Origin of the sequence: Klebsiella ornithinolytica NBRC 105727 = ATCC 31898, from assembly GCF_001598295.1 — a bacterium.
Lineage (GTDB): Bacteria > Pseudomonadota > Gammaproteobacteria > Enterobacterales > Enterobacteriaceae > Klebsiella > Klebsiella ornithinolytica.
In genome coordinates this window covers 568,291-751,580 of the sequence record NZ_BCYR01000002.1, presented here as the reverse complement: position 1 = coordinate 751,580, position 183,290 = coordinate 568,291, and the positions used below count along the sequence as shown (strand labels likewise).

The window sequence follows — 183,290 nt, the reverse complement described above, 5'->3', positions numbered from 1 at the left end:
TTTAGCGTGCTGATATGGCTCAGTTGGTAGAGCGCACCCTTGGTAAGGGTGAGGTCCCCAGTTCGACTCTGGGTATCAGCACCAGTTATTAGGTTAAAGTTTGGCACTTAGAAAGAATTTGCCTGGCGACGAGAGCGCGGTGGTCCCACCTGACCCCATGCCGAACTCAGAAGTGAAACGCCGTAGCGCCGATGGTAGTGTGGGGTCTCCCCATGTGAGAGTAGGGAATTGCCAGGCATCAAATAAAGCAAAAGGCTCAGTCGAAAGACTGGGCCTTTTTGCTTTTCTGATTTTCAGCACCGTGCGTACACCCTGTAAAGCAGCCGGATATCTCCCGGCCAGGCCCGTATGGTTGCCACAAATATTCTGATAAACGAACGATTATTAAACTAGAAAGGGCCCAGTCTTCGACTGGGCCCTTTGTTTTAGCTGCCGTTTATTGTGCAGCATACTGCTAAGATGAAAATTTAGCGGGTCAGGGCCACAATACCCAGCGTCAGGCCTGCAACGGCTGCAGCACCGCCTGCAATGGCGCCTGCTGTCTCCCAGTTATCCTGAGTGGTCCCTTTCATACAGGTATTAGTATGGACTAATCGCCCCTGAGAATCATAGACCGGTACGCAGGGAGAGTCATGGGCACAGCCGGCGAGCAGTGTCGTCAGCAGCGTCACTAAAATAAATTTTTTCATGGTAGGCCTCTGAATAATCCGTCGGGTTGTACCGGTGTCGATATATGACGGAATAGCCTATTTTACCATCGGTAATATCAAGGCCAGCGGCCGAAATAATATCAATTTATGTTCAGCGTAAATATCGTGGAGATCGCGATGGAATGATGAGGAAAATATGCAGAATAAAATAACGACAGAGAAGTGAGAGCCATATTATTCGTCGGCCGAGAATATAACAAATTGATTTTTAACATATCCATCTATTTGCCGCCTGGCGAAAAAAGTGTGAAGCGACCGCTGCGCGTGAACGGAGTGCTTACTTATGCTGGCGATATTTTCTACCCCGCTTGCTGGCCGTGACTTAACATCAGGGCCAAATGCCGCCCCCCTGGAATACAGCCACAGAAGCCACCACAACAGGATGCCAGAACCAACCTGAATCTCCTTTAACGGCAGGCCATCAGCGCGCTCCTGGTGCATCAGAGAGGGTTTTGTCGCAACCTGAGGAGCCAGTCTGTTCCAGGTGCATATCGCACCGGAGATGCGACGTGCCCTCAAGCCCGTTTGGTGGTATGCGTACTGGCGGGTCCGGATATTGATACCGGGACGTGGATTGTCGGCACGGTGTCAGTGCGCGATGAGTCGGGTTACCCGATCGATAAGCGCAAAGTTAAAACTGGTAGCCCTGGCGGGTTCAATAATGATCAGCAGGCAGGAACAGGACTCTCATTCTCCCGGCTGATATATTGAGTTGTGATAGCGCTTAATGCTCAACAGGCGAGAGATGTGCAGCGGCTTCTGCTTTCGCTTCATCGACTATTATGTTCGGGTATACGGTCTGGCAGATGTGATTTGATAAAACGGCTGCCCGGATTTGATATCACGCTCTTCGACAAAGTGGCATTGCAGAGTCAGGCTGCTGATCAGTGGTCTGCACTTCAGCGATGCGAAATACCGATGTCCGCCTGGCGGCCGGAGAAATTCAATACGTCAGATAATAAAAAGGCGCTTCCCCATGCCGAAGAGCGCCTTTTATAACAAGCAATTAACTGATTAGTATCAGTTCATGCCGTATTTTCAGAACCTATGTTTTTTATGGTTCACCCTCGTTTAAAGATGTTCATCTATCATACTGAAACAAAAGGATAATTAACCTTTCTTCGTTTGACTTTGTTCATTGCCGTTCATAGAGTAACATTGTGATGTGTAGTCAGTGGTGTAGTCAGTGCCAAAAATGAACTGAGGTTTTTATGGCTGGTGGTACGAACAAATTAAGCGATACATCCCTGCGTAAGATGATCGGGAGGGAAAGCCCCGGCGAAAGCTTCTATGCCGATGGTGACGGCCTGAGCATTAAAGTTTCCAAGGTTGGAATAATGACCTGGTATTTTATGTACCGTGTCGGTGGTCGCAGTACGGTACCGCAGCGCATCAAGCTGGGGAATTATCCAGACCTATCCATTAAAGCTGCCAGAGAGAAGCGCGAGCAATGCCGCGCATGGCTTGCCGAGGGAAAGAACCCCAAGTACCAGCTCATGATCACCACTCAGGAATCTTTAAAACCGGTAACTGTGAAAGAAGCGCTCGATTACTGGATCAGAGAGTATGCGACCCACAAGCGGGCCAACGTCCAAAAGCACATTGATCAGCTAAATAAACATATTTACCCGTACATTGGAGATTATCCGCTCTCAATGTGTGAAACCCGCCACTGGCTGGAGTGTTTCAGCCGTGTGAGAGCTGATGCTCCTGTGGCTGCTGGCTATCTCCTGCAGATGTGTAAACAGGCGCTGAAATTCTGCCGGGTGCATAGATACGCGACGAGCAATGCGCTCAATGACCTGACTACTGATGATGTTGGAAAAAAGCAGGAGAAGCGCGACAGGGAGCACTCCAGACAGGAGTTATCCGACATATGGCGGGAGAGTACCGGGTTGAAGTTTAAGCCTTACTACGCTGCGCTGCTGCATCTGCTGGTGGCATTTGGATGCCGAACTCAGGAACTACGTTTGTCCAGGCCCTCAGAATGGGATTTGAAGGACTGGATATGGACTGTGCCAAAGGAGCACAGCAAAGGTGGCAATAAAATATTACGGCCAATTCCCGATGCTATGCGCTTGTTTGTCAAAGACCTGATAGAGCAAAACAGGGACACGGGTTTGTTGCTGGGCTGTATCAAGAAACCTGAAGCCGTGAGCCAGTGGGGCCGGGGGATCTATAAGCGTCTGGACCATTCAGAGCCGTGGACGCTTCACGACCTACGTAGGACGTTCTCCACCACACTGAACAACATGGGGATCGCGCCTCATGTCGTAGAGCAACTTCTGGGGCATACGCTGGGAGGTGTTATGGCCGTTTATAACCGTAGTCAGTATTTACCTGAGAAACTGGATGCACTGAATAAATGGATGGAGCGACTGGAGGTTATCTCCGCCGAACATCCCAATGTAACTATTCTGAAGGTGGCAAAATGAGTATATTTAAACATGGGAGTAAAACTTTATCTTTTCAGGAGGTCGTGAAAAATATTGGTTTTGATATTAATAAATATAATTCATTTGAGATGATGAGTGATTTTGATTTGTTGACTCAGATTACTGGAAGAAATGAGTTTTCATATATGGTAAAAATCCTCACAGATGAAGACCGGATGGAGTTTTATCAGTACGCTCTTACAGAGCATTATATAGAAAACGATACGTGCGCACCTCATAGTGATTTTGATAACGAAAGTTTAATACCTTTTATCGTTGGGAAATACAAAAATTCACTTGATGATATTTTAGAACGTTATATCGACTGTTTTTCTAGTCCTGTTGTTGATGTTAATGGTTTTAAGTCCTTAGCATCAATAAAAAGGAAGGATGTTTACAGTGGCTTTGTACCAAATATGATGTCATTCAGTGATATAGCCAAGCCTCTAAGCAGGTTTTCATTGGAAAGGTTGGTTTTTAATAACCCCGAAATTGGTGAAGGGATTGGGCGTCCTTTAATGCTAACCAACGACGAGATAGAGCAGTTAGATGAAAATGACAATGAGAAGTTATTTAATATCTCTAATGAAAGTATCAGCCTGATCGTTCCGGATGAAATGCGGATGCCAAACAATGCTGAGGAATTTTCACATACTCTGCACTTATCGATAGATATAGCAAAAAATGATAATGATATTCTGGATGGTTTAGCTAAGTTGTTACCTATCTGGAGGAAAGAGTTAAAAATAAGTGAACCTGAGAAAAAGAGAACTTGGGGGTATATTAGAGATAGGATTATTAGCTACAGGATTATCCCTCTAATCGATTTGTTAGAGTTCTCAAAGCTATACACAAAAATAACAAAAAAAAGAGTATCAAGAAAAACCATTGCATTCTTAACTTACCCTCATGGTGAGCAAGATCAGTTCGGATTGGCTCAGACTGTTTTGCCCTTTTTAGATAAAATAAGAAAGGAAAGTTCTAAATTTTTTGTTGAGTATAAAATAAATAAAGAATGATTTTTCCTGCCTATCTTTTGATAGGAAAAAAAATGCACTTTGCTAGCTGAATTGCCTGTGCCCCTATTACAGAATGCTCCCGAACAATAACGAACGGGAGTATTCTTTTATGAACCAACTTGCACAACCAAGCCAGAGTGAACGCATAATCAGAGAAAAGGAATGCCGAAGCCTGACAGGGATTTGCCGCACCACGCGTTACATGATGGAAAAAGATGGTAAGTTTCCATCCCGCCGTAAGCTTGGTGGTCGTGCCGTGGGCTGGCTTTTGTCAGAGGTATCCGCTTGGCAGCAAAGCCGCAGTAAAGCGGCATAAAGGGCGGGATATGGCACAAAAATACGCAACTCTTATCCGAATCCCCATTCAGAAAGCCAAAACTCTCGCATCAGCATGGGCACCAGAGAGGAGTGTAATTCCTGTTGCTGTACCTAACGTCAATAACCCATATAGCCGTAAATCGGCCTAACAGAAAACCAATGCAACCACACGCAACTTCGTCTGATCAGCGAAAAGAGAATTTGTTGCGTGGCGTTGCGTTAGAAATATTGCAGCATACCTAACGCTGTCGCGGCGGCTCTGAATAAGAATTTTTTGGAGCGATAGAAATGACTCAGAAAAAATTAACTGCCTTAACTGGCAGCGGCCAAACTCACACTGAAGCCAGCATTCAGGTTAAACAGTTCCCTGCTGTCGAATTTCACGGCCAGCGTGTTGTGACGTTCGCCATGATCGACGAGGCCCACCGGCGACCGAGAGACACAGCAAAAAAGGCTTTTCAGCGTAATCGTGCCCGCTTCGTCGATGGCGACGATTTTTTTATTGTCGGCGCGTCTGAGGTCGAATGGGACGTCACTGATCATTTAGCCAGGGGCATTAAACGCCCCGGCAAAAAAATGAACAGTCCGATACGTGGCCGCGTAACGCTGATTACCGAATCAGGTTATCTGCTGCTGACAAAGCCGTTTAACGATGATTTGGCCTGGCAGGTTCAGCGCCAGCTCGTAAAAGCCTATTTCCGTTGTCCGGAGGTCGTCGCTTTCCAGCACGTCGAACTGCCGTCGCTCAAAGAACTGGCAGCTATGCCGGTTATTGATGCGCAAAACACCGTAACCCGTGCAGACAAGCATTCTAAGCGACTTCATGGCTCACAGGGCAGTAACGGGATGAACCTGCGCAAGAAGGAACTCAAAGCCCTGCGTCCGGCGGAACGGCTGGTGGATGCTATGGGACAGATTGGCTTCGATGGATACGAGTGGGAGGTACAGCATGATCGCGGATAAAACAAAGGCAGCTTTGCAGAGCTGCCTTTGTCACTACCAAATATTCAAGCAAAAGCAGCATATCAAGGTTAATGCTGGTGGTCAAAGAATGAGCCAGCGCAATTCTGCGCCCGCTGATTTTACTCAGCTTTTATGGCAAAGCCCAAAAGTGAGCTTTGCGTATAACTCATTGATTCCCGCGTTCTTCCTCACTTTGGGGAAAAAGGGTGGAATTTCGAATCCTACCGTCTGGTTGGATACCAAAGCCCGAATTCGGGCCCTGGTTTACTCCGGCTCTGATTTAGCCTTTTTGCGCTGCCGGCGCTTGATCTCGCCTTTTGCAGCCGTAATCAGAAATCCGGCCGTACTTTCACCTTCCTCTTTCAGTTTCTCTATCTCTTCCAAATCATCGAGAGGAAGTCTTACTGAGAGCTGTAAGGAGCGATTGTTCTTCCTACCTGTTGCCATTACTGAAACCTCTTACATTGGGTGGTGTTCAGTATACACACGAAAATTGATAATAAAACACTTGAAGTGGTGTTCACTAGGTTATACATTGGTGGTGTTCACCTTATCCACAGCTAAAGCACAGGTAAGGCACAAAACAGCGAAGCCCAGAGGTGCGCTAACACCTTCCGGGCTTCTGACCAAACCGTTAGTTGAGGTAACAGTTATGGCTGGATCACAGCATACCCAAACTCACCCTAAATTTCAGTACTTCTTCGATGCCCTGAAGCGCAATGACATGGCTGCTGGTGTCGCCCGTATTTCAGTTGAGGCAGATTCACTGGTGGAAGCCCGCCAGAAAATCAAAAAAGACTACGTGGCCGCGTTCACTCGGGGCCGCAAATCAGCACAACCATCCCGGTTGAAATTTACATGGCGTTTTCTCTCTATTTCTGAGCGTTTTCCTGACGCAAAACCGTTGGTGATTTACGTCAACGCATCCAGCGAACAGGAAGCCCGTGACACTATGCCGGGGGTAAACCTCATTTTCGCTGCCCGTCTTCCATTTCATGCTTTTCAGGTGATGGGGGTCAATCATGCGTAAATCAACAAAAATGCTTGTCGTTCATTTATCTCTACCTGCCCCTCAAAACTTCACAGGCAAAGTGCTTGTGAATGTCGAAAAAGGCACAGCTATTGGCGGATTTCCGTTGAGACCAGATGAGTTTGTTGGTTCCGTCGATAGCTTTATTGAATGTTGCCGCCTGGTAGGTTTCCAGATTGTGGAGGTGCGTCATGAGTGATTTACCCGTCCGACAGTTTGCTGACAAAGCATATCAGGCAGAAATCATTCTTGCCCTGATGCAGGCAAGGCAGGTTGAAAAAATGGAATCCAGTGAAGTGGCCGCGATGATAAATCTACTCAAAGATCTGGTTGGCAGTGTAGGCGGTTTTCTTGGTGAAGAAGCATTTCGCGAGGAGGAGGAAAATGCATAACCCTCAACCTAAAAGCTTTACCTGGTTATTTCTGGCTACTTACGCTGATGCGAAAGCACTCCCTGTCGTTCTGCGCACTCAGGCGGATACCGAAGATGAAGCCCGTTCACAGCTGACTGGTGATTATTCTCTGACATTCGCGGCAAAAATCCGTTCCGATTGTCCTCTCACCTGTCATTGGGTGGATCGGGATAGTTCTGTTTTGTGGTCTGTCATGGGCTGCAATGCTGACGCTTCCTTTCAGCAAATGAAGGGGGTCGGCAATGTCTAAGCTCGAAATATTGACTCTGAAAAAGGCGAAATCGCGAACTTTACAGCTTTCAACGCTGCTTATGGTGATTTCAGAGAACGCGGTGCAGGAGCACGAAAGACAGCATCTGGTCGAGCTTGCATACGATATTTCGTGTGAACTTGCTTCCTTCATGCTTGAACAAGAATTGCCGGAGGTAGGACATGCATAACCCGGCTGAGTTAAACGAATCGCTAGAACGGCGTGTGGACCTGCTGACTGAAAAGGTGCTGGTTCTTGAGCAGCAGCTCAAGTCACTAACTGACAGCCAGGGGGGAGAAATCCCCCCGGGTATGGTGCCGGTGTCTACACTGGCCGCTGAGTTCGGTATTTCCACCAAAAAGGCGGAAGAGCTGGTGAAAAACACAGGCGTGATGATGGTGAAGTTAAAAGCTGGTGGATTTGTCGTGCCAGAAGAGAAATTCAGGGAGGTGGCCAGACAGGTGTTACGTAGCGCTAAACGTAAATACGGATCGGCGTACTGGTATCACCCGTTGTTAGGCAAATTCCAGATGAGCGGAGGGATCCCAAAGTGACAGATACCGTAATTAAACCAGAAGAAATTTCCGACGCGCTCTTTTCCTGCGTGTATTCATGGGTCAATGGTCATGCCATCGACAAAAAAGGGGCGGATGCTGCTGTAGCCCGTCACCGTGACAGTACTTCTCCTTATGGTGTACTGGCGCGTCGTCTGTGTGAGTTTGTTGCCGGTAGTGGCCCAACGTATGAAGAATTGTGTGATTTGGGCCTGATATTGATCGATGCTGGCAGGCAGAAAGAAAACCGCATCGCTCTGGTGGCGGGGATTATCGGCGATGAGGTTAAACAGCTTCTTTGTGATGTAGAGCGGATTAACCGGATATTCCCGCAACCGAAGCCGGAGAAAAAGAAGCGCATCACTGATGCGGCCACGTCCTCACTTAACCAGATGGGCCCAAGTCAGCGCGGTGAGGTGCTTCTTGATCACTATGGTGGATTGCTGGCGCTTCACCAGGAATCGGACACGGTACACCACTATAACGGGGTGATATGGACGCCGGTCAGCGATAAGGCGCTTGCCCGCCAGATGGCGGCAATATTTATTGAGGCTGATGCGCCATATTCTATGACGGCCATGAAGAATGCGGTCGATACGATGAAGTTAAGCCTGCCTCCGATGAGAGCCACAGAGCGTAACCTTATTGGCTTCTCTAATGGCGTTTTTGATACCCGGAAGGGGGAATTTCGTGCCCACCAGAGAGAGGATTGGTTGCTGGTTGCCAGTGAGGTGGAATTCGGGCAGGTGACAGAGGGGGAGAGACTTGAAGCCCATGCGCCTAACTTCTGGCGCTGGCTGCAGCATGCCACCGCAAGAAACGACAGAAAAGCCTCACGACTGCTTGCCGCGCTCTATATGGTGATGGCTAACCGCTACGACTGGCAGTTGTTTCTTGAGGTAACGGGGCCCGCCGGCAGTGGTAAAAGCGTTATGGCTGAAATCTGTACCATGCTGGCAGGTAAGGGCAATACGCAGTCGGCCAGCATGTCAGCGCTGGAGAATCCCAAGGAGCGTGAATTGCTTGTGGGGTATTCGCTTATCGTCATGCCGGATATGACGCGCTATGTAGGCGATGGCGCAGGGCTGAAAGCGATAACCGGCGGGGATAAGGTATCAATCAACCCGAAGTACAGACAGCCTTACTCGATGCGTATACCGGCTGTCATTCTGGCGGTTAACAATGATGCCATGCGGTTCAGTGATATTGGTGGCGGGATATCAAGACGGCGGGTGATTTTTAATTTTTCAGACGTGGTCAGTGAGGATCAGCGTGATCCGATGCTGGTGGAAAAAATCGAGTCGGAACTACCTGTGATTATCCGCCATCTGTTAACCCGTTTCGTGAAACAGGACGAAGTGAAACAGCTTTTGCGTGAACAGCAACGTTCTGATGAGGCGATGGAGGTTAAACGGGGTACAGACCCGATCATAGACCTGTGCGCAGCGTTGTTTTTTATGGACGAGGCCAAGGGGCTGATGATGGGCGGCGGTCATTATTCTGCGCTGGAGCCGAGGAAATACCTTTATCACCTCTATCTGGCCTTTGCTGAATATCACGGCATTAGGCCGCTGGCGGTCACGAATTTTGGCAAGGCGATAACAGCGGCAGCGCGGGAATATGGTCAGGAATATCTCACCAGAACGATCAAGGGGAGGCGTCAGACCAATGTCGGTATAAGTGAGCTGGCGGATGAATTTATGCCCAGGGCATACGGCTCTGAACCGCCAAAAGACGAAGAATAGAATTTTTAAAATGCATTACTATCTACCCAATGGTTGAAAAAGGGTTATTAAGTAATATAAAACAGTAAGTTAAGTTGGGTAGATAGCATGGGAATTACTATCTACCTACTATCTACCTGCTATCTACCTTATCTACCCGATGGGTAGAGAGAAAACCCCTCTGGGTAGACAGAGGGTAGGCAGTAAATTAATGCTATCTACCCGCCTGAAACCCGCGCCAGTACTGGCCTGAAGACAATCAGGTAGACAGGGTAGATAGGAAAACGCAAAACTTTTATTTTTTATATCTCACAAAGAGCAAACTGAGGTGAAAAAATGCTGGAAGCCGGAATGGTTGAGAAGAAATCAGTAGGTAGCACGGCCCTTTGGATGCGTGAGGCTGTGGAGGCAATAGATAAACAGTTTGGCAGTGGCTATGCCAGGGAACACCCTGAGCTGGTGGCTGGGTTCATGCAGGCACCAGCCATCGATCAGGAGGTAAGCTGATGTGTATTTCGCTAGCTAATTGAGATGCGCAGTTTTAAACGGAATGCTTCTGGCGACAGAGACGTGCCGTATTGTATAATCATTCAATTACCCATTTGGAAAACAATGATGAATAAATTACAGCGTTTCGAAAGTCTTGGCGATAATTGTGAGTTTGCTTTTTTTCTAAGAGAGTCAGGTTATGATGAAGGAAGCTTATTTCGCTGGACATTAATAAAAAATTATCATGCTCTTTTGAATTTAATAGAATCTGATTTTGCAGATTTTTATATTTATGAAAACTTGTTGCCTTCCTGGCAGGATATGGTGCTTGACCAAAAACATGATATTTGTTTTCATACTGAAATGTATAGCGACAATATAAATGATTTCTGGTACTGGCGTTACTCTGAGCAAGAAAATAATCTTATTTATAAAAAAGAAATGGACAAGATTAAGTATTTAACTGACAAGTTCAGGAAAAGCCTTGCTGATGAAAATAAAATTTTTGTCGTAAAAAGTAATGGCAATAATATTGATGATGTTGTATTGGCGCTTTCAAAAGAGTTTAAGAAACATGGTAACAGTAAAATACTGTACGTGAAAAGTTATGCGGATAGTCCAAAGGTCGGTGAAATAACTAAAGTCACTGATAACTTTTTTACTGCGGTAATCGATAGATTTGCAGACTATAGTCGTGCTAATGAGTACTCGCGTGAAGGTTGGCAGGCAATAATTAATAATGCTGTAGCTGTTATGTGATTTTCAGGCAGCGTATTATTATACGCTGCATTTTTCAACTTGTCGTAATAAAGCATGTTTTTGGATAATGATTTAAAAGTGAAAAATTATAAACGGATTCATTTTTGTAGTATGAGTTAGGATAAAAGTTTACTTCTTTGCCAAGCAGAGATGCTAAAATTGCCACATGCAGTCTGTCGGTGTTGACAATTTTATACTCTTCAAGAAAGTTTATCATGCAACGGGTAGAGTTGCGCGCCAGAAATTCATTATCCCAATAGTCGCCGTTCCAAGTGAGCGAAATGTCATGATTGTTTTCTTTATAGTCTCCAGTTAGCGATTCGGAGTCCGTTCTGAAGCAATTGACTTGTTTTTTATAGACAGGTTTAAGTGACAGGTACTTACTAAGATCGAGATAAAATGCCATGTCATCAGTAATGAATACGTTCTTGTTTTTTTCGTAGTTGAGAGATTTAATATAATCGAAAGTGGTATTTTCTCGGCAAAAAACAATTAACTTATCAATGTTGTTGGTGAATAAATCGCTATACCCTCTGATTGTCGACGGCATGATTATTACTTTATGAAATTTGTTAATATTATTCTGGATAAAATCACGACCTTCAGAATACAATCCTTCTATCAGGTTTCCTCCGCCGCCAAAAATTAAAATATCAGTATCAGAGTTGTAGCGCTCGTCATCTCTGTAAGGGATGTGGGTAAGAGCATTTCGTTCGAAAAAGTCATACGTCGCAGATGCAATCACGCCATCACCAGCATTACCAGGGTTTGCCTTATAGACAAATCGATGTGATGGGTGATAGGATTTTAGAAATAAATCAAATTTTAACTCTGCATTGGCCATTTTTTATCCTGTTTAACAGACGCTACCGATTGCTATCTTATACTATTTCAACTCACTCATTATTATAGAAAAGTCTAGGTTACTAAGGAAAGATTACAATGAAGAAAGTTCTTATAATGACGCCGGACATTGAGGGGCCTGTCCGTAACGGCGGCATTGGTACTGCTTTCACTGCCCTTGCCACTACTTTGGCAAAAAAAGGGTATGATGTCGATGTATTGTATACATGTGGTGACTATTCGGAATCATCTGTATCAAAATTTAGCGACTGGTCACGTATTTATAGTACCTTTGGTATCAATCTGCTAAGCACCGGGCTGGTAAAAGAGATTAATATTGATGCGCCTTATTTTAGAAGGAAAAGCTATTCAATTTTGCTGTGGTTGAAAGAAAATAATATCTATGACACTGTTATTTCTTGTGAATGGCAGGCAGATCTCTATTACACTTTATTAAGTAAAAAGAATGGTACTGATTTTGAAAGCACGAAGTTCATTGTAAATACTCACAGCTCAACGTTATGGGCTGATGAAGGTAATTACCAGCTCCCATATGATCAGAATCATCTTGAACTCTATTATATGGAGAAAATGGTGGTTGAGATGGCAGATGAAGTTGTTAGTCCGTCTCAGTATTTAATTGACTGGATGTTAAGTAAGCACTGGAATGTTCCTGAAGAACGCCATGTAATTTTAAATTGTGAGCCATTTCAAGGGTTTGAAACGAGAAGCGATGTTATAGTTAAAACAAATGAAAAACCAATTTCTGGCGTTGAGCTTGTATTTTTCGGCCGGCTTGAAACCCGTAAAGGGCTTGATATATTCCTCCGCGCATTAAGAAAACTATCTGACGAAGATAAAGAGACCATCTCTGGTGTAACCTTCCTCGGAAAAAATGTCACTATGGGGAAAACTGATTCATTTACCTATATTATGAATCAGACTAAAAATTTGGGGCTCGCAGTTAATATCATCAGCGATTATGATCGTACCAATGCTAACGAATACATAAAAAGAAAAAATGTATTAGTCATCATCCCATCGCTTGTAGAAAACTCACCCTTTACCGTTTATGAATGCTTGATTAATAACGTTAATTTTCTCGCCTCAAACGTTGGCGGAATTCCAGAACTTATTCCGCAGGAACATCATTCGGAGGTTTTGTTTACTCCTACACCTGTCGATTTATATGGTAAAATTCACTATCGCTTAAAAAATATAAATATCAAACCAGGGCTTGTTGAATCACAAGGAAATATCAAAGAAGCCTGGTTTTCCGCAGTTGAACGAAAAAACAACTGCGTATTCAAGAAAATCGATGAAGCTAACAGCCCGTTAGTTAGCGTGTGTATCACTCACTTCGAACGTCACCATTTGCTCCAGCAAGCACTCGCCTCAATAAAATCTCAGACGTACCAAAATATTGAGGTCATCCTGGTCGATGATGGAAGCACGACAGAAGAGTCTCATCGTTATTTGAATCTCATCGAGAATGACTTTAACTCACGAGGCTGGAAAATCGTCCGTAGTTCTAATAACTATCTGGGCGCTGCAAGGAATTTGGCTGCGCGACACGCCTCCGGCGAATATCTGATGTTTATGGATGATGATAATGTTGCTAAGCCTTTTGAGGTGGAAACGTTTGTTACGGTAGCATTAAACTCCGGGGCCGACGTGTTAACCACTCCAAGCGATCTTATTTTTGGTGAGGAGTTTCCTTCTCCGTTCCGTAAAATGACGCACTGCTGGCTTCCGTTAGGACCTGATTTAAATATCGCTAGCTTTAGCAACTGCTTTGGTGATGCTAATGCGCTGATCAGAAAAGAAGTTTTCGAAAAAGTGGGCGGATTTACTGAGGATTACGGTTTAGGTCATGAAGACTGGGAGTTTTTTGCCAAAGTATCGTTACAGGGATATAAATTGCAAGTCGTCCCGGAACCTCTATTTTGGTATAGAGTTGCAAACTCCGGTATGTTGTTAAGTGGAAATAAGAGCAAAAACAACTACCGTAGTTTTCGTCCATTTATGGACGAGAATGTTAAATATAACTATGCAATGGGCTTGGTGCCTTCCTACCTCGAAAAAATTCATGAGCTTGAGAGCGAAGTGAGTCGGTTGCGCAGCATTAATGGCGGTCATTCTGTCAGTAATGAGTTACAACTTTTAAATAATAAGGTTGATGGTCTTATTTCTCAGCAGAGAGATGGTTGGGCCCATGACCGCTTTAATGCTCTGTATGAAGCAATTCATGTCCAGGGCGCAAAACGAGGCACCAGTCTGGTTCGCCGGGTAGCCCGAAAAGTGAAGTTAATGTTAAAATAAAATAATCCGCGGAGTCCGAAAGGGCTCCGCGAAAATAATGTTAACTTTCAGCGAATTTTAATTATTCATGAGTAATAAGTACCCCCTGATATCAGAATATTTTTATCCCGCCATTCATTTTGGATCGCCAACAAACAGAATGTTTACTCTGGCGGCAACGCCTCTAATTATTTGAATTGATATATAATGCTTTCTTTTGAGCTTTTCTCATGGCCAGCGTTATTGTTCGTTCTCCCCGTTGTCAGTCTGCTCAGGTTTATGGTCACGGGCAGAATCCTAAAGGCCGTGACCGGTTCCGCTGTCGTGAACTGCTGGCTCTGTTCACTGCATTTATTATCGGCATCATAACAAGCGATGGCTGGGGAAGTTATGCCAGGGAAGTGCTGAAGGATAAGGGTAATACCCCGACTCCCGCCATCAATACTAGACCTCTTTCATAACTGTGCAAATTCGCACAGATTCCTTTTCCCGTTCAGCAATCAGTGGTTTGGCAGTATCAGTGCGTAGCCGCTGAGCTGGCGCTTTACCGGCACCGAAACCTCCTTCCTCACCTCCATTAACAAGCGCATTCATTATGCCGTTATGAACTTTGCACTCCCTTTTAATTAAAATATTTTATCTTGACGATTTACTATACTGATCGTAAGTTAAACCCATATAAATGAAGTCTGTATGTTTAACCAGCGTTAGGAGGTCAAAAAAATGGCAGTAACCAGCAAAAAGCCGATTCTTGTCGATCTGCCTATTCTCGAAGGGTTGCAGCGCCTCCGGGAAGATGAATGCCGACGTTCTACCGTAGGTGCAGCCCCAAGCATTCAGGAACTAGCGCGTCACCTTTTGCGTCAGGGCATCAACCGGCATGAGTCGGGCAAGAAGTAACGCTACCGCCTGTAAAGGAGAAACCAATGCCGTTAATGAAATTACCCACATGGGCGCGAACAGCGTTCGGTACGAAAGGTAAGAAAAAACAGCCCCAACTATCTGAGGAAAAACCATCCATGTTCGATTTCTCGCATCTGTCAGGCAAAACCAAAACGAAAGGCGAGTCCGATAACGGTAATGAGCCAGCGAAACAGGATAGTGACGATATTCAGGTATACCGCCCCAACCAACACAGCCGCGGTCACAATGTCGCTGTGTCTAATGAGGCTAAGAACAACCCGGTTCTGGCCGTTCGTTTGCTGAAAGAAACAAAGCTATCTTCGAAGAAAATAAAGCTGCAACTGGCCTCATCGCCGAGGGCGCTTTCCGTTTTCACCCAGAAATTTATGGAAGAGAACGATCCAACCTGGGAATTTCAGGACGATGAAGAGAAAGCCCGAACAGCGCTGACGTTTTCGACACAGAACCGTGACGCAAATGGTTACGGTGCTGCTCAGATTAGCGCTATCAAGGCATTGAAAAAAATGGAAGAGCCTCTGACAAAGGATGAGGCTGAGGCGATAGCTGCCAGGGTAACTAAAGTATTAAACGGTCAAGACCCTATGTCCTCTGAAAATGTGAATGCCCGCCGTAAAGCTGATAAAGAGTACCAGGAGGAAGTCGCGCAGGCTGCTGCACGTCGCAACGACCGTATCCGTGCAACGGGCGTGAGCTTGCCGGGAGATACCCGTCGCGTTAATGGCAAGATTGAAGGGCCGGCACGTGAAGCTGAGCACCTTAAATCACAGATTCCTCTCTGAGAGGTGCGGTGGTGAGCGTTATGAACTTTCAGCACCTCAATCAGCCGCAGCACGATGCGCAGGTATATGGCTTTTCCGGGCGCCGTATGCAGCGTATGCACCGGCTTCAGCAGTCTGTTGAAGAGGAGCAACCCTCTGAATGTCGCCACTCCGATGCGCACCTGATCGCGGTGAGCAGGGAGGCCAAACAAAACCCGATACAGGCACTTCATCTTATCGCTGAAGGGATACCACACCAGCGGGCCATCGGCAGACTACAGGGCAGTGTTCGACAGCTTAGCCTTTTTACCCGGCGAGTCATGGAGAATGCTTATCCTGGCTGGGAACTCCTTGATGCCGAAGACCAGAACATGGCGGCATTCCAGCACAGCATGATTAACGGTGACACTAATGGCTATCGTGCTGGTTTTAATGCTGCTCTGTCGGCGCTGGAGAAGTTTGTAGAGCCCATTACGTTTGATGACATCGCCAATAGCGTTAATTCGCTGGTGGAGGAAGCATGAGTAATTCATTCGATTTTGAGCTGGTGGCCGGCGATCATGTCAGCGAGGTGATTGCGCGCATCGATGAGGCCGTTCGTGATCTCGAACCGCAACTGGAGAAGACCCGCAAGGGCCTGCAATTGGGTGGTCAGGAAACGCTCGACGGGCTGAACGGATACAATTCCAGACTGGATATTATGGCCAGCACGGCCCGTGATAACGTTCAGTTTATCGGTGACATGATCCCTCCATTAAAAATAGTGGGGGAGATGTCGTCTAAAATTGCCGGAATGGGGCTGGCGGGTGGAGTCGTTGGGGCCGTCGGTGGCGTGGCTTACGCAACAGGCAAGCTTGCAGAGAGTTACAAGGAGGCAGCTCGGGGCGCTTATGACCTTGACACCCATGCGAAAAACACCGCGATGAGCGTTCAGGATTTTTCCCGCCTTTCCGGTGCCCTTCAGCTTGTGGGGGCCGATAGCGAAAGCGCTGCTTCTTCAATTGAGGGAATCTTTAGATCACTCAACGAGGCGAATAGTGCGGGGAATGCTGGTGTTATGTCTGCTATGGCACAGATAGGCGCGCAAATTGAGAAAAATAAAGATGGTTCGGTTAATGCGCTAAAGACGCTTGAATCCATCGCGAAGATTTTTCCCAAGCTTCGCCCTGATCAGCAGAAGTCGTTTGCTAATGCCATGGGGCTAACTCCTGAAATGTTGACACTGTTGCGTGAAGGCTCGAAGTATGCCGGTCTGCTGGCCAAAGCGGACAAAGTGGGCCTGACAGTAGACCCTGCACTTAACCAGCAACTGACCAACTTTGATGTTGCGGTTAAGGAAGCGAGTGCCTCATGGGATGGGTTCAAATCGAAGGTTGAGCGTAAAATTTATGCCTCTCTCGATAATAACGGCCTGACTGATATGGTTAACGGCTTCACGGATATGCTGGCGAATAATTTCGACAACATTTCCATGAGCCGCTTCGCCGGACAAAACAAAGGCGATGATTCGGAACTGATGCGCAGGGCTCTTGCAGACCCCGAATTTCAGAAACGCCTCAACGGGAATGAAAAAAACCAACTGACTGCTGGCGTGATGACCGATGAGACAAGGAAGAAGTATCACCAGTATTTTTATAATCAGGACCGATACCGGCAACTGAATGATGATGTTAACGCTATCACACGACCTGCACCTGCACGAGGCCTGATTCCCTATAACCCGTCCGGTAAAAACACACCGGGATTTCGAAATCATAATCCTGGAAACCTGAAAGCCGCATCTAACTCAACCGGTAAGAGCGGTGAATTTTCAACATTCGCCAGTGATGCTGATGGCCTGTCAGCGATGGCGCGCCAACTGATGCTTTATGGCGATCGAGGAAACAACACGCCAAGAGGCTTTATTCATACATATGCCCCACGCTCTGAAAACAATACGCGTGCATATATCGACGATGTGACCTCCAGAACTGGATATGGCGCAGAGCAGCGGCTCGACCTTCATAACCCAGAAGTCCTTAAGGCATTGATGGCCTCAATGATTCAGCATGAACAGGGTTCGCAGCCCTATACGGAAGAACAGCTAAAAAGCGCGATACAGTCAGCCATTATGGATGATCGGTGGTCTGGACTAAGAAGCCCGGAAAGGTTGACGCAGCAGCGTCGGGATGTCATCTCTGGTGCCGGAGGTGGAGGAAGATCACCCTCCATACTGGCACCGGCGGACGGAGACAGTGACATTAACGCCATGACCGACAATATAACCCGCTCTCTGAAAGACGCTTTCACAGAACAACCGATCAAGCTGGAGATCGTTATGACTAACGATAAAGGCGAGCGAAAAACTTACAACGTTGAGAATAACGGGAGAATTATTACGCCCATGAACTATTGAGGCGACCTTCACCGTTGCCTTACAAAAATGGGTCCTTCCTGAGACTTTTGTAAGGCACGGGCATTGCGCGCCGCAGTGTTTTTGTAGCTGCAGGTTTTGAATTTGATTCACACTTGCGCACTTTCACACTTGTCACTTTTTGTTATGGGTTTGTTAATCGTGAGCGGTGGCAATGGATCGCGGGAAGTTTCGGTAATTTTTGATTCACAGTTTGATTTACACATTCAGTCTAAAAAGTGTGAACCTTTCACACTTGTGTGCACAGTCGGTGTGCAAGGGTTCACACTTCGTCAGCGAGGTAGGTTGTTATGTTAATGTCAGTAAGCCAGTACGCCGAGCACAGCGGCATGAGTCGCCGGTCATTTTACAACTGGGAAAGCAAGCAGGGATTCCCGGCGCGGGTTGACGGGAAGATTGACCAGGAGGCCTGTGACGCCTATCTGGCACGTTACCGTGACATCCATGACCCACGCGCTCAGAACGCGAAAAGCAAAGCGGTGGTATCCGGTGTCCGCACTGTTGCGGGTAGCGCTCTGGTAGAGATGAGTGTTGCAGAGATCAAGCGCATCCTGGCATCTGGTGCCGACAAGGTGGCAGGGATGGATCCGGACGAACGCGCTCAAGTGGCTGCAAAGGCCGTGGAGCTGTTTGTAAGCGAAGGCCCCTATAACCCGCCAGTGACATTTGGCAGCTACCGGCTGTCGATTGTTGAAACGCCAGATGATGAAATCGGGCAGATCATCGCTGGCGGCGCGTTCGGCCTGTCTGCTTATGATGTGGTTTACGAGTGCCGGGATTACACCCTGACCCTCATGAGCGATGAAACCGAAGAGACAGCCATGCGGAGGGTTATTCCTTCGCTACTGTATGCCCTGGCCGACGATACCGACTAAAGCAAAGTGTGCCAGCGGGCTCCTGTTATTCCAGCCCTTCGGGGCTGGCTTTTTATATCGTTGCTCAGGGCATAGCCGGTGGGGCCTGTAGGGCAGGAGGATATCACTATGTTAAAACAGAAGAAGATCGAGGCGGTAATTGAAGCGCTGGCCCACCTGCAGGGACATGAGTTGAACTCTGCCGATATGCTGGAGTTACGGTGCAGTGTGGCAGCAACACTCGCAGCAAAAGAACGGCACCGCCAGCGGATGAATACAGGCTCATTTGAGTGGCAAAAACCTAGCGAACCACGTCGATAACGCTCGTTATCGTATATTGTAGTTCATCCTTCCGTGTAGTCAGTGGTGTAGTTAGTTCAATAAAAAAGGCGCTTCCCCATGCCGAAGAGCGCCTTTTATATCAAGCAATTAACTGACTAGTATCAGTTCATGCCGTATTTTTTCAGTTTCTTACGCAGAGTACCGCGGTTGATGCCCATCATCAGGGCCGCACGGGTCTGGTTACCACGGGTGTATTGCATCACCATGTCCAACAGGGGCTGTTCAACTTCAGCCAGTACTAGCTCATACAGGTCATTCACGTCCTGACCATTCAGTTGAGCAAAATAGTTCTTCAGTGCCTGTTTAACCGAGTCACGCAGGGGTTTTTGAGTTACCTGATCCTGAGAGTTAACGGTAGAAACGGTCAGTACGTCAGAATTTACGCGTTGTTCGAACATAGTTCTGTCAGCTCTTTATTTCTGTTTACGCAAAATTTTCGAAGTATGCCTCCAACGCCTCCAGCTGATCGCTGGCATCCTCTATGGCGTTGAATGTGCGCCGAAACTGGTCATTTGGGGCGTGCTCCTGTAGATACCAGGAGACGTGTTTACGTGCAATTCGGTACCCTTTTGCCTGGCCATAAAAGTCATGCAATTCCCGAACATGCGCGCAAAGCAAACGCTTAACCTCTGCCAATGGCAGCGGGGGCAGCAGCTCCCCAGTGTCCAGATAATGCTGGATTTCCCGAAAGATCCAGGGTCTTCCCTGAGCTGCGCGGCCTATCATAAGGGCATCAGCCCCCGTATAGTCGAGCACAGCTCTGGCTTTAAGCGGGTCAGTAATGTCACCATTCGCGATAATCGGAATGGAAACTTTCTGCTTAACTGCCCGAATACTGTCGTATTCAGCGTCTCCGTTAAACAAACAGGCGCGGGTGCGTCCGTGAATAGTCAGAGCCTGAATGCCACACTCTTCAGCCAGTTGGGCAATTTCTACACAGTTACGGTGTTCCGGCTCCCAACCGGTGCGAATCTTGAGTGTCACGGGAACGTCCACTGCCTTGACGACCGCCGTCAGGATTAACTTCACCTGATCGGGATACTGCAAGAGGGCTGAACCTGCGAGCTTGCGATTCACCTTTTTCGCCGGGCACCCCATATTAATATCAATAATCTGGGCACCGCTTTCCACGTTAATACGGGCGGCTGCGGCCATCTCTTCCGGTACGCTACCGGCGATTTGCACGGTACGAATACCGGGCTCATCCACGTGCACCATCCGTAAACGGGATTTGTCGCTCTCCCAAACCTGCGGGTTGGAGGACATCATCTCGGAAACGGTTAAACCTGCTCCCATCTCGTAGCACAGCGTCCTGAATGGTCTGTCAGTAATGCCAGCCATAGGCGCTGCGATCAGGCGATTTCTGAGCTGATAGTGTCCGATGCGCATGAGTTAAGAAATGACCATACTGTGACTGCAAGGCGGCGTATATTACGCATTTTTTGCACGAGATGAAAGGCCAAACTTTGAGCAATCCTCTGTCACAGATCAATGAATCCCACATCGGGAGAAAAGAGATGGATAAATTATCCTATTAATCATCATCTTAATCGATGGTGGATAATTTGTGTCCATTTATAAAATCGCAAAACTTCTCGATTTTTCTTAGAAAAATGGGACTGTTAACGGCATAAAACGCTGTTTTTGTAGTCAAAAAAGCGCATCGTAATGCGATCTGGCTCCCATTTCTTGACGTCATTCAGCGGTTACTGGAAACAAAAAAGCGGCCCGCAGGCCGCTTTCCAGAGTTACTTTCTGCGGCCGGTGATCCGGCACCACTCTTCTTTCTCCACCACCGGGTCGAGGGCAAAGCGTTCGGTATAGGCTTCGCAGACGCTTTCCGCCTGGCTGGCGAGAATACCAGAAAGGCCCAGCAAACCGCCTGAAACGGGCAGCACGCTGATTAACGGGGCCAGCTCACGTAATGGCCCTGCCAGGATGTTGGCGACCACCACATCGGCGCTGAGCGCTTCTGGCTGGTCCTGCGGTAAATAGAGCTCCAGACGATCGGAGACACCGTTACGCTCGGCGTTATCACGGCTGGCCTGAATTGCCTGTGGGTCGATATCAATACCGATCGCTTTTGCGGCACCCAGCTTCAGCGCCGCAATCGCCAGAATGCCCGAACCACAGCCAAAATCGATAATCGTTTTGCCCGTCAGATCCAGTCCGTCCAGCCATTGCAGGCAGAGCGAGGTGGTCGGGTGCGTGCCGGTACCAAACGCCAGGCCCGGGTCGAGCATCACGTTGACCGCGTTTGCATCCGGTACTTCACGCCAGCTTGGGCAAATCCACAGCCGCTCGCCGAAACGCATTGGGTGGAAATTATCCATCCATTCACGTTCCCAGTCTTTATCTTCCAGCTGCTCGATTTTATGTGTGAAACCGGCGCCCAGCAGCGGATGCTGCTCGAGGATAGCCACCACGTCATGCATATCGCTTTCAGCGTCGAACAGGCCGATAACGTCGGTGTCTCCCCACAGGCGAGTTTCACCCGGCAGCGGCTCGAATACCGGCGTATCGTGTGTATCCTGGAAGGTGATGGAGACCGCACCGGCCTCCATTAGCGCGTCGCTGAGGTCTTCAGCATGTGCGCCGGTGGTATTCAGTTTCAGTTGGATCCATGGCATAGCAAAACTCTTTATTTGTCAGTAGTCATAACAGGGGCGGGTGGAACGGGCTGACCAAAACGGTTGCCCACCACAAAAGCCAGCAAACTTAGCAGTAGCGAGGGCACGATAGGATGAAAGCCCAGGTACTGAATTTTCAGGGTGGCGAGCACGGCATACAGCACGCCGCCGACGATCATCGCGCTCAGGGCTCCTGCCGCGTTGGCACGCTCCCAGTACAGGCCCAGAACCAGTGGCCACAGGAAGACCGCTTCCAGCCCGCCAAACGCGAGCAGGTTCAGCCAGATGATCATCTCAGGCGGACGCCATGCGGCCAGCAACAGCAGCGCGCCGAGGATCAGCGTGATCATCGCCGACATCCGCTTCAGGCGTTTCTCGTTATTCAGCTGTTCCGGGTGCAGGTTCAGGTATAAATCCTTAATGATCGTAGCGGAACTCTGCAATAACTGCGCGTTGATCGTCGACATGATCGCCGCCATTGGCGCGGCAAGGAAGATCCCGGCGGCAAACGGCGGCAGTACTTTCACCATCAACGTAGGGATGACCAGATCCGGGATGGTCAGATCCGGGATCACCGCGCGACCCAGCGCACCGGCGAGATGCATGCCAAACATCAGGATAGCGACCACGATGGTGCCGAGAATAATCCCGCGGTGCACCGCCTTGCTGTCTTTATAGGAGATACAGCGCACTGCCGTGTGCGGCAGGCCGATAACACCAAAGCAGACCAGAACCCAGAAAGAGGTCATAAACGTCGGTGACAGAATATCGTCCGCTCCCTGGGGAGACACCAGCTTTGGATCGATATGTTCCAGGGTCTGCACTGCCATGCTCAGACCACCCGCAGCATGAACGATACCGACGAGCAGTACGATGGTGCCTATCAGCATCACCAGACCCTGCATCGCATCATTCAATACGCTGGCACGGAAGCCGCCGAAAGCGGTGTAGAGCGCGATACTGATACCGAAAATCAGCAAACCGGTTTCGTAAGGAATGCCTGCGGCGGTTTCCAGCAGCCGTGCGCCGCCGATAAACTGCACGGTCATCGCACCGATAAACGCAACCAGCAGACTGAGGCTCGCCAGCCATACCAGCAGACGGCTCTGATAGCGGGCGAACAGCATATCGTTGAGCGTTACCGCGTTATACCGGCGGGCCAGAATAGCGAATTTTTTCCCCAGTACCCCGAGCGACAGCCACACGGCAGGCAGCTGGATCATCGCCAGCAGCACCCATCCGAGCCCGTATTTATATGCCGCGCCCGGGCCGCCAATGAACGAACTGGCGCTGATATAGGTGGCCGTCAGGGTCATGGCCAACACGAAGCCGCCCATCGAACGGCTGCCGAGAAAATACTCGTTGAGGAATGCCCCGGTCGAACGCTTGCGCATCGCATAAATCGACAGGCCAAACACCACCAGCAGGTAGGCAATAAGCGGCAGGATCACTTCAGGCTGCATCATCATCCTCCAGCGGAATATCGCGGTAGATAAACTTCACCATCGCCCAGCACAGCAGAATGAAAATCAGGGGGATCAGCAGACAAGCCATTTCAAACCAGCGCGGCAGGCCGGTAAAGCCCTGCTGAGAACCTGGAATGTAAGCACTTGCTAACCATGCTGCAAGATAGAGGAGGGTAAGCCACAACGCCCAGCGGGCTTCTTTGTGGGCCTGAACAAAACGCGCGTCCATAAGGCTCCCGGGGTCAATTTAAAGCGGGGATTGTACCTTAAGGGGCTGGCAAGAGGAGAGAAAAAGAAAAAAGGCCGGATAATCCGGCCTTTTGCTGCGAATACAGGATTATTTTTCCTGTAAGCCGAGTTTTTTCTCCAGATAGTGGATGTTGGTTCCACCATGCTGGAAATGCTCGTCATTCATAATGCGAATCTGCAGATCGACGTTGGTTTTGATGCCGTCGATGATCAGCTCCTGCAGCGCATTTTTCATGCGTGAAATCGCGACATCACGGTTTTCACCGTAACAAATCAGCTTACCAATCATTGAGTCATAGTACGGAGGTACGGTGTAGCCTGCGTAGATATGAGACTCCCAACGTACGCCGAAACCGCCTGGCGCGTGGAAGCGGGTAATTTTACCCGGGCTCGGCAGGAAGGTGTTCGGGTCTTCGGCGTTGATACGGCATTCCACCGCATGGCCACGAACCTGGACTTCTTCTTGCTTGATGGACAGCGGCTGGCCAGCCGCGATACGCAGCTGTTCTTTGATCAGGTCAACGCCGGTAATCATTTCGGTGACCGGATGTTCAACCTGAATACGGGTGTTCATTTCAATGAAGTAGAACTCACCGTTTTCAAACAGGAACTCAAAGGTGCCTGCGCCGCGATAGCCGATGTCGACACACGCTTTAGAGCAGCGTTCGCCGATGTAGCGACGCAGTTCCGGGGTAATGCCCGGCGCCGGCGCTTCTTCGACCACTTTCTGGTGACGACGCTGCATGGAGCAGTCGCGTTCCGCCAGATAGATAGCGTTGCCCTGGCCGTCAGCCAGTACCTGGATCTCGATGTGACGCGGATTTTCCAGGTATTTTTCCATATATACCATGTCGTTGCTGAATGCAGCTTTTGCTTCAGCTTTGGTCATGGAGATGGACTGGGCCAGTTCAGCATCGCTGCGTACAACGCGCATACCGCGTCCGCCGCCGCCGCCGGAGGCTTTGATGATAACCGGATAGCCGATGCGTTTTGCATGAGCGCGGTTCGCATCCATATCGTCGCCCAGCGGGCCGTCAGACCCCGGAACGGTCGGTACGCCCGCTTTCTTCATCGCGGTGATCGCAGACACTTTATCGCCCATCAGACGAATGGTGTCGGCTTTCGGGCCGATGAAGATGAAGCCTGAACGTTCAACCTGCTCAGCAAAGTTGGCGTTTTCGGACAGGAAGCCATAACCCGGATGGATGGCCACCGCGCCGGTAATTTCCGCTGCGCTGATGATTGCCGGGATATTCAGATAGCTTTTTACGGACGGAGCCGGGCCAATACAGACCGTCTCATCCGCTAACAGTACGTGTTTTAGATCGCGATCCGCAGTGGAGTGCACAGCGACGGTCTTGATGCCCAGTTCTTTACAGGCACGCAGGATACGCAGTGCAATCTCGCCTCGGTTAGCGATAACAATTTTATCCAGCATGTTCGCCTCGTTACTCGATGACTACCAGCGGCTCATCAAATTCTACCGGTTGGCCGCTTTCGATCAGAATGGCTTTCACCACGCCGGATTTATCGGCTTCGATCTGGTTCATCATTTTCATCGCTTCTACGATGCACAGGGTGTCGCCCACGTTAACTTTCTGACCGACTTCCACGAACGCTTTTGCGTCCGGGCTCGGGGTGCGGTAGAAAGTACCGACCATCGGGGAACGTACGATGTGACCGCTGATTTCTGCTTTCGCCGGCGCGTCTGCCTGAGCGGCGGCGGCCGGTGCTGCTGCAACCGGTGCCTGAGCCTGCATCATCGGCGCGGCATACGCCTGCTGCATGACCGGGTAGCCCGCATTTGGCGCGGCACGGCTGATGCGTACAGACTCTTCGCCTTCAGAAATTTCCAGTTCGGAGATGCCTGATTCTTCAACCAGCTCGATCAGCTTTTTAATCTTACGAATATCCATGAGTGGGTTCCGTACTCTTTGTTTAGTGTGATTGTGACAGGCGTTTTACCGCCGTCTGTAAAGCGTATGAATAGCCGTCCGCACCGAGTCCGCAGATGACGCCCGAGGCGATATCCGACAGATAGGAGTGGTGACGGAACGGTTCGCGTGCATGTACGTTGCTCAGGTGAATCTCGATAAACGGGATACTGACCGCAAGCAATGCATCGCGGATAGCCACGCTGGTGTGCGTAAACGCGGCCGGATTAATCAGGATATAGTCCACAGTGTCTTTAGCCTGATGAATTCGGTCGATTAGCGCGAACTCCGCATTGGACTGCAGGTGATCCAGCGCCACGTTCAGAGCCGAAGCTTCTGATTCCAGACGGTTAACAATCTCAGAAAGCTTAAGGGTGCCATACTTCTCAGGCTCACGGGTGCCGAGCATGTTAAGGTTGGGTCCGTTTAAAAGCAAAATGCGAAACTTGTCAGCCATTGTGTGGCTATCTCCTGCCATTCTCGGGTAAAAAACAAAATATACCTTCGAAGCGCGCTTGTCACCTTTTCAGGGCTCGAAAACCCCGTCAGGAAAACCAAAGTCGCACATTATAACGATTTCGTAGCATTTGGCAGCTAAATACTGGTCTTATCAGGGAAGATTATCAACCGCTATCGTTCAAAGCATCGCGGTTGATAAAAGATCTGCGGGAAACTGCACATATCCGATGATTATCGCCACCACTGACGGAACTTCTTGTAACGCCATGCTAAAAGCAACGCGGCCAGCACGGCATAAATCACCGGCTGCGGGGATAAAATCTTCACCGACCACAGGTAGTGAATGGGAGCAAGGATTGCCACCAGATAGACGAAGTTGTGCAAAGTTTGCCATCGGCGACCCAGTTTTCTCTGCAGCGCTTGTGTTGAAGTGGCGGCCAGCGCCAGCAAAATCAACCAGCTGATAAAACCCAAAGTCAGGTAAGGTCTGCTGACTAACTCCGAACCCAGCAGCGCCAGATTGTTGATACCTAACTCCAGCAGCGTGTAGCTGGTGAGATGCAGCGTTGCCCAGGCAAAGCACCACAACCCGAGTAAACGCCGGGTACGAATCAACAAAGGTTGTTTAGCGTAGCGCGCGAGCGGTGAGACGAGCAAGGTCGCAAGCAAAAATTTAAGAGCCATCCTACCGGTAAAATGCTGGATATCTTTTGCCGGATCGGCGCTAAAGTAGCCCTGTTGTCCGGCCCAGAAGAGCCAGATAAAGGGCAAGAGGCCGGCCAGATGGAGGACCACCTTCAGCCAGGTAATCTGTTTTACGCTCAGACGCACTAGTAATACTCCCGCAGATTCAGTCCCCGATAGAGCGATGCCACTTCGTCAGCATAGCCGTTAAATAACAGCGTCGGCTGGCGCTTAACATCAAGTACGCCGCCAGAGCCGATAACACGCTCTGTAGCCTGCGACCAGCGCGGATGATCGACGTGCGGATTGACGTTAGCGTAGAAGCCATATTCTTGCGGCCCGGCGAGATGCCAGGTGGTGGGGGGCTGCTCGCGCGTCAGCTCGATACTGACGATGGATTTAATACCTTTAAAACCGTATTTCCATGGGACGGTCAGCCGGACAGGGGCGCCATTTTGCGGCGGCAGCGCTTTACCGTAAACGCCGACGCTCAGCAGCGTCAGAGGGTGCATGGCTTCATCCAGCCGCAGACCTTCTACATAAGGATAAGCCAGTCCCCCGCCGATAAAGCGATCTTTTTGCCCCGGCATTTGATCCGGTGCATAGAGGGTTTTAAATGCGACAAAACGGGCGTTGCTGGTGGGTTCAACCAACGCCAGCAGTTTATGTAGCGGGAAGCCGACCCAGGGCACCACCATTGACCAGGCCTCCACGCAGCGCATCCGGTAAATACGCTCTTCCAGCGGAAAGCGTCGGGTCAGATCGTCATGATCGAGCGTCAGCGGTTTGGCCACCTCTCCGCCAATCGTGAGGGTCCAGGGATCGGTACGCAGGCTGCCGGCATTGGCCGCGGGGTCTGCTTTATCAAGACCAAATTCATAGAAGTTGTTATAGCCGGTGACTTTATCTTCCGGCGTCAGCGTGAGCGAGCTTTGCCACTCCGCGGGTTTATTGAACGTCAGGGCTTTACCTGCCGGGGCCGGCGGGCGGTCGTGACCTTTAAACCAGTCCAGGAGATCGGCCCGCGCCGTGGGGGAAAGAGAAAGGGCCGTTGCGGTGATCCCGAGTGACTTCAGCACCTGGCGGCGCTGCAGCATAAATACGGATTCTGCCGTGACATCGGCTTCCGTGAGTTTTTTAGGTTTCATGACATCCTCCGACATGCTTTTTTCTAAGCATGACGGAGGCGGCGATTTATCGCGAATATGTCACGAAAAATTGCAGATTAGGCGATCTTCACCAGCGTCCGCCCCTGGATCTGATTGTTCATGATCTTAGCGGCGAATGCCGGGGCCTCTGCGAGGGTAATTTCCGTGGCGCTCGCTGAATAGAAGGATTCCGGCAGGTCACGCACCAGACGTTGCCAGGCTTCAGCGCGACGCGCGGGCGGCGTCATGACGGAATCGACGCCCTGCAGGCGAACATTGCGCAGAATAAACGGCATTACCGTCGTCGGCAGCGCAAAGCCTCCGGCCAGACCACAGGCGGCGACGCAGCCGCCATAGTTCATCTGCGCCAGCACTTTCGCCAGCACCTTGTCCCCGACGGTATCGATCGCGCCAGCCCACAGCTGTTTTTCCAGCGGACGGGTTTCGGCAAACTCTTCGCGACCGAGAATGCGCTGCGCGCCGAGGCTTTTCAGATATTCATGGGTGCTTTCGCGGCCAGAGACTGCGACGACCGAATAGCCGAGCTGATGCAGCAGCGCAATGGCGGTACTGCCGACGCCGCCGCTGGCGCCGGTGACAATGATTTCACCATCCTGCGGACGGATACCGGCATCTTCCAACGCCATGACGCACAGCATTGCGGTGAAGCCGGCGGTACCGATCGCCATCGCTTTACGGCCATCAAGACCTTCCGGCATTGCGACCAGCCAGTCGCCTTTCACGCGCGCACGCTCGGCCAGACCACCCCAGTGGTTTTCACCGACGCCCCAGCCGGTCAGCAGCACTTTCTGGCCGCTGTGGAAGCGCGGATCTTCGCTTGAGTGAACGCTACCGGCGAAATCGATGCCAGGAATCATCGGAAAGTTGCGGATGATTTTTCCCTTGCCGGTGATCGCCAGCGCATCTTTATAGTTAAGGCTCGACCAGTGAATATCGACGGTGACATCGCCCGGCGGCAGCTGGTCGGCGTCGATGGTTTGCACCGAAGAGATTGTTTTACCATCCTGCTGTTCTAATATTAAAGCCTGCATATGCGGGTCCTTATTTGTACAAAGATTGGAAAAATTTTTCTGCAGACTATACTCGCTATCGACATTATTACGCCGATATAACGCAATAAATTGCCAGAAACGCCAGCTTTGATAGTATGCCTCGCGCTTTAGAAAGTTAGTGCTTACTTTAGGTAAAGCGCCAGTACACGAGCCTGAAAATCTATCGGGCGGTCATTCACTCGCGGAGTTAACACAGGGATGCGATTAACGACGAAGTTCTCAGCATTTGTCACGCTGCTTACCAGCCTGACCATCTTTGTCACGCTCATCGGTGCTTCGCTGAGTTTTTATAACGGTATCCAGCTGAAGATGGAGAATCGCGTCCAGGCCGTGGCGACGATGCTGGATAACCGCCTGATCTCATCCTCGTTCGATAAGCTCGAACCGCAAATGGATGAGCTGATGACGCCGGTGGAGATTGTGCAGGTCGATTTTCTGCTTAACGGCAAGCCGGTGTACGGTCACTCGCGTAGCGACAGCTATCGTCCGCCGGGGAGTAAGAATCAGTATCGTGAAATAACGGTACCGTCGTTAAAACATCCCGGTATGACGATTCACGTGGTCTACCTCGACCCGATGGTGAATTATTTCCGCTCGCTGCACATCACCGGGCCCTTATCGATAGCTATCGGTCTGATGGTTCTGGTTATCTTTTTCTCCGTACGCTGGATTCGCCGTCAGCTTGCAGGCCAGGAGCTGCTGGAGGTGCGCGCTGCGCGAATCCTCAGTGGCGAACGCGGGCCGCAGGTTCGAGGGTCGGTACATGAGTGGCCGGCCAGCACCAGCAGCGCGCTGGATATGCTGCTTTCCGAACTGCAGTTTGCCAGCGATCAGCGTAGTCGTATGGATACGCTGATTCGTTCTTATGCTGCACAAGACTCGAAAACCGGGCTGAATAATCGTCTGTTCTTTGATAATCAGCTGGCAACTCTGCTGGAAGATCAGGAAAAAGTGGGTTCGCACGGTATCGTGATGATGATTCGCCTGCCGGAGTTCGATCTGCTACGTGATAACTGGGGACGAGCCGCTGCCGAAGAACACTACTTCACGCTCATCAACCTGCTGTCGACTTTTATTATGCGCTATCCCGGGGCGCTGCTGGCGCGCTACCACCGCAGTGATTTTGCCGTACTCCTTCCTCACCGTACCTTAAAAGAGGCCGATAGCATCGCCGGGTTGCTGTTAAAAGCGGTGGATGCGCTGCCGCCGACGCGGATTCTTGACCGCGATGACATGATGCACATCGGTCTTTGCGCTTTCCGCAGCGGGCAGACAACGGCCCAGGTGATGGAACGCGCCGAGGCCGCGACGCGCAATGCGGTGCTACAGGGCAGCAATAGCTGGGCCGTCTACGATGACTCGTTACCGGAGAAAGGGCGCGGTAACGTCCGCTGGCGTACGCTGATTGAACAAATGCTCAGCCGCGGCGGGCCGCGACTGTACCAGAAGCCGGCCGTTACCCGCGATGGACGCGTCCATCATCGTGAACTGATGTCGCGGTTGTATGACGGAAAGGAAGAGGTGATCGCGGCAGAATATATGCCAATGGTGCAACAATTTGGTCTGGCGGAAGAGTACGACCGCCTGCAGATCACGCGGTTACTGCCATTTTTAAGTTTTTGGCCGGAGGAAAACCTCGCGCTGCAGGTGACGGTGGAGTCATTGATCCGGCCGAGATTTCAGCGCTGGCTGCGTGATACCTTGATGCAGAGTGAAAAATCGCAACGTCGACGGATTATTTTTGAACTTGCAGAGGCAGATGTTTGTCAATATATCGGCCGCTTACAACCGGTAATGCGCCTGGTCAATGCTCTGGGTATTCGTGTCGCCGTCGTGCAGGCCGGATTAACGCTGGTTGGAACCAGTTGGATCAAGCAGTTGGATGTCGAAGTGATTAAGCTGCACCAGGGGCTGTCGCGCAATATCGAAAAGCGCAGTGAGAACCAGCTGCTGGTTCAGAGCCTGGTGGAGGCCTGTAAGGGCATGCCGGTCCAGGTTTTTGCAACCGGCGTTCGCAGTCGCAGTGAGTGGCAGGTGCTGTCTCAGTGCGGTGTCACGGGTGGTCAGGGGGAATTTTTTGCCGCCTCACAGCCACTTGACACAAATGTGAAAAAATATTCGCAAAGATACTCGGTTTGATCTGCCGTTTAGCGTGATTTCACGTAGAATAACGCGCGCCATAGTGAAGGGGGTGTGCTTGTCTACCTGCCGGATTATCGCAATGTAAATGCCAGTAAATGACCTTTGACGGGTTACAGATTCAGGCGCGGAGCGCTGTTGATGATTTCGCCACTGAATGGACCCGGTAAATTTGTAACGAAGGAAATGCGCTGCACTAATTTTCACCGTAGCAGATGATTTTTGCGCCTTGTCGCTGCTGCGTGTGGTTGGTAAAGTAAGCGGATTTTGTTTTCCGCCCCAGCTTTCAGGATTATCCCTTAGTATGTTAAAAAAATTTCGTGGCATGTTTTCCAATGACCTGTCCATTGACCTGGGTACTGCGAATACCCTGATTTATGTAAAAGGACAAGGCATCGTATTGAATGAGCCTTCCGTTGTGGCCATTCGTCAGGATCGTGCCGGCTCGCCGAAAAGCGTCGCTGCAGTTGGTCATGAAGCGAAGCAGATGCTCGGGCGTACACCGGGCAACATCGCGGCGATTCGCCCGATGAAAGACGGCGTTATCGCCGACTTCTTCGTCACCGAAAAAATGCTCCAACACTTTATCAAACAGGTGCATAGCAATAGCTTCATGCGTCCAAGCCCGCGTGTTCTGGTGTGCGTACCGGTCGGTGCAACCCAGGTTGAGCGTCGTGCGATTCGTGAATCTGCTCAGGGCGCTGGCGCTCGTGAAGTCTTCCTGATTGAAGAGCCGATGGCGGCTGCGATTGGCGCGGGCTTACCGGTTTCTGAAGCGACCGGTTCTATGGTGGTGGATATTGGTGGCGGTACCACAGAAGTGGCGGTTATCTCCCTGAACGGCGTGGTTTACTCCTCTTCCGTTCGTATCGGTGGTGACCGTTTCGATGAAGCCGTGATTAATTATGTGCGTCGTAACTACGGATCTCTGATCGGTGAAGCGACGGCTGAACGTATCAAGCATGAAATCGGTTCGGCGTATCCGGGCGATGAAGTGCGTGAAATCGAAGTTCGCGGCCGTAACCTGGCAGAAGGCGTGCCGCGCGGCTTTACCCTGAACTCGAACGAAATTCTCGAAGCGCTGCAGGAACCGCTGACCGGTATCGTCAGCGCGGTCATGGTCGCGCTGGAACAGTGTCCGCCGGAGCTGGCTTCCGATATCTCCGAGCGTGGTATGGTTCTGACTGGCGGTGGCGCCCTGCTGCGCAACCTCGACCGTCTGTTGATGGAAGAGACAGGTATTCCTGTCGTAGTTGCAGAAGATCCACTGACTTGCGTCGCACGTGGCGGCGGTAAAGCGCTGGAAATGATCGACATGCACGGCGGCGACTTGTTCAGCGAAGAGTAGTCAGCCGAAGGTCCAGGGTAGCCTCAAAAGCTACCCTTGGTCTTAACTGACACGAGAATACGCATAGCCTATGAAGCCAATTTTTAGCCGTGGCCCGTCGCTACAGATTCGCCTTATCCTGGCGGTTTTGGTGGCGCTTGGCGTGATTATCGCCGACAGCCGCCTGGGGACGTTCAGTCAGATTAGAACGTACATGGACACTGCCGTCAGCCCTTTCTACTTTATCTCAAATGGTCCCCGGGAATTGTTGGATAGCGTATCGCAAACGCTGGCAACCCGCGATCAGCTCGAACTGGAAAACCGCGCGCTGCGTCAGGAACTGCTGCTGAAGAACAGCGATTTGCTGATGCTGGGTCAGTACAAACAGGAGAACGCGCGTCTGCGCGAGCTGCTGGGCTCGCCGCTGCGCCAGGATGAGCAAAAAATGGTGACTCAGGTCATCTCTACGGTTAACGATCCTTATAGCGATCAGGTTGTCATCGATAAGGGCAGCGTTAACGGCGTTTACGAAGGCCAGCCGGTGATCAGCGACAAAGGCGTTGTGGGTCAGGTCGTCGCGGTGGCGAAGTTAACCAGCCGCGTGCTGCTCATCTGCGACGCGACGCATGCGTTGCCGATTCAGGTTCTGCGCAATGATATTCGCGTGATTGCGGCAGGTAACGGATGCACTGACGATTTGCAGCTGGAGCACCTGCCGGCGAACACCGATATTCGCGTCGGCGATGTGCTGGTGACCTCCGGTCTCGGTGGCCGCTTCCCTGAGGGCTATCCGGTTGGCGTGGTCTCCTCGGTGAAGCTCGACACGCAGCGTGCGTATACGGTCATTCAGGCGCGCCCAACGGCGGGTCTGCAGCGTCTGCGCTATCTCCTGCTGCTGTGGGGAGCCGATCGTAATGGGGCCAACCCGATGACGCCGGAAGAGGTGCACCGCGTCGCCAATGAGCGTCTGATGCAGATGATGCCGCAGGTTCTGCCGGCACCGGATGCCATGGGGCCGCAAATGCCTGCGCCGGCAACCGGCATAACGCCGCCTTCGCAACCTCTGCCTGCAGGGGGGCAATAGTGGCAAGTTATCGAAGCCAGGGACGCTGGGTTATCTGGCTCTCGTTTCTTATCGCACTATTGCTGCAGGTCATGCCCTGGCCGGCGGATTTGACCGTCTTCCGGCCAAACTGGGTGTTCCTGATCCTGCTTTACTGGATCCTCGCCTTACCGCATCGGGTTAACGTAGGCACCGGTTTCGTCATGGGGGCTATCCTCGATCTTATCAGTGGGTCGACACTGGGCGTTCGCGCGCTATCGTTAAGTATCATCGCTTATCTGGTGGCGCTGAAATATCAGCTGTTTCGCAACCTGGCGCTCTGGCAGCAGGCGCTGGTGGTGATGATGCTATCCCTTGCTGTGGATATCGTTGTTTTCTGGGCAGAGTTTTTAGTGATCAACGTCTCTTTCCGTCCGGAAGTGTTCTGGAGTAGTGTAGTAAACGGCGTGCTCTGGCCATGGTTATTCCTGCTGATGCGGAAAGTCCGTCAGCAATTTGCGGTGCAATAAGGTTGATATGACGACTCTGTATCTCGCTTCAGGCTCTCCGCGTCGGCAGGAACTGCTGACGCAGCTGGGGCTATCTTTTGAACGTCTGGTTCCCGGTGTTGAAGAACGACGCTTGCCGCAGGAGAGCGCCGGGCACTATGTTGCGCGTCTGGCGCGTGAAAAAGCGCAGGCGGGGGTCGCACTGGCGTCGCGCGATCTGCCGGTGCTGGGGGCGGATACCATTGTTATCCTGAACGGCGAAGTGCTGGAAAAACCGCGCGATGCCGCTCACGCCGCCGAGATGCTGCGCATGCTCTCCGGTAAGACGCATCAGGTCATGACGGCCGTGGCGCTGGCGGATAAGCAGCTGACGCTGGATTGCCTGGTGGTGACGGAAGTCACCTTCCGCCTGCTTTCAGAACAGGATATTGCCAGCTATGTGGCCAGCGGAGAACCTCTGGACAAAGCAGGTGCATACGGTATTCAAGGGTTGGGTGGCTGTTTCGTCAGGAAGATTAATGGCAGCTATCACGCCGTGGTCGGCTTACCGCTGGTAGAAACGTATGAGTTGCTGAGTAACTTTAACTCACTGCGTGAAGAAAAGGGATAAAGATGACGGCAGAATTATTAGTTAACGTAACGCCATCGGAGACGCGCGTTGCGTACATTGATGGCGGTATTCTTCAGGAAATTCATATTGAGCGTGAAGCGCGGCGCGGAATCGTAGGCAATATCTACAAAGGTCGTGTCAGTCGTGTACTGCCGGGGATGCAGGCGGCTTTTGTAGATATTGGTCTGGACAAGGCCGCATTTCTGCATGCGTCAGATATTATGCCGCATACCGAATGCGTCGCCGGGGAAGAACAAAAGCAGTTTACGGTGCGCGATATTTCCGAACTGGTTCGTCAGGGCCAGGACCTGATGGTTCAGGTGGTGAAAGATCCGCTCGGCACGAAAGGCGCCCGCCTGACGACGGACATTACGCTGCCTTCCCGCTATCTGGTCTTTATGCCGGGAGCTTCTCACGTCGGCGTGTCACAGCGTATCGAGAGTGAAGCTGAACGCGAGCGGTTAAAGAAGGTGGTGGCCGAGTACTGCGATGAGCAGGGCGGTTTTATCATCCGTACCGCCGCGGAAGGGGTGCATGAACAGGAGTTAGCCGCCGATGCGGCTTACCTCAAGCGCGTATGGACTAAGGTCATGGAGCGCAAAAAACGGCAGCAGACCCGTTATCAGCTGTACGGTGAACTGGCGCTGGCTCAGCGCGTGCTGCGCGATTTTGCCGATGAGCATCTGGACCGTATTCGCGTCGACTCCCGCCTGACGTATGAATCGCTGGTGGAGTTTACCGCCGAATATATGCCGGAAATGACCAGCAAGCTGGAGCATTACAGCGGCCGTCAGCCGATTTTCGATCTCTTTGACGTGGAGAACGAAATTCAGCGCGCGCTGGAGCGTAAGGTGGAGCTGAAATCCGGCGGCTATCTGGTTATCGATCAAACCGAAGCGATGACCACCGTGGATATCAATACCGGGGCATTTGTCGGTCATCGCAATCTCGACGATACCATTTTTAATACCAATATTGAGGCGACTCAGGCGATTGCCCGCCAGCTGCGTCTGCGCAATCTGGGGGGGATTATCATTATTGATTTCATTGATATGAATAATGAAGATCACCGCCGCCGGGTGTTGCATTCACTGGAACAGGCGTTGAGTAAAGACCGGGTCAAAACCAGTATTAACGGCTTCTCCCAGCTTGGTCTGGTAGAAATGACCCGTAAGCGGACTCGTGAAAGCGTTGAGCACGTGCTGTGTAAGGATTGCCCTACCTGCCACGGACGCGGTACGGTGAAATCGGTGGAAACGGTGTGCTATGAAATCATGCGTGAGATTGTGCGTGTGCATCATGCCTACGATTCCGATCGTTTCCTGGTCTATGCTTCTCCTGCGGTTGCGGAAACCCTGAAAGGGGAAGAGTCGCACGCGCTGGCGGAAGTCGAAATCTTTGTCGGCAAACAGGTCAAAGTACAAATTGAACCGCTCTATAATCAAGAGCAGTTCGATGTCGTTATGATGTAATCATCTGGTTTGCCTCTGTTCTGGCGCCCGGGAGCATGGCTAAACGACGCCTTATCCCGGAAGTCAACGCCGCCGACGCGGAGGCAAAGAGACAGATGACGTGTAAAAGTCTGACAAGGAGAGAGGCGTGAGGCGACTGCCCGGGATATTATTGCTCACCGCGGCAACATTGACAGTTGTCGTCGCACTGCTGGTGAGCGGCCTGCGTCTCGTTCTGCCGCAGCTGGACGCATGGCGCCCGCAGCTGCTGGAGAAAATCTCTGCGATTTCAGGCTCGCCGGTCAATGCTTCACAGCTCACGGCCCGCTGGGAAAATTTTGGTCCGACGCTTGACGTGCGCGATGTCTCCGCGGGTCTGAAAGACGGCGGTCAGCTCTCTGTTAAACGGGTCACTCTGGCGCTGGATGTCTGGCAAAGTCTGCTGCACATGCGCTGGCAGTTCCGCGACCTCACCTTCTGGCAGTTGAAAATCCATACCAATTCGCCCATCCAGACCAATGATGGCGGCGATAGTCTGAAAACCGACCATATCGGCGATCTTTTCCTGCGCCAGTTCGACCACTTTATTCTCCGCGATAGCCATTTGAGTTTCGTGACCATTTCCGGGCAACGCGCGGAATTAGCTGTTCCGCAGCTCACCTGGCTGAACACCAATAACCGCCATCGTGCAGAAGGGCAACTGAGTCTCTCCAGTCTGAACGGCCAGCATGGGGTGATGCAGGTACGCATGGATCTGCGTGATGAAAATGGCCTGCTGAATAAAGGGCGCGTATGGCTGCAGGCGGACGATATTGACGTGAAGCCGTGGCTGGGGCGCTGGATGCAGGACAATATTGCATTGCAAAATGCGCGCTTTAGCCTTGAAGGCTGGATGACCATCGACAAAGGCGATATCGCCAGCGGCGACGTCTGGTTGAAGAAGGGCGGCGCCAGCTGGCAGGGGGACGGTCAGCCTCATCGATTGACGGTGGATAATCTGACGGCCCATATCTTCCGCGAGAAGCAGGGCTGGGGCTTCGACATCCCGGATACCCGTATCTCGATCGATGGCAAAGCCTGGCCGCGCGGCGCGCTGGCGATGGCGTGGATCCCGGCCCAGGATGTTGGCGGCGATAACCACGCGCGCAGCGATGAGCTGCGTGTCCGCGCCAGTAATCTCGATCTCACTGGCCTGACCGGGCTGCAACCGATCGCCGATAAGCTGGCTCCTGAGCTGGGCGAGGTCTGGCGCACCACGCAACCTGCCGGCAAAATCGATCTGCTGGCGCTGGATATCCCGCTGCAGGCGGCGGAGAAGTCCCGTTTTCAGGCAAGCTGGAGCGACCTCTCCTGGAAGCAGTGGAAGCTGCTGCCAGGGGCCGAGCATTTCTCCGGTAGCGTTGCCGGAAGCGTGGAAAACGGCTCGCTGCACGCCAGTATGAGCGAGGCTAAAATGCCTTATGCCACGGTCTTCCGCGCCCCGCTGGAAATCGCCAAAGGCGATGCCACCCTTAGCTGGGTGAAGAATGACAAAGGATTTATGCTCGACGGACGCAACATTGACGTGCAGGCGACCGGTGTACGTGCGCGGGGAGGATTCCGCTATTTACAGCCGCAGGATGATGAGCCGTGGCTGGGAATTCTGGCGGGGATCAGCACCAATGACGGCGGTCAGGCATGGCGCTATTTCCCGGAAAACCTGATGGGCAAAGAGCTGGTGGATTATCTCAGCGGCGCGATAAAAGGCGGGCAGTCAACCAACGCGACCCTGGTTTACGGCGGTAATCCGCACCTGTTCCCCTATCTGCATAACGAAGGCCAGTTCCAGGTTTCTGTGCCATTAACCAACGCCACTTTTGCCTTTCAACCGGACTGGCCGGCATTAACCGGGCTGGATATCAACCTCGACTTTATCAATAACGGTTTGTGGATGAAGGCTGATAAGGTCATGCTGGGTAACGTCACCGCCAGCAACCTTGATGCGGTTATCCCTGATTATTCGCGGGAAAAACTGCTTATTGATGCCGATATCAACGGTCCGGGGAAAGATGTCGGCCCCTATTTTAAAGAGACGCCGCTGAAAGAGACGCTGGGTTCGGCACTGGATGAGCTCCAGCTGGATGGGAATGTGAGCGCTCGCTTACATCTTGATATTCCGCTGGATGGCGAGCTGACCACCGCCAAAGGCGATGTCAATCTGGTGAATAACAGCCTGTTTATCAAACCGATTGATACGACGCTGAAGGATCTGACCGGTAAGTTCAGCTTTACAAATGGCGATTTGAAAAGCGAGACCCTGAAAGCCAGCTGGTTTAATCAGCCGCTGAATCTCGATTTTTCCACCACCGAGGGAGCTAAGGCCTTCCTGGTCAACGTTGGAATGAACGCCAGCTGGCAGCCGTCGCGTACCGGTCTGCTGCCAAAAGCAGTCAATGATGCCGTGAGCGGTAGCGTGCCGTGGGACGGTAAGGTGGCCATTGAGCTGCCGTACCATGGGAATGCGAGCTATAAGGTTGATATCAACGGCGATCTGAAAAACGTAAGCAGCGACTTACCTTCTCCGGTCGATAAAAAAGCGGGTGAGCCGCTGCCGGTGAAAATTAATGTTGCTGGCGGGTTAAACAGCTTTGAGCTGACCGGCGCGATTGGTGCGAAAAATCATTTCAACAGCCGCTGGTTGCTGAGCCGTAAGCTGACGCTGGATCGGGCGATTTTAACCTCTGATAGCAAAGCCATTTCTCCACTGCCGGATCAGGCCGGCGTTGAGCTGAATATGCCGCCGATGGATGGCGCGGAGTGGCTGGCGCTTTTCCAGGGCGGCGCAGTCAATGAAGTCAGCAGCAATGTTCTCTTCCCGGAACGTATAACGTTGCGTACGCCGTCGCTGACATTTGCTGGCCAAAGCTGGAACAACGTGAGCCTGGTGAGCCAACCGGAAGCCGGTGGCTCGAAGGTTGAAGCCCAGGGGCGCGAAATTAACGCCTCTTTGACAATGCGGCAAAATGCTCCCTGGCAGGCCGCTATTCGCTACCTGTATTACAACCCGGCCGCCGCTCAGAAGAGCGGTGAGACGTCCGACGGGGCGAGCCCGCTTGCCAGTAAGCGCCTTGATTTTCGCGGCTGGCCGGATCTTCAGCTGCGCTGCGCAGAGTGCTGGCTATGGGGGCAAAAATACGGGCGCATCGACGGTGATTTCTCAATTAAAGGCGATACCCTGACGCTGGCTAACGGGCTGGTGGATACCGGTTTTGGCCGTCTGACTTCCGACGGCGTATGGGTCAACGCCCCGGGCGGCGTGCGGACGTCGCTGAAAGGCAAACTCCATGGGAATAAAACGGATGCCTTTGCCAGCTTCTTCGGTATTTCAACGCCGGTGAAAGGGTCGTCGTTCGATGTCGATTACGATTTGCACTGGCGCGCACCGCCGTGGCAGCCGGATGTGGCATCGCTCAATGGGGTGCTGAAAAGCCATCTCGGGAAAGGCGAATTTACCGACATCAGTACCGGTCATGCCGGGCAGCTGTTGCGTCTGCTGAGCGTCGATGCGCTGTTGCGGAAGCTGCGTTTCGACTTTAGCGATACCTTCAGCGAAGGCTTCTATTTTGATTCGATCAACAGCACGGCATGGATTAAAGATGGTGTGCTGAATACGGATGATACGCTGGTGGATGGCCTCGAGGCGGATATCGCTATGAAAGGCTCGGTCGATCTGGTACGCCGCCGACTGGATATGCAGGCCGTCGTGGCCCCGGAAATTTCGGCCACCGTCGGTGTTGCGACAGCGTTTGTGATTAACCCGATAGTCGGCGCCGCGGTATTTGCCGCCAGTAAAGTGCTGGGGCCGCTGTGGAACAAAGTATCTATCCTGCGCTATCGCATCACTGGCCCTATCGATCAGCCGCAGATCAATGAAGTTCTGCGCCAGGCGCGCAGCGACAAAAAGCAATGATTTGACGATTGCGGGGAATTACCGCACTCTCAATGGATAGCGTTTTTTATTTCCGCCTGACCGGCGGCAACAAACGAGTAGCATAACGATGAGTCTGAACCTGGTAAGTGAACAATTACTGTCAGCAAATGGCCTGAATCATCAGGATCTTTTTGCCATTCTTGGCCAGTTGGCCGAGCGCCGTCTGGATTACGGCGATCTCTATTTTCAGTCGAGCTATCACGAATCCTGGGTTCTGGAAGACAGCATCATTAAAGATGGTTCGTATAACATTGACCAGGGCGTCGGCGTTCGTGCGGTCAGCGGCGAGAAAACGGGTTTTGCTTATGCCGATCAAATCAGCCGGCTGGCGCTGGAACAGAGCGCGCAGGCGGCGCGTACCATCGTGCGCGACAGCGGCGACGGCAAAGTGCGTACCCTGGGGGCGGTAGAATACAGCGCGCTGTATACCAGTATCGATCCGCTGCAAAGTATGAGCCGCGAAGAGAAACTGGATATCCTGCGCCGCGTCGATAAAGCGGCTCGCGCCGCTGATAAACGCGTGCAGGAAGTGTCCGCCAGCCTGAGCGGCGTATATGAATTGATTCTGGTCGCGGCGACAGATGGGACCTTAGCGGCGGACGTTCGTCCGCTGGTGCGTCTGTCGGTCAGCGTACTGGTGGAAGACGACGGTAAACGTGAACGCGGCTCCAGCGGCGGCGGCGGTCGTTTTGGCTATGACTATTTCCTGGCTGCCGAAGACGGTGAAGTTCGTGCCGATGCCTGGGCGAAAGAAGCGGTGCGGATGGCGCTGGTGAATTTATCTGCCGTTGCCGCCCCGGCGGGCATGCTGCCGGTGGTGCTGGGTGCCGGCTGGCCTGGCGTGTTGCTGCATGAAGCGGTAGGACACGGTCTGGAAGGCGATTTCAATCGTCGCGGTACTTCGGTGTTCAGCGGCCATATGGGTGAACTGGTGGCTTCCGAACTGTGCACCGTGGTGGATGATGGTACCATTGCCAATCGCCGCGGCTCGTTGGCCGTTGATGACGAAGGGACGCCGGGCCAATACAACGTGCTGATTGAGAACGGTATCCTGAAAGGCTATATGCAGGACAAACTCAACGCGCGTTTGATGGGCGTTGCGCCGACCGGTAACGGCCGCCGCGAGTCATACGCCCATCTGCCCATGCCGCGGATGACCAACACCTACATGCTGGCAGGTAAATCGACGCCGCAGGAAATTATTGAATCGGTTGATTACGGTATCTATGCCCCGAACTTTGGCGGCGGTCAGGTCGATATCACCTCAGGTAAGTTTGTGTTCTCCACTTCAGAAGCCTACCTGATCGAAAAAGGGAAGGTCACGAAAGCAGTGAAGGGGGCGACCCTGATTGGTTCCGGGATTGAAGCGATGCAGCAGATTTCCATGGTCGGTAACGATCTGAAGCTGGATAGCGGTGTCGGCGTGTGCGGTAAAGAGGGCCAGAGCGTGCCGGTAGGCGTGGGTCAACCGACGCTGAAAGTCGATAATCTTACCGTTGGCGGAACCGCCTGAGTATTCTGAATGCGCTTCCGCATCTTGCGGAGGCGCACCTTGCACCGGCCATCGTTGCTGTGTGTGTCGTGTCGCTAGCGAGCAATTCCCCGGCCGTGCATCCCCTGGTAAATTTTTGCCACCTCGACGAAATACTCCGTCAGTGAATTAATACAGACCTGAACCTTCAGCGGTAGCTTGTCTTTCTCGGTATACACCGCATACACCGGACGAGGATCGGACTGGTAGCTTGGCAGCAGGATCTCCAGCTCTCCGCGGTTGATCTCTTCGATCGCCCACATCAGCGGAACGTAAGCCACGCCGACGCCTGCGGTCAACCAGCGTACCAGCGTCATGGGGTCGTTGGTGACAAAGCGGCCCTGCGGAATCAGTTTGGTTGAGATCCCTTCCGGGGCGATAATTTCAAATTCATTATCAGGGCGCACGCTGTACTCAAGCCACGAATGGCTGGCGAGATCGGCCGGTTTTTCCGGGATCCCCGCCTGCTGCAGGTAGCTTTTCGCTGCGCAGAGCACCATCGGCATCGAGCCAAGCCGGCGGGAGAAGAGACTGGAATCCTGCAATGCCCCGACACGGATCACCACATCGAGCCCGTCAGCAATCAGGTCCGGCGCCGGAATTCCGGTAACCAGGTTGACGGATAAACCCGGGTACTCTTTCAGCATTCCAGCGGTAATGTGGGCCAGGACATTCTGTGCCATAGTTGAAGAGCAGCCGACGCGCAGCGTACCGATGGGCGTATTGTTAAACGCGTACAGTTGCTCATGGACGTCCTGCGCTTCGAACAGCATTCGTCGGCAGCCCTGGTAATAGATCTTGCCGGCTTCTGTTAAGCCAAGGCTGCGGGTGCTGCGGTTGAGCGGCTTCACCTGGAGTTCATCTTCCAGTCTGGAGACAGTCTGGCTGATGGATGAAACGCTCATCTGGAGCTGGTGTGCCGTGGCGGTAAATGAACCAAGTTCAACCACTTTGGCAAAAACGGACATGCGTTTTAATCGTTCCATTGTTCACTCTGACTTAAAAGTGATTTAGATCACATAATATAGATCATGCTGCAATTGTTACGTTACTATATTGTTAGCTACATAATAAACGCTTCACGCATATCACCTGTACGCTTCTTATCAAGGTCATCATGAGTCTGTTTCCTGTCATCGTGATTTTCGGCTTATCGTTTCCGCCGATCTTCTTTGAGCTGCTAATATCGCTGGCCATTTTCTGGCTGGTACACCGGCTGCTGGTTCCCACCGGCATCTATGATTTTGTCTGGCACCCTGCACTGTTTAATACCGCGTTATATTGCTGCCTTTTTTATCTGATATCGCGTTTGTTCGTTTGAGGTCGATGTGAAAACACTAACAAGAAATATCTTCCGTACCGCAATCACTGTGATACTGGTTATCCTGGCATTTGTCGCGATTTTTCGCGCCTGGGTCTATTACACCGCGTCTCCCTGGACGCGCGACGCGCGATTCAGCGCCGACATCGTGGCTATCGCACCCGATGTATCCGGGCTGATTTCCCAGGTAAATATCAAGGATAACCAGCTGGTTAAGAAAGGCCAGGTTTTGTTTGTGATTGACCAGCCGCGTTATCAGAAAGCCCTCGAAGAAGCTCAGGCCGACGTTTCCTATTACCAGACTCTGGCGCAGGAAAAACGTGTTGAAGCCGGCCGCCGTAACAGGCTGGGCGTACAGGCGATGTCTCGTGAAGAGATAGACCAGGCCAATAACGTCTTACAAACGGTAGAGCATCAGCTGGCGAAAGCCGTGGCCAGCCGGGATCTGGCAAAGCTCGATCTTGAACGCACGGTTGTCCGCGCGCCGGCCGATGGTTGGGTGACCAACCTCAACGTTTACAACGGTGAATTTATTACCCGTGGCTCGACAGCCGTGGCGCTGGTTAAGCAAAACACCTTTTACGTGGTGGCCTACCTTGAAGAGACCAAACTGGAAGGGGTACGTCAGGGATACCGTGCGGAAATTACCCCGCTGGGAAGCAGCCGCTCGATTAAAGGTACGGTGGATAGTATCGCCGCCGGGGTGACCAACGCCAGCAGCAGCAGCGACGCCAAAGGGATGGCTTCCGTGGATTCTAACCTTGAATGGGTTCGTCTGGCGCAGCGCGTGCCGGTCCGCATTCGACTCGACAAGCAGCAGGGCAATCTGTGGCCAGCGGGGACAACCGCGACGGTGGTGATTACCGGTAAAGAAGACCGCGATACAACCCAGGTGAACTTCTTCCAGAAACTGGCGATGCGCCTGCGTGAGTTTGGTTAATCGCCATGGGGATCTTCACCATTTCTCCCCGGCACCTGCGCTTCGCGATTAAATTAGCGTGTGCGGTGGTGCTGGCACTCTTTGTCGGCTTCCATTTTCAACTGGAAACGCCGCGCTGGGCGGTACTCACGGCGGCCATTGTCACCGCGGGTCCCGCGTTTGCCGCCGGCGGAGAACCTTATTCTGGCGCGATCCGCTATCGCGGGATGCTGCGTATTGTCGGGACGTTTATCGGCTGTATTGCCGCGCTGGCGATAATCATTCTGATGATTCGCGCGCCGCTGCTGATGATGCTGGTGTGCTGTCTGTGGGCAGGTTTCTGCACCTGGATCTCCTCGCTGGTTCGCGTCGAAAACTCCTATGCCTGGGGGCTGGCAGGCTATACCGCGCTGATCATTATTATCACCATTCATACCGATCCGATGCTGGCGCCGCAGTTTGCCGTTGAGCGTTGCAGCGAGATTGTGGTGGGGATTGTCAGCGCCATTATGGCGGACCTGTTATTTTCCCCGCGCTCGATTAAGAAAGAGATCGATCTTGAGCTGGATAACCTGCTGATCGAACAGTACCGCCTGATGCAACTTTGTGTGGCGCATGGCGACAGCGAAGTGGTTGATAAAGCATGGGGTTCGCTGGTGCGTCGGACCAGTGCGCTGGAAGGAATGCGCAGTAACCTGATTATGGAGTCCTCGCGCTGGGCCAGGGTCAATCAGCGCCTGAAGGCCATTAATACTCTTTCTTTAACGCTGATTACTCAGGCCTGCGAAACGTACCTGATCCAGAATTCGCGCCCGGAAATCGTGACCAATGATTACCGCGAGCTGTTTGCCGAGCCGGTTGAAACCGTACAGGACGTCCATCGACAGCTGAAAAGAATGCGCCGTTTTCTGACCTGGAAGGGGGAGCACAATACGCCGGTCACTATTTACAGCTGGGTTGGCGCCGCGACACGCTATCTGCTGTTGAAGCGCGGCGTGGTCGGCAATACCAGGATCAGCCGCGTTGAAGATGAAGTGCTGCAGGGTGAGGTGGTGATAAAGGCAGGGTCCGCCGAGCGTCATCATGCGATGGTCAACTTCTGGCGCACCTCCATTTCCTGCATTCTTGGGACGCTGTTCTGGCTGTGGACCGGCTGGACGTCCGGTAGCGGGGCGATGGTGATGATTGCGGTGGTGACGTCGCTCGCCATGCGCCTGCCCAACCCACGAATGGTGGCAATAGATTTTCTCTACGGTACGCTGGCGGCCTTACCGCTGGGGGCGCTGTTCTTCCTGGTGATTATGCCCGCCACGCAGCAGAGTATGCTGCTGCTGTGTATCAGCCTGGCGGCGATGGCGTTCTTTATTGGTATTGAGGTACAAAAACGGCGGCTGGGATCGCTGGGGGCGCTGGCGAGTACCATCAACATTCTGGTACTGGATAACCCTATGCAGTTTCAGTTCAGCCAGTTTCTTGATAGCGCGCTGGGCCAGATCGTCGGCTGTTTTCTGGCGCTGATGGTGATTCTGCTGGTACGGGATAATTCACAAGCGCGTACCGGACGTGTGCTGCTGAATCAGTTTGTTTCGGCCGCGGTGTCATCCCTGACGACCAATACCTCTCGCCGTAAAGAGAACCATTTGCCGGCGCTTTATCAGCAGCTGTTCCTCTTGCTGAATAAGTTCCCCGGCGATATCGCCCGTTTCCGCCTGGCGCTGACCCTGATTATTGCCCATCAGCGTCTGCGGGATGCGCCTGTGCCGGTGAACGACGATCTGTCGGCATTTCACCGCCAGCTGCGCCGCACTGCGGACCATGTGATTTCCGCAGGCAGCGATGATAAACGACGTCGCTATTTTGCTCGTTTGTTAGAAGAGCTGGACGTTTATCAGGAAAAACTGCAGGTCTGGGAGGCGCCACCGCAGGTGACGGAACCGGTCCGACGGCTGGTGGATATGTTGCGTAAGTACCAGCATGTATTGACCAATAGCTAACTACCTGAACCGACGCTGAAGCGTCGGTTTTTTTATCACTATACTTAATCGTCGGGGATATTCGCGTTTCGTTCAGGGAAGCAGGGAGAGAAAACCCGGCGCGTGGAGGCATAGGCAGTATTGGCAGGTGGCAATAGCGCGATGTTGACAGGGTGTGGGCGATGACTATCTATACATTTGATTTTGATGATATAGCCGATCAGCAGGATTTCTATCGTGAATTTTCGCGGAGCTTCTCGCTCAACCGCGAGCAGGTGAACAATCTGGACTCATTGTGGGAAGCCGTTACCAGCGGTCTGCTGCCGCTGCCGCTGGAGATTGAGTTTATTCACTTAAGCGATAAGCAGCGTCGGCGCTTTGGCGCCTTGATATTGCTGTTTGATGAAGCGGAAGAAGAGCTGGAAGGGGAGCTTCGGTTTAACGCCAGGCAGGCATAAAAAAGCCCCCGACAAGCGGGGGCAAGTCGTCGGATAAGACGACGAGGGTTTATTTGTACAACTCAGCTGTAGCGTGCCAGCTATCGCCGGTACGGGCTTCAATAATACGGTAGCTGCTTGCACCTTCTTTTTCGGCTTTAGCCGCCAGTTCATGGCGCATATCCATCGGGGCGCTGCCTACCTGAGAAACAGAGATGGTGCCCATCGACTGCAGGTTTTGAGCTTGTTCCGCGTTGACCTGATGTACGGCGGCGCTAGCGCCGAAGGAGAGAACGGAAGCCAGGCCCAGGGATGCGATGATCATTGAACGTTTCATAATCTTTACTCCAACCATTTGTTGCAGCGGCGGGAGGCTTTATATGGGCCTGGGCCGCTGTGAATTATTCGTATTTAGTTCGTAACCGACAATCATTACGTCTTATTTATAAAGCTCTGCCGTAGCGTGCCAGTGGTCACCGGTACGGGCTTCGATGATGCGATAAGAAGACGCACCTTCTTCCTGAGCTTTTTTGTTCAGCATCTCATGCATATCCATCGGGGAAGAACTCACCGCGCCGACGGAAATGGTACCGATTGACTGACGGCCTTGCGCCTGATCGCTGTTGATAGAGTCAGCGGCGAAAGCGCCAAAGGACAGAACAGACAGGATGCTTAGTGCAGCTACAGTTGTTTTGATTTTCATGATGTTCACCTCGTCGAATCTTATTATTGAGGGCTCTTCGTTTCGTGACCCTCATCACAAAATCAAGTATACACTAATCACCAAAAATATTAATACCACGCTAATGGTTGTATGAGTAAATAATTACAAAGAATTGTCGTTTTTATAACGTATAAGAATTAGAAATGTCATTTACTCGCCATAGAAGTCTGATATAGCGATTAAAATCATATAGATAGGGTATTTTGATATTTTGTGCGCTTCTGGCCCGTTCATTCGGTAAAAGTATGTATAGAGGCCGAAAACCACACTAAATGTTAAAGAAATGCAATATTTTTGAAAAGACCCTCTGGTGGGAACCAGAGGGGAGGCTCTCAGAGTTCCTGTTCAAACAGGACGAGAATGGCGTCGTACAGATCTTTGACGGTGAAGCCTCTGGCCGGGGTCGTAAAGATAGTGTCATCGCCGGCAATGCTGCCGAGAATCCCTTCCGCCTTCCCGAGAGAGTCCAGCAGGCGAGCAATCAGCTGCGCAGCGCCCGGGCTGGTATGGATAACCACGACCGCATCGTTATAGTCGATATCCAACACGAGGTTTTTCAGCGGGCTGGAGGTCGTAGGAACGCCAAGTTCGGCAGGCAGGCAATAGACCATCTCCATTTTGGCGTTACGGGTACGAACCGCGCCAAATTTTGTCAACATGCGGGAGACTTTCGATTGGTTGATATTATCGAAACCTTCTTCCTGCAGCGCCTGGACGATTTCACCTTGAGAGCTGAACTTTTCTTCTTTAAGCAGCAGTTTAAACGCTTTAACCAGTTCTTCTTGTTTTGCCGAACTTCGCATAAGTCACCCAAATTATGGTGGTAAAAACAACATCATTATGCATAGTAATGAATTTTTATGCAAATAATCCGCAGGGGGATAAAGTAAATAATGTTATGAAGGGGGCATATTTTAGCAAATAACCCTGCTAAGGAACATGCCTTCATCACAGCGCGTAAATCGCTGTAAAAGTAAACTAAATGTTATGAGAATGATGTTGTTTTGCCGAGTGAGCTGGGTGTATTGTAACCAATAGTCGATCCGGTACTACGTTTTGCTGGATGGTCAGTCTCAGGGATGAAAATGCGAAGCGGATGCATCGCTGCGCACCAGAACGCATTCTTCAACCATACTTATTGTAATTGTTCATCTTGTGAATTAAGGTCCAGGCGACGGAGTAACGAAAGACTATATTAACCATAATAAGGAGTTTAGGATGAAAGTTGCAGTCCTCGGCGCCGCTGGTGGAATCGGCCAGGCGCTTGCCCTACTACTTAAGACCCAACTGCCTTCAGGTTCAGAACTCTCGTTGTACGACATTGCTCCGGTCACGCCGGGCGTGGCGGTTGATCTTAGCCATATTCCTACCGATGTAAAAATCAAAGGTTTCTCCGGTGAAGACGCAACTCCGGCGCTTGTTGGGGCTGATGTGGTGCTGATTTCCGCCGGCGTAGCCCGTAAACCAGGCATGGATCGCTCCGATTTATTTAACGTTAACGCTGGTATCGTGAAGAACCTGGTACAGCAGATAGCGAAAACCTGCCCGCAGGCCTGCATCGGTATCATTACTAACCCGGTGAACACCACGGTGGCCATCGCGGCAGAGGTGCTGAAAAAAGCCGGCGTTTACGATAAGAACAAACTGTTTGGCGTGACCACGCTGGACATCATCCGTTCAAATACCTTTGTGGCTGAGCTGAAAGGTAAATCCGCATCCGACGTTGAAGTGCCGGTTATTGGCGGCCACTCCGGCGTGACCATCCTGCCGCTATTGTCACAGATTGCTGGCGTGAGCTTCAGCGAGCAAGAAGTTGCCGATCTGACAAAACGCATCCAGAACGCCGGCACCGAAGTTGTTGAAGCGAAAGCCGGTGGCGGTTCTGCCACGCTTTCTATGGGGCAGGCGGCCGCCCGCTTTGGTCTTTCCTTAGTGCGTGCGATGCAGGGCGAGAAAGGCGTGGTCGAATGCGCTTATGTTGAAGGTGATGGCCAGTACGCGCGTTTCTTCTCGCAACCGTTACTGCTGGGCAAAAACGGCATCGAAGAGCGTCAGTCGTTCGGTAAGCTGAGCGCATTTGAGCAACAGGCGCTGGAAGGCATGCTCGATACGCTGAAGAAAGATATCGCCCTGGGCGAAGATTTTGTTAACAAGTAATTGTTCTGATTTGCCAATGATATAAACGAGCGGGCAGCCTTGCCCGCTCGCTGTTTTTAACGCCCCTGCCGCTTCCCGCGCTGTTGATTGTTATCAAAATGTGATCGCCTCTGCAACTTCGGCAATCCCTTCCTGATTCTTGATTTTTTGGTCACGCTACGACCGAATTTCCACCCGGCTCTTAAGGCGGGGCTGGTTTTGACTGGCTTATATTGATTTCACCTTGCCGCCATCACCGGGAAAAAAATGACCTCCTTAATGCTTAAGCGCAGTGATTACTTCACGAGTGCCGCCCATCCGGTGGCGGTGGAGCACCGCTGCCCGCAGGATATCTTCCCCCTGCATCGCCATGATTTTGACGAAATCGTTATTGTCTGGCGCGGCAACGGATTACACATCTGGAACGGGCTGCCGTACCGCATTACCTACGGTGACGTGCTGTATGTGACCCAGCAGGATAGCCATTACTACCAGTCGGTCGATAACCTCGAGCTGGGCAACATCCTGTTTTGCCGCGACCGCCTGCGCCTGGGCACCGACTGGCACAATCTGCTGCCCGGCACGGAAACCCACCAGCAAAGCCGTAGCTGGCGATTAACCCGGGAGTCGCTGGCAGTGATCCGCCAGCACGTCGAGCGCCTGGCCAGCGAGTGCGGCAGGCGGGACCCCGTTTCTTTACGCCTGAGCGAGTCGATATTTCTCGAACTGGTACTTTTGCTGATGCGCCACCGCTACGCACCGGACAAGCTGACTTCTCATGCCCGTCAGGATATCGATCTGGTCATCGCCAGCCTCGGCTCGCGGCTGAATGAGAGATTTGAGCTGGAATCCCTCTGCGCGCAGCACCAGCTTTCTCCGCGTTCGGTACGCGACGCTTTCAAACAGATAACCGGTATGACCATCAGCCGCTACCAGATGCAGCGCCGCCTGTGCCGCGCCATCACGCTGCTCGGCACCAGCGACCTCTCCATTGCAGAAGTGGCGGAGGTAAGCGGTTTTAGCGACAGCAACTATTTCTCGGTCATCTTTCAGAAAAGCTTTAACCAGTCTCCCAGCCATTGTCGACGAGCGCTTCAGGCGCGGGGGCTGGGACGTGGACATTTTCCTTTCTCAGACGATTTATCCTCATCAGGAGACAACCTATGAATATACCCGCCACGCTTAATACCGCGCTATTTGGTATCGGGCTCAATACCTACTGGCCGCAGTTCAGCGGCCTCGAACAGCGCCTGCTGGGCTACCTGCAGGAGATTGAAGAGCAGCTCTCTACGCCGTCGCTGACTGTGCTGAACGGCGGGCTGGTGGATTCGCTGGAGAAAAGCGATGCGCTGGCCCTGCGCCTCAGGCAGTTTTCGCCGGACGTCATCGTGATCGCCATCAGCACCTATGCCCTGAGCTCCACCGTGCTGCCGCTGGTGCAGCAGTTCAGCGTGCCGGTGCTGATCCTGGCCCTCCAGCCGGAGCGGACGTTGCCGTACAGCGTGATTCGCGATCTGCCCGATCGCGGGGCGCGCACCGGCGAGTGGCTGGCGCATTGCCAGGCGTGCAGCGCGCCGGAACTGGCGAACGTCTTTAATCGCGCCGGGATCCACTGGGAAATGATCGTCGGAGCATTGCACAACGATCCCCACGTCTGGCGGGAAACCTGCGCCTGGCTGACGGCGCTGACGCTGAAAAAGCAGCTGGCGCAGACGCAGATTGGCGTGCTCGGCCACTACTACAACGGCATGTACGACGTCTATTCCAACATGACGAACCTCTCAGCGAAGCTGGGCGTTCGCTTCCAGCCGCTGGAGATGTGCGAGCTGCTGAGCTGGCGCGAGCAGGTTTCCGACAGGCAAATAGAAGAGAAACGGCGGGAAATAAGGGAAAAGCTGGTCATCGATGACAGCTGCGATGAGCGGGAGTTGCTGCGGGCAACGCATACCGCCGTCGCTCTCGACGACCTGGTCCGGGAAAACAAACTGCACGCGCTGGCGTACTACTACGAAGGCACGCCGGGCAGCGCCCATGAAAATATCGTCACCTCGCTGATTCTGGGCAACACGCTGCTTACCGGGCGGGATATTCCGGTTGCCGGGGAGTACGAAGTTAAAAACGTTATCGCGATGAAAATTCTCTCCTTACTCGGGGCCGGAGGCTCGTTTGCCGAACCTTACGGCATTGATTTCGATGATGATGTCGTGCTGTGGGGGCATGACGGCCCGGCTCATCCGGCGATGGCTGAAGGTGAAGTGCGCCTGGTGCCTTTGCCGGTTTATCACGGTAAGCCCGGCAAAGGGATCTCGATCCAGATGAGTGTACGCAACGGGCCGGTCACCTTCCTGTCGGTGGTGGAGGACGTCAACAACCGGGTGATTTTGCAGTACGCCGAAGGAGAATCGCTGGCGGGAGAAATACTGGATATCGGCAACACCAACAGCCGCTACCGCTTCGCCTGCGGCGCCCGGGCCTTCACCGAAAGCTGGTCGCGCGGCGGGGCGGCTCATCACTGCGCCATCGGTATCGGGCACCACGGTACGACGCTTGAAAAGCTCGCCAGTCTGCTCGGCGTGACGGCTACCCGCATTGTATAACCGCAAAGGAGAACCTTTATGAGTGCAAAAATTGGTATTTTCGCCATCGGTCTTGAAGCGTACTGGCCGCAGTTTTCGGGCATGAAAGAGCGGCTGATGGAGCATCATCAGCGGCTGCTGGAGAAATTCTCGCCGCGCGACGTCGTTGCCGCAGGCATGGTGGACAATCCGGCAAGAGCGCGGGAGGCGGGGCTGCGCTTTCAGGCGGAAGATGTGGATATTATTTTCTGCCACCTGACAACCTACGCCTCGTCCGAGGCCCTGCTGCCGGTAGTGCGCGCGCTGGGCAACGTGACGCTGGTGCTGCTGAACGTCCAGTCGGTTCCCGCGTTGGATCTGGATAGAACCTTGACTATCGACGACTGGCTGGGCAAAGGTTGTACCTGCGCCGGGCTGCCCGAAATGACCGCCGTGCTGCGCCGTTTCGAGCATCCTTTTGCGGTGGTTTCCGGCTACCTTGAAGGAGATACGATCCTTGATGAGAAGATTAGCCAGTGGTGCGACGCGGCCAACGCCTGCCGTCGCCTGAAGTCAGGGAACATCGGCATTCTTGGCCGTCCGTATCCGGGGATGATGGATCTCAACGTCGATGAGACGCAGATTTTCCGCACCTTCGGCAGCTACGTGAAGCATCTGAACTGGGAGGATATCGCGGCCAATATTGCCCACGGCTTTAACCAGGACGACATCGAGCGGGCGGATCGGGAGGTGAAAGAGGTTTTCCGCCTGCCGGAGGATCTGGATGAGCAGCATCTGACCTCAATGATTGAGGTCTATCTGGCCACCCGCAGGCTGGTGGATGAGCACCGGCTGATTGCGCTGTCGAACCACTTCGAGGTGCAGCCCAGCGGCTATATGCACCAGATTATCTCCGCATCGAATCCGGTCTTCTCCATGCTGACCCGGCAAGGGATCGCCTGCCCGGTTGAGGCCGACGTCAAAACGGCGATCGCGCTGACGCTGATGAAATCCCTGGCCGGCAGCGCAACGCTGACCGAGCTGTATTCGATGGATTTCAATCAGGATCTTTGCATCGTCGGGCACAGCGGGGCGGGCGATCCGGACATCGCCGATGAAAAATCCCTGCTCAAAATGAGCGCCGTCTTCCACGGTAAACCAGGCAGCGGTTTTCTGACCCAGTTCACTCCGGCAACCGGGCCGGTAACCCTGGCTTCCGTTACTCAGGGGGCCGACGGTCAGTACATGCTGGTGCTGGCCGAGGGCGAGCTGGTGGAAGGCAGAACGCTGCAGCTTGGGGATACGAACGCCCTGTTCCGTTTCCGCAAAGGGCTGCGCGCTTTTGTGGATGACTGGTCCGCCTGCGGCCCGACCCATCACTGCGCGATGGGACGGGGACACCACGCTCAGGCTTTCCATAAACTCGGGCAGCTTCTGAGGATCCCTGTCCACGAGGTGTGATCTTTTCCGCATACGATCGTCTGGATCCGCTAAGCCGATCGCCGTTGCGCGTTGTACGACCCGTGGGAAGCCCGCTTTCTCCCATTTAATCCTTACTTTTTTGTGATACCCGCTATCGCCTGGCCTCCCTTTGCCGAAATTTGGCCCGGGGAGCCTGACTATTCTCTTGTGAGGTTAATATGAACACGTTATCGACCCCTCCCACGGCCGTCGCCCACGGCAGACGCTACAGCTTTCTGGTCGCCATCGGGGCAAGCATCGGCGGCCTGCTGTATGGCTACGACACGGGCATTATTGCCAGCGCCTTGCTCTTTCTGCGCGAGGATTTCGCCATCGCGGACAACGCCTTTATGCAGTCGGTGGTCACCTCCGCCACGCTTCTCGGCGCGATATTTGGCGCGCTGCTGACCGGCCCGCTCTCGGATCGTCTGGGGCGGCGCAGAACCGTCATCGTCATCTCAATACTGTTTGCTTTATTCGCTCTCGGCTGCGCTTTAGCGACCTCCCTCAATATGCTGATTGTCATGCGTTTCCTGCTTGGCCTGGGCGTCGGAGGCTCCTCGCAAATTGTTCCGATGTATATCGCCGAGCTGGCGCCTGCCCATCGGCGCGGCGCTCAGGGCGTGCTGTTCCAGATGATGATCTGCGTCGGCACGCTGCTGGCCTACGCCGTAGGCTATCTGCTTGGGCCGTCCGGCGCCTGGGAGTGGATGCTCGGGCTGGCGGTTATCCCGGCGGTGATTTTTATCGTGATGATGCTGTATCTGCCGGAAAGCCCGCGCTGGCTGGTGGGCAAGCAGCAGGCTAAACGGGCGGAGGAAATCCTCGTCCGCGTAGGGCGCACCGGGCACGAAGCCGCTCAGGAAGTCAAGGAGATAGGGCGGCTGCATCAGGACCAGCAGTCGAGCTGGAGAGAGCTGTTCCAGCCCTGGGTGCGGCCCGCGCTGGTCGCCGGTCTGGGCATCGCTATTTTCTCTCAGGCTACCGGCATCAGCGCCATCATCTATTACGCCCCTTCCTTGCTGGTGATGGCGCAGTTTGGCAAGTCGGTGGCGATCCTCGGCTCCGTCGGGATCGGTGTGGTGCTCACGGTATTCACCCTGTTAGGCATTTGGCTGCTGGACGTGCTCGGGCGGCGGCGCCTGATGCTGAGTGGCCTGCCCGGCGCGGTGGTGGTGCTGGCGGTGATGTCGATGCTGTTGCCATGGTCCGCCCACGCGCAGGAGCTGCTGAGTGACGGCCATAAAATTATCGTGCTGGCCTGCCTGCTGGGATATTTCGCCTTCAACGGCGGCAGCCTGTCGGTTGTGACCTGGCTGTACTGCGCCGAAATCTTCCCCCTTGGCGTGCGGGGCAAAGGCACGGCTTTGTGCTCGTTTGCGCTGTGGGTGGTCAACTTCCTCGTCACCCTGCTGCTCTATTTCACGGCCGATGCGCTTGGCATCGGCCTGGTGTTCGGCGCGCTGGCCGCGGTCAACGCGCTCGCCTGGGTCTTCGTGTGGCGCTACGCCCCGGAGACGCGGGGGAGAACGCTGGAGGATATCGAACAGAGCCTGCTTAACGGGCAGTTCAACGCGCGCAATGCCGTTTCTTCGGGCGTTTTGCTCAATAAAATCAACTCAGACTGAGAGGTCGTTATGGCATTTGAAACAGATATTCCGGACAGCCAGCGTGCGCTGTTCCTGATGGCGAAAGAAACCCTTGAGCTACAGACTACCGCCGTGCCGCAGCCGCAGGCCGGGGAAGTGCTGCTGAAAATCGGCTCGGTCGGCGTGTGCGGTTCGGATAAGCATTTTTACTTCGACGGCCGCTGCGGCAGCGAAATGATTACCGCGCCGATGATTATGGGACACGAGTTTGGCGGGGCGATTGTGGCGGTGGGGCAGGGAATTTCGCCGCACCGCGTCGGGCAGCGCGTATCGGTGGATCCGCTGGTACCCTGCGGCCGCTGCCGGCACTGTGTGCAGGGCAATTATAATATCTGTCCGACGCAGAAGTTTTTCGGCGTGCCGGGTACCTATGGCGCCATGCAGCAGTATCTGTGCGTCCCGTCAGGCAACGCGCACGCTATCAGCGACGCCATTAGCGACGGCGCGGCGGCGATGGTTGAAACGATTTCAGTCGCGCTGGCAGGGGCGCAAAAAGGGCAGATTGGTCTGGGGTCCCGCGTGTTAATCACCGGCGGCGGCCCGGTGGGGTTATTCGCCGTTCAGGTCGCTAAAACGCTGGGCGCCACGGAAGTGGTGCTGGTTGAGCCTCAGGAGGGGCGGCGCAAAATTGCCCATGAGCTGGGGGCTGAAACGCTGAGTACTCTGGCCGATAACGACCGGCAGTATGACGTGCTGCTTGAATGCACGGGCGTACAGTCCGTGCGCCACGACGCCTGTCTGAGCGTACTTTCCGGCGGGCGGGCAATCATGATCGGCGTGGGTGAACAGGTGGGCGGCTTTCCCATGTCAGCGGTGATAGAACGTGAAGTCACCATTCACGGGGTGATGCGCTATAAATTCACCTGGCCTGCGGTTATCGCGGCGCTGGAGGAGCAGAGGCTGAACGCCGATATTTTGATCAGCCGACGTTTGCCGCTGGCGCGCGCCCAGGAAGCATGGACGCTCCCGATGACGAATGAAATTAAGACGATGATCGACGTTAACGCCTGATTGACGTTAACGTCACTGTCAAAAGCTAAAGCCCGGTCTCGGGCTTTAGTTGGTTGCCGGATATTCCTGAACGGCGATATGCAGCGTGATTTTTTTGTCATCGCGCATGATAACCACCGGAATTTCTGAGCCTGGGCGGATTTCCGCGACCTGGTCCATGGTTTCGAGAGCAGAAACCGCCGGTTTGTCATTCACCGAAATGATCACGTCGTTGGCGCGGATACCGGCCTGGGCCGCCGGACCATCCGGAGCAACGTCATTAACCACAATCCCCTGCAGCTGATCGATGCCGCCGCCCTGAGCATGCAGCGGCGCGATCTCGCGGCCGCTGATACCGATATAACCGCGGATCACGCGGCCATCGCGGATCAGCTTATCCATAATCTTGGTTGCCAGCTGGAAGGGAATCGCAAAGCCGATCCCTTCCGGCGTTTCGCCATCGTTGCTTTTATCAAATGACAGCGTGTTGATGCCCATCAGTTCGCCCAGCGAGTTCACCAGCGCACCGCCGGAGTTGCCGTGGTTGATTGAGGCGTCGGTTTGCAGGAAATTTTGCCGTCCGGTCGGGTTCAGGCCGATACGACCGGTAGCGCTGATAATCCCTTGCGTAATCGTCTGACCGAGGTTGTAAGGGTTACCAATCGCGAGGACAACATCGCCGATATGCGGCACCCGTTTCGGGTTGATAGGAATGACCGGCAGGCCGGCATTGGCGTTAATTTTTAATACCGCCAGGTCAGTCAGGGTATCAGAACCAACCAACAACGCTTCAAAAACGCGACCATCCTGCAGGGCGACAATAATCTGATCCGCGTCATTGATGACGTGTTTGTTGGTCAGGATGTAGCCACGCTGGTCCATGATAACGCCGGAGCCCAGAGTCAGCTGATTATGGCTGGTACCGTTCAGCGCGCGGTTATAGACGTTGACCACCGCAGGGGCAGCGCGGCGAACGGCAGAATTATAGCTGGCGGGCGACTCGTCCGCGCTATCGTACTGGGTCGTCGTCGACAGTTGCCATTGACGCAGCGAAGGCATTACGGCCAGAAGCAGGCCTCCGACGATCAAACCAATGAGTACAGAACGTAAAAACTTTCCAGGCATGATACCGGTATCGTTGATGGATGGACATGCGCAGCATAGCACGAGTTATCCGGACATCGTACTGCGGGCGATGTCCGGAAAGGCGTGTTATCGCAGCAGCAGATAGATGCTTTCGTTACCGCGAATGACGTTCAGGGCGATGACAGCCGGCTTGCTCTCCAGCACTTTACGTAGTTCGGCAATAGAGCGCACGCGCTCGCGGTTAAGGCCGATAATAATATCGTCCTTATGCAGGCCAACCTGCGCCGCCGGGCTTCCTTTATCGACGTTGTCGACGGCGACGCCTTTGGTGCCGTCTTTCAACTGACCGTCGCTCAGCGATGCCCCCTGAAGCGCAGGGATGATGAGATCGGCGCTGGCGGTAGACGAGGTGCTCTTATCCAGAGTGACTTCGACATCCAGCGGTTTCCCGTCGCGCAGCAGGCCCAGCTTCACTTTGGTGCCCGGCTCGGTCGTGGCAATTCGCGAACGCAGCTCGGCAAAGCTGCTCAGCGGTTTACCGTTCATGCTGACAATCACGTCGCCGGACTTAATCCCGGCTTTCGCTGAACCTGAATTTGGTAAGACTTCGCTGACGAAGGCCCCGCGCTGAGCGTCGATATTCATCGCTTTAGCAATATCCGCGCTCATTTCCATGCCTTTAATTCCCAGCAGGCCGCGTTTGATTTCACCAAACTGGATCAGCTGTTGAGCGAGGGTTTTCGCCATATTACTCGGAATGGCAAAGCCTATGCCGACGCTGCCACCGCCTGGCGCCAGAATCGCGGTGTTGATACCAATCAGCTCGCCGTTCAGGTTCAGCAGCGCGCCGCCGGAGTTACCCCGGTTGATAGAGGCATCGGTCTGGATAAAGTTCTCCAGTCCTTCAAGGTTGAGACCGCTGCGACCGAGTGCGGAAATAATGCCGGATGTGGCGGTCTGCCCGAGGCCAAACGGATTACCGACGGCCACGGCGAAATCGCCAACGCGAAGTTTATCGGAATCGGCGATCGCGATTTGCGTCAGATGGCTGGGGTTTTGTAATTGCAGCAGGGCGATATCGCTCTGATCGTCGCTGCCGACCAGCTTCGCATCAAATTCGCGGCCATCGTTAAGCTGAACGCTGATTTTCTGTGCCTGGCTGATCACGTGATTATTGGTTAAGACATAGCCTTTGGCGGCATCGATGATGACCCCGGAGCCCAGACCTTCAAAAGGCTGAGCCTGCTCCTGCGGCGCATTGTCGCCAAAGAACTTTTTCAACTCTTCCGGCATGTTTTGCGCCGGGGCGGCGGTCCCTTCAACCTGTACGCTCACGACCGCGGGCAGCACTTTTTCCAGCATCGGCGCAAGGCTTGGCAAAGCTCCCTGGCCGGGTACCTGCGTGGGTAACGATGCCGTCGCCGTAGGTAAAACCGACAACGATAACCCGATGCTTAACGCTAACGCACTCAACAGCAAAGTCTGTTTCTTCATTAGATGCTGGCTCTCGTAACCTGAGGTGTATGGAAAAACGTCCCGAATGGCCTGATGTTATTGAATTTTCAACCGGCTAACAATGCGGTCAATGATTAAATAATAGCTGGGATGTGGGGTTGAGGCGGGCGCAGAGAGTGCGCCCGGATAATATTTTTGCTGGCAGGGATAAATCAGTCGCGTTTTGCGCCACCGCGCAGCAGGCCGGATGCGCCTTCAGAATAATCGCGCGGCATCTGGACCGGAGCCTGATCGTTACCAGCTTCTGATTCTGCCAGGCGATTGCGGAACGGGTTTGCATCCGCCATGGTATCCGGCAGCAGACTGCTGGAGCTTTTAGCCATGTGCTGATACAGCTGGCGGTAATCATCGGCCATGTTATCCAGCAGTTCAGCGCTGCGGGCAAAATGACTGACCAGCTCTTCACGATACTCTTCAAGCTCTGTTTTATTCTTTTCCAGTTCGAACTGCAGCGCCTGCTGTTGACGTAATTTGCGGTTGCCAAAACGCATGGCGACGGCACCGATGATGATACCGACAACTAGCCCAATTAGCGCATATTCCCAGGTCATGTACATCTCCCGTTGTTTTGTGGTTCCGTAGGGTGGCTGTAAGGCTCTCCGCCTGCGCCCGATAGTGCCACTATAACCGCTAATTCCACAGAAGTGGAATCCTGGCGTATCATCGCGTAGTGTAGAACGGCCTTTTTTTCGTCAATCGTGAGCTTCAGCATTACGGTTTTCAAGGAATAACAATTAGATCATGCAAAGCCTGTCCCCAACATCGCGTTACCTTTTAGCTCTCAAAGAGGGCAGCCATCAACCTGACGACGTCCAGCAGGAAGCGGTAAGCCGCCTCGATACTATCTATCATGAACTGCAGAATAAACCCGTTCCGGCGCCGCAAAGCAGCGGCCTGCGGGCAAAATTCGGCAAACTGCTGGGTAAGCGTGAACCTACCGTCGAGACGGCTGCCGTACGTGGCCTCTATATGTGGGGGGGCGTTGGGCGAGGGAAAACCTGGCTGATGGACCTGTTTTATCATAGCCTGCCCGGCGCTCGTAAGCAGCGCCTGCACTTCCATCGCTTTATGCTGCGCGTCCATGAAGAGCTGGTGGCCCTGCAGGGACACAGCGACCCGCTGGAAATCCTCGCCGATCGCTTCAAGGCGGAAACCGACGTTCTCTGTTTTGATGAGTTTTTTGTCTCCGATATTACTGATGCCATGCTGCTGGGCGGTCTGATGAAAGCCCTGTTTGCGCGTGGCATCACGCTGGTGGCTACCTCGAACATCCCGCCAGATGAGCTCTATCGCAACGGCCTGCAGCGCGCCCGTTTCCTGCCCGCGATCGAGGCGATTAAACAGCATTGCGACATTATGAATGTGGACGCGGGCATTGATTACCGCCTGCGCACGCTGACGCAGGCCCATCTTTGGCTGTCGCCGCTCGATGCGCAGACGCAGCAGCAGATGGATAAACTGTGGCTGGCCTTAGCGGGGGCGAAACGCGAGCAGACGCCGACGCTGGAAATTAACCATCGACCGCTCCCGACATTAGGCGTCGAAAACCAGACGCTGGCGGCCTCGTTTGCTACCCTATGCGTGGACGCGCGCAGTCAGCACGATTACATCGCGCTTTCGCGCCTGTTCCATACCGTCATGTTGTTTGATGTACCGGTGATGACGACGCAGCTGGAGAGTGAAGCCCGGCGGTTTATCGCCCTGGTGGATGAGTTCTACGAGCGGCACGTTAAGCTGGTTGTCAGCGCCGCGGTGCCGCTGTATGACATTTATCAGGGAGAGCGGCTGAAGTTTGAGTTTCAGCGCTGCTTATCGCGCCTGCAGGAAATGCAAAGCGAAGAGTATTTGAAACGCCCGCATATGCCTTAACTGGCGGGCGTTCCCCCGCGCATCGTGTTGCCATGACATAAGGATATCGCGCGGCAACGCGCCGCCGAAAAAAGCAGGTTCAAATCACATAAAGGGGTCGATCTTTGGCCCCGACTTCTCTATAATCTTGCGACCCCACGTTACAAGAAGGTTTTTTTCCCAAAACTTTCTATAGTGCCGGCATAGGCTATTCGAAGGGGTAGGTTTGCTGGACAATGTCGTGTGAACCTCAACTGACTAAACGTTTGGGTGTTCACCAACGTGTAACTTATTATTTGGGTAAGCTTTTAATGAAAACTTTTACAGCTAAACCAGAAACCGTAAAGCGCGACTGGTATGTTGTTGACGCGACCGGTAAAACTCTGGGCCGTCTGGCTTCTGAACTGGCTCGTCGCCTGCGCGGTAAGCATAAAGCGGAATACACTCCGCACGTCGATACTGGTGATTACATCATCGTTCTGAACGCAGAAAAAGTTGCTGTAACCGGCAACAAGCGCGAAGACAAAATGTACTACCATCACACCGGCCACATCGGTGGTATCAAAGAAGCGACCTTTGAAGAGATGATTGCTCGCCGTCCTGAGCGTGTGATTGAAATCGCGGTTAAAGGCATGTTGCCAAAAGGCCCGCTGGGTCGTGCTATGTACCGTAAACTGAAAGTTTACGCGGGTAACGAGCACAACCACGCGGCACAGCAACCGCAAGTTCTTGACATCTAATCGGGATTATAGGCAATGGCTGAAAATCAATATTACGGCACTGGTCGCCGCAAAAGTTCCGCAGCTCGCGTTTTCATCAAACCAGGCAGCGGCAAAATCGTTATCAACCAGCGTTCTCTGGAACAGTACTTCGGTCGTGAAACTGCCCGCATGGTAGTTCGTCAGCCGCTGGAACTGGTCGACATGGTTGAGAAACTGGATCTGTACATCACCGTTAAAGGTGGTGGTATCTCTGGTCAGGCTGGTGCGATCCGTCACGGTATCACCCGCGCTCTGATGGAGTATGATGAGTCCCTGCGTGGCGAACTGCGTAAAGCTGGCTTCGTTACCCGTGATGCTCGTCAGGTTGAACGTAAGAAAGTCGGTCTGCGTAAAGCACGTCGTCGTCCTCAGTTCTCCAAACGTTAATTGTTTTCTGCTTACGCAGAACAATTTGCGAAAAAACCCGCTTCGGCGGGTTTTTTTATGCATAAACCTGCGGTTATCCACAAGCAAATCGCCTGTTCTTACCACTTTTTCAGCATTTCCAGAATCCCCTCACCACAATGCCTTCAAGATCTGGTAAACTATCATCCAATTTTCTGCCCAAATGCTGGTGATTGTTCGTTTTTTGTTTTTTTCGCATAAACAATAATGACTTCACGCGAATGGGGTTTTTACATCTGGCTGGCCACGCGTGGCTGGTAGCAGTACAAAAATTCTGAATATACCTGGAGGTTTTCATGGCTGTCGCTGCCAACAAACGTTCGGTAATGACGCTGTTTTCTGGTCCTACTGACATCTATAGCCACCAAGTCCGCATCGTGCTGGCAGAAAAAGGTGTTAGTTTTGAGATAGAGCACGTGGAGAAGGACAACCCACCTCAGGATCTGATTGACCTCAACCCGAATCAAAGCGTACCTACGCTGGTGGATCGTGAGCTCACTCTGTGGGAATCCCGCATCATTATGGAATATCTGGATGAGCGTTTCCCGCATCCACCGTTAATGCCGGTCTATCCGGTCGCGCGTGGAGAAAGTCGTCTGTACATGCAGCGTATCGAGAAAGACTGGTATTCGTTGATGAACACCATTCAGACCGGTACCGCAGCGCAAGCGGATACCGCACGTAAACAGCTGCGTGAAGAGCTGCAGGCGATTGCGCCTGTCTTCACTCAGAAACCTTACTTCCTGAGCGATGAGTTCAGCCTCGTTGATTGCTATCTGGCGCCGCTGCTGTGGCGTTTGCCGGTTCTCGGTGTTGAAGTTATTGGTGCCGGCGCGAAAGAGCTCAAGGGCTATATGACTCGCGTCTTTGAACGTGATTCCTTCCTCGCTTCTTTAACTGAAGCCGAGCGTGAAATGCGTCTCGGTCGGGGCTAACCGATGGATGTATCGCAGCTAACGCCGCGTCGCCCGTACCTGCTGCGGGCGTTCTATGAGTGGCTGCTGGATAACCAGCTGACTCCACACCTGGTTGTGGATGTGACACTGCCAAACGTACAGGTGCCGATGGAGTATGCGCGCGACGGACAAATCGTTCTGAATATTGCTCCTCGCGCCGTGGGTAATCTGGAACTGGCTAATGACGAAGTCCGCTTCAACGCGCGCTTCGGCGGTGTCCCGCGTAATGTTTCCGTGCCTATGGCTGCCGTTCTGGCTATCTATGCTCGTGAAAACGGTGCGGGTACCATGTTCGAACCTGAAGCGGCTTATGATGAAGACGTCACCACCCTGAATGATGACGATGCATCGGTAAGCAATGAAAGCGAGACGGTCATGTCGGTGATCGACGGCGATAAGCCGGATCACCATGATGATGACCCGGATGATACGCCTCCGCCGCCGCGCGGTGGGCGTCCGGCGCTGCGCGTCGTGAAGTAATCCAGCAGGTCGTGGATTTCAGATTGCAGGCCCTTCGGGGCCTGTTCTGTTATCTACGCCGCCAGCATGGCATTCTTGTGTTAAGATGGTCCGGTCGTCACTTGCTGTCACACATCACACATGGTCCCTATGAGCGCATTTGATCCCCAGACAGAAGAAGCATCCACCCCAATCGGTAACAGCCTGCACCGCCGTCCTCTGGCGCGCAAAAAACTGTCGGAAATGGTGGAAGAAGAGCTTGAGAATATGATTCGCCGCCGTGAGTTTGCCGAAGGCGAGCAGCTACCTTCTGAACGTGAGCTGATGACGTTTTTCAACGTCGGGCGACCTTCTGTGCGCGAAGCTCTGGCCGCCTTAAAGCGTAAAGGGCTGGTGCAGATTAACAACGGTGAACGCGCCCGCGTCTCACGGCCTTCTGCCGACACCATCATTGGCGAACTTTCGGGGATGGCGAAGGATTTTCTCTCTCACCCAGGCGGGATTGCGCATTTTGAACAGCTGCGTCTGTTTTTCGAGTCCAGCCTGGTTCGCTATGCTGCGGAACACGCCAGCGACGAGCAGGTTGCAAAGCTGGAGCAGGCGCTGAAGATCAACAGCCAGTCGCTTGATGATAACGCGCTGTTTATCCGTTCAGACGTTGAATTCCACCGCGTACTGGCGGAAATTCCCGGGAATCCTATCTTCCTGGCTATCCATGTCGCCCTGCTGGACTGGCTCATCGCCGCACGCCCTACCGTCCCGGAGCACGAGCTTCACGAACATAATAACGTGAGCTATCAACAACATATCGACATCGTCGATGCGATCCGCCGCCATGACCCTGACGAGGCCGATCGCGCCTTGCAGACCCACCTCAATAGCGTTTCCGCCACCTGGCACGCCTTCGGCCAGAAAAAACAATCACGTAAGTAACAAGAGCGATCGTCTGGATCCTCGTTTAGTGAAGCCGATCGCATAATAAGCGTTCCCTATGAGGCCGTCGCTTAATTCATCTGGTATAACAGGTATAAAGGTACATAGTTAATCATAACAAATAGCATACGAGGTGAGATATGGCGGTTAATTTACGTGGAGTCATGGCAGCGCTGCTTACGCCGTTTGACGGGCAACAAAAGCTGGATAAAGAGAGCCTGCGTCGGCTGGTGCGTTTCAATTTGAGCCAGGGAATCGACGGGTTGTACGTTGGCGGTTCGACCGGGGAAGCTTTTGTGCAAAGCAGCGCAGAACGCCAGCAAGTGCTGGAGATCGTCGCTGAAGAAGCGAAGGGAAAAATGACGCTGATTGCCCATGTTGGCTGCGTCAGTACGCTGGAAAGCCAGCAACTTGCCGAAGCTGCGCACAGCTATGGCTACGATGCGGTGTCCGCCGTCACGCCGTTCTACTATCCCTTCAGCTTTGAAGAGCACTGCGCTCACTACCAGGCCATTATTGATTCAGCTAATGGCTTACCGATGGTGGTCTACAACATCCCGGCGCTGAGCGGCGTGAAACTCTCCCTGGATCAGATCAATACGCTGGTGACGCTGCCGGGCGTGGGGGCATTGAAGCAGACATCAGGCGATCTTTTCCAGATGGAGCAGATCCGCCGGACGCATCCGAATCTGGTGCTTTACAACGGCTATGACGAGATTTTTGCTTCTGGCTTGCTGGCCGGTGCCGATGGCGGGATCGGTAGTACCTATAACATTATGGGCTGGCGCTATCAGGGGATCGTGAAAGCGCTGCGGTCGGGCGATATAGCGGAAGCGCAGAGGCTGCAGTGTGAATGCAACAAGGCAATCGATCTGCTGATCAAAACCGGCGTATTCCGGGGGCTGAAAACCGTGCTGCACTACATGGACGTGGTTGCTGAGCCGCTATGTCGCAAACCGTTCGCTCCGGTTGCTGAGCAGTTCCTGCCGGAGCTGAAAGCGCTGGCGCAGCAGCTGCAGCAGGAGAAAGCGCAGCTGGGTTGAGGCTAACGGCTTCCCCGCCGCGTGTGCGAGCGGGGCATTCCCGGATGGAGGCGCTATGCGCCCGGTCCGGGTCATAACACGAGCTATATCGGATGCAGTGATAGCGACATCTGGTATGGCAAACCAAGCGTGGGTCTGACCCATCGCGGGAGAGTAAAATGATCGCAACGACCCAGAACATCCCGTGGTATCGCCATCTCAACCGGGCGCAGTGGCGGGCTTTCTCCGCTGCCTGGCTGGGATATTTGCTTGATGGTTTTGATTTTGTCCTGATTGCCCTGGTGTTGACAGAAATCCAGGCAGACTTTGGTTTGACGACCGTAGAGGCAGCGAGTCTGATCTCAGCCGCCTTCATTTCTCGCTGGTTTGGCGGCCTGATGTTGGGCGCAATGGGCGATCGTTACGGACGGCGGCTGGCGATGGTCACCAGTATTATTCTGTTTTCCCTCGGAACGCTGGCCTGCGGCTTTGCTCCCGGTTTTACCACCATGTTTATCGCGCGTCTGGTGATTGGCATGGGGATGGCGGGGGAGTATGGATCCAGTGCGACCTATGTTATTGAAAGCTGGCCAAAGCAGCTGCGCAATAAGGCCAGTGGTTTTCTGATTTCCGGCTTTTCCGTCGGGGCGGTGATTGCCGCGCAAATCTATAGTCTGGTGGTACCGGTCTGGGGATGGCGTGCGCTCTTTTTCATTGGCATCGTGCCGATTATTTTTGCGCTGTGGCTGCGGAAAAACATCCCGGAAGCCGAAGACTGGAAAGAGAAACATCAGGGTAAAGCGCCGGTGCGGACCATGGTGGATATCCTCTATTGTGGCAAACACCGGGCGATCAATATTTTCCTGACCATTGTGGCGGCGACGGCGCTGTGGTTCTGTTTCGCCGGCGAGCTCAACAATGCCGGAATCGTGGTCGCACTGGGGCTGCTTTGTGCCACGATCTTTATCAGCTTTATGGTGCAAAGCAGCGGTAAGCGCTGGCCAACCGGCGTGACGCTGATGGTTGTCGTCCTGTTCGCCTTTCTCTATTCATGGCCTATCCAGGCGCTTTTGCCCACCTATCTTAAAACGGAGCTCGCTTACGATCATACGACCGTGGCCAGGGTGCTGTTCTTCAGCGGTTTTGGTGCTGCGGTCGGCTGTTGCGTCGGCGGTTTTCTCGGCGACTGGCTGGGAACGCGCAAAGCCTATGTTTGTAGCCTGCTGGCCTCCCAGCTGTTGATTATTCCCGTCTTTGCTATCGGCGGCACCAACGTGTGGGTGCTGGGGCTGTTACTGTTCTTCCAGCAGATGCTGGGGCAGGGGATCTCCGGGATCTTACCTAAATTGATCGGCGGCTATTTCGATACCGATCAGCGTGCTGCGGGTCTGGGTTTTACCTATAACGTCGGTGCCTTAGGTGGGGCGATCGCGCCGGTGCTCGGTGCGCTGATCGCGCAGCGGATGGATCTGGGCACGACGCTGGGATCGCTCTCTTTCGGCCTGACCTTTGTGGTGATCCTGCTTATCGGACTGGATATGCCCTCGCGTGTTCAGCGCTGGATCCGCCCGGAAGCGGTGCGAACGCACGATGCGATTGATGGCAGGCCCCTGAGCGGGGCGGTGATGCCCGGCGCCAGCAAACGTGGATTAGTGAAAACCAGGTAACCCGTGCCCGGCGCTGGCGCCGGGCAACGAGATAAATCAGGGAGTTATTATGTCTTTGCTTGAACAACTGGGTCGTCGCATCAGCGCCCACGGCGGATTAATTGTCTCATGTCAGCCGGTCCCCGGTAGCCCGCTGGATACGCCGGCGATTGTCGCAGCGATGGCGCTGGCAGCCGAACAGGCTGGCGCGGTGGCATTGCGTATTGAAGGTGTTGAGAATCTGCGGGCGACCCGCGCCCGGGTGACAGTACCCATTATCGGTATTCTCAAACGTGACCTCGATGATTCACCGGTACGCATTACCCCATTTTTAGAGGATGTTGATGCTCTGGCGCAGGCGGGGGCGGATATTATTGCTTTCGATGGTACCCGTCGGACGCGCCCGGTGGCGGTGGAAGCACTGCTGGCCCGTATCCATCAGCAGTACAAGCTGGCAATGGCCGACTGTTCATCCGTTGAAGATGGCATCTTCTGTCAGCAGCTCGGTACGGAAATTATCGGCACCACGCTGTCGGGTTATACCACGGCGCACACGCCGGAAGAGCCTGATTTGGCGCTGGTACAGGCGCTACACGCAGCGGGATGTCGGGTGATTGCCGAAGGGCGCTACAACACGCCAGCGCAGGCGGCAGAGGCCATGCGTCATGGCGCCTGGGCGGTGACCGTAGGCTCCGCCATTACGCGGCTGGAACACATTTGCGAGTGGTACAACACGGCGCTGAAAAAGGCGGTGCAATGACGACGCTGGCGATTGATATTGGCGGCACCAAGCTAGCCGCCGCACTGATAGACAGCCGATTGACCCTCCTGGAGCGGCGTGAAGTCCCCACGCCAGCCAGTCAGACGCCGGCGGCATTAGCTGCCGCGCTGGCGGCGCTGGTGGCCCCCCTCTCGGCGCGCGCGGATCGTTTTGCTATCGCCTCCACCGGCATCATTCAGGACGGCATTCTGACCGCCATCAATCCAGCGAACCTGGGCGGACTGGCACATTTTCCTCTGCAGGCGTGTTTATCCGACCTCACGGCGTTGCCCGGTATTGCCCTCAATGATGCTCAGGCAGCGGCGTGGGCGGAATATCATGCGCTGCCGGAGAAAGTCAGCGAGATGCTCTTTTTGACCGTTTCAACCGGCGTTGGCGGGGGGATCGTCAGCCAGGGCAGGCTGCAGACCGGTCGCGGAGGCCTGGCCGGCCATTGCGGTCATACGCTGGCGGATCCTGCCGGGCCGCTCTGCGGCTGCGGTCGGAAAGGCTGTGTCGAAGCTATCGCTTCCGGGCGCGGTATCGCGGCGGCGGCCGGCGGTGAGCTTTGCGGGCTGGATGCAAAAGCGATATTTGCTCTGGCGAGGGAGGGACACCCGCAGGCGCAGATATTAATTCAGCGATCGGCACGCACGCTGGCGCGACTGATTGCCGACCTGAAGGCCGTGACGGACTGCGCCTGCGTTGTGATCGGCGGCAGTATCGGTCTTGCAGACGGCTACCTGAAGCTGGTTGAGACGTACTTGTCACAAGAACCCGCGCTTTATCATGTTCCGCTGCGGGAAGCTTACTATCGGCATGATGCGGGCCTGTCAGGAGCGGCATTATGGGCACAGGGAGGAAAGATATGATTCTGGGTCATCTACAGCAGCCTTCGCATGCCTGTCTTCCGGCGGTTCTGGTCCGGGCTATCGCCCTGGCGCAGGCCCACGATTTACACACTATCGCTCCCGGGAGCTATGAGCTTCAGGGCGACAATGTATTGATGAACGTCATGGCGTTTCATACCGGTGTGCCGGAAGAGAAAAAAGCCGAACTGCATAGCCAGTTTATTGATATCCAGATTTTACTGGCGGGGGAAGAGCGGATCTTTTATGGCGTCGCCGGGTCGGCCTGTGAGTGCGAAGAAGCGCATCCTGACGAGGATTATCAGCTTTGCCGTCGGATACGCGGGGAACAGGTACTGACATTGCATCCGGATATGTTTGCGGTTTTCATGCCCGATGAACCGCACAAACCCGGTTGCCAGGTCGGGGACAGCGCCGGGATTAAAAAAGTGGTCATTAAGGTCCGCGCCGCCCTGCTGGCATGATAAAAAAAGCCCGCGGGCTTGCGCCAGCGGGCTCTGTCAGAGACCCGGACAGACAGTTTGTCCGGGTTTGTTGATTACACTTCCAGGTAGTTCAGGATCCCGTCAGCCGCTTTACGACCTTCGGCAATCGCCGTCACCACCAGATCGGAACCGCGCACGATATCGCCGCCGGCAAAGATTTTCGGGTTACTGGTCTGGAACGCGTTTTCATGGCCTTCCGGCGCAATAATACGGCCCTGAGAATCCAGCTCAACATCGTGCTTCGCCAGCCATTCCATGCTGTGCGGGCGGAAACCAAACGCCATCACCACCGCATCTGCCGGGACCACGTGCTCGGAGCCTGCGACGATCTCCGCACGACGACGCCCTTTGGCATCAGGCTGGCCCATCTCGGTACGCGCCATTTTCACGCCGCACACTTTGCCGTTAGCATTCACTTCTACGCCCAGAGGCTGAACGTTGAACTGGAACTCGACGCCCTCTTCACGCGCGTTTTTCACTTCGCGTTTGGAGCCCGGCATGTTTTCTTCGTCACGGCGGTAGGCGCAAATAACGTGAGTCGCGCCCTGACGTACGGAAGTACGCACGCAGTCCATCGCGGTGTCGCCACCGCCGAGAACCACCACCCGTTTGCCTTCCATATTGACGTAAGGCTCGCTGGCGGTTTCGCCAAAGCCCATGGTCTGTTTGGTGTTGGCAATCAAGAACGGCAGCGCATCAAAGACACCATTTGCGTCTTCGTTTTCCAGTCCGCCGCGCATGGACTGATAGGTCCCCACGCCGAGGAACACGGCATCATACTCTTTCAGTAACGCGTCGAGCTGAACATCACGGCCCACTTCGGTATTGAGTTTGAACTCAATACCCATGCCGGTGAAAATTTCACGGCGACGGGTCATTACCTCTTTTTCCAGCTTAAAAGCGGGGATGCCGAAGGTCAGCAGGCCACCGATTTCCGGATGGCGATCGAATACCACCGCTTTGACGCCGTTGCGGGTCAGGACATCTGCACAGGCCAGTCCTGCCGGACCGGCACCGACGATCGCCACCGTTTTACCGGTGGGCTTCACGCCGGAGAGATCCGGGCGCCAGCCCATCTCGAACGCTTTATCGTTGATGTAGCGTTCGATGTTACCGATAGTCACCGCGCCAAACTCGTCGTTCAGCGTACAGGAGCCTTCGCACAGACGGTCCTGCGGGCAGACGCGCCCGCAGACTTCCGGCAGGGTGTTGGTCTGATGCGACAGCTCTGCCGCTTCAAAAATACGCCCCTCATTGGCGAGCTTCAGCCAGTTCGGGATGTAGTTATGGACCGGACATTTCCATTCGCAGTACGGGTTGCCGCAGGACAGGCAGCGATCTGCCTGGGCTTTGGCCTGGCCTTCTGAAAACGGCTCATAAATTTCAACAAATTCAATTTTACGGATCTTCAGCGGTTTCTTTGGCGGATCAACGCGCTGTAAGTCGATAAACTGGTATACGTTCTGGCTCATCTGAATTCCTTACTGCGCCTGCACACGCAGCTCTGCTGCGCTACGACTACGGTGACCCAACAGTGCCTTAACATCGCTGGACTTTGGTTTAACCAGCGCGAATTTCGCGGCAAAAGCCGGCCAGTTGGCCAGGATCTCTTCGCCTCGAGACGAACCGGTAAGCTGCACGTGTTCGGTAATCAGACCACGCAGGTGCTCTTCATGGATAGCGAGAGAGTCAACGCCCAACACTTCCACCAGTTCCGGGTTCACACGTTTACGGAAATCACCGTCTTCATCCAGGACGTAAGCAAAGCCGCCGGTCATCCCTGCGCCAAAGTTGACGCCGGTTTTACCCAGTACGCAGACGATGCCGCCGGTCATGTATTCGCAGCCGTTATCGCCGATGCCTTCTACCACGGTGATGGCACCGGAGTTACGCACCGCAAAGCGCTCGCCTGCACGGCCCGCAGCGTACAGACGACCGCCGGTCGCGCCATACAGACAGGTATTACCGATGATGCTCGCTTCGTGACTGCGGAAGGCGGAGCCCACCGGAGGACGGATTGACAGCAGACCGCCTGCCATCCCTTTACCCACGTAGTCGTTCGCGTCACCGGTCAGATGCAGTTCCACGCCGCCGGCGTTCCACACGCCGAAGCTCTGGCCTGCGGTACCGCTGAAGTGCGCGGTAATCGGATCTGCTGCCAGCCCCTGATCGCCATGGGTCTGGGCGATATAGCCAGACAACGACGCGCCAACGGAGCGATCGGTATTACGGATATCGAACCAGAAGGTTTTGCTCTGCTTGCTGTCCACGAACGGTTTAGCCTGCTGTAGCAGCTGCGCGTTCAGCACGCCGTTATCAAACGGCGGGTTGCTTTCGGTGCAGTACAGCGCTTTACCCGGATGCGGCTCGGCGGTTTCCAGCAGTTTGCTGAGATCCAGCTTCTGCTGCTTCGCGGTAAAGCCATCCAGCACTTTCAGCAGGTCGGTACGGCCAATCAGGTCCACCAGACGCTTCACGCCAAGCTCAGCCATCAGCTCGCGGGTTTCGCGGGCGATGAATTCAAAGTAGTTGGTCACTTTGAACGGCAGGCCGTGATAGTGATTCTTACGCAGTTTGTCATCCTGAGTTGCTACGCCGGTTGCGCAGTTGTTCAGGTGGCAGATACGCAGATATTTACAGCCGAGCGCGACCATCGGGCCAGTGCCGAAGCCGAAGCTTTCTGCGCCAAGAATTGCCGCCTTGATGATATCGAGGCCGGTTTTCAGGCCGCCATCCACCTGCAGACGGATCTTGTGACGCAGACCGTTCGCCACCAGCGCCTGTTGGGTTTCCACCAGACCCAGCTCCCACGGACAACCCGCGTATTTCACGGAGGAGAGCGGGCTGGCACCCGTACCACCGTCGTAACCGGCGATGGTGATAAGATCGGCATAGGCTTTGGCCACGCCGGTGGCGATGGTGCCGACGCCCGGTTCGGAAACCAGCTTCACGGAAATCATCGCTTTCGGGTTGACCTGTTTCAGGTCGAAAATCAGCTGCGCCAGATCCTCGATAGAGTAAATATCGTGGTGCGGCGGCGGTGAAATCAGGGTTACACCCGGGACCGAATAGCGCAGTTTGGCAATGTACGGGGTGACTTTGTCACCCGGCAGCTGCCCGCCTTCGCCCGGCTTCGCGCCCTGAGCGACTTTAATCTGAATAACGTCGGCGTTGACCAGGTAAGCCGGTGTGACGCCGAAGCGGCCAGAAGCGACCTGTTTAATACGCGACACTTTGTTGGTGCCATAGCGCGCCGGATCTTCGCCGCCTTCGCCGGAGTTAGAGAAGCCGCCGATGCTGTTCATGGCTTCCGCCAGCGACTCATGAGCTTCCGGGCTTAACGCACCGATAGACATGGCGGCGGTATCGAAGCGTTTGAACAGCTCTTTGGCCGATTCGACGTGGTCGATGCTGATGGCGTCATCGCCAGGGTTCAGCGCCAGCAGATCGCGCAGCGTGGCGGCCGGGCGTTCATTCACCAGGTTCGCATACTGCTGATAGTCGTGGTATTCACCGCTCTGAACCGCTTGCTGCAGCGTGCGGACGACGTCCGGGTTGTAGGCGTGATATTCACCGCCGTGAACGTATTTCAGCAGACCGCCCTGATCCAGCGGCTTACGGACCAGCCAGGCGCGTTTGGACAGATTCAGCAGATCCTGCTGGAAGTCATCGAAGCCCGCGCCGCCGATGCGGCTGACAACGCCGAGGAAGCACAGATCGGAAACCTCACGATGCAGGCCAACCGCTTCGAACAGCTTCGAGCAGCGGTAGGAGGCGATGGTCGAAATGCCCATCTTAGACATGATCTTGTACAGGCCTTTGTTGATGCCGTTACGGTAGTTCAGCATCACGGTACGATAATCTTTCTCAATGGCCTTGTTATCGACCAGTTTCGCCAGCGTCTCATAGGCCAGGTACGGATAGATAGCCGTGGCGCCGAAGCCCAGCAGCACCGCGAAATGGTGCGGGTCACGGGCGCTGGCGGTCTCAACGATAATGTTGGCATCGCAGCGCAGGCTCTTATCCACCAGGCGGGTTTGAATCGCGCCTACCGCCATCGGTGCCGGAACCGGCAGACGATCTTTGGCGATATTACGATCGGAGAGCACCAGCAGAACGGTACCGTTACGGACCATCTGTTCCGCTTTATCGCACAGCGCCTTCACCGTTTCGGCCAGCGAGGTTTCCGCGGCGTTAAAGGTGATATCCAGGGTATCGGCGCGATAGTGCTCCTCTTCCATGGTGGTGAGCTGTTTGAAATCGGAGTACAGCAGGATCGGTGATTTGAAGCTCAGGCGGTGAGCCTGGCCTTCCGCTTCGCAGAAGACGTTCATTTCACGGCCGATGCTGGTGGCCAGCGACATCACGTGAGCTTCACGCAGCGGGTCGATCGGCGGGTTAGTCACCTGCGCGAACTGCTGACGGAAGTAGTCGTAAATGATACGCGGCTGGCTGGAGAGCACGGCAAACGGGGTATCGTCGCCCATTGAACCGACCGCTTCCTGGCCGTTTTCACCCAGTACACGCAGGACGGAGTCCAGCTCTTCTGCGCTGTAGTTAAACTGTTTCTGGAAGCTGGCGAGCGTGTCGTCATCCAGCTGGCGGCTGCCGACGTCTTCGTCCGGTAGATCTTCAAACGGCACCAGGCGGCGGACGTTTTTCTCCATCCACTCTTTGTAAGGGTGGCGACTTTTCAGGTCATCATCGGTTTCCGCGGAGTGCAGAATACGTCCGCCGCGGGTATCGATAACCATCAGTTCGCCCGGGCCTACGCGGCCTTTTTCGACCACTTCGTCAGGCTGGTAATCCCAAATCCCGACTTCTGAAGCGCAGGTAATCAGTTTGTCTTTGGTGATGACGTAGCGCGCCGGGCGCAGACCGTTACGATCGAGGTTACAGGCGGCGTAGCGACCGTCGGACATCACGATGCCCGCCGGGCCATCCCATGGCTCCATATGCATGGAGTTAAAATCAAAGAAGGCGCGCAGCTCCGGATCCATATCCGGGTTGTTCTGCCAGGCTGGCGGTACGAGCAGACGCATGGCGCGCACGATATCCATCCCGCCGGCCAGCAGCAGCTCAAGCATGTTATCCATCGAGCTGGAGTCGGAGCCGGTTTCGTTCACGAACGGCGCCGCATCGTGCAGGTCCGGAATTAACGGCGTCTGGAACTTGTAGGTACGCGCGCGCGCCCACTGGCGGTTGCCGGTGATGGTGTTGATTTCGCCGTTGTGCGCCAGGTAGCGGAACGGCTGTGCCAGCGGCCAGCGCGGCACGGTGTTGGTGGAGAAGCGCTGGTGGAACAGGCAGATTGCCGACTCCAGACGCAGGTCCGCGAGGTCCAGATAGAAGCGCGGCAGGTCAGCCGGCATACACAGACCTTTGTAAATGTTCACCAGATTCGACAGGCTGCAAACGTAGAAATCTTTATCTTCCTGCAGACGCTTTTCAATGCGGCGACGGGCGATGAACAAACGACGTTCCATATCGCGCGGGCGCCAGCCTGCCGGGGCGTTAACAAAAATTTGTTCAATACGAGGCAGCGAGGAGAGGGCGATTTCACCGAGAACCCCTTCGTTGGTCGGCACTTCGCGCCAGCCGACGATAGACAGGGTTTCACGTTGTAGTTCTTCTTCAACGATGCGGCGTGCCGTAGCCGCCAGTTCAGGATCTTTATTAAGGAATAACATCCCGACGGCGTAATTTTTGGCTAAACGCCAGCCGCGCTCTTCCGCAACGATACGGAAGAAACGGTCAGGTTTTTGCAGCAGCAAGCCACAACCGTCGCCGGTTTTACCATCGGCAAGGATCGCGCCGCGGTGCTGCATTCGGGCCAGTGCGTGTATAGCGGTACGCACTACCTTGTGGCTAGGTTCGCCTTCTATGTGGGCGATCAGGCCGAAACCACAGTTATCCCTCTCAAGGGATTTATCGTACAACATATCAGTGAACCTCCCCAGGCTCTACGGGACACCCTCCGATACCGATTGCGCACGGGCACAGAAAGAGCATGGCGACGGGGTTTGCACCTCGCATTCGCCCTCTTTAAATCCTTTTCGCATCGGTACGCAAGTTTGAGGACTTGCTGTAAGAGGGAATCTCAATTACTGCATAAATATGATGAGCAGAGTGCTCATCCAGAAAGCTTCCAGCGGATTCCCAACTTATCGGGAATCGGCACTTACGTCAAATGGCAATCTTATTTATACAAAAATGTGCTATACATGGTTTAACATTATGATAAATAAGATAATAACTGTGTTTTAAGCGGCGCTGAAACGTAGCGGAAAGCATAATCTAGTGTGATCTGTCTCACTATATCGATAGCGTAACATTATCGATCTGTGCTGAACTGCCTATTTATCGCAGAGTATTTATCTGCCTGTTACCTCTAGCGCGGTAAATAACACTGTTTTTTGCCCTGATGAAGATAATGGCAAACCTGAGGTTAAGTATAAGGAAAAGTCATCACAGAGTGAGTGAATGAAATTGCAGTTATCTTGAGTGTTTATGCAATGAGATGAGCGGCCGCGCTGACGATTGATCCAGGTCATCGCCGTCGGTGGCTAAAAATGGCAGGCTTGGCCCCTTTCTTCAGGCCGGTCTATCAGATTATGCAGTTACAAAAATTAGTCAATATGTTTGGTGGGGATCTTTCGCGGCGCTATGGCGAAAAGGTTCATAAACTGACGCTGCATGGCGGGTTTAGCTGCCCGAATCGCGATGGCACTATTGGCCGCGGAGGCTGCACGTTCTGCAACGTCGCCTCTTTTGCTGACGAAGAGCAGCAGCACCACTCTATTGCTGAACAGCTGGCACATCAGGCGCAGCGGGTTAATCGCGCCAGGCGCTATCTCGCTTATTTTCAGGCTTACACCAGCACCTTTGCCGAAGTTCAGGTACTGCGCTCGATGTATCAGCAGGCGGTGAGTCAGGCCAATATCGTCGGGCTGTGCGTGGGTACTCGTCCTGACTGCGTCCCGGAGGCGGTGCTGGAACTGCTCGGCGGCTATCGGGAACAGGGCTACGAAGTATGGCTGGAACTCGGCTTACAGACGGCGCATGACAAAACGCTGCAGCGGATTAATCGTGGGCATGATTTTGCCTGTTATCAGCGTACGACCCGGCTGGCGCGCGAGCGCGGGCTGAAGGTCTGCGCGCATTTGATCGTCGGGCTACCGGGCGAGGCGCAGAGCCATTGCCTGCAAACGCTGGAGCAGGTTGTGAATACCGGTGTGGATGGCATCAAACTGCATCCGCTGCATATCGTCACCGGCAGTACGATGGCCAAAGCCTGGCAGGCGGGACGGTTGCAGGCGATTGCGCTGGATGAGTATACGGTCACTGCCGGGGAGATGATTCGCCACACGCCACCCGAGGTGATCTATCACCGCATTTCCGCCAGCGCCCGGCGGCCGACGCTGCTGGCGCCCCTGTGGTGTGAGAACCGCTGGACCGGGATGGTTGAACTTGACCGCTATCTCAACCAACACGGCGTGCAGGGCTCGGCGCTGGGACGAGCCTGGGTGCCGCGCGCAGCTTTAGAGTAAGGGCGCCCGCATTTTTTGCACAACTTACAGCGTATTGCTCAGAATTGGGTATTATTGTGCGGAGTTGTCGCGAAGGAATCCCTTATGAAGCAAATCCGTATGCTGGCGCAGTACTATGTCGACCTGATGATGAAGCTGGGTCTGGTGCGTTTTTCCATGCTGTTGGCCCTCGCCCTGGTGGTGCTGGCGATTGTGGTACAGATGGCCGTCACGATGGTTCTGCATGGCCAGGTTGAGAGCATCGACGTTATCCGCTCTATCTTCTTTGGTCTGCTGATCACCCCCTGGGCAGTTTATTTTTTGTCGGTGGTGGTGGAGCAACTGGAAGAGTCGCGGCAGCGTCTCTCCCGGCTGGTGGAAAAACTGGAGGAGATGCGCGAGCGCGACCTGCAGCTTAACGTGCAGCTCAAAGATAATATCGCGCAGCTCAATCAGGAGATTGGCGAGCGTGAAAAGGCGGAAGCCGAGCGCGAGACGACGCTGGAACAGCTGAAGATTGAGATGAAAGAGCGCGAAGAGACGCAAATTCAGCTGGAACAGCAATCCTCCTTCCTCCGTTCTTTCCTTGATGCCTCGCCGGACCTGGTATTCTATCGCAATGAAGACAAAGAGTTTTCTGGCTGTAACCGGGCGATGGAGCTTCTGACCGGGAAAAGCGAAAAGCAGCTTATCCACCTGAAACCTCAGGATGTCTATAACGAAGAAGCGGCGGTTAAAGTGCTGGAGACTGACGAAAAGGTCTTCCGCCATAATGTGTCGCTGACCTACGAGCAGTGGCTGGATTATCCGGACGGGCGTAAAGCCTGCTTTGAAATCCGCAAGGTCCCTTACTATGACCGCGTCGGCAAGCGCCGTGGACTGATGGGCTTTGGCCGCGATATTACCGAACGTAAGCGCTACCAGGATGCGCTGGAGCGCGCCAGCCGCGATAAGACCACCTTTATCTCAACCATCAGCCACGAGCTGCGTACGCCGCTCAACGGTATCGTCGGGCTGAGCCGTATCCTGCTGGATACCGAGCTGACCGGTGAGCAGGAAAAATACCTCAAAACCATCCATGTCTCTGCCGTTACGCTGGGGAATATTTTCAACGATATTATCGACATGGATAAAATGGAGCGGCGCAAAGTCCAGCTGGATAATCAGCAGGTCGACTTCACCGGTTTCCTGGCCGATCTGGAAAACCTCTCCGGCCTGCAGGCGCAACAGAAAGGGCTGCGCTTCGTCCTGGAACCGACGCTGCCGCTGCCGCATAAAGTGGTGACCGACGGGACGCGTCTGCGGCAGATTCTGTGGAACCTCATCAGTAACGCCGTGAAATTCACCCCGCAAGGTGGAAACGTCACCGTTCGCGTTCGCTACGATGAAGGCGATATCCTGCATTTTGAAGTGGAAGACTCCGGCATCGGCATTCCCGAAGCCGAGCAGGATAAGATCTTCGCGATGTATTATCAGGTGAAAGACAGCCACGGCGGCAAGCCTGCGACGGGCACCGGGATCGGTCTTGCCGTATCGCGTCGTCTGGCTCGCAATATGGGCGGCGACATTAACGTCTCCAGCCAGCCGGGCCAGGGGGCCACGTTTACGCTGACCGTGCATGCGCCGGCGGTGGCGGAAGAAGTGGAAGATATGCTGACGGAAGATGAGATGCCCCTGCCGGCGCTGAACGTGCTGCTGGTCGAGGATATCGAGCTCAACGTGATTGTGGCGCGCTCGGTGCTGGAGAAGCTGGGTAACAGCGTCGATGTGGCGATGACCGGTAAGGCCGCGCTGGAGATGTTTGAACCGGGCGAGTACGACCTGGTGCTGCTGGATATCCAGCTGCCGGATATGACGGGCCTGGATATTTCTCGTCATCTTAAGCAGCACTTTGCCGCCGACGAGCTACCGCCGCTGGTTGCCCTGACCGCCAACGTCCTGAAGAATAAAAAAGAGTATCTTGATGCCGGAATGGACGACGTCCTGAGTAAACCGCTATCGGTGCCGGCGCTGACGGCAATGATTAAAAAATTCTGGGATTCGCCGGAAGAGGATGAGTGCGAAATGCCGACCGTGGATGTGAGTAAATCGGCATCCGTACTGGATATTCCGATGCTTGAGCAGTATATCGAGCTGGTGGGGCCAAAGCTTATCAACGATGGTCTTGCGGTTTTTGAGAAGATGATGCCGGGCTATATGGCGGTACTGGAGTCTAATCTGACCGCTCGCGACCAGAAAGGGATCGTCGATGAAGGGCATAAAATTAAAGGCGCGGCGGGCTCGATTGGCCTGCGGCATATCCAACAGCTGGGACAGCAGATTCAGACTCCGGACCTGCCGGCGTGGTCGGATAACGTTGGTGAATGGGTTGAAGAGATGAAATCCGAGTGGCAGAACGATGTAGCGGTGCTGAAAGCATGGGTTGCGGCGGCACATAAAAAATGACCCCGGATAAACCGGGGTGCGCGAATACTGCGCCAACACCAGGGAACTGGTCGTTGCGCCAGAATTTTTAGAGATATTTTTACGTAGCGCAACCTGAGGATTTGGTTTGCTCGCTCATTAAGATAGCAAACCTTAAATTATTTGTTACGTGAATCAGTAAAATATGTGAAGCAATGCGTGTAAATCAAAATTTTTGACTGGTTTCAGCAAGTTGCACTAAGGAGCTGGCAGTATGAAAAAGATTGGCGTGGTATTGAGCGGCTGTGGCGTCTATGACGGAACGGAGATCCATGAAGCGGTCATTACCCTGTTGGCGATCGCCCGTAGCGGCGCACAGGCCATCTGTTTCGCCGCGGATAAAGCGCAAACGGACGTGATCAACCACCTGACCGGTGAGCCGATGGCCGAAAGCCGCAACGTTCTGGTGGAGGCCGCGCGTATTGCCCGTGGCGATATCCAGCCTCTGGCTGCGGCCCGGGCTGAAGATCTGGATGCGCTGATTGTCCCTGGCGGGTTTGGCGCGGCGAAGAACCTCAGCAATTTTGCCTCGCAAGGGGCTGAATGCCAGGTCGATAGCGACCTGAAAGCGTTGACGCTGGCGATGCACGAGGCGGGTAAACCGCTGGGCTTTATGTGTATCGCCCCGGCGCTGCTGCCAAAAATTTTCCCGATCCCGCTGCGGATAACCATCGGCACCGATCTTGATACCGCTGAGGTGGTGGAAGAGATGGGCGCAGAACACGTTCCTTGCCCGGTCGATGATATCGTCGTCGATGAAGAACATAAGGTGGTGACGACCCCGGCCTGGATGCTGGCGCAGAACATTGCGGAAGCGGCAAGCGGGATTGAGAAGCTGGTGGCTCGCGTGCTGGTTCTGACTGCATGAGCGTGCGTTCGGCCCCGTTGCGAATGATTAAACGCCTTTTATTGCGCATTCTGCTGATTGCGGCAGCCTTTTGGGGAGGCGGCATCGCGCTCTTTAGCATACTGCCGGTGCCGTTTTCAGCTGTTATGCTCGAGCGACAAATCGGCGCATGGCTGAGCGGTGATTTTCATTATGTCGCCCACTCCGACTGGGTCGGGATGGACGAGATCTCGCCGTGGATGGGGCTGGCGGCAATCGCTGCGGAGGATCAAAAATTCCCTGAACACTGGGGTTTTGATGTCTCAGCGATAGAGAAAGCGCTGGCACACAATGAACGTCAGGAAAACCGCGTGCGCGGCGCCTCCACGCTTTCGCAGCAAACGGCGAAGAACCTGTTCTTGTGGGATGGCCGTAGCTGGTTGCGCAAAGGGCTGGAGGCAGGGTTAACGGTAGGGATTGAGACGGTGTGGAGTAAAAAACGGATTCTGACCGTCTACCTGAATATCGCTGAATTTGGGGAAGGAACGTTCGGCGTCGAAGCGGCGTCCCGGCGCTACTTTCACAAGCCTGCGAGCAAGTTAACGGCTTCTGAAGCGGCGCTCCTGGCTGCGGTATTGCCCAACCCGATTCGCTTTCGCGCCGATGCGCCGTCCGGCTATGTTCGCAGTCGGCAGGCGTGGATCCTGCGCCAGATGCGTCAGCTAGGCGGAGAAGGATTTATGCAGGCGAACAAGCTGAAGTGAGGTCGCGGCAGAAACAATAGCCCCGGTCAGCGTCGTGCAGCCGGGGAAGAGGCGGGAATGTTTAGTCTTCGTCAAAACCGGCGTTGAACAGCGCGATAACCGCTGCCAGCGCCTCGACTTCCTGCGGACCGTTGGCTTCAATCTCGATTTGCCGACCTTTGGCCGAGTCGAGCATCAGCAGGGCAATTACGCTATTGGCCTCCGCTTCCGTCCCCTCGTCGTTGCGCAGCAGGACTTCCGCATCATAATTCTGCATCAGCTCAAACAGCTTCATCGCCGGGCGGGCATGCATCCCCAGTTTATTGGTGATTTCAACGATCTGCTTTACGGTCATGATTTGCGTTTTTCCAGCGTCCGATGACGAGACTGCACGTTCTTACCGCGTGAGCGGAAGTAATCAGCCAGCTGTTCGGCAATGTAGACCGAACGGTGTTTACCGCCGGTACAACCAATCGCCACCGTCAGATAGCTGCGATTATTGGTCTCCAGCATCGGTAACCATAGCTCAAGATAGCTGCGGGTCTGGTAAATAAAATTGTGAACTTCCGTGTGCCGGTCAAGGAAGGCGGCCACCGGCTTATCCAGACCGGTCATTGGACGCAGTTTCGGATCCCAGTGTGGGTTTGGCAGGAAGCGTACGTCAAAGACGTAATCGGCATCAATCGGGATACCGTGCTTAAAGCCAAAGGATTCAAAGACCATGGTCAGCTCACGTTCACGCTTGCCGAGCAGACGGGTACGTAGCATTTCCGCCAGCTCGTGTACCGACATCTCTGAAGTGTCGACGATCAGGTCGGCGCGGGAACGCAGCGGCTCCAGCAGCGCGCTCTCTTCGTCAATCGCGCTTTCCAGCGACAGATTTTTGCTCGATAGCGGATGCAGACGACGGGTGTCGCTGTAGCGGCGGATCAGCGTATTGCGGTCAGCATCAAGGAACAGCAGCTGAGGGGAAAATGCCTCAGGCAGGTTTTTCATCGCCTGTTCAAAGATCTCTGGCGATTCCGGCATGTTACGCACGTCAATGCTGACGGCGGCAGAGATGTTTCTGTCGGCCAGCGATCTCGCCAGCTCAGGCAACAGCACTACCGGCAGGTTATCTACGCAGTAGAAGCCCATATCTTCCAGCGCCCGCAGAGCGACGGATTTCCCCGAGCCTGAGCGGCCGCTGACGATCATCAGTACCATGTACCGTTTCTCCTCAGTACGATAAAGGGTAGGGGGCGACGGCCGTTATACGTCATCGTTGCTTCCTGCTTCGGTGATGATCTCATACAGCTCTTCATCGCTTTGCGCTGCGCGCAGGCGACGGCAAATCGTTTTATCCGCCAGTCGTTTTGCAACCAGAGACAGCGTATGCAGATGGGTTTTGGTCTGGTCAGCCGGGACCAGAAGCGCAAACAGCAGATCGACCGGCTGATTGTCGATGGCATCAAATGCGATCGGAGTCTCCAGCTGGACAAACACGCCAACGGCGCGCAGCGTATCCTCTTCAAGTTTACCGTGCGGAATGGCAATCCCGTTGCCAATCCCGGTACTGCCCATTTTCTCGCGGGTAAGGATCGCCTCAAACACCACCTGCGGCGGCAAACCTAACTGTTTTGCTGCCAGTTCACTGATGATTTCCAGCGCGCGCTTTTTGCTCTGGCAGTGAACCTGGCTACGGGTACATTCCTGGTTAAGGACGTTGCTCAGTTGTAGAGCCGAATCGTTGTTCATCATAATTTCACCTGAGCGCGCCCCTTGCCTGCTACCGATGAAGGCTGGCAGCAGGCAAGGGCGGCGCCCGGACAATTAGTGTTGTTTTAGTTTATCTTTATGTTTTGTTAACTGTCTTGCCAGCTTATCGATGAGTCCATCAATAGCGGCATACATATCCTGCCCTTCCGCACTGGCATGGATTTCGCCACCGTTGACATGCAGATTGGCATCCGCAATTTGCGTCACCTTCTCTACTTTTAACACAATATAGACCTGATTGATCCTGTCGAAAAACTGCTCCAGCTTGCTGAACTTCGCATTAACGAATTCGCGCAGTGCAGGGGTGATCTCGACGTTGTGTCCTGTAATGTTGAGCTGCATAGTGTCTTCCTTATCGGTTGTATCAAACCAGTTGTTTACGCTGGTTAGATGGCGGAATGGATAAAGACTCTCGGTACTTAGCGACGGTACGACGTGCCACCATGATACCCTGTTCGGACAGGATGGTGGTCAGCTTACTGTCACTCAACGGCTTCGCGGGATTCTCCGCGGCGATTAACTTCTTCACCAGCGCACGAATGGCTGTCGACGATGCCTCGCCGCCGCCTTCCGTATTCACGTGGCTGGAAAAGAAATATTTCAGCTCAAAAATACCGCGCGGACTGTGCAGATATTTTTGGGTGGTAACGCGTGAAATGGTGGATTCATGCATTTCGACGGCCTGAGCGATATCCGCCAGCACCATCGGTTTCATGAACTCTTCACCCTGATCGAAGAAGGCCTGCTGCTGTTCGACGATGCAGCGGCTGACGCGCAACAGCGTATCATTGCGGCTTTCCAGACTCTTGATCAGCCAGCGAGCTTCCTGCAGGTTGCTGCGGATAAACTGGCTGTCTGCATCATTGCGCGCGCTATTGCCCATGGCCGCGTAATGCTGATTAATCTTCAGACGTGGGATGCTGTCGGAGTTAAGCTCCACGACCCAGCGGCCGCTGACTTTACGTACCAGCACGTCGGGAATGACGTATTCCGGCTCGCTGGTCTGAATCGACTGACCGGGGCGCGGATCGAGGGACTGGATGAGATTAACGGCTTCTTTCAGCACCTCTTCTTTCAGTCGGGTGACGCGCATCAGGGAGCGGAAATCATGGTTGGCGAGCAGATCGAGATGATCGCTGATGATCAGCCGGGCTTCTTCCAGCCACGGCGTCTCTTTAGCATATTGGGAAAGCTGAACCAGCAGACAGTCGCGCAGATCTTTTGCCGCGACGCCGACCGGGTCAAAGCGCTGGATACGCTTTAGCACCGCTTCCACTTCTTCGAGACCAATGTCGTCATCGTCGATACTCTCGACAATATCTTCCAGCCGAATAGTGAGATAGCCGGTGTCATCAACGGCATCGACAATCGAGGTGGCAATGGCGCGGTCGGTGTCGGTAAACGGCGTCAGTTCAACCTGCCACATCAGGTAATCCTGCAGGCTTTGGGTCGTTTCGCCTTGATAGACAGGCAGCTCGTCGTCCTGGTAATCAACGCCGTTTCCGGACGGGGTGCCGGCGGTGTAGATTTCATCCCAGCTGGCGTCGAGCGGCAGCTCTTCCGGCATATCTTTTTGTTCAAGAGCGTCGACGGTGTCCAGCGATTCGCGGTCCTCGACCTCTTTGGTTTCTACCTCATCGTGAAGATCGGTTTGCTCAAGCAGCGGATTACTCTCCAGCGCCTGCTGGAGTTCTTGCTGGAGTTCTAACGTGGACAGCTGCAGCAGGCGAATAGCCTGTTGCAGTTGTGGCGTCATGGCAAGCTGTTGGCTTAGCCTTAATTGCAAACCTTGCTTCATATTCAGGGCTAATATCTCCGGCTAAAACGTCTGTAACCTCTACCCTATCAGAGTCTGAAGTCTTCCCCAAGATACACGCGCTTAACCTGCTCGTCTTCAAGGATTTGCTGCGGGGTGCCGTGGGCGATCAGGTGACCCTGGCTGACGATATAGGCGCGTTCGCAGACGGCCAGCGTCTCCCTGACGTTATGGTCGGTGATCAGCACGCCAAGACCGCTGTCGCGCAGATGTTCGATGATGCGTTTGATATCAATAACGGAAATGGGGTCAACGCCGGCAAAAGGCTCATCCAGCAGAATGAATTTCGGATTAGCGGCCAGCGCGCGGGCGATTTCAACGCGGCGGCGTTCACCGCCGGAAAGCGCCTGTCCCAGGCTGTCGCGCAGATGCTCGATGTGAAATTCTTCCATCAGCTCTTTCGCGCGGTCTTCACGCTGCTCGCTGCTGAGATCGTCGCGAATCTGCAAAACCGCCATTAAATTATCGTACACGCTCAGGCGGCGGAAAATGGAAGCTTCCTGCGGCAGATAGCCGATCCCCCGACGCGCGCGGGCATGCAGCGGCAGCAGGCTGATATCTTCATCGTCGATAATAATGTTGCCAGCGTCGCGCGGCACAATGCCGACCACCATGTAGAAGGTCGTGGTTTTACCGGCGCCGTTTGGCCCGAGGAGGCCAACGATCTCGCCAGAGTTCACGGTCAGACTGACATCTTCCACCACGCGGCGGCCTTTATACGCCTTGGCGAGATTCTTTGCGGTTAATGTTGCCATAACGAATTAGTTACCCTTCTTTTGCTGGTTGGTGCTTTTGTCTTGCAGCTGCGAAGGAACCAGAACCGTCGTCACGCGTCCGCCTTTATTGCTGAACGCCTGCATTTTCTGCTCTTTCACCAGATAGGTAATTTTGTCGCCCTGGATGTTGCTATCGATCTGTTCCAGATGCGCATTACCGGTCAGGACGACGAAATCATTCTGCAATTCATAGTGCATTTTTTGCGCGCGGCCTTTCACCGGCTTGCCGTTGTCCTGCATCTGGAAGAAGGTTGCCGGATTACCGTAACCGTCGATCACTTCTTTACCTTTTTCACCGCCAGGACGGGTCACCACCACCTTATCGGCGTTGATTTTAATGGTCCCCTGGGTGACGACGACATTACCGGTGAAGGTGACGACATTGCCCTGCATATCCAGTGACTGCTGATCGGATTCGATGTGAATCGGTTGATCGGTATCGCCGGTTTTTGCCAGTGCCGGCAGGCTGGCGGCCAGTAAGGCGCTGGCGAGCGCAATCTTAAGGCTGAGTTTGTTTGTTCTGAATTTCATAAGAGGTTCTAACCTTTTCAATCAGCTCGGCAGTTTTGCTGCGTAAATTTCCGCGCATTTTCAGGCCGCTGGAATTAAATGTCGTCCCGTACAACGTCACCATGTCATCAGAGGTAACATCTTGCGTCACCAGGTTTATCTGGGCGTTATCCGTCGTAATTTTGCGCAATTGAGAGTCCGCGCTCAGCGCGTCCACCTCTACGTTTCCGTAAAGATACAGCATGCGGTCTTTAGTCAGTTTGGCTTTATCCGCTTTGATAGACCAGGTGGGTACCTTGTTGGTATCAAATGTGGTCATCACCGGTTTGGTGAACCACGAGACTTCCTGGGCGGAAAAATACTCCACGTGCTCAGCGATTAAGCGGTAGTTAAGCGCCCCTTCCGGGCTGTAAACAACGGTGTCGGTATGTTCACTGGTATAGGTCGGGTCATCAGGATTGATCTCTTGCTGAGTGGTATCGTCCGTACCCGCCAGATTCAGGCCGATCAGAATAAGCGCGACCAGCGATAGTAAAATGATAACCCAACGTCTGGTTTTACTCATATTGATTGCCCTTTGGCCTCATCCAGCTTGCCCTGCGCCAATAGTAACAAATCGCAGACTTCGCGTACCGCTCCGCGTCCACCGTTGATGCGGGTAACATAATCTGCGCGCGGTAGCAGCAGCGGGTGCGCATCCGCCACTGCCACGCTTAAACCGACCTCGGCCATCACCGGCCAGTCGATCAGATCATCGCCGATGTAGGCAACTTCGTCCGGGCGAACGGCCAGCTTGCGCAATAATTCGCGAAATGCCAGCAGTTTATCGGACTGCCCCTGATACAGGTGCGTAATGCCCAGCGTCTGACAACGATCTTCTACCAGTTTAGCTTTTCGTCCGGTAATAATCGCGACTTCAATACCTGAGGTCAGCGCGCAGCGAATTCCGTAACCGTCGCGAACGTTAAACGCCTTCAGCTCTTCACCGCTGTTGCCCATGTAGATCAGGCCATCGGACAGCACGCCGTCTACGTCGAGGATCAATAAACGGATCTTCGCCGCCCGATCGATAAATTCAGGGCTTACTGGCCCGTAGCAGGTTTCCTGCAGAGCATCAGCATTATTCATTATTTTATCCTTACTTACACTACGCCTGCGCGCAGGAGATCGTGCATATGTACCACACCCAACAGGCGGTCGCCATCGGCAACTAACACACAGGTGATATGGCGAGATTGCATCAGGTTCAGCGCATCGACGGCAAGAATACCGGGGCGAATGCGAATGCCGCCCGGTGTCATGACATCGGCAATACTGGCATTACGCATATCGACCCCGGTATCAAACACCCGGCGCAGGTCGCCATCGGTGAAAATACCGATGATGTTCATGTCATCATCACAGACAGCCGTCATGCCTAAATTTTTACGTGTGATTTCCAGCAGCGCATCGCGCAAGGTGGCCTGCACATTGACGTGCGGGATTTCATCACCCGTATGCATAATATCATTGACCCGCAACAGCAGCTTACGACCCAGTGCGCCGCCAGGGTGCGACAGCGCAAAATCTTCAGCGGTAAAGCCGCGCGCTTCCAGCAGGGCAACCGCCAGCGCATCGCCCATAACCAGCGCGGCGGTGGTGCTGGAGGTCGGGGCCAGCCCTAACGGACAGGCTTCTTTCAGTACCTTCACGCAAAGATGGATGTCCGCGGCGCGCGCCATGCTGCTTTCCGGACGGCTGGTCATGCAGATAAGAGGCACCTGCAGGCGTTTAAGTACCGGAATCAGCGCCAGGATCTCGTTCGACTCGCCGGAATTCGAGAGCGCGATAACCACATCCTTCGGCGTCACCATGCCTAAATCGCCGTGGGCCGCTTCGCCGGGGTGCACAAAAAACGACGGCGTACCGGTGCTGGCAAACGTCGCCGCCATTTTACGCCCGATATGGCCGGATTTGCCCATCCCCATCACCACGACTTTGCCCGCGCAGCGGAAGATCTTCTCGCAGGCATGGGTGAAATCTTCATTAATGTACTGATCGAGTTGAGCCAGACCTTCACGTTCAATTTCCAGAACTTCACGTCCTACCCGTTGAAAGTCAAAATCCGTTGGCAAATCTATTTGCGACATAGTGTTATCCCGATTCATTCAACGAAGAGCGGTGCTGCCCAGTACAGCATCGCTAACCAAACCACAAAACCGCCGACCAGCAGCGCACCCACCAGGCGACCGGGTTGCCATTTGCGACGCCAGCATAGCAGGACGAATATCACGCTGACGAACAGCATCACGGCATAGTCGCGCGTAAAGGCCTCCGGTGCGAATGCTCCCGGGGCGATCAGTGCCGGTAATCCGAGAACCAGGGCGATATTCAGGATATTCGCGCCGATAATATTCCCGATAGCGATATCGTCTTCCCCTTTTCGCGCCCCGGCAATCGTCGTTGCCAGTTCCGGCAGGCTGGTGCCGATCGCCACCACCGTTAAGCCGACGGTGAGCTCGCTGATAGCGAAGTAGTTTGCCAGCACGGTAGCATTATCCACGACCATTCGGGTTGCCATGGGCATCACAATCATGGCTACACCCAGCCAGAGCAGGGCCACGGGAAGCGAACCTTCCCGCGGAAGCTCCGCCATCTGTTCCCGGGTCAGGCTATCGCTGCCCTGACGTTCCGCCAGCCGGGCGATTTTAATCGTAAACAGCAGCCACAGCAGGGCGAGCGCCAGTAAGAAAAGACCGTCCATACGGGACAGTTGCCCATCGTACAGCACAAAGCTTGCCAGCAAACTGACCAGCAACATTAGCGGTAACTCGCGGCGCAGGATATCAGAATGCACGGTAAATGGACGCAACAAGGCAGCGAGGCCGAGTATTAATAATATATTGGTAATATTGGATCCGAGCGCCGTGCCGATCGCCAGATCGGTCTGTCCGTGCAGAGACGCGGCGGCGGAAACGATGATCTCCGGCAGGCTGGTGCCGATACTTACCACCGTCATCCCGATAATGAGCGGGGGGATCCCTATCATGCGGCAAAGTATTGAAGCGGCGTAGACCAGACGATCGGCGCTGTAGACTACCAGCAGTAAACCAATTATTAACAGAGCCGTCGCTAAGAGCATCTAAAGTCCTTTCTTCAGGTATAATCGTTGATTCGCTGTAGCGGTCCATCTGCAGCGTAACGAATTCTTAATTTTGACTTTATGTTTGTCAAAAGTAAAACAAATGCCAGCTTTCGCTAACCCAGGCAGGTAAGATTCTGTAAAAATGTTGGGTTTGTGGCGAAGGTACGCGCCATGCTTAGCCCGAGGGATGTTTAGTAAGGATGATTTTATGAGCCAAACTCTGGCGAATTTGGTCGAAGTACGCGGTATCCGCTTCTCTCGCGGCGATCGCGTCATCTTTGACGATATCTCGCTGTCAGTGCCGCGCGGTAAGATCACGGCGATTATGGGACCATCGGGGATCGGTAAAACGACGCTGCTGCGCCTGATCGGTGGGCAGATCCCGCCGGATAAAGGTGAGATCCTGTTCGATGGTGAAAACGTGCCGCAGATGTCACGCTCGCGCCTGTATACCGTGCGTAAGCGCATGAGCATGCTGTTCCAGTCCGGAGCACTGTTCACCGATATGAACGTGTTCAATAACGTAGCCTACCCGCTACGTGAACATACGCGTTTGCCGGAGGCGTTACTGCATACGACCGTCATGATGAAGCTTGAAGCGGTCGGGCTGCGCGGAGCGGCGAAATTAATGCCTTCTGAACTCTCAGGCGGGATGGCGCGCCGCGCCGCCCTGGCCAGGGCTATTGCGCTGGAGCCGGACCTGATTATGTTCGACGAACCGTTTGTCGGACAGGATCCCATCACCATGGGCGTGCTGGTTAAGCTGATCTCAGAACTCAACAGCACGCTGGGCGTGACCTGTATCGTGGTGTCACATGACGTGCCAGAAGTGCTGAGCATTGCTGATTACGCGTATATCGTGGCGGACAAAAAAATCGTGGCTCACGGCAGCGCGCAGTCGCTGCGTGAAAACGGCGACCCGCGGGTTCGCCAGTTCATTGATGGTATTGCCGATGGTCCGGTACCGTTCCGCTATCCGGCCGGGGACTATCAGCATGATTTATTAGGCAAGGGAGCGAGCAACTGATGCTGCTAAATGTGCTGGCATCACTCGGACACCGGGGAATTAAAACGACCGCGGCTTTCGGGCGTGCCGGATTAATGCTTTTCAATGCGGTAGTGGGCAAGCCGGAATTTCGTAAGCATGCGCCGCTGTTGGTCCGTCAGCTCTACAACGTTGGCGTGCTATCGATGCTGATTATCATCGTGTCGGGGCTGTTTATCGGCATGGTGCTGGGGCTGCAGGGCTATCTGGTGCTCACCACCTATAGTGCGGAAACCAGTTTAGGCATGCTGGTGGCGTTATCCCTGCTGCGCGAACTGGGGCCGGTGGTTGCTGCGCTGCTGTTTGCCGGGCGTGCGGGTTCCGCGCTGACCGCGGAAATTGGCCTGATGCGTGCGACCGAACAGCTCTCCAGCATGGAAATGATGGCGGTCGATCCGCTGCGGCGCGTGATTTCCCCTCGCTTCTGGGCAGGGGTTATCTCGCTGCCGCTGTTGACCATTATTTTTGTCGCCGTGGGCATCTGGGGCGGCTCGCTGGTGGGCGTAAGCTGGAAGGGGATCGACAGTGGCTTCTTCTGGTCTGCGATGCAAAATGCCGTTGACTGGCGAATGGACCTGGTTAACTGCCTGATTAAGAGTCTGGTGTTTGCCATTACGGTGACATGGGTTGCGTTATTTAATGGTTATGACGCTATCCCCACTTCCGCCGGGATTAGCCGGGCAACGACGCGTACCGTGGTGCATTCGTCGCTGGCGGTTCTGGGGCTGGATTTTGTGCTGACTGCGCTGATGTTTGGGAATTGAGTTCATGCAAACGAAAAAAAGTGAAATCTGGGTAGGTGTGTTCTTACTGGTTGCGTTGCTGGCTGCGCTGTTTGTCTGTCTCAAAGCCGCCAACGTGACCTCTTTACGTACCGAACCGACGTACCGTATCTATGCGACCTTTGACAATATTGGTGGGCTGAAGGCGCGTTCTCCGGTCCGCATTGGCGGTGTGGTCGTGGGCCGGGTTGCGGATATTACGCTTGACCCGAAAACCTACCTGCCGCGCGTTGCGCTCGATATTGATGAGAGCTACAACCATATTCCTGATTCCAGCTCGCTGGCTATTCGTACCTCAGGCCTGCTGGGAGAACAGTACCTGGCGCTGAATATCGGTTTCGACGATCCGGAACTGGGGACGTCTATCCTTAAAGATGGCAGCACTATTCAGGACACCAAGTCAGCCATGGTTCTGGAAGACCTGATTGGTCAGTTCCTTTATAGCAGTAAGGGCAGTGACAATAAGAATTCTGGCGATGATTCGGCAGCGACAGAGAGTCATACTGACGCCACGCCACCGGCCGCCACGACGCATTAATTTCAGGAGAGACACCCTATGTTTAAACGTTTATTGATGATCGCCATGCTGGTGATTGCTCCCTTGACGGCTGCTACGGCGGCGGATCAGTCCAACCCCTATAAGCTGATGAACGAAGCGGCGCAGAAGACCTTCGATCGTCTGAAAAATGAACAGTCGAAGATTCAGGCTAACCCGAACTATCTGCGTGATATCGTTGACCAGGAGCTGATGCCGTATGTCCAGGTGAAGTATGCCGGCGCGCTGGTTCTGGGCCGGTATTATAAAGATGCGACCCCGGCGCAGCGCGAAGCCTACTTTGTCGCCTTCCGTGAATACCTGAAGCAGGCCTACGGCCAGGCGCTGGCTATGTACCATGGTCAAACTTACCAGATTGCTCCGGAACAACCGCTGGGCGATGCAACGATCGTCCCTATTCGCGTGACGATCGTCGATCCCAATGGCCGCCCTCCGGTACGCCTGGATTTCCAGTGGCGTAAAAACACCCAGACCGGTAACTGGCAGGCTTACGATATGATTGCCGAAGGGGTGAGCATGATCACCACCAAACAAAACGAGTGGAGCGATCTGCTGCGCACCAAAGGCGTTGATGGTCTGACCGCGCAACTGAAGGCGATCTCCGCGCAGCCGATCACTCTGGAACAGAAAAAATAATGACCGGGCAGCTGAGCTGGACTCGCGACGGCGAGCGACTGGCGCTGCACGGGGAGCTGGACCAGGATCTGCTGGTCCCGCTCTGGGAAGCCCGTGCGCAGGCGACCGATGGCGTGTCGACTATCGACCTGAGCGCACTAACCCGGGTGGATACCGCCGGCCTGGCGCTGCTGATGCACTTTGTGGCGTTAATTCGCCACCAGGGCCGGGAGGCGAAACTGATTGGTAAGAGCGACAACCTGCAAACTTTAGCCAGTCTTTACAACCTTCCCGCCGATATGATCCCATAGTTTTTCAGTGCGTTACTGCTGAGGTTATCCTGAAAGCCCCATCAATATCTTCGATGGGGCTTTTTGCTTATTTAAGACCGCGCCACTTTCCTCTAAGATGTTGGGCTATTTTCACTACCAGATAAAATTTGAACCCATGGAAAATCATGAAATTCAGACCGTGCTGATGAACGCACTCTCCCTTCAGGAAGTCCACGTCTCTGGCGATGGCAGTCACTTTCAGGTTATTGCTGTGGGTGAGATGTTTGACGGCATGAGCCGGGTAAAGAAACAGCAGGCTGTCTACGCTCCGCTGATGGAATACATTGCCGACAACCGCATTCATGCTCTGTCGATCAAAGCATTTACCCCGCAAGAATGGGCCCGGGACCGCAAACTCAACGGCTTTTAAGCTGCAGGGATGTTCCCCGCAGCGTATGTGAATTCTTAACAGAGAACAGAATCAATGGATAAATTCCGTGTTCAGGGGCCGACACGCCTCCAGGGGGAAGTCACCATCTCCGGTGCGAAAAATGCCGCCCTGCCGATCCTCTTTGCCGCCCTGCTGGCAGATGAGCCGATTGAGATCCAGAACGTACCAAAACTGAAAGACATCGATACCACGATGAAACTGCTGAGCCAGCTTGGCGCCAAAGTGAAGCGCAATGGGTCAGTCTGGATCGATGCGGGTCCGGTCGACGTCTTCTGCGCGCCGTACGATCTGGTCAAAACGATGCGTGCTTCTATCTGGGCGCTGGGCCCGCTGGTGGCGCGCTTTGGTCAGGGACAGGTTTCACTGCCGGGCGGTTGTGCTATCGGTGCGCGTCCGGTCGATCTGCATATTATTGGCCTTGAGCAGCTGGGCGCAGAGATCAAACTGGAAGAAGGCTATGTGAAGGCGTCGGTTAACGGACGTCTTAAAGGCGCGCATATTGTGATGGATAAGGTCAGCGTTGGCGCGACCGTGACCATTATGAGTGCAGCGACGCTGGCGGAAGGCACCACCGTGATTGAAAACGCCGCTCGCGAGCCGGAAATCGTCGATACGGCGAACTTCCTCAACGCGCTGGGCGCAAAAATTAAAGGTCAGGGGACTGACCGCATCACCATCGAAGGCGTAGAGCGTCTGGGTGGCGGCGTATATCGCGTTCTGCCTGACCGTATCGAAACCGGTACTTTCCTGGTCGCTGCGGCAATCTCCGGCGGTAAAATTGTTTGCCGCAACGCACAGCCTGATACCCTGGATGCCGTACTGGCCAAGCTGCGCGATGCGGGCGCCGATATCGAAACCGGCGAAGACTGGATTAGCCTGGATATGCACGGCAACCGTCCGAAAGCCGTCAATGTGCGTACCGCGCCACACCCGGGTTTCCCGACCGACATGCAGGCGCAGTTCACGCTGTTGAACCTGGTTGCGGAAGGGACCGGCGTGATTACCGAAACGATCTTTGAAAACCGTTTCATGCATATTCCGGAACTGATCCGTATGGGTGCACACGCGGAGATCGAAAGCAATACGGCGATATGCCACGGCGTGGCGCAGCTCTCCGGTGCGCAGGTGATGGCAACCGACCTGCGTGCGTCAGCAAGCCTGGTCCTGGCCGGCTGTATCGCGGAAGGCACCACGATTGTCGATCGCATCTACCACATCGATCGTGGATACGAGCGCATCGAAGATAAACTGCAGGCGCTGGGCGCGAATATCGAACGCGTGAAAGGCGAGTAACTCTGTCGTGATAACAGCCCCTTGACGTGTGTCAGGGGGCTGTTTTTTTATTCCGTTCTGTTGACTCAGCGAACCGCTTTCATTGGCTCTCTTTCTTCTGACGTATCATTTGCGTTCTGTCGATAAACTGATGCGTCACCGGGTCATGATAGCGTGAGGGCCAGATAATCCACGGTTTGGTATCCAGCGCATGAGCAATAATCAGCTCACCTTTTGGCCACGGCCGGGTCAATGCATTCGCCAGCGTTGAAGAACTCAAGCCGTTACGCCGCGACTCCGCTGCCAGCGACGTCCCTTTTTTGCGCAATCCAGCAATGATATCTGCCGGATGCCAGTCGATGAACTTTTCCATAAATTCTCCTGGTGGTGATGATCCCAATTGCCTGATATATGAGCAACGGAATGACTATACTCCCAGGTTTAATTAAGTTCTAACAAGTTCTTGTAAGGTGTCTTTACATTCGGAATATACCAGGAGGCAAGGCGATATATGGATTTTACTGGAACTTTGTGGGGCGTTCCCGCGACAGGCGCGGGAACGGGGCAGGGGGAGATCAGTGGTCGCGTTGAACCGCAATATGGGCAAGACCGATAAGCGCTTCACGCCACGGGGAATCCGGTAAGACCTGAAGCACGGCAATGGCTTTGTCCGCTTCTTCTTCCGCGCGTTTACGGGTCCATTCCAGTGAGCCGCAGGCCGCCATCGTCTCGAGAACCGCGTCGAGAAGGTGACGCCCGTTGCCTTGTTCAATCGCTCCGCGAATCATCGCTGACTGCTCTGGAGTGCCATGACGCATGGCATGCAATAACGGTAAAGTCGGTTTGCCTTCGTTCAGGTCATCACCCACGTTTTTGCCGAGACGTTCGCCATCAGAGCTGTAGTCCAGTAAATCGTCGATCAGCTGGAATGCCGTGCCGAGATAACGACCATAGTCCTGAAGCGCTTGCTCCTGTTCGGCGGTACAACCGGCCAGGATGCCTGAGCACTGTGCGGCGGCTTCAAACAGACGGGCTGTTTTGCTGTAGATGACCCGCATATAGTTTTCTTCAGTGATATCCGGGTCGTTGACGTTCATCAGCTGCAGCACTTCGCCTTCGGCAATGACGTTAACGGCTTTAGACATCACTTCCAGCACTTTTAACGAGCCGAGGCTGGTCATCATCTGGAAAGAGCGGGTATAGATAAAATCACCAACCAGCACGCTGGCTGCGTTGCCAAAAGCGGCGTTTGCCGTCGCCTTGCCGCGGCGCATATCGGATTCATCAACGACATCATCATGCAGCAAGGTGGCGGTATGAATAAATTCGATCAGTGCGGCAATAGTGACGTGCGCGTCGCCCTGGTAACCCACTGCCCGGGCGGCAAGAACCGCAATCATCGGACGAATACGTTTACCGCCTCCGCTAACGATGTAATAGCCTAATTGATTGATAAGCTGAACATCTGAGTCAAGTTGCTCAAGGATTGTCGCATTGACACCCGCCATATCCTGCGCGGTTAACTCATTGATTTTTTCTAAATTCATCGCAAAAGCCGGGCCACATGTCCTGTTACCGCGAATCCAGGTGGGTTCACAGAAGGATTAAGATAGAATTAAACGAAGCTATGATTGTACTGAAAAATTGCCATAGATAAACGTTAGCGTGAAAGTTGTGTTTTTTTTCTGCGTTGATCGCTAATCGCTCTTGTCAAAGGCTCGCGTTTTGCGTAATATTCGCGCCCTATTGTGAATATTTATAGCGCACTCTGAATCACACAAAGAGGTGCGCGGAAGCGGAGTTTTATATGTACGCGGTTTTCCAAAGTGGTGGTAAACAACACCGAGTAAGCGAAGGTCAGACCATTCGCCTGGAAAAGCTGGACATCGCAACTGGCGAAGCTGTTGAGTTCGCTGAAGTGCTGATGATCGCAAACGGTGAAGAAATCAAGATCGGCGTTCCTTTCGTTGAGGGCGGCGTAATCAAAGCTGAAGTTGTTGCTCACGGTCGTGGCGAGAAAGTTAAAATCGTTAAGTTTCGTCGTCGTAAACACTACCGTAAGCAGCAGGGCCATCGTCAGTGGTTCACTGATGTGAAAATTACTGGCATCAGCGCCTAAGACCTGAGGAGAGATTTAAATGGCACATAAAAAGGCTGGCGGCTCAACTCGTAACGGTCGCGACTCAGAAGCTAAACGCCTGGGCGTTAAGCGTTTCGGTGGCGAATCCGTTCTGGCGGGTAGCATCATCGTTCGTCAGCGTGGCACCAAATTCCACGCAGGCACCAACGTAGGTTGCGGTCGTGACCACACTCTGTTTGCTAAAGCAGACGGTAAAGTGAAATTTGAAGTTAAAGGCCCGAATAACCGTAAATACATCAGCATCGTTGCTGAGTAAGTTTTTCGTGGTCCGGTAACGGATTAAAGCCCCGCAACGTGTTGCGGGGCTTTTTACATTAGAATCCCGGATATTTTTCTGCAGGGAAAACGGGTATGAAGCAGCAGGCCGGCATTGGCATTCTTTTGGCCCTCACCACCGCGATGTGCTGGGGTGCGTTGCCAATTGCAATGAAGCAGGTTCTTGAAGTGATGGCGCCGCCGACGGTGGTGTTTTATCGCTTTTTGATGGCAAGTATCGGCCTTGGCACAATCCTCGCTATCAGAGGTAAACTGCCGCCGCTGCGCCTCTTTCGCAAACCGCGCTGGCTGGTACTACTGGCCATTGCGACGGGCGGCCTGTTTGGTAACTTCATTCTGTTCAGCTCTTCCCTGCAATATCTTAGCCCCACGGCTTCTCAGGTGATCGGACAGCTATCTCCGGTCGGCATGATGGTGGCCAGCGTATTCATCCTTAAGGAGAAAATGCGCGGTACCCAGGTTGTGGGGGCGCTGATGTTGATTTGCGGGCTGGTGATGTTCTTTAACACCAGCCTGATTGAGATTTTTACCCGCCTGACGGATTACACGTGGGGGGTAATTTTTGGCGTTGCAGCGGCTGCGGTTTGGGTCAGCTACGGCGTCGCGCAAAAGGTGTTATTACGCCGCCTGGCGTCACAGCAGATCCTCTTTTTGCTGTACACTTTATGTACGATAGCGTTGCTGCCGTTGGCGACGCTCTCACAAGTTCTGGCGTTAAGCAACTGGCAACTGGCGTGCCTGATTTTCTGCGGGTTAAATACCCTGGTAGGCTACGGTGCGCTGGCGGAAGCCATGGCGCGCTGGCAGGCAGCTCAGGTGAGCGCGTTGATTACCTTAACGCCATTGTTTACGCTGCTTTTTTCAGATTTATTATCACTGGCCTGGCCCGATGTTTTCGCCAGACCGATGTTAAACCTGTTAGGTTATCTCGGTGCGTTTGTCGTGGTTGCGGGCGCGATGTATTCCGCCATAGGCCACCGTCTTTGGGGTGGCTTACGTAAGCGTGAAGCGGTTGTACCGCTGCCCCGCTCAGGCGAATGATTTTCGGAGAGTAAAATGAAGTTTGTTGATGAAGCAACAATCCTGGTCGTAGCAGGTGATGGCGGCAATGGTTGCGTTAGCTTCCGCCGTGAAAAATATATCCCGAGAGGCGGCCCGGACGGCGGCGACGGTGGTGATGGTGGTGATGTCTGGCTGGAAGCGGACGAAAACCTGAACACCCTGATCGATTACCGTTTTGAAAAATCCTTCCGCGCTGAGCGTGGACAGAATGGCCAGAGTCGCGACTGTACCGGTAAACGTGGTAAAGACGTGTCGATCAAAGTGCCTGTAGGGACCCGTGTTATCGATCAAGGCACCGGCGAAGTCATGGGCGATATGACTAAGCATGGTCAGCGTCTGATGGTCGCTAAAGGCGGCTGGCACGGTCTGGGCAACACCCGTTTCAAATCGTCCGTCAACCGTACTCCGCGTCAGAAAACGATGGGGACGCCGGGTGATAAGCGCGATCTGCAGCTGGAGCTGATGCTGCTGGCAGACGTCGGGATGCTGGGTATGCCGAATGCCGGTAAATCTACCTTCATTCGCGCCGTTTCTGCGGCGAAGCCGAAAGTGGCTGATTATCCGTTTACCACGCTGGTGCCGAGCCTTGGCGTTGTGCGTATGGATAACGAGAAGAGCTTCGTTGTTGCGGATATTCCTGGGCTTATCGAAGGCGCAGCGGAAGGCGCAGGCCTCGGTATTCGCTTCCTGAAGCACCTTGAACGCTGTCGCGTGCTGCTGCACCTCATCGATATCGAACCGATCGACGGTTCCGATCCGGTTGAGAACGCGCGCATTATCATCGGTGAGCTGGAAAAATACAGCGAGAAGCTGGCTGAAAAACCACGCTGGTTGGTCTTCAATAAGATTGACCTGATGGATAAAGCGGAAGCTGAAGCGAAGGCGAAAGCCATTGCCGATGCGCTGGGCTGGGAAGAGAAGTTCTACCTGATCTCCGCGGCAAGTCAGCAGGGCGTGAAAGATCTGTGCTGGGACGTGATGACCTTTATCATCGAAAACCCAATCGTTCATGCACAGGAAGAGAAAGCGCCTGAAAAAGTCGAGTTTATGTGGGACGACTACCACCGTCAGCAGCTTGAAGAAGCCGAAGTTGAAGTCGAAGACGACGAAGACTGGGATGACGACTGGGACGAAGACGACGAAGAAGGCGTTGAGTTCATCTACAAGCGTTAAGCTGCTGGAGTGCCCCGGTACATTGCCGATCGGGGCGACGGCAGGACTGCTGCCCGGGATATGCCGGGAAGCGGTTCTGAGCGCACTAAAAAGGGCCGCATTTGATGCGGCCCTTTCGTATTAGTTGTTCTGGTACAAATCCTTATACAAGCGACTCTCGAAGCGTACCAGCGGGATCCGGCGGTTGCGCTGATCCGCAGGCGGTACCGCATAGCCTGATAAGTATTGTACGAAGGCGATTTTTTGCCCGCTGGCGGCAGTGATGAAACCTGCGAGGTTGTAAACGCCCTGCAGAGAACCGGTTTTGGCCGACACTTTTCCATCGACCCCAGCCTGATTCAGGCCTGCACGATACTGCAGCGAGCCATCGTGGCCAGCTAGCGGCAGCATGGAGATGAAGTTGAGTTCATTATCGTGCTGGGCGATATATTGCAGCACCTGCATCATGGTCGCCGGAGCAATCAGGTTATGCCGCGACAGACCGGAACCGTCGGCAATAATCGTATTTCCTAGATCAATGCCGGCCTGTTGACGCAGGATCTGGCGCACCGCATCCGAACCGGCACGCCAGGTCCCTGGAACGCCAAGACGAGCGTGACCAATGGTGCGAAAGACGGTGTCCGCAATCATGTTGTCTGATTTTTTTAACATGATTCGCAGGAGATCGTGCAGCGGAGCTGATTGCGTCGTAGCCAGCACGGTTCCCGGATCGTTCGCCAGAGTCTGGCGCAGCAGCGTCCCGCTATAGGTAATCCCTGCCTGGGTCAGTTCGGACTTCAGGATAACCCCCGCATAGCTTGCGCCGTCCTGAATGGCGAAAGCCAGCGGTAAGGGCTCACTACGCTGTGGCAGGCAACCCGTCAGGGTGTAGCGGTTCAGGTCGCCGGTCACCACGTCGAGTTCGCAATACTGGGCCTCCGCGGAGCCGCGGGCCAGCGTTCTTACCTGGCTAAACATCGTCACCGGGTAGTACGATGCGACGCGAATAAAGGCCAGGTCGCCAGGTTTCTGCGCGCTATAAAGTGAGATAGAAAAACAGTTACGATCGACGATAGCAGCCGCCGGCGGGGCGCTAAAGCATTGCGTCATGTCGTTCCACGGCCAGCCTGGGGCCTTGTCATGACTGGCGAAGACCGAGGTATCAATCAACACGTTCCCCTCGATCCGCTGGACGCCCGCTTTTTTTAGCGTCGCCACCATATTGCGAATATCCTGACGTTTCAGCGTGGGATCGCCGCCAAAACGGGCAATCAGGTCGCCTTTTAGCACGCCGCCATCAAGGCTGCCTTTGGTTTCCAGCGTGGTGGTAAAACGAAAGTTCGGCCCGAGCTGCAGCAGAGCAGCCAGCGCAGTGATCACCTTCTGGGTACTGGCGGGGAGTGCCATCTGCTGACTGTGGAAATCTATCTCCGGCGTCGGGGAGCCAACCTTCTGCGCCATGAAGGCGAGGTTGGCACCCGCAGGCAGCTGGGTGATATATTCGTCAATGTTCGCCGCCTGAGCGCTAAACGCTATACCGGCGGTCAATCCGATGATAAATCTGGGAAATCGCATAATCTCGCGCTAACAACCTGAAACCAGGCCGTCATACTACGGTGCAACACCCTGTAAAGTAAACGATGACCCATAGTGAACTTCAGGGTAAAATACGTATCAAATTGAAAATTGCTGCTGACCTGGGGAATGTTTTCCGGGTTGGTTTTCTTTTTGCTCCTGTCCTGCTGAAGGCCTGACTGGTGGCGGAACGGCGGCGTCCGTTCTATGAAGGAATGATAAAGAGGTATAACAAATGCAAGCTATTCCGATGACCTTACGTGGTGCTGAAAAACTTCGCGAAGAACTGGATTTTCTGAAGTCCGTTCGTCGTCCTGAAATCATCGCTGCTATTGCCGATGCGCGCGAACATGGCGATCTGAAAGAGAACGCTGAGTACCACGCAGCCCGCGAGCAGCAAGGTTTCTGCGAAGGCCGTATTAAGGATATTGAAGCTAAGCTGTCCAATGCACAGGTTATCGATATCACCAAAATGCCGAACAACGGGCGGGTGATTTTTGGTGCAACGGTAAAGGTCCTGAACCTCGATACCGATGAAGAACAGACTTACCGCATCGTGGGTGATGATGAAGCTGATTTTAAGCAAAATCTGATCTCTGTGAATTCACCGATTGCCCGTGGTTTGATCGGTAAAGAACAGGACGATGTAGTGACAATCCGCACACCAGGCGGCGAAGTAGAATACGAAATTATCAAGGTCGAGTACCTTTAATCCGTATTTCCCGCTACCATGTTGATGGATTGTAAAGAAAGGAAAAAGGCCGCATAGCGGCCTTTTATCAACGTCCGGAGCATGGCATTTTGCTCGTCTACCCGTAGAAATCCCTCGTTTTACACAAAGTTGTGTCGAGATTCAGGATATTCTTAGCGTGGCAGCGAGATTTTACGCTCTTTAGTTGGGCGATACAGGACCAGCGTTTTACCGATGACCTGTACGTTACAGGCGCCGGTTTCGCGCACGATAGCTTCCACGATCAAGGTTTTAGTTTCGCGGTCTTCCGATGCGATTTTCACCTTGATGAGCTCATGGTGCTCTAACGCTTGTTCGATCTCGGCCAGTACCCCTTCGGTCAAACCATTGTTGCCAAGCATAACTACTGGCTTGAGCGGATGTGCCAGACCTTTCAGGTGCTGTTTTTGTTTAGTACTCAGATTCATCGTATTTTTTTGCTTACGTTGGGATTGAAAACGGTTCATTCTACCGCCATCTCCCATATATCGCCAAACTACCGTGTCGATTTTTACGTCGCAAAGTATGATGAACCCGAAACGGGAATGTTAAATGACAGGTAAAAAGCGTTCTGCCAGCTCAAGCCGCTGGCTTCAGGAACACTTTAGCGATAAATATGTTCAACAGGCACAGAAAAAGGGGTTACGTTCCCGTGCCTGGTTTAAACTTGATGAAATACAGCAAAGTGACAAGATTTTTAAACCGGGGATGACCATTGTTGACCTCGGCGCTGCACCCGGTGGCTGGTCGCAATATGCGGTTACGCAGATCGGAAACAGCGGCCGCATCATCGCTTGCGATCTTTTACCTATGGATCCAATCGTTGGTGTGGACTTCCTTCAGGGCGACTTTCGTGATGAATTAGTTCTGAAAGCGTTACTTGAACGCGTAGGTGACAGTAAAGTGCAGGTTGTCATGTCCGATATGGCACCAAACATGTGTGGAACACCGGCGGTGGATATTCCCCGGGCCATGTATTTGGTGGAGCTGGCGCTTGGAATGGCTCGTGATGTATTAGCGCCGGGTGGTAGTTTTGTAGTGAAGGTGTTCCAGGGCGAAGGTTTCGATGAGTATCTAAGAGAAATTCGCTCCCTGTTTACGAAGGTCAAAGTTCGTAAGCCGGACTCTTCTCGCGCACGTTCGCGTGAAGTGTACATTGTAGCGACCGGGCGTAAACCATAACCGGTAGATTTCAAACGAAAGTTTGAAAGACGCTGGATATAGAGTATCCTGACGCTGTTTTTAACACAGTTGTAATAAGAGGTTAATCCCTTGAGTGACATGGCGAAAAACCTAATACTCTGGCTGGTCATTGCCGTTGTGCTGATGTCAGTATTCCAGAGCTTTGGGCCCAGCGAGTCTAATGGCCGTAAGGTGGATTATTCAACCTTCCTGCAAGAGGTCAACCAGGACCAGGTTCGCGAAGCGCGTATCAACGGACGTGAGATCAACGTTACCAAGAAAGATAGTAACCGTTACACGACTTACATTCCGGTCAACGATCCGAAGCTGCTCGATAACCTGTTGACGAAAAACGTCAAAGTGGTTGGCGAACCGCCGGAAGAACCGAGCCTGCTGGCTTCCATCTTTATTTCCTGGTTCCCGATGCTGTTGCTGATCGGCGTCTGGATCTTCTTCATGCGGCAAATGCAGGGCGGCGGCGGAAAGGGCGCGATGTCCTTCGGCAAAAGCAAAGCCCGTATGCTGACGGAAGACCAGATCAAAACCACTTTTGCCGATGTCGCCGGTTGCGACGAAGCGAAAGAGGAAGTCGGTGAACTGGTTGAATACCTGCGTGAACCGAGCCGCTTCCAGAAACTGGGCGGTAAAATCCCGAAAGGCGTCCTGATGGTCGGCCCTCCGGGTACCGGTAAAACGCTGCTGGCGAAAGCTATCGCCGGTGAGGCGAAAGTACCATTCTTCACCATTTCTGGTTCTGACTTCGTTGAAATGTTCGTCGGTGTGGGCGCATCTCGTGTGCGTGACATGTTCGAACAGGCCAAGAAAGCGGCACCGTGCATTATCTTCATCGATGAAATCGACGCCGTCGGTCGCCAGCGTGGCGCTGGTCTTGGCGGTGGTCACGATGAACGTGAACAGACGCTTAACCAGATGCTGGTTGAGATGGATGGCTTCGAAGGTAACGAAGGCATTATCGTTATCGCGGCGACCAACCGTCCTGACGTACTTGACCCGGCGCTGCTGCGTCCAGGCCGTTTTGACCGTCAGGTTGTTGTAGGGCTGCCGGATGTCCGCGGTCGTGAACAGATTCTGAAAGTTCACATGCGTCGCGTACCGTTGTCGCCTGATATCGACGCGGCAATCATTGCGCGCGGTACCCCGGGCTTCTCGGGTGCTGACCTGGCGAACCTGGTCAACGAAGCCGCTCTGTTTGCTGCCCGTGGCAACAAACGCGTGGTATCGATGGTCGAGTTCGAAAAAGCGAAAGACAAAATCATGATGGGTGCGGAACGTCGCTCCATGGTGATGACGGAAGCGCAGAAAGAATCCACCGCATACCACGAAGCGGGCCATGCGATTATCGGCCGCCTGGTACCGGAACACGATCCGGTGCACAAAGTGACGATTATTCCGCGCGGTCGTGCGCTGGGTGTGACCTTCTTCCTGCCGGAAGGCGATGCTATCAGCGCCAGCCGTCAGAAGCTGGAAAGCCAGATTTCGACCCTGTACGGCGGTCGTCTGGCGGAAGAGATTATCTACGGTGTGGAACATGTTTCTACCGGTGCGTCGAACGACATTAAAGTCGCGACGAACCTGGCACGTAACATGGTGACGCAGTGGGGCTTCTCCGACAAACTCGGTCCGCTGCTGTATGCGGAAGAAGAGGGCGAAGTTTTCCTGGGGCGTAGCGTTGCGAAAGCGAAACATATGTCCGATGAGACTGCACGTATCATCGACCAGGAAGTGAAATCGCTGGTTGAACGCAACTACAACCGTGCTCGTCAGATTCTGAATGACAACATGGACATCCTGCATTCGATGAAAGATGCGCTCATGAAATATGAGACCATCGACGCACCGCAGATTGATGACCTGATGGCTCGCCGCGAAGTTCGCCCACCTGCGGGCTGGGAAGATCCGAACGGCACCAATAACTCTGGCAACAATGGCACCCCGAGTGCGCCGCGTCCGGTCGATGAACCGCGTACGCCAAACCCGGGTAACACCATGTCAGAGCAACTGGGCGACAAATAAGTTAGCCGCTATTGATGTTGTTATGTCTATCGAAACCCCGGGGCGCCTGCCGCTCCGGGGTTTTTCTTTTTATTAACCTTCCGGATTCATGGATTTCGCGATGAAACTCGTAGCCCAGGGCTCAACCCTCGATCTCTCCCATCCTCACGTAATGGGTATCCTTAACGTGACGCCAGATTCATTCTCCGATGGTGGCACACATAACTCGCTCGTGGAGGCGGTTAAGCATGCCAATCTGATGATAAATGCGGGAGCGACTATCATTGATATCGGCGGCGAATCGACCCGTCCGGGAGCGTTGGATGTGAGCGTCGAAGAGGAGCTGGCGCGCGTGATCCCGGTGGTAGAAGCCGTTGCTCAGCGTTTTGAAGTCTGGATCTCGGTAGACACGTCGAAGCCAGAAGTGATCCGTGAGTCCGCTCGGGCAGGCGCGCATATTATTAACGATATCCGTTCGCTGACCGAGCCTGGGGCGCTGGAAGCCGCGGCACAAACCGGGCTACCGGTGTGTCTGATGCATATGCAGGGGCAGCCAAAAACGATGCAGGAAGCACCGAAGTACGATGATGTCTTTGCCGATGTCGCCCGCTTCTTCACCGAGCATATCGTGCGCTGTGAACAGGCGGGTATCGCAAAAGAGAAATTGTTGCTCGACCCGGGATTCGGTTTCGGTAAAAATCTTGCCCATAATTATGAGCTACTTGCCCGACTCGGCGAGTTCCATCAGTTCGGTCTCCCGCTGCTGGTTGGCATGTCGCGCAAATCGATGGTCGGCCAACTGCTTAACGTCGGGCCGACGGAACGCCTCAGCGGCAGCCTGGCGTGTGCAGTGATTGCAGCGATGCAGGGCGCGCAGATTATTCGCGTCCATGACGTCAAAGAAACGGTAGAAGCGCTACGCGTGGTGGAAGCCACCCTGAGCACAAAGGAAAATAAACGTTATGAGTAACCGCAAATATTTTGGCACCGATGGTATCCGTGGCCGCGTGGGTGATGCGCCAATTACCCCGGAATTCGTGCTCAAGCTGGGCTGGGCTGCGGGCAAGGTGCTGGCGCGCCACGGTTCACGCAAAATCATTATTGGTAAAGATACCCGTATCTCTGGCTATATGCTGGAATCGGCGCTGGAGGCAGGGCTGGCTGCGGCGGGGCTCTCCGCTTCTTTCACCGGTCCAATGCCTACTCCGGCGGTGGCTTACCTGACGCGAGCCTTCCGTGCTGAAGCCGGGATTGTCATTTCAGCTTCGCATAACCCGTTCTATGACAACGGGATCAAATTCTTCTCTATTGAAGGCACAAAGCTGCCGGATAACGTAGAAGAGGCGATTGAAGCGGAAATGGAAAAAGAGCTCACCTGCGTTGATTCGGCCGAATTGGGCAAAGCCAGCCGTATCGTGGATGCCGCCGGCCGTTATATTGAATTCTGCAAAGGTACCTTCCCGAACGAACTGAGCCTGAATGCGCTCAAAGTGGTTGTCGACTGCGCCCATGGCGCGACCTATCACATTGCGCCGAATGTATTCCGCGAGTTGGGTGCTCAGGTGATCGCGATGGGTTGTGAGCCGAACGGGCTCAATATCAACGAAGAGGTCGGAGCAACCGACGTACGCGCCCTGCAGGCTCGCGTACTGGCCGAAAAAGCCGATCTGGGTATCGCCTATGATGGCGATGGCGACCGCGTCATCATGGTCGACCATGAAGGTAACAAGGTCGATGGCGATCAGATTCTGTATATCATCGCCCGGGAAGGTCTGCGGCAGGGCCAGCTGCGCGGCGGCGCGGTGGGAACGTTAATGAGTAATATGGGGCTGGAGCTGGCGCTCAAACAGCTGGGCATTCCGTTTGTCCGGGCTAAAGTGGGTGACCGCTATGTCCTCGAGAAGCTGCAGGAGAAAGGCTGGCGTATCGGCGCGGAAAACTCCGGCCACGTTATCCTGCTGGATAAAACCACCACCGGTGACGGTATCGTCGCGAGTCTGCAGGTTGTGGCGGCGATGGTGCGTAACCACATGAGTCTGCATGACCTGTGTAGCGGCATGAAAATGTTCCCGCAAATCCTGGTCAACGTCCGTTTCACCGAAGGCAGTGGCAACCCGCTGGAACATGAAAACGTGAAAGCGGTGATGGCGGAAGTGGAAGCGGCATTGGGCAACCGTGGTCGTGTGCTGCTGCGCAAATCGGGTACCGAGCCGCTCATTCGCGTCATGGTCGAAGGCGAGCACGAAGAGCAGGTGCATGAGTTCGCGCATCGTATCGCCGATGCGGTGAAAAACGCCTGATTAAGCCGGTGATTTATTTTCTCGTCTGCGCAGTGGTGCCGTCGGCGCCAGACAACGTGAAATAATTATGCGGACTGACAGGGTGCTAAGTGTTTAAAAAGGCGGCGCTTGCCGCCTTTTTCTTCGCCAAAAAATCGTTTTTTGCTGTTTTTTTCCGCAGTTGATACAATGCACCGAAATTGCCCTTGCGAAGGTCATTCGCTTTGGTTAGTATTCACACCCGCTTCAGTGGGAAACATTAAAACCTCCCGCTTTATTGGTTGAAGCAATTGGTATGCGGCGAATCCGCAAGGAACAGGTTGATTATGCAAGAAGCTCTTTTAGTTGTTTTCCTTATTGTAGCGATTGGCCTCGTTGGTCTGATCATGCTGCAGCAAGGTAAAGGCGCTGATATGGGAGCCTCCTTCGGAGCAGGCGCTTCCGGCACGTTGTTTGGATCCAGCGGTTCTGGTAACTTCATGACCCGCATGACTGGTATTCTGGCAGCGTTGTTCTTCATCATCAGTCTGGTGCTGGGCAATATCAACAGCAACAAGACCAATAAAGGAAGTGAGTGGGATAATCTGAGCGCGCCGAAAACCGAGCAGACTCAGCCAACAGCGCCGGCACAGCCGAGCAGCGATATCCCACACTAATAGTTATATCCGTGCCGAGGTGGTGGAATTGGTAGACACGCTACCTTGAGGTGGTAGTGCCCGATTGGGCTTACGGGTTCAAGTCCCGTCCTCGGTACCAATATTCCGAAAAAAAGACGCTGAAAAGCGTCTTTTTTTTGCCTTCGACAGGCGCTTATTTATTTATAAATAACTCTTCACTGGTCTTGAACCCACCGCAATCGCTAAAGTCGCGCTCATCTATTCAGAAGAGGTGAAGTGACGCCATGAAAAAAATCAGGTCGTTTATCATTGCCGGCGCCCTGTGTTTGTCCGGATGCAGTACTACGCCGTCTGCGGATACCGTGGACACTATTAACACTTTAACGGTGCCGGTATTGCATAGTGACGCGCAGCTTTCAGGGCAGAGTGCTCAGGCGGTGGTCAGTTGTTTCCAGGATAATAGCGCAATTATCGGCAGCCTGAGCCGGTCGTTAAAAGATAACTACCTGCAGGATGCTTCTAAAAAAGACATCTTTGATAAAGACAGCGAGGCGTTCCACGTCTACAGCGCTCTGACGAAACTGGAACAGATGTCAGCGATGAACGAGGTTTATCGTAAAGAGAACAACATTGCCGGACTGCAGGTGATTAACCGCCTGCTGAAAGCCGTTCCTGTGGCGGCATAGGCGAATGAGGGATTGCCGTCGGCAATCCCTTTTTGCATCAGAAACGGAAGTTGAAACCTGCATAAGCGCCATCAGCCAACGTGTTGTCATGATGAGCGTCTTTCCCCGCCATATCGATATAGCGATATCCGGCTTCAATATTCAGCGATTGAATCACGTTAATCCGCACGCCGGCATTGGCTTCCACGTAGTCATCGACGCCGCTGGACATGGAGTCCGGAGAATAATAGGTTTCACCGAAAAGCGTAAAGTATTGGCCCAGCGGAAGCTGTGCACCGCCGCCCAGTGCGACGGCGTAGCCTTCATCGCTGTCTTGCGGATTCAGATAGAGCGCTTTGCCACCCAGAGTCAGGAGAAACGGACCGAGGTTAAAGTTATAGCCCATGCCTAACCCGGCGACGTCGCCGTCATTATCGCTGTGCGCCCAGTTGCCGTTAAAGGTCATACCCGGTTCTTCGGCACCGAAGCTGGCGGAAAGGTTAGTGAACTCTTCCCCCGCCTCTCCGTGTAAGTTTACCGATGCGCAGGCGGCGCTGCTGGCGCCGAGAGCGGCAACTAACAGAACTGATTTCGGAGTGATCATGCTCATTGTTGAATTCCTTCAGGTAAAAAAATGCCCGATACGGGCGTTCGGGCAAAAATTTAACGGGTTTTTGGGTTTAATCGTTATTTACTGAAGCGCGATACCTTTGTCACGATTGCGCAGGGGTATCGACACTTACGCTTTGCTGATTATTGGCAGCGTCGCTGGCGCGCTAAAAGATCGCGCGACCAGCCCAGTCTGGTATGACATCCGGATAGCGCGCCATCTGCTGACGGACCATCCATCAGGCGTTTTCAGGGACAGCTGAAGCACCTGATTTCTCCACCCATCCTCGCGCCTGAAGGGACATAAATGCCTGCAGCAGCCGGATGAGGGTTAATCCTCACATCAGACAACTCTTCCCAACGCATCGCCCACCTGGTCGATGAGGTACGGTCGAAGAAGATCGTCATAGTGCCAGCTGCAGAAACCGGTGTTGTCGTATCGTGCACCGGGACAGAAGGATATTAACCTTCGCACGGTACAGGGCTTGACTATGAATGGTATAAGGAGAACCATCTTCATTCCTGAGCTTGTTGTTCAGTTTTCAACACACAATCAGTGTGATAAATACATGAGCCCAGAATAAAATTATTTATCGCTTGTCGTTATCATTTGTTTGTTTAAATTTAAATTCTTCAGTCGACCCGGCGCCGACAACAATAGATAAGCGATAAATAGCCGATGGATGATTAGAATTTTTCAGGAAGCGAGCTTACGCTTTGTAAATAACCACCGCGGGCGAACTCAATATATCCTCCTTTTTTTAACGCCGACAGCACATTGAGAATACTGCTGCGTGAAAGATGGGTGCGGTCCTGAATATATTCGAGGATGGAGACCCGTAGTCGCGTCTCTTCCGGCAACAGCAGCATCTCCAGCAGATGATTGCGAATCACCGAGTAGGTACGTTGCTGCAGCACCAGATCGTCCCGGTACACCAGATAGGAAGTATGGTATGCCAGCAGACGGGTCACCTCTTCCCACAGGTTATGCTCACGGAACAGTTTGATGGCTTGCTCGCTGTCGATACGCAGAACTTCGGAGGCGACCTCAGCACGCAGAGCGTGGCTATGGCTCGGCTGCAGTATCTCGGCGACGCCAAACAGATGAGGTTCATAGACGGTCACGATCAATAATTTATCAGATGAACGAATGACGGACAGCTCACCTTTTTTTAAAAGGTAGAGCTGCGCTTTACCTTTATAGTTCGGCGTCAGCCTTTTTCTGGCAACGACATTCATAGGTGTAGCATACGGTTCGAGCGTTTCCAGCAGACGGTTGATCGCCTGGTTTGGCCTGACCGGGGGATTAATATTCATCGCGATCCTCGTGGGGTCAAGGATAAATGTATTCGGGTGATTATAGACAATAATTATAAAAAATTGCGACAGGTAAAAATTACCAGGCTAGGACTTTTCTGGTGTCGTGTGTTGAGCAGATAAAAAAAGCCGACGGATTAACGTCGGCTGAGAGCATAGTTGAAAACAGATTATTTGTCTCTGTTTTCCAGGTTTTCTACCTGCGGCAGGCCGGTGGCCGAAGAGGCGCTCAGCAGGCCCGATTGCGCGTAACCAAACAGCTTGTCACGGGTATCGGTAATATCCAGATTACGCATCGTCAGTTGACCAATACGGTCTTCCGCCGAGAACATGGAGTCGCCTTTTTCCATCGTCAGACGTTCGGCTTTGTAGGTCAGATTATCGGAGACGGTATTCAGGATGGAGTAGTCGTTTCCGCGACGCAGCTCCAGCGTCACCTCGCCGGTAATGGCGCTGGCCACCCAACGCTGCAGCGCATCGCGCAGCATCAGGGCCTGGGAATCGAACCAACGGCCCTGATACAGCAGGCGGCCCAGCTGACGACCATGGGCATGGTACTGCTCGATGGTATCTTCGTTATGGATACCGGTCAGCAGGCGCTCATAAGCAATATGCAGCAGTGCCATCCCCGGGGCTTCATAAATACCGCGGCTCTTCGCTTCGATGATGCGGTTCTCGATCTGATCGCTCATGCCCAGACCGTGACGACCGCCGATGCGGTTCGCTTCCAGCATCAGCTCAACGTCATCGCTGAAGGTTTTACCGTTCAACGCCACCGGATGACCCTGTTCGAAACGGACAGTCACTTCCTCGGCCGGGATTTTGACGCTTTCGTCCCAGAACTTGACGCCCATGATCGGGTTAACGATTTTCACGCTGGAGTTGAGGAATTCCAGATCTTTCGCTTCGTGCGTTGCACCCAGCATATTGGAGTCGGTGGAGTAGGCTTTTTCAACGGACATTTTGTAGTCAAAGCCGCAGGAAATCATGAACTCAGACATTTCCTGGCGACCGCCCAGCTCATCGATAAAGTCGCTATCCAGCCACGGTTTGTAAATTTTCAGCTCGGCATTGGTCAGCAGACCATAGCGATAGAAACGCTCGATATCGTTGCCTTTGTAAGTGCTGCCGTCACCCCAGATATTGACGCCATCTTCTTTCATCGCGGCAACCAGCATTGTGCCGGTTACCGCGCGGCCCAGCGGGGTGGTGTTAAAGTAGGTCAGACCGCCAGTGGTATTGTGGAAAGCACCGCACTGAATCGCGGCGATCCCTTCGGCGACCAGCTGCTTACGGCAGTCGATCAGACGAGCGCCTTCTGCACCGTACTCTTTGGCGCGACGAGGGATTGCATCGTAATCTTCTTCGTCAGGCTGGCCCAGGTTTGCGGTATAGGCATAAGGAACTGCACCTTTTTTGCGCATCCACAGCAGTGCGGCGCTGGTATCCAGACCACCAGAGAAAGCGATACCAATACGTTGACCAACCGGGAGATGCTTAAGAATCGTCGTCATAAAATAAAACCCTGCTAGATAGACTGTTGTGAGTTCGGTTTATCAAGTCGTAGAACCTGTCCCATTTGACTATTCTGCCTGCCGTTTTTTCTCCGGACAAAGTGCATAATCTTCACGAGCATTGACGCTGCGCTGGTGACTGCGCGCTTCCGTACCCAAAGCGGCGGTAGCAATGGCGTCAAATGGAACAAGTTCTTATTGCATGTTTATGCATTAATTATGAGTTTTCATTTAATCATCTTTTGCGGATGACAGGAAGTGCTTCATTGCTTTTTTGCTAAAAAAGAGCGAGATGGCAGCACAAACGCGAACAGGGAGAGATGAAATACATGTTGACAAAATATAGAGTTTATCAATAAACTTTACCACGATTTTATGTCCCGTCCTCGGTACCAAATCCCAGCAGTATTTGCGTCTTTTGCTCAATAAGAGTAAAATATGCCACGTTTCAGGCGCGGGGTGGAGCAGCCTGGTAGCTCGTCGGGCTCATAACCCGAAGGTCGTCGGTTCAAATCCGGCCCCCGCAACCACTTTCCCATTGAGTACTTTTTCAAATATACTGTGAGGACCTGGTCCTTCGTATCCGAATTTGAAAGAATTCTCCTGGAAGGTGTTCCAGATCGCAGTTGCGATCGCAGGGTTCAGTTATCTAAAACCCCGATTTATCGGGGTTTTTTGTTATCTGACTTCAGAATAACTGGGCTATACGCCCTTTTTTTATGTCTTGGGGGTGGGTTTGTCCACATTAGAGCAAAAATTAACAGAGATGCTCACGGCGCCGGTTGAAGCGCTTGGCTTTGAGCTGGTCGGCATCGAATTCATTCGCGGTCGCACATCCACACTGCGCATCTATATTGATAGTGATGATGGCATCAATGTTGATGATTGTGCTGATGTGAGCCACCAGGTCAGCGCTGTCATGGATGTCGAAGATCCAATCACCGTAGCTTACAACCTGGAAGTGTCTTCACCTGGTCTCGATCGCCCGATGTTTACCGCCGAACACTATGAGCGTTTTTCCGGTGAGGAAGTCGCGCTGGTATTGCGTATGGCGGTACAGAACCGTCGCAAATGGCAGGGCATTATCAAAGCGGTAGACGGTGAAATGATCACGGTAACCGTCGAAGGCAAAGATGAAGTGTTCGCGCTGAGTAACATCCAGAAGGCGAACCTGGTTCCCCACTTTTAACAGTCTGGATTGAGGTGAAAGGCCCCGATGAACAAAGAAATTTTGGCTGTTGTTGAAGCCGTTTCCAACGAAAAGGCGCTGCCGCGCGAAAAGATTTTCGAAGCGCTGGAAAGTGCTCTGGCAACGGCAACCAAGAAAAAATACGAACAAGAGATCGATGTGCGTGTAAGCATCGATCGTCGTAGCGGCGATTTTGATACCTTCCGTCGCTGGCTGGTCGTTGAAGAAGTGACTCAGCCGACGCGCGAAATTACGCTTGAAGCGGCGCGCTACGAAGACGAGAGCATGAATCCTGGTGACTACGTTGAGGACCAGATTGAATCCGTCACCTTCGACCGTATCACTACGCAGACCGCGAAACAGGTTATCGTACAGAAAGTCCGTGAAGCTGAACGCGCCATGGTTGTCGATCAGTTCCGCGAGCACGAAGGTGAGATCATCACCGGCGTAGTGAAGAAAGTAAACCGCGACAACATCACTCTGGATCTGGGCAGCAATGCTGAAGCCGTGATCCTGCGTGAAGATATGCTGCCGCGTGAGAACTTCCGTCCAGGTGACCGTATTCGCGGTGTCCTGTATGCGGTTCGTCCGGAAGCGCGCGGCGCTCAGCTGTTCGTAACCCGTTCTAAGCCGGAAATGCTGGTTGAACTGTTCCGTATTGAAGTACCGGAAATCGGCGAAGAAGTTCTCGAAATCAAAGCCGCCGCTCGCGATCCGGGCTCCCGTGCCAAGATTGCGGTGAAAACCAACGATAAGCGTATCGACCCGGTTGGCGCTTGCGTAGGTATGCGTGGCGCACGCGTTCAGGCGGTTTCAACCGAACTGGGCGGCGAGCGTATCGATATCGTCCTGTGGGATGATAACCCGGCGCAATTCGTGATTAACGCGATGGCACCGGCTGACGTCGCATCTATCGTGGTGGATGAAGATAAACACACCATGGATATTGCGGTTGAAGCGGGCAATCTGGCGCAGGCGATTGGCCGTAACGGTCAAAACGTGCGTCTGGCCTCACAGCTGAGCGGCTGGGAACTCAACGTGATGACCGTTGACGACCTGCAGGCGAAGCATCAGGCCGAAGCCCACGCGGCTATCGATACCTTCACGAAATATCTTGATATTGATGAAGATTTCGCCACGCTGCTGGTTGAAGAAGGTTTCGCGACGCTGGAAGAACTGGCCTATGTGCCGGTGAAAGAACTGCTGGAAATCGACGGTCTGGATGAAGCCACCGTTGAAGCACTTCGCGAGCGTGCGAAAAACGCGCTGACCACGTTGGCGCTGGCTCAGGAAGAAAGCCTGGGAGATACTAAACCTGCCGATGATTTATTAAATCTGGAAGGTTTAGAACGTTTGATGGCTTTCAAACTGGCTGCCCGTGGTGTTTGTACGCTGGAAGATCTCGCCGAGCAGGGCATTGATGATCTGGCTGATATCGAAGGGTTGACCGACGAAAAAGCCGGAGAGCTCATCATGGCCGCCCGTAATATTTGTTGGTTCGGCGACGAAGCGTAATAAACTGTAGCAGGAAGGAACAGCATGACAGATGTGACCATTAAAGCGCTGGCCTCAGAGATTCAGACCTCTGTGGATCGCCTGATACAGCAATTTGCTGATGCAGGGATTCGCAAATCGGCTGATGATTCTGTGACGGCGCAAGAGAAGCAGACCTTGTTGACGCACCTGAACCGTGAACACGGTTCGGCGCCCGACAAGCTGACGCTGCAGCGCAAAACGCGCAGCACGTTAAATATTCCAGGTACCGGTGGTAAAAGTAAATCGGTACAAATCGAAGTCCGCAAGAAGCGCACCTTTGTGAAACGCGACCCGCAAGAGGCAGAACGCCTTGCCGCGGAAGAGCAGGCGCAGCGTGAAGCGGAAGAGCAAGCCCATCGCGAGGCAGAAGAAGCTGCCAAGCGAGAGGCGCAATTAAAAGCTGAACGTGAGGCCGCAGAACAAGCTAAACGTGAAGTCGCTGAGAAAGCGAAACGTGAAGCTGCGGAAAAAGACAAAGTGAGCAATCAACAAACCGACGACATGACAAAAAGCGCCCAGGCTGAAAAGATCCGCCGTGAAAACGAAGCAGCAGAGCTGAAACGTAAAGCGGAAGAAGAAGCACGTCGCAAGCTTGAAGAAGAAGCGCGCCGCGTAGCGGACGAAGCACGCCGTATGGCTGCAGAAAACGAAAAGAACTGGACCGAAACGCCAGAAGCTCCAGAAGAAACCAGCGATTATCACGTGACGACGTCTCAGCACGCTCGTCAGGCTGAAGATGATAACGATCGCGAAGTAGAAGGCGGCCGTGGCCGCGGTCGCAACAGCAAAGCTGCGCGTCCGAAGAAAGGCAACAAGCACGCCGAATCAAAAGCCGATCGTGAAGAAGCCCGTGCAGCCGTTCGTGGCGGCAAAGGCGGCAAGCGTAAAGGTTCTTCTCTGCAACAGGGCTTCCAGAAGCCTGCGCAGGCTGTAAACCGTGACGTTATCATCGGTGAAACCATCACCGTTGGCGAGCTGGCTAACAAGATGGCGGTCAAAGGCTCTCAGGTCATCAAAGCGATGATGAAGCTGGGCGCGATGGCAACCATCAACCAGGTCATCGACCAGGAAACCGCACAGCTGGTTGCCGAAGAGATGGGCCACAAAGTTATCCTGCGTCGTGAGAACGAGCTGGAAGAAGCGGTAATGAGCGACCGTGATACCGGCGCGGCGGCAGAAGCCCGTGCACCGGTTGTGACCATCATGGGTCACGTTGACCACGGTAAAACCTCTCTGCTGGACTACATTCGTTCAACCAAAGTGGCATCCGGCGAAGCGGGTGGTATTACCCAGCACATCGGTGCATACCACGTTGAAACCGAAAATGGGATGATCACCTTCCTGGATACTCCGGGGCACGCCGCGTTTACCTCGATGCGTGCTCGTGGTGCGCAGGCAACGGATATCGTTGTTCTGGTTGTTGCTGCCGACGATGGCGTGATGCCACAGACTATCGAAGCTATCCAGCACGCAAAAGCAGCTCAGGTGCCGGTAGTGGTTGCGGTCAACAAGATCGACAAACCTGAAGCGGATATGGATCGCGTTAAAAACGAACTGTCTCAGTACGGCGTTATGCCGGAAGAGTGGGGCGGCGAATCTCAGTTCATCCCTGTTTCTGCGAAAGCGGGTACCGGTATTGATGACCTGTTGAATGCTATCCTGCTGCAGGCTGAAGTTCTGGAGCTGAAAGCTGTACGTAACGGTATGGCCAGCGGCGCGGTTATCGAATCCTTCCTGGATAAAGGTCGTGGTCCGGTAGCAACCGTTCTGGTTCGCGAAGGTACTCTGCACAAGGGCGACATCGTTCTGTGCGGCTTCGAATACGGTCGCGTTCGTGCGATGCGTAACGAACTGGGTCAGGAAGTTCTGGAAGCGGGTCCGTCCATTCCGGTGGAAATCCTCGGTCTGTCCGGTGTTCCGGCTGCGGGTGATGAAGTGACCGTTGTTCGTGACGAGAAGAAAGCGCGTGAAGTTGCGCTGTATCGTCAGGGCAAATTCCGTGAAGTTAAACTGGCGCGCCAGCAGAAATCTAAACTCGAGAACATGTTCGCTAACATGACTGAAGGCGAAGTTCACGAAGTGAACGTCGTACTGAAGGCGGACGTTCAGGGTTCTGTCGAAGCGATCTCCGACTCTTTACTGAAACTGTCTACCGACGAAGTCAAAGTGAAGATCATCGGTTCTGGCGTAGGTGGTATCACCGAAACCGACGCGACCCTGGCTGCGGCATCCAACGCCATCCTGGTCGGCTTCAACGTACGTGCCGATGCATCTGCACGTAAAGTTATCGAAGCGGAAAGCCTGGATCTGCGCTACTACTCCGTCATCTATAACCTGATCGACGAAGTGAAAGCGGCGATGAGCGGTATGCTCTCTCCGGAACTGAAACAGCAGATCATCGGTCTGGCTGAAGTCCGTGATGTCTTTAAATCGCCGAAATTTGGCGCTATTGCGGGCTGTATGGTTACCGAAGGGACGATCAAACGTCATAACCCAATCCGCGTTCTGCGCGACAACGTGGTTATCTATGAAGGCGAGCTGGAATCCCTGCGCCGCTTCAAAGATGACGTTAACGAAGTCCGTAACGGTATGGAATGTGGTATCGGCGTGAAGAACTACAACGACGTTCGCGTTGGCGATATGATCGAAGTGTTCGAAATCATCGAGATCCAGCGTACCATCGCCTAATCTTCGTCGGTTTTTGGGCCGCCACGCGTTGGCTGCGCTCGCTCGCCCCGGTCGCATCGTTATCTATGCTCCCGGGGATTGATGAGAGACCTCTGTCTCTCTCACCGGAGGCCAGCCTTCGGTTGTTCAAATTCGTCCCCGATGAATTTGTCACGAGCCTGCCGCCTTGTTGCCACCCAACATCCTTAGACGATTGACTAGCGTAGGCCGGGTTAGCATAGCGCCACCCGGCAATAATTCTAAAAAGGGGCTTATGGCCCCTTTTTTGTCTTTATCTGGAGAATTTATTATGGCGAAAGAATTTGGTCGCCCGCAGCGCGTGGCTCAGGAGATGCAAAAAGAGATTGCTATCATCCTGCAGCGCGAAATTAAAGACCCGCGTCTGGGCATGATGACCACCGTTTCTGGTGTTGAAATGTCTCGCGATCTGGCTTATGCCAAAGTCTTCGTGACCTTTCTGAACGACAAAGACGAAGCCGCGGTGAAAGCCGGTATTAAAGCATTGCAGGAAGCATCCGGCTTTATCCGTTCCCTGCTGGGGAAAGCGATGCGACTGCGTATCGTGCCGGAACTGACCTTCTTCTACGATAACTCGTTGGTTGAAGGGATGCGTATGTCTAACCTGGTGACCAGCGTGGTGAAGCATGACGATGAGCGTCGTGTGAACCCGGACGACAGCAAGGAGGACTGATGAGTCGTCCTCGTCGTCGCGGTCGCGATGTGCATGGCGTGCTGTTGCTGGATAAACCTCAGGGCGCGTCCAGCAACGATGTACTGCAGAAAGTCAAACGTATCTATAACGCGAATCGCGCAGGGCACACCGGTGCGCTGGATCCGCTGGCAACCGGCATGCTGCCGATTTGTCTCGGGGAAGCCACGAAGTTTTCCCAGTATCTGCTGGATTCCGATAAGCGCTATCGTGTGATTGCGAAGCTCGGACAGCGTACCGACACCTCTGATGCCGATGGCCTGGTGGTGGAAGAGCGCCCGCTGACCTTCAGCGACGAACAGCTGGCGGCGGCGCTGGACAGTTTCCGCGGCGAAACCCAACAGGTACCGTCGATGTATTCGGCGCTGAAATACCAGGGGAAAAAGCTCTACGAATATGCCCGTCAGGGGATTGACGTCCCGCGTGAAGCCCGGCCGATTAACGTCTATGAGCTGCTGTTTATCCGCCACGAAGGGGATGAGCTGGAGCTGGAAATTCACTGCTCCAAAGGCACCTATATCCGGACGATTATTGACGATCTGGGTGAGAAACTGGGCTGTGGCGCACACGTTATTTATCTGCGTCGTCTGGCCGTCAGCAAATATCCGGTTGAGCGGATGGTGACGCTGGAGCAGCTGCAGGCGCTGGTTGAACAGGCCATGGCGCAGGATATTCCTGCCGCGCAGCTGCTCGATCCGCTGCTGATGCCGATGGACAGCCCGGCGTCGGACTATCCTCTGGTTAATATTCCCGAAACATCGGCTGTTTACTTTAAGAATGGCAACCCGGTCCGTACAGCAGGCGCCCCGTTACAGGGCCTGGTGCGGGTCACTGAAGGTGAAGAGGGTAAGTTTCTCGGTATGGGTGAGATTGACGATGAAGGCCGCGTGGCGCCGCGTCGTCTGGTTGTCGAATACCCAGCTTGAGGGCTGTTCTTGCGATAAAAGCCGGCTGCGGGTAGAATATCGCCGCTTAACGTCCGCAAAAGTGTTTTAACATTTTCGGACGTTGCATCAGGGGTCGCTGAATTAGAGATCGGCACCCTTTCTTTCTTTTAAATCTGGAGTTTTAAAATGTCTCTAAGCGTTGAAGCTAAAGCAAAAATCGTTTCTGAGTTTGGTCGTGGCGAAAACGACAGCGGTTCTACCGAAGTTCAGGTTGCACTGCTGACTGCACAGATTAACCATCTGCAGGGTCACTTCTCCGAGCATAAAAAAGATCACCACAGCCGTCGTGGTCTGCTGCGCATGGTTTCCCAGCGTCGTAAACTGCTCGACTACCTGAAACGTAAAGATGTTGCACGTTACTCTTCGCTGATCGAGCGTCTGGGTCTGCGTCGCTAATTCTGCGAGTTTCAGAAAAAGGGGCCTCAGGGCCCCTTTTTTCGACCAGGCGGCAGCAATTCACTAAAAACTCATGTATTGTTGCTATTAATGATCTTCGTGCAGAGGTTCGCGCGGCTAATGAGAGGCTTGATCCGCAGGGGCGGGTAAAGGTTGTCATTAGTCGCGAGGATGCAGGAGATCGGGTCAACTGACGCTATGTCGTGGATATCGCGTCACCTATTGATATAAAGGATAGAATTTTGCTAAATCCGATCGTTCGTAAATTCCAGTACGGCCAACATACCGTAACGCTGGAAACCGGCATGATGGCTCGTCAGGCCACTGCTGCTGTCATGGTTAGCATGGATGACACTGCGGTATTCGTTACCGTTGTTGGTCAGAAAAAAGCGAAGCCAGGTCAGGACTTCTTCCCGCTGACTGTTAACTATCAAGAGCGTACTTACGCAGCAGGTAAAATCCCGGGTGGTTTCTTCCGTCGTGAAGGCCGTCCAAGCGAAGGCGAAACCCTGATCGCGCGTCTGATTGACCGCCCGGTTCGTCCGCTGTTCCCGGAAGGCTTCGTCAACGAAGTTCAGGTTATCGCCACCGTTGTTTCCGTTAACCCGCAGGTTAACCCGGATATCGTGGCGATGATTGGTGCTTCCGCAGCGCTGTCTCTGTCAGGTATTCCGTTCAACGGTCCTATCGGTTCTGCTCGCGTTGGTTATATCAACGACCAGTACGTTCTGAACCCGACTCAGGATGAGCTGAAAGAAAGTAAGCTGGACCTGGTGGTTGCCGGTACCGAAGCGGCCGTGCTGATGGTTGAATCTGAAGCTGAACTGCTGAGCGAAGACCAGATGCTGGGTGCGGTGGTCTTTGGCCACGAGCAGCAGCAGATTGTCATTCAGAACATCAACGACCTGGTTAAAGAAGCGGGTAAACCGCGCTGGGACTGGCAGCCTGAAGCCGTCAACGAAGCGCTGAATGCGCGCGTTGCTGCCCTGGCCGAAGCGCGTCTGAGCGATGCTTACCGTATCACTGATAAACAAGAGCGTTACGCTCAGATTGACGTGATCAAAGCGGAAACTATCGCGACTCTGATTGCTGAAGACGAAACCCTGGACGCTAACGAACTGGGTGAAATCCTGCACGCTATCGAGAAAAATGCCGTACGTAGCCGCGTACTGGCAGGCGAGCCGCGTATCGATGGCCGTGAAAAAGATATGATTCGTGGTCTGGATGTTCGTACTGGCGTACTGCCGCGTACTCACGGTTCCGCACTGTTCACCCGTGGCGAAACTCAGGCGCTGGTGACTGCGACCCTGGGTACCGCACGTGATGCGCAGAACATTGACGAACTGATGGGCGAGCGTACTGACTCCTTCCTGTTCCACTACAACTTCCCTCCGTACTCTGTCGGTGAGACTGGCATGGTGGGTTCACCGAAGCGTCGTGAAATCGGTCACGGTCGTCTGGCTAAGCGCGGCGTACTGGCCGTGATGCCGACCACCGAAGAATTCCCGTACACCGTTCGCGTGGTATCTGAAATCACCGAATCTAACGGTTCTTCCTCCATGGCTTCCGTGTGCGGTGCTTCTCTGGCGCTGATGGATGCTGGTGTGCCGGTGAAGGCTGCCGTTGCGGGTATCGCGATGGGTCTGGTGAAAGAAGGCGACAACTACGTCGTTCTGTCTGACATTCTGGGTGACGAAGACCACCTCGGTGATATGGACTTCAAAGTGGCGGGTTCCCGCGACGGTATCTCTGCACTGCAGATGGATATCAAAATTGAAGGCATCACCAAAGAGATCATGCAGGTTGCACTGAACCAGGCGAAAGGTGCACGTCTGCACATCCTGGGCGTCATGGAGCAGGCGATTAACGCGCCGCGCGGCGATATCTCTGAATTCGCACCGCGTATCCACACCATCAAGATCAGCCCGGACAAGATCAAAGACGTGATCGGTAAAGGCGGCTCTGTGATTCGTGCGCTGACTGAAGAGACCGGTACTACCATCGAAATCGAAGATGACGGTACCGTGAAGATCGCAGCAACCGATGGCGATAAAGCGCAGCACGCTATCCGTCGTATCGAAGAGATCACGGCTGAGATCGAAGTTGGCCGTGTTTACAATGGTAAAGTGACCCGTATCGTTGACTTTGGCGCATTTGTTGCCATCGGCGGCGGTAAAGAAGGTCTGGTCCACATCTCTCAGATCGCTGACAAGCGCGTAGAGAAAGTGACCGATTACCTGCAGATGGGTCAGGAAGTGCCGGTTAAAGTTCTGGAAGTTGACCGTCAGGGCCGCGTTCGTCTGAGCATTAAAGAAGCAGCTGAACAGACTCAGCCTGCCGCTGCACCGGAAGCTCCGGTTGCTGAGCAAGGCGAGTAAGGTTGCCGTTTGCCCTCCGCGTTGGCGGAGGGCGTATTACGGGCAGGACGCCCTGTTTGCAGCCGGGGAACTGGACGTTCATCCAATCGTTGTCTTCGGGAGTGGGAAATGAAGCCTTTTTTGCGCTGGTGTTTCGTGGCGACAGCTCTCACGCTGGCAGGATGCAGCAACTCTGCCTGGCGTAAGGACGCAGTCCTCGCGGTGCCATTGCAACCGACTTTGCAGCAAGAAGTGATTCTGGCGCGCATGGAACAAATTCTTGCCAGTCGGGCTTTAACCGATGACGAACGCGCACAGCTTTTATATGAACGCGGAGTGTTGTATGATAGTCTCGGTCTGAGGGCATTAGCGCGAAATGATTTTTCACAAGCGTTGGCAATCCGACCTGATATGCCTGAAGTATTCAATTACTTAGGCATTTATTTAACGCAGGCAGGCAATTTTGATGCTGCCTATGAAGCGTTTGATTCTGTACTTGAGCTTGATCCAACTTACAACTACGCGCACTTAAATCGCGGTATCGCCCTTTATTACGGCGGTCGCGCTAAGTTAGCGCAAGATGATCTGCTGGCGTTTTATCAAGACGATCCCAATGATCCTTTCCGTAGCCTGTGGCTTTACCTCGCTGAGCGTAAACTCGACGAGAAGCAGGCGCTTGAAGCACTGAAACAGCGCTTCGACAAATCGGATAAAGAACAATGGGGATGGAACATTGTCGAGTTCTACCTTAGCGACATCAACGAAAAAACGTTGATGGACCGTTTGAAGGCAGACGCAACGGATAACACCTCGCTCGCTGAGCATCTCAGTGAAACCAACTTCTATTTAGGTAAGTACTACCTAAGTCTGGGGGACAAGGACAGCGCTACGGCACTGTTCAAACTGGCGGTCGCAAACAACGTTCACAACTACGTTGAGCACCGATACGCATTGTTGGAATTATCGCTCTTGGGCCAGGAGCAAGATGACCTGGCAGAATCGGACCAGCAATAGCTGACGAACACATCAGCCCATTTTTTTGTTTGCCATCACCTTAACGGGTGAGGGCGTTGTTGTTCGTTAATACACCTACTTTGAGCCGGTTCACACTTTTCAATGAAAATTACTCTAAATTTTCACGTTGAGTTATGTAGACTGGCCGCCATTAATTTTGAGGCACACGTACTACATGGCTGAATTCGAAACCACTTTTGCAGATCTGGGCCTGAAGGCTCCCATCCTTGAAGCGCTTAACGATCTGGGTTACGAAAAACCATCTCCGATCCAGGCTGAGTGCATTCCGCATCTTCTGGGCGGCCGCGACGTTCTGGGTATGGCCCAGACGGGTAGCGGTAAAACCGCAGCGTTCTCTTTACCGCTGCTGAACAATCTTGATCCTGAGCTGAAAGCACCGCAAATTCTGGTGCTGGCGCCGACCCGCGAACTGGCGGTACAGGTCGCTGAAGCAATGACGGACTTCTCTAAACATATGCGCGGCGTAAACGTGGTAGCCCTTTACGGCGGCCAGCGTTATGACGTGCAGCTGCGTGCTCTGCGCCAGGGACCACAAATCGTTGTGGGTACCCCGGGTCGTCTGCTGGACCACCTGAAGCGCGGTACTCTTGATCTCTCTAAACTGAGCGGTCTGGTACTGGATGAAGCTGACGAAATGTTGCGTATGGGCTTCATCGAAGACGTAGAAACGATTATGGCGCAGATCCCGGAAGGTCATCAGACCGCTCTGTTCTCTGCCACCATGCCGGAAGCGATCCGTCGCATTACCCGCCGCTTTATGAAAGAGCCGCAGGAAGTGCGCATCCAGTCCAGCGTCACGACTCGCCCGGACATCAGCCAGAGCTACTGGACTGCTTACGGTATGCGTAAAAATGAAGCGCTGGTGCGTTTCCTGGAAGCGGAAGATTTTGATGCGGCGATTATCTTCGTTCGTACCAAAAACGCGACCCTGGAAGTGGCTGAAGCGCTGGAGCGTAGCGGCTACAACAGCGCCGCGCTGAACGGCGACATGAACCAGGCGCTGCGTGAGCAGACTCTGGAGCGTCTGAAAGATGGTCGTCTGGATATCCTGATTGCGACCGACGTTGCGGCTCGTGGCCTCGACGTTGAGCGTATCAGCCTGGTTGTTAACTATGATATCCCGATGGACTCCGAGTCTTACGTTCACCGTATCGGCCGTACCGGTCGTGCGGGTCGTGCTGGCCGCGCGCTGCTGTTCGTTGAGAACCGTGAACGCCGCCTGCTGCGTAACATCGAACGCACCATGAAGCTGACGATTCCGGAAGTAGAACTGCCGAACGCAGAACTGCTGGGCAAACGCCGCCTGGAAAAATTTGCCGCTAAAGTTCAGCAGCAGCTGGAAAGCAGCGATCTGGATCAGTACCGTGCGCTGCTGGCGAAAATCCAGCCGTCTGCTGAAGGTGAAGAGCTGGATATCGAAACTCTGGCCGCAGCTCTGCTGAAAATGGCTCAGGGCGAACGTCCGCTGATTCTGCCGCCGGATGCGCCGATGCGTCCTAAGCGTGAATTCCGCGACCGTGACGATCGTTTCGAGCGCCGTGGCGACCGCAACGACCGTGGTCCGCGTGGCGACCGTCCGGAGCGTAGCGGTGAAGATCGTCCTAAGCGCGAACGTCGTGACGTGGGCGATATGGAGCTGTATCGCATTGAAGTGGGCCGCGATGATGGCGTTGAAGTTCGTCATATTGTTGGCGCTATCGCTAACGAAGGCGACATCAGCAGCCGTTACATCGGTAACATCAAGCTGTTCGGTACCCACTCCACGATCGAACTGCCGAAAGGCATGCCGGGCGAAGTTCTGCAGCACTTCACTCGTACTCGCATCCTGAACAAGCCGATGAACATGCAGCTGCTGGGCGATGCTCAGCCGCGTCCGGACCGTGGCGGCGAACGTCGTGGCGGTGGTGAGCGCCGTGAAGGCGGTCGCGCATTCGGTGGCGAACGTCGTGAAGGCGGCCGCAACTTCGGTGGTGGTGAGCGTCGCGAAGGCGGCCGTGGTGATGGTCGTCGTTTCAGCGGCGAACGTCGTGACGGTGCTCGTGCTCCGCGTCGTGATGATGCCGCTGCGGCTCCGCGCCGTGATGATTCCGCTGGCCGTCGTCGTTTTGGTGGCGATGCGTAATTAGCGCACTCCGCTAGCGTAAAGTAAATAATACAGCCCCGATCGTAATGATTGGGGCTTTTTTTATTTCTTTTGTACTCGTGTACTGGTACAGTGCTGCGCGTTAACAACGAAAAGCATGAATGACTGGAGATTTCGGCAAATGGCGACACTTACCACTACGGCAACCCGACCGTCCTTGTTTGGCGGCGTGGTGATAATCGGCGGAACCATCATTGGCGCAGGCATGTTTTCGCTGCCGGTGGTCATGTCCGGTGCGTGGTTCTTCTGGTCGCTGGCTGCGTTGATCTTTACCTGGTTTTGCATGCTCCATTCCGGACTGATGATTCTGGAAGCGAACCTGAACTACCGCATTGGCTCCAGCTTCGACACCATCACGAAAGATCTGCTGGGTAAAGGCTGGAATCTGGTCAACGGCCTGTCGATCGCTTTTGTGCTCTATATCCTGACCTACGCCTATATCTCGGCCAGCGGCTCCATACTGCACCATACCTTCGCGGAGCTTTCATTGAATGTGCCGGCGCGGGCTGCGGGCTTTGGCTTTGCGCTGCTGGTGGCTTTTATCGTCTGGTTGAGTACCAAAGCGGTGAGCCGAATGACGGCAATCGTACTGGGAGCGAAGGTTATTACCTTCTTCCTGACCTTTGGAAGTCTGCTGGGGCACGTTGAGCCGACGACACTGTTTAACGTCGCCGAAAAGAATGCATCCTACACGCCGTACCTGTTGATGACGCTGCCGTTTTGCCTGGCTTCCTTTGGCTATCACGGTAACGTACCGAGCCTGATGAAGTATTATGGCAAAGATCCCCGGACCATTATCCGCTGCCTGGTGTACGGTACGCTGCTGGCCCTCGGGCTGTATGTCGTCTGGTTACTGGTGACGATGGGCAACATTCCACGCCCTGAGTTTATCGGCATCGCGCAGAAGGGCGGTAACATAGATGTGCTGGTACAGGCATTGAGCGGGGTGCTCAACAGCCGTAGTCTGGACCTGCTGCTGGTGGTGTTCTCGAACTTCGCCGTTGCCAGCTCTTTCCTTGGGGTCACCCTGGGACTGTTTGACTACCTGGCGGACCTGTTTGGGTTTGATGATTCTGCTCTCGGCCGTTTTAAGACCGCGCTTCTGACCTTTGTTCCACCGATCATTGGCGGCCTGCTGCAGCCCAATGGTTTCCTGTATGCCATCGGCTATGCCGGTCTGGCCGCAACCGTCTGGGCGGCGATTGTCCCGGCGCTGCTGGCCCGCGCATCGCGCAAGCGCTTCGGTAGCCCACAGTTTCGTGTCTGGGGCGGAACGCCGATGATTGTGCTGATTCTGCTGTTTGGTGCCGGTAACATCATCGTGCATTTCCTGTCGAGCTTTAATCTGTTGCCTGTTTACCAGTAAACAGAACGCCCGGTGGCGCGACGCTGACCGGGCCTACCGAAGCGAGCAGGCCGGATAAGACGCCGTCGCCATCCGGCAAAAAACTACCCCAGCAACTCCTCTTTCACCTGCATCGCTAAATCAAACGAATGCAGGCGCGCCTGATGATCGAAGATCTGGCCGTTCACCATCAGCTCATCGGCCTGGGTTTCCCGCAAAATGGACTCCAGCCCGTGGCGGATTTTGGCTTTATCCCCTACCAGCGACATGCTGAGCGCCTGCTGTACTCCATACTGTTCTGAGGCGGACCACAGTTGATGCATATTTTCCACCGGCGGCGGGAGCTGACCGGTTTCGCCGCGACGCAGCTTCACGAATGCCTGTTGCATCGAGGTGAACAGGAATTCGGCATCACGGTTGCTATCGGCGGCGATGATATTAATACATACCATGGCGTACGGTTTCGCTAAGCGCTCGGACGGTTTGAACTGGGTGCGGTAGAGATGCAGCGCCTGGAATAACATATCTGGCGCAAAGTGCGACGCGAAGGCAAAGGGCAACCCAAGCTGTGCCGCCAGCTGTGCGCTGTACAGACTGGAGCCTAACAGCCACACCGGGATCTGCTCTCCGTAGCCGGGAACCGGGCGCACGTGCGGATTGGGATCGCGGGCATCAAACCAGTCCACCAGTTCGGCGACATCGCGCGGGAAGTTATCAACATCCCCGCCCATATGGCGGCGGAGCGCCATCATCGTCCGCTGGTCGCTGCCCGGCGCACGGCCAAGCCCCAGGTCAATACGTCCTGGATACAAGGTATTGAGCGTACCGAACTGTTCGGCGATCACCAGCGGTGAATGGTTGGGTAACATCACGCCACCGGATCCCAGATGCAGCGTCGTGGTATTCGCCGCCAGATAGCCGATAAGCACCGATGTTGCGGCGCTGGCAATGCCAACCATGTTGTGATGTTCCGCCAGCCAATAGCGATGATAGCCGCGTTTTTCAGCCAGGCGAGCGAGATCCAGAGAGTGTGAGAAGGCCGTTTTGGCGCAAGAACCCTCGGGGATCGGTGCCAGATCGAGCACCGAGAACGGAATAGATTTGTCAGTCATAAAGGCTCACTTTGTTACAGCATCGTCATCAGATTGAAGGTCTTCTTCCAGCCTGGCGCATTCAGCGAGCGCCAGCCAGAAAAGCTGCAGCTTTCATACTGCATGAAAAGACGAAGCATGCTGTTAACAAAGCGAGCTATTTTCAGGACTGCAGTTCCAGCCCGGCCAGTCGTTTCCAGTAACCGTTGCAGTCACTGTTGGCGATCAGCGGCAGCGGCGAGGCGCCGTTTTCATTGGCGCGAAAGGCATCGAGCATAGCAAAGGTATCGTTACCCAGCGGTGACAGGCGCACCATATCGACCAGCCCCTGCATCGACGCCAGTTCGTTGCCGAGGTTATAGACATAGCCGCTCATGGTCTGAATACCGTTCAGGACAAACACCTGCTGATTTTCCTGGGACAGCACGCTGCGCCCGTTCGGGTACTTGATGCAGCAGGTCTCACATTCATCTTTCGGGCGATCTTCGGAACGTGCGGTAAAGCAGCGAGCGGAATAGGCCAACGGCAGGTGGCCGTAGCTCAGGACTTCCACGTCGAACTGGTCGCGGAGACCGAGCTCTTCGCACTGGGCGAGCAGGTTCACCAGCCAGTCGCGAGACAGCTCAACCGGCATGCACCAGCGTATCATTCCTTGTTTACGCAGCAGACGCAGGGTGACGGCGTTATAGCAGTTGAGCGCATGTCCGGCGACGAAAGGCAGTTTGCGCTCTGCGCACATATTGACGACGCCAAGGTCGCTGGCTTCGATCAGAAATTCACCGTTATCGACATAGCGCTTCAGCTCGTTGAGTTCGGAAGAGGCCTGCACCAGCGCAAGCGTGGAGAGCACCACCTGCTTACCGCTGCCCGCCAGCGCTTTCGCCATCTCCAGCCAGTCGCCCACTTTGGTGGCGCGGCGTTTGCTGCATACGGCTTCGCCCAGATAGATCGTATCAGCACTGGATCGTGCGGCCTGCTGGTAAAAATCTTCCAGCGTCTCTTTCGGCCAGTAGTAAAGCACCGGCCCTAATGAATATTTCATTACTTTTCTCACTGCCATTTACGGTGGTAGGCGCCAAGGGTGGTTTGTGTCCCTTCGGACATGGCACCGAGCGTCTCCATCCATGCGGATTGCGGAATAAAGTTTTGCGGATCGGCTTTGCAGCGATCGATCGCCTGGCGCCATACTTTCGCCACTTGGGTGACGTAGGCGGGGCTGCGCTGGCGACCTTCAATTTTCACCGACGCAATATTTGCCGCCATCAGTTCCGGCAGGAGCTCCAGCGTATTCAGGCTGGTTGGCTCTTCCAGCGCATGATAGCGCTCGCCATCTACCAGATAGCGACCCTTGCACAGCGTCGGGTAACCCGCATTTTCACCATCCTGATAGCGATCGATCAGCACTTCGTTGAGGCGTGACTCGAGACCCTGCGGCGTTTGTTGCCAGCGGACAAAGCGCGCAGGTGAACAGGCGCCGACGGTATTCGGCGATTCGCCGGTCAGGTAAGAAGAGAGGTAGCAGCGGCCTTCTGCCATGATGCACAGGCTGCCGAAGGCGAAGACCTCCAGCGGAACCGGCGTCGTGCGGGCGAGCTGTTTTACCTGATGAATTGACAGCACGCGCGGTAGCACAACGCGGGCGACATCGAAATTGCGATGATAGAAACGCACCGCCTCTTCGTTGGTTGCCGACGCCTGTACCGAAACGTGGCGTTCAATATGCGGATAACGCTCTGCGGCGTATTCCAGCATGGCGATATCGGCAAGGATTAAGGCATCCGCGCCCAGCTGTGCCGCCATGTCTACCGCACGCTGCCAGCGGGCATAACCGTCAGGATGTGCAAAGGTGTTGATCGCTATATGCAGCTTACGACGGTGCTGATGCACAAAGCTAACGGCCTCCTGCAGTTTCTTTTCGGTGAAATTAAGGCCGGCAAAGTGGCGGGCGTTGGTGTCATCTTTCAGCCCGATATAGACGGCGTCGGCACCGTTTTCGATGGCCGCCTTAAGTGCCGGAAGGTTGCCGGCTGGGCAGAGCAGCTCCATAATTTTTCCTGAAAAATGCGGCCCGTAGGGACGCTGATAGGGTTAATGAGCAGGGATTTTAGTTAACCTTCTGGTGACAATTTTTGATTTGAGGCAGTTAAAAGCGTATTGGCGGCGCCAATAATTGGTACCCGTTGTGGTGATTTTGTTGATTTACGCCGCTATGTCGTTTATTTGATATGGCACAATAGCGGAACTATTGCTTTCATGGAGTAAGGCTTGTGTTGGATAAATTGCGTTCCCGGCTGGTCCACTTTGGCCCGTCTTTGATGAGCGTGCCGGTTAAGCTGGCGCCTTTTGCCCTCAAGCGCCAGGTGCTGGAGCAGGTATTAAGCTGGCAGTTTCGTCAGGCTCTGGAAGAGGGCGAACTGGATTTTCTCGAAGGCCGCTGGTTAAGTATTAATGTGCGTGATATCGGTTTGCTGTGGTATACCTCGGTGAGCGAAGGGCGTCTGGTGGTCAGCGCTACGGCCGAAGCGGATGTGAGCTTCAGCGCCGATGCCAGCGATCTGCTGATGATCGCCGCGCGTAAACAGGATCCGGATACATTGTTCTTCCAGCGTCGGCTGGTCATCGAAGGTGATACTGAGCTGGGGCTGTATGTAAAAAACCTGATGGATGCCATTGAGCTGGAGCAGATGCCAAAAGCGCTGCGCGTGATGCTGCTGCAGCTGGCTGACTTTGTTGAAGCGGGGCTGAACGGCCCGCGGAAACCTGAACAGACATCGGTAGGTGAGGCATGCTGATTCGAGTTGAAATTGGGATTGATGCACCGGGAATCGACGCGTTACTGCGCCGTACGTTTGGCAGCGATGCCGAAGCGCAGCTGGTGCACGATTTACGTGAAGACGGCCTGATCACGCTGGGCGTGGTGGCGACAGATGATGAAGGGCAGGTTATTGGCTATGTCGCCTTCAGCCCGGTCTCCGTTGAAGGCGAAGAGCTGCAGTGGGTCGGACTGGCGCCGCTGGCGGTAGATGAAAACTATCGCGGCCAGGGAATCGGCAGCCAGCTGGTCTACGAAGGGCTGGATTCATTGAATGAGTTTAGCTATGCCGCAGTGGTGACGCTGGGCGAGCCGGCCTTCTACGGCCGCCTCGGCTTTGAGCCGGCTGCCCGCTTCGATCTGCGTTGCCGCTGGCCGGATACCGGCGAGGCGTTCCAGGTGCGCCCGTTGGCCGATGACGCGCTGGAAGGGGTGCATGGGCTGGTAGAGTACTGCGATCGCTTTAACCGCCTCTGAGGCTCTCCAGCAGAGTCTCAAAAGAACCATCTCCGGCAACGAGGCGCTCTTTCTGGCGCTTCGTTAGCTGCTTGATGCGATACTCCAGTCGTAGCGCAAGTGAGTGTTCACCAACTTCCTGGCTGAACGCCAGCTGCAGTTCGCCTTTTCCGCGCAATGCTTTTGCTCCCTTGCCATCCTGATGCTGACAAAAACGGCGTGCAACATCGGTAGTGATCCCGGTGTAAAGGCGATTATCGGCGGTACGTATCAGATAGAGAAACCAGCGCACGGTAGAAAGATCGGTATGTTAAGGTAGTTGCACCATAACATACCGGAGAGTAAAGATGGATACGCTTGCTGCTATCAGCCGCTGGCTTGGCAAACAGCATGTGATTAGCTGGTGCGTTGCCAGCGACGGAGAGCTGTGGTGCGCCAATGCGTTCTATGTGTATGACTCGCAAAACGTCGCCTTCTATCTCCTGAGTGATGACAGTACCCGCCACGGGCAGATGACCGGCCTGCGCGCAAAGGTCGCCGGCACCGTCAATGGCCAGCCGAAAACCGTTGCCCGTATTCGCGGCGTCCAGTTCAAAGGTGAAATTCGTCGTCTTTCAGGTCACGAGGAAGAGACGATGCGCGCGCGGTACGTCAGCCGCTTTCCGATCGCCAGGATGCTGCGTGCGCCGGTCTGGGAAATCCGCCCGGATGAGCTCAAATTCACCGATAACACGCTGGGGTTTGGCACCAAGTTACACTGGCTACGTCACCCGGATAGCGAGTGAAAGCCCGCACGGGCGTGCAGAGTCTCACATTTCCCGCATACTCTTGTTACCGCGGCATCCGCCGCTGAAGGGCTGATTTTTCAGGGGGCATAATGAGTCAGGTGCTAATAACAGGGGCTACCGGATTAGTTGGTGGGCACTTACTTCGAATGCTGATCGAGGCGCCGGACATTGCGGCGATAACCGCAGCGACCCGCCGCCCGCTGGCGGACGCAGAGGGGGTGCTAAATCCCCACGCGCCTGAGCTGAGCGATGCGCTGGCGCAGGTTGTTGACCCTGTTGATATCGTGTTTTGCTGTCTCGGGACCACGCTGCGAGACGCGGGCAGCAAAGCCGCCTTCATTCAGGCTGACTACCAGCTGGTGGTGGATACGGCGCTCACCGGGCTCCGGCTGGGCGCGAAGCACATGCTGGTGGTCAGCGCGATGGGGGCCAATCCGCATTCGATGTTCTTCTACAACCGCGTTAAAGGCGAAATGGAAGAGGCGCTGCGTGCGCAGCCGTGGACGCGTCTGACGATTTTGCGCCCGTCGATGCTGCTGGGCGATCGAGAGCAAAAAAGGGCAAATGAAGCGGTGCTGGCGCCATTATTCCGATTGCTGCCGGGAAACTGGAAATCTATCCATGCCCATGAGGTGGCGCAAGCGATGCTGAGCGAAGCGCTGACCCCTGGCCGGGAAGGCGTGACGATTCTGCCATCGGCAAAACTGCGTGAAATTGCGGCCAGCGAAGCGTAGTATTCTGCGCTTCACATCATATCACCACATCTTTCCTGGGGAATGCTATGGCTGGTCAGTCTTCATCTCAGGCGGCGTCACCGTTTCAATGGTGGAAGCCCGCACTCTTTTTTCTCGTTGTTATCGTTGGCCTGTGGTTCGTCAAATGGCAGCCTTACTATGGCAAGGCGTTTACGGCCGCAGAAACGCACAGTATCGGTAAATCGATCCTGGCCCAGGCCGACGCCAACCCGCTAAAAGCGGCATGGGACTACGCGGTGGTCTACTTCCTGGCGGTGTGGAAAGCGGCGGTGCTGGGCGTCCTGCTCGGTTCGCTGATTCAGGTGCTGATCCCGCGCGACTGGCTGCTGCGTACGCTGGGCCAATCGCGATTTCGCGGTACGCTCTCAGGGGTGCTGTTTTCTCTGCCTGGTATGATGTGTACTTGCTGCGCCGCACCGGTTGCGGCGGGGATGCGTAAGCAGCAGGTATCGATGGGCGGCGCGCTGGCGTTCTGGATGGGCAACCCGCTGCTGAATCCGGCAACGCTGGTGTTTATGGGCTTTGTGCTGGGCTGGCAGTTTGCGTTGATTCGCCTGGCTGCCGGGCTGGCAACGGTGTTGATCGTGGCGACGCTGGTGCAAAAATGGGTCAAAGAGGCGGCAACGCAACCGTCAGATCTTCCGGCTGTCGATGGTACCGCACAGGGGCCTTTTTTCACCCGCTGGCTGAGCGCACTCTGGACCCTGTTCTGGAATACTATCCCGGTCTATATTCTGGCGGTCCTGGTGCTGGGGGCGGCACGTGTCTGGCTGTTCCCGCATGCCGATGGCGTGGTGGGGAATACCCTGTTCTGGGTGGTGGCGATGGCGATAGCCGGCTGTCTGTTTGTCATCCCTACCGCGGCGGAGATCCCTATCGTCCAAACCATGATGCTGGCGGGAATGGGGTTTGCCCCGGCGCTGGCGCTGCTCATCACGCTGCCTGCGGTCAGCGTGCCGTCGTTGATTATGTTGCGTAAGGCTTTTCCGGCGAAAGCGCTGTGGCTGACCGGTGGGCTGGTGGCCCTATGCGGCGCGGTGGTTGGCGGACTGGCGTTACTCTGAGGAAATCCCGGGCTGCGGCTAACGCCTTGCCCGGTTCGTCACCCGGCTCAGCATTGCGCGAGCCGGGACTATTTGGGGGACTTACTTGATATAGGTAAAGGCGGTGGTCACACGCGATACGCCGCTTACCCGACTGGCGATATCTGCCGCCGCACGACCTTCACGCTCCGTGACCAGACCCATCAGGAACACTTCGCCATTCTCGGTCGTTACTTTAACGTTTGACGATTTGACCTGATCGGTGCCCAGCAGCTGAGAGCGCACTTTGGTCGTAATCCAGGTATCGGAAGAGGCGGTACCTAAACCAATTGGCTGGCCCTGACGCACTTCGTTAAAGACTTCCGTTGTGCCTTCGACGCCCATGGCGATTTGTTTCGCGCGCGCGGAGAGATCCGCCACCGGAGACTGACCGGTCAGCAGGACTTTGCCCTGATAGGCGGTAACGTTAATCCGCGCCTGTTTCTTAATTTGCTCGTCTTTCGACAGCGCGCTGTTGACGCGCAGTTCCAGCGTACTGTCATCAACCTGAGTACCGACCGTACGCGGGTCCGTGGCGGCTTTGGTGCCGACAGCTGCCGTTCCGACTACCGCTGCGGCAACGCATCCTTGTAGCAGTAGCGCAGAAAGAATGATGGCGAGGGGCGAGAGAGCCTTCATGTGTTCTCCTTAATCGTCCTGGTGTGGAAAAAGCGTGTTATCAATCAAATCGCACAGGCAGTTAACAGTGAGCATATGCATTTCCTGAATTCGCGCGCTGCGATGAGACGGAATGCGGATTTCGACATCCTGCTGGCCCAGCAGACCAGCCAGCTCACCGCCGTCGTAGCCGGTGAGTGCGACGATGGTCATATCGCGGGTGACGGCAGCTTCAACGGCTTTCACGATGTCCCGACTATTGCCGCGCGTGGAAATGGCCAGCAGAACATCACCTGCGTGGCCTAACGCGCGAACCTGCTTGGCGTAGATTTCGTCATGCAGGCGATCGTTGGCAATTGCGGTTAAGACCACATTATCGGTATTTAGTGCAATGGCGGGTAAACCAGGACGCTCTGTTTCAAAACGATTAATCATGCTGGCAGCAAAATGCTGTGCGTTGGCGGCAGAGGTGCCATTGCCACAACAGAGGATTTTGTTGCCATTGAGCAGCGACTGTACCAGGGTCAAGGCCGCACGGGAGATGGCATCCGGGAGAGCTTCCGCTGCTGCAATTTGGGTTTGAATGCTTTCAGTAAAGCAGGCTTTAATTCTATCGAGCACGGGATCCCTTAATTCATTTACGCTATTCGCCAAAGGCGTTTCTCAGCCATTGGATGTCGTTTCCGGTGAAGGCTACCACATCGAAACGGCAATCCACAGTGTCAAAGCTCCCATTCTGCCGGGAGAGCCACAGGCGAGCAGCCTGGAGGAGTCTTTGTTGTTTTTTTTGCGTGACGCTGGAGGCGGCATCCCCGTAGCTTGCGCTGCGCCGATAGCGCACTTCCACAAAAACGGTTACCGCGCCATCGCGCATGATGAGGTCAATCTCACCGCCCCGCTCGCGGGCGTTGGCGGCGATAAAATGCAGCCCCCGGCTTTCCAGCCACCGGCGAGCCTGGTTTTCCCAGGCATCTCCGGTCTGTTTGGTTAGTTGGCTGCGACGATCTGTCCGTGTTGGTACTTGAGCCATGACAATTTCCTGTTGATCACGCAGTCCTGCGTGGCCGTCAGATCGCCGGTGTTACCGTTCAGCTCGAAGCCCGGCGTCTGGCGCATCTGGGCGAAATGGTTAGCCAGAGACCAGGCATCCGCGCCCATTGCATACAGGCGAGCCAGTGAGTAATCGTTGCGCACGGCGGAGAGCGCCTGCTGCATCAGCGCCGGGTTGCTGCCGGCCAGCATCGGGATCTCACTATACTGCAAACCTTCCATCTCCAGGCGGAAATCCGGACCGGCAGTGCCCTGGGCGCTACGAGAGCTGGCGTACAGGGTGACATTGCTCTGGCTGCCGTTGCGCAGGGCGATCATCGGTTTGATATAGGCAATCTGTTCCGGCGTCGCCAGGATCCAGGCGGCGTCGACGCCACCGCTACTGCTGACCGGGACATCTTCCGGGTTGCCGAGGCTGCTGTCAGACGCTGACGGCAGCGTAGAAACGGGCGTACCGCTCAGAGAGATACCGCTGTTGACGCTGGATTTCAGCTCAGAAGCGGAACCAAAGCGCTGCTGCAGGACGGTTCCGCCACCCAGTTTTAACCACTCGTTGGCGAAGGCGTTCACCACGCGATCGCCGAGCGCGCCGCGAGGCGCCAGCAGCAGCGGCGTTTGTTTGCCCTGATCGTGAATATGGCGCGCCGCGTCACGGGCCTCATCTTCCGGGGAGAGGGCGAAATAGCAAATATTGGCGCGATTTTCGACTTTCTCCGGCTGATTCAGCGCCAGTACGTTGAGCGAGGTATTGCTCTTGATGACATCCTCGACGTTATCTTTGAGCAGCGGGCCGACGACGAGGGTGGCGCCATCCTGCTGTACCTGCGCGAGCAGCTGACTCATTGGTTGCGTGGTGGTGTCGTAAATTTTCAGTTCAGCCGAAGGGTTGGCCGGGGTGGTGGCAACCGGCTGGGTCTGCGGTGCGCTGGCCGCAGGTTGCGCGGTTGTGGCGGTGGCGTCGCTGGTGGCTGACTGCTCCGGCACCGCGGCAGCCTGAGTGGCGGTCGGCGCAGTGACCGGAGCCGGCGCCCGATCGGCCTCTGGCGCCTGTACAGGGACCGGCGCGGTATTGGTTGAGGTCAGGTCACCCACTTCGGCCTGTGAAGGGCTCACGACGTCGCTGCTGGCGACACTGGCGGCCTGCGCAACCTGGGCAGGAACGGCGTTTCCGGTGACGGTCGGCGCGCCATTTTTCGCCGCTTCAAAACCCTGCTGGATGGTACGACCGAAGACGGCGGCCTGGCCGTTGAGCGGCAGCAGGAGGGCGATCTTATTGGTTGAGGCCGGTTTATAATTTTGCATATTCACCAGCGCCGTTGGCAGCATTTTCGCGCCAGGGTTCTGCGGATAGCGGGTTTGCCAGTCTTTCACGCCGGCTTTGAGCAGGGTGGGATCGTTACGGTTGTCAAACCACATGCGTTGCAGATCCAGCCATCCCTGCAGGACGTTCTCATCGGCATTGATGATCAGCGCGTTAGCCTGATCCTGGGTCATTGAGGTGAGCGCTTTCCAGGTCGCGTCGATATTCTGCTGCTGTTGTTTCGGCTGACTCAGCAGCGGCTGCTGGGCGATCAGGGCACGTAGCAGCGTAATTGACGGACGGCCCTGGCTGGCATCAATCTGCGCCTGCCAGTATCGCGGCTGCTGATTCGTCTCGAAGCTTGCCGGATCGAGCTTGCTCAGCAGCGCCTGAGCGCCCTGGAAATCGTTCTGTGCCAGCTTCACTTCGACGGCCAGCAGAGATTGCTCGCGGGCCTGGGTACCGTTGAGATTAGAGGGCAGCTGGTTGAACAGGTCGATGGCCTGCTGCTTTTTGCCTTCCTGTAACAGTGCACGAATGGCGAGTAATTGCCAGTTGGTCTTGCTATCATTCGAGCTTTGCTGCATTTGCTGTAGGTAGTAACTGGAATCTGCCTGTGCCGTACCCTGTAAAAACGCCGTGCTTTGATCCGGGGTATGGGTGCCGCAGCCAGCGAAGATCAAAGCAGCCAGCAGTACGGGCAGACAACGCGCGGGTTTAGAACGAAGAAATGTTGACGGTACCATATGTATCCAGTGATATTTTTTTGGCTCAATGCTCAATATTAATTCGGCAATACGGACGAGACAATGAAACAACACGAATCAGCAGATAATTCTCAGGGGCAGCTCTATATTGTGCCCACTCCGATCGGAAATCTGTCTGATATCACGCAGCGTGCCCTGGAAGTATTACAAGCCGTTGATTTAGTTGCCGCGGAAGATACCCGCCACACCGGTTTGCTGCTCCAGCATTTTGCGATTAACGCCCGTTTATTTGCGCTGCACGACCATAATGAACAGCAAAAAGCTGAAACACTTCTGGCGAAATTAAAAGACGGGCAGAACATTGCGCTGGTGTCTGACGCCGGGACTCCGCTGATCAACGATCCGGGCTATCACCTGGTACGGGCTTGTCGCGAGGCCAATATCCGCGTGGTGCCGCTTCCGGGCCCCTGTGCCGCCATTGCTGCGCTCAGCGCGGCAGGCCTGCCTTCCGATCGTTTCTGCTACGAAGGATTCCTGCCGGCAAAATCAAAAGGGCGTCGCGATACGCTGAAGGCGCTGGAAGAAGAGCCGCGTACGCTGATCTTTTACGAATCAACTCACCGTTTACTGGAAAGCCTGGAAGATATCTGCACGGTGCTGGGAGAGTCCCGCTACGTGGTGCTGGCGCGTGAGCTGACCAAAACCTGGGAATCCATTCACGGCGCGCCAATTGGCGAACTGCTGGCGTGGGTGAAAGAGGATGAGAACCGGCGTAAAGGCGAGATGGTACTGATCGTCGAAGGGTTTAAAGCGCAGGAAGAAGCCCTGCCCGCAGACGCGCTGCGTACGCTGGCTCTGCTGCAGGCGGAGCTACCGCTGAAAAAAGCCGCTGCGCTGGCCGCGGAAATTCACGGCGTGAAGAAAAATGCGCTGTATAAATATGCGCTGGAGCAGCAGGGATAAGAGACAGGCCCGGGAACCCCGGGCCATTTATCTTATTTGATCGGCGTGGCTTCAAAAACCAGCGTTTGTAGCGGCTGTAGCGTAATAACCACGGCGTCCTGATAATGCTCCGGAACCGTTGGGTTATTGCCGTAGCGAGCGGTCAGAGTAAACCGGGTTGCTTCGCCCTGAGGAATTTCAAACTCTTTTTTCAGATTCAGGTAGTAACTTTGCGGTTTATCGGAAGGGTTACGCAGTCCCAGTATCGCCTTGTCTTTGCTCCAGGAGGCCCAGCCATACACCTCAAGCGCCGTCGGATCGCCGCCGACCCAGTGTGTATCCACCAGCACGTGGGCATTTTCACGCGACCATTTTGCGGCCTCTGCCAGAACGTCCCACTTGGCTTTGTTCAACATGGACGGCGTGATGTACAGCTCCTGTAGCTGGGTCCCCGTCGCGAAATAGCTCCACACCTGATCGGCAAAATCGCCGTCGCTCTGCACTTTCTCCAGTCCATAATAGGCATTCTCTGCACTGACAATACCATGATACATCAAGGAATTAAGTGGGAATAATGGCCCCTTTCTTACGATTGAGCGCCAGGTTTCCGCGTCGCGATAGGTCATCCACTGCTGTACCGGCGTTCCGGGACCGTACAGATTGATATCATCGCCCTGACGCCAGATCGAATCAGCGTAGAACAGCCATGACGGGCTGGCATCGGTGCCGGTCGTCAGGTTGATAAACAGGTTCGGGTTTGCGCTACGCATGTTGTGTAGCAGGGCGATAGAGGCATCAAAATCGGAAGCAAACGGGCTACCCTCAATATGTGAGTTGGCATTGCCCATGCCGTCCAGTTTGAAGGAGGTGATGTGTTCGTTCTTAATCAGGCTGGCGATCTGTTCATTGAAGTTCTTGAAATAACGAGGCCCTGAGAGCGCAAATTTACCGTCGACCGTTTCAAAACCATACTCTTTGGCATGAGAGACGCGAATATCGCGCGGTTTATTGTAGCCGCCCCACGGTGAGAGCCATAAACCGACGGAACTATGCAGGCTGTCCGCTTTCTCCCTGACCTTGCCGAAACCCTGACTGAATGCCGGGCCAAATAACCATCTGCCGGTACGATCGTCCCAGCCATCATCCAGCAGGAAAGCATCGAGAGGTACGCCGCGGCCGGTAATAAACGCCTTATTCCATTCATCCATACGCCCCAGCACATCCTGCTCGGTGTAGGTGGTAAAGAAGCCGATGTCCATCCAGCTATTGTAGTGGAGGTAGGGTTTATAAGGGCGTGGGCGAACGGCATCGATAAACTGGTTAACACTGCGGCGCAGCTGGCTGGTTTCCGCCACGGTGCCAAACCAGGTGGTATAGCTCACCGGTGTTTCTGGCTGGACGGGCGTTTTCAGTTCGACGTTGAGATTGGTGGTGCCTTCATAGGCATAAGTATTGACGACAGGCTTATTCGGCAACATGAAAAACGTGTCGGCAATAATCGGCGAACTGTTAATTGCGCCATCGACATAAGGGGCCTGCGCCTGTTTTTTGGTCGGGAAGAAGGTGATTTTCGCGACATTCTGCGCTTTGCCAACGGCGGCAATGGTGTAATCGATACTGGCGTACTTGCCTTTCAGCAGGTTCAGCGTCATGGTCACGTTGAAATCGGGATGGACGTACTCCACCACCAGCGTATTCTCTTTTTTCTCAACGTGGCTGATTTTAAAATCAGCCGTATGGATAACGGTCTCATCCGGTAGCGTCAGAAAGAATGGTTCCTGGGGCGACAGCTGATGGCCGGAATGCGTATCTTTAACCACCACAGCCGAACTGGCATCATCGAATGAGAAAGCCATATTGTCGTTATTCAGTGCATAGTTCGCCGCAAAGGCACTTTGTGAAATAAACAGGGCGAGCAACGAAACATTGAGCGCTTTTTTCATGGGGCAGAGGTCCTTTGTTTTCGTTTTATCAGCGTTATCCTGTCGTGAATAACGCTGTGGGACAGAGGCGTATCATGACCGCCTGCGAAAGCGATCAGGCTTCAGCGGGGAGCAGTAGACGGCTGGCTGAGCCGCAGACGGTGATTTTGTGTCTGACCACCTCTTTCATGGCATCCATACCGACGCGCATGTAGTAGCGAGGATCGTTACCCTGCGGATTTTCGGCGAACCATTTTTTGACCGCCGCGGCGAAGGCGATTTTTAGCTCGGTGGCGACGTTGACTTTACATACCCCCAGTTCGATGGTGCGGCGAACGTAATCGTCAGGTACGTCGCTTGCGCCGTGCAGCACCAGCGGTACGTCCACGACCTCGCGGATTTCCGCCAGACGCTGGAAGTCAATTTTTGGCGTTTTGCTGTAGAGCCCGTGGGCGGTGCCAATTGCTACCGCAAGACTGTCGACTCCGGTCAATTCAACAAAACGCTTTGCCTCCTGCGGATCGGTCAGAAAAGCGCTTTCAGCATCAACGCTCATATCATCTTCCACGCCGCCCAGGCGTCCGAGTTCTGCTTCGACGCTGCAATCACGGGCATGGCAAAAATCCACGACCGATTTCACCAGCCGGACATTCTCTGCAAACGGGAAATGGCTACCATCGATCATGGCGCTACGAACGCCGGCATTTACTTTACGGGTAATATCTTCCAGCGATTCGTGATGATCGAGATGCAGCGCCAGCGGCATGTCGTAGGTAGTGGAGTAAGCGCTGCATAGCGCATAGATCTCCTCCAGCGCGATGTGCTTAAACGTGCCCGGCGTTCCTGCGAGGATCACCGGCGATCGCATTTCACTGCAGACTTCAAGGATCGCCTGGATCGTCTCGGCGTTATGAATGTTGAATGCCGGTACCGCATAGCCTTTTGCCTGGGCATCCAGCAGGAGATATTTCGTCGAAATAATACTCATGATGCGTTCCTCTCAAGCATTCCAGGGGTGAATGACAACACCTTGCACCACGCGGTTAACCGTACCGCTGGCGGAAGGGGTATCCGGGGTATTACCAACGCGGATAGATTGTGCGAGCGCAAACGTCTGGGCATACATCAGGAAGCAGAACGCCTGCTCGACATCGCTAAAGGTGCGGGAAGAAGACGGTAACAGGATGTGTGGGCCGGCTTCGACGGCGGCGTCGCTTTCGGCCGCTATTGCTACCACGCGCATGGCCTGGTTGTCGCGACGCAGCTCGGCCAGTAGATCGAGATCGTACTGGCGGGTATAGGGATGGCTGGACACCATCACCACCACCAGCGTTTCATTATCCACCAGCGATTTAGGTCCGTGGCGGAAGCCGACTGGGGAGTCATAAAACGCCGCCAGCTTACCGGCGGTCAGCTCCAGGACCTTGAGGGCCGATTCACGAGCCGCGCCCTGTAATCCGCCGCTGCCAAGATAGACGATCCGTTTCCACGGCTCATAACCAAACACCCCATCGCTAAAATCACCCAGCGACGTGAGGATCGTTTGGCAACGATCCGCTACGTCACGGAAGGTTTTGCTGTTGATCGTCTCCGGCGCGAATACCGCAAGGCAGCTTGCCATCATGGTGGTGATACTGCTGGTCATTGCGAAGCCGCGGTCATGTGTTTCTGCCGGCATCAATAGCGCAAAGGCGTTATCGCGGTTCACCGCATTTTGGTACAGGCTGCCGGCTTCATTACAGGTAATCGACAGGTGGTAGCATTCCGGTACGAACTGATTGGCCAGCTCAACGGCGGCGACGCTCTCCGGGCTATTGCCGGAGCGGGCAAAGGAGACCAGCAGCAGCGGATGTGCGGCGTTAAAATAGTCCATGGGGTTGGTGACCAGGTCCGTCGTTGGGATCGCGCTGATATTTTTTCCGCTCTGGCGCGACAGCCAGGGCGCGATGATCTCGCCGATAAAGGCGGAGGTGCCAGCACCAGTCAGGACAATCCGCAGATCGTTTTTGCGCAGCAGCGGGGCGAGGAAGCTGTCGATCGTTGCACGATTATTGTCGATGTTATTGAGTGAGCGAAGCCAGCAGGAGGGCTGTTGACGAATCTCTGCTTCAGTCCAGGTGCCAGTCGAGGCAAAGGCGGCGGTATAGGTTTCAGGCATAACTCAGTCCTTAGTCGTGTGAATTCCACATCAGACGCTGGCAAAAATGTCGCTATCTTTCGTTTCGTTTCACTTATTCATGTAATCAGTTAGATAAAATCTATAGGAAAGAAATCGAAAGTTCAATGGAAGAAATTAGAAATAAAACGAAAACTGTGATCTTTGAAGTTATGATGTTTTTATGTGACTGATAAACAATAAATTACGTGTTTTTATTGTCAGACTGGCGTTATTTCAGAAAGAAAGGAAAAGGCCTTTCGGTACAACGCCGAAGGCCAATGTGATACATAACGAAAGGATTAAAGGGAGAGAGCCTGTCCCTGAATCCAGATATTTTGCAGCTGCAGGCTGTCATCCAGCGCAATAACGTTGGCGTATTTTCCCGCCCGCAGCGATCCCAGCCGATCGTCGATACCCAACAGACGAGCAGGGTGGAGCGATGCCATATGAATGGCCTGTTCTGGCGTGGCGCCTGCTTGTTCAACCATGTTGCGAACGGCGGCATCAAGAGAGAGCGTGCTGCCCGCGAGGCCACCGGAAGCGGTACGTACGATGCCCTTACGCATTTCTACCTCTTCGCCGCACAACGAATAGTGGCCATCCGGCATGCCGGCTGCCTGCATCGCATCGGTGATCAGGACCAGCCTCTCTCTGGCACAGCTGCAACACAGCTGCATGGCGGCAGGATGGACATGATGACCATCGGCGATAAGTTCCAGCCATGCATGCCGGGTGGTTAACCCGGCACCGACCATGCCAGGCTCCCGATGATGTAATCCGCTCATGCCGTTGTAGCAATGCACCAGCCCGTCAGCGCCTGCGGTAAACGCCGCTCGGGTCTGTGCATAGGTGGCAGCGCTATGGCCCAGCATGACGCGGATACCCTGCTGTTTAAGATGGCGAATAGCCCGTATGGCATCCGGTTTTTCCGGTGCCAGGGCCACGACCCGCAGCGTTTGCCGGGAGCGAGCAATCAACGTATCCAGCTCGGCGATATCCAGTTCACGGAACAACTCGGGTGGATGGGCGCCTTTATTCTCTGGCGTAAAGTAGGGGCCTTCAAGATAGCTCCCCAATACCAGGGCGCCGGGGCCGCCGGAAAGCGTGCGCCGGGCGATACGTTCCAGCGCACCGTGGATGGCCTGCAACGGCGCGGTGACGGTAGTCGGGAGCCAGGCCCCCACTCCCTCGCGAGTTTTATACATCGCCAGCCTGTCGAGTGCTTCCGGTGCCTCGTCCATCACATCAATACCCGCGCCGCCGTGGACATGCGTATCGATGTAGGCCGGGCAAAGCAGATCGGCATCGCGCGCGGTGACGCCAACCGGAACGGGCTCGATGGCGGTGATAACGCCCGCTTCCATCCGAAGCTGATGATCGGCAAGCCAGCCCTGCTCGGTTAGCAAGCGTCTGGCACGCAGAATTTGCGTCATATTCCTTCCTCAACCGGTTTTTCTTCGCGACAGCGCGCCAGTTCATCGACCAGGCTGGTTAACCCGCGATGCCCGCATTCCAGCGCCTGCAGGCGAAACGCTTCGCTGTTCAGCCCCTCGCGTTCCAGCACCATTTCAAGCAGTAGCTGCAAATTCGTGCCGGTAATCACCTCGCGCCCGGTTTTTTGCATTGCCAGCGTCGAGGCTACGCGAAAGGGGGTTCCCCCCAGGAGATCGGTCAGAAAAACGATATCGTCCTGAGCATCCAGTGCGTTGACTGCCTGCTCAAGCTGCGCAGTCAGCAGGGCCGTGGTTGAGGTTTCTGGAAAGTCGATGGCAATAAACTGCGATTGTTCACCCAGAATTTGTTTCATCGCCATTTCCATACCGCTGGCAAAGCCGCCATGCCCCGTCAAAATAATGCCTAACATCGAATACCTCTTTGTTTTTACAGGAAGTGGCAGAATTTACCCACAACGCCCAGCACAACGGTGAGCGCGATGAGGCGCAGCGGACTCCAGCCGCGACGCACCAGCCAGAACATGGTCAGGGTATAAACCAGTGGAAGAAACGCCGGCATCAGTTTATCGATGACATCGGTTTGCAGTTTCACCACCGCATCACCCGCGGTGATCTCCAGCGTAGTGCTGAGACGGACATAGGTGGCCACCAGCGCGCCAATGACCGTCATGCCAACAATAGACGCCGCGTGTCCGACTTTTTTGGTATTGGCTTTAATCAAAGGGATCGCCGCCACGCCCATATGATACGCGTAGTGTGCAAGACCAAAGCGCAATCCGAGATGTACCACGTTAAACAGCACAATAAACACCACCGCGCCGAGGATAGAGCCTTGTAGCGCGAGGCTGGCCCCAATCCCGCCGCAAATGGGCAGTAGCGTCAGCCAGAACATTGCATCGCCAATCCCGCCGAGCGGGGCACCCACGGCAATTTTGGTGCTCTGAATGCTGTTGACATCCTGCTTGGAACGTTCCATGGCGAGAATGATGCCGATAACAAAAGTCACCAGAAAAGGATGGGTGTTGAAGAACCCCATATGCCCTTTCATGGCTCGTGCCAGGTCGCGTTGATTGGTATGGATCTTTTTCAACGCGGGCAGCAGACCGTACAGCCAGCCTGAAGCCTGCATACGTTCATAGTTGAACGAGGCCTGTAAAAGCATGGACCGCCAGGCGACGCGGTTAATGTCTTTTTTCGTCAGCTCCGCACCGAGACTCTGGTCTTCGTAGACGTTTTCATTCACGCCGGAAAGCAACGTCTCTTCAGGAGCGGAGACGCCTGGCAGAGTGGTTTGATTAGATGCCATCTTCGAATTCCTCTTTCTGTGCCGCAGAAGCAGTCGGTTCAGGAGATTTACGCAGCAGGTCTATTAACGCCATTGCCAGCGCCGCGGCGGCAATGGCCAGCACCGGTAGCTTCAGCCAGGCAGCGGCGACAAAACCGATGATAAAATAGGGGATATAGACGTTTTTCATCATGATTTTCAGCAGAACAGCGAAGCCGATAGCAGGCATAATGCCGCCAGCCACGCCGAGACCGTCAATCAGGCGCTCAGGTAGAACATCAATGGCCGTTTTCGCATGTTCCGCGCCGAAATAGATCGGCAGAAAAGCACAGAGAAAATAGAAAATCCCCAGCGCCAGCAGCGCCAGATAGTTAACCCGTTCAATACCGCGGGTATCAGCATTCGCTGCCATACGGTCGCAGCGAGACATCACCCCTGACATCACCGAGAACAGGAAGGTGATCCCCATTTGTACTGCGACGGCGAAGGGCACGGCGACACCGACGGCAACGTCAGGTTTCACGCCGGTAGTAATGGCAAAGGTGGTGCCGACGATGGTACCGATAATCACGTTTGGCGGCTGAGCGCCGGCCAGCGGTGCCAGCCCCATCCAGACCAGTTCCAGCGTACCGCCGGTTAAAATGCCGGTATGCAGATCGCCCAGAATCAGGCCAACCAGCGGGCCGAGCACCACCGGACGGTGCATATGTGTCAAACCATTGAACATATCCAGGCCCGCAATAAAGGCCAGAATGCCCAACGCAAATGCCTGCAACAGACTGATTTCCATTATGAATCCCTCAGAGTAGTTTAAAGAGATCCAAAGCGGGTTCTGTCGGAACGCCCTGAACAAAGCATTCCACCCCGGCGGCCTTCAGGCCGTTAAACGCCGCAATATCGTCAGCGTCTACAGAAACCGTTTTGGCAATGTGTTGTTTGCCATTGGCGTAGTGCATATTGCCTACGTTGATACGTGTGACGGGAACGCCGCCTTCGACCAGGCGTAAGAAATCTGCTGGCGTTTTGCAGACCAGTAGAATCTTTTGTCGATCGGCGGCGCGGTGGATATTGTCGATAACCTTTTGCAGTGACCAGAAGCGTACGGCGATCCCTTCTGCCAGGACCATTTCCATCAGGTTTTGCTGCACCGGGTCTTCAGCAACCTCATCATTGGCCACCAGTACCAGGTTTGCTCCCGCAAATCCGACCCACTGGACACCTACCTGACCGTGGATCAAACGTTCATCAATACGGCTTAAGACAATGTTTGGCATCGCGTTTTCCTCTTCGTTGTTATGCGTTATGGGACGTAACGCCCACACAGGCGGCGTGGTACTGCTGCAGTATGTCCTGAATGTGATCGAGGATGAGTTCTCGCGGCTCCGCCTTGAGATCGCCCTCGCGAACTTTGATGTACTGCAGCGGCATATACTGACTGAGGAGCGGCAGCGGGAGCGGCCAGTCCGCGAGATTACGCACCAGGCGGGCAAACGCCTCATCGATTTGCCGATCCGGCCAGTAGTAGCGCACGCGGTCTGAATAGCTATAGCCTCGCGCCAGACGTCGCGCATGACCATCGCCGTGATAGTGGTTTTGCCAGTATTCCGGGCGATCGAGCATCACGTTTTCCAGCACCTGACGCAGCCCGGAGCAGGCCTTCGCAGGCAGCAGCTCCTCCTCTATTGCCGCCAGTGAGAACAGCGCTTCACGCAGGGCGAAGGTGAGCGCCGGGCCAACCTTCAAAATAGCAAAGTGATCTTTAACCAGCTGCCGCAGCGCCTGCGGCGTCTGGTAATCGGTCGAGTGGGCTTCAAAGACCAGCGCGTCATAGTCTTCAACCATGGCGCTAAGCGCTTCGGCTCGCTGGGGTTGATAGTCGATAATATGCGTGTGATCGAATTCGACGCCAGGCTGGACCACTAATCCGATGATACGTGGCCAGATGTGGGTCAGCCCGCGTAGCTCAAAGGCATGTCGATGTGCTTCCAGCGTCGCACGCGCGGCATCAGGCGTCGTAACCTGTAGCTCGGTCAGGGTTTCATGAGCCCCGCCTGGGACGGGGACTTCGGTGCCGATGACGTAGACCAGGTCAGATTCACCGAAACGTTCACGGCAGGTCTCTTCCGCCACCGCGGCCAGGCGCGCGGCGCGTTCAGCGACGATGTCATCGGTTAACGGCAGCGGATCACCTTCGCAGGACATACTGCAATCGAGGTGGATCTTCTTAAAACCGGCGGCGACGTAGCTTTTTATTAAATCATCGGCATTCGCCATCGCCTGGGCGGCAGGCAGGGTTTGCCAGCGGTTGGGCCCAAGGTGATCGCCGCCGAGGATCAGCTGTGATTGGGGAAAATCGAGCGAGTCGGCGAGCTGGTGGACAAAACCGCGGAAATCGGCCGGCGTCATGCCGGTATAACCGCCGAACTGATCGACCTGATTGGATGTGGCTTCAATCAGTAACGGGGTTTGCTGCGCCCGGGCGTAACGAATGGCGGCCTCAAGTACCAGTGGATGGGCGGAACAGACGGCATAAATACCGTTGCCTCTACCTTGTTTATGCTGCGCCACCATTTTTGTCAGATGTTTCACTTTCCTCTCCATTTCGGATGGTAATGAGATTAATCTTTCGTTTTGTTTCATTTAATACTGCATCATGGTGATGTAAAAATAAAACGAAAGATAATGGTTTTCCGATCTGTTTCACAAAAGAAACATAATGAAAGGTTTCAGCGAGGGGCGTTGCGCTGCTCTCTGCCTTTATGGGGCTTGCATTCCGTTAAAAGAAAGGTGTTAATAGACCAAACGAAATGAAACGAAAGATTTGATGAAAGGAATACTTATGAGCGGTACCGACTCTTCTGCAGATAAGCGCATCAGCGGCACCAGTGAAAGGCGTGAGCAGATTATCCAGCGCTTACGGCAGCAGGGAAGCGTGCAGGTGAACGATCTTTCTCTTTTATACGGTGTCTCGACGGTGACGATTCGCAACGATCTGGCCTTCCTTGAAAAACAAGGAATTGCGGTTCGCGCTTACGGCGGCGCGCTGATCTGCGACGGGACAATGCCGGCTCCCGAACCGTCGGTGGAAGATAAAAGTTCGCTCAATACCGCGGTGAAGCGCAGCATCGCGCGGGCGGCGGTAGAACTGATTCAACCGGGGCATCGTATTATTCTCGATTCCGGGACCACCACCTATGAAATCGCCCGTCTGTTGCATCAACATACGGACATTATTGCGATGACCAATGGGATGAATGTGGCGAATGCGCTGCTGGATGCTGAAGGGGTGGAACTGTTAATGACCGGGGGACATCTGCGCCGTCAGTCGCAGTCGTTTTATGGCGATCAGGCCGAGCAGTCTTTACTGAATTACCACTTCGATATGCTTTTTCTCGGCGTCGACGCCATCGACCTCGATCGCGGTGTGAGTACCCACAATGAAGATGAAGCCCGCCTGAACCGGCGGATGTGTGAAGTGGCGGAACGCATTATCGTCGTCACCGATTCCACCAAATTTAATCGTTCGAGTCTGCATAAGATCATCGATACGCAACGCATTGATATGATTATTGTCGATGAAGGCATTCCGACGGAAAGTCTGGAAGGGCTGCGCAAGAGCGGGATTGATGTGCGACTGGTGAAGCGCCAGGACGCGGCATAGACCCCCTTCCCGAGGGGGAGAGGGTCTGAGGTCAGGCGGCTGGCACCGTGCCGCCCGAGGGGCAATCAGGTCACCGGCGCCGGGTTAAAGACCGCCAGCTGATTATACAGGCCCCACCGATCGGAGAAGGTTTTCTTACGGCCGCTGGCGACATCAAGAATAAACCCGAACAGCTTCTGGCCAACCTCTTCAATCGTCTCTTCGCCGGTGGCGATAGTCCCGGCGTTGATATCCATTAAGTCATACCAGCGGTTTGCCAGCTCGGTGCGGGTTGCCATCTTGATGACCGGCACGGCGACCAGACCATACGGCGTGCCGCGCCCGGTTGTAAACACCTGAACCGTAATCCCCGAAGCAACCTGCTGAGTGCCGCAGACAAAGTCGCTGGCCGGGGTAGCCGCAAAGATCAGGCCGCGTTTGGTTGGGCGCTGGCCTGGTGAGAGGACCTCGGCAATCGCGCTCTTGCCGGATTTGGCGATCGAACCCAGCGCCTTTTCCACTACGTTCGCCAGGCCGCCCTTCTTATTACCGGGGGAGGGATTGGCGCTGCGATCGGTTTGACCTGAATCGAGGTAGTTATCGTACCAGGCCATCTCTTCGAGCAGACGCTTACCCACTTCTTCGTTGATCGCCCGCGGCGTCAGCAGATGGATAGCATCGCGAACCTCAGTGACCTCAGAGAACATGACGGTGGCGCCGCAGCGGACCAGCAGATCGGAAGCGTAGCCCACCGCCGGATTGGCGGTCACGCCGGAAAAGGCATCGCTGCCGCCGCACTGCATGCCCACCACCAGCTCAGAGGCCGGACAGGTTTCACGCTGGCGGGCATTCAGTTTTGTCAGATGCCGTTCCGCTACCTGCAAAATATCGTCAACCATTGACTGGAACCCGACATGCTGTTCATCCTGCAGGCGGATGATACTGGCGCTGTCGACGGCGATGGGCTGAACATCTTCGGTGCCCTGGAGCAGGCGTTCCGGCTGGAGCTTTTCACAGCCGAGCCCAACCACCATGACTTCACCGCCGAAATTGGGGTTTAGCGCCAGATTATGGATCGTGCGAATAGGGATCACGGCAGCCGGGGCGTTGATCGCCACGCCGCAGCCATACAGGTGGTTGAGACCGACCACACCGTCGACATTCGGGTATTTCGGCAGCAGGTCTCGTTCAATAATTTTCACCACATAGTCGACGACGCCCGCGACGCAGTGCACGCTGGTAGTGATACCGAGCAGGTTTCTGGTGCCGACGCTGCCATCGGCGTTGCGATACCCTTCAAAGGTGTAACCGGTCAGCGCAGGCAGAGGCTCCGGAACTTTGTTTGCCAGCGGTAGCGTGTTCAGCGGCGGCGCTTTCGGCAGTTCAACCAGCGATTCCTCAATCCAGCTACCCTGCGGGATGTCGCGCACCGCGTAGCCAATGACTTCGCCATAGCGGATGATTTCACCGCGTACAGGAATATCAATCAATGCTACTTTGTGACCTTGCGGGATATGTTCGATGAGCGTCAGTCCGTCAGGGAAACGCGTTCCGGCTTTTAAACCTCGATCGTTAACAATAATCGCTACATTATCCGTTTGGTGTACTTTTATATAAAACGCCGTCGGCGATTCCTGTCTGATTTCAATGTCGGCCATTGTCCAGTATTCTCCAGCAAGGTGCGAATAATAAAATAAAACGGCTATTCAGTTTCTGATGAACGAATTTCTTCGGCAAAGAATGTCAGGTGTTTTGATTTGGATGTGTGATCCCAGTCACTCATTGTCGCGGGAGCAAAACCGCTGCCAAGGGAAAACACTGGAACTGTGCATCAGCGCCCACTGATTATGGCGTATGCACAGTTATAATGATTATTTATTATATTTTATGGGTTTTTTGCACGGTGTTCTATGACCGCCAGCTGATTATACTGAGTCATGCTTGCTATGCGCCAGATGAGTAAATCGAGTGCTTCTGATATCGGTTTATAAACAATTAAGAGGCACACCAAAAATAAATAAATGAAGTGCAATGCGCTTATTCAACGCAGCGCTAATCTTCATTGAATGTTCGGCCTGATAGCAATGATTGGCTATCCGTTTATTGTCGACCACATTCAATATGTGTAACTGCAGAAATAATTAACGGTTGAGTGACAAGGTATAAGTGATGAATAACGATATCTTCCCGAACAAATTTAAGGCGGCCCTGGCGGCGCATCAGATTCAAATTGGTTGCTGGTCCGCCCTGGCCAGCCCCATCACGACAGAAGTATTAGGCCTGGCCGGTTTCGACTGGCTGGTGCTGGACGGCGAACATGCGCCGAACGATATCTCCACCTTTATCCCCCAGTTGATGGCGCTGAAAGGCAGCGTCAGCGCGCCGGTTGTGCGCGTACCGACTAACGAGCCGGTGATCATTAAGCGCCTGCTGGATATTGGTTTCTATAACTTTTTGATCCCGTTTGTGGAAAGCGAAAAGGAAGCGCTCGACGCTGTCGCCGCCACGCGCTATCCGCCAGAAGGAATTCGCGGCGTTTCCGTGTCGCACCGCGCCAACATGTTTGGCACGGTGCCGGATTACTTCGCGCAGTCGAACCAAAACATCACCCTCCTGGTACAAATTGAAAGCCAGCAGGGGGTGGATAATGTCGATGCGATTGCCGCGACTGCGGGCGTTGACGGTATTTTTGTCGGCCCAAGCGACCTGGCCGCCGCGCTGGGACATCTGGGCAACGCCTCTCACCCGCAGGTCCAGCAGGCTATCCAGCACATCTTTGCGAGCGCGAAAAAGCACGGCAAGCCGAGCGGTATTCTGGCGCCGGTAGAAGCGGATGCGCGTCGTTATCTGGAATGGGGCGCGACCTTTGTCGCCGTCGGCAGCGATCTGGGCGTATTCCGCTCCGCCACGCAGAAACTGGCTGATTCCTTTAAGAAATAACCGCCACCGGAACAAGAGAGATAAAGACATGACAATGAAAGTTGGTTTTATTGGCCTTGGCATCATGGGTAAACCCATGAGTAAAAACCTCCTCAAAGCGGGTTACTCGCTGGTGGTTGCCGATCGTAATCCGGAAGCCATCGCAGAAGTGATTGCCGCAGGCGCTGAAACCGCCGCTTCGGCGAAAGCGATAGCTGAACAGTGTGAGGTGATCATCACCATGCTGCCGAACTCTCCGCATGTGAAAGAGGTGGCGCTGGGCGAAGGCGGCATTATTGAAGGGGCGAAGCCGGGCACCGTGCTGATTGATATGAGCTCCATTGCTCCGCTGGCGAGCCGCGAAATCAGCGATGCGCTAAAGGCGAAAGGCGTAAATATGCTGGATGCGCCGGTCAGCGGCGGCGAGCCGAAGGCCATTGACGGTACTTTGTCGGTCATGGTTGGCGGTGATAAAGCGATTTTTGACCAATATTATGACCTGCTGAAAGCGATGGCGGGTTCTGTCGTGCATACCGGCGATATCGGTGCGGGCAACGTGACCAAGCTGGCCAACCAGGTGATCGTGGCGCTGAATATTGCGGCCATGTCTGAAGCATTGACCCTGGCGACCAAAGCAGGTGTGAACCCGGATCTGGTGTATCAGGCAATCCGCGGCGGTCTGGCCGGCAGCACCGTACTGGATGCCAAAGCGCCGATGGTGATGGATCGCAACTTTAAACCGGGCTTCCGTATCGATTTGCATATCAAAGATCTGGCGAATGCGCTGGATACGTCCCACGGCGTGGGGGCGCAGCTGCCGCTGACCGCGGCGGTGATGGAGATGATGCAGGCGCTGCGCGCTGACGGTCTGGGTACCGCTGACCACAGCGCGCTTGCGTGCTACTACGAAAAACTGGCGAAAGTGGAAGTCACTCGCTAACAAGAAGGGCGCGGATAGCGCCCTGTAATTCTTGCCTTGCGCGGCACTGTCAGGCTAATAACTATGAAAATCGTAATCGCCCCAGACTCATATAAAGAAAGCCTCTCGGCCACTGAGGTTGCACAGGCTATAGAAAAAGGTTTTCGGGAGATTTTCCCCGATGCGCTCTATGTGAAGGTCCCTCTCGCCGATGGCGGAGAAGGGACCGTTGAGGCGATGATCGCCGCGACACAGGGAACCAAAATGAGCGCTTGTGTGACGGGGCCGCTGGGGGTGCCGGTTGATGCCTGCTGGGGGCTTTCCGGGGATGGTCAAACCGCGTTTATTGAAATGGCGGCGGCCAGCGGGCTGGGGCTGGTGCCTCCCGCGCAGCGCAATCCGCTGTTGACGACCTCGCGTGGCACCGGTGAGCTGATTTTGCAGGCGCTGGAGCATGGGGCGAGAAAGATCATTATTGGCATTGGCGGCAGTGCAACCAACGACGGTGGCGCAGGGATGGTGCAGGCGCTGGGCGCGCGGCTTCGCGACGCGAACGGCGTTGATATTGGTGACGGCGGTGGCAGCCTTGCCTGCCTGAATTCGATTGACCTGTCCGCACTGGATGTTCGGTTGCAGGAGTGTTCAATTCACGTGGCCTGCGATGTCTCTAACCCACTGACTGGCGAGACGGGCGCTTCGTGGATTTTCGGCCCGCAAAAAGGGGCGACGGAAGCGATGATCCTCGAGCTGGATCGTAATCTTGAGCACTATGCGGATGTGATTAAGCGAACTCTGCGTGTCGATGTCAAAGAGGTCGCCGGAGCCGGTGCCGCAGGTGGCATGGGGGCGGCGCTGATGGCATTTCTGAATGCTGAATTACGTAGCGGTATCGAGATTGTGACCCAGGCGCTGAATCTGGAAGAGCATATTCTTGACTGTTCGCTGGTAGTGACCGGTGAAGGAAGGCTCGACAGTCAAAGCATTAGCGGTAAGGTCCCGGTCGGCGTCGCGAGCGTGGCGAAAAAATACCGTAAGCCGGTGATTGGTATTGCCGGCAGCCTGGCCCGCGATGTCGGCGTGGTACATCAGTATGGTATCGACGCGGTGTTCAGCGTGCTGACCACTATCACGAGCCTGGAGGAGGCCTTCCGCGGTGCTTCGGACAATATTTATCGCGCTTCACGGAATGTTGCCGCGACTTTGCAGGTCGGGATTGTGATGGAAGGATGACAACCGACGGTAAACCTTTTATACTTCGCGCCGAAGCTGACCAGACAGTCGCCGCTTCGTCGTCGTCCTCTTCGGGGGAGACGGGCGGAGGGGAGGAAAGTCCGGGCTCCATAGGGCAGGGTGCCAGGTAACGCCTGGGGGGGAAACCCACGACCAGTGCAACAGAGAGCAAACCGCCGATGGCCCGCGCAAGCGGGATCAGGTAAGGGTGAAAGGGTGCGGTAAGAGCGCACCGCGCGACTGGTAACAGTTCGTGGCACGGTAAACTCCACCCGGAGCAAGGCCAAATAGGGGTTCACAAGGTACGGCCCGTACTGAACCCGGGTAGGCTGCTTGAGCCAGTGAGCGATTGCTGGCCTAGATGAATGACTGTCCACGACAGAACCCGGCTTATCGGTCAGCTTCAACTCATTCAAAAACGCCCATACAGCGCAATCTGTATGGGCGTTTTGCGATATGCGGCAGAAGACGATGAATGACAGTCCACTCCGCTCTCAATGACAAGAAAGCGGCTTATCGGTCAGCGTCAATCATGCAAAAACGCCCTGCGCAGGATAAGCTAAGCAGGGCGTTTTGCTATTTCCGAAGGTGGCCGTTCAGGCGGTGTTTTCTTCGTCCTGAATCCGAATTTCGGCTTCTGAAACAATTGCTTCCAGTTCGCTTAGCATCTCTTCATAGCCAAAACTTACGGCCTTCGTTGGCTCCGTTAACAGCGGCTCGGGCGACGATACGGCTTTCTTTGCTTTCTTCTTATGCTTACTCACTGACAGACTCCATGACTCCCGTTATTACACCGGTAAATCTATCAGTAAAGCGCGCAATGGCGTGTCGGCAACAAGGGTAATGTTAGCTTCGTCACGAATAAATGCCCCGTCACCGCAGGTCAGGGCCTGTTTTGCTTCTTCATGGGCGACGGCATGCACCGTTCCATGAATCGATTGCAGATAGGCGCGCGGCCCGTGTAGCTGGACATCAACCCGCTCGCCTTTGGCGAGATCGAGATGGTGGATCCAGACCTGCTGACGCAGCTGTAAACTGTTGTGCGCGCCGTCAGGTGAAGCGAGCAGCTGTTGCCCGCTACCAGCGATAGCCATTTTCTGCAGCAGCGGATTTTCCCGCTGCGGACAGGCATCCAGCCACAGCTGCATCCGCGTCAGCGAACCGTCTTTACTCAAATTGTGCTCGCTGTAACTCACCCCTGGTTGAGTGGATATCAGCAGCGCTTCGCCGGCCTTTGCCTGCACATGGTTGCCATCACTGTCACGATATTCCGCTTCCCCTTCCAGAATCAGGTTCAGGATATCGACTTTCGGGTAGGTACGCGGTTGAAACGACGCGCCGGGTGCCAGAACTTCCTGGTTGAGCACGCGCAAAGAGGCGTAGCCTAACAGTTTAGGGTCAAAGTAGTGTCCAAAGGAAAAGGTGTAGCGGGCCTGCAGCCAGCCGAAATCTGCTTGTCCGCATTGTTTGGCTGTTCGGGTAGTAATCATTTTCTTGACCTCTCTTTACACTAAATCAATGGTAAAGGTATGGACGCTGTATTGTTAGCCAGATATTCTGCCCGGTATATTCAAATTTCCTGAATGAGAGTGCTATGGCTAAAGAGAGAGCATTGACGCTGGAAGCGTTACGCGTAATGGACGCTATCGACAGGCGTGGGAGCTTTGCTGCTGCGGCCGACGAACTCGGACGGGTGCCCTCAGCCCTCAGCTACACCATGCAAAAGCTGGAAGAGGAACTGGATGTAGTGCTGTTTGACCGCTCAGGTCATCGGACAAAATTCACCAACGTTGGGCGGATGCTGCTGGAGCGCGGGCGCGTGCTGCTGGAAGCGGCCGATAAGCTCACCACTGATGCCGAAGCGCTTTCGCGCGGCTGGGAAACGCATCTGACCATCGTGACCGAAGCCCTGGTACCAACCCAGGACTTCTTTCCGCTGATTGAGAAGCTGGCGACCAAATCGAATACCCAGCTGTCGGTGCTTACCGAAGTGCTGGCCGGCGCGTGGGAGCGGCTGGAGCAGGGACGTGCGGATATCGTTGTCGCCCCTGATATGCATTTTCGTTCCTCATCGGAGATTAACTCCCGCAAACTCTATTCGGTGCTGAACGTCTATGTTGCTGCGCCGGATCACCCCATTCACCAGGAGCCGGAGCCGCTTTCCGAAGTGACGCGGGTAAAATATCGCGGCGTGGCGGTGGCAGATACCGCCCGCGAGCGTCCGGTTCTGACGGTACAGCTGCTCGACAAACAGCCGCGCTTAACGGTCAGTACTATTGAAGATAAACGTCAGGCTCTGCTGGCGGGACTGGGGGTGGCGACGATGCCCTATCCGCTGGTCGAGAAAGACATCGCCGAAGGGCGCTTACGGGTTGTCAGCCCGGAATATACCAATGAAATTGACATCATTATGGCGTGGCGCCGCGACAGTATGGGCGAAGCGAAATCATGGTGTCTGCGGGAGATCCCTAAGCTGTTTGCCGGGAAGTAAATCCGCTATGCGCTCCTTCCGCGGGAGGAGCGCATCATTCACGATGACAGGGATTTGGGATCCGGCCCGAAACGGTTGTTCCCAGGCGTGCCGTTCTGGCAATTGAAGAGCAGAATGATCAGCCAGCCAATAACCGGAATCAGCATCAGCAACAGCCACCACGCCGAGCGATCCGTATCGTGTAAACGGCGAAACTGCACCGCCCACCACGGCAAAAAGACCAACACGCCATAAATCGTCGTCAGGATGCCTTCACCTCCTGCGCGCTGCCATCCCAGCATTTTATCGATGATGCTCAGTACGCCGGTCAGGATGATGTTGACCAGAATAAACATCCAGTACTCTTTGCGGCGTGCGCGGCCGCCAAATCCAATGTAGTTTCTCAGTACTTTTAAATACCAGTCCATTTTTACGCCTCGATTAACGGTCAATCACTTGTTTTTAAAGCGATCGCAATAAGAATAGACGCGAATAGCAGACGGGTAAATATGCCGGATCTGAAAATATCGGGCGCCGGGAAGGGCGCCCGGCAGGTTAGCGGAACAGAAGGTCCCGGCCGTGCGGCTCGGTGAGATCCTGCTGAGGACCGACGGAGATAATCCCGGTTGGGTTAATCGTTTTATGGCTGCGATAGTAGTGGTGGCGGATGTGGGCAAAATTCACCGTCTCCGCAATACCCGGCATCTGGTAGATATCGCGCAGGAAACCATACAGATTGGGGTAGTCGCTGATACGGCGTTTGTCGCACTTAAAGTGGGTCACGTAGACCGGGTCGAAACGCACGAGGGTTGTCCACAGACGAATATCGGCCTCGGTCAGCTGGCTACCCGTCAGATAGCGATGCTGGCCCAGAATTTGTTCCAGGCGCTCCAGCGAGGTGAACACCGCATCGACAGCCTCATCATAGGCCTGCTGGCTGGTGGCGAACCCGGCTTTATAGACGCCGTTATTGACGTTGTCGTAGATCCAACCGTTCAGCGCATCGATATTTTCGCGCAGCGCGGGCGGGTAGTAATCGCCGGCGGTGGCGCCCAGTCCGTCAAAGGCGGTATTGAACATGCGGATGATTTCAGCCGACTCATTACTGACGATCGTATGCTGCTTTTTATCCCACAGAACCGGCACCGTGACGCGTCCGGTGTAGTGCGGATCGGCGTGCAGGTAGAGCTGATAGAGAAATTCATGTTGATACAGCGTATCGCCGGTCGCCTCGGGAAAATCGTCGTCGAAAGTCCAGCCGTTTTCCAGCATCAGGGGGTGAACCACCGAGACGGAAAGAAAAGGATCCAGACCTTTGAGCTTGCGCAGAATTAACGTGCGGTGCGCCCACGGGCAGGCGAGGGATACGTACAGATGATAGCGATCTTTTTCTGCAGCAAAGCCGCCGTCGCCGGAGGGGCCCGGTGCGCCATCGGCGGTCAGCCAGTTGCGGAAGGCTGAAACGGAACGCTTGAAACGCCCTCCGGTGGATTTGGTGTCATACCAGGTATCGTGCCAGACGCCGTCGATTAATTGTCCCATTTTTTCCTCCTTCAGACTTCAGATAGCAAAAGCGAGGAGATATCTCCTCGCTTTGTTCTTCACTCAGTATAGTGTGCTTACCACTTTTTATTCAGCACGCGGTCGATGCTGAATGCGCCCGGACCGGTGATGGCCAGCAGCAGGAAACCGCCTGCGATGGTCAGGTTTTTCATGAACATCAGCGAGTTCACGCCTTCAGCAAAGTTGCTGTGGAACAGGAACGCGGTCAGCAGGGTGAAGCCTGCGGTGAACAGCGCGGTAGTACGTGTCAGGAAACCGAACAGAATCGCCAGACCGCCGCCGAACTCCAGCAGAATGGTTAACGGCAGTAATGCGCCCGGTACGCCCATGGCTTCCATATATTGTTGAGTACCCGCATAACCGGTGATTTTTCCCCAACCTGCAGTGATAAACAGGATTGGCATCAGAATGCGTGCTACCAGTACACCAACATCTTCTAATTTTTTCATTTCTTACTCCAGAAAACCCAAAGGGCGGCGATTTTGTTTTTTGGTGCAATCCTGCGTAGTTACGCGGGGTTGCTGTCGATGGAGAGAATATTAGCGAGGCTCGAAAGGAATTGTTAGCAAGGAAAACTGTAGATCTTCATCAAAGATTCTGAGTGATCGCGATCGGTAAACGCGACCTGACAAGGGCCACGAGCAGAGCTCAACGCCGCCGTCGGCGGCTGGAGTGGTGACGAAGAGCGGCGCCAGTTACGAGGCGTTTACGCCCCGGAACAAGGAAAACAGGGATGGCGGAGGTGTGACGGGCAGGGTGTTTAGAGGGAGGATGTCTGGCGCAGCAGGCGTTTTGCCATGCGCCAGGCGCTCCAGAGACCGAAGCCGCGTTTAGTCCAGCGCAGTAAAAAGCGCGGGTGACGAACGGACCATACTGCCATGATACCGCTGCCGACCACCGCCCAGGAGCGAAGATGCTGGAGGGTCAGCCAGCCGCGGTCGAACGGGGCGGTCGCTTCGAGCCAGTCGCGACGGCTGGCGATTAAATCCAGCCGCTGCTGTTGGATCTGGCGCAGCAGCAGCGCTTTCCGCTGCTCGCGTTGCTGTTTGCTGTTCATAGGCGTTCGTCCTCCAGCAGAGCGCGGTCTTCAGCCAGCTCTTTGCGCGTCAAGCGCAGGAAAGTCGAACGGCGGGCTTTGCGCAGCGTCCAGATACCGCCGATTAACGAGCTGAGCAGCAGCACAGCGGTGGTCGCAATCATTACGTACAGCCGATACTGGGGATCGATGGCCCAGATAATCAGAACCAGCAGGCTCATCAGGCCAAAGGCGGCAAACAGCAGCGTCAGCCCCAGCATCAAAAACAGCTGGAAGAGGTTCGCCTTCTCTTCTTCCAGCTCCACGACCACCAGGCGCAGGCGCGTTTCGACCATTTCAACCAGCAGCGTAATGATCCGCTGGCCGATACCGAAAACGCTCTTTCCCGGCCCCTGCGTGTGTTGAGAATCCGCCATAATTAACGACGCGTCAGCAGGACACCCAGCACCAGCCCGACGGCTGCGCCAATACCTACACCGGTCCACGGATTTTCACGGACGTACTCGTCGGCGCGGGCGGCGGTTTCACGCGTTTGTCTGACGATGGCATCGCTGGTTTCACCGAGCCGGACGCGGCTCTCTTTCAGTGCGCTCTCTGCTTTGCTACGCAGTTTGCCAATCTCTTCTTTTGACTTATCCGTGGAGGAGTTAAGCACTTCTTCCAGGGTATCAGCCAGCGTCTTCAGTTCTGCACGCAGATCGTCTGCAACGTTGTCTTTAGGCATCTTTCTCTCCTGTAGAGTGGGTCCATGTAAAGTGTGGCTTATTAGTAATCACGCGACTCAAGCGTTTTCAGCTCGTGCTGCGCTTCATCAAGCTTGCGTTGGCGCTTGCTGATTTTATCGGCATCGCCTTTCTGCTCAGCTTCCTTCAAATCGCGCTGACGCTCGGTAATTTCCTCGCGTTGTTTCGCGATTTTTTGCTGATGTTCGGCTTTGAGCTTACCGTCGCTGCAGTTCGCTCTGACTTCACGAAGCGCTTTGTTCAAACCATCAATCCGGTTCTGGTTGTGATGTTTTTCGGCGTAGCTAATCTCCCGCTGGATATCCTGCTCTTTTTCCTGACAGGGGGAGATGGCAAAGGCGCTGGAGCTCAGCGAAGTCAAAACCAGAATCAAAGCGATGCGGTATTTCATGGATGCTACCTTCCATTGTGTGAGGGCATACCCGGGAGATATGCCCGATCCAGTCGATAAACGTCAGCCCGGTGGCTCCCGCAGTCTTAAGCATAGTCAGGAAAACGGGAAACCACCAAACTGCGTGAAAATATTCAGAATTTTGGCTAGTTATCCCAATCTGTGTGGCGCATCGCGCAGACGGGAGAGCCATGCTGTCGGCGTATTTTCTTCCTCCAGCAAAGCAATAATATAACCATGTGGCAGGGCGCGGCCCAGCACTTCTTTCGCGGCGATACCCTGGGCGCTGGAATCAAATTTGATTAACAGGCCGTCTTTTTGCGGGGTGATACTTTTAAAACGAATGCCGTTTGCGTCGAGATGATGCCAGACGGAAAAACCGTCAGGCATGCCAACGCCCTGGGAGACAGGATGGATAGTCAGGGTTGATTCCTGTTGCTGCACCGCCAGCCATAGCCAGAACAGCGCGCACAAAAAAACAGAACCGCCCAGCAGCCAGCTAATCCGGCGTCGGGAGAGGCTTTTTATGGCCATTATCAGCTCCGGCTTCTGTATTTTTTCTTCCACAGGACAACTAACGAGCCGATTAAGCCAAACACCAGCAGCACAACCGGCAGCAGCATCAGGCAGGACATCAGCTGATCCTCATATTTGAGGAATACCGGGGTTTTACCCAGCAGGTAACCCAGGGAAGTCAGAATCAAAACCCACAGCAGGCCGCTCATCCAGTTAAAGAACTGGAAGCGGGCATTGTTCAGACCCGAAAGTCCGGCAATGGTCGGCAGCAGCGTACGAACGAAGGCAATAAAGCGGCCCATCAACAAGGCGGAGAGCCCGTGCTTATGAAACAGGTGATGTGCGCGCTGGTGGTAGTGGGAGGGCAAATGTGAAAGCCAGTTTTGCACAATTCGCGTATTGCCGAGCCAGCGGCCCTGAATGTAGCTGAGCCAGCAACCCAGGCTGGCTGCCGTCGTCAGCAGAAGCAGGGTTTCGGGAAAACCCATCGCCCCTTTGGCTATCAGAACGCCGACCAGCACCAGCAGGCTGTCGCCGGGTAAAAAGGCGGCGGGAAGCAGGCCGTTTTCAAGGAACAAAATCATAAATAAGACAAAGTAAAGCATGCCAATCATGGAGGGATTCGCGAGGGTCTCGTAATCCTGGCTCCATAAAGCATTCAACAATTGGGTTAATAGTTCCATTCACGATTCCTGGTACATCGGTTAACGGTATGTCTGAACGCAGCGTGTATTGCGACATAGATTCTTATGAGATTATGGTCGCTGTTGGTGCGTTCTGAACGGTTCCCTGTTAAAAGTGAAATCAACGCAAGCCTACTTCAGAACGTCAAAATGCATCTAATTGTAACAAAATCGCTGAGTTTACGTCAGAAAAATTGCAGTCGGTTGCTCGTTGATTTTGCTGATTGCGGTGGCGGGAGGCGAGTCTCTTTACACAGGCTGACACTATAGATGTTTGCTTACCCTGGCGGGTTTGCGGGCAGGCGCTGATAGCCTGCCTGAAATGAAGATAACCGCTTATTTTGCGCCGTTGGCCGCGGTATCGAGGTGAACGACCGGATTTTCGGCAAACAGATAGCGGTCGGCATTGAATTCAAAATCGTCGCTGGTCTCGTTGAACAACATCAGCTTAGTGTTCTCCAGATGCTGCCACATGGCCAGTTTCGCCGCGTGCGGATCTTTGCGAATCAGCGCTTTCAGAATTTGGTCATGATCGTCACACCAGTTATCCACGGTGCGCAGGTCGATATGGTCATGGAGCTTTTTCCAGTACGGGTTATGCACGCGCTGGGTCCACATTTTTTCAACAATAGCGGCTAACGCCGTATTTTGCGTCGCCAGAGCTACCTGGACATGAAACTGAAGATCCCATTCCGAATCGCGGAAGCATTTCTCTTTACGCGCCTTCTCCTGGATCTCCATCAGCTTCATGATGTCCTGCTTGGTCACCTGGGTGGCGGCGAACTCGGCAATATTGCTTTCAATAAGCTGACGCGCCTGCAGCAGTTCAAAGGGGCCGTAGCTGGCGAACTCCAGCGTTTCATCAACCACCTGCTGATACTTCGGATGGTTGGAGATGACGTGGATGCCAGAGCCTTTACGCACTTCCACATAGCCTTCCACTTCCAGCATGATAATGGCTTCGCGAACCACGGTGCGGCTGACGCTCTTTTCATCGGCGATAAACCGCTCTGCAGGCAGCTTATCGCCCACAAGGTAAACACCTTGCTCAATACGCGCCTTCAGCTCGGCAGCAAGCTGCTGATACAAACGACGCGGTTCTGTGATTTCCATATTCGCTCCCGGAAGATGGCGACAATATTGGATTTGTTATACCACTTTTACGCGCATCTCACCACCGTCAGACATGAAAAAGCCGCCTTCAATGAGGCGGCTTTGTAAACAGATCTCACCGTATCAGGACTAGCTTTGCGTCACCGGCTTAGTCGTTTTGAGCGGCGGGGCGTCGTCATCGGCTGACTTGTTCTTCAGTACGGTCCAGATGACAAGGGCGCCCAGCAGATCGAAGACCGCCAGTACGGCGAACAGCGGGCTGAAACCAATGGTATCCGCCAGAGCGCCGACCACCAGGGCGAACATGGTACTCGCCATCCAGGCCGCCATACCGGTCAGGCCGTTTGCCGTAGCCACTTCGTTACGGCCAAATACGTCGGAAGAGAGCGTAATCAGCGCACCGGACAGTGCCTGGTGGGCAAAGCCGCCGACGCACAGCAGGGCGATAGCGACAAACGGGCTGGTAAACAGGCCGATCATCCCCGGGCCAATCATCAGCAGTGCGCCCATGGTCACGACCATTTTACGCGACACAATCAGGTTAACCCCGAACCAGCGCTGGAACAGCGGCGGCAGATAGCCCCCGATGATGCAGCCCAGGTCGGCAAACAGCATTGGCATCCATGCAAACATCGCGATTTCTTTCAGGTTAAAGCCATAGACTTTAAACATGAACAGCGGGATCCAGGCATTGAAGGTCCCCCATGCTGGCTCGGCAAGGAAGCGCGGCAGCGCGATGCCCCAGAACTGACGGTTGCGCAGGATCTGCCACGGAGACATTTTCTTGCTGTTGTTGGTCTGGTGATGCGATTCCTGACCGCCGATGATGTAGTCGCGTTCTTCAGTGGTTAATTTTTTCTGGTCGCGAGGGTGTTTATAGAAGACCAGCCACGCCATGGCCCAGATAAAACTCAGGACACCGGAGATAATGAACGCCATCTGCCAGCTGTGCATCACAATCGCCCAGACGACCAGCGGCGGGGCGATCATCGCGCCGATTGAGGAGCCCACGTTGAAGTAACCGACGGCAATAGAGCGTTCTTTTGCCGGGAACCATTCGGAGCTGGCCTTCAGGCCTGCCGGGATCATCGCCGCTTCCGCCGCGCCGACCGCGCCACGAGCCAGCGCTAATCCGCCCCAGCTGCCCGCCAGCGCCGTTGAACCACAGAAAACGGCCCAGGCGATCGCGAAGAAGGCATAACCGATCTTCGTCCCCAGCACGTCAAGGACGTAGCCTGCCACCGGCTGCATGACGGTATAAGCAGCTGAATAGGCTGCGATGATATAGGAATACTGTTGGGTGGAGATGTGTAACTCTTCCATCAGAGTCGGCGCAGCCGCAGCCACAGTGTTACGTGTCAGGTAACCCAGCACGGTGCCCATTGTCACCAGTGCGATCATATACCAACGTAACCCTTTAATTTTACGCATGTAAAACCTCATCGTTTGTTATATCTCCGCAGCGAGTGCGGCCATCTTCAAACCCTGTACAGGGGTTGAGAAGGAGAAACGGAGGGCTCAGGAGGGAAAACCCATATGGCCCGAACCTTGCCATCAATTGTTTTGCTTAATTCGGTATCCGTACCGGTCAATGCGATGTATTGAATCATCGCGAATACATTCCAACGGTTTATATGTTGCGACGGCAGAAAGATAACTTGTCATACAACTTTAAAAGTTGAGTACTGTCACAAAAGTGGGAAAGTTTATGGGGGTATTATTTCTTGCGAGCAAAGCCAGTACTGGCGCGGCTTGCACGAGGGTTTACTCCAGAAAGGGTACTTTTTTTGTCAGCGTTTATTGATCTATCTCACGAAAAAGATTTCGGCCTGTAGAAATTGGTGTGATAACTTTGTCAGCATGATAGTCAATCATCTGAAGGGCTCCTCAATGGGGCGAAGAGGAAATGAAAATGACACCGTTTATGACCGAAGATTTTCTGCTTGATACCGAGTTTGCCCGCCGTTTGTATCACGACTACGCCAAAGACCAGCCGATTTTCGACTATCACTGCCACCTTCCGCCGCAGCAGATTGCCGAAAATTATCGTTTTAAAAACCTGTATGACATCTGGCTGAAAGGTGACCACTACAAATGGCGCGCAATGCGCACCAATGGCGTGGCTGAACGCCTGTGTACCGGCGATGCTTCGGACCGCGAGAAGTTTGACGCATGGGCAGCTACCGTACCGCATACGATCGGCAATCCGCTCTATCACTGGACCCATCTGGAGCTGCGCCGCCCGTTTGGGATTACGGGTAAGCTGCTGTCCCCGTCCACCGCGGATGAGATCTGGAATCAGTGCAACGATCTGCTGGCCCAGGAGCGCTTCTCCGCCCGCGGTATCATGACGCAGATGAACGTGAAAATGGTCGGCACCACCGACGATCCGATCGATTCGCTGGAACATCATGCGGCGGTGGCGAAAGACGCGACCTTCACGACCAAAGTGCTGCCAAGCTGGCGTCCGGATAAAGCGTTCAACATTGAGCAGGCGACGTTTAACGACTACATGGCGAAGCTGGGTGAAGTTTCAGATACCGACATCCGCCGCTTTGCCGATCTGCAGGCTGCGCTGGTCAAACGTCTGGATCACTTCGCCGCGCACGGCTGTAAAGTCTCCGACCATGCGCTGGATGTGGTGCTGTTTGCTGAAGCCAGCGAAGCGGAACTCGATAGCATCCTTGCCCGCCGTCTGGCCGGTTCCATCCTGTGCGAACATGAAGTGGCGCAGTTTAAAACGGCTGTGCTGGTCTTCCTGGGAGCAGAATACGCTCGCCGTGGCTGGGTCCAGCAGTATCACATTGGCGCGCTGCGTAACAATAATCAGCGTCAGTTCAAGCTGTTAGGGCCGGATGTTGGCTTTGATTCCATCAACGATCGCCCGATGGCGGAAGAGCTGTCCCGACTGCTGAGCAAGCAGAATGAAGAAAACCTGCTGCCGAAAACCATTCTTTACTGCCTGAACCCGCGCGATAACGAAGTGCTGGGCACGATGATCGGTAACTTCCAGGGCGAAGGGATGCCGGGCAAGATGCAGTTCGGTTCCGGCTGGTGGTTCAACGATCAGAAAGACGGCATGGAACGTCAGATGACCCAGCTGGCGCAGCTTGGTCTGCTCAGTCGTTTCGTCGGCATGCTGACCGACAGCCGCAGCTTCTTGTCCTACACCCGCCATGAGTATTTCCGTCGCATCCTGTGCCAGATGATCGGCCGCTGGGTTGCCGCGGGTGAAGCGCCGGCGGATATTCAGCTGCTGGGCGAGATGGTGAAAAATATCTGCTTTAACAATGCGCGTGATTACTTCGCGATTGAACTGAATTAAGACCAGAGGTCGGTTGCTATGCAATACATTAAAATCCATTCGCAGGATAACGTTGCTGTCGCGTTAGCAGATATGGCGGCGGGTACCCAGGTCACCATTGATGATGCTGCGGTCACCTTAAGCCAGGACGTTGTCCGTGGTCATAAGTTCGCATTACGCGCGATTGCGAAGGGAGAAAACGTCATCAAGTATGGTCTGCCCATTGGTCATGCGCTGGCGGATATTGCGCCAGGGGAACATATTCATGCCCATAATACGCGTACCAACCTGAGCGACCTTGACGAGTATCGCTATCAACCGGATCTTGCCGAGCCGTCGGCGCAGCCGGCCGACCGCGACGTGCAGCTCTATCGTCGTGCGAACGGGGAGGTCGGGGTGCGCAATGAACTGTGGATCCTGCCGACCGTCGGCTGTGTCAACGGTATCGCCCGTCAGATTCAGAACCGGTTTCTGAAAGAGACCAACGAAGCGGAAGGCACCGATGGCGTCTTTCTCTTCAGTCACACTTACGGCTGTTCGCAGCTGGGTGATGATCACATCAATACCCGCACCATGTTGCAAAACATGGTGCGTCACCCGAACGCCGGGGCGGTGCTGGTGATTGGCCTGGGCTGTGAGAACAACCAGGTCGACGCGTTCCGTGAAACCCTCGGTGAGTTCGATCCTCAGCGCGTACACTTTATGATCTGCCAGAAGCAGGATGATGAGGTGGAAGCGGGACTGGAGCATCTGCATCAGCTTTATGAGGTGATGCGCCACGACAAACGTGAGCCAGGCAAACTGAGCGAGCTGAAGTTTGGCCTCGAGTGCGGCGGATCGGACGGCCTTTCGGGGATTACCGCGAACCCGATGCTGGGACGCTTCTCGGATTACCTGATCGCCAACGGCGGCACCACCGTGTTGACGGAGGTGCCGGAAATGTTCGGCGCTGAGCAGCTGCTGATGAGCCACTGCCGCGATGAACAAACCTTCGACAAGCTGGTGACGATGGTGAATGACTTTAAACAGTACTTCATTGCGCATAACCAGCCCATTTACGAGAACCCGTCGCCGGGTAACAAAGCGGGCGGGATCACGACGCTGGAAGATAAATCGCTGGGCTGCACGCAGAAAGCGGGCTCCAGCGAAGTGGTGGACGTCCTGCGCTATGGCGAACGTTTAAAAGTGCATGGCCTCAATCTGCTGAGCGCGCCGGGCAACGATGCGGTGGCAACCAGCGCGCTGGCCGGTGCGGGGTGTCATATGGTGCTGTTTAGCACCGGTCGCGGCACGCCGTACGGCGGTTTTGTGCCGACGGTCAAAATCGCCACTAACAGCGAACTGGCGGCGAAAAAGAAACACTGGATCGATTTTGACGCCGGTCAGCTGATTCACCGTAAAGCGATGCCTCAGCTGCTGGAAGAGTTTATCGATACCCTCGTTGATATCGTCAATGGCAAACCGACCTGCAATGAGCGCAATGATTTCCGTGAACTGGCGATCTTCAAAAGCGGCGTCACGTTATAATGAAGCGCATCCGTTCCGTTTAAAATGGAAACGCGAGAGAGGGAAGAAGGCCCCTCCGCAGATGAGCGGAGGGGAAGGTCGGGATTAATCGCGCAGCGCGTTTTTCGCCAGCTGCTCGTCTTCCGCCATACAGGCGGCAGCGGTAAACAGCACGTCGGTGGAGGAGTTCAACGCGGTCTCACAGGAGTCCTGCAGCACGCCGATGATAAAGCCGACGGCAACCACTTGCATGGCGATATCATTGGGGATCCCGAACATGTTGCAGGCCAGCGGGATCAGCAGCAGGGAGCCGCCCGCCACGCCGGAAGCACCGCAGGCGCACAGCGACGCCACGACGCTCAACAGCAGCGCGGTAGGCAGATCCACCGGAATCCCCAGGGTATGTACAGCAGCCAGCGTCAGCACCGTAATGGTGATGGCGGCCCCGGCCATGTTGATGGTGGCGCCCAGCGGGATCGACACCGAATAGGTATCGCGATCGAGATTCAGCTTTTCACTCAGCGCCATATTGACCGGAATATTGGCGGCGGAACTGCGGGTAAAGAAAGCATACACGCCGCTTTCGCGCAGGCAGGTCAGCACCAGCGGATAGGGGTTGCGGCGGATTTTCCAGAACACCAGCAGCGGGTTAATCACCAGCGCCACCAGCAGCATACAGCCCACCAGCACCATCAGCAGCTGCGCGTAGCCCCACAGGGTTTCAAACCCGGTGGTCGCCAGGGTTGAGGAGACCAGGCCGAAAATACCCAGCGGCGCAAACCGAATAACCAGTTTCACGATAAAGGTCACCGCGTGGGAGACATCGTTGATCAGGTTTTTTGTCGTCTCATTGCCGTGACGCAGCGCAAAGCCCAGACCCACGGCCCACACCAGAATCCCGATATAGTTGGCATTGAGCAGGGCGTCGACCGGGTTTGAAACCATGCTCATCAGCAGCCCGCGCAGTACTTCAACAATCCCCGACGGCGGCGTAATATCGCCGGCCGCGGAGGTCAGGTGCAGCGTGGAAGGGAAGACAAAGCTGAACAGCACGGCGGTGAGTGCGGCGCTGAACGTTCCCAGCAGATACAGGAACAGAATCGGACGGATGCTGGTTTTTTGCCCCTGCTGGTGGTTAGCGATGGAGGCCATCACCAGCATCAGCACCAGCACCGGCGCTACGGCTTTCAGCGCGCCGACAAACAGCGTACCGAGCAGGCCAACGGCGATCGCCGCAGGTTTTGAAACCAGCGCCAGCAGCACGCCAAGCACCAGACCGATTAAAATTTGTTTGACCAGGCTGCCCTGAGCCAGGCGCTGTAGCAGGCCCGATGGGGGAGTTTGTGTCGTCATGATTATCCCTTGTTGTGATGTTGCTACCGGTCCCATGTACGTATTATTTGTTACGTTTATGTCCGGATGTAAATAAATGTTTGCCTGGTCGAGTATACGGAAAGTGCGCCATCCTGGAAGCGTAAAATGCTGCTTATTTAGCTGAGATCTTATTTTTTAACTATGTATTAACGTTTTTGTGACATGGCGAGAAATAATACGCGGCGGGCGTTGCTGACCGGGTGAAAGTGGTTTTCACCCGGCCATTTAGGGCTTAGTGCTGTAATTTCTTCTTGTCGTGTTGCTTATTGACCCAGGCGTTAATCAGCAGCGTCAGCGCCAGAATACCGCCAACGACGCCGAGCGAGGCGCCAATCGGGATATGGTAGAAGTCGACGATCAGCATCTTGATACCGATAAAGACCAGAATGATCGACAGACCATATTTCAGCATGGAGAAGCGCTCCGCGACGCCGGCCAGCAGGAAGTACATGGCGCGCAGGCCGAGAATCGCGAACAGGTTCGACGTCAGCACGATAAACGGATCGGTGGTTACGGCGAAGATTGCCGGGATACTATCGACCGCAAAAATCACGTCGCTCAGCTCGACCAGGATCAGCACCAGCAGCAGCGGCGTGGCGAACAGGACGCCGTTTTGCCGCGTAAAGAAACGCTCGCCTTCAATCTTATCGGTCATCCGCAGATGGCTGCGGATCCAGCGTACCAGCGGTTTGTCGCCGATGCCGGAAGCATCCTCTTTCGCCAGCGCCATCTTCACACCGGTAAACAGCAGGAAAGCACCGAAGAGATAGAGCAGCCACTCGAACTGGGAGATCAGCCAGCTTCCGGTAAAGATCATCACCGTACGCAGCACGATCGCCCCCAGCACGCCGTAAACCAGCACCCGGCGCTGCAGCGCAGGCGGGACGGAGAAGTAGCTGAACAGCATCAGCCAGACAAAGACATTGTCCACGGCAAGCGATTTTTCAATCAGATAGCCGGTAAGGAAAGCCAGCGCCTGCGGATCGGCAACGGCACGGCCCTGGGTTTGTGTCAGGTACCACCAGAAGACGGCGTTAAAGAGAAGGGAGAGCGTTACCCAGAGAATAGACCAACCCGCGGCCTGTTTCATGGTCATGCCATGCGCACCACGCCGTCCCTGAAGAAGCAGATCGATGGCTAGCATGATCACCACGACCACGGCGAATCCGCCCCATAACAACGGTGTGCCGACAGTATTCATTACTTAATTCCTTACATAAAAACAAAACGGCTGACGTCGGAAGACGGCAGCCGCTGCGTGTTTATGCATAGACCTCGCCTTCCGGCAAGGTCTCACTTACAACAATAAAAGAACCGCGCGATGACGGCAGGACCTTTTATTATTGCCCGGCGACCGGATGCGGTTTTGCACGCATCGTAATGACGATCCACCGGCAAGGAAGTTACTCCCCTTTGCGCGTAACAAAATATGACAAGTCATAAAGGGCGTCAATGGTTGCTGACGGCCTCTTTACACTCTTTTACGCCCCCTGCGGACCATCGGCCGGGAATACGACGCCGGTCTGACGACGAATTTCGCTCAGCAGTCTGGCCGTAATACGGCTGACTTCCAGCCCCGGGTGAACAACCTGGTTGTTCTCCACCAGATGCGCAAACGCCTCCGCCTCGTACAGCATAGTATTGATATGCTGTGGCTGCGTCAGATCCTGAGCCTTCCCACCGCGTGGGATGAAAGAGAGCCTCTGGCACTCGGAGATTTTTTCGATCACCAGCGCGCCGGCTTCACCCTGAATTTCGCTTGGTAGCGTGGAGTCGCTCACTTTAGAGTGGTGCAGGGTGACGTCAAAACCGGCGTAGCTGAGGATCACGGTACCCTGGGCATCAACGCCGCTGTCCAGCAGGCTGGCGCTGGCGTGAACCGCGCGCGGTTCGCCCCACAGCGCCACCGCCGAGGCCAGACAATAGAAGCCGATATCCATAATCGAGCCGTTGGAGAAGGCCGGGTTAAAGGTGTTCGGGTTCTCACCGTCGAGATAGCGCTGATAGCGGGAGGAGTACTGGCAGTAGTTGAAAAACGCTTTGTGCAGTTTGCCTGCCTTACCGAGCGACTGCTGCAGCAGCAGAAAATTTGGCAGGCTGGCGGTTTTGAAGGCTTCGAACAGCACCACCTGGTTTTCGTGAGCGATCCGAATGGCGTCTTCGACTTCCCGCAGGTTTGAGGCCAGCGGTTTTTCACAAATCACGTGCTTTTTATGGTTGAGGAACAGCTGCGTTTGCGGGAAGTGCAGGGAGTTCGGGCTGGCAATGTAAACCGCGTCGACAGCATCGCTTTGCGCCAGATCGTCCAGCGACGTAAACAGCTGGTCGACGGGATAATCGCTCGCAAAGGCCTGCGCCTGTTCAAGGCTGCGAGAGTAAATCGCGGTGAGTTTATACTTGCCCGTTTCATGGGCGGCATCGACAAACTGTTTTGTTATCCAGTTTGTGCCAACAACTGCGAAACGTATCATAAACGTTGACGAACTCCGTTAAAGGGAACCTTTGGTCACTCTAACATGCCACCATGACAAAACCAGTGCGCAACTACGCAGAACGATTTAACGAAAGATGCGTTAGCCACAGACGGGTATCGAACTCCAGCTGGTGGTACTGCGGCTCCATATAGCAACAGAGTTGATAGAAGGCTTTGTTATGCTCCTTCTCCTTAAGGTGCGCCAGCTCATGCACCACAATCATACGTAAAAACGCCTCCGGCGCTTCGCGGAACACCGTGGCCACTCTGATTTCGGCTTTTGCTTTCAGCTTACCGCCCTGGACCCGCGAAATCGCGGTATGCAGGCCGAGCGCATTATTCAAGACGTGGATCTTGCTGTCGTACATCACCTTGTTGATCGGCGCCGCGCCGCGTAAATAGCGGGTTTTCAGATCCTGCGTGTACTGATACAGCGCCTTATCGTTATTGACGTCGTGACCTTCCGGATAGCGCTTCTGCAGAACCGCCCCCAGGCGCTGCTCGGCAATCAATGTGCGGACCTGAGAAAGTAAATTCTCCGGATAGCCCTGCAGGTAAGTGAGTTGACTCATGACAGCTCCAGATAAAAGATCTTCACATCCTCCTTCAGGCTGCATCGGCGCATCTTGAATGATTTTGTGTATAAAAAGGGTATACTCACGCACCCTTTCAGGGATAACGCCGAAATTTTACCACTCAGGAGGGCCGATGAGCCACTTAGACAACGGTTTCCGTTCACTGACACTAAAACGTTTTCCGGAAACGGATGACGTTAACCCGCTACTGGCGTGGGAAGCGGCGGATGAATATCTGCTGCAGCAGTTGGATGACACGGAGATTAACGGCCCGGTCCTGATTTTCAACGATACCTTTGGCGCACTGAGCTGCGCGCTGGCGGAGCATACGCCGTTTAGCATCGGTGACTCTTACCTCACCGAGCTCGCGACGCGTGAGAATTTACGCCATAACGATATCGCGGAATCCAGCGTCAAGTTTCTCGACAGCACCGCGGAGTATCCGTCGGCGCCAGGCGTTGTTCTGATTAAAGTTCCGAAAACGCTGGCCTTGCTCGAGCAGCAGCTGCGCGCGCTGCGCCAGGTCGTGACGCCGCAAACCCGTATCATCGCCGGCGCAAAGGCGCGTGATATCCATACTTCTACGCTGGAGCTGTTTGAGAAAGTGCTGGGGCCGACCACCACCACCCTGGCCTGGAAGAAAGCCCGCCTGATCAACTGTACGTTCAGCGAACCGGCGCTTGCCGATGCGCCGCAGACGCTGAGCTGGAAGCTGGAAGGGACCGACTGGACTATTCACAACCACGCGAACGTGTTCTCCCGCACCGGGCTGGATATTGGCGCGCGTTTCTTTATCGAACACCTGCCGTCGGATCTTGAAGGCGAGATTGTCGATCTGGGCTGTGGTAACGGAGTGATTGGCCTGACGCTGCTGGAGAAGAACCCGCAGGCTAACGTGGTGTTCGTCGATGAGTCGCCGATGGCCGTCGCCTCCAGTCGTCTGAACGTGGAAACCAACATGCCCGAGGCGCTGGATCGCTGCGAGTTTATGATTAACAACGCGCTGTCCGGCGTTGAGCCTTTCCGCTTCAACGCCGTGTTGTGCAACCCGCCTTTCCACCAGAAGCACGCGTTAACCGATAATATCGCCTGGGAGATGTTCCACCACGCGCGCCGCTGCCTGAAGATCAACGGTGAGCTGTATATCGTGGCCAACCGTCATCTGGATTACTTCCACAAGCTGAAGAAAATTTTCGGTAACTGCGCCACCGTCGCCACCAACAATAAATTTGTGGTGTTGAAGGCGGTGAAGGTACGCAAGATCCGCTGATCGCATTTGTCGGGCGACAGGCTGCGCGATAGCAATCGTCATCGCCTGTCGCCCGGGCCAGCGGGTCATTCAGGCCGCGCCGTTAAATGGTCAGCCCGAGCCGCGTTCCCTGGGCGATGGCGCGGCGAGCATCCAGCTCCATCGCGACATCGCACCCGCCAATCTGATGCACGACTTTTCCGGCCGCGCGTAGCGGATCCGCCAGTTCGCGCTTCGGCTCCTGACCGGCGCAGATAATCACCTGATCAACCGGCAATATCCGGAGCTCGCCGCCGATCGTGACATGTAATCCCTCATCGTCGATCTTCTGATAGCTGACTCCCGGGATCATGTTGACGCCGCGGGCCAGCAGCGTAGCCCGGTGGATCCAGCCGGTGGTCTTGCCTAACCCATCTCCGGGTTTGCCGGCCTTGCGCTGGAGCATCACAATGCGCCGCGGGCTTTTCTCCCGCTGCGGCCCTTCCGGACGCAGTCCGCCTGCGCTCTGCAAAGTCGTATCAATACCCCATTCCTCGCAGAACGCGTCGATGTTCTGGCTGGTGGCAACGCCAGGCTGGCTGAGGTACATCGCGGTATCAAAGCCGATCCCACCGCAGCCGATAATCGCGACGCTCTGACCCACCGGCGCCTTGTCGCGCAGCACGTCGAGGTAGCTCATCACCTTCGGATGGGTTATTCCGGCGATCTCCGGCATTCGCGGGGCGATCCCGGTGGCGAGGATCGTTTCGTCAAAGTCCAGCAAACGATCCGCCGTGACCTGCTGGCCCAGCTGCAGGTTAACGCCGTGCAGATCCAGCATGCGCCGGTAGTAGCGCAGCGTTTCGTAAAACTCCTCTTTGCCGGGGATCTGTTTGGCGATATTAAACTGCCCACCAATCTCCTGCTGGGCATCAAACAGGGTGACCGAGTGGCCGCGCGCGGCGGCATTTACGGCAAAGGCCAGGCCGGCAGGGCCTGCGCCCACAACGGCCAGGCGCTTTGGCCCGACAGCAGGCGTAACCGGCATCAGAGTTTCGTGGCAGGCCCGCGGATTGACCAGACAAGAGGTCACTTTACCGGCAAAGATCTGATCCAGGCAGGCCTGGTTACAGCCGATACAGGTATTGATCTCATCGGCGCGCCCGCTTTGAGCTTTGGAAAGGAACTCGCCGTCGGCCAGAAACGGCCGGGCCATTGACACCATATCGGCGTCGCCGCGGGCGAGGATCGCCTCCGCGACGTCAGGATCGTTGATACGGTTAGTGGTGACCAGGGGGATCGACACCGCACCTTTCAGTTTCCGGGTGACCCAGCTGAAGGCGCCGCGCGGTACCGGTGTCGCAATGGTCGGAATACGCGCTTCGTGCCAGCCGATACCGGTGTTGATGAGGGTCGCGCCTGCCGCCTCGATGGCCTGCGCCAGCTCAATCACTTCCGGCAGCGTACTGCCGTCGTTGACCAGGTCGAGCATCGACAGGCGGTAGATAATAATGAAATCGTGGCCAGCCCGTTCGCGTACCGCACGCACGACTTCTACGGCAAAGCGCATGCGCCGGGCGTAATCGCCGCCCCACTGGTCGTCACGCTGGTTGGTGCGCGCGGCGAGGAATTCGTTGATTAAATAGCCCTCTGACCCCATCACTTCGACGCCATCATAGCCGGCCTCCCGGGCCAGCTGCGCGCAGTGGGCAAAATCGGCGATCAGCTGCAGGATCTCATCATGGCTTAGCGCATGCGGGGTAAAGCGGTTAATCGGCGCCTGCAATGCCGACGGAGCTACCGGCCGCGGCTGATAGCTGTAGCGGCCGGTATGCAAAATTTGCAGGGCGATTTTTCCCCCTTCGCGATGAACCGCATCGGTAATATGCCGATGGTGCGCCAGATGCCGGGCATCATCGAGCACCGCGCCGCCGGCCATCGTGACGCCGGAATCCACTGGCGCAATCCCGCCGGTGACAATCAGCGCCACGCCGTGACGCGCGCGTTCGGCGTAAAAGGCCGCCAGCCGTTGCGCGCCGTCGGCATGTTCTTCCAACCCGGTGTGCATGGAACCCATCAGCACGCGGTTTTTCAACTGGGTGAACCCCAGGTCGAGCGGGGCGAATAACGACGGGTAGTGGCTCATAATGGCTTCCAGTCTCTTATATGTAACATTATTGTTATGTGGTCGGATGAGTTACTAATTTAGCCGTCGTCAGCGAAAAGTGAAAAAGGGCGTGCGGTGATTGTGATGGGATTCAAATAACGGTGACGGGAAGTTCCCCTCCTCGAAGGGAAGAGGGGATTTTGCACCTGGGACAGACGTTCCGTGGAGGGTCAGGGGGCCGGAACGACAGGTGGGCGCCGCTCAAGGCCTGGCGCCTGCCACATCGAGGTGGTCAGCCCGCTGTCGACCAGCCCGAGCTGGTCGGCATAGACCGATTGCCATTTCTCCATCATCCCCTGGTACAGTTCGCGGTGCGCCGGATTGGGGGTAAACACCCGATGCCAGCTCACCAGCTTCTCACCCGTGCTGGCCATATCGCTGTACAGGCCGGCGCCGGTTCCGGCGGCGATCGCGCAGCCCAGCGCCGTGGCTTCGCGCACAGCCGGGACCCGTACCGGCAAGCCGGTGACATCGCTGAGAATCTGGCTCCATAATGCTCCTTTCGAGCCGCCTCCGGCGAACACCAGGCTGTCGAACGTCACGCCGGAGAAGCGGGAGATTTGCGCCAGGTTACAGGCAGAGACAATCGCTGCGTTCTCCTCCAGGGCGCGGAACAGAGTGGCCTTGTTGCATTTTTCCGCATCGATGGAGAGGTTAATAAACGACGGCGCGGCGTGATACCACTGCTTAAAGTGCATGGCATCGGAGAAAATCGGCATCACGCCGTGGGAACCTGCCGGTACGCGGCTGGCCATCTCTTCGAGCAGAGCATACGCATCCACCCCCAGGCGTTCGGCAACCAGCTTCTCTTCGGCGCAAAAAGCATCGCGGAACCAGCGCATGGTCAGGCCGGTAAAGAAGCTGATCGACTCGGCCTGCGCCATGCCGGGTATGACGTGCGGGTTGATGCGGATATTCATCTGTGGATCGGTGCGGACCTCCGGCAGGTTCACCACCTGTTGCCAGAAGGTTCCCCCCAGCACCGCGCTTTGGCCGGCGCGTACCACCCCCAGACCCAGGCAGCCAAGCTGCACATCGCCGCCGCCCATGATCACCGGCGTGCCGGCACGGAGTCCGCACTGCTGCGCTGCCGTATCGGTCACCGCGCCGAGCGGAGTGCCGGTCTCTTTGACCGGCGAGAGCAGATCCGCACGCAGCCCGGCCATATCGAGCAGCGCCGGGCGCCAGTCGCGGCTGAACAGGTCGAGCATTCCGGTGGTACCGGCATTGGATGGGTCAACGGCCAGCTCGCCGGAGAGTTTTGCCGCCAGCCAGTCGCTAATCATCGTAATGGTGGCAGCCTGACGGTAAATATCCGGGCGATGGTGAGCCAGCCACAGCAGGCGCGGCATGGCGCTTAGTGCCAGCGTCTGGCCCGAGACATCATAGACTTCCGATTCAAACTGATAATCATGGATCTCTTTAAGCTCCGAGACTTCGCGGCTGGCGCGGGCATCGACGTTGGCGCAGGCCCAGATAGCCTCGCCGTTGCGGTCGTACAGGACGATGCCTTCACGCATGGAACAGCAGGCGACGGACTGAATATCGGCCGCCTGAAGGTGCGCGGCGGCCAGCGCCTGGCGGATACACTGGCAGGCCAGCAGCCAGTTGGTGGTGAGGTCAAACTCCATTGAGCCGGGAACATTTTCCACGCTCAGGTGCTTCCATTCCGCCTGACCGACCGCGACCTGGTGGCCGCTGAGATCGAAAATCACCGCCCGAATACTGCCGGTCCCGGCATCTAACGCTAACAGGTAACTCATGACATGCGCCTCGCGGTTGTTGCGCGGCGCAGGGCCATCAGGAGGCCAGCGTGAGCACCGCGCGTGCTGTTGTCTCTTCCGTTACCAGGCCATTGATGCGTTTGCCCGTCAGGGCGGCATAAATCGCCTGCGCTTTTTCCGTGCCACCGGCAACGCCGACGATGGTCGGCAGCTGCGCCAGCTCGTCGAGGGTGACGCCGAGTAATTCCCGGTGAATCTCCAGATCCTCAACCCGCCTGCCGTCGGCCTGCAGGAAATAACCTAAAATGTCGCCCACCGCGCCTTTACGCGCATACATCAACTGTTCGCCTTCACTGATATAGCCGGAGCGCAGGATGGTTGCGTCGCGGCGCTGGTCGATGGCGCCGATCCCCACGACCGCAGCATCCGCCGCGGTGGCCGCCAGAATCACATCCCGGACGCTCGACTCCCGACGCAGAATGTCAGCCACGTCGGCCGAAGAGACCCGCAGCGGCGCCGGAATGATGCTGACGCGACAGGCGGCGTCCAGCTGACCGATACCGGTCATATAGGGGCCCACGCCGCCGGAAAGCGTCACCAGCCGCACCTGCTGCGAACTGATAAATCCGCTCAGGTGCTGCAGACAGCTCATGGTAGCTTCACCAAACCCCACCGCCAGCAGCTGCCCAGGTTCCAGTACCCCCATCAGCGATTGCGCCGCGCCGATCCCCAGCCGCGTATTCATCGGTGGCGTATTGAGCGCCGGCAGCACGCGGGCAATCTTCAGGTCAAAACGCTGTTGCAGCTCGGTTTCCAGCGCCAGACACCCTTCATAGCGGGAGTTGATCTGCACGCGGATCACCCCGGACTGGCGGCCTTTCTCCAGCAGGCGGGAGATCTTTAACCGCGGCAGCCCCAGGCGCTCGCCGATATCGTTCTGCGTCAATCCGTCGTGGTAGTAACACCAGGCTACCCGCGCCACCAGCTCCTCTTCGGCTAGCGCCAGGCCCGCGTAGCGGCTCTCTTCCGTAATGCGTTTTTCGCTCATAAAGTGAACTCTTATAAAAATTTAGATCATATGTTCGTTATTGCGCGGTCGGAAAGTGTGAGCCGCCCGGCAAAACCGATCTTTCATTGTTTGCAGGTTTTTTCCAACGATCTAAAGCATGAAACTGTGATCTTTGCACGGTTGTAAATATAGTTCACCGTCTACGCTTTTGAACATTATTAAATTAAAAAATCATTTGTTCATACGAGGCGCGATGATGAAGCCACTGCTTGAAGCCCGTCAGATTCGCAAACAGTTCTCCGGCATCGCCGTATTAAAGGGCATTGATTTCACGCTCTTTTCCGGCCAGGTGCATGCGCTGATGGGCGGTAATGGCGCGGGAAAATCGACGCTGATGAAGATTATCGCCGGGGTGGAAACGCCCGACGAGGGTGAACTCATTCTTGGCGGCCGCGCTTTTGCGCGTCTCAACCCGGCGCTGGCTCATCAACTGGGCGTTTACCTTGTTCCCCAGGAACCGATGCTGTTTCCTAATCTGACGGTTCGGGAAAACATTCTTTTCCGCCTGCCCGGACGGCCCGATAACAACGGGCGGCTGCAGGAGACGCTGCGGCAGTTGAACTGCCAGCTCAATCTGGAGGCGGTGGCCGGGACGCTGGAAGTGGCGGATCAGCAAATGGTGGAGATCCTGCGCGGTCTGATGCGCGATGCGCAGATCCTGATCCTCGATGAACCCACCGCCTCGTTAACGCCCGGGGAGACGGATCGGTTGTTTCGTCAGATCCGCGCTCTGCAGGATCTCGGCGTCGGTATCGTGTTTATCTCGCACAAGCTGCCGGAGATCCGTCAGATCGCCAGCCATATCTCGGTCATGCGCGACGGCGCGGTGGTGCTGAACGGCGACACGGCGAGCTACAGCGACGCGCAGCTGATTGATGCAATGACCCCCGCCGCTCGCGGACACGATCTTAGCGATACCCAGAAGCTATGGCTGGCGCTGCCGGGGAATCGCCGCACCCAGCCGCAGGATTTCCCGGTGCTGCGGGTGGACGATCTGACCGGTGAAGGCTTTATCGATCTCAGTCTGGAGATCCATGCCGGGGAGATCGTTGGCCTCGCCGGGCTGGTGGGATCCGGGCGCACCGAATTTGCCGAGACGCTCTACGGCCTGCGCCCGTCGCGGGCCGGCCGGATATGGCTGGAAAACCGCGATATCAGTCGCGACAGCACGTGCGCGCGGCTCGCCAGCGGGCTGGTTTATCTGCCGGAAGATCGGCAGGTCTCCGGGCTGTTTCTCGATGCCCCGGTGCGCTGGAACACGGTGATGTTTAACCAGCCATCGTGGTGGCAGCAGCGCCAGCGCGAAGCGGCGGTGGTGGAGCGTTACCACCGGGCGCTGGGCATCAAACTCAATCACAGCGATCAGACCGTGCGCACGCTCTCCGGCGGCAATCAGCAAAAGGTGCTGCTGGCCCGCTGTCTGGAGGCCAATCCGCTGCTGCTGATTGTCGATGAACCGACGCGCGGCGTGGATGTTTCCGCCCGGGCCGATATCTATCAACTGCTGAAAAGCGTCGCCGCGCAAAACGTGGCGGTGCTGATGATATCAAGCGATCTGGATGAGTTTGTCGGGCTGGCCGACCGGGTGGTGGTTATGCACCAGGGCCGGCAGAGCGGGGAACTGCTGCGACAGGCGGTCACCGTCGATCGCATGATGACTCTGGCCTTTGGAGGGCAGTCATGAAAACGTTACTCCGAAACCGCGAGCTGAGCGCGTTGCTGGCGATTCTGGCGCTCTTTGCGCTGCTGATTGCGCTCAACCCGGCCTGGTTCAACCTGCAAATTCTGGCGATGATTTTTGCCAGTTCGCAAATCCTCTGTCTGCTGGCGCTGGGGGCGACGCTGGTCATGCTGACCCGCAATATTGACGTCTCCGTCGGCTCGACCGTCGGCCTGAGCGCGATTGCGGTCGGTGCCGCGCTCAACGGTGGCTATGGCCTGACGGCGGCGATTGTCTTTGCGCTGGCGATTGGCGCACTGGCGGGGGCCTTCAACGGCCTGCTGGTGGTTGGCCTGCGCATTCCGGCGATTGTCGCGACGCTCGGCACCCTGGGGTTGTATCGCGGAATGATGCTGCTGTGGACCGGAGGCAAGTGGATCGAGGGGCTGCCCGATAGTCTGAAGTCGCTCTCTGAACCGTTCTTTATCGGCGTATCGCCACTGGGTTGGCTGGTGCTGGCGCTGCTGCTGAGCGGGACCTGGCTGCTGGCACGCACCGCCTTTGGTCGCGATTTTTACGCCGTGGGCGATAACCTGGCCGCCGCGCGTCAGCTGGGCGTCGCGGTCAACCGCACGCGGATGCTGGCCTTTACGCTTAACGGCATGCTGGCGGCCTGCGCCGGGATCGTCTTTGCCGCGCAGATTGGCTTTGTCCCCAACCAGACCGGTAGCGGACTGGAGATGAAAGCGATCGCCGCCTGCGTGCTGGGCGGGATCTCGCTGCTCGGCGGGACCGGAACCCTCGTCGGCGCTTTTCTCGGCGCCTTTTTCCTCACTCAAATCGATACTGTACTGGTGCTGCTGCGGCTGCCGGCATGGTGGAACGACTTTATCGCCGGCCTCGTTCTGCTGGGCGTACTGGTGCTCGACGGACGGCTGTGCCAGGCGCTGGCGCGGCATCAGCGGGCGCTGAAGTACAGCCGTTTTCAGCCCGGCAACAAAGGGGGAAAGCACGTCACCCCGTTCGAAAAACGTAAAAACAAAGAGGTGGCGTAGATGAAACTTAACTGGGAAAGCGCGCTGCTGGCATTACTGGTGCTGGAGATTCTGCTGTTTGGGGCGATCAATCCGCGCATGCTGGATATCAACATGCTGCTGTTTAGTACCAGCGACTTTATCTGTATTGGTATTGTCGCACTGCCGCTGACCCTGGTGATCATCAGCGGCGGTATTGATATTTCCCTCGGCTCCACCATTGGCCTGTGCGCCATCGCGCTGGGGGTAATGATGCAGGCGGGCTGGCCGCTGGGGCTGGCGATTCCGCTCACCCTTGCTATTGGGCTGCTGTGCGGCCTGGTGAATGCTGCGCTGATTCACTACACCGGCATCAGTCCGCTGGTGATTACGCTCGGCACGCTGTATCTCTACGGCGGCGGGGCGCTGCTGCTTTCGGGAATGGCCGGGGCGACGGGCTATGAAGGGATTGGCGGCTTTCCCGATAGCTTTACTGCTTTTGCCAACCTGACGCTATTTGGCCTACCGCTGCCGCTGGTGATGTTTGCCATCATCACCTTTTTTTTCTGGCTGTTGACCCATCGCGGGCGGTTTGGCCGCCACCTCTTTTTACTTGGACAAAATCCCAGAGCAGCACGCTATGCCGCGCTGTCGGTCAACGGTATGCCCTACGTGCTGTATGGCCTGGTGGGCGTGGCGTCGGCAATCGCCGCGTTGATTCTGGTCTCCTATTTCGGTTCGGCGCGTTCGGATTTAGGCCGCGATCTGCTGATGCCGGCGCTGACCGCTGCCGTGCTCGGCGGAGCGAATATTTATGGCGGGTCGGGTTCGATACTCGGTACGGCGCTGGCGGCACTGCTGGTGGGGTACCTGCAACAGGGTTTACAGATGGTCGGCATCCCCAACCAGGTGTCGAGCGCGCTGTCAGGGGCGCTGTTGGTTGTGGTGGTGATGGGGCGTTCGCTGAGCCTGCACCGCGAATGGGTGCGGATGACCTGGCGGCGTCTTCTCTCGCGTAAAACAATCGGAGCATAACAAGATGAAAGCAAAACATATCCTGCAAATCAGTGCCCTGGCGCTGGCCATGAGTGTCGCGGTGGCTCAGGCGGCTGACCGCATCGCTTTTATTCCTAAGCTGGTCGGCGTGGGCTTCTTTACCAGCGGCGGCAACGGCGCGAAAGAGGCCGGCAAAGCGTTGGCGGTGGACGTGACCTACGACGGTCCGACCGAACCCAGCGTGTCCGGCCAGGTGCAGCTAATCAACAACTTCGTCAATCAGGGCTACAACGCGATTATCGTCTCGGCGGTGTCGCCGGATGGCCTGTGTCCGGCGCTGAAGCGGGCGATGCAGCGCGGCGTGAAGGTTCTGACCTGGGACTCCGATACCAAACCCGAGTGCCGCAGCATCTACATCAACCAGGGGACTCCGCAGCAGCTCGGCGGCCTGCTGGTTGAGATGGCGGAAAAACAGGTGACGAAGCCCGCCGCTAAAGTGGCATTTTTCTACTCCAGCCCGACGGTGACCGACCAGAACCAGTGGGTGAAAGAGGCGAAAGCCAAAATCGAAAAAGAGCATCCGCAGTGGGAGGTGGTGACCACCCAGTTCGGCTATAACGACGCCACTAAATCGCTGCAAACCGCCGAGGGGATCTTAAAAGCGTATCCGGATCTCGACGCCATTATCGCCCCTGACGCCAACGCGCTGCCGGCCGCCGCGCAGGCGGCAGAGAACCTCAAGCGCCAGGGCGTGGCGATTGTCGGCTTCAGCACGCCGAATGTGATGCGCCCCTACGTCGAGCGCGGCACGGTAAAAGCCTTCGGCCTGTGGGATGTGGTACAGCAGGGAAAAATTGCGGTGAACGTCGCCGATCGGCTGCTGAAAAAAGGCGATCTTAACGTTGGTGATAGCGTGGACATCAAAGATATCGGCACGCTGAAGGTCGAGCCAAACAGCGTGCAGGGCTACCAGTATGAAGCGAAAGGCAACGGTATCGTACTGCTGCCGGAGCGCGTGGTGTTCACCAAAGAGAACATCAATAACTACGACTTCTGATGGAGGACGAGATGGCAGATTTAGACGATATCAAAGAGGGAAAAGACTTCGGCTTTGACCGGCCGCAGAAGAATACGCTCTATACGTTGAAAGGCTGTGGTTCACTGGAGTGGGGGATGCAGTCCCGGCTGGCGCGTATCTTTAATCCGCAGAGCAACCGCACGGTCATGCTGGCTTTCGATCATGGCTACTTCCAGGGGCCGACCACCGGGCTTGAACGTATCGATCTCTCTATTGCTCCGCTGTTTGAGGAGACCGACGTGCTGATGTGTACCCGCGGCGTGCTACGCAGCCAGGTGCCGGCGGCGACCAACAAACCGGTGGTGCTGCGCGCCTCCGGCGGTAATTCTATTCTTAGCGAGCTCTCCAACGAGTGCGTTGCCGTGGCGATGGAGGATGCTCTGCGCCTCAACGTCTGCGCGGTGGCGGCGCAGGTCTATATCGGCAGCGAGTACGAACACCAGTCGATCAATAACATCATTAAGCTGGTGGATGCGGGCAACCGCTACGGTATGCCGGTGCTGGCGGTGACCGGCGTGGGGAAAGAGATGACCCGCGACGCCCGCTACTTCTCGCTTGCCAGCCGCATTGCTGCTGAGATGGGGGCGCAGTTTGTCAAAACCTATTTTGTCGACGAGGGGTTTGAAAAAGTCACCGCCAGCTGCCCGGTGCCGATTGTGATCGCTGGAGGCAAAAAACTGCCGGAACATGAAGCGCTGGAGATGTGCTGGCGGGCGCTTGACCAGGGGGCATCCGGCGTCGATATGGGGCGCAATATCTTCCAGTCCAGCGCGCCGCGGGCAATGTTAAAGGCGGTGAAAAAAGTGGTCCATGAGAATATGAGCGCCCGCGAGGCGTATCAGTTCTGGCAGGAAGAGAAACAGGGAGAGCAAAAATGAACGTGACGCTGGTGGAGATTAATATCAGGCCAGAGCGGGTGGCGGAGTTTCTTGACGTCTTTCGGGCTAACCATGAAGGGGCGCTGAAAGAGCCGGGCAACCTGCGATTTGACGTGCTGCAGGACCCGGAGGTGAAGACCCGTTTTTTTATCTATGAAGCCTATAAAGATGATGAGGCGGTGCTGGCGCATAAGAAAACCCCGCACTACCTGACCTGCGTGGAAAAGCTCGACGAGATGATGTCGGAACCGCGTAAGAAACGCAGTTTCGTGGGGTTGCTGCCGGAGGTGTAGACATTACCGTGCCTACGAGTCAAATCCCGTAGGCCCGGTAAGCGTAGCGCCACCGGGCATTAATGGACTACGGTTTCCTGAAAAAATCGTTATACAACATATACAAATGCGCGGCGCTCCAGGAGAAGTTGGGCGCGCCTTGCTGGGCGCCGGTCAGCGGGTTGTAGTTCTCCTGAATCGGGCCGTCGGAGGTGAGTCCTTTGGCGTGCTTAAAGAAGGTATCCGCCAGCTTGAGTGCTTCTTCACGATGACCGTAGCGTGCCATGCCTTTGAGGCCAAACCAGAACTGATCCACCCACACGCGGCCGCGCCAGTAAATATCCGGGCCAAATGCCGGGTTGGTTAATGCGGCGGTACCCAGCGGTACGAAGGTATTGAACTCTTTGGCATCGAGCATCACGCTGATCACCCCATCGGCGTGCTGCTGGGTTGCCGCGCCGTTAAACAGCGGCGACCAGCCTTCCGGGCCTTTGCCGCGTTCGACAATCGGCTTCCCGGCGCAGCCGTTGGCCAGCGGCTTTTCTTCGATCCGAATGTCGTAATAGAACGAGGTCTGCGGGTCGAACATACAGGTGTTGATATAGTCCGCCAGCTTCTGTGCCAGCGCCCGGTAGCGTTTCGCCTCATCGGGTTTACCTAGAAGGGTCGCCATCTCCGCCAGATAGTGGTTGTCGCTGTACATATAGCTGGCCTGATCAACCGACTCCTGTAACAGTGAATAGCCCAGCAGATGTCCTTGTTTATCGCGGTTTTCGGCAAAGTTGACCGTCCAGTCACTGCGCTTGCCGCCGTTGGCCACATACTTATCCAGCTGATCTTTATCGATAAAGCCGAACACCGCCGCATCATCGCGCCCTGACTCCCAGGACGCGGCGACCTGCGCCGGGATCTCCAGGCTGTCATAATCCCCCTTGCGGGTGACGGCTTCATAGGTTTTCAGGCCAGAAAGTGTCTCCTCGTTGTCGCCTTTTTTGAGCGTAAACAGCATCGCGCCGTTGGCGGTATTATGGGCTTTATCGCGAGTGGCACCGTACTCTGGCACGCCGTTGCCGTTATGATCGCGATTGCGTAGCCACCAGTCGTGATAGGCCACCAGCTTCGGATACATCTCCTGTAGCCACGCTTTATCTTTGGTGACGCGATAGACCTCCATCACCGACCAGGCGGCCAGGCTTGGCTTGGTATTGCGCTCATTCCAGTTAGTACCATCGCCGCCGCGCTCTGGGCTCAGGTTCCAGGCGATGAGGTCCGGGACGAAGCCGACGTCCTGCGGGCGTACCTTGTCGTTGGCCTGAATCTGCCAGGAGAAGACCGCGCGAATATTCTCTTTGGCGATCTCGGGGTTAAAGTGCGCCATGGCGTAAGCCTGTTTCCAGGTATCCCAGGGCCAGGTCTGATTGCCGGAGAACCAGCGCCCGGTGACCGACGGAGTGACAGTATTGTGCTGCACTGCGCCGCCCGGCGCGCGCCAGTTACCGTTAAGCGTTTCGATAGCCTTAACCGCCACCCGGGTCTGTTCGGCGGTCGCATCCGGGTTAGTCAGCCCTTTTTGCAGATAGCCGTCCCAGCGCTGCTGCGACGCGTTCAGGTAGAACGCCGGGCGAGCGAGGATATCGCGGATCTGTGCTTTCTCCGTTCGCACCTGCTCCGCGGTCAGCAGATGTGAATAGGTTGTGTAAATCGTCGTGGAGCCGCTGATTTTGGCCGTGCTGGTAAAGCGGTGGCCGTCGATTTTGGTCTCGGCCGGCAGGGACTTATGGATCTGATACTGCGACTCACCGGAGGTCATCAGGTCAGAAGCGGCGCGTACCTTGCCGAAGCTCACCGTCAGTCCGTCGTGGGTTGCCGTCAGGCGGCGCTGATAATCCGGGAATGCGCCGTCGATGGTCTTATCCGAGAGTGGTTTTCCCTCTTTGGCTTCCAGTTTTTCCAGCAGCGCGCCGTCCCATACCAGGGTGAGCGGCGTATTGCTGGTGATTTTGGTCTCCAGCAGCGAGGTGTGCGGGCTGGCAAAGCGCAGGGTCATGACTACGCGTACGCCGGGGGCGGTTAGCGTCTGTACCA

General features: G+C 54.7%; 182 protein-coding genes, 3 tRNA genes, 1 rRNA gene and 1 other RNA gene (1 of these 187 running past the window's edge). 108 read left to right on the top strand and 79 right to left on the bottom strand.

The features are described 5' to 3' along the window. Positions 1–8 precede the first annotated feature (8 nt). Together ROR01S_RS07570 and rrf are read left to right on the top strand one after the other, a co-directional pair. Positions 9–84: transfer RNA gene (locus ROR01S_RS07570), tRNA-Thr, on the top strand. 37 nt (positions 85–121) lie between these two features. Further along, positions 122–237, top strand: a 5S ribosomal RNA gene (gene rrf, locus ROR01S_RS07565). A 230-nt stretch (positions 238–467) separates the two neighbouring features. Here rrf and ROR01S_RS07560 read toward each other — a convergent pair. After that, the gene (locus ROR01S_RS07560) at positions 468–689 is read right to left on the bottom strand and encodes a lipoprotein (protein ID WP_004868310.1); all 222 of its coding nucleotides are present in this window, start codon (positions 687–689) and stop codon (positions 468–470) included. A 1,232-nt stretch (positions 690–1,921) separates the two neighbouring features. Between ROR01S_RS07560 and ROR01S_RS07550 the strand changes: the two genes are divergently transcribed. The 13 genes from ROR01S_RS07550 to ROR01S_RS07500 all read left to right on the top strand — a co-directional run bounded on the left by ROR01S_RS07550 (position 1,922) and on the right by ROR01S_RS07500 (position 10,664). Next, a complete protein-coding gene (locus ROR01S_RS07550) occupies positions 1,922–3,145 on the top strand; it encodes a tyrosine-type recombinase/integrase (protein ID WP_064359266.1) in 1,224 nt (407 codons plus the stop codon). A gap of 44 nt (positions 3,146–3,189) precedes the next feature. Continuing rightward, on the top strand, positions 3,190–4,164 hold the full coding sequence (locus ROR01S_RS07545; RefSeq protein WP_162268831.1) for a DUF6387 family protein: 975 nt from the start codon (positions 3,190–3,192) through the stop codon (positions 4,162–4,164). A 109-nt stretch (positions 4,165–4,273) separates the two neighbouring features. Continuing rightward, positions 4,274–4,480, top strand: a complete 207-nt coding sequence (locus ROR01S_RS25875) for a helix-turn-helix transcriptional regulator (RefSeq protein ID WP_073972278.1) — start codon at positions 4,274–4,276, stop codon at positions 4,478–4,480. A 290-nt stretch (positions 4,481–4,770) separates the two neighbouring features. Further along, a complete protein-coding gene (locus tag ROR01S_RS07540; RefSeq protein ID WP_064359264.1) occupies positions 4,771–5,445 on the top strand; it encodes an ORF6N domain-containing protein in 675 nt (224 codons plus the stop codon). After that, on the top strand, positions 5,432–6,475 hold the full coding sequence (locus ROR01S_RS27755; protein WP_432280482.1) for a host cell division inhibitor Icd-like protein: 1,044 nt from the start codon (positions 5,432–5,434) through the stop codon (positions 6,473–6,475). The genes ROR01S_RS07540 and ROR01S_RS27755 overlap by 14 nt, the downstream gene beginning before the upstream one ends. Next, positions 6,468–6,674 (top strand): hypothetical protein, encoded by a 207-nt coding sequence (locus tag ROR01S_RS26985; protein ID WP_073972277.1) that lies wholly within the window; start codon positions 6,468–6,470, stop codon positions 6,672–6,674. The genes ROR01S_RS27755 and ROR01S_RS26985 overlap by 8 nt, the downstream gene beginning before the upstream one ends. Then, entirely contained in the window at positions 6,667–6,867 is a 201-nt protein-coding gene (locus ROR01S_RS07525; protein ID WP_064359262.1) for a hypothetical protein, read from the top strand. The genes ROR01S_RS26985 and ROR01S_RS07525 overlap by 8 nt, the downstream gene beginning before the upstream one ends. Next, on the top strand, positions 6,860–7,138 hold the full coding sequence (locus ROR01S_RS07520) for a host cell division inhibitor Icd-like protein (protein WP_064359261.1): 279 nt from the start codon (positions 6,860–6,862) through the stop codon (positions 7,136–7,138). The genes ROR01S_RS07525 and ROR01S_RS07520 overlap by 8 nt, the downstream gene beginning before the upstream one ends. Next, positions 7,131–7,328 carry a hypothetical protein gene (locus tag ROR01S_RS07515; protein ID WP_064359260.1) on the top strand — a complete coding sequence of 66 codons (198 nt, stop codon included), beginning with the start codon at positions 7,131–7,133 and terminating at the stop codon, positions 7,326–7,328. Before ROR01S_RS07520 ends, ROR01S_RS07515 begins: the two co-directional genes overlap by 8 nt. Further along, positions 7,321–7,692: a hypothetical protein gene (locus tag ROR01S_RS07510; protein ID WP_064359259.1), complete on the top strand. Its 372-nt coding sequence runs from the start codon at positions 7,321–7,323 to the stop codon at positions 7,690–7,692. Before ROR01S_RS07515 ends, ROR01S_RS07510 begins: the two co-directional genes overlap by 8 nt. Continuing rightward, positions 7,689–9,437 carry a DNA primase family protein gene (locus tag ROR01S_RS07505; protein ID WP_064359258.1) on the top strand — a complete coding sequence of 583 codons (1,749 nt, stop codon included), beginning with the start codon at positions 7,689–7,691 and terminating at the stop codon, positions 9,435–9,437. The genes ROR01S_RS07510 and ROR01S_RS07505 overlap by 4 nt, the downstream gene beginning before the upstream one ends. 315 nt (positions 9,438–9,752) lie before the next feature. Continuing rightward, complete coding sequence (locus tag ROR01S_RS27330; protein WP_169802920.1) at positions 9,753–9,923, top strand: hypothetical protein; 171 nt, start codon at positions 9,753–9,755, stop codon at positions 9,921–9,923. Between the two features lie 105 nt (positions 9,924–10,028). Then, on the top strand, positions 10,029–10,664 hold the full coding sequence (locus ROR01S_RS07500) for a hypothetical protein (protein ID WP_227710965.1): 636 nt from the start codon (positions 10,029–10,031) through the stop codon (positions 10,662–10,664). Positions 10,665–10,698: 34 nt separating this feature from the next. Here the strand turns inward: ROR01S_RS07500 and ROR01S_RS07495 are convergent, their stop codons facing one another. After that, positions 10,699–11,508, bottom strand: a complete 810-nt coding sequence (locus ROR01S_RS07495) for a polysaccharide pyruvyl transferase family protein (RefSeq protein ID WP_064359257.1) — start codon at positions 11,506–11,508, stop codon at positions 10,699–10,701. 98 nt (positions 11,509–11,606) lie between these two features. Here ROR01S_RS07495 and ROR01S_RS07490 point away from each other — a divergent pair, with 98 nt between their 5' ends. From ROR01S_RS07490 to ROR01S_RS07465, 8 genes are all read left to right on the top strand, one after another. Then, positions 11,607–13,829: a glycosyltransferase gene (locus tag ROR01S_RS07490; protein WP_064359256.1), complete on the top strand. Its 2,223-nt coding sequence runs from the start codon at positions 11,607–11,609 to the stop codon at positions 13,827–13,829. A gap of 209 nt (positions 13,830–14,038) precedes the next feature. Then, positions 14,039–14,269: an IS1 family transposase gene (locus ROR01S_RS27470; protein WP_073972276.1), complete on the top strand. Its 231-nt coding sequence runs from the start codon at positions 14,039–14,041 to the stop codon at positions 14,267–14,269. A gap of 262 nt (positions 14,270–14,531) precedes the next feature. After that, a complete protein-coding gene (locus tag ROR01S_RS27325) occupies positions 14,532–14,708 on the top strand; it encodes a hypothetical protein (protein WP_164846616.1) in 177 nt (58 codons plus the stop codon). A gap of 26 nt (positions 14,709–14,734) precedes the next feature. Then, complete coding sequence (locus ROR01S_RS07485) at positions 14,735–15,511, top strand: hypothetical protein (protein WP_227710964.1); 777 nt, start codon at positions 14,735–14,737, stop codon at positions 15,509–15,511. 20 nt (positions 15,512–15,531) lie between these two features. Then, the gene (locus ROR01S_RS07480; RefSeq protein ID WP_064359255.1) at positions 15,532–16,014 is read left to right on the top strand and encodes a hypothetical protein; all 483 of its coding nucleotides are present in this window, start codon (positions 15,532–15,534) and stop codon (positions 16,012–16,014) included. Further along, the gene (locus tag ROR01S_RS07475) at positions 16,011–17,885 is read left to right on the top strand and encodes a hypothetical protein (protein ID WP_064359254.1); all 1,875 of its coding nucleotides are present in this window, start codon (positions 16,011–16,013) and stop codon (positions 17,883–17,885) included. Before ROR01S_RS07480 ends, ROR01S_RS07475 begins: the two co-directional genes overlap by 4 nt. Positions 17,886–18,193: 308 nt before the next feature. Beyond that, entirely contained in the window at positions 18,194–18,778 is a 585-nt protein-coding gene (locus tag ROR01S_RS07470; RefSeq protein ID WP_064359253.1) for a hypothetical protein, read from the top strand. Between the two features lie 108 nt (positions 18,779–18,886). Continuing rightward, on the top strand, positions 18,887–19,078 hold the full coding sequence (locus tag ROR01S_RS07465) for a hypothetical protein (protein WP_064359252.1): 192 nt from the start codon (positions 18,887–18,889) through the stop codon (positions 19,076–19,078). Between the two features lie 122 nt (positions 19,079–19,200). Here ROR01S_RS07465 and fis read toward each other — a convergent pair whose 3' ends face one another. From fis to acuI, 11 genes are all read right to left on the bottom strand, one after another. Further along, the gene (gene fis, locus ROR01S_RS07460; protein ID WP_000462905.1) at positions 19,201–19,497 is read right to left on the bottom strand and encodes a DNA-binding transcriptional regulator Fis; all 297 of its coding nucleotides are present in this window, start codon (positions 19,495–19,497) and stop codon (positions 19,201–19,203) included. A 25-nt stretch (positions 19,498–19,522) separates the two neighbouring features. Next, positions 19,523–20,488, bottom strand: a complete 966-nt coding sequence (gene dusB, locus ROR01S_RS07455) for a tRNA dihydrouridine synthase DusB (RefSeq protein ID WP_004868308.1) — start codon at positions 20,486–20,488, stop codon at positions 19,523–19,525. Positions 20,489–20,847: 359 nt separating this feature from the next. Beyond that, positions 20,848–21,729, bottom strand: a complete 882-nt coding sequence (gene prmA / locus ROR01S_RS07450) for a 50S ribosomal protein L11 methyltransferase (protein ID WP_004868307.1) — start codon at positions 21,727–21,729, stop codon at positions 20,848–20,850. An 11-nt stretch (positions 21,730–21,740) separates the two neighbouring features. Further along, positions 21,741–23,192: a sodium/pantothenate symporter gene (gene panF, locus ROR01S_RS07445; protein WP_015585636.1), complete on the bottom strand. Its 1,452-nt coding sequence runs from the start codon at positions 23,190–23,192 to the stop codon at positions 21,741–21,743. Further along, entirely contained in the window at positions 23,182–23,424 is a 243-nt protein-coding gene (locus tag ROR01S_RS07440) for a YhdT family protein (protein WP_004868304.1), read from the bottom strand. The genes panF and ROR01S_RS07440 overlap by 11 nt, the downstream gene beginning before the upstream one ends. A 108-nt stretch (positions 23,425–23,532) precedes the next feature. Then, positions 23,533–24,882, bottom strand: coding sequence for an acetyl-CoA carboxylase biotin carboxylase subunit (gene accC / locus ROR01S_RS07435; protein WP_004868303.1), 1,350 nt, complete (start codon positions 24,880–24,882; stop codon positions 23,533–23,535). 10 nt (positions 24,883–24,892) lie between these two features. Then, positions 24,893–25,360 (bottom strand): acetyl-CoA carboxylase biotin carboxyl carrier protein, encoded by a 468-nt coding sequence (gene accB / locus ROR01S_RS07430; RefSeq protein WP_004868302.1) that lies wholly within the window; start codon positions 25,358–25,360, stop codon positions 24,893–24,895. Between the two features lie 22 nt (positions 25,361–25,382). After that, a complete protein-coding gene (aroQ, locus tag ROR01S_RS07425) occupies positions 25,383–25,835 on the bottom strand; it encodes a type II 3-dehydroquinate dehydratase (protein ID WP_004868300.1) in 453 nt (150 codons plus the stop codon). A gap of 233 nt (positions 25,836–26,068) precedes the next feature. Continuing rightward, positions 26,069–26,668 (bottom strand): protein-methionine-sulfoxide reductase heme-binding subunit MsrQ, encoded by a 600-nt coding sequence (gene msrQ / locus ROR01S_RS07420; RefSeq protein WP_015585637.1) that lies wholly within the window; start codon positions 26,666–26,668, stop codon positions 26,069–26,071. Continuing rightward, positions 26,668–27,669 (bottom strand): protein-methionine-sulfoxide reductase catalytic subunit MsrP, encoded by a 1,002-nt coding sequence (gene msrP / locus ROR01S_RS07415; RefSeq protein WP_064359251.1) that lies wholly within the window; start codon positions 27,667–27,669, stop codon positions 26,668–26,670. Before msrP ends, msrQ begins: the two co-directional genes overlap by 1 nt. Before the next feature lie 77 nt (positions 27,670–27,746). Next, positions 27,747–28,721: an acrylyl-CoA reductase (NADPH) gene (acuI, locus tag ROR01S_RS07410; RefSeq protein ID WP_004868287.1), complete on the bottom strand. Its 975-nt coding sequence runs from the start codon at positions 28,719–28,721 to the stop codon at positions 27,747–27,749. 219 nt (positions 28,722–28,940) lie between these two features. Between acuI and csrD the strand changes: the two genes are divergently transcribed. The 8 genes from csrD (at position 28,941) to tldD (ending at position 41,303) form a co-directional block, all read left to right on the top strand. Further along, positions 28,941–30,881, top strand: a complete 1,941-nt coding sequence (gene csrD / locus ROR01S_RS07405; RefSeq protein WP_015585638.1) for an RNase E specificity factor CsrD — start codon at positions 28,941–28,943, stop codon at positions 30,879–30,881. 304 nt (positions 30,882–31,185) lie between these two features. Continuing rightward, positions 31,186–32,229, top strand: coding sequence for a rod shape-determining protein MreB (gene mreB, locus ROR01S_RS07400; protein WP_002918653.1), 1,044 nt, complete (start codon positions 31,186–31,188; stop codon positions 32,227–32,229). 70 nt (positions 32,230–32,299) lie between these two features. Next, positions 32,300–33,292 (top strand): rod shape-determining protein MreC, encoded by a 993-nt coding sequence (gene mreC / locus ROR01S_RS07395; RefSeq protein WP_004868280.1) that lies wholly within the window; start codon positions 32,300–32,302, stop codon positions 33,290–33,292. Next, positions 33,292–33,780 (top strand): rod shape-determining protein MreD, encoded by a 489-nt coding sequence (gene mreD, locus ROR01S_RS07390; RefSeq protein WP_004868276.1) that lies wholly within the window; start codon positions 33,292–33,294, stop codon positions 33,778–33,780. Before mreC ends, mreD begins: the two co-directional genes overlap by 1 nt. 7 nt (positions 33,781–33,787) lie before the next feature. After that, entirely contained in the window at positions 33,788–34,369 is a 582-nt protein-coding gene (locus ROR01S_RS07385) for a Maf family protein (protein ID WP_064359250.1), read from the top strand. 2 nt (positions 34,370–34,371) lie between these two features. Further along, positions 34,372–35,841, top strand: a complete 1,470-nt coding sequence (gene rng, locus ROR01S_RS07380; RefSeq protein WP_004868271.1) for a ribonuclease G — start codon at positions 34,372–34,374, stop codon at positions 35,839–35,841. Between the two features lie 127 nt (positions 35,842–35,968). Continuing rightward, entirely contained in the window at positions 35,969–39,769 is a 3,801-nt protein-coding gene (yhdP, locus tag ROR01S_RS07375; RefSeq protein WP_064359249.1) for an AsmA2 domain-containing protein YhdP, read from the top strand. Between the two features lie 88 nt (positions 39,770–39,857). Beyond that, on the top strand, positions 39,858–41,303 hold the full coding sequence (gene tldD / locus ROR01S_RS07370) for a metalloprotease TldD (protein ID WP_032690544.1): 1,446 nt from the start codon (positions 39,858–39,860) through the stop codon (positions 41,301–41,303). 74 nt (positions 41,304–41,377) lie between these two features. Here tldD and aaeR read toward each other — a convergent pair whose 3' ends face one another. Further along, positions 41,378–42,307: an HTH-type transcriptional activator AaeR gene (gene aaeR / locus ROR01S_RS07365; protein ID WP_064359248.1), complete on the bottom strand. Its 930-nt coding sequence runs from the start codon at positions 42,305–42,307 to the stop codon at positions 41,378–41,380. Positions 42,308–42,438: 131 nt separating this feature from the next. Here aaeR and aaeX point away from each other — a divergent pair, with 131 nt between their 5' ends. The 4 genes from aaeX (at position 42,439) to ROR01S_RS07345 (ending at position 45,992) form a co-directional block, all read left to right on the top strand. Then, positions 42,439–42,642: a p-hydroxybenzoic acid efflux pump operon protein AaeX gene (gene aaeX, locus ROR01S_RS07360; RefSeq protein WP_004868260.1), complete on the top strand. Its 204-nt coding sequence runs from the start codon at positions 42,439–42,441 to the stop codon at positions 42,640–42,642. A 7-nt stretch (positions 42,643–42,649) separates the two neighbouring features. Then, the gene (aaeA, locus tag ROR01S_RS07355; RefSeq protein WP_064359247.1) at positions 42,650–43,582 is read left to right on the top strand and encodes a p-hydroxybenzoic acid efflux pump subunit AaeA; all 933 of its coding nucleotides are present in this window, start codon (positions 42,650–42,652) and stop codon (positions 43,580–43,582) included. Between the two features lie 5 nt (positions 43,583–43,587). Then, on the top strand, positions 43,588–45,555 hold the full coding sequence (gene aaeB, locus ROR01S_RS07350) for a p-hydroxybenzoic acid efflux pump subunit AaeB (RefSeq protein WP_032718296.1): 1,968 nt from the start codon (positions 43,588–43,590) through the stop codon (positions 45,553–45,555). 161 nt (positions 45,556–45,716) lie between these two features. Next, positions 45,717–45,992, top strand: a complete 276-nt coding sequence (locus ROR01S_RS07345; RefSeq protein WP_004868252.1) for a barstar family protein — start codon at positions 45,717–45,719, stop codon at positions 45,990–45,992. Between the two features lie 49 nt (positions 45,993–46,041). Here ROR01S_RS07345 and yhcN-B read toward each other — a convergent pair whose 3' ends face one another. From yhcN-B to argR, 3 genes are all read right to left on the bottom strand, one after another. Further along, positions 46,042–46,308: a DUF1471 family stress response protein YhcN-B gene (yhcN-B, locus tag ROR01S_RS07340; protein ID WP_004868249.1), complete on the bottom strand. Its 267-nt coding sequence runs from the start codon at positions 46,306–46,308 to the stop codon at positions 46,042–46,044. Between the two features lie 102 nt (positions 46,309–46,410). Next, positions 46,411–46,674, bottom strand: a complete 264-nt coding sequence (gene yhcN, locus ROR01S_RS07335) for a peroxide/acid stress response protein YhcN (RefSeq protein ID WP_004868247.1) — start codon at positions 46,672–46,674, stop codon at positions 46,411–46,413. Positions 46,675–47,027: 353 nt separating this feature from the next. Then, positions 47,028–47,498, bottom strand: coding sequence for a transcriptional regulator ArgR (gene argR / locus ROR01S_RS07330; RefSeq protein ID WP_004868245.1), 471 nt, complete (start codon positions 47,496–47,498; stop codon positions 47,028–47,030). A gap of 415 nt (positions 47,499–47,913) precedes the next feature. Here argR and mdh point away from each other — a divergent pair, with 415 nt between their 5' ends. From mdh to ROR01S_RS07300, 6 genes are all read left to right on the top strand, one after another. Further along, complete coding sequence (gene mdh, locus ROR01S_RS07325) at positions 47,914–48,852, top strand: malate dehydrogenase (protein WP_004868243.1); 939 nt, start codon at positions 47,914–47,916, stop codon at positions 48,850–48,852. Positions 48,853–49,098: 246 nt separating this feature from the next. Further along, positions 49,099–49,998 (top strand): helix-turn-helix domain-containing protein, encoded by a 900-nt coding sequence (locus ROR01S_RS07320; protein WP_015585642.1) that lies wholly within the window; start codon positions 49,099–49,101, stop codon positions 49,996–49,998. Next, positions 49,995–51,428: an L-fucose/L-arabinose isomerase family protein gene (locus tag ROR01S_RS07315; RefSeq protein WP_044346968.1), complete on the top strand. Its 1,434-nt coding sequence runs from the start codon at positions 49,995–49,997 to the stop codon at positions 51,426–51,428. The genes ROR01S_RS07320 and ROR01S_RS07315 overlap by 4 nt, the downstream gene beginning before the upstream one ends. 18 nt (positions 51,429–51,446) lie before the next feature. Continuing rightward, the gene (locus ROR01S_RS07310) at positions 51,447–52,847 is read left to right on the top strand and encodes a sugar isomerase (protein ID WP_064359246.1); all 1,401 of its coding nucleotides are present in this window, start codon (positions 51,447–51,449) and stop codon (positions 52,845–52,847) included. Between the two features lie 179 nt (positions 52,848–53,026). Further along, positions 53,027–54,475, top strand: a complete 1,449-nt coding sequence (locus ROR01S_RS07305) for a sugar porter family MFS transporter (RefSeq protein ID WP_064359245.1) — start codon at positions 53,027–53,029, stop codon at positions 54,473–54,475. A gap of 9 nt (positions 54,476–54,484) precedes the next feature. Next, on the top strand, positions 54,485–55,507 hold the full coding sequence (locus ROR01S_RS07300; RefSeq protein WP_015585645.1) for an alcohol dehydrogenase catalytic domain-containing protein: 1,023 nt from the start codon (positions 54,485–54,487) through the stop codon (positions 55,505–55,507). Positions 55,508–55,552: 45 nt separating this feature from the next. On the opposite strand, the gene degS is transcribed toward ROR01S_RS07300, so the two are convergent. The 3 genes from degS to zapG form a co-directional block, all read right to left on the bottom strand. Beyond that, positions 55,553–56,611 (bottom strand): outer membrane-stress sensor serine endopeptidase DegS, encoded by a 1,059-nt coding sequence (gene degS / locus ROR01S_RS07295; protein WP_004868231.1) that lies wholly within the window; start codon positions 56,609–56,611, stop codon positions 55,553–55,555. Positions 56,612–56,698: 87 nt separating this feature from the next. Further along, the gene (gene degQ, locus ROR01S_RS07290) at positions 56,699–58,066 is read right to left on the bottom strand and encodes a serine endoprotease DegQ (RefSeq protein ID WP_004868228.1); all 1,368 of its coding nucleotides are present in this window, start codon (positions 58,064–58,066) and stop codon (positions 56,699–56,701) included. A 173-nt stretch (positions 58,067–58,239) separates the two neighbouring features. Then, positions 58,240–58,638, bottom strand: coding sequence for a Z-ring associated protein ZapG (gene zapG / locus ROR01S_RS07285; RefSeq protein WP_004868227.1), 399 nt, complete (start codon positions 58,636–58,638; stop codon positions 58,240–58,242). A gap of 190 nt (positions 58,639–58,828) precedes the next feature. On the opposite strand from zapG, the gene zapE reads away from it, so the two are divergent. The 11 genes from zapE to nanQ all read left to right on the top strand — a co-directional run bounded on the left by zapE (position 58,829) and on the right by nanQ (position 68,210). Next, positions 58,829–59,956: a cell division protein ZapE gene (gene zapE, locus ROR01S_RS07280; protein ID WP_048024705.1), complete on the top strand. Its 1,128-nt coding sequence runs from the start codon at positions 58,829–58,831 to the stop codon at positions 59,954–59,956. 290 nt (positions 59,957–60,246) lie between these two features. Further along, a complete protein-coding gene (gene rplM, locus ROR01S_RS07275) occupies positions 60,247–60,675 on the top strand; it encodes a 50S ribosomal protein L13 (RefSeq protein ID WP_004868222.1) in 429 nt (142 codons plus the stop codon). A 15-nt stretch (positions 60,676–60,690) separates the two neighbouring features. Continuing rightward, positions 60,691–61,083: a 30S ribosomal protein S9 gene (rpsI, locus tag ROR01S_RS07270; RefSeq protein ID WP_003025138.1), complete on the top strand. Its 393-nt coding sequence runs from the start codon at positions 60,691–60,693 to the stop codon at positions 61,081–61,083. Positions 61,084–61,397: 314 nt separating this feature from the next. Next, positions 61,398–62,036, top strand: a complete 639-nt coding sequence (gene sspA / locus ROR01S_RS07265; RefSeq protein ID WP_004868218.1) for a stringent starvation protein SspA — start codon at positions 61,398–61,400, stop codon at positions 62,034–62,036. A 3-nt stretch (positions 62,037–62,039) separates the two neighbouring features. Continuing rightward, positions 62,040–62,537, top strand: coding sequence for a ClpXP protease specificity-enhancing factor (gene sspB / locus ROR01S_RS07260; protein ID WP_004868216.1), 498 nt, complete (start codon positions 62,040–62,042; stop codon positions 62,535–62,537). Positions 62,538–62,657: 120 nt separating this feature from the next. Next, positions 62,658–63,449, top strand: coding sequence for a transcriptional regulator NanR (gene nanR, locus ROR01S_RS07255; protein WP_015585646.1), 792 nt, complete (start codon positions 62,658–62,660; stop codon positions 63,447–63,449). Between the two features lie 140 nt (positions 63,450–63,589). After that, complete coding sequence (nanA, locus tag ROR01S_RS07250) at positions 63,590–64,492, top strand: N-acetylneuraminate lyase (RefSeq protein ID WP_064359244.1); 903 nt, start codon at positions 63,590–63,592, stop codon at positions 64,490–64,492. A 158-nt stretch (positions 64,493–64,650) separates the two neighbouring features. After that, a complete protein-coding gene (locus tag ROR01S_RS07245) occupies positions 64,651–66,138 on the top strand; it encodes an MFS transporter (RefSeq protein ID WP_015585648.1) in 1,488 nt (495 codons plus the stop codon). 49 nt (positions 66,139–66,187) lie between these two features. Beyond that, the gene (locus tag ROR01S_RS07240; RefSeq protein WP_054828878.1) at positions 66,188–66,877 is read left to right on the top strand and encodes an N-acetylmannosamine-6-phosphate 2-epimerase; all 690 of its coding nucleotides are present in this window, start codon (positions 66,188–66,190) and stop codon (positions 66,875–66,877) included. Next, positions 66,874–67,749 carry an N-acetylmannosamine kinase gene (gene nanK / locus ROR01S_RS07235; RefSeq protein WP_004868203.1) on the top strand — a complete coding sequence of 292 codons (876 nt, stop codon included), beginning with the start codon at positions 66,874–66,876 and terminating at the stop codon, positions 67,747–67,749. Before ROR01S_RS07240 ends, nanK begins: the two co-directional genes overlap by 4 nt. Next, a complete protein-coding gene (gene nanQ, locus ROR01S_RS07230; RefSeq protein ID WP_064359243.1) occupies positions 67,746–68,210 on the top strand; it encodes an N-acetylneuraminate anomerase in 465 nt (154 codons plus the stop codon). The genes nanK and nanQ overlap by 4 nt, the downstream gene beginning before the upstream one ends. A 74-nt stretch (positions 68,211–68,284) precedes the next feature. Here nanQ and ROR01S_RS07225 read toward each other — a convergent pair whose 3' ends face one another. Both ROR01S_RS07225 and gltB read right to left on the bottom strand, forming a co-directional pair. Next, positions 68,285–69,703 (bottom strand): glutamate synthase small subunit, encoded by a 1,419-nt coding sequence (locus ROR01S_RS07225; protein ID WP_015585651.1) that lies wholly within the window; start codon positions 69,701–69,703, stop codon positions 68,285–68,287. A gap of 9 nt (positions 69,704–69,712) precedes the next feature. Continuing rightward, positions 69,713–74,173, bottom strand: coding sequence for a glutamate synthase large subunit (gene gltB, locus ROR01S_RS07220; protein WP_004868192.1), 4,461 nt, complete (start codon positions 74,171–74,173; stop codon positions 69,713–69,715). Between the two features lie 672 nt (positions 74,174–74,845). Here gltB and mnmL point away from each other — a divergent pair. From mnmL to mtgA, 4 genes are all read left to right on the top strand, one after another. Beyond that, entirely contained in the window at positions 74,846–75,781 is a 936-nt protein-coding gene (mnmL, locus tag ROR01S_RS07215) for a tRNA modification radical SAM protein MnmL/YtqA (RefSeq protein WP_103072934.1), read from the top strand. Between the two features lie 84 nt (positions 75,782–75,865). Further along, entirely contained in the window at positions 75,866–78,205 is a 2,340-nt protein-coding gene (arcB, locus tag ROR01S_RS07210) for an aerobic respiration two-component sensor histidine kinase ArcB (RefSeq protein WP_015585653.1), read from the top strand. Positions 78,206–78,437: 232 nt separating this feature from the next. After that, entirely contained in the window at positions 78,438–79,091 is a 654-nt protein-coding gene (elbB, locus tag ROR01S_RS07205) for an isoprenoid biosynthesis glyoxalase ElbB (protein WP_004868182.1), read from the top strand. Beyond that, the gene (gene mtgA, locus ROR01S_RS07200; RefSeq protein WP_004868178.1) at positions 79,088–79,813 is read left to right on the top strand and encodes a monofunctional biosynthetic peptidoglycan transglycosylase; all 726 of its coding nucleotides are present in this window, start codon (positions 79,088–79,090) and stop codon (positions 79,811–79,813) included. The genes elbB and mtgA overlap by 4 nt, the downstream gene beginning before the upstream one ends. Positions 79,814–79,874: 61 nt before the next feature. Here the strand turns inward: mtgA and npr are convergent, their stop codons facing one another. The 11 genes from npr to ROR01S_RS07145 all read right to left on the bottom strand — a co-directional run bounded on the left by npr (position 79,875) and on the right by ROR01S_RS07145 (position 87,773). Continuing rightward, positions 79,875–80,147 (bottom strand): PTS phosphocarrier protein NPr, encoded by a 273-nt coding sequence (gene npr / locus ROR01S_RS07195; RefSeq protein WP_004868176.1) that lies wholly within the window; start codon positions 80,145–80,147, stop codon positions 79,875–79,877. After that, the gene (rapZ, locus tag ROR01S_RS07190) at positions 80,144–80,998 is read right to left on the bottom strand and encodes an RNase adapter RapZ (RefSeq protein ID WP_004868172.1); all 855 of its coding nucleotides are present in this window, start codon (positions 80,996–80,998) and stop codon (positions 80,144–80,146) included. The genes npr and rapZ overlap by 4 nt, the downstream gene beginning before the upstream one ends. A gap of 45 nt (positions 80,999–81,043) precedes the next feature. Beyond that, complete coding sequence (ptsN, locus tag ROR01S_RS07185) at positions 81,044–81,532, bottom strand: PTS IIA-like nitrogen regulatory protein PtsN (protein WP_015585655.1); 489 nt, start codon at positions 81,530–81,532, stop codon at positions 81,044–81,046. 72 nt (positions 81,533–81,604) lie between these two features. Beyond that, positions 81,605–81,892 carry a ribosome hibernation promoting factor gene (hpf, locus tag ROR01S_RS07180; RefSeq protein WP_004868168.1) on the bottom strand — a complete coding sequence of 96 codons (288 nt, stop codon included), beginning with the start codon at positions 81,890–81,892 and terminating at the stop codon, positions 81,605–81,607. 22 nt (positions 81,893–81,914) lie between these two features. Further along, positions 81,915–83,348, bottom strand: coding sequence for an RNA polymerase factor sigma-54 (gene rpoN / locus ROR01S_RS07175; RefSeq protein ID WP_004868164.1), 1,434 nt, complete (start codon positions 83,346–83,348; stop codon positions 81,915–81,917). 47 nt (positions 83,349–83,395) lie between these two features. Further along, positions 83,396–84,121 (bottom strand): LPS export ABC transporter ATP-binding protein, encoded by a 726-nt coding sequence (gene lptB / locus ROR01S_RS07170; RefSeq protein WP_004206203.1) that lies wholly within the window; start codon positions 84,119–84,121, stop codon positions 83,396–83,398. Positions 84,122–84,127: 6 nt separating this feature from the next. Then, positions 84,128–84,673 (bottom strand): lipopolysaccharide ABC transporter substrate-binding protein LptA, encoded by a 546-nt coding sequence (gene lptA / locus ROR01S_RS07165; RefSeq protein ID WP_004868159.1) that lies wholly within the window; start codon positions 84,671–84,673, stop codon positions 84,128–84,130. After that, positions 84,642–85,217: an LPS export ABC transporter periplasmic protein LptC gene (lptC, locus tag ROR01S_RS07160; protein ID WP_004868154.1), complete on the bottom strand. Its 576-nt coding sequence runs from the start codon at positions 85,215–85,217 to the stop codon at positions 84,642–84,644. Before lptC ends, lptA begins: the two co-directional genes overlap by 32 nt. Further along, entirely contained in the window at positions 85,214–85,780 is a 567-nt protein-coding gene (gene kdsC / locus ROR01S_RS07155; RefSeq protein WP_004868149.1) for a 3-deoxy-manno-octulosonate-8-phosphatase KdsC, read from the bottom strand. Before kdsC ends, lptC begins: the two co-directional genes overlap by 4 nt. 14 nt (positions 85,781–85,794) lie before the next feature. Beyond that, entirely contained in the window at positions 85,795–86,799 is a 1,005-nt protein-coding gene (gene kdsD / locus ROR01S_RS07150; RefSeq protein ID WP_369973985.1) for an arabinose-5-phosphate isomerase KdsD, read from the bottom strand. Then, positions 86,796–87,773: a calcium/sodium antiporter gene (locus ROR01S_RS07145; RefSeq protein WP_004868144.1), complete on the bottom strand. Its 978-nt coding sequence runs from the start codon at positions 87,771–87,773 to the stop codon at positions 86,796–86,798. The genes kdsD and ROR01S_RS07145 overlap by 4 nt, the downstream gene beginning before the upstream one ends. Positions 87,774–87,984: 211 nt before the next feature. Between ROR01S_RS07145 and mlaF the strand changes: the two genes are divergently transcribed. The 7 genes from mlaF (at position 87,985) to murA (ending at position 92,790) form a co-directional block, all read left to right on the top strand. Continuing rightward, on the top strand, positions 87,985–88,803 hold the full coding sequence (mlaF, locus tag ROR01S_RS07140; RefSeq protein ID WP_004868142.1) for a phospholipid ABC transporter ATP-binding protein MlaF: 819 nt from the start codon (positions 87,985–87,987) through the stop codon (positions 88,801–88,803). Beyond that, positions 88,803–89,585 carry a lipid asymmetry maintenance ABC transporter permease subunit MlaE gene (gene mlaE / locus ROR01S_RS07135; RefSeq protein ID WP_004868139.1) on the top strand — a complete coding sequence of 261 codons (783 nt, stop codon included), beginning with the start codon at positions 88,803–88,805 and terminating at the stop codon, positions 89,583–89,585. The genes mlaF and mlaE overlap by 1 nt, the downstream gene beginning before the upstream one ends. Positions 89,586–89,589: 4 nt before the next feature. Further along, complete coding sequence (mlaD, locus tag ROR01S_RS07130) at positions 89,590–90,141, top strand: outer membrane lipid asymmetry maintenance protein MlaD (RefSeq protein ID WP_004868136.1); 552 nt, start codon at positions 89,590–89,592, stop codon at positions 90,139–90,141. Between the two features lie 18 nt (positions 90,142–90,159). Then, a complete protein-coding gene (gene mlaC, locus ROR01S_RS07125) occupies positions 90,160–90,795 on the top strand; it encodes a phospholipid-binding protein MlaC (RefSeq protein ID WP_004868133.1) in 636 nt (211 codons plus the stop codon). Next, positions 90,795–91,085, top strand: coding sequence for a lipid asymmetry maintenance protein MlaB (gene mlaB / locus ROR01S_RS07120; RefSeq protein WP_004868129.1), 291 nt, complete (start codon positions 90,795–90,797; stop codon positions 91,083–91,085). Before mlaC ends, mlaB begins: the two co-directional genes overlap by 1 nt. A 136-nt stretch (positions 91,086–91,221) precedes the next feature. Continuing rightward, a complete protein-coding gene (ibaG, locus tag ROR01S_RS07115) occupies positions 91,222–91,476 on the top strand; it encodes a BolA family iron metabolism protein IbaG (RefSeq protein ID WP_015585657.1) in 255 nt (84 codons plus the stop codon). Positions 91,477–91,530: 54 nt separating this feature from the next. Beyond that, positions 91,531–92,790 carry a UDP-N-acetylglucosamine 1-carboxyvinyltransferase gene (gene murA, locus ROR01S_RS07110; RefSeq protein ID WP_004868122.1) on the top strand — a complete coding sequence of 420 codons (1,260 nt, stop codon included), beginning with the start codon at positions 91,531–91,533 and terminating at the stop codon, positions 92,788–92,790. Between the two features lie 79 nt (positions 92,791–92,869). Here the strand turns inward: murA and sfsB are convergent, their stop codons facing one another. Together sfsB and ispB are read right to left on the bottom strand one after the other, a co-directional pair. Next, positions 92,870–93,142 carry a DNA-binding transcriptional regulator SfsB gene (gene sfsB, locus ROR01S_RS07105; protein WP_004868119.1) on the bottom strand — a complete coding sequence of 91 codons (273 nt, stop codon included), beginning with the start codon at positions 93,140–93,142 and terminating at the stop codon, positions 92,870–92,872. A 202-nt stretch (positions 93,143–93,344) separates the two neighbouring features. Continuing rightward, positions 93,345–94,316, bottom strand: coding sequence for an octaprenyl diphosphate synthase (ispB, locus tag ROR01S_RS07100; protein ID WP_004868118.1), 972 nt, complete (start codon positions 94,314–94,316; stop codon positions 93,345–93,347). A 260-nt stretch (positions 94,317–94,576) separates the two neighbouring features. Between ispB and rplU the strand changes: the two genes are divergently transcribed. The 4 genes from rplU (at position 94,577) to cgtA (ending at position 97,420) form a co-directional block, all read left to right on the top strand. Continuing rightward, a complete protein-coding gene (gene rplU, locus ROR01S_RS07095) occupies positions 94,577–94,888 on the top strand; it encodes a 50S ribosomal protein L21 (RefSeq protein WP_004106123.1) in 312 nt (103 codons plus the stop codon). A 19-nt stretch (positions 94,889–94,907) separates the two neighbouring features. After that, positions 94,908–95,165, top strand: a complete 258-nt coding sequence (gene rpmA / locus ROR01S_RS07090) for a 50S ribosomal protein L27 (protein ID WP_003861831.1) — start codon at positions 94,908–94,910, stop codon at positions 95,163–95,165. Between the two features lie 95 nt (positions 95,166–95,260). Continuing rightward, positions 95,261–96,226, top strand: a complete 966-nt coding sequence (locus ROR01S_RS07085; protein ID WP_015585658.1) for a DMT family transporter — start codon at positions 95,261–95,263, stop codon at positions 96,224–96,226. A 15-nt stretch (positions 96,227–96,241) separates the two neighbouring features. Further along, entirely contained in the window at positions 96,242–97,420 is a 1,179-nt protein-coding gene (cgtA, locus tag ROR01S_RS07080) for an Obg family GTPase CgtA (RefSeq protein ID WP_004868113.1), read from the top strand. Positions 97,421–97,540: 120 nt separating this feature from the next. Here cgtA and dacB read toward each other — a convergent pair whose 3' ends face one another. Then, the gene (dacB, locus tag ROR01S_RS07075; RefSeq protein ID WP_004868111.1) at positions 97,541–98,974 is read right to left on the bottom strand and encodes a serine-type D-Ala-D-Ala carboxypeptidase; all 1,434 of its coding nucleotides are present in this window, start codon (positions 98,972–98,974) and stop codon (positions 97,541–97,543) included. A 235-nt stretch (positions 98,975–99,209) separates the two neighbouring features. Here dacB and greA point away from each other — a divergent pair, with 235 nt between their 5' ends. Further along, positions 99,210–99,686 (top strand): transcription elongation factor GreA, encoded by a 477-nt coding sequence (gene greA, locus ROR01S_RS07070; protein ID WP_004868107.1) that lies wholly within the window; start codon positions 99,210–99,212, stop codon positions 99,684–99,686. A gap of 152 nt (positions 99,687–99,838) precedes the next feature. Here the strand turns inward: greA and yhbY are convergent, their stop codons facing one another. Then, on the bottom strand, positions 99,839–100,132 hold the full coding sequence (yhbY, locus tag ROR01S_RS07065) for a ribosome assembly RNA-binding protein YhbY (RefSeq protein ID WP_004139797.1): 294 nt from the start codon (positions 100,130–100,132) through the stop codon (positions 99,839–99,841). Between the two features lie 124 nt (positions 100,133–100,256). Here yhbY and rlmE point away from each other — a divergent pair, with 124 nt between their 5' ends. From rlmE to ROR01S_RS07030, 7 genes are all read left to right on the top strand, one after another. Next, complete coding sequence (rlmE, locus tag ROR01S_RS07060; RefSeq protein WP_004106110.1) at positions 100,257–100,886, top strand: 23S rRNA (uridine(2552)-2'-O)-methyltransferase RlmE; 630 nt, start codon at positions 100,257–100,259, stop codon at positions 100,884–100,886. A 99-nt stretch (positions 100,887–100,985) separates the two neighbouring features. Beyond that, entirely contained in the window at positions 100,986–102,920 is a 1,935-nt protein-coding gene (gene ftsH, locus ROR01S_RS07055) for an ATP-dependent zinc metalloprotease FtsH (protein ID WP_015585660.1), read from the top strand. Between the two features lie 100 nt (positions 102,921–103,020). Next, positions 103,021–103,869, top strand: a complete 849-nt coding sequence (folP, locus tag ROR01S_RS07050) for a dihydropteroate synthase (RefSeq protein WP_004868096.1) — start codon at positions 103,021–103,023, stop codon at positions 103,867–103,869. Next, a complete protein-coding gene (gene glmM, locus ROR01S_RS07045; RefSeq protein ID WP_015585662.1) occupies positions 103,862–105,199 on the top strand; it encodes a phosphoglucosamine mutase in 1,338 nt (445 codons plus the stop codon). Before folP ends, glmM begins: the two co-directional genes overlap by 8 nt. 305 nt (positions 105,200–105,504) lie before the next feature. Beyond that, positions 105,505–105,834, top strand: a complete 330-nt coding sequence (gene secG, locus ROR01S_RS07040; RefSeq protein WP_004868090.1) for a preprotein translocase subunit SecG — start codon at positions 105,505–105,507, stop codon at positions 105,832–105,834. Between the two features lie 13 nt (positions 105,835–105,847). Continuing rightward, a tRNA-Leu gene (locus ROR01S_RS07035) sits at positions 105,848–105,934 on the top strand. 145 nt (positions 105,935–106,079) lie between these two features. Next, positions 106,080–106,481 (top strand): KPN_03583 family lipoprotein, encoded by a 402-nt coding sequence (locus tag ROR01S_RS07030; protein WP_004868088.1) that lies wholly within the window; start codon positions 106,080–106,082, stop codon positions 106,479–106,481. A 37-nt stretch (positions 106,482–106,518) separates the two neighbouring features. Here ROR01S_RS07030 and ROR01S_RS07025 read toward each other — a convergent pair whose 3' ends face one another. From ROR01S_RS07025 to argG, 3 genes are all read right to left on the bottom strand, one after another. After that, positions 106,519–107,070: a YfaZ family outer membrane protein gene (locus ROR01S_RS07025; protein WP_044346917.1), complete on the bottom strand. Its 552-nt coding sequence runs from the start codon at positions 107,068–107,070 to the stop codon at positions 106,519–106,521. 686 nt (positions 107,071–107,756) lie between these two features. Next, complete coding sequence (locus ROR01S_RS07020) at positions 107,757–108,386, bottom strand: helix-turn-helix domain-containing protein (RefSeq protein WP_004868081.1); 630 nt, start codon at positions 108,384–108,386, stop codon at positions 107,757–107,759. Positions 108,387–108,556: 170 nt separating this feature from the next. Further along, positions 108,557–109,900: an argininosuccinate synthase gene (argG, locus tag ROR01S_RS07015; protein ID WP_004868077.1), complete on the bottom strand. Its 1,344-nt coding sequence runs from the start codon at positions 109,898–109,900 to the stop codon at positions 108,557–108,559. A gap of 453 nt (positions 109,901–110,353) precedes the next feature. Between argG and ROR01S_RS07010 the strand changes: the two genes are divergently transcribed. From ROR01S_RS07010 to mtr, 12 genes are all read left to right on the top strand, one after another. Then, positions 110,354–110,430: transfer RNA gene (locus tag ROR01S_RS07010), tRNA-Met, on the top strand. 206 nt (positions 110,431–110,636) lie between these two features. Beyond that, positions 110,637–111,089, top strand: coding sequence for a ribosome maturation factor RimP (gene rimP, locus ROR01S_RS07005; protein WP_004868075.1), 453 nt, complete (start codon positions 110,637–110,639; stop codon positions 111,087–111,089). Between the two features lie 27 nt (positions 111,090–111,116). Next, a complete protein-coding gene (nusA, locus tag ROR01S_RS07000) occupies positions 111,117–112,604 on the top strand; it encodes a transcription termination factor NusA (protein WP_004868073.1) in 1,488 nt (495 codons plus the stop codon). A 24-nt stretch (positions 112,605–112,628) separates the two neighbouring features. Further along, a complete protein-coding gene (gene infB / locus ROR01S_RS06995) occupies positions 112,629–115,313 on the top strand; it encodes a translation initiation factor IF-2 (protein ID WP_004868071.1) in 2,685 nt (894 codons plus the stop codon). Positions 115,314–115,602: 289 nt separating this feature from the next. Continuing rightward, positions 115,603–116,004, top strand: coding sequence for a 30S ribosome-binding factor RbfA (gene rbfA, locus ROR01S_RS06990; RefSeq protein WP_004106092.1), 402 nt, complete (start codon positions 115,603–115,605; stop codon positions 116,002–116,004). Further along, on the top strand, positions 116,004–116,948 hold the full coding sequence (gene truB / locus ROR01S_RS06985) for a tRNA pseudouridine(55) synthase TruB (RefSeq protein WP_004868069.1): 945 nt from the start codon (positions 116,004–116,006) through the stop codon (positions 116,946–116,948). The genes rbfA and truB overlap by 1 nt, the downstream gene beginning before the upstream one ends. A 147-nt stretch (positions 116,949–117,095) precedes the next feature. Further along, on the top strand, positions 117,096–117,365 hold the full coding sequence (gene rpsO / locus ROR01S_RS06980; RefSeq protein WP_004868066.1) for a 30S ribosomal protein S15: 270 nt from the start codon (positions 117,096–117,098) through the stop codon (positions 117,363–117,365). Between the two features lie 242 nt (positions 117,366–117,607). Next, entirely contained in the window at positions 117,608–119,743 is a 2,136-nt protein-coding gene (gene pnp, locus ROR01S_RS06975; RefSeq protein WP_004868062.1) for a polyribonucleotide nucleotidyltransferase, read from the top strand. Positions 119,744–119,851: 108 nt separating this feature from the next. After that, a complete protein-coding gene (nlpI, locus tag ROR01S_RS06970) occupies positions 119,852–120,736 on the top strand; it encodes a lipoprotein NlpI (RefSeq protein WP_004868058.1) in 885 nt (294 codons plus the stop codon). A gap of 102 nt (positions 120,737–120,838) precedes the next feature. After that, complete coding sequence (yrbN, locus tag ROR01S_RS26975) at positions 120,839–120,919, top strand: protein YrbN (protein WP_099001532.1); 81 nt, start codon at positions 120,839–120,841, stop codon at positions 120,917–120,919. Continuing rightward, positions 120,912–122,879 (top strand): DEAD/DEAH family ATP-dependent RNA helicase, encoded by a 1,968-nt coding sequence (locus tag ROR01S_RS06965; RefSeq protein WP_004868054.1) that lies wholly within the window; start codon positions 120,912–120,914, stop codon positions 122,877–122,879. The genes yrbN and ROR01S_RS06965 overlap by 8 nt, the downstream gene beginning before the upstream one ends. Before the next feature lie 142 nt (positions 122,880–123,021). Next, positions 123,022–124,266, top strand: a complete 1,245-nt coding sequence (mtr, locus tag ROR01S_RS06960; protein WP_004868052.1) for a tryptophan permease — start codon at positions 123,022–123,024, stop codon at positions 124,264–124,266. Positions 124,267–124,349: 83 nt separating this feature from the next. On the opposite strand, the gene ROR01S_RS06955 is transcribed toward mtr, so the two are convergent. The 3 genes from ROR01S_RS06955 to ubiU all read right to left on the bottom strand — a co-directional run bounded on the left by ROR01S_RS06955 (position 124,350) and on the right by ubiU (position 127,382). Continuing rightward, the gene (locus tag ROR01S_RS06955) at positions 124,350–125,357 is read right to left on the bottom strand and encodes a luciferase-like monooxygenase (RefSeq protein WP_004868051.1); all 1,008 of its coding nucleotides are present in this window, start codon (positions 125,355–125,357) and stop codon (positions 124,350–124,352) included. 142 nt (positions 125,358–125,499) lie between these two features. Then, a complete protein-coding gene (locus ROR01S_RS06950) occupies positions 125,500–126,378 on the bottom strand; it encodes a U32 family peptidase (RefSeq protein ID WP_015585664.1) in 879 nt (292 codons plus the stop codon). Positions 126,379–126,386: 8 nt separating this feature from the next. Then, positions 126,387–127,382 (bottom strand): ubiquinone anaerobic biosynthesis protein UbiU, encoded by a 996-nt coding sequence (gene ubiU / locus ROR01S_RS06945; protein WP_004868047.1) that lies wholly within the window; start codon positions 127,380–127,382, stop codon positions 126,387–126,389. Positions 127,383–127,603: 221 nt separating this feature from the next. Between ubiU and ubiT the strand changes: the two genes are divergently transcribed. Continuing rightward, positions 127,604–128,128: a ubiquinone anaerobic biosynthesis accessory factor UbiT gene (gene ubiT, locus ROR01S_RS06940; RefSeq protein ID WP_004868045.1), complete on the top strand. Its 525-nt coding sequence runs from the start codon at positions 127,604–127,606 to the stop codon at positions 128,126–128,128. Continuing rightward, positions 128,122–128,625 carry a GNAT family N-acetyltransferase gene (locus ROR01S_RS06935; RefSeq protein WP_004868043.1) on the top strand — a complete coding sequence of 168 codons (504 nt, stop codon included), beginning with the start codon at positions 128,122–128,124 and terminating at the stop codon, positions 128,623–128,625. The genes ubiT and ROR01S_RS06935 overlap by 7 nt, the downstream gene beginning before the upstream one ends. Here the strand turns inward: ROR01S_RS06935 and ROR01S_RS06930 are convergent. Further along, complete coding sequence (locus tag ROR01S_RS06930; protein WP_004868040.1) at positions 128,612–128,896, bottom strand: GIY-YIG nuclease family protein; 285 nt, start codon at positions 128,894–128,896, stop codon at positions 128,612–128,614. The genes ROR01S_RS06935 and ROR01S_RS06930 overlap by 14 nt on opposite strands. Before the next feature lie 55 nt (positions 128,897–128,951). On the opposite strand from ROR01S_RS06930, the gene ROR01S_RS06925 reads away from it, so the two are divergent. The 3 genes from ROR01S_RS06925 (at position 128,952) to ROR01S_RS06915 (ending at position 131,211) form a co-directional block, all read left to right on the top strand. Then, positions 128,952–129,389: a YhbP family protein gene (locus ROR01S_RS06925; RefSeq protein WP_004868037.1), complete on the top strand. Its 438-nt coding sequence runs from the start codon at positions 128,952–128,954 to the stop codon at positions 129,387–129,389. 92 nt (positions 129,390–129,481) lie between these two features. Continuing rightward, the gene (locus ROR01S_RS06920) at positions 129,482–130,126 is read left to right on the top strand and encodes an NAD(P)H-binding protein (protein WP_015585665.1); all 645 of its coding nucleotides are present in this window, start codon (positions 129,482–129,484) and stop codon (positions 130,124–130,126) included. 47 nt (positions 130,127–130,173) lie between these two features. Further along, the gene (locus tag ROR01S_RS06915) at positions 130,174–131,211 is read left to right on the top strand and encodes a permease (RefSeq protein WP_004868030.1); all 1,038 of its coding nucleotides are present in this window, start codon (positions 130,174–130,176) and stop codon (positions 131,209–131,211) included. Between the two features lie 81 nt (positions 131,212–131,292). Here ROR01S_RS06915 and dolP read toward each other — a convergent pair whose 3' ends face one another. Genes dolP through ROR01S_RS06895 form a run of 4 tightly spaced genes read right to left on the bottom strand, consistent with a single transcriptional unit; the run spans position 131,293 to position 134,943 of the window. Continuing rightward, positions 131,293–131,868, bottom strand: a complete 576-nt coding sequence (gene dolP / locus ROR01S_RS06910) for a division/outer membrane stress-associated lipid-binding lipoprotein (protein ID WP_004868028.1) — start codon at positions 131,866–131,868, stop codon at positions 131,293–131,295. Positions 131,869–131,877: 9 nt separating this feature from the next. Beyond that, entirely contained in the window at positions 131,878–132,468 is a 591-nt protein-coding gene (diaA, locus tag ROR01S_RS06905) for a DnaA initiator-associating protein DiaA (RefSeq protein ID WP_004868024.1), read from the bottom strand. 22 nt (positions 132,469–132,490) lie between these two features. Then, entirely contained in the window at positions 132,491–132,877 is a 387-nt protein-coding gene (locus tag ROR01S_RS06900; RefSeq protein ID WP_004868021.1) for a YraN family protein, read from the bottom strand. Continuing rightward, complete coding sequence (locus ROR01S_RS06895) at positions 132,835–134,943, bottom strand: penicillin-binding protein activator (RefSeq protein WP_048023312.1); 2,109 nt, start codon at positions 134,941–134,943, stop codon at positions 132,835–132,837. Before ROR01S_RS06895 ends, ROR01S_RS06900 begins: the two co-directional genes overlap by 43 nt. 63 nt (positions 134,944–135,006) lie before the next feature. Between ROR01S_RS06895 and rsmI the strand changes: the two genes are divergently transcribed. Next, positions 135,007–135,867: a 16S rRNA (cytidine(1402)-2'-O)-methyltransferase gene (gene rsmI, locus ROR01S_RS06890; RefSeq protein WP_015585669.1), complete on the top strand. Its 861-nt coding sequence runs from the start codon at positions 135,007–135,009 to the stop codon at positions 135,865–135,867. 32 nt (positions 135,868–135,899) lie between these two features. Here rsmI and ROR01S_RS06885 read toward each other — a convergent pair whose 3' ends face one another. The 9 genes from ROR01S_RS06885 to kbaZ all read right to left on the bottom strand — a co-directional run bounded on the left by ROR01S_RS06885 (position 135,900) and on the right by kbaZ (position 145,266). Further along, positions 135,900–137,789, bottom strand: coding sequence for an alpha-galactosidase (locus ROR01S_RS06885; RefSeq protein ID WP_015585670.1), 1,890 nt, complete (start codon positions 137,787–137,789; stop codon positions 135,900–135,902). 94 nt (positions 137,790–137,883) lie between these two features. Continuing rightward, positions 137,884–138,756: a tagatose-bisphosphate aldolase subunit KbaY gene (gene kbaY / locus ROR01S_RS06880; protein WP_048023314.1), complete on the bottom strand. Its 873-nt coding sequence runs from the start codon at positions 138,754–138,756 to the stop codon at positions 137,884–137,886. A 12-nt stretch (positions 138,757–138,768) separates the two neighbouring features. Beyond that, the gene (locus ROR01S_RS06875; protein WP_048023316.1) at positions 138,769–139,926 is read right to left on the bottom strand and encodes an AgaS family sugar isomerase; all 1,158 of its coding nucleotides are present in this window, start codon (positions 139,924–139,926) and stop codon (positions 138,769–138,771) included. A 299-nt stretch (positions 139,927–140,225) separates the two neighbouring features. Continuing rightward, positions 140,226–141,359, bottom strand: coding sequence for an N-acetylglucosamine-6-phosphate deacetylase (gene nagA, locus ROR01S_RS06870; RefSeq protein ID WP_064359242.1), 1,134 nt, complete (start codon positions 141,357–141,359; stop codon positions 140,226–140,228). Continuing rightward, a complete protein-coding gene (gene agaF / locus ROR01S_RS06865) occupies positions 141,356–141,790 on the bottom strand; it encodes a PTS galactosamine/N-acetylgalactosamine transporter subunit IIA (RefSeq protein WP_015585674.1) in 435 nt (144 codons plus the stop codon). The genes nagA and agaF overlap by 4 nt, the downstream gene beginning before the upstream one ends. A gap of 17 nt (positions 141,791–141,807) precedes the next feature. After that, positions 141,808–142,686: a PTS N-acetylgalactosamine transporter subunit IID gene (gene agaE, locus ROR01S_RS06860; RefSeq protein WP_064359241.1), complete on the bottom strand. Its 879-nt coding sequence runs from the start codon at positions 142,684–142,686 to the stop codon at positions 141,808–141,810. Continuing rightward, a complete protein-coding gene (agaW, locus tag ROR01S_RS06855) occupies positions 142,676–143,455 on the bottom strand; it encodes a PTS N-acetylgalactosamine transporter subunit IIC (RefSeq protein WP_015585676.1) in 780 nt (259 codons plus the stop codon). Before agaW ends, agaE begins: the two co-directional genes overlap by 11 nt. A gap of 10 nt (positions 143,456–143,465) precedes the next feature. Next, the gene (gene agaV / locus ROR01S_RS06850) at positions 143,466–143,939 is read right to left on the bottom strand and encodes a PTS N-acetylgalactosamine transporter subunit IIB (RefSeq protein WP_015585677.1); all 474 of its coding nucleotides are present in this window, start codon (positions 143,937–143,939) and stop codon (positions 143,466–143,468) included. 19 nt (positions 143,940–143,958) lie between these two features. Then, on the bottom strand, positions 143,959–145,266 hold the full coding sequence (gene kbaZ / locus ROR01S_RS06845; RefSeq protein WP_054828885.1) for a tagatose-bisphosphate aldolase subunit KbaZ: 1,308 nt from the start codon (positions 145,264–145,266) through the stop codon (positions 143,959–143,961). Positions 145,267–145,504: 238 nt separating this feature from the next. Between kbaZ and ROR01S_RS06840 the strand changes: the two genes are divergently transcribed. After that, a complete protein-coding gene (locus tag ROR01S_RS06840) occupies positions 145,505–146,326 on the top strand; it encodes a DeoR family transcriptional regulator (protein ID WP_004867990.1) in 822 nt (273 codons plus the stop codon). A gap of 65 nt (positions 146,327–146,391) precedes the next feature. On the opposite strand, the gene garD is transcribed toward ROR01S_RS06840, so the two are convergent. Continuing rightward, entirely contained in the window at positions 146,392–147,963 is a 1,572-nt protein-coding gene (gene garD / locus ROR01S_RS06835) for a galactarate dehydratase (RefSeq protein ID WP_064359240.1), read from the bottom strand. A 511-nt stretch (positions 147,964–148,474) separates the two neighbouring features. Here garD and garL point away from each other — a divergent pair. From garL to rnpB, 4 genes are all read left to right on the top strand, one after another. Beyond that, positions 148,475–149,245 carry a 2-dehydro-3-deoxyglucarate aldolase gene (gene garL, locus ROR01S_RS06830; RefSeq protein WP_004867979.1) on the top strand — a complete coding sequence of 257 codons (771 nt, stop codon included), beginning with the start codon at positions 148,475–148,477 and terminating at the stop codon, positions 149,243–149,245. A 28-nt stretch (positions 149,246–149,273) separates the two neighbouring features. Beyond that, on the top strand, positions 149,274–150,164 hold the full coding sequence (gene garR / locus ROR01S_RS06825; RefSeq protein WP_004867977.1) for a 2-hydroxy-3-oxopropionate reductase: 891 nt from the start codon (positions 149,274–149,276) through the stop codon (positions 150,162–150,164). A 63-nt stretch (positions 150,165–150,227) separates the two neighbouring features. Beyond that, complete coding sequence (gene garK / locus ROR01S_RS06820) at positions 150,228–151,373, top strand: glycerate 2-kinase (protein ID WP_004867976.1); 1,146 nt, start codon at positions 150,228–150,230, stop codon at positions 151,371–151,373. A 32-nt stretch (positions 151,374–151,405) separates the two neighbouring features. Continuing rightward, an RNA gene (rnpB, locus tag ROR01S_RS06815) (RNase P RNA component class A) lies at positions 151,406–151,782 on the top strand. A gap of 187 nt (positions 151,783–151,969) precedes the next feature. Here rnpB and ROR01S_RS27320 read toward each other — a convergent pair. Together ROR01S_RS27320 and ROR01S_RS06810 are read right to left on the bottom strand one after the other, a co-directional pair. After that, positions 151,970–152,137: a protein YhaL gene (locus tag ROR01S_RS27320; protein WP_004867972.1), complete on the bottom strand. Its 168-nt coding sequence runs from the start codon at positions 152,135–152,137 to the stop codon at positions 151,970–151,972. A gap of 24 nt (positions 152,138–152,161) precedes the next feature. Then, positions 152,162–152,863, bottom strand: a complete 702-nt coding sequence (locus tag ROR01S_RS06810) for a pirin family protein (protein ID WP_004867969.1) — start codon at positions 152,861–152,863, stop codon at positions 152,162–152,164. A 104-nt stretch (positions 152,864–152,967) separates the two neighbouring features. Between ROR01S_RS06810 and ROR01S_RS06805 the strand changes: the two genes are divergently transcribed. Further along, the gene (locus ROR01S_RS06805) at positions 152,968–153,864 is read left to right on the top strand and encodes a LysR family transcriptional regulator (RefSeq protein WP_004867964.1); all 897 of its coding nucleotides are present in this window, start codon (positions 152,968–152,970) and stop codon (positions 153,862–153,864) included. A gap of 38 nt (positions 153,865–153,902) precedes the next feature. Here ROR01S_RS06805 and ROR01S_RS06800 read toward each other — a convergent pair whose 3' ends face one another. The 11 genes from ROR01S_RS06800 to ROR01S_RS06750 all read right to left on the bottom strand — a co-directional run bounded on the left by ROR01S_RS06800 (position 153,903) and on the right by ROR01S_RS06750 (position 161,319). Further along, positions 153,903–154,271: a DUF805 domain-containing protein gene (locus ROR01S_RS06800; protein ID WP_004867959.1), complete on the bottom strand. Its 369-nt coding sequence runs from the start codon at positions 154,269–154,271 to the stop codon at positions 153,903–153,905. A gap of 127 nt (positions 154,272–154,398) precedes the next feature. Next, a complete protein-coding gene (locus ROR01S_RS06795; RefSeq protein ID WP_004867958.1) occupies positions 154,399–155,385 on the bottom strand; it encodes a glutathione S-transferase family protein in 987 nt (328 codons plus the stop codon). 77 nt (positions 155,386–155,462) lie between these two features. Then, positions 155,463–155,855 (bottom strand): DoxX family protein, encoded by a 393-nt coding sequence (locus ROR01S_RS06790; protein ID WP_004867955.1) that lies wholly within the window; start codon positions 155,853–155,855, stop codon positions 155,463–155,465. Between the two features lie 311 nt (positions 155,856–156,166). Beyond that, positions 156,167–156,463 carry a YqjK-like family protein gene (locus ROR01S_RS06785; protein ID WP_004867953.1) on the bottom strand — a complete coding sequence of 99 codons (297 nt, stop codon included), beginning with the start codon at positions 156,461–156,463 and terminating at the stop codon, positions 156,167–156,169. Continuing rightward, a complete protein-coding gene (locus tag ROR01S_RS06780) occupies positions 156,460–156,858 on the bottom strand; it encodes a phage holin family protein (RefSeq protein WP_004867949.1) in 399 nt (132 codons plus the stop codon). The genes ROR01S_RS06785 and ROR01S_RS06780 overlap by 4 nt, the downstream gene beginning before the upstream one ends. Before the next feature lie 2 nt (positions 156,859–156,860). Continuing rightward, positions 156,861–157,166, bottom strand: a complete 306-nt coding sequence (locus ROR01S_RS06775) for an ElaB/YgaM/YqjD family protein (protein ID WP_004867946.1) — start codon at positions 157,164–157,166, stop codon at positions 156,861–156,863. A 41-nt stretch (positions 157,167–157,207) separates the two neighbouring features. Further along, positions 157,208–157,576 carry a DUF1090 domain-containing protein gene (locus ROR01S_RS06770; RefSeq protein WP_032690623.1) on the bottom strand — a complete coding sequence of 123 codons (369 nt, stop codon included), beginning with the start codon at positions 157,574–157,576 and terminating at the stop codon, positions 157,208–157,210. Between the two features lie 150 nt (positions 157,577–157,726). Continuing rightward, positions 157,727–158,110 (bottom strand): EnvZ/OmpR regulon moderator MzrA, encoded by a 384-nt coding sequence (gene mzrA / locus ROR01S_RS06765; RefSeq protein ID WP_004867943.1) that lies wholly within the window; start codon positions 158,108–158,110, stop codon positions 157,727–157,729. 2 nt (positions 158,111–158,112) lie between these two features. Then, positions 158,113–158,775: a DedA family general envelope maintenance protein YqjA gene (gene yqjA, locus ROR01S_RS06760; RefSeq protein WP_004867940.1), complete on the bottom strand. Its 663-nt coding sequence runs from the start codon at positions 158,773–158,775 to the stop codon at positions 158,113–158,115. Between the two features lie 336 nt (positions 158,776–159,111). Beyond that, positions 159,112–159,888 carry a transcriptional regulator ExuR gene (gene exuR, locus ROR01S_RS06755; RefSeq protein ID WP_004867938.1) on the bottom strand — a complete coding sequence of 259 codons (777 nt, stop codon included), beginning with the start codon at positions 159,886–159,888 and terminating at the stop codon, positions 159,112–159,114. Between the two features lie 129 nt (positions 159,889–160,017). Next, positions 160,018–161,319 (bottom strand): MFS transporter, encoded by a 1,302-nt coding sequence (locus tag ROR01S_RS06750; protein WP_004867935.1) that lies wholly within the window; start codon positions 161,317–161,319, stop codon positions 160,018–160,020. Between the two features lie 481 nt (positions 161,320–161,800). On the opposite strand from ROR01S_RS06750, the gene uxaC reads away from it, so the two are divergent. Together uxaC and ROR01S_RS06740 are read left to right on the top strand one after the other, a co-directional pair. Then, entirely contained in the window at positions 161,801–163,213 is a 1,413-nt protein-coding gene (gene uxaC, locus ROR01S_RS06745; protein WP_004867932.1) for a glucuronate isomerase, read from the top strand. A gap of 18 nt (positions 163,214–163,231) precedes the next feature. Further along, on the top strand, positions 163,232–164,719 hold the full coding sequence (locus tag ROR01S_RS06740; RefSeq protein WP_064359239.1) for a UxaA family hydrolase: 1,488 nt from the start codon (positions 163,232–163,234) through the stop codon (positions 164,717–164,719). Positions 164,720–164,803: 84 nt separating this feature from the next. Here the strand turns inward: ROR01S_RS06740 and sstT are convergent, their stop codons facing one another. The 4 genes from sstT to ROR01S_RS06720 form a co-directional block, all read right to left on the bottom strand. After that, positions 164,804–166,051: a serine/threonine transporter SstT gene (gene sstT / locus ROR01S_RS06735; RefSeq protein WP_004867918.1), complete on the bottom strand. Its 1,248-nt coding sequence runs from the start codon at positions 166,049–166,051 to the stop codon at positions 164,804–164,806. 253 nt (positions 166,052–166,304) lie between these two features. Further along, the gene (locus ROR01S_RS06730; protein WP_015585682.1) at positions 166,305–167,273 is read right to left on the bottom strand and encodes a TerC family protein; all 969 of its coding nucleotides are present in this window, start codon (positions 167,271–167,273) and stop codon (positions 166,305–166,307) included. A 280-nt stretch (positions 167,274–167,553) separates the two neighbouring features. After that, entirely contained in the window at positions 167,554–168,543 is a 990-nt protein-coding gene (locus tag ROR01S_RS06725) for a Gfo/Idh/MocA family protein (protein ID WP_064359238.1), read from the bottom strand. Positions 168,544–168,616: 73 nt separating this feature from the next. Beyond that, positions 168,617–169,117: a M48 metallopeptidase family protein gene (locus ROR01S_RS06720; protein WP_032718272.1), complete on the bottom strand. Its 501-nt coding sequence runs from the start codon at positions 169,115–169,117 to the stop codon at positions 168,617–168,619. A gap of 136 nt (positions 169,118–169,253) precedes the next feature. Between ROR01S_RS06720 and rlmG the strand changes: the two genes are divergently transcribed. After that, the gene (gene rlmG / locus ROR01S_RS06715) at positions 169,254–170,390 is read left to right on the top strand and encodes a 23S rRNA (guanine(1835)-N(2))-methyltransferase RlmG (RefSeq protein WP_015585685.1); all 1,137 of its coding nucleotides are present in this window, start codon (positions 169,254–169,256) and stop codon (positions 170,388–170,390) included. A gap of 82 nt (positions 170,391–170,472) precedes the next feature. On the opposite strand, the gene ROR01S_RS06710 is transcribed toward rlmG, so the two are convergent. From ROR01S_RS06710 to lsrR, 3 genes are all read right to left on the bottom strand, one after another. Next, a complete protein-coding gene (locus ROR01S_RS06710) occupies positions 170,473–172,494 on the bottom strand; it encodes an NADPH-dependent 2,4-dienoyl-CoA reductase (protein ID WP_048023327.1) in 2,022 nt (673 codons plus the stop codon). Between the two features lie 191 nt (positions 172,495–172,685). Further along, positions 172,686–174,278 (bottom strand): autoinducer-2 kinase, encoded by a 1,593-nt coding sequence (gene lsrK / locus ROR01S_RS06705; protein ID WP_044346711.1) that lies wholly within the window; start codon positions 174,276–174,278, stop codon positions 172,686–172,688. A gap of 37 nt (positions 174,279–174,315) precedes the next feature. Continuing rightward, positions 174,316–175,287, bottom strand: a complete 972-nt coding sequence (gene lsrR / locus ROR01S_RS06700; protein WP_004867898.1) for a transcriptional regulator LsrR — start codon at positions 175,285–175,287, stop codon at positions 174,316–174,318. Between the two features lie 217 nt (positions 175,288–175,504). Between lsrR and lsrA the strand changes: the two genes are divergently transcribed. Genes lsrA through lsrG form a run of 6 tightly spaced genes read left to right on the top strand, consistent with a single transcriptional unit; the run spans position 175,505 to position 181,226 of the window. After that, positions 175,505–176,992 (top strand): autoinducer 2 ABC transporter ATP-binding protein LsrA, encoded by a 1,488-nt coding sequence (lsrA, locus tag ROR01S_RS06695; RefSeq protein WP_032718271.1) that lies wholly within the window; start codon positions 175,505–175,507, stop codon positions 176,990–176,992. Then, positions 176,989–178,023, top strand: a complete 1,035-nt coding sequence (gene lsrC, locus ROR01S_RS06690) for an autoinducer 2 ABC transporter permease LsrC (RefSeq protein ID WP_064359237.1) — start codon at positions 176,989–176,991, stop codon at positions 178,021–178,023. Before lsrA ends, lsrC begins: the two co-directional genes overlap by 4 nt. Beyond that, the gene (lsrD, locus tag ROR01S_RS06685; RefSeq protein ID WP_044350404.1) at positions 178,024–179,016 is read left to right on the top strand and encodes an autoinducer 2 ABC transporter permease LsrD; all 993 of its coding nucleotides are present in this window, start codon (positions 178,024–178,026) and stop codon (positions 179,014–179,016) included. A gap of 4 nt (positions 179,017–179,020) precedes the next feature. Further along, positions 179,021–180,034 carry an autoinducer 2 ABC transporter substrate-binding protein LsrB gene (gene lsrB / locus ROR01S_RS06680; RefSeq protein ID WP_004867888.1) on the top strand — a complete coding sequence of 338 codons (1,014 nt, stop codon included), beginning with the start codon at positions 179,021–179,023 and terminating at the stop codon, positions 180,032–180,034. 11 nt (positions 180,035–180,045) lie between these two features. After that, complete coding sequence (lsrF, locus tag ROR01S_RS06675; protein WP_004867885.1) at positions 180,046–180,933, top strand: 3-hydroxy-5-phosphonooxypentane-2,4-dione thiolase; 888 nt, start codon at positions 180,046–180,048, stop codon at positions 180,931–180,933. Then, positions 180,930–181,226 carry a (4S)-4-hydroxy-5-phosphonooxypentane-2,3-dione isomerase gene (gene lsrG / locus ROR01S_RS06670; protein ID WP_064359236.1) on the top strand — a complete coding sequence of 99 codons (297 nt, stop codon included), beginning with the start codon at positions 180,930–180,932 and terminating at the stop codon, positions 181,224–181,226. Before lsrF ends, lsrG begins: the two co-directional genes overlap by 4 nt. A 67-nt stretch (positions 181,227–181,293) precedes the next feature. Here the strand turns inward: lsrG and ygjK are convergent, their stop codons facing one another. Then, positions 181,294–183,290 carry the 3' portion of an alpha-glucosidase gene (gene ygjK / locus ROR01S_RS06665; protein ID WP_064359235.1) on the bottom strand. It continues 355 nt past the right edge of the window, so the window shows 1,997 of its 2,352 coding nt (coding positions 356–2,352); the start codon falls outside the window, past its right edge — the gene reads right to left on this strand; the stop codon is at positions 181,294–181,296.

Excerpts from the sequence above, each read along its gene's own strand:
- yhcN-B (WP_004868249.1), bottom strand. The coding sequence starts at position 46,308 with ATGAAACGTTCAATGATCATCGCATCCCTGGGCCTGGCTTCCGTTCTC.
- ROR01S_RS07465 (WP_064359252.1), top strand. The coding sequence starts at position 18,887 with ATGTTAAAACAGAAGAAGATCGAGGCGGTAATTGAAGCGCTGGCCCAC.
- ROR01S_RS06915 (WP_004868030.1), top strand. The coding sequence starts at position 130,174 with ATGGCTGGTCAGTCTTCATCTCAGGCGGCGTCACCGTTTCAATGGTGG.
- lptC (WP_004868154.1), bottom strand. The coding sequence starts at position 85,217 with ATGAGTAAAACCAGACGTTGGGTTATCATTTTACTATCGCTGGTCGCG.
- rng (WP_004868271.1), top strand. The coding sequence starts at position 34,372 with ATGACGGCAGAATTATTAGTTAACGTAACGCCATCGGAGACGCGCGTT.
- garL (WP_004867979.1), top strand. The coding sequence starts at position 148,475 with ATGAATAACGATATCTTCCCGAACAAATTTAAGGCGGCCCTGGCGGCG.
- ROR01S_RS06775 (WP_004867946.1), bottom strand. The coding sequence starts at position 157,166 with ATGCCTAAAGACAACGTTGCAGACGATCTGCGTGCAGAACTGAAGACG.
- ROR01S_RS07085 (WP_015585658.1), top strand. The coding sequence starts at position 95,261 with ATGAAGCAGCAGGCCGGCATTGGCATTCTTTTGGCCCTCACCACCGCG.
- ROR01S_RS07525 (WP_064359262.1), top strand. The coding sequence starts at position 6,667 with ATGAGTGATTTACCCGTCCGACAGTTTGCTGACAAAGCATATCAGGCA.
- zapE (WP_048024705.1), top strand. The coding sequence starts at position 58,829 with ATGCAAAGCCTGTCCCCAACATCGCGTTACCTTTTAGCTCTCAAAGAG.
- mtr (WP_004868052.1), top strand. The coding sequence starts at position 123,022 with ATGGCGACACTTACCACTACGGCAACCCGACCGTCCTTGTTTGGCGGC.
- aroQ (WP_004868300.1), bottom strand. The coding sequence starts at position 25,835 with ATGGCTGACAAGTTTCGCATTTTGCTTTTAAACGGACCCAACCTTAAC.
- rpmA (WP_003861831.1), top strand. The coding sequence starts at position 94,908 with ATGGCACATAAAAAGGCTGGCGGCTCAACTCGTAACGGTCGCGACTCA.
- ROR01S_RS06895 (WP_048023312.1), bottom strand. The coding sequence starts at position 134,943 with ATGGTACCGTCAACATTTCTTCGTTCTAAACCCGCGCGTTGTCTGCCC.
- rpoN (WP_004868164.1), bottom strand. The coding sequence starts at position 83,348 with ATGAAGCAAGGTTTGCAATTAAGGCTAAGCCAACAGCTTGCCATGACG.
- ROR01S_RS27330 (WP_169802920.1), top strand. The coding sequence starts at position 9,753 with ATGCTGGAAGCCGGAATGGTTGAGAAGAAATCAGTAGGTAGCACGGCC.
- sfsB (WP_004868119.1), bottom strand. The coding sequence starts at position 93,142 with ATGGAAAAGTTCATCGACTGGCATCCGGCAGATATCATTGCTGGATTG.
- ROR01S_RS06925 (WP_004868037.1), top strand. The coding sequence starts at position 128,952 with ATGGATACGCTTGCTGCTATCAGCCGCTGGCTTGGCAAACAGCATGTG.
- ispB (WP_004868118.1), bottom strand. The coding sequence starts at position 94,316 with ATGAATTTAGAAAAAATCAATGAGTTAACCGCGCAGGATATGGCGGGT.
- ROR01S_RS07020 (WP_004868081.1), bottom strand. The coding sequence starts at position 108,386 with ATGAATATTAATCCCCCGGTCAGGCCAAACCAGGCGATCAACCGTCTG.
- ROR01S_RS07510 (WP_064359259.1), top strand. The coding sequence starts at position 7,321 with ATGCATAACCCGGCTGAGTTAAACGAATCGCTAGAACGGCGTGTGGAC.
- garR (WP_004867977.1), top strand. The coding sequence starts at position 149,274 with ATGACAATGAAAGTTGGTTTTATTGGCCTTGGCATCATGGGTAAACCC.
- sspB (WP_004868216.1), top strand. The coding sequence starts at position 62,040 with ATGGATGTATCGCAGCTAACGCCGCGTCGCCCGTACCTGCTGCGGGCG.
- kdsC (WP_004868149.1), bottom strand. The coding sequence starts at position 85,780 with ATGAATAATGCTGATGCTCTGCAGGAAACCTGCTACGGGCCAGTAAGC.
- rsmI (WP_015585669.1), top strand. The coding sequence starts at position 135,007 with ATGAAACAACACGAATCAGCAGATAATTCTCAGGGGCAGCTCTATATT.
- nanA (WP_064359244.1), top strand. The coding sequence starts at position 63,590 with ATGGCGGTTAATTTACGTGGAGTCATGGCAGCGCTGCTTACGCCGTTT.
- ROR01S_RS06750 (WP_004867935.1), bottom strand. The coding sequence starts at position 161,319 with ATGCGTAAAATTAAAGGGTTACGTTGGTATATGATCGCACTGGTGACA.
- ROR01S_RS07540 (WP_064359264.1), top strand. The coding sequence starts at position 4,771 with ATGACTCAGAAAAAATTAACTGCCTTAACTGGCAGCGGCCAAACTCAC.
- ROR01S_RS07520 (WP_064359261.1), top strand. The coding sequence starts at position 6,860 with ATGCATAACCCTCAACCTAAAAGCTTTACCTGGTTATTTCTGGCTACT.
- mlaB (WP_004868129.1), top strand. The coding sequence starts at position 90,795 with ATGACCGGGCAGCTGAGCTGGACTCGCGACGGCGAGCGACTGGCGCTG.
- garK (WP_004867976.1), top strand. The coding sequence starts at position 150,228 with ATGAAAATCGTAATCGCCCCAGACTCATATAAAGAAAGCCTCTCGGCC.
- nlpI (WP_004868058.1), top strand. The coding sequence starts at position 119,852 with ATGAAGCCTTTTTTGCGCTGGTGTTTCGTGGCGACAGCTCTCACGCTG.
- ROR01S_RS27470 (WP_073972276.1), top strand. The coding sequence starts at position 14,039 with ATGGCCAGCGTTATTGTTCGTTCTCCCCGTTGTCAGTCTGCTCAGGTT.
- ROR01S_RS07485 (WP_227710964.1), top strand. The coding sequence starts at position 14,735 with ATGCCGTTAATGAAATTACCCACATGGGCGCGAACAGCGTTCGGTACG.
- ROR01S_RS07245 (WP_015585648.1), top strand. The coding sequence starts at position 64,651 with ATGATCGCAACGACCCAGAACATCCCGTGGTATCGCCATCTCAACCGG.
- ROR01S_RS06720 (WP_032718272.1), bottom strand. The coding sequence starts at position 169,117 with ATGAGTCAACTCACTTACCTGCAGGGCTATCCGGAGAATTTACTTTCT.
- kbaZ (WP_054828885.1), bottom strand. The coding sequence starts at position 145,266 with ATGGAGAGGAAAGTGAAACATCTGACAAAAATGGTGGCGCAGCATAAA.
- ROR01S_RS06805 (WP_004867964.1), top strand. The coding sequence starts at position 152,968 with ATGGCTAAAGAGAGAGCATTGACGCTGGAAGCGTTACGCGTAATGGAC.
- ROR01S_RS07300 (WP_015585645.1), top strand. The coding sequence starts at position 54,485 with ATGGCATTTGAAACAGATATTCCGGACAGCCAGCGTGCGCTGTTCCTG.
- rplM (WP_004868222.1), top strand. The coding sequence starts at position 60,247 with ATGAAAACTTTTACAGCTAAACCAGAAACCGTAAAGCGCGACTGGTAT.
- yqjA (WP_004867940.1), bottom strand. The coding sequence starts at position 158,775 with ATGGAACTATTAACCCAATTGTTGAATGCTTTATGGAGCCAGGATTAC.
- glmM (WP_015585662.1), top strand. The coding sequence starts at position 103,862 with ATGAGTAACCGCAAATATTTTGGCACCGATGGTATCCGTGGCCGCGTG.
- acuI (WP_004868287.1), bottom strand. The coding sequence starts at position 28,721 with ATGCAGGCTTTAATATTAGAACAGCAGGATGGTAAAACAATCTCTTCG.
- dolP (WP_004868028.1), bottom strand. The coding sequence starts at position 131,868 with ATGAAGGCTCTCTCGCCCCTCGCCATCATTCTTTCTGCGCTACTGCTA.
- cgtA (WP_004868113.1), top strand. The coding sequence starts at position 96,242 with ATGAAGTTTGTTGATGAAGCAACAATCCTGGTCGTAGCAGGTGATGGC.
- agaE (WP_064359241.1), bottom strand. The coding sequence starts at position 142,686 with ATGGCATCTAATCAAACCACTCTGCCAGGCGTCTCCGCTCCTGAAGAG.
- garD (WP_064359240.1), bottom strand. The coding sequence starts at position 147,963 with ATGGCCGACATTGAAATCAGACAGGAATCGCCGACGGCGTTTTATATA.
- ROR01S_RS07560 (WP_004868310.1), bottom strand. The coding sequence starts at position 689 with ATGAAAAAATTTATTTTAGTGACGCTGCTGACGACACTGCTCGCCGGC.
- ubiU (WP_004868047.1), bottom strand. The coding sequence starts at position 127,382 with ATGGAGCTGCTCTGCCCAGCCGGCAACCTTCCGGCACTTAAGGCGGCC.
- kdsD (WP_369973985.1), bottom strand. The coding sequence starts at position 86,799 with ATGAATCGGGATAACACTATGTCGCAAATAGATTTGCCAACGGATTTT.
- argR (WP_004868245.1), bottom strand. The coding sequence starts at position 47,498 with ATGCGAAGTTCGGCAAAACAAGAAGAACTGGTTAAAGCGTTTAAACTG.
- rlmG (WP_015585685.1), top strand. The coding sequence starts at position 169,254 with ATGAGCCACTTAGACAACGGTTTCCGTTCACTGACACTAAAACGTTTT.
- ROR01S_RS07240 (WP_054828878.1), top strand. The coding sequence starts at position 66,188 with ATGTCTTTGCTTGAACAACTGGGTCGTCGCATCAGCGCCCACGGCGGA.
- mlaD (WP_004868136.1), top strand. The coding sequence starts at position 89,590 with ATGCAAACGAAAAAAAGTGAAATCTGGGTAGGTGTGTTCTTACTGGTT.
- ROR01S_RS06935 (WP_004868043.1), top strand. The coding sequence starts at position 128,122 with ATGCTGATTCGAGTTGAAATTGGGATTGATGCACCGGGAATCGACGCG.
- lsrA (WP_032718271.1), top strand. The coding sequence starts at position 175,505 with ATGAAGCCACTGCTTGAAGCCCGTCAGATTCGCAAACAGTTCTCCGGC.
- murA (WP_004868122.1), top strand. The coding sequence starts at position 91,531 with ATGGATAAATTCCGTGTTCAGGGGCCGACACGCCTCCAGGGGGAAGTC.
- mtgA (WP_004868178.1), top strand. The coding sequence starts at position 79,088 with ATGAGCGTGCGTTCGGCCCCGTTGCGAATGATTAAACGCCTTTTATTG.
- ROR01S_RS07515 (WP_064359260.1), top strand. The coding sequence starts at position 7,131 with ATGTCTAAGCTCGAAATATTGACTCTGAAAAAGGCGAAATCGCGAACT.
- exuR (WP_004867938.1), bottom strand. The coding sequence starts at position 159,888 with ATGGAAATCACAGAACCGCGTCGTTTGTATCAGCAGCTTGCTGCCGAG.
- nanQ (WP_064359243.1), top strand. The coding sequence starts at position 67,746 with ATGATTCTGGGTCATCTACAGCAGCCTTCGCATGCCTGTCTTCCGGCG.
- ROR01S_RS07495 (WP_064359257.1), bottom strand. The coding sequence starts at position 11,508 with ATGGCCAATGCAGAGTTAAAATTTGATTTATTTCTAAAATCCTATCAC.
- ROR01S_RS06810 (WP_004867969.1), bottom strand. The coding sequence starts at position 152,863 with ATGATTACTACCCGAACAGCCAAACAATGCGGACAAGCAGATTTCGGC.
- csrD (WP_015585638.1), top strand. The coding sequence starts at position 28,941 with ATGCGATTAACGACGAAGTTCTCAGCATTTGTCACGCTGCTTACCAGC.
- rlmE (WP_004106110.1), top strand. The coding sequence starts at position 100,257 with ATGACAGGTAAAAAGCGTTCTGCCAGCTCAAGCCGCTGGCTTCAGGAA.
- agaV (WP_015585677.1), bottom strand. The coding sequence starts at position 143,939 with ATGCCAAACATTGTCTTAAGCCGTATTGATGAACGTTTGATCCACGGT.
- ROR01S_RS06955 (WP_004868051.1), bottom strand. The coding sequence starts at position 125,357 with ATGACTGACAAATCTATTCCGTTCTCGGTGCTCGATCTGGCACCGATC.
- ROR01S_RS07345 (WP_004868252.1), top strand. The coding sequence starts at position 45,717 with ATGACTATCTATACATTTGATTTTGATGATATAGCCGATCAGCAGGAT.
- rpsO (WP_004868066.1), top strand. The coding sequence starts at position 117,096 with ATGTCTCTAAGCGTTGAAGCTAAAGCAAAAATCGTTTCTGAGTTTGGT.
- ROR01S_RS07025 (WP_044346917.1), bottom strand. The coding sequence starts at position 107,070 with ATGAGCATGATCACTCCGAAATCAGTTCTGTTAGTTGCCGCTCTCGGC.
- rplU (WP_004106123.1), top strand. The coding sequence starts at position 94,577 with ATGTACGCGGTTTTCCAAAGTGGTGGTAAACAACACCGAGTAAGCGAA.
- ROR01S_RS07440 (WP_004868304.1), bottom strand. The coding sequence starts at position 23,424 with ATGGACGCGCGTTTTGTTCAGGCCCACAAAGAAGCCCGCTGGGCGTTG.
- ROR01S_RS07305 (WP_064359245.1), top strand. The coding sequence starts at position 53,027 with ATGAACACGTTATCGACCCCTCCCACGGCCGTCGCCCACGGCAGACGC.
- lptA (WP_004868159.1), bottom strand. The coding sequence starts at position 84,673 with ATGAAATTCAGAACAAACAAACTCAGCCTTAAGATTGCGCTCGCCAGC.
- nanK (WP_004868203.1), top strand. The coding sequence starts at position 66,874 with ATGACGACGCTGGCGATTGATATTGGCGGCACCAAGCTAGCCGCCGCA.
- ROR01S_RS07315 (WP_044346968.1), top strand. The coding sequence starts at position 49,995 with ATGAATATACCCGCCACGCTTAATACCGCGCTATTTGGTATCGGGCTC.
- truB (WP_004868069.1), top strand. The coding sequence starts at position 116,004 with ATGAGTCGTCCTCGTCGTCGCGGTCGCGATGTGCATGGCGTGCTGTTG.
- ROR01S_RS07490 (WP_064359256.1), top strand. The coding sequence starts at position 11,607 with ATGAAGAAAGTTCTTATAATGACGCCGGACATTGAGGGGCCTGTCCGT.
- infB (WP_004868071.1), top strand. The coding sequence starts at position 112,629 with ATGACAGATGTGACCATTAAAGCGCTGGCCTCAGAGATTCAGACCTCT.
- ROR01S_RS27325 (WP_164846616.1), top strand. The coding sequence starts at position 14,532 with ATGGCAGTAACCAGCAAAAAGCCGATTCTTGTCGATCTGCCTATTCTC.
- ROR01S_RS07225 (WP_015585651.1), bottom strand. The coding sequence starts at position 69,703 with ATGAGCCAGAACGTATACCAGTTTATCGACTTACAGCGCGTTGATCCG.
- dacB (WP_004868111.1), bottom strand. The coding sequence starts at position 98,974 with ATGCGATTTCCCAGATTTATCATCGGATTGACCGCCGGTATAGCGTTT.
- nagA (WP_064359242.1), bottom strand. The coding sequence starts at position 141,359 with ATGACGCAAATTCTGCGTGCCAGACGCTTGCTAACCGAGCAGGGCTGG.
- lsrF (WP_004867885.1), top strand. The coding sequence starts at position 180,046 with ATGGCAGATTTAGACGATATCAAAGAGGGAAAAGACTTCGGCTTTGAC.
- ROR01S_RS26985 (WP_073972277.1), top strand. The coding sequence starts at position 6,468 with ATGCGTAAATCAACAAAAATGCTTGTCGTTCATTTATCTCTACCTGCC.
- gltB (WP_004868192.1), bottom strand. The coding sequence starts at position 74,173 with ATGTTGTACGATAAATCCCTTGAGAGGGATAACTGTGGTTTCGGCCTG.
- ROR01S_RS06710 (WP_048023327.1), bottom strand. The coding sequence starts at position 172,494 with ATGAGCCACTACCCGTCGTTATTCGCCCCGCTCGACCTGGGGTTCACC.
- dusB (WP_004868308.1), bottom strand. The coding sequence starts at position 20,488 with ATGCGCATCGGACACTATCAGCTCAGAAATCGCCTGATCGCAGCGCCT.
- ROR01S_RS06965 (WP_004868054.1), top strand. The coding sequence starts at position 120,912 with ATGGCTGAATTCGAAACCACTTTTGCAGATCTGGGCCTGAAGGCTCCC.
- ROR01S_RS07475 (WP_064359254.1), top strand. The coding sequence starts at position 16,011 with ATGAGTAATTCATTCGATTTTGAGCTGGTGGCCGGCGATCATGTCAGC.
- ROR01S_RS25875 (WP_073972278.1), top strand. The coding sequence starts at position 4,274 with ATGAACCAACTTGCACAACCAAGCCAGAGTGAACGCATAATCAGAGAA.
- lptB (WP_004206203.1), bottom strand. The coding sequence starts at position 84,121 with ATGGCAACATTAACCGCAAAGAATCTCGCCAAGGCGTATAAAGGCCGC.
- aaeX (WP_004868260.1), top strand. The coding sequence starts at position 42,439 with ATGAGTCTGTTTCCTGTCATCGTGATTTTCGGCTTATCGTTTCCGCCG.
- mzrA (WP_004867943.1), bottom strand. The coding sequence starts at position 158,110 with ATGGCCATAAAAAGCCTCTCCCGACGCCGGATTAGCTGGCTGCTGGGC.
- yhcN (WP_004868247.1), bottom strand. The coding sequence starts at position 46,674 with ATGAAAATCAAAACAACTGTAGCTGCACTAAGCATCCTGTCTGTTCTG.
- ROR01S_RS06840 (WP_004867990.1), top strand. The coding sequence starts at position 145,505 with ATGAGCGGTACCGACTCTTCTGCAGATAAGCGCATCAGCGGCACCAGT.
- yrbN (WP_099001532.1), top strand. The coding sequence starts at position 120,839 with ATGAAAATTACTCTAAATTTTCACGTTGAGTTATGTAGACTGGCCGCC.
- sstT (WP_004867918.1), bottom strand. The coding sequence starts at position 166,051 with ATGACGACACAAACTCCCCCATCGGGCCTGCTACAGCGCCTGGCTCAG.
- ROR01S_RS07320 (WP_015585642.1), top strand. The coding sequence starts at position 49,099 with ATGACCTCCTTAATGCTTAAGCGCAGTGATTACTTCACGAGTGCCGCC.
- mlaF (WP_004868142.1), top strand. The coding sequence starts at position 87,985 with ATGAGCCAAACTCTGGCGAATTTGGTCGAAGTACGCGGTATCCGCTTC.
- accB (WP_004868302.1), bottom strand. The coding sequence starts at position 25,360 with ATGGATATTCGTAAGATTAAAAAGCTGATCGAGCTGGTTGAAGAATCA.
- aaeR (WP_064359248.1), bottom strand. The coding sequence starts at position 42,307 with ATGGAACGATTAAAACGCATGTCCGTTTTTGCCAAAGTGGTTGAACTT.
- tldD (WP_032690544.1), top strand. The coding sequence starts at position 39,858 with ATGAGTCTGAACCTGGTAAGTGAACAATTACTGTCAGCAAATGGCCTG.
- ROR01S_RS06920 (WP_015585665.1), top strand. The coding sequence starts at position 129,482 with ATGAGTCAGGTGCTAATAACAGGGGCTACCGGATTAGTTGGTGGGCAC.
- nanR (WP_015585646.1), top strand. The coding sequence starts at position 62,658 with ATGGTCCCTATGAGCGCATTTGATCCCCAGACAGAAGAAGCATCCACC.
- uxaC (WP_004867932.1), top strand. The coding sequence starts at position 161,801 with ATGACACCGTTTATGACCGAAGATTTTCTGCTTGATACCGAGTTTGCC.
- ROR01S_RS07310 (WP_064359246.1), top strand. The coding sequence starts at position 51,447 with ATGAGTGCAAAAATTGGTATTTTCGCCATCGGTCTTGAAGCGTACTGG.
- rpsI (WP_003025138.1), top strand. The coding sequence starts at position 60,691 with ATGGCTGAAAATCAATATTACGGCACTGGTCGCCGCAAAAGTTCCGCA.
- arcB (WP_015585653.1), top strand. The coding sequence starts at position 75,866 with ATGAAGCAAATCCGTATGCTGGCGCAGTACTATGTCGACCTGATGATG.
- prmA (WP_004868307.1), bottom strand. The coding sequence starts at position 21,729 with ATGCCATGGATCCAACTGAAACTGAATACCACCGGCGCACATGCTGAA.
- ROR01S_RS07145 (WP_004868144.1), bottom strand. The coding sequence starts at position 87,773 with ATGCTCTTAGCGACGGCTCTGTTAATAATTGGTTTACTGCTGGTAGTC.
- argG (WP_004868077.1), bottom strand. The coding sequence starts at position 109,900 with ATGACGACGATTCTTAAGCATCTCCCGGTTGGTCAACGTATTGGTATC.
- mlaE (WP_004868139.1), top strand. The coding sequence starts at position 88,803 with ATGCTGCTAAATGTGCTGGCATCACTCGGACACCGGGGAATTAAAACG.
- accC (WP_004868303.1), bottom strand. The coding sequence starts at position 24,882 with ATGCTGGATAAAATTGTTATCGCTAACCGAGGCGAGATTGCACTGCGT.
- secG (WP_004868090.1), top strand. The coding sequence starts at position 105,505 with ATGCAAGAAGCTCTTTTAGTTGTTTTCCTTATTGTAGCGATTGGCCTC.
- msrP (WP_064359251.1), bottom strand. The coding sequence starts at position 27,669 with ATGAAACCTAAAAAACTCACGGAAGCCGATGTCACGGCAGAATCCGTA.
- lsrK (WP_044346711.1), bottom strand. The coding sequence starts at position 174,278 with ATGAGTTACCTGTTAGCGTTAGATGCCGGGACCGGCAGTATTCGGGCG.
- lsrC (WP_064359237.1), top strand. The coding sequence starts at position 176,989 with ATGAAAACGTTACTCCGAAACCGCGAGCTGAGCGCGTTGCTGGCGATT.
- ROR01S_RS06730 (WP_015585682.1), bottom strand. The coding sequence starts at position 167,273 with ATGAATACTGTCGGCACACCGTTGTTATGGGGCGGATTCGCCGTGGTC.
- rapZ (WP_004868172.1), bottom strand. The coding sequence starts at position 80,998 with ATGGTACTGATGATCGTCAGCGGCCGCTCAGGCTCGGGGAAATCCGTC.
- lsrD (WP_044350404.1), top strand. The coding sequence starts at position 178,024 with ATGAAACTTAACTGGGAAAGCGCGCTGCTGGCATTACTGGTGCTGGAG.
- ROR01S_RS06785 (WP_004867953.1), bottom strand. The coding sequence starts at position 156,463 with ATGAACAGCAAACAGCAACGCGAGCAGCGGAAAGCGCTGCTGCTGCGC.
- mlaC (WP_004868133.1), top strand. The coding sequence starts at position 90,160 with ATGTTTAAACGTTTATTGATGATCGCCATGCTGGTGATTGCTCCCTTG.
- ptsN (WP_015585655.1), bottom strand. The coding sequence starts at position 81,532 with ATGATGAACAACGATTCGGCTCTACAACTGAGCAACGTCCTTAACCAG.
- ROR01S_RS06950 (WP_015585664.1), bottom strand. The coding sequence starts at position 126,378 with ATGAAATATTCATTAGGGCCGGTGCTTTACTACTGGCCGAAAGAGACG.
- ROR01S_RS06725 (WP_064359238.1), bottom strand. The coding sequence starts at position 168,543 with ATGATACGTTTCGCAGTTGTTGGCACAAACTGGATAACAAAACAGTTT.
- greA (WP_004868107.1), top strand. The coding sequence starts at position 99,210 with ATGCAAGCTATTCCGATGACCTTACGTGGTGCTGAAAAACTTCGCGAA.
- sspA (WP_004868218.1), top strand. The coding sequence starts at position 61,398 with ATGGCTGTCGCTGCCAACAAACGTTCGGTAATGACGCTGTTTTCTGGT.
- mdh (WP_004868243.1), top strand. The coding sequence starts at position 47,914 with ATGAAAGTTGCAGTCCTCGGCGCCGCTGGTGGAATCGGCCAGGCGCTT.
- ROR01S_RS06790 (WP_004867955.1), bottom strand. The coding sequence starts at position 155,855 with ATGAAAAAATTAGAAGATGTTGGTGTACTGGTAGCACGCATTCTGATG.
- panF (WP_015585636.1), bottom strand. The coding sequence starts at position 23,192 with ATGCAGCCTGAAGTGATCCTGCCGCTTATTGCCTACCTGCTGGTGGTG.
- hpf (WP_004868168.1), bottom strand. The coding sequence starts at position 81,892 with ATGCAGCTCAACATTACAGGACACAACGTCGAGATCACCCCTGCACTG.
- mnmL (WP_103072934.1), top strand. The coding sequence starts at position 74,846 with ATGCAGTTACAAAAATTAGTCAATATGTTTGGTGGGGATCTTTCGCGG.
- zapG (WP_004868227.1), bottom strand. The coding sequence starts at position 58,638 with ATGACCTGGGAATATGCGCTAATTGGGCTAGTTGTCGGTATCATCATC.
- ROR01S_RS07030 (WP_004868088.1), top strand. The coding sequence starts at position 106,080 with ATGAAAAAAATCAGGTCGTTTATCATTGCCGGCGCCCTGTGTTTGTCC.
- npr (WP_004868176.1), bottom strand. The coding sequence starts at position 80,147 with ATGACCGTAAAGCAGATCGTTGAAATCACCAATAAACTGGGGATGCAT.
- fis (WP_000462905.1), bottom strand. The coding sequence starts at position 19,497 with ATGTTCGAACAACGCGTAAATTCTGACGTACTGACCGTTTCTACCGTT.
- ROR01S_RS06780 (WP_004867949.1), bottom strand. The coding sequence starts at position 156,858 with ATGGCGGATTCTCAACACACGCAGGGGCCGGGAAAGAGCGTTTTCGGT.
- ROR01S_RS06795 (WP_004867958.1), bottom strand. The coding sequence starts at position 155,385 with ATGGGACAATTAATCGACGGCGTCTGGCACGATACCTGGTATGACACC.
- ROR01S_RS06900 (WP_004868021.1), bottom strand. The coding sequence starts at position 132,877 with ATGGCTCAAGTACCAACACGGACAGATCGTCGCAGCCAACTAACCAAA.
- ROR01S_RS07385 (WP_064359250.1), top strand. The coding sequence starts at position 33,788 with ATGACGACTCTGTATCTCGCTTCAGGCTCTCCGCGTCGGCAGGAACTG.
- lsrR (WP_004867898.1), bottom strand. The coding sequence starts at position 175,287 with ATGAGCGAAAAACGCATTACGGAAGAGAGCCGCTACGCGGGCCTGGCG.
- ibaG (WP_015585657.1), top strand. The coding sequence starts at position 91,222 with ATGGAAAATCATGAAATTCAGACCGTGCTGATGAACGCACTCTCCCTT.
- ROR01S_RS07550 (WP_064359266.1), top strand. The coding sequence starts at position 1,922 with ATGGCTGGTGGTACGAACAAATTAAGCGATACATCCCTGCGTAAGATG.
- mreB (WP_002918653.1), top strand. The coding sequence starts at position 31,186 with ATGTTAAAAAAATTTCGTGGCATGTTTTCCAATGACCTGTCCATTGAC.
- folP (WP_004868096.1), top strand. The coding sequence starts at position 103,021 with ATGAAACTCGTAGCCCAGGGCTCAACCCTCGATCTCTCCCATCCTCAC.
- ROR01S_RS06885 (WP_015585670.1), bottom strand. The coding sequence starts at position 137,789 with ATGAAAAAAGCGCTCAATGTTTCGTTGCTCGCCCTGTTTATTTCACAA.
- aaeB (WP_032718296.1), top strand. The coding sequence starts at position 43,588 with ATGGGGATCTTCACCATTTCTCCCCGGCACCTGCGCTTCGCGATTAAA.
- lsrG (WP_064359236.1), top strand. The coding sequence starts at position 180,930 with ATGAACGTGACGCTGGTGGAGATTAATATCAGGCCAGAGCGGGTGGCG.
- ROR01S_RS06800 (WP_004867959.1), bottom strand. The coding sequence starts at position 154,271 with ATGGACTGGTATTTAAAAGTACTGAGAAACTACATTGGATTTGGCGGC.
- yhbY (WP_004139797.1), bottom strand. The coding sequence starts at position 100,132 with ATGAATCTGAGTACTAAACAAAAACAGCACCTGAAAGGTCTGGCACAT.
- ROR01S_RS06875 (WP_048023316.1), bottom strand. The coding sequence starts at position 139,926 with ATGCCTGAAACCTATACCGCCGCCTTTGCCTCGACTGGCACCTGGACT.
- lsrB (WP_004867888.1), top strand. The coding sequence starts at position 179,021 with ATGAAAGCAAAACATATCCTGCAAATCAGTGCCCTGGCGCTGGCCATG.
- ROR01S_RS06770 (WP_032690623.1), bottom strand. The coding sequence starts at position 157,576 with ATGAAATACCGCATCGCTTTGATTCTGGTTTTGACTTCGCTGAGCTCC.
- agaW (WP_015585676.1), bottom strand. The coding sequence starts at position 143,455 with ATGGAAATCAGTCTGTTGCAGGCATTTGCGTTGGGCATTCTGGCCTTT.
- mreC (WP_004868280.1), top strand. The coding sequence starts at position 32,300 with ATGAAGCCAATTTTTAGCCGTGGCCCGTCGCTACAGATTCGCCTTATC.
- ROR01S_RS07500 (WP_227710965.1), top strand. The coding sequence starts at position 10,029 with ATGATGAATAAATTACAGCGTTTCGAAAGTCTTGGCGATAATTGTGAG.
- rbfA (WP_004106092.1), top strand. The coding sequence starts at position 115,603 with ATGGCGAAAGAATTTGGTCGCCCGCAGCGCGTGGCTCAGGAGATGCAA.
- ROR01S_RS07480 (WP_064359255.1), top strand. The coding sequence starts at position 15,532 with ATGAACTTTCAGCACCTCAATCAGCCGCAGCACGATGCGCAGGTATAT.
- ROR01S_RS07470 (WP_064359253.1), top strand. The coding sequence starts at position 18,194 with ATGTTAATGTCAGTAAGCCAGTACGCCGAGCACAGCGGCATGAGTCGC.
- ROR01S_RS27755 (WP_432280482.1), top strand. The coding sequence starts at position 5,432 with ATGATCGCGGATAAAACAAAGGCAGCTTTGCAGAGCTGCCTTTGTCAC.
- degS (WP_004868231.1), bottom strand. The coding sequence starts at position 56,611 with ATGCCTGGAAAGTTTTTACGTTCTGTACTCATTGGTTTGATCGTCGGA.
- elbB (WP_004868182.1), top strand. The coding sequence starts at position 78,438 with ATGAAAAAGATTGGCGTGGTATTGAGCGGCTGTGGCGTCTATGACGGA.
- ROR01S_RS06740 (WP_064359239.1), top strand. The coding sequence starts at position 163,232 with ATGCAATACATTAAAATCCATTCGCAGGATAACGTTGCTGTCGCGTTA.
- nusA (WP_004868073.1), top strand. The coding sequence starts at position 111,117 with ATGAACAAAGAAATTTTGGCTGTTGTTGAAGCCGTTTCCAACGAAAAG.
- degQ (WP_004868228.1), bottom strand. The coding sequence starts at position 58,066 with ATGAAGAAACAGACTTTGCTGTTGAGTGCGTTAGCGTTAAGCATCGGG.
- agaF (WP_015585674.1), bottom strand. The coding sequence starts at position 141,790 with ATGTTAGGCATTATTTTGACGGGGCATGGCGGCTTTGCCAGCGGTATG.
- kbaY (WP_048023314.1), bottom strand. The coding sequence starts at position 138,756 with ATGAGTATTATTTCGACGAAATATCTCCTGCTGGATGCCCAGGCAAAA.
- ftsH (WP_015585660.1), top strand. The coding sequence starts at position 100,986 with ATGGCGAAAAACCTAATACTCTGGCTGGTCATTGCCGTTGTGCTGATG.